Source organism: Streptosporangium sp. NPDC001559, from assembly GCF_042893955.1.
GTDB lineage: Bacteria > Actinomycetota > Actinomycetes > Streptosporangiales > Streptosporangiaceae > Streptosporangium.
Window position 1 is genome coordinate 1 of the sequence record NZ_JBIAVG010000009.1, and the last position, 230,686, is coordinate 230,686.

Annotated in this window: 185 protein-coding genes and 1 rRNA gene (1 of these 186 cut by a window edge); 103 read left to right on the forward strand and 83 right to left on the reverse strand. The window is 70.5% G+C overall.

Annotated features, from left to right (window positions below):
* Positions 1-83: ribosomal RNA gene (gene rrf / locus ACFYY8_RS20570) — 5S ribosomal RNA — on the forward strand; the annotation flags it as partial.
* A gap of 603 nt (positions 84-686) precedes the next feature.
* Here the strand turns inward: rrf and ACFYY8_RS20575 are convergent.
* The 3 genes from ACFYY8_RS20575 to ACFYY8_RS20585 all read right to left on the reverse strand — a co-directional run bounded on the left by ACFYY8_RS20575 (position 687) and on the right by ACFYY8_RS20585 (position 4,400).
* Entirely contained in the window at positions 687-2,150 is a 1,464-nt protein-coding gene (locus tag ACFYY8_RS20575; RefSeq protein ID WP_390043105.1) for a phosphodiester glycosidase family protein, read from the reverse strand.
* 219 nt (positions 2,151-2,369) lie between these two features.
* Entirely contained in the window at positions 2,370-2,765 is a 396-nt protein-coding gene (locus ACFYY8_RS20580; protein ID WP_390043107.1) for a cupin domain-containing protein, read from the reverse strand.
* A 9-nt stretch (positions 2,766-2,774) separates the two neighbouring features.
* Positions 2,775-4,400, reverse strand: coding sequence for a PucR family transcriptional regulator (locus tag ACFYY8_RS20585; RefSeq protein WP_390043110.1), 1,626 nt, complete (start codon positions 4,398-4,400; stop codon positions 2,775-2,777).
* Positions 4,401-4,596: 196 nt separating this feature from the next.
* Between ACFYY8_RS20585 and ACFYY8_RS20590 the strand changes: the two genes are divergently transcribed.
* Positions 4,597-8,526, forward strand: a complete 3,930-nt coding sequence (locus tag ACFYY8_RS20590; RefSeq protein ID WP_390043113.1) for a HAMP domain-containing protein — start codon at positions 4,597-4,599, stop codon at positions 8,524-8,526.
* Positions 8,527-8,532: 6 nt separating this feature from the next.
* On the opposite strand, the gene ACFYY8_RS20595 is transcribed toward ACFYY8_RS20590, so the two are convergent.
* Positions 8,533-9,246 carry a TetR/AcrR family transcriptional regulator C-terminal domain-containing protein gene (locus ACFYY8_RS20595; protein WP_390043115.1) on the reverse strand — a complete coding sequence of 238 codons (714 nt, stop codon included), beginning with the start codon at positions 9,244-9,246 and terminating at the stop codon, positions 8,533-8,535.
* 507 nt (positions 9,247-9,753) lie between these two features.
* Between ACFYY8_RS20595 and ACFYY8_RS20600 the strand changes: the two genes are divergently transcribed.
* The 4 genes from ACFYY8_RS20600 to ACFYY8_RS20615 all read left to right on the forward strand — a co-directional run bounded on the left by ACFYY8_RS20600 (position 9,754) and on the right by ACFYY8_RS20615 (position 15,312).
* Positions 9,754-11,052, forward strand: a complete 1,299-nt coding sequence (locus ACFYY8_RS20600) for an aspartate aminotransferase family protein (protein ID WP_390043117.1) — start codon at positions 9,754-9,756, stop codon at positions 11,050-11,052.
* Positions 11,049-12,560, forward strand: coding sequence for a CoA-acylating methylmalonate-semialdehyde dehydrogenase (locus ACFYY8_RS20605; protein WP_390043119.1), 1,512 nt, complete (start codon positions 11,049-11,051; stop codon positions 12,558-12,560). Before ACFYY8_RS20600 ends, ACFYY8_RS20605 begins: the two co-directional genes overlap by 4 nt.
* Positions 12,561-12,681: 121 nt before the next feature.
* The gene (locus ACFYY8_RS20610) at positions 12,682-13,869 is read left to right on the forward strand and encodes an extracellular solute-binding protein (RefSeq protein WP_390043121.1); all 1,188 of its coding nucleotides are present in this window, start codon (positions 12,682-12,684) and stop codon (positions 13,867-13,869) included.
* Between the two features lie 216 nt (positions 13,870-14,085).
* Entirely contained in the window at positions 14,086-15,312 is a 1,227-nt protein-coding gene (locus ACFYY8_RS20615) for a saccharopine dehydrogenase family protein (RefSeq protein WP_390043123.1), read from the forward strand.
* Between the two features lie 19 nt (positions 15,313-15,331).
* Here the strand turns inward: ACFYY8_RS20615 and ACFYY8_RS20620 are convergent, their stop codons facing one another.
* Both ACFYY8_RS20620 and gabT read right to left on the reverse strand, forming a co-directional pair.
* Positions 15,332-15,577 (reverse strand): hypothetical protein, encoded by a 246-nt coding sequence (locus tag ACFYY8_RS20620; RefSeq protein WP_390043125.1) that lies wholly within the window; start codon positions 15,575-15,577, stop codon positions 15,332-15,334.
* 179 nt (positions 15,578-15,756) lie between these two features.
* Positions 15,757-17,109 carry a 4-aminobutyrate--2-oxoglutarate transaminase gene (gene gabT / locus ACFYY8_RS20625; protein WP_390043127.1) on the reverse strand — a complete coding sequence of 451 codons (1,353 nt, stop codon included), beginning with the start codon at positions 17,107-17,109 and terminating at the stop codon, positions 15,757-15,759.
* 98 nt (positions 17,110-17,207) lie between these two features.
* On the opposite strand from gabT, the gene ACFYY8_RS20630 reads away from it, so the two are divergent.
* Positions 17,208-18,677 (forward strand): PucR family transcriptional regulator, encoded by a 1,470-nt coding sequence (locus tag ACFYY8_RS20630; protein ID WP_390043129.1) that lies wholly within the window; start codon positions 17,208-17,210, stop codon positions 18,675-18,677.
* 16 nt (positions 18,678-18,693) lie between these two features.
* Here the strand turns inward: ACFYY8_RS20630 and ACFYY8_RS20635 are convergent, their stop codons facing one another.
* Entirely contained in the window at positions 18,694-19,320 is a 627-nt protein-coding gene (locus ACFYY8_RS20635; protein WP_352008399.1) for a TetR/AcrR family transcriptional regulator, read from the reverse strand.
* 214 nt (positions 19,321-19,534) lie between these two features.
* Here ACFYY8_RS20635 and ACFYY8_RS20640 point away from each other — a divergent pair, with 214 nt between their 5' ends.
* Entirely contained in the window at positions 19,535-20,962 is a 1,428-nt protein-coding gene (locus tag ACFYY8_RS20640; protein ID WP_390043132.1) for an aldehyde dehydrogenase family protein, read from the forward strand.
* Between the two features lie 45 nt (positions 20,963-21,007).
* Here the strand turns inward: ACFYY8_RS20640 and ACFYY8_RS20645 are convergent, their stop codons facing one another.
* Complete coding sequence (locus ACFYY8_RS20645) at positions 21,008-22,126, reverse strand: trypsin-like serine peptidase (RefSeq protein ID WP_390043134.1); 1,119 nt, start codon at positions 22,124-22,126, stop codon at positions 21,008-21,010.
* 124 nt (positions 22,127-22,250) lie between these two features.
* Here ACFYY8_RS20645 and dxr point away from each other — a divergent pair, with 124 nt between their 5' ends.
* From dxr to ACFYY8_RS20665, 4 genes are all read left to right on the forward strand, one after another.
* Entirely contained in the window at positions 22,251-23,435 is a 1,185-nt protein-coding gene (gene dxr, locus ACFYY8_RS20650; RefSeq protein WP_390043136.1) for a 1-deoxy-D-xylulose-5-phosphate reductoisomerase, read from the forward strand.
* A gap of 34 nt (positions 23,436-23,469) precedes the next feature.
* Positions 23,470-24,639, forward strand: a complete 1,170-nt coding sequence (gene ispG / locus ACFYY8_RS20655) for a flavodoxin-dependent (E)-4-hydroxy-3-methylbut-2-enyl-diphosphate synthase (RefSeq protein WP_390043138.1) — start codon at positions 23,470-23,472, stop codon at positions 24,637-24,639.
* A 40-nt stretch (positions 24,640-24,679) separates the two neighbouring features.
* Positions 24,680-25,183, forward strand: coding sequence for a GNAT family N-acetyltransferase (locus tag ACFYY8_RS20660; RefSeq protein WP_390043140.1), 504 nt, complete (start codon positions 24,680-24,682; stop codon positions 25,181-25,183).
* A gap of 201 nt (positions 25,184-25,384) precedes the next feature.
* Entirely contained in the window at positions 25,385-25,846 is a 462-nt protein-coding gene (locus ACFYY8_RS20665) for a hypothetical protein (RefSeq protein WP_390043143.1), read from the forward strand.
* Between the two features lie 83 nt (positions 25,847-25,929).
* Here the strand turns inward: ACFYY8_RS20665 and ACFYY8_RS20670 are convergent, their stop codons facing one another.
* Positions 25,930-26,313, reverse strand: coding sequence for a RidA family protein (locus ACFYY8_RS20670; protein WP_352008406.1), 384 nt, complete (start codon positions 26,311-26,313; stop codon positions 25,930-25,932).
* A 132-nt stretch (positions 26,314-26,445) separates the two neighbouring features.
* Between ACFYY8_RS20670 and ACFYY8_RS20675 the strand changes: the two genes are divergently transcribed.
* Together ACFYY8_RS20675 and ACFYY8_RS20680 are read left to right on the forward strand one after the other, a co-directional pair.
* Positions 26,446-28,005, forward strand: coding sequence for an alpha/beta hydrolase (locus ACFYY8_RS20675; protein ID WP_390043146.1), 1,560 nt, complete (start codon positions 26,446-26,448; stop codon positions 28,003-28,005).
* A gap of 82 nt (positions 28,006-28,087) precedes the next feature.
* A complete protein-coding gene (locus ACFYY8_RS20680) occupies positions 28,088-28,930 on the forward strand; it encodes a DUF4081 domain-containing protein (protein WP_352009434.1) in 843 nt (280 codons plus the stop codon).
* Between the two features lie 9 nt (positions 28,931-28,939).
* On the opposite strand, the gene ACFYY8_RS20685 is transcribed toward ACFYY8_RS20680, so the two are convergent.
* The gene (locus ACFYY8_RS20685; protein WP_390043149.1) at positions 28,940-29,317 is read right to left on the reverse strand and encodes a DUF3037 domain-containing protein; all 378 of its coding nucleotides are present in this window, start codon (positions 29,315-29,317) and stop codon (positions 28,940-28,942) included.
* The gene (locus ACFYY8_RS20690; protein ID WP_390043151.1) at positions 29,314-30,135 is read right to left on the reverse strand and encodes a HipA family kinase; all 822 of its coding nucleotides are present in this window, start codon (positions 30,133-30,135) and stop codon (positions 29,314-29,316) included. Before ACFYY8_RS20690 ends, ACFYY8_RS20685 begins: the two co-directional genes overlap by 4 nt.
* 154 nt (positions 30,136-30,289) lie before the next feature.
* On the opposite strand from ACFYY8_RS20690, the gene ACFYY8_RS20695 reads away from it, so the two are divergent.
* Positions 30,290-32,071, forward strand: a complete 1,782-nt coding sequence (locus ACFYY8_RS20695) for a trypsin-like peptidase domain-containing protein (protein WP_390043153.1) — start codon at positions 30,290-30,292, stop codon at positions 32,069-32,071.
* Between the two features lie 35 nt (positions 32,072-32,106).
* Here ACFYY8_RS20695 and ACFYY8_RS20700 read toward each other — a convergent pair whose 3' ends face one another.
* Together ACFYY8_RS20700 and ACFYY8_RS20705 are read right to left on the reverse strand one after the other, a co-directional pair.
* Positions 32,107-33,744, reverse strand: a complete 1,638-nt coding sequence (locus ACFYY8_RS20700; protein WP_390043155.1) for a CHAP domain-containing protein — start codon at positions 33,742-33,744, stop codon at positions 32,107-32,109.
* A gap of 315 nt (positions 33,745-34,059) precedes the next feature.
* On the reverse strand, positions 34,060-34,662 hold the full coding sequence (locus ACFYY8_RS20705) for a TetR/AcrR family transcriptional regulator (RefSeq protein WP_390043157.1): 603 nt from the start codon (positions 34,660-34,662) through the stop codon (positions 34,060-34,062).
* A 101-nt stretch (positions 34,663-34,763) separates the two neighbouring features.
* Here ACFYY8_RS20705 and ACFYY8_RS20710 point away from each other — a divergent pair, with 101 nt between their 5' ends.
* Positions 34,764-35,702: a zinc-binding dehydrogenase gene (locus ACFYY8_RS20710; protein ID WP_390043159.1), complete on the forward strand. Its 939-nt coding sequence runs from the start codon at positions 34,764-34,766 to the stop codon at positions 35,700-35,702.
* Here the strand turns inward: ACFYY8_RS20710 and ACFYY8_RS20715 are convergent.
* The 5 genes from ACFYY8_RS20715 to bluB all read right to left on the reverse strand — a co-directional run bounded on the left by ACFYY8_RS20715 (position 35,687) and on the right by bluB (position 40,776).
* Positions 35,687-36,052 carry a VOC family protein gene (locus ACFYY8_RS20715; RefSeq protein ID WP_362783605.1) on the reverse strand — a complete coding sequence of 122 codons (366 nt, stop codon included), beginning with the start codon at positions 36,050-36,052 and terminating at the stop codon, positions 35,687-35,689. The genes ACFYY8_RS20710 and ACFYY8_RS20715 overlap by 16 nt on opposite strands.
* Positions 36,049-38,352 carry a serine/threonine-protein kinase gene (locus ACFYY8_RS20720; RefSeq protein WP_390043161.1) on the reverse strand — a complete coding sequence of 768 codons (2,304 nt, stop codon included), beginning with the start codon at positions 38,350-38,352 and terminating at the stop codon, positions 36,049-36,051. The genes ACFYY8_RS20715 and ACFYY8_RS20720 overlap by 4 nt, the downstream gene beginning before the upstream one ends.
* A gap of 105 nt (positions 38,353-38,457) precedes the next feature.
* Complete coding sequence (locus ACFYY8_RS20725) at positions 38,458-39,666, reverse strand: serine hydrolase domain-containing protein (protein WP_390043163.1); 1,209 nt, start codon at positions 39,664-39,666, stop codon at positions 38,458-38,460.
* A 132-nt stretch (positions 39,667-39,798) separates the two neighbouring features.
* Positions 39,799-40,068 (reverse strand): GntR family transcriptional regulator, encoded by a 270-nt coding sequence (locus ACFYY8_RS20730; RefSeq protein ID WP_352008417.1) that lies wholly within the window; start codon positions 40,066-40,068, stop codon positions 39,799-39,801.
* Positions 40,069-40,149: 81 nt separating this feature from the next.
* Complete coding sequence (gene bluB, locus ACFYY8_RS20735) at positions 40,150-40,776, reverse strand: 5,6-dimethylbenzimidazole synthase (protein WP_390043166.1); 627 nt, start codon at positions 40,774-40,776, stop codon at positions 40,150-40,152.
* Between bluB and ACFYY8_RS20740 the strand changes: the two genes are divergently transcribed.
* The gene (locus tag ACFYY8_RS20740) at positions 40,775-41,008 is read left to right on the forward strand and encodes a hypothetical protein (RefSeq protein ID WP_390043168.1); all 234 of its coding nucleotides are present in this window, start codon (positions 40,775-40,777) and stop codon (positions 41,006-41,008) included. The two genes, bluB and ACFYY8_RS20740, sit on opposite strands and share 2 nt — an antisense overlap.
* Here the strand turns inward: ACFYY8_RS20740 and ACFYY8_RS20745 are convergent.
* Positions 40,992-42,446, reverse strand: coding sequence for a BTAD domain-containing putative transcriptional regulator (locus tag ACFYY8_RS20745; RefSeq protein WP_390043170.1), 1,455 nt, complete (start codon positions 42,444-42,446; stop codon positions 40,992-40,994). The two genes, ACFYY8_RS20740 and ACFYY8_RS20745, sit on opposite strands and share 17 nt — an antisense overlap.
* A gap of 254 nt (positions 42,447-42,700) precedes the next feature.
* Between ACFYY8_RS20745 and ACFYY8_RS20750 the strand changes: the two genes are divergently transcribed.
* The gene (locus ACFYY8_RS20750; protein WP_390043172.1) at positions 42,701-44,005 is read left to right on the forward strand and encodes an alpha/beta fold hydrolase; all 1,305 of its coding nucleotides are present in this window, start codon (positions 42,701-42,703) and stop codon (positions 44,003-44,005) included.
* Between the two features lie 25 nt (positions 44,006-44,030).
* Here the strand turns inward: ACFYY8_RS20750 and ACFYY8_RS20755 are convergent, their stop codons facing one another.
* The 5 genes from ACFYY8_RS20755 to ACFYY8_RS20775 form a co-directional block, all read right to left on the reverse strand.
* Entirely contained in the window at positions 44,031-45,449 is a 1,419-nt protein-coding gene (locus ACFYY8_RS20755; protein WP_390043174.1) for an ATP-binding protein, read from the reverse strand.
* Positions 45,450-45,459: 10 nt separating this feature from the next.
* Positions 45,460-47,145 (reverse strand): FAD-dependent oxidoreductase, encoded by a 1,686-nt coding sequence (locus tag ACFYY8_RS20760; RefSeq protein ID WP_390043176.1) that lies wholly within the window; start codon positions 47,143-47,145, stop codon positions 45,460-45,462.
* A gap of 77 nt (positions 47,146-47,222) precedes the next feature.
* On the reverse strand, positions 47,223-48,074 hold the full coding sequence (locus ACFYY8_RS20765; RefSeq protein WP_352008423.1) for a helix-turn-helix domain-containing protein: 852 nt from the start codon (positions 48,072-48,074) through the stop codon (positions 47,223-47,225).
* A gap of 282 nt (positions 48,075-48,356) precedes the next feature.
* The gene (gene glnII / locus ACFYY8_RS20770) at positions 48,357-49,370 is read right to left on the reverse strand and encodes a glutamine synthetase (RefSeq protein WP_390043179.1); all 1,014 of its coding nucleotides are present in this window, start codon (positions 49,368-49,370) and stop codon (positions 48,357-48,359) included.
* A 166-nt stretch (positions 49,371-49,536) separates the two neighbouring features.
* A complete protein-coding gene (locus tag ACFYY8_RS20775; RefSeq protein WP_390043181.1) occupies positions 49,537-50,205 on the reverse strand; it encodes a MerR family transcriptional regulator in 669 nt (222 codons plus the stop codon).
* Between the two features lie 154 nt (positions 50,206-50,359).
* On the opposite strand from ACFYY8_RS20775, the gene ngcE reads away from it, so the two are divergent.
* From ngcE to ACFYY8_RS20795, 4 genes are all read left to right on the forward strand, one after another.
* A complete protein-coding gene (gene ngcE, locus ACFYY8_RS20780) occupies positions 50,360-51,727 on the forward strand; it encodes an N-acetylglucosamine/diacetylchitobiose ABC transporter substrate-binding protein (protein WP_390043183.1) in 1,368 nt (455 codons plus the stop codon).
* A 6-nt stretch (positions 51,728-51,733) separates the two neighbouring features.
* Positions 51,734-52,648 (forward strand): carbohydrate ABC transporter permease, encoded by a 915-nt coding sequence (locus tag ACFYY8_RS20785; RefSeq protein WP_390043185.1) that lies wholly within the window; start codon positions 51,734-51,736, stop codon positions 52,646-52,648.
* Complete coding sequence (locus ACFYY8_RS20790) at positions 52,645-53,511, forward strand: carbohydrate ABC transporter permease (protein ID WP_390043188.1); 867 nt, start codon at positions 52,645-52,647, stop codon at positions 53,509-53,511. Before ACFYY8_RS20785 ends, ACFYY8_RS20790 begins: the two co-directional genes overlap by 4 nt.
* A gap of 80 nt (positions 53,512-53,591) precedes the next feature.
* Positions 53,592-54,476, forward strand: a complete 885-nt coding sequence (locus ACFYY8_RS20795) for a chitosanase (protein WP_390043193.1) — start codon at positions 53,592-53,594, stop codon at positions 54,474-54,476.
* Between the two features lie 9 nt (positions 54,477-54,485).
* On the opposite strand, the gene ACFYY8_RS20800 is transcribed toward ACFYY8_RS20795, so the two are convergent.
* Positions 54,486-55,169, reverse strand: a complete 684-nt coding sequence (locus ACFYY8_RS20800; RefSeq protein WP_386190096.1) for a TetR/AcrR family transcriptional regulator — start codon at positions 55,167-55,169, stop codon at positions 54,486-54,488.
* A gap of 587 nt (positions 55,170-55,756) precedes the next feature.
* On the opposite strand from ACFYY8_RS20800, the gene ACFYY8_RS20805 reads away from it, so the two are divergent.
* The gene (locus ACFYY8_RS20805) at positions 55,757-57,262 is read left to right on the forward strand and encodes a glycoside hydrolase family 3 protein (RefSeq protein ID WP_390043195.1); all 1,506 of its coding nucleotides are present in this window, start codon (positions 55,757-55,759) and stop codon (positions 57,260-57,262) included.
* Between the two features lie 47 nt (positions 57,263-57,309).
* Here ACFYY8_RS20805 and ACFYY8_RS20810 read toward each other — a convergent pair whose 3' ends face one another.
* The gene (locus tag ACFYY8_RS20810; RefSeq protein WP_390043198.1) at positions 57,310-58,611 is read right to left on the reverse strand and encodes a DUF2252 domain-containing protein; all 1,302 of its coding nucleotides are present in this window, start codon (positions 58,609-58,611) and stop codon (positions 57,310-57,312) included.
* 196 nt (positions 58,612-58,807) lie between these two features.
* On the opposite strand from ACFYY8_RS20810, the gene ACFYY8_RS20815 reads away from it, so the two are divergent.
* On the forward strand, positions 58,808-60,280 hold the full coding sequence (locus ACFYY8_RS20815; protein WP_390043200.1) for an MFS transporter: 1,473 nt from the start codon (positions 58,808-58,810) through the stop codon (positions 60,278-60,280).
* A 171-nt stretch (positions 60,281-60,451) separates the two neighbouring features.
* Positions 60,452-63,019: a glycosyl hydrolase family 18 protein gene (locus ACFYY8_RS20820; protein ID WP_390043202.1), complete on the forward strand. Its 2,568-nt coding sequence runs from the start codon at positions 60,452-60,454 to the stop codon at positions 63,017-63,019.
* A gap of 85 nt (positions 63,020-63,104) precedes the next feature.
* Here the strand turns inward: ACFYY8_RS20820 and ACFYY8_RS20825 are convergent, their stop codons facing one another.
* The 4 genes from ACFYY8_RS20825 to ACFYY8_RS20840 form a co-directional block, all read right to left on the reverse strand.
* Positions 63,105-63,851 carry an ABC transporter permease gene (locus ACFYY8_RS20825; RefSeq protein ID WP_390043205.1) on the reverse strand — a complete coding sequence of 249 codons (747 nt, stop codon included), beginning with the start codon at positions 63,849-63,851 and terminating at the stop codon, positions 63,105-63,107.
* A complete protein-coding gene (locus ACFYY8_RS20830; RefSeq protein WP_390043208.1) occupies positions 63,848-64,738 on the reverse strand; it encodes an ATP-binding cassette domain-containing protein in 891 nt (296 codons plus the stop codon). The genes ACFYY8_RS20825 and ACFYY8_RS20830 overlap by 4 nt, the downstream gene beginning before the upstream one ends.
* An 80-nt stretch (positions 64,739-64,818) precedes the next feature.
* Positions 64,819-65,487, reverse strand: coding sequence for a response regulator (locus ACFYY8_RS20835; protein ID WP_390043210.1), 669 nt, complete (start codon positions 65,485-65,487; stop codon positions 64,819-64,821).
* A complete protein-coding gene (locus ACFYY8_RS20840; RefSeq protein WP_390043212.1) occupies positions 65,484-66,605 on the reverse strand; it encodes a sensor histidine kinase in 1,122 nt (373 codons plus the stop codon). Before ACFYY8_RS20840 ends, ACFYY8_RS20835 begins: the two co-directional genes overlap by 4 nt.
* A 596-nt stretch (positions 66,606-67,201) precedes the next feature.
* Between ACFYY8_RS20840 and ACFYY8_RS20845 the strand changes: the two genes are divergently transcribed.
* From ACFYY8_RS20845 to ACFYY8_RS20855, 3 genes are all read left to right on the forward strand, one after another.
* The gene (locus tag ACFYY8_RS20845; RefSeq protein ID WP_352008439.1) at positions 67,202-67,948 is read left to right on the forward strand and encodes a GntR family transcriptional regulator; all 747 of its coding nucleotides are present in this window, start codon (positions 67,202-67,204) and stop codon (positions 67,946-67,948) included.
* A gap of 212 nt (positions 67,949-68,160) precedes the next feature.
* Positions 68,161-68,802, forward strand: a complete 642-nt coding sequence (locus ACFYY8_RS20850) for a GNAT family N-acetyltransferase (protein WP_390043215.1) — start codon at positions 68,161-68,163, stop codon at positions 68,800-68,802.
* A 43-nt stretch (positions 68,803-68,845) separates the two neighbouring features.
* On the forward strand, positions 68,846-69,520 hold the full coding sequence (locus ACFYY8_RS20855; protein WP_352008441.1) for a copper homeostasis protein CutC: 675 nt from the start codon (positions 68,846-68,848) through the stop codon (positions 69,518-69,520).
* 57 nt (positions 69,521-69,577) lie between these two features.
* Here the strand turns inward: ACFYY8_RS20855 and ACFYY8_RS20860 are convergent, their stop codons facing one another.
* Complete coding sequence (locus ACFYY8_RS20860; RefSeq protein ID WP_390043218.1) at positions 69,578-70,891, reverse strand: FAD-dependent oxidoreductase; 1,314 nt, start codon at positions 70,889-70,891, stop codon at positions 69,578-69,580.
* A gap of 198 nt (positions 70,892-71,089) precedes the next feature.
* On the opposite strand from ACFYY8_RS20860, the gene ACFYY8_RS20865 reads away from it, so the two are divergent.
* Complete coding sequence (locus tag ACFYY8_RS20865) at positions 71,090-71,758, forward strand: hypothetical protein (RefSeq protein WP_390043220.1); 669 nt, start codon at positions 71,090-71,092, stop codon at positions 71,756-71,758.
* A gap of 337 nt (positions 71,759-72,095) precedes the next feature.
* The gene (locus tag ACFYY8_RS20870; RefSeq protein WP_390043222.1) at positions 72,096-73,838 is read left to right on the forward strand and encodes a proline--tRNA ligase; all 1,743 of its coding nucleotides are present in this window, start codon (positions 72,096-72,098) and stop codon (positions 73,836-73,838) included.
* 86 nt (positions 73,839-73,924) lie between these two features.
* Here the strand turns inward: ACFYY8_RS20870 and ACFYY8_RS20875 are convergent, their stop codons facing one another.
* The gene (locus ACFYY8_RS20875; RefSeq protein WP_390043226.1) at positions 73,925-74,398 is read right to left on the reverse strand and encodes a ferritin-like domain-containing protein; all 474 of its coding nucleotides are present in this window, start codon (positions 74,396-74,398) and stop codon (positions 73,925-73,927) included.
* The gene (locus ACFYY8_RS20880) at positions 74,395-74,913 is read right to left on the reverse strand and encodes a hypothetical protein (protein ID WP_390043229.1); all 519 of its coding nucleotides are present in this window, start codon (positions 74,911-74,913) and stop codon (positions 74,395-74,397) included. The genes ACFYY8_RS20875 and ACFYY8_RS20880 overlap by 4 nt, the downstream gene beginning before the upstream one ends.
* A 189-nt stretch (positions 74,914-75,102) precedes the next feature.
* Between ACFYY8_RS20880 and rimP the strand changes: the two genes are divergently transcribed.
* The 17 genes from rimP (at position 75,103) to ACFYY8_RS20965 (ending at position 93,937) form a co-directional block, all read left to right on the forward strand.
* Positions 75,103-75,603 carry a ribosome maturation factor RimP gene (gene rimP, locus ACFYY8_RS20885; protein WP_390043231.1) on the forward strand — a complete coding sequence of 167 codons (501 nt, stop codon included), beginning with the start codon at positions 75,103-75,105 and terminating at the stop codon, positions 75,601-75,603.
* Between the two features lie 11 nt (positions 75,604-75,614).
* Complete coding sequence (nusA, locus tag ACFYY8_RS20890; RefSeq protein WP_352002912.1) at positions 75,615-76,622, forward strand: transcription termination factor NusA; 1,008 nt, start codon at positions 75,615-75,617, stop codon at positions 76,620-76,622.
* On the forward strand, positions 76,606-76,908 hold the full coding sequence (locus tag ACFYY8_RS20895) for a YlxR family protein (protein WP_390043233.1): 303 nt from the start codon (positions 76,606-76,608) through the stop codon (positions 76,906-76,908). The genes nusA and ACFYY8_RS20895 overlap by 17 nt, the downstream gene beginning before the upstream one ends.
* 142 nt (positions 76,909-77,050) lie before the next feature.
* On the forward strand, positions 77,051-80,161 hold the full coding sequence (infB, locus tag ACFYY8_RS20900) for a translation initiation factor IF-2 (RefSeq protein WP_390043235.1): 3,111 nt from the start codon (positions 77,051-77,053) through the stop codon (positions 80,159-80,161).
* Positions 80,162-80,286: 125 nt separating this feature from the next.
* Entirely contained in the window at positions 80,287-80,586 is a 300-nt protein-coding gene (locus tag ACFYY8_RS20905) for a DUF503 domain-containing protein (RefSeq protein WP_352008449.1), read from the forward strand.
* A gap of 63 nt (positions 80,587-80,649) precedes the next feature.
* The gene (rbfA, locus tag ACFYY8_RS20910; RefSeq protein WP_390043238.1) at positions 80,650-81,132 is read left to right on the forward strand and encodes a 30S ribosome-binding factor RbfA; all 483 of its coding nucleotides are present in this window, start codon (positions 80,650-80,652) and stop codon (positions 81,130-81,132) included.
* Positions 81,129-82,127 (forward strand): bifunctional oligoribonuclease/PAP phosphatase NrnA, encoded by a 999-nt coding sequence (locus ACFYY8_RS20915; protein WP_390043240.1) that lies wholly within the window; start codon positions 81,129-81,131, stop codon positions 82,125-82,127. The genes rbfA and ACFYY8_RS20915 overlap by 4 nt, the downstream gene beginning before the upstream one ends.
* A 63-nt stretch (positions 82,128-82,190) precedes the next feature.
* Positions 82,191-83,090, forward strand: coding sequence for a tRNA pseudouridine(55) synthase TruB (truB, locus tag ACFYY8_RS20920; protein WP_390043242.1), 900 nt, complete (start codon positions 82,191-82,193; stop codon positions 83,088-83,090).
* Positions 83,091-83,366: 276 nt separating this feature from the next.
* Positions 83,367-84,329 carry a bifunctional riboflavin kinase/FAD synthetase gene (locus ACFYY8_RS20925; protein WP_390043244.1) on the forward strand — a complete coding sequence of 321 codons (963 nt, stop codon included), beginning with the start codon at positions 83,367-83,369 and terminating at the stop codon, positions 84,327-84,329.
* 184 nt (positions 84,330-84,513) lie between these two features.
* Positions 84,514-84,783 carry a 30S ribosomal protein S15 gene (rpsO, locus tag ACFYY8_RS20930; RefSeq protein WP_352008454.1) on the forward strand — a complete coding sequence of 90 codons (270 nt, stop codon included), beginning with the start codon at positions 84,514-84,516 and terminating at the stop codon, positions 84,781-84,783.
* A gap of 318 nt (positions 84,784-85,101) precedes the next feature.
* Positions 85,102-87,420, forward strand: coding sequence for a polyribonucleotide nucleotidyltransferase (locus ACFYY8_RS20935; RefSeq protein WP_390043247.1), 2,319 nt, complete (start codon positions 85,102-85,104; stop codon positions 87,418-87,420).
* Positions 87,417-88,727, forward strand: a complete 1,311-nt coding sequence (locus ACFYY8_RS20940) for a M16 family metallopeptidase (RefSeq protein WP_390043249.1) — start codon at positions 87,417-87,419, stop codon at positions 88,725-88,727. Before ACFYY8_RS20935 ends, ACFYY8_RS20940 begins: the two co-directional genes overlap by 4 nt.
* Positions 88,728-88,794: 67 nt before the next feature.
* Positions 88,795-89,532, forward strand: a complete 738-nt coding sequence (gene dapB, locus ACFYY8_RS20945) for a 4-hydroxy-tetrahydrodipicolinate reductase (protein WP_390043251.1) — start codon at positions 88,795-88,797, stop codon at positions 89,530-89,532.
* A 4-nt stretch (positions 89,533-89,536) separates the two neighbouring features.
* A complete protein-coding gene (locus ACFYY8_RS20950) occupies positions 89,537-90,022 on the forward strand; it encodes a GNAT family N-acetyltransferase (RefSeq protein ID WP_390043253.1) in 486 nt (161 codons plus the stop codon).
* 73 nt (positions 90,023-90,095) lie between these two features.
* On the forward strand, positions 90,096-90,761 hold the full coding sequence (gene tenA, locus ACFYY8_RS20955; RefSeq protein ID WP_390043255.1) for a thiaminase II: 666 nt from the start codon (positions 90,096-90,098) through the stop codon (positions 90,759-90,761).
* 20 nt (positions 90,762-90,781) lie between these two features.
* A complete protein-coding gene (locus ACFYY8_RS20960; protein ID WP_390043257.1) occupies positions 90,782-92,329 on the forward strand; it encodes a PucR family transcriptional regulator in 1,548 nt (515 codons plus the stop codon).
* A gap of 90 nt (positions 92,330-92,419) precedes the next feature.
* Entirely contained in the window at positions 92,420-93,937 is a 1,518-nt protein-coding gene (locus ACFYY8_RS20965) for a malectin domain-containing carbohydrate-binding protein (RefSeq protein ID WP_390043259.1), read from the forward strand.
* 51 nt (positions 93,938-93,988) lie between these two features.
* On the opposite strand, the gene ACFYY8_RS20970 is transcribed toward ACFYY8_RS20965, so the two are convergent.
* The 7 genes from ACFYY8_RS20970 to ACFYY8_RS21000 form a co-directional block, all read right to left on the reverse strand.
* Positions 93,989-94,990, reverse strand: a complete 1,002-nt coding sequence (locus tag ACFYY8_RS20970) for an adenosine deaminase (protein ID WP_390043261.1) — start codon at positions 94,988-94,990, stop codon at positions 93,989-93,991.
* A gap of 3 nt (positions 94,991-94,993) precedes the next feature.
* On the reverse strand, positions 94,994-96,742 hold the full coding sequence (locus ACFYY8_RS20975) for an adenine deaminase C-terminal domain-containing protein (protein ID WP_390043263.1): 1,749 nt from the start codon (positions 96,740-96,742) through the stop codon (positions 94,994-94,996).
* A gap of 22 nt (positions 96,743-96,764) precedes the next feature.
* On the reverse strand, positions 96,765-98,126 hold the full coding sequence (locus tag ACFYY8_RS20980) for a purine-cytosine permease family protein (protein WP_390043265.1): 1,362 nt from the start codon (positions 98,124-98,126) through the stop codon (positions 96,765-96,767).
* Between the two features lie 134 nt (positions 98,127-98,260).
* On the reverse strand, positions 98,261-99,139 hold the full coding sequence (locus ACFYY8_RS20985) for a 1,4-dihydroxy-2-naphthoate polyprenyltransferase (RefSeq protein ID WP_390043267.1): 879 nt from the start codon (positions 99,137-99,139) through the stop codon (positions 98,261-98,263).
* 23 nt (positions 99,140-99,162) lie between these two features.
* Positions 99,163-99,774, reverse strand: coding sequence for a GNAT family N-acetyltransferase (locus ACFYY8_RS20990; RefSeq protein ID WP_352008466.1), 612 nt, complete (start codon positions 99,772-99,774; stop codon positions 99,163-99,165).
* Positions 99,775-99,903: 129 nt separating this feature from the next.
* On the reverse strand, positions 99,904-100,440 hold the full coding sequence (locus ACFYY8_RS20995) for a CGNR zinc finger domain-containing protein (protein WP_390043270.1): 537 nt from the start codon (positions 100,438-100,440) through the stop codon (positions 99,904-99,906).
* Between the two features lie 129 nt (positions 100,441-100,569).
* Entirely contained in the window at positions 100,570-101,949 is a 1,380-nt protein-coding gene (locus tag ACFYY8_RS21000) for a PLP-dependent aminotransferase family protein (RefSeq protein ID WP_390043690.1), read from the reverse strand.
* A 16-nt stretch (positions 101,950-101,965) separates the two neighbouring features.
* Between ACFYY8_RS21000 and ACFYY8_RS21005 the strand changes: the two genes are divergently transcribed.
* The 3 genes from ACFYY8_RS21005 (at position 101,966) to ACFYY8_RS21015 (ending at position 104,133) form a co-directional block, all read left to right on the forward strand.
* The gene (locus ACFYY8_RS21005; RefSeq protein ID WP_390043272.1) at positions 101,966-102,907 is read left to right on the forward strand and encodes a DMT family transporter; all 942 of its coding nucleotides are present in this window, start codon (positions 101,966-101,968) and stop codon (positions 102,905-102,907) included.
* A gap of 325 nt (positions 102,908-103,232) precedes the next feature.
* The gene (locus tag ACFYY8_RS21010) at positions 103,233-103,709 is read left to right on the forward strand and encodes a peroxiredoxin (protein ID WP_390043274.1); all 477 of its coding nucleotides are present in this window, start codon (positions 103,233-103,235) and stop codon (positions 103,707-103,709) included.
* A gap of 118 nt (positions 103,710-103,827) precedes the next feature.
* Entirely contained in the window at positions 103,828-104,133 is a 306-nt protein-coding gene (locus ACFYY8_RS21015) for a putative quinol monooxygenase (protein WP_390043276.1), read from the forward strand.
* Positions 104,134-104,147: 14 nt separating this feature from the next.
* On the opposite strand, the gene ACFYY8_RS21020 is transcribed toward ACFYY8_RS21015, so the two are convergent.
* On the reverse strand, positions 104,148-104,474 hold the full coding sequence (locus ACFYY8_RS21020; protein WP_390043277.1) for a hypothetical protein: 327 nt from the start codon (positions 104,472-104,474) through the stop codon (positions 104,148-104,150).
* A 346-nt stretch (positions 104,475-104,820) separates the two neighbouring features.
* Between ACFYY8_RS21020 and ACFYY8_RS21025 the strand changes: the two genes are divergently transcribed.
* Positions 104,821-105,147, forward strand: a complete 327-nt coding sequence (locus tag ACFYY8_RS21025) for a helix-turn-helix domain-containing protein (protein ID WP_390043279.1) — start codon at positions 104,821-104,823, stop codon at positions 105,145-105,147.
* Between the two features lie 6 nt (positions 105,148-105,153).
* Here ACFYY8_RS21025 and ACFYY8_RS21030 read toward each other — a convergent pair whose 3' ends face one another.
* Positions 105,154-105,783, reverse strand: a complete 630-nt coding sequence (locus tag ACFYY8_RS21030; protein WP_390043281.1) for a TetR/AcrR family transcriptional regulator — start codon at positions 105,781-105,783, stop codon at positions 105,154-105,156.
* A 77-nt stretch (positions 105,784-105,860) separates the two neighbouring features.
* Between ACFYY8_RS21030 and ACFYY8_RS21035 the strand changes: the two genes are divergently transcribed.
* Positions 105,861-107,429, forward strand: a complete 1,569-nt coding sequence (locus ACFYY8_RS21035; RefSeq protein WP_390043283.1) for an FAD-dependent monooxygenase — start codon at positions 105,861-105,863, stop codon at positions 107,427-107,429.
* 32 nt (positions 107,430-107,461) lie between these two features.
* Here the strand turns inward: ACFYY8_RS21035 and ACFYY8_RS21040 are convergent, their stop codons facing one another.
* Positions 107,462-108,181 carry a GntR family transcriptional regulator gene (locus tag ACFYY8_RS21040; protein ID WP_390043285.1) on the reverse strand — a complete coding sequence of 240 codons (720 nt, stop codon included), beginning with the start codon at positions 108,179-108,181 and terminating at the stop codon, positions 107,462-107,464.
* 1,003 nt (positions 108,182-109,184) lie between these two features.
* On the opposite strand from ACFYY8_RS21040, the gene dapA reads away from it, so the two are divergent.
* The 8 genes from dapA to ACFYY8_RS21080 all read left to right on the forward strand — a co-directional run bounded on the left by dapA (position 109,185) and on the right by ACFYY8_RS21080 (position 118,639).
* The gene (gene dapA / locus ACFYY8_RS21045; RefSeq protein ID WP_390043287.1) at positions 109,185-110,111 is read left to right on the forward strand and encodes a 4-hydroxy-tetrahydrodipicolinate synthase; all 927 of its coding nucleotides are present in this window, start codon (positions 109,185-109,187) and stop codon (positions 110,109-110,111) included.
* Between the two features lie 155 nt (positions 110,112-110,266).
* On the forward strand, positions 110,267-111,952 hold the full coding sequence (locus ACFYY8_RS21050) for a ribonuclease J (protein ID WP_390043289.1): 1,686 nt from the start codon (positions 110,267-110,269) through the stop codon (positions 111,950-111,952).
* A 143-nt stretch (positions 111,953-112,095) separates the two neighbouring features.
* Positions 112,096-114,618: a DNA translocase FtsK gene (locus ACFYY8_RS21055; RefSeq protein WP_390043291.1), complete on the forward strand. Its 2,523-nt coding sequence runs from the start codon at positions 112,096-112,098 to the stop codon at positions 114,616-114,618.
* An 83-nt stretch (positions 114,619-114,701) separates the two neighbouring features.
* Positions 114,702-115,460: a helix-turn-helix domain-containing protein gene (locus ACFYY8_RS21060; RefSeq protein ID WP_390043293.1), complete on the forward strand. Its 759-nt coding sequence runs from the start codon at positions 114,702-114,704 to the stop codon at positions 115,458-115,460.
* A 68-nt stretch (positions 115,461-115,528) separates the two neighbouring features.
* Positions 115,529-116,938, forward strand: a complete 1,410-nt coding sequence (gene rimO, locus ACFYY8_RS21065; protein ID WP_390043295.1) for a 30S ribosomal protein S12 methylthiotransferase RimO — start codon at positions 115,529-115,531, stop codon at positions 116,936-116,938.
* A gap of 25 nt (positions 116,939-116,963) precedes the next feature.
* Positions 116,964-117,569: a CDP-diacylglycerol--glycerol-3-phosphate 3-phosphatidyltransferase gene (pgsA, locus tag ACFYY8_RS21070; protein ID WP_390043297.1), complete on the forward strand. Its 606-nt coding sequence runs from the start codon at positions 116,964-116,966 to the stop codon at positions 117,567-117,569.
* Positions 117,566-118,069: a CinA family protein gene (locus ACFYY8_RS21075; RefSeq protein WP_390043299.1), complete on the forward strand. Its 504-nt coding sequence runs from the start codon at positions 117,566-117,568 to the stop codon at positions 118,067-118,069. Before pgsA ends, ACFYY8_RS21075 begins: the two co-directional genes overlap by 4 nt.
* Positions 118,070-118,276: 207 nt before the next feature.
* Positions 118,277-118,639 (forward strand): helix-turn-helix domain-containing protein, encoded by a 363-nt coding sequence (locus ACFYY8_RS21080; protein WP_390043301.1) that lies wholly within the window; start codon positions 118,277-118,279, stop codon positions 118,637-118,639.
* On the opposite strand, the gene ACFYY8_RS21085 is transcribed toward ACFYY8_RS21080, so the two are convergent.
* From ACFYY8_RS21085 to ACFYY8_RS21095, 3 genes are read right to left on the reverse strand one after another with little or no spacing between them, the layout of a single operon-like run.
* Positions 118,636-119,427 carry a DNA-formamidopyrimidine glycosylase family protein gene (locus ACFYY8_RS21085; RefSeq protein ID WP_390043303.1) on the reverse strand — a complete coding sequence of 264 codons (792 nt, stop codon included), beginning with the start codon at positions 119,425-119,427 and terminating at the stop codon, positions 118,636-118,638. The genes ACFYY8_RS21080 and ACFYY8_RS21085 overlap by 4 nt on opposite strands.
* Before the next feature lie 39 nt (positions 119,428-119,466).
* On the reverse strand, positions 119,467-119,916 hold the full coding sequence (locus tag ACFYY8_RS21090) for an Rrf2 family transcriptional regulator (RefSeq protein WP_184719254.1): 450 nt from the start codon (positions 119,914-119,916) through the stop codon (positions 119,467-119,469).
* A gap of 20 nt (positions 119,917-119,936) precedes the next feature.
* A complete protein-coding gene (locus tag ACFYY8_RS21095; RefSeq protein WP_390043305.1) occupies positions 119,937-121,613 on the reverse strand; it encodes a condensation domain-containing protein in 1,677 nt (558 codons plus the stop codon).
* Between the two features lie 315 nt (positions 121,614-121,928).
* Here ACFYY8_RS21095 and ACFYY8_RS21100 point away from each other — a divergent pair, with 315 nt between their 5' ends.
* From ACFYY8_RS21100 to ACFYY8_RS21110, 3 genes are all read left to right on the forward strand, one after another.
* Complete coding sequence (locus tag ACFYY8_RS21100) at positions 121,929-123,107, forward strand: ROK family protein (RefSeq protein WP_390043307.1); 1,179 nt, start codon at positions 121,929-121,931, stop codon at positions 123,105-123,107.
* A 180-nt stretch (positions 123,108-123,287) separates the two neighbouring features.
* Positions 123,288-124,427: a hypothetical protein gene (locus ACFYY8_RS21105; protein WP_390043309.1), complete on the forward strand. Its 1,140-nt coding sequence runs from the start codon at positions 123,288-123,290 to the stop codon at positions 124,425-124,427.
* Positions 124,427-125,149, forward strand: coding sequence for a PIG-L deacetylase family protein (locus ACFYY8_RS21110; RefSeq protein ID WP_390043311.1), 723 nt, complete (start codon positions 124,427-124,429; stop codon positions 125,147-125,149). Before ACFYY8_RS21105 ends, ACFYY8_RS21110 begins: the two co-directional genes overlap by 1 nt.
* 84 nt (positions 125,150-125,233) lie before the next feature.
* Here ACFYY8_RS21110 and ACFYY8_RS21115 read toward each other — a convergent pair whose 3' ends face one another.
* Entirely contained in the window at positions 125,234-126,748 is a 1,515-nt protein-coding gene (locus ACFYY8_RS21115) for a glycoside hydrolase family 3 protein (protein ID WP_390043313.1), read from the reverse strand.
* A gap of 330 nt (positions 126,749-127,078) precedes the next feature.
* Here ACFYY8_RS21115 and ACFYY8_RS21120 point away from each other — a divergent pair, with 330 nt between their 5' ends.
* The 6 genes from ACFYY8_RS21120 to ACFYY8_RS21145 all read left to right on the forward strand — a co-directional run bounded on the left by ACFYY8_RS21120 (position 127,079) and on the right by ACFYY8_RS21145 (position 136,199).
* Positions 127,079-127,363 (forward strand): phosphopantetheine-binding protein, encoded by a 285-nt coding sequence (locus tag ACFYY8_RS21120; RefSeq protein WP_352008490.1) that lies wholly within the window; start codon positions 127,079-127,081, stop codon positions 127,361-127,363.
* Positions 127,360-131,682: an amino acid adenylation domain-containing protein gene (locus ACFYY8_RS21125; protein ID WP_390043317.1), complete on the forward strand. Its 4,323-nt coding sequence runs from the start codon at positions 127,360-127,362 to the stop codon at positions 131,680-131,682. Before ACFYY8_RS21120 ends, ACFYY8_RS21125 begins: the two co-directional genes overlap by 4 nt.
* Positions 131,675-133,024 carry an MFS transporter gene (locus ACFYY8_RS21130; RefSeq protein WP_390043319.1) on the forward strand — a complete coding sequence of 450 codons (1,350 nt, stop codon included), beginning with the start codon at positions 131,675-131,677 and terminating at the stop codon, positions 133,022-133,024. The genes ACFYY8_RS21125 and ACFYY8_RS21130 overlap by 8 nt, the downstream gene beginning before the upstream one ends.
* 123 nt (positions 133,025-133,147) lie before the next feature.
* Entirely contained in the window at positions 133,148-134,206 is a 1,059-nt protein-coding gene (locus tag ACFYY8_RS21135; protein WP_390043321.1) for a methyltransferase, read from the forward strand.
* Positions 134,203-135,528: an FAD-dependent oxidoreductase gene (locus ACFYY8_RS21140; protein WP_390043323.1), complete on the forward strand. Its 1,326-nt coding sequence runs from the start codon at positions 134,203-134,205 to the stop codon at positions 135,526-135,528. Before ACFYY8_RS21135 ends, ACFYY8_RS21140 begins: the two co-directional genes overlap by 4 nt.
* Entirely contained in the window at positions 135,522-136,199 is a 678-nt protein-coding gene (locus ACFYY8_RS21145; protein WP_390043325.1) for a DUF6875 domain-containing protein, read from the forward strand. The genes ACFYY8_RS21140 and ACFYY8_RS21145 overlap by 7 nt, the downstream gene beginning before the upstream one ends.
* Before the next feature lie 94 nt (positions 136,200-136,293).
* Here the strand turns inward: ACFYY8_RS21145 and ACFYY8_RS21150 are convergent, their stop codons facing one another.
* The 4 genes from ACFYY8_RS21150 to ACFYY8_RS21165 all read right to left on the reverse strand — a co-directional run bounded on the left by ACFYY8_RS21150 (position 136,294) and on the right by ACFYY8_RS21165 (position 141,060).
* A complete protein-coding gene (locus tag ACFYY8_RS21150; RefSeq protein ID WP_390043327.1) occupies positions 136,294-137,748 on the reverse strand; it encodes a glycoside hydrolase family 3 protein in 1,455 nt (484 codons plus the stop codon).
* Positions 137,749-137,849: 101 nt separating this feature from the next.
* A complete protein-coding gene (locus ACFYY8_RS21155) occupies positions 137,850-138,701 on the reverse strand; it encodes a carbohydrate ABC transporter permease (RefSeq protein WP_390043329.1) in 852 nt (283 codons plus the stop codon).
* Positions 138,698-139,711 (reverse strand): carbohydrate ABC transporter permease, encoded by a 1,014-nt coding sequence (locus ACFYY8_RS21160; protein WP_390043332.1) that lies wholly within the window; start codon positions 139,709-139,711, stop codon positions 138,698-138,700. The genes ACFYY8_RS21155 and ACFYY8_RS21160 overlap by 4 nt, the downstream gene beginning before the upstream one ends.
* Positions 139,712-139,713: 2 nt before the next feature.
* A complete protein-coding gene (locus ACFYY8_RS21165) occupies positions 139,714-141,060 on the reverse strand; it encodes a sugar ABC transporter substrate-binding protein (RefSeq protein ID WP_390043336.1) in 1,347 nt (448 codons plus the stop codon).
* A gap of 211 nt (positions 141,061-141,271) precedes the next feature.
* Between ACFYY8_RS21165 and ACFYY8_RS21170 the strand changes: the two genes are divergently transcribed.
* From ACFYY8_RS21170 to ACFYY8_RS21185, 4 genes are read left to right on the forward strand one after another with little or no spacing between them, the layout of a single operon-like run.
* The gene (locus ACFYY8_RS21170; protein WP_390043338.1) at positions 141,272-142,432 is read left to right on the forward strand and encodes an ROK family protein; all 1,161 of its coding nucleotides are present in this window, start codon (positions 141,272-141,274) and stop codon (positions 142,430-142,432) included.
* Positions 142,433-142,443: 11 nt separating this feature from the next.
* Positions 142,444-143,088 carry a M15 family metallopeptidase gene (locus ACFYY8_RS21175; protein WP_352008501.1) on the forward strand — a complete coding sequence of 215 codons (645 nt, stop codon included), beginning with the start codon at positions 142,444-142,446 and terminating at the stop codon, positions 143,086-143,088.
* A 21-nt stretch (positions 143,089-143,109) separates the two neighbouring features.
* Positions 143,110-146,322 carry a BTAD domain-containing putative transcriptional regulator gene (locus ACFYY8_RS21180; RefSeq protein WP_390043341.1) on the forward strand — a complete coding sequence of 1,071 codons (3,213 nt, stop codon included), beginning with the start codon at positions 143,110-143,112 and terminating at the stop codon, positions 146,320-146,322.
* 51 nt (positions 146,323-146,373) lie between these two features.
* Positions 146,374-147,543, forward strand: a complete 1,170-nt coding sequence (locus ACFYY8_RS21185) for an FAD-dependent monooxygenase (RefSeq protein ID WP_390043343.1) — start codon at positions 146,374-146,376, stop codon at positions 147,541-147,543.
* A gap of 10 nt (positions 147,544-147,553) precedes the next feature.
* Here ACFYY8_RS21185 and ACFYY8_RS21190 read toward each other — a convergent pair whose 3' ends face one another.
* From ACFYY8_RS21190 to ACFYY8_RS21210, 5 genes are all read right to left on the reverse strand, one after another.
* Complete coding sequence (locus ACFYY8_RS21190; RefSeq protein ID WP_352008504.1) at positions 147,554-149,383, reverse strand: N,N-dimethylformamidase beta subunit family domain-containing protein; 1,830 nt, start codon at positions 149,381-149,383, stop codon at positions 147,554-147,556.
* Entirely contained in the window at positions 149,380-150,789 is a 1,410-nt protein-coding gene (locus tag ACFYY8_RS21195) for a hypothetical protein (RefSeq protein WP_390043346.1), read from the reverse strand. The genes ACFYY8_RS21190 and ACFYY8_RS21195 overlap by 4 nt, the downstream gene beginning before the upstream one ends.
* A 53-nt stretch (positions 150,790-150,842) precedes the next feature.
* A complete protein-coding gene (locus ACFYY8_RS21200; RefSeq protein ID WP_390043348.1) occupies positions 150,843-151,094 on the reverse strand; it encodes an acyl carrier protein in 252 nt (83 codons plus the stop codon).
* A 68-nt stretch (positions 151,095-151,162) separates the two neighbouring features.
* Entirely contained in the window at positions 151,163-151,336 is a 174-nt protein-coding gene (locus ACFYY8_RS21205; RefSeq protein WP_390043350.1) for an MbtH family protein, read from the reverse strand.
* The gene (locus ACFYY8_RS21210; RefSeq protein ID WP_390043352.1) at positions 151,336-157,479 is read right to left on the reverse strand and encodes an amino acid adenylation domain-containing protein; all 6,144 of its coding nucleotides are present in this window, start codon (positions 157,477-157,479) and stop codon (positions 151,336-151,338) included. The genes ACFYY8_RS21205 and ACFYY8_RS21210 overlap by 1 nt, the downstream gene beginning before the upstream one ends.
* A gap of 331 nt (positions 157,480-157,810) precedes the next feature.
* Here ACFYY8_RS21210 and ACFYY8_RS21215 point away from each other — a divergent pair, with 331 nt between their 5' ends.
* Genes ACFYY8_RS21215 through ACFYY8_RS21245 form a run of 7 tightly spaced genes read left to right on the forward strand, consistent with a single transcriptional unit; the run spans position 157,811 to position 169,235 of the window.
* Positions 157,811-159,259, forward strand: a complete 1,449-nt coding sequence (locus ACFYY8_RS21215) for a class I adenylate-forming enzyme family protein (protein ID WP_390043354.1) — start codon at positions 157,811-157,813, stop codon at positions 159,257-159,259.
* The gene (locus tag ACFYY8_RS21220; protein ID WP_390043356.1) at positions 159,256-160,497 is read left to right on the forward strand and encodes a condensation domain-containing protein; all 1,242 of its coding nucleotides are present in this window, start codon (positions 159,256-159,258) and stop codon (positions 160,495-160,497) included. The genes ACFYY8_RS21215 and ACFYY8_RS21220 overlap by 4 nt, the downstream gene beginning before the upstream one ends.
* Positions 160,476-160,706, forward strand: coding sequence for a phosphopantetheine-binding protein (locus tag ACFYY8_RS21225; RefSeq protein ID WP_352008511.1), 231 nt, complete (start codon positions 160,476-160,478; stop codon positions 160,704-160,706). Before ACFYY8_RS21220 ends, ACFYY8_RS21225 begins: the two co-directional genes overlap by 22 nt.
* A complete protein-coding gene (locus tag ACFYY8_RS21230; RefSeq protein WP_390043359.1) occupies positions 160,699-161,634 on the forward strand; it encodes a thiamine pyrophosphate-dependent dehydrogenase E1 component subunit alpha in 936 nt (311 codons plus the stop codon). Before ACFYY8_RS21225 ends, ACFYY8_RS21230 begins: the two co-directional genes overlap by 8 nt.
* Complete coding sequence (locus ACFYY8_RS21235; RefSeq protein WP_390043361.1) at positions 161,631-162,605, forward strand: alpha-ketoacid dehydrogenase subunit beta; 975 nt, start codon at positions 161,631-161,633, stop codon at positions 162,603-162,605. The genes ACFYY8_RS21230 and ACFYY8_RS21235 overlap by 4 nt, the downstream gene beginning before the upstream one ends.
* Positions 162,598-163,815, forward strand: coding sequence for a 2-oxo acid dehydrogenase subunit E2 (locus ACFYY8_RS21240; RefSeq protein ID WP_390043363.1), 1,218 nt, complete (start codon positions 162,598-162,600; stop codon positions 163,813-163,815). Before ACFYY8_RS21235 ends, ACFYY8_RS21240 begins: the two co-directional genes overlap by 8 nt.
* Positions 163,812-169,235 (forward strand): amino acid adenylation domain-containing protein, encoded by a 5,424-nt coding sequence (locus ACFYY8_RS21245; RefSeq protein ID WP_390043365.1) that lies wholly within the window; start codon positions 163,812-163,814, stop codon positions 169,233-169,235. The genes ACFYY8_RS21240 and ACFYY8_RS21245 overlap by 4 nt, the downstream gene beginning before the upstream one ends.
* Before the next feature lie 362 nt (positions 169,236-169,597).
* Here the strand turns inward: ACFYY8_RS21245 and ACFYY8_RS21250 are convergent, their stop codons facing one another.
* Positions 169,598-169,822: a hypothetical protein gene (locus tag ACFYY8_RS21250; protein WP_390043367.1), complete on the reverse strand. Its 225-nt coding sequence runs from the start codon at positions 169,820-169,822 to the stop codon at positions 169,598-169,600.
* Between the two features lie 514 nt (positions 169,823-170,336).
* Here ACFYY8_RS21250 and ACFYY8_RS21255 point away from each other — a divergent pair.
* A complete protein-coding gene (locus ACFYY8_RS21255; protein WP_390043368.1) occupies positions 170,337-171,053 on the forward strand; it encodes a GntR family transcriptional regulator in 717 nt (238 codons plus the stop codon).
* Positions 171,054-171,066: 13 nt separating this feature from the next.
* Here the strand turns inward: ACFYY8_RS21255 and ACFYY8_RS21260 are convergent, their stop codons facing one another.
* From ACFYY8_RS21260 to ACFYY8_RS21275, 4 genes are all read right to left on the reverse strand, one after another.
* Positions 171,067-171,204, reverse strand: a complete 138-nt coding sequence (locus ACFYY8_RS21260; protein ID WP_390043370.1) for a hypothetical protein — start codon at positions 171,202-171,204, stop codon at positions 171,067-171,069.
* A 615-nt stretch (positions 171,205-171,819) separates the two neighbouring features.
* A complete protein-coding gene (locus tag ACFYY8_RS21265; RefSeq protein ID WP_390043372.1) occupies positions 171,820-172,140 on the reverse strand; it encodes a hypothetical protein in 321 nt (106 codons plus the stop codon).
* Positions 172,137-178,226: a DNRLRE domain-containing protein gene (locus tag ACFYY8_RS21270; protein ID WP_390043373.1), complete on the reverse strand. Its 6,090-nt coding sequence runs from the start codon at positions 178,224-178,226 to the stop codon at positions 172,137-172,139. The genes ACFYY8_RS21265 and ACFYY8_RS21270 overlap by 4 nt, the downstream gene beginning before the upstream one ends.
* 545 nt (positions 178,227-178,771) lie before the next feature.
* Positions 178,772-179,224, reverse strand: coding sequence for a MarR family transcriptional regulator (locus ACFYY8_RS21275; RefSeq protein ID WP_362774483.1), 453 nt, complete (start codon positions 179,222-179,224; stop codon positions 178,772-178,774).
* 62 nt (positions 179,225-179,286) lie between these two features.
* Between ACFYY8_RS21275 and ACFYY8_RS21280 the strand changes: the two genes are divergently transcribed.
* On the forward strand, positions 179,287-180,408 hold the full coding sequence (locus tag ACFYY8_RS21280) for an FAD-dependent oxidoreductase (RefSeq protein WP_390043376.1): 1,122 nt from the start codon (positions 179,287-179,289) through the stop codon (positions 180,406-180,408).
* A gap of 40 nt (positions 180,409-180,448) precedes the next feature.
* Here the strand turns inward: ACFYY8_RS21280 and ACFYY8_RS21285 are convergent, their stop codons facing one another.
* The 7 genes from ACFYY8_RS21285 to ACFYY8_RS21315 form a co-directional block, all read right to left on the reverse strand.
* Entirely contained in the window at positions 180,449-180,778 is a 330-nt protein-coding gene (locus tag ACFYY8_RS21285) for a hypothetical protein (protein ID WP_390043378.1), read from the reverse strand.
* Positions 180,779-181,240: 462 nt separating this feature from the next.
* On the reverse strand, positions 181,241-181,693 hold the full coding sequence (locus ACFYY8_RS21290; RefSeq protein WP_390043380.1) for a hypothetical protein: 453 nt from the start codon (positions 181,691-181,693) through the stop codon (positions 181,241-181,243).
* Between the two features lie 203 nt (positions 181,694-181,896).
* Positions 181,897-182,718 (reverse strand): aminoglycoside 3'-phosphotransferase, encoded by an 822-nt coding sequence (locus tag ACFYY8_RS21295; protein WP_390043382.1) that lies wholly within the window; start codon positions 182,716-182,718, stop codon positions 181,897-181,899.
* Positions 182,719-182,785: 67 nt separating this feature from the next.
* A complete protein-coding gene (locus ACFYY8_RS21300) occupies positions 182,786-184,159 on the reverse strand; it encodes an MFS transporter (protein WP_390043384.1) in 1,374 nt (457 codons plus the stop codon).
* Between the two features lie 28 nt (positions 184,160-184,187).
* Positions 184,188-185,675, reverse strand: coding sequence for a DUF6297 family protein (locus ACFYY8_RS21305; RefSeq protein WP_390043386.1), 1,488 nt, complete (start codon positions 185,673-185,675; stop codon positions 184,188-184,190).
* Positions 185,672-186,301, reverse strand: a complete 630-nt coding sequence (gene ccmA / locus ACFYY8_RS21310; RefSeq protein ID WP_390043388.1) for a heme ABC exporter ATP-binding protein CcmA — start codon at positions 186,299-186,301, stop codon at positions 185,672-185,674. The genes ACFYY8_RS21305 and ccmA overlap by 4 nt, the downstream gene beginning before the upstream one ends.
* Positions 186,298-186,504, reverse strand: a complete 207-nt coding sequence (locus tag ACFYY8_RS21315; protein WP_390043390.1) for a hypothetical protein — start codon at positions 186,502-186,504, stop codon at positions 186,298-186,300. Before ACFYY8_RS21315 ends, ccmA begins: the two co-directional genes overlap by 4 nt.
* Positions 186,505-186,858: 354 nt before the next feature.
* Between ACFYY8_RS21315 and aspS the strand changes: the two genes are divergently transcribed.
* Entirely contained in the window at positions 186,859-188,172 is a 1,314-nt protein-coding gene (aspS, locus tag ACFYY8_RS21320) for an aspartate--tRNA(Asn) ligase (protein ID WP_390043392.1), read from the forward strand.
* A gap of 73 nt (positions 188,173-188,245) precedes the next feature.
* Here aspS and ACFYY8_RS21325 read toward each other — a convergent pair whose 3' ends face one another.
* Positions 188,246-188,602, reverse strand: coding sequence for a winged helix-turn-helix transcriptional regulator (locus tag ACFYY8_RS21325; RefSeq protein WP_390043394.1), 357 nt, complete (start codon positions 188,600-188,602; stop codon positions 188,246-188,248).
* A 96-nt stretch (positions 188,603-188,698) separates the two neighbouring features.
* Between ACFYY8_RS21325 and ACFYY8_RS21330 the strand changes: the two genes are divergently transcribed.
* Entirely contained in the window at positions 188,699-189,574 is an 876-nt protein-coding gene (locus ACFYY8_RS21330) for an NAD(P)-dependent oxidoreductase (RefSeq protein ID WP_390043396.1), read from the forward strand.
* 72 nt (positions 189,575-189,646) lie between these two features.
* Entirely contained in the window at positions 189,647-190,345 is a 699-nt protein-coding gene (locus tag ACFYY8_RS21335) for a type 1 glutamine amidotransferase domain-containing protein (protein ID WP_390043398.1), read from the forward strand.
* A gap of 45 nt (positions 190,346-190,390) precedes the next feature.
* Here ACFYY8_RS21335 and ACFYY8_RS21340 read toward each other — a convergent pair whose 3' ends face one another.
* On the reverse strand, positions 190,391-191,926 hold the full coding sequence (locus ACFYY8_RS21340) for an NAD(P)-binding domain-containing protein (protein ID WP_390043400.1): 1,536 nt from the start codon (positions 191,924-191,926) through the stop codon (positions 190,391-190,393).
* Between the two features lie 108 nt (positions 191,927-192,034).
* Complete coding sequence (locus ACFYY8_RS21345) at positions 192,035-193,018, reverse strand: hypothetical protein (RefSeq protein WP_390043401.1); 984 nt, start codon at positions 193,016-193,018, stop codon at positions 192,035-192,037.
* A gap of 809 nt (positions 193,019-193,827) precedes the next feature.
* On the opposite strand from ACFYY8_RS21345, the gene ACFYY8_RS21350 reads away from it, so the two are divergent.
* On the forward strand, positions 193,828-195,690 hold the full coding sequence (locus tag ACFYY8_RS21350; protein ID WP_390043403.1) for a hypothetical protein: 1,863 nt from the start codon (positions 193,828-193,830) through the stop codon (positions 195,688-195,690).
* Positions 195,691-195,789: 99 nt separating this feature from the next.
* On the opposite strand, the gene ACFYY8_RS21355 is transcribed toward ACFYY8_RS21350, so the two are convergent.
* Positions 195,790-200,688 carry an ATP-dependent helicase gene (locus tag ACFYY8_RS21355; RefSeq protein WP_390043405.1) on the reverse strand — a complete coding sequence of 1,633 codons (4,899 nt, stop codon included), beginning with the start codon at positions 200,686-200,688 and terminating at the stop codon, positions 195,790-195,792.
* Between the two features lie 258 nt (positions 200,689-200,946).
* Between ACFYY8_RS21355 and ACFYY8_RS21360 the strand changes: the two genes are divergently transcribed.
* From ACFYY8_RS21360 to ACFYY8_RS21385, 6 genes are all read left to right on the forward strand, one after another.
* Positions 200,947-201,435, forward strand: coding sequence for a VOC family protein (locus tag ACFYY8_RS21360; RefSeq protein WP_390043407.1), 489 nt, complete (start codon positions 200,947-200,949; stop codon positions 201,433-201,435).
* 600 nt (positions 201,436-202,035) lie between these two features.
* Entirely contained in the window at positions 202,036-203,472 is a 1,437-nt protein-coding gene (locus ACFYY8_RS21365) for an MBOAT family O-acyltransferase (RefSeq protein ID WP_390043409.1), read from the forward strand.
* 14 nt (positions 203,473-203,486) lie between these two features.
* Positions 203,487-204,677 (forward strand): hypothetical protein, encoded by a 1,191-nt coding sequence (locus tag ACFYY8_RS21370; RefSeq protein WP_390043411.1) that lies wholly within the window; start codon positions 203,487-203,489, stop codon positions 204,675-204,677.
* Positions 204,678-204,954: 277 nt separating this feature from the next.
* Positions 204,955-205,149: a DUF3046 domain-containing protein gene (locus ACFYY8_RS21375; RefSeq protein WP_390043413.1), complete on the forward strand. Its 195-nt coding sequence runs from the start codon at positions 204,955-204,957 to the stop codon at positions 205,147-205,149.
* A 636-nt stretch (positions 205,150-205,785) separates the two neighbouring features.
* The gene (locus tag ACFYY8_RS21380; RefSeq protein ID WP_390043415.1) at positions 205,786-206,514 is read left to right on the forward strand and encodes a response regulator transcription factor; all 729 of its coding nucleotides are present in this window, start codon (positions 205,786-205,788) and stop codon (positions 206,512-206,514) included.
* Positions 206,515-206,585: 71 nt separating this feature from the next.
* Positions 206,586-207,512: a DMT family transporter gene (locus ACFYY8_RS21385; RefSeq protein ID WP_390043417.1), complete on the forward strand. Its 927-nt coding sequence runs from the start codon at positions 206,586-206,588 to the stop codon at positions 207,510-207,512.
* Here ACFYY8_RS21385 and ACFYY8_RS21390 read toward each other — a convergent pair.
* Genes ACFYY8_RS21390 through ACFYY8_RS21400 form a run of 3 tightly spaced genes read right to left on the reverse strand, consistent with a single transcriptional unit; the run spans position 207,450 to position 211,389 of the window.
* On the reverse strand, positions 207,450-208,883 hold the full coding sequence (locus ACFYY8_RS21390) for a cation:proton antiporter (RefSeq protein ID WP_390043419.1): 1,434 nt from the start codon (positions 208,881-208,883) through the stop codon (positions 207,450-207,452). The two genes, ACFYY8_RS21385 and ACFYY8_RS21390, sit on opposite strands and share 63 nt — an antisense overlap.
* Entirely contained in the window at positions 208,880-210,337 is a 1,458-nt protein-coding gene (locus ACFYY8_RS21395; protein WP_390043421.1) for an amino acid adenylation domain-containing protein, read from the reverse strand. The genes ACFYY8_RS21390 and ACFYY8_RS21395 overlap by 4 nt, the downstream gene beginning before the upstream one ends.
* Positions 210,334-211,389 carry an acyl-CoA dehydrogenase family protein gene (locus tag ACFYY8_RS21400; RefSeq protein ID WP_390043423.1) on the reverse strand — a complete coding sequence of 352 codons (1,056 nt, stop codon included), beginning with the start codon at positions 211,387-211,389 and terminating at the stop codon, positions 210,334-210,336. Before ACFYY8_RS21400 ends, ACFYY8_RS21395 begins: the two co-directional genes overlap by 4 nt.
* Before the next feature lie 363 nt (positions 211,390-211,752).
* Between ACFYY8_RS21400 and ACFYY8_RS21405 the strand changes: the two genes are divergently transcribed.
* The 5 genes from ACFYY8_RS21405 to ACFYY8_RS21425 are packed head-to-tail and all read left to right on the forward strand — an operon-like array spanning position 211,753 to position 216,196.
* A complete protein-coding gene (locus ACFYY8_RS21405) occupies positions 211,753-212,007 on the forward strand; it encodes an acyl carrier protein (RefSeq protein WP_352008545.1) in 255 nt (84 codons plus the stop codon).
* A gap of 48 nt (positions 212,008-212,055) precedes the next feature.
* Complete coding sequence (locus ACFYY8_RS21410; protein WP_390043428.1) at positions 212,056-213,399, forward strand: NAD(P)/FAD-dependent oxidoreductase; 1,344 nt, start codon at positions 212,056-212,058, stop codon at positions 213,397-213,399.
* A gap of 32 nt (positions 213,400-213,431) precedes the next feature.
* On the forward strand, positions 213,432-214,793 hold the full coding sequence (locus ACFYY8_RS21415; protein WP_390043430.1) for a TrpB-like pyridoxal phosphate-dependent enzyme: 1,362 nt from the start codon (positions 213,432-213,434) through the stop codon (positions 214,791-214,793).
* 1 nt (position 214,794) lies between these two features.
* Entirely contained in the window at positions 214,795-215,781 is a 987-nt protein-coding gene (locus ACFYY8_RS21420) for an amidohydrolase family protein (RefSeq protein ID WP_390043432.1), read from the forward strand.
* Positions 215,765-216,196 (forward strand): MaoC/PaaZ C-terminal domain-containing protein, encoded by a 432-nt coding sequence (locus ACFYY8_RS21425; protein WP_390043434.1) that lies wholly within the window; start codon positions 215,765-215,767, stop codon positions 216,194-216,196. The genes ACFYY8_RS21420 and ACFYY8_RS21425 overlap by 17 nt, the downstream gene beginning before the upstream one ends.
* Before the next feature lie 7 nt (positions 216,197-216,203).
* Here the strand turns inward: ACFYY8_RS21425 and ACFYY8_RS21430 are convergent, their stop codons facing one another.
* Complete coding sequence (locus ACFYY8_RS21430) at positions 216,204-217,679, reverse strand: PLP-dependent aminotransferase family protein (RefSeq protein WP_390043437.1); 1,476 nt, start codon at positions 217,677-217,679, stop codon at positions 216,204-216,206.
* A 79-nt stretch (positions 217,680-217,758) separates the two neighbouring features.
* On the opposite strand from ACFYY8_RS21430, the gene ACFYY8_RS21435 reads away from it, so the two are divergent.
* Entirely contained in the window at positions 217,759-218,010 is a 252-nt protein-coding gene (locus ACFYY8_RS21435) for a hypothetical protein (RefSeq protein ID WP_352008551.1), read from the forward strand.
* A gap of 40 nt (positions 218,011-218,050) precedes the next feature.
* Here ACFYY8_RS21435 and ACFYY8_RS21440 read toward each other — a convergent pair whose 3' ends face one another.
* A complete protein-coding gene (locus tag ACFYY8_RS21440; protein ID WP_390043440.1) occupies positions 218,051-218,329 on the reverse strand; it encodes a hypothetical protein in 279 nt (92 codons plus the stop codon).
* Positions 218,330-218,599: 270 nt separating this feature from the next.
* On the opposite strand from ACFYY8_RS21440, the gene recA reads away from it, so the two are divergent.
* From recA to rny, 3 genes are all read left to right on the forward strand, one after another.
* Complete coding sequence (gene recA / locus ACFYY8_RS21445; RefSeq protein WP_390043441.1) at positions 218,600-219,694, forward strand: recombinase RecA; 1,095 nt, start codon at positions 218,600-218,602, stop codon at positions 219,692-219,694.
* A 13-nt stretch (positions 219,695-219,707) separates the two neighbouring features.
* Complete coding sequence (gene recX, locus ACFYY8_RS21450; protein ID WP_390043442.1) at positions 219,708-220,448, forward strand: recombination regulator RecX; 741 nt, start codon at positions 219,708-219,710, stop codon at positions 220,446-220,448.
* Between the two features lie 447 nt (positions 220,449-220,895).
* A complete protein-coding gene (gene rny, locus ACFYY8_RS21455; protein WP_390043443.1) occupies positions 220,896-222,515 on the forward strand; it encodes a ribonuclease Y in 1,620 nt (539 codons plus the stop codon).
* 40 nt (positions 222,516-222,555) lie between these two features.
* On the opposite strand, the gene ACFYY8_RS21460 is transcribed toward rny, so the two are convergent.
* The 5 genes from ACFYY8_RS21460 to ACFYY8_RS21480 form a co-directional block, all read right to left on the reverse strand.
* Positions 222,556-224,433 (reverse strand): S9 family peptidase, encoded by a 1,878-nt coding sequence (locus tag ACFYY8_RS21460; RefSeq protein ID WP_390043444.1) that lies wholly within the window; start codon positions 224,431-224,433, stop codon positions 222,556-222,558.
* 134 nt (positions 224,434-224,567) lie between these two features.
* Positions 224,568-225,464, reverse strand: coding sequence for an amino acid ABC transporter permease (locus ACFYY8_RS21465; RefSeq protein WP_390043446.1), 897 nt, complete (start codon positions 225,462-225,464; stop codon positions 224,568-224,570).
* Complete coding sequence (locus tag ACFYY8_RS21470) at positions 225,461-226,129, reverse strand: amino acid ABC transporter permease (RefSeq protein ID WP_390043448.1); 669 nt, start codon at positions 226,127-226,129, stop codon at positions 225,461-225,463. Before ACFYY8_RS21470 ends, ACFYY8_RS21465 begins: the two co-directional genes overlap by 4 nt.
* Before the next feature lie 51 nt (positions 226,130-226,180).
* Positions 226,181-226,996, reverse strand: coding sequence for a glutamate ABC transporter substrate-binding protein (locus ACFYY8_RS21475; RefSeq protein ID WP_390043450.1), 816 nt, complete (start codon positions 226,994-226,996; stop codon positions 226,181-226,183).
* A 38-nt stretch (positions 226,997-227,034) separates the two neighbouring features.
* The gene (locus ACFYY8_RS21480; protein ID WP_390043452.1) at positions 227,035-227,790 is read right to left on the reverse strand and encodes an amino acid ABC transporter ATP-binding protein; all 756 of its coding nucleotides are present in this window, start codon (positions 227,788-227,790) and stop codon (positions 227,035-227,037) included.
* Between the two features lie 248 nt (positions 227,791-228,038).
* On the opposite strand from ACFYY8_RS21480, the gene miaB reads away from it, so the two are divergent.
* Positions 228,039-229,538: a tRNA (N6-isopentenyl adenosine(37)-C2)-methylthiotransferase MiaB gene (gene miaB, locus ACFYY8_RS21485; RefSeq protein ID WP_390043454.1), complete on the forward strand. Its 1,500-nt coding sequence runs from the start codon at positions 228,039-228,041 to the stop codon at positions 229,536-229,538.
* Between the two features lie 7 nt (positions 229,539-229,545).
* Here the strand turns inward: miaB and ACFYY8_RS21490 are convergent, their stop codons facing one another.
* Positions 229,546-230,046, reverse strand: a complete 501-nt coding sequence (locus ACFYY8_RS21490; protein ID WP_390043456.1) for a hypothetical protein — start codon at positions 230,044-230,046, stop codon at positions 229,546-229,548.
* Between the two features lie 358 nt (positions 230,047-230,404).
* Here ACFYY8_RS21490 and ACFYY8_RS21495 point away from each other — a divergent pair, with 358 nt between their 5' ends.
* On the forward strand, positions 230,405-230,686 hold the start of the coding sequence (locus tag ACFYY8_RS21495) for a class III extradiol dioxygenase subunit B-like domain-containing protein (protein ID WP_390043458.1). 414 nt of this gene lie beyond the right edge of the window; 282 of the gene's 696 nt are visible here — the first part of the coding sequence; it begins with the start codon at positions 230,405-230,407; the stop codon falls past the right edge of the window.

Here is a 230,686-nt window from a genome sequence, read left to right on the forward strand (position 1 = left end):
ACATTCCGAACCCGGAAGTTAAGCTCTTCAGCGCCGATGGTACTGCACCGGGGACGGTGTGGGAGAGTAGGTCGCCGCCGGACAATCTTTGGGGGGTCATCCTTTTGGGTGGCCCCCCTTTTTTTTGTTTGGTAGGGGTGTGTGGGGGTGGCTGGGGCTGCCCCCGTTTTTTGTGTGTGGGGGGTTCCCTGCGGGGGGTTGTTCCCTGGGTGGGGGTGGCGAGGGCCGCCCCCTTTTTTGTTTGTGCTTGGTCCCCGGGGGTGTGTGAGGGGCGGGGGTTGCCCCTTGTTCTGTTTCGGGGTGGGTGTTGGGAGGGCTGGGTTGGTGCCGTGCGGGGGGTGTTCCGTTGCTTGGAGAACGGTGCTCGGCGAGAGCCGCCCCGTTTTTTGTGTGGGGCATGGATAAGCCCGCCCGGTGGAGGAGGAGCCGGGCGGGCTTGCTTCGGAGGGGCGGCGGCGGAGTTCTTGGGCGCGCCGTACCCGAGGGGACCGTGCCCCTGTCAGACGGCCCCTGTCAGGCGGCGACGGGTGTGACGGAGGCGATGGACGAGTAGATCGAGGCGGTCCCCGGACAGCACCTCGCTCGGGCGGCCGTCGACTGCTTGGAGAACGGCGCATGGCGCTTCTCGTAGCGGAGATGACAACGCCCTGGTCGGGAGCGACCAGGGCGTTGAAGTCAAAGAGGGGTCAGGGGGTGACGAACAGGCCGTCACCGACCGGACGTTCGGCACCGTCCGAGGGCTGGTTGACGACCTTCCCACGGACCACCATCGCACTCGATCCGCCTCCGTCGAGGTTGATGGCCTGCTTGGCGCCCAGCCAGCGCATCAACTGGGCGGCCTCGACCATCGACGCTCCCACGGTGACGCCCGGGATGCGGCCGTCGACGGTGGCCAGGATCAGTCCGCCGTTCTTGGTGACGCCCGCCATCGTCCGAGGGTGGCGGCGGAGCATCATGTTGAGGGAGGCCTGTCCGTCGGCGAGAGCGGTGATGTGGATTCGGCCGTTCTTGACCAGGCCTACGCCACCCGCCATGACGTATGTCTGGGGGGTGAGGGGGACGGCCCGCCGGGTCCGCAGATCGATGACCTTGGTGTCCACCTTCACCGTCGCGGTCTCCGCGGCGTGTTCGAGCAGCCAGTCGGACATGAGGCCGGTGCCGTGCAGTACGGAGAAACCGCGCGGGACGACGCCGCCCGCCTGACGGGCTGAGACGACCCTTCCTTGGGGGTCGATCACGACCTCGGTGCCGCCGTCGGCCGCGGTCTTGGTGCCGAACTCCTCGGTGTAGAGGACGAGTTCGTCGGCGGCCGGCGCCCGGTTGACTCCCTGGATCGCGGTCTTCTCCCCGTCCGATGAGGTGGCCGTTACAGCCGACTTCAACTCGGTGATCTTGACCTTCCTGCCGTTCAGGATCAGTCCGGTCCGGCCTTCCACGGCCTCGCTGAGGAGTTTGCCGCCGACCACGGAGATCCCCATCGGATCGCCCTTGATCTCCTTGACCGTGTGGATGTTGAAGAAGCCGCCGTTGACGCCGGCGATGGCACCGACGGGCTTGCCCATAGAGCTGGTGGTCTCACGTTTGGCGATGGTCTTGCCGATGCTCGTTTTGAACGATCCCCGGAAGGTTCTGGGGTCGATCGTCAGCACACGCAGATTCCAGGGGCCGGTGGTCTCCAGGCCGTCGTCGCCGAGGTAGTCGGCCTTGGCCTTGATGTCGAACCCCTTGAGTTCCTTGACCACCTTGTCCGCCTCGGCGCGCTTCTTGAACGGCCACTGCCCGACGCGGACCAGATAGCGTTCCACGGAGGGGGCGTCAGCGGCGGCGGGTTGGACGACCTTCTGGATCTCCGGGGTGAATCCGGCGGACTCGACCTCGGAGGCCTTCGCCTGGGCGGTGGCCAGGCTGCCGTCCTCGTGCCCGTTGGGCATCAGCACGGCCACGGTCCAGCCCTGGGTGGATGTGCCGTGCCTTACGGTGAAAAGGTCGACTCCGGGGGCCACGTTGCGTTGCTTCGTCACCGGGGCCACTCGTTCGCCGAGCGGGAACGCCGAGGAGGGGAAGGGCAAGGCCGCCTGCCCCGCCTGGGCGGGCATCGCTGTCGCTACGAGTGTGATGGCGGAAAGCCCGACGACGAGACGTCGTGACATGAATATCTCTCCCCGTTGGTGATCAGTCTTCGGCGTACCATCGTGCCGAAGATCTACCTACCGGGGTGGGCGAAACACGCTAAACGTATTGAGAAAGTGTTCTTTCCCACACGGTGTCTTTGCGGGTGAAGTCCCTCAGATCCTCTGTCACGGGTGGGACCTGCGCCAAGCGAATGGGCCGTACGGAAATCCACTTTCCATACGGCCCGCAGCCGGGACTCAGGACACGGAGTGATACACCTTGCGAAGGGTCTCGTGGACGATCCAGGTCGTTTTGGTCCCTGCGGAGAGCAGGCAGACCGAGCCGGGGGCGAGTTCGATGCTGGTGCCGTTCTCGACTTCGAGGGTCGCACGGCCGGCCAGGACCACGAAGATCTCGTCGTTCTCCACGTCGGTCACGGTTCCGGGGGTTATCTCCCAGATTCCCCGGCTCTGCGAGCCGTCGGGCGACGACCAGAGCTCCACGGAGGAGACCTGGGGCGTGCCCGCGAGGATCTGTGCGGGGTCCAGCTCGTCGGGCGACAGCCGTACGTCTCCGGCGGGGACGGCGAAGACGCCTGCGGCGCCGACCATGCGGGCAAGGTCGGCGGCCTCGGGGACGAGGATCTCGGGCATGGGGGCCTTTCAGGTGCGGGGGTTGTCTCTCCGGAACGACTCCAGCGCCAGAAGCGCAACGTGGAGGGAGAGACAGGACTCGACATCGTCCAGGTCGATGTCGAGAACGCGTTCCAGCCTACGGAGCCGGTCGTAGAAGGCGGGCCTCGACAGGTGGGCCTTCTGCGCGGCGACGGCCTTGTTGCGGCCTGCGGCCAGGTAGATGCGCAGGATTCCGGTCAGGTCGCCGCCTCGTTGGGCGTCGTGGGCCAGCAGGGGGCCGAGCTCGCGTTCGGCGAAGGTCTGCAGGCGGGCGTCGTCCCGGAGAAGGTGCAGAAGGCCACGTAGACGTAGGTCCGGCAGCCGGTAGAAGGGGCGTCCGTCGGGCTGTCTGACGGCCACGTCCGCGACCTGCTCGGCTTCGAGGAAACTGCGTCGTACGTCGCGGAGCGAGTCGACCACGGATCCGGCGGCCAGGACGAAGGGTGTGGCGAAGGTCATTCGCAGGCGGTCGGCGAGCGCGGTCAGCGAGGGCTCGGCGAGGGTCCGCGGGGGCAGGGGGAGCAGGACGCCGACGCGGTCCTGGTCCAAGGCGCCGACCAGGGCGGGGAGGCGGGCGTCACGGCAGGCGGCAGCGGCGGCCTCGGCCAGCTCGTCGAGCCTTACGAGCTGCTCCTGCCCTTCGAGGGAGTCGTCCTGTGGGTCGCACAGGCGTAGTACCACGCTGATCAGCTTGCGTCCGGTGAGCGGAACGCCGACCGCCCTGGCGCGGGCGGCGGCCTCCTCCGGGTCGGCGTAGGAGTGGGTCAGGATGCCGGTGATGATCGTGCCGTGGGCCTGGCGCTCAAGGGACTCCTGGTGGCGTTCCAGCAGGCGGCCCAGCGCGAGGGTGGTCGCGGCGCGTTCGGCGAGTACGACGTCCCGTGGCCCCGGGATGCCCTCGCAGAGCAGGATCAGGCGGCCCCAGTCCTGGCCGCGTGCGCCGACCATGGTGACCAGCCAGCCGGAGGAGGAGTCGTAGGCGGTCCTGCCCTCGGGGGCGACCGCCCGTGAGCGGGTCTCCCAGCTGGCCAGCAGTGTCCCGGTGTCGCGGCCCGCCGTCTCGCAGGCGAGCACCTGGTGGGCGAGGTTCTCCAGCAGCACAGGACGTCCGGAGAGGCGTGCGATCTGGCTGAGGACCTCCGCCGGGGAGGCGCCCTCGACCGACAGCTCGGTGAACACCTCGTGGAGCTGCTCGGAGGCGCGAAGCTCCTCAAGCTGGATGTCGATGATCCTGGCGTGCACCGACTCGGTGATCTGCACGAAGGGGGTCTCGCGGGCGAGGGTGACCAGGGGCAGGCCGTGCTTCTCCGCGGCGTTGATCACCGATCGGGGCAGCTCCCTGATGAACTTGCGGCCCAGTTCGACGATCAGGCCGGACGCGCCGACGGCGGCCAGTTCGGCGACGTAGGCCGTCAGGCCCTCCTGGTCGTCGGGCAGCGCGATGCCGGTGGTGAGCACGAGTTCTCCGCCGCGTAGCAGGTGGGCGATGTCGGTGACCTCGCCGACGTGGACCCAGCGGACCCGGGTGTCGAGCCGGTCGGCTCCCGCGACCACCCGTGGGTTGCCCCGGCGGACGGTGTCCAGGGCGAGAACGTCGGCGATGGTTGGGAGCACTCGTTGAGAGTATCCGATCAGCCTGTAAGTTAGAATGCCGCCTGCTTTACAGCCTGAAAGGTCAACTCCCTCTTTGAGTGGACCTTTCTCTGCGTTCAGGGGGATTTCCCGCCTAATCATCAACCGCCCGGCCTCCCCGTCTACTGGCCTTAGGATGACTTGACCTTTTCTCGGCCGAACGAACGCGGTGGTGAACATGGTTGAGACTACGGACGGAACGAGACGTGGTTCCACACAGGCCGCCGGTGTGGAGGAGCTCGATCTGCGTCAGCTTCTGGCGGGGCTCACCGCCGTACGGGACGGTGACTTCGGCACCCGGTTGCCCGACGAGGGCGACGGTCTGCTCAAGGAGATCGCCACCGTCTTCAACGGGATGGTGGACCAGCTCTCCCTGTTCACCTCCGAGGTGACGCGGGTGGCCCGCGAGGTCGGCACGGAGGGTCAGCTGGGCGGGCAGGCCGAGGTGCCCGGCGTCTCCGGCACCTGGAAGGACCTCACCGACTCGGTCAACGCCATGGCGGGCAATCTCACCGACCAGGTCCGTGACATCGCCCAGGTCGCCACCGCCGTGGCCACCGGCGACCTCTCGCAGAAGATCACGGTGGACGTCCGAGGCGAGATCCTGGAGCTGAAGAACACCCTGAACACGATGGTGGACCAGCTGTCGTCGTTCGCCGACGAGGTGACGCGGGTGGCCCGCGAGGTGGGCACCGAGGGACGGCTCGGCGGTCAGGCGGAGGTGACCGGGGTCGCGGGGACCTGGCGTGACCTGACCGACTCGGTGAACTTCATGGCGGGCAACCTCACCGACCAGGTGCGCAGCATCGCGCAGGTCACCACGGCGGTGGCCAGGGGTGACCTGTCGCAGAAGATCACGGTCTCCGCGCGGGGGGAGATCCTGGAGCTGAAGAACACCATCAACACGATGGTCGACCAGCTCTCCTCCTTCGCCGACGAGGTGACGCGGGTGGCCCGCGAGGTCGGCACCGAGGGGCGGCTCGGCGGCCAGGCGGACGTCAAGGGTGTCTCCGGCACCTGGCGTGACCTGACCGACTCGGTGAACTACATGGCGGGCAACCTCACCGACCAGGTACGGAACATCTCCCAGGTGGCGACCGCGGTGGCCAGGGGTGACCTGTCGCAGAAGATCACGGTCTCCGCGCGGGGGGAGATCCTGGAGCTGAAGGACACCATCAACACGATGGTGGACCAGCTGTCGTCGTTCGCCGACGAGGTGACGAGGGTGGCCCGCGAGGTGGGCACCGAGGGGCGGCTCGGCGGCCAGGCGGACGTCAAGGGCGTCTCCGGCACCTGGAAGGCGCTCACCGAGTCGGTCAACGTCATGGCCGACAACCTCACCGCGCAGGTGCGCAGCATCGCCGAGGTCACCACCGCGGTCGCCAAGGGCAACCTGTCGCAGAAGATCCGGGTCGACGCCAGGGGGGAGATCCTGGAGCTGAAGGACACCATCAACACGATGGTGGACCAGCTGTCGTCGTTCGCCGCGGAGGTCACGCGGGTGGCCCGCGAGGTCGGCAGCGAGGGACGGCTCGGCGGCCAGGCGGAGGTCGAGGGCGTCTCGGGCACCTGGAAGCGGCTGACCGAGAACGTCAACGAGCTCGCGGGCAACCTCACCCGTCAGGTCCGTGCGATCGCCGAGGTGACCAGCGCCGTGACCTCGGGCGATCTGACCCGTTCCATCACCGTGGACGCCTCGGGGGAGGTGGCCGAGCTCAAGGACAACATCAACTCCATGGTGAAGTCCCTGCGGGAGACCACCCTGGCCAACCAGGAGCAGGACTGGCTCAAGTCCAACCTGGCCCACATCTCCGGTCTCATGCAGGGCCATCGTGATCTCGCCGTCGTGGCCGAACTGGTGATGAACGAGCTGGCCCCGCTGGTCCGCGCGCAGCATGGCACGTTCCTGCTCGCCGAGGAGGCGGGCGGCCGCTCGGAGCTGCGGGTCGTCGGCGGCTACGGTCATCGGGACACCAGCCGTCGCTACGGCTTCGGGGAGTCGCTGGTGGGGCAGGCGGCCCTGGCCAAACGCCCCATCCTGGTCGAGGACATCGCCGACGGCTATCTCACGATCTCCTCAAGCCTGGGGGCGGCCGGGCCGGTCAACCTCATCATCCTGCCGATCATCGTCGAGGATCAGGTGCTCGGGGTGATCGAGCTGGCCAGCCTGAACAGGTTCACCCCCGTGCACCGGGCCTTCCTCGAACAGCTGGTCGGCACCATCGGCGTCAACGTCAACACCATCGTCGCCAACGCCCGTACCGACTCCCTGCTCGCCGAGTCGCAGCGCCTGGCCACGGAACTGCAGATGGGGCAGGAGGAGCTTCAGCGTTCCAACGCCGAGCTTGAGGAGAAGGCCGAGCTGCTGGCCCGGCAGAACCGCGACATCGAGACGAAGAACAGGGAGATCGAGCAGGCGCGCCAGGAGCTTGAGGAACGCGCCAAGCAGCTCGCCCTGGCCTCCAAGTACAAGAGCGAGTTCCTGGCGAACATGAGCCACGAACTGCGCACCCCGCTCAACTCGCTGCTGATCCTGGCCCAGTTGCTGGCCCAGAACCCGGCCCGCAACCTCACCGCCAAGCAGGTGGAGTACGCCAACGTCATCCACTCGGCGGGTACCGACCTGCTCCAGCTGATCAACGACATCCTCGACCTGTCCAAGATCGAGGCCGGCAAGATGAACATCAGCGTCGAGCCGCTGCCGCTACGGCGCCTGCTCGACTACGTCGAGGCCACCTTCAGGCCGCTGACCACGGAGAAGGGTCTCAGGTTCGACGTCACCGTCGCCCCGGACGTGCCCGGTGAGCTGCTCATGGACGAGCAGCGGCTGCGCCAGGTGGTGCGCAACCTGTTGTCGAACGCGGTGAAGTTCACCGAGAGGGGTTCGGTCGGGCTGCGGATCGAGCTGATCGAGGCGACCGACCTGCTGGGGGTCCCCGGCCAGGAGGTGCTCGCCTTCCACGTCGTGGACACCGGGATCGGCATCGCCGAGGAGAACCTCTCCCAGATCTTCGACGCCTTCCAGCAGGCCGACGGGACCACCAGCCGCAGGTACGGCGGCACCGGTCTGGGACTGTCCATCAGCCGTGAGATCGCGGCCCTGTTCAAGGGCGAGATCAGGGCGGTCAGCGTCCTGGGGCAGGGCAGCACCTTCAGCCTCCGGCTTCCGGTCGCGGACGTCGCCCCCCGCGGCCGTGACGTTCCGGCCGCCGGGCCCGTGGCGAGGGCGGTCGTCCCGCCGGGGGAGGAACAGGCCGGTGGGGCGGGGCGCCGCCTGCTCGTCGTCGAGTCACGCCGGGGCGGGCTGCTGTCCCAGCTCGCCGAGAGCGTCGCGGCCGACCTGGACGAGACGCACGGGCCGGTCAGGGTGGCCACGGCCAACGACCCCGTCACCGCGGTCGAGACCCTGAGGCAGGACGACCACCACTGCATCGTGCTCGACCTCGGGATGTGGCAGGACGGGGCGGCGGAGTTCCTGCGTGGGCTTGAGGAGGACCCGGTGCTGCGTGAGCTGCCGGTGCTCGCCCACCACACCCGCACGCTCACCCGGCCGCAGGAGGAGCTTCTCGAGGGTCGGTCGAATCCCCAGCCTCTGGAGCTCCTGCCGAGCCTCGACGAGCTGCGCGAGCGCATCACACTGCACCTGTCGGCCCAGGCGCGCGGCGCGGTTCTGCCACTGGTACGGCCTGGCCTGGACGAGCGGCCCCACGCGCTCCAGGAGGCGGACGCTGTACTGGCCGACAAGAAGGTGCTGGTGGTCGATGACGACGTGCGCAACGTCTTCGCGCTGACCAACATCCTGGAACTGCACGGCATGCGGGTGCTGTACGCGGAGAACGGCCGCAAGGGCATCGAGATGCTGTCGTGCAACGAGGACGTCGACCTGGTCCTGATGGACATCATGATGCCGGAGATGGACGGTTACGCGGCCACCGCGGCCATTCGCAAGATGCCGCGCTTCGCGGACCTGCCGATCATCGCGGTCACGGCCAAGGCCATGCAGGGCGACCGGGAGAAGACACTGTCGGCGGGGGCGAGCGACTACGTCACCAAACCCGTCGACGCGCAGGAGCTGCTCACCCGCATCCAGCAGTGGATGTCGCCGTGAGTCCTCTCATCGCTGCTTGAGGCGGGCTTCGAGGCCGTCGAGGAAGCAGGTGAGCCCGAAGTCGAAGTTGACGGCGCGGAGGGCCTCCTGGTCGAGGTCGGCGTACTCGGAGTAGCGGGCGGCCAGTCCGGGATAGTCGTTCGCGGCGCGGGTCACGATGTCCGTCATCGCCTTGACCAGGTCCTGCTCGTTCAGCCCGGAGCGCCTGGTGACGGACCGCCAGGCGATCTCCGGCAGGGTCGTGCCCAGCACGTAGGCCATCATCGTCGAGGCGGCGTGGTCCAGGCCCATGCCGGTGAACCCCGCCTTGGCGAAGGTGCGCATCAGCCCGTCGGACAGGCGCATGGCGTTGGGGCCGATGCTGGGCATGGTGCCGATGAGCACCGCGGACCAGGGGTGGGCGAAGAGCGCCTGGCGCACGCCGTAGGCGAAGGCCGAGGCCGCGTCGCGCCAGCCGCTCGCCTCCGGGTCGAACGACGGGACCTCGCTGAAGACCTCGTCGAGGACGAGTTCGAGAAGGTCGTCCTTGTTGGCCACGTGCCAGTAGATGCTCGTGGCCCCCGCCCCGAGTTTGGTGCCCAGGCGGCGCATGCTCAGCGCCTCCATCCCCTCGGCGTCGAGGATCTCCATGGCCGCGCGCACGATCTGCGCCCGGCTCAGTGTCGGGCTCTTCGAAGGACGCTTCTCACGGGTCCACACCGAGGACAGGGGCTGTTCCACATCCCTAAGCATACGGCTGATAATACGGTGTTCGATTTATCGCACAATGTGCGAGTCATATGGGCGGGCATCCGAGGGTGAGGGGGGTGTCACGGAAGGGTGCCAAAAATTCATGTATTTCAGATTGCTTAAGTGGGAAATATGGGCGACGATGGTTCATGAGTCGCCCGAGCCCGTGGAGGTGGACATGGCCGGCACAGTCCGCGTCTGGCGAACGTCCGGGCGTGCCGGTGCGAGGGCCCGTGGCGTTCGGGGCCTTCGTGGCTCAGGCGACTCACGGCGTCCCGGCCTGGCCGGGGCCGCCTCCTCCGAGAAGCCCGGGCGGGGAACCTGGGGGGTGCTCCGCCCGGCATCCTGTACGGCTTGCGCCAACCGTCGCAGGGCGCAAGCCGTACAGGAACTCGGGGGTAAGACTGGAACGGCGTTCTGACAACGTGACGGCTTTGCCGACCATATCCCGACAGTCTGGTGGTGTGAGCAGGTGACGTAACCCGACATACTCGTTGTATGTCGGACCTTTTTGCACGCCACCGCGCGGTAATGCCCAACTGGTTGGCCCTCTACTACAACGAGCCCATCGAGATCGTCGGCGGCAAGGGCAACCGGGTCGTCGACGCCTCCGGTAAGAGCTATCTGGACTTCTTCGCGGGCATCCTGACCAACATGATCGGCTACGACGTGCCCGAGGTGCGCGAGGCCGTGGAACGTCAGCTCGCGACCGGCGTGGTGCACACCTCCACGGTCTATCTGCTCCGCGGCCAGGTCGAGCTCGCCGAGAAGATCGCCCGGCTCTCCGGCATCGAGAACGCCAAGGTCTTCTTCACCAACTCGGGCACCGAGGCCAACGAGACCGCGCTGCTGCTGGCGACCTACGCCCGCCGGTCCGACCAGGTCCTGGCCATGCGGCAGAGCTACCACGGCCGCTCCTTCGGGGCGATCAGCGTGACGAGCAACCGCTCCTGGAAGAACAACTCCCTGTCGCCGCTGAACGTGCACTTCCTGCACGGCGCAGACCGGCACCTGACCCAGTTCCGCGGCCTGTCCGACGCCGACTACATCGCCGCCTGCGTGGACGACCTGCGCCACGTGCTCGCCACCTCCGTCGGAGGCGACGTGGCCGCGCTGATCGCCGAGCCGATCCAGGGGGTCGGTGGCTTCAGCATGGCGCCCGACGGGCTGTTCGCCGCCTACAAGGAGGTCCTCGACGCCGAGGGCGTCCTGTTCATCTCCGACGAGGTGCAGACCGGCTGGGGCCGTACCGGTTCGGCGTTCTTCGGCATCCAGAACCACGGCGTCACGCCGGACATGATGACCTTCGCCAAGGGGCTCGGCAACGGCTTCGCGGTCGGCGGCGTCGTGGCGCGGGGCGACCTGATGGACGGCCCGCACGCGGCCGGCCTCGCCACCTTCGGCGGCAACCCGATCTCCATGGCCGCCGCCAACGCCACCCTCGACTACGTGCTCGACCACGACCTGCAGGCCAACGCCGCCAGGACCGGGGCCCTGATCATCGACGGGCTCAGGGAGGCCGCGCCGCGCCTGCCGATCGTCGGTGACGTGCGGGGCAAGGGCCTGATGTTCGCCGTCGAACTGGTCGACCCGGCGACCGGGGCGCCCTCTCCCGCGATCGCGGCCAGGTTCATGGAGGAGACGAAGAAGGCGGGCCTGCTGGCGGGCAAGGGCGGCCTGTACGGCAACGTGCTGCGGATGGCCCCGCCGCTCACCCTGACCCAGGACGAGGCCGCCGAGGGCCTCGGGATCATCGTCAACGCGCTCGAAACCGTCAACGCCGAGGTCACGTCGTGAAGAACATCACCCACTGGATCGACGGCGCTCTCACCGAGGTTCCCGAGGCGGGCCGTACGTCGGAGATCTTCGACCCGGCGACGGGCCGGGTGGCCGGGCACGTCCACCTGGCCTCGACGGAGGAGGTGGACGCGGCCGTAGCCTCGGCCGTGGCCGCCTACCCCGCATGGCGGGACTCCTCGCTGGTCAAGCGCTCACAGGTGCTCTTCCGCTTCCGTGAGCTCCTGAACGCCAACCGTGACGAGCTGGCCCGGCTCATCTCGGCCGAACACGGCAAGGTCCACTCCGACGCGCTGGGCGAGGTCGCCAGGGGCATCGAGGTCGTCGAGTTCGCCTGCGGCATCCCGCATCTGCTCAAGGGCGGTTTCTCCGAGGGTGTCTCGACCCGGGTCGACTCCTACTCGATCCGTCAGCCGCTGGGCGTCGTCGCGGGCATCACCCCGTTCAACTTCCCGGCCATGGTGCCGATGTGGATGTTCCCGATCGCGATCGCGGCGGGCAACGCCTTCATCCTGAAGCCCTCGGAGCGGGACCCGTCCGCCTCCCTGCTGCTGGCGAGGCTCTGGAAGGAGGCGGGGCTGCCCGACGGCGTCTTCACCGTGCTCCAGGGAGACAAGGTCGCGGTCGACCGGCTGCTCGGGCACCCCGATGTGCGGGCCGTCTCGTTCGTCGGCTCGACCCCGGTCGCCCGCTACGTCTACGAGACCGGCAGCGCGGCGGGCAAGCGGGTCCAGGCGCTCGGCGGCGCGAAGAACCACATGCTCGTGCTGCCCGACGCCGACCTCGACCTCGTCGCCGACGCGGCGGTCTCGGCGGGCTTCGGCTCAGCGGGGGAGCGGTGCATGGCGATCTCCGTCGTGCTCGCCGTCGACCCGATCGGGGACGAGCTGGTCGACAAGATCGTCTCCCGAGTCTCGGCGCTGACCGTCGGCCCCGGCGATGACCCGGCCTCCGAGATGGGGCCGCTGGTCACCGGGGCACACCGGGACAAGGTGGTCTCCTACCTCGACCTGGGGGTGGCGGAGGGAGCCAAGCTCGTCGTGGACGGCCGCCTGACCCCGGTGCGCGGCGGCGCGACGGCCGAGAAGACCCCCGGTTTCTGGCTCGGCCCGACGGTCCTGGACCACGTTCCGGCCGACTCCCGCGTCCATCGCGAGGAGATCTTCGGACCGGTGCTGTCGATCGTGCGCGTCTCCTCCTACGAGGAGGGGCTCGGCCTGATCAACAGCGGTGAGTACGGCAACGGCACCGCCGTCTTCACCAACGACGGCGGCGCGGCCAGGCGCTTCCAGAACGAGGTCGAGGTCGGCATGGTCGGCATCAACGTGCCGATCCCGGTGCCGATGGCCTTCTACAGCTTCGGCGGCTGGAAGGCGTCACTGTTCGGCGACACCCACGTCCACGGAGCGGAGGGCGTGCACTTCTACACCCGGGGCAAGGTCGTCACCTCCCGCTGGCTCGACCCGAGCCACGGCGGGGTCAACCTCGGATTCCCGACCAACCGGTAGCCGCGCGGGCGGTGACGGGACGGCCCCGCGGGAAGATCTCCCGCGGGGCCGTCCCGTATGTGGACGAGGCTCCGCGGGCGGCCGATAGGCTCCGGACAGATCGAGTCGTAGGGGGAACTGCGTGAGCGGGGACAGGTTCCGGCGTACACGCCTCGGCGCACTGGCCGGCGTTCTGGCCCTGGCGGTCTGCCTCCCGGTCGCGACGGCCCCCGGCGCGCTCGCCCGGCGGGCGGCCGTTCAGGACACGCGGTCCCCGACACCGAGCCCGAAGCCGTCGGCGTCGATCGGCAAGGGGGAGGGCACCCTGCAGGTGCTCACCTACCAGGGTCACGTCGAGTACGGCGGCGCCACCGCGAGCGCCGACTGGCTCTCGCCCTTCGAGAAACTCACCGGGTGCAGGGTCAGCAGGCTCGACCGGGTCCACTCCGGCGAGGAGATGGCGGAGAAGGTCCGCTCGGCCTCCTACGACGTGATCTCGGCCTCCCCCGACCTGGCCGGGAGGCTGATCGCGGACGGTGCGGTCAGGCCGCTGGACACCACGCTCCTGCGGTCGTACAAGGACATCCCCCGGCGGCTGCGTGAACTTCCCGCCACCCGGGACGCGAGCGGCAAGGTCTACGGAGTCCCCTATCTGTGGGGGACCAACCAGGTCATACGTGAGCCCGGCGCCCCCGACGGGCCGGACGCGGTCTACCGGACGGAGCAGTCGGCCGTCAGGGACACCCCGCTGAGCATCGCCGACGCCGCCCTGGCGCTCAGGCGGACCAGGCCGGAACTGGGGGTCAAGGACCCCTTCCAGCTCACCCCCGCACAGCTCGACGCCGCCGTCGGGCTGCTGGCCGAGCACAACGGGCCCCGCCGGGTGTACTGGACGAGCACCCTGGAGGTGATCCAGGCCTTCTCGACGGGGGAGGCTCACGTGGCCCAGGTGCTGCCGTACCACCTGGATCTCTTCGAGCGCGCGGGCAGGACGGTCGAGCGGGAGAAGGGGCCGGTGACCGGGTGGGCCGACGCGTGGATGGTCGGGACCGGCGCCACCAGCCCCAACTGCGCCTACAAGTGGCTCAACTGGGTCGGCTCCGCGGACACGCAGCACTCGGCCGCCGCCTGGACGGGGCTGGCCCCCGCCAACGCCAAGGCCTGCGACGGCGAGGTCCGGAGGCTGTGCGACGCCTACCACGCGCGTGACGACCACGAGCTCGGACGTGTCCTCTTTGCCACCCGCCCAACAAAGGATTGCGGTGGGTTGGGTGGGGAATGCACTGACTACACCGAATGGGAAAAAAGGTGGAAGGACCTGGTGAAGTGAGCGGGGCGGCCACGGTCCGCGGCCGAACGGGACGTGGCTCGCTCACCGAGCCGGGGCGTCCCGTTGCTCCCCCGGCGACGGGGCGCCCCCCTCCTTCCGTCCATGCGTGAGACGGCCACGATTTCCGTGGGGGCGTTCGCCATCCGCGACGAATCCGGTGGTGAAATCATGTCCCGAATATCGACTGGTTGACCAGTCAGTGGATAGTATCCCGCCATGAGAATCCTCCTTGTGGGAGCGGGCGGGGTCGGCTCGGCCATAGTCCCCATCGCGGCGCGCCGAGATTTCTTCGAACACATCGTGGTGGCCGACTCTCAACAGAGCCGGGCCACCGCGGCGGTGGCCAGAGCCGGTGACCCGCGGTTCAGCGCGATCACGCTGGACGCCTCCGACCAGGAGGCGGTCGAGGCCGCCCTGGCCGGGCACCGCTGCGACGTGCTCCTCAACGCCGTCGATCCGCGTTTCACCATGCCGCTGTTCAGGGCCGCGCTCAACGCGGGGGCGGACTACCTGGACATGGCGATGTCGCTGTCCCGCCCCCACCCGGGCAGGCCGTACGAGCTGCCGGGGGTGAAGCTCGGTGACGAGCAGTTCGCTCTGACCGGGCGGTGGCGGGACAGAGGTCGCCTCGCGCTGGTCGGCATGGGGGTCGAACCGGGGCTGGCCGACGTGTTCGCGCGCTACGCGGCCGAGCACCTCTTCGAGAGCATCGAGGAGATCGGCGTCCGCGACGGGTCGAACCTGGTGGTCGAGGGCTACGACTTCGCGCCGACCTTCTCCATCTGGACGACCATCGAGGAGTGCCTGAACCCCCCGGTGGTCTGGGAGGACGGCGCCTGGCACACCACCGAGCCGTTCAGTGAACCCGAGGTGTTCGACTTCCCCGAGGGGATCGGCCCCGTCGAGTGCGTCAACGTCGAGCACGAGGAGGTCCTGCTCGTGCCGCGCTGGATCGACGCCGGGCGGGTGACGTTCAAGTACGGCCTCGGCGAGGAGTTCATCGGCGTCCTGAAGACCCTGCGCAAGCTCGGCCTGGACAACGCGGGCAAGATCCGGGTCGGCGGTGTGGAGGCCTCACCGAGGGACGTGGTCGCCGCGGCCCTGCCCGATCCGGCGACGCTCGGCGAGCGGATGCGCGGCAAGACGTGCGCGGGCACCTGGGTGAAGGGCGTCGGCAAGGACGGCGCGCCCAGGGAGGTCTACCTGTACCACGTGGTGGACAACGCGTGGTCGATGCGGGAGTACGGCTGTCAGGCCGTGGTGTGGCAGACGGCGCTGCACCCGGTGGTCGCGCTCGAACTGCTGGCGGGCGGGGTCTGGACGGGCTCAGGGGTGCTCGGACCCGAGGCGTTCGACGCGGTGCCGTTCCTGGACCTGCTCGATGACTACGGCTCGCCGTGGAGGATGCGGGAGCAGGCGCGCGGAACGCTCCTGTCCGCCTGAGACGGCGCGGAGGCGAACCTCAGAAGAAGGCCGCGCGGCGGGGCAGGTGGTAGATGTTCTCCTCGGTCTCCTGGACCAGTGCCTCGGCGCACTCGTCGCAGGCGAACAGCGGGGAGTCGTTGGGCAGCCTGCCGATTCTGATCCTTGGCCGGGGCCATTTCTTGTGGCAGGTCACACAGGCGTCGCCCTCGCACTGGGCCCGGGTGAGGCCCTCCGGGTCGAACGTCGCCGTGATCCGTGCCGCACTGGTATGCCGCCAGTCCATCACGCCTCCCGTCTTGATCGCGAAGTCTTATACCGGAACCGTTATAACGCCGTTTCCGTCCGTGATCGGTGTGGTAAGTGTCAAGCGGTGGTTAAATCACTCCCTGTACGCCTTCCGTAGCGCAACAAAAGGGGCACCCAGTCTCAAGCCGGGTGCCCCTTTTGTGGTGATCCAAACCGTTAGATCTCGCTGATGATCTTCTCCAAGATCGTCAGTCCCTCTTCGAGCAGGTGGTCGGGCATGACCAGCGGCGGCAGGAATCTCAGAACGTTGCCGTAGGTGCCGGCGGTCAGCACGAGCAGCCCCTCCGCGTGGCACCTGGCGGCGATCTCGCCGGCCGCCGTCGGGTGCGGCTCCTTGGTGCCGGGGACGACCAGCTCGATCGCGATCATGGCACCCCGGCCGCGCACGTCTCCGATCACCGGGTTCCGCTCCGCCACGGCCCGCAGCCGGGGGAGCATGACCTCGCCGATGTGACGGGCCCTGCCGGTCAGGTCCTCGGCCTCGATGGTCTCGATCACGCCCAGCGCCGCCTCGCAGGCCAGCGGGTTGCCGCCGTAGGTGCCGCCGAGGCCGCCGACGTGGACCTTGTCGAGCAGTTCGGCCCTGCCGGTGACGGCCGACAGGGGCAGGCCGCCCGCGATGCCCTTGGCGGTGACGATGATGTCGGGGACGACGCCCTCGTCCTCACAGGCGAACAGGTGGCCGGTGCGCGCGAAACCGGTCTGGACCTCGTCGGCGATGAAGACGATGCCGTTCTGCCGGCAGAACTCCGCGATCCTGGGCAGGAAGCCCTTGGCGGGCTCGATGAAGCCGCCCTCGCCCGCGATCGGCTCGATCACCACGGCGGCCACGTTCTGCGCGCCGATCTGCTTGCCGATCTGGTCGATCGCCTGGGCCGCGGCCTCCTCGGCGCAGTTCTCCGGGCCGGTCGGCCAGCGGAAGGGGTAGGCCAGCGGCATCCGGTAGACCTCGGGGGCGAACGGCCCGAACCCGTGCTTGTACGGCATGCTCTTGGCCGTCAGCGTCATCGTCAGCAGCGTGCGGCCGTGGTAGCCGTGGTCGAAGACGACGACCGCCTGGCGCCCCGTGGCGTGCCGCGCCACCTTGATCGCGTTCTCCACGGCCTCGGCGCCGCTGTTGAGCAGGAAGGTGCGCTTCTCGTGGTCACCCGGGGTCAGCTCGTTGAGCTTCTCGCAGACCCGGACGTAGGACTCGTAGGGAGTGACCATGAAACAGGTGTGCGTGAAGTCCGCGACCTGCCTGGTCACCCGCTCGACCACGCGCGGGGCGGAGTTGCCCACGCTGGTCACCGCGATGCCGGAGCCGAAGTCGATCAGCGAGTTGCCGTCGGCGTCGACGACCACACCGCCCCCGGCCTGCGTCACGAAGACGGGCAGCGTGGTGCCGATGCCCGGAGGGACGGCGGCCTGCTTGCGCGCGAACAGCTCGCGGGATTTGGGGCCGGGAATCTCGGTGACGACCCGGCGCTCCTGAGGAAGCGAGGGGCCGCCCTGGGTGACGGTGCTCATGCTGTGACGGTATGTCGCGCGTACCGGGAAGCGGATGATGCACTATGGCAAAATTACCGACGGCACTCTTGCCGTAACGTACAAATCCGGGGGTGATCGTGGCACCGACGCTCCGCACCGTCGTGCGGCGTCTGCCGCTCAAACTCGCCGTGCTGGCCGGGCACGACGCACTCGACAGCCAGGTCCGCTGGGTCGCGGTCAGCGAGCTTGAGGACCCCACCCCCTTCCTTGAGGGCGGCGAACTGGTGTTGACCACCGGTATGCGCCTGCACGAGGCGGACGCCGCCCCCTACGTCGGCAGGCTCGTGGCCAGGAAGGTCACCGGTCTCGGCTTCGGCGTCGGCCTCGGGCACGAGGAGATCCCGGCCGGGCTGGTCGAGGCCGCGGCGCTGGCGGGCCTGCCGCTGATCGAGGTGCCCCGCGACACTCCGTTCGTGGCCATCAGCAAGCTGGTCAGCGACCTGATCGCCGCCGAGCAGTACGAGGAGATCAGCCGCGCCTTCGCCGCCCAGGGACGCCTGACCCGCGCCGCGCTCCGCCCGGAGGGGGCCGCCGCGGTGATCGACCGCCTGGCCCACGAACTGGGTGGCTGGGCCGCGCTGCTCGACGAGGCGGGGGCCGTACGGCACGCGGCGGGCCGGGACGCCTCCCACGTCGCCAGGCTGCTGCCCGAACTGGAGCGGCTCAGGAAACCCGCGGGACGCGGCGCCCCGGCGAGCCTGGCACTGTCCACCCCGGCCGAGCACATCGTCGTGCAGCCACTCGGCGCCCGCCGGGTCAGGGGGTTCTTCGCGGTCGGCGCGGAGCGGCCGTTCACACCGGTCGCGCACACCGTGGTCAACGCCGCCGGGTCACTGCTGACGCTGGCCATCGAGCACGGCAGGGAGCATCTGGCCGCCGAGCGCAGGATCCGCGCGGCCGTGCTGAGGCTGCTGCTGGCCGGGCAGGCCGAGGCCGGGCGGGAGGTCCTGGGCCTGCTGGGGGAGACGTTGCCCGCGGACCGGCTGGTCGTGCTGGCCGTCCGCGGCGACCGGGAGGCGGTGCTCGACGCCGTCGCGGCGGACTTCGCCGGGGTCTTCGCCGCGCCGGACGCGGAGCGGGTGGTCGTCCTCGCTCCCGAGGACCGCGCGGACGGGGTGGCCCGGGCACTCGCCGAGTACGGCGGGGTCGGTCTCGGCGCCCCGGTCGGTCTCGACGACCTGCGCGCCGGACTCGACCAGGCGGACCGGGCGCTGGCCGCGGCCGGTCGTGGCACCGAGCGGGTGACGCGCTTCGCCGACCTGGCGGGCCAGGGGCTGCTGTCCCTGCTGGACGCAGAGGCGGCCGAGGCGTTCTCCGCCGCGCTGCTCGCCCCCCTGCGCGAGTACGGCTCGCGCGCCGACCTGCTGGAGTCCCTGCGCGCCTACCTGGCCTGCAACGGTCACTGGGACGCCGCCGCGCAACGACTCGGCGTGCACCGGCACACCCTGCGTTACCGCATGCGCCGCGTCGCCGAGCTTCTCGGACGCGACCTCGACGACCCCGGGGCCCGCGCGGAGCTCTGGGTCGCGCTGACCACGGCAGGATGACCGCGATCTCCGCGGGTCACGGCTTCTCGGTCAGATAGCGGGAGATGGTGGCGTAGGTGACCGCGTTGTAGGTCTCGCCGTCCCGTAGGTGACCGGACCGCTCCAGGCTGATGGCGCCCTGCGCGGCGGCCCAGAGGGCGTCGGCGATCCTCCTGGGCTGGGTCGGGATGATGTATCCGGCGGAGATGCAGTCCGCGATCACCCGGTCGAGGATGTTGAGCGCGGCCCTGGCCAGGGTCCTGGCCCGCTCACTCGGCACGAAACCGGGGATCGCCCGCTCGAACATCAGGGCGTAGTAACCGGGTTCGGCCAGCGCGGCCTCCCGGTAGGCGGGACCGAGCGCGGTGAGGTGCTCAAGGGCGTTCCTGCGCGGAGGCACGGCCTCAAGGCGCCGTCTGAACCGCTCGAACCCCTCAAGGTAGAGCGCCTCGGCCAGTCCCTCCTTGCTGCCGAACATGGTGTAGACGACCGTCGTCGAGCACCCGGCCTCGGTGGCGATGCGGCGCATCGACAGGCTTTCCGGGCCGACGGTGACGAGAAGCTGACTGGCCACGTCGAGGAGCCGTCCGCGAAGCTCGTCCTGGCCCGCCCGTTCGCCGAGGTGATAGGCACCCTGCAGCCCGCGCGGCGCCGGAGAGGTCATGCGGCCACGCCCTTCCGCTGTGAGGGAGTTGCAACCGTGACTTAGCCAGAGCGAAGATCGTTCAAACCGTCGTCATATAGGAATATCCATAAAGTGGGCCGGTTTCGTTACAGCCCCCCAAAGAGAAGGGGACATACGGAACGGCGCATCGCGCTGACCCTCTTGTACGCCCTGGAGTAACGCCTCGTCGCGGCGGTTGGCATACCGTCTGAGCATGGACGTGCGCCCCTTCTGGCTCGCCGGCCGTCCCGCCACCGGGGACGCCGAGCTCACCGTGACCAACTCACACGACGGCCGTGTCGTCGGCCTCTGCTCAGTGCCGACGGCAGACCAGGTCGAGGAGGCCGTCGCAGCGGCGGTGGCCGTGCGCGGACAGGCCGCCGCGCTCCCCATCCACGTGCGGGCCGACGCCCTCGCCCACGTCTCGCGCCGTCTGGCCGAGCGCGCCGAGGAGCTCGCCCGGCTGATCATGGAGGAGAACGGCAAGCCGATCTTCTGGGCCCGTGGCGAGGTCAACCGCGCGATCTCCACCTTCAGGTTCGCGGCCGAGGAGACCCGCAGGCTCAGCGGCGAGGTCATGCGCCTGGACACCGAGGCCGGCTCCGCGGGCCGTCTCGCCTACATCTCGCGCGTCCCGCACGGCCCGGTCCTGGCGATCACGCCGTTCAACTTCCCGCTCAACCTGGTGGCCCACAAGGTCGCCCCCGCCATCGCGGTCGGCGCGCCGGTCATCGTCAAGCCCGCTCCCGCGACCCCGCTCTCCGCCCTGGTGCTCGGCGAGATCCTGGCCGAGACCGACCTGCCCGAGGGCATGTTCTCCGTGCTGCCGGTGCCCAACGACCGCGCGGGCGCCCTGGTCGAGGACCCGCGCCTGCCGGTGGTCTCCTTCACCGGCTCCGGCCCCGTCGGTTACGCGATCATGGACCAGGTGCCGCGCAAGCACGTCACCCTGGAGCTCGGCGGCAACGCCGCCGCGGTCGTGCTCGCCGACGCCGACCTCGACTGGGCGGCTTCGAGGGTCGCGCTGTTCTCCAACTACCAGGCCGGGCAGAGCTGCATCGCCGTCCAGCGTGTGATCGTCGAGGAGTCCGTGCGTGAGGACTTCCTGACCAGGCTGGTGCCCGCGGTCGAGGCCCTGGTCGTCGGCGACCCCGCCGACGACCGGACCCAGGTCGGGCCGCTGGTCTCGGTCGAGGCCGCGGAGCGTGTCGAGCAGTGGGTCAAGGAGGCCGTCGCGGCCGGTGCCCGGCTGCTGGCGGGCGGCACCCGCGAGGGCGCGACCGTCGCCCCGACCGTGCTCGCCGACGTCCCGCACGACGCCAAGGTCTCCTGCGAGGAGATCTTCGGCCCGGTGATGATCGTCCAGTCGGTCTCCGGCGTGGACGAGGCGTTCGCCACGGTCAACGACTCCAAGTACGGTCTGCAGGCCGGGGTGTTCACCCGGAACCTGGACGTCGCCTTCCGCGCCAACCGCGAGCTCGAGGTGGGCGGCGTGGTCATCGGGGACGTTCCGTCCTACCGCGCCGACCAGATGCCCTACGGCGGCATCAAGGAGTCCGGCGTCGGCCGCGAGGGCATCCGCTCCGCCATCGCCGACTTCACCTACGAGAAGGTCATGGTCCTGACCGGGCTCTCCCTGTAGGCCCGGGAGAGGTACGGCCCGCACCCCGGGGTGCGGGCCGTACTCTCATGATCTCTGGGCGACGGCGTAGAGCCGTCTGGCGGTCTCACCGAAGTAGGGGCCGTACATCGTGCCGCGGTCGTCGCTGTACTTGAAGCTGCTCACCGAGGTGACCGTGCCGTGCCCGGTCACGGGGTCGAAGCCGCTCAGCCAGGGGCCGCCGCTCGACCCGGCGGTCATGTCGCAGCGCAGGCCCTGGTCGCTGGTCTGGCCGTGCGGGTCGTCACGGACCGTCCCCGCGCAGAAGACCAGGTTCTCGCCGTCGTAGGGCAGGTCGGCGGGGAAGCCGAAACCGTGGGTCTGACGGCCCCTGGCGGTGTCGAAGGCGATGTCCTGGACGCCGACGACCTCGGCCAGGTGCCTTCCGCCCCGCGGGTTGACCGCGACCATGCCGATGTCGTGGCTGTCGTCACCACCCCGCGCCCACGCGCCCGTCACGAACATGCGCCGGGCCGTGAACTGCCCGTACGGCCGTCGCCCCCGGTCGTAGCCGGGCACGAAGACCCAGTTGTCCGCCCACGCGCCCGTGCCGTTCTTGACGCAGTGGCCCGCGGTGACGACCAGGTCCGCGTTGGCGCTCCTGACCGAACTCGCCGAGCACACGAAGTCGGTCCCGCCGAGGGTCATGAACACGCGCCCCGTCGTGCGGGCGACCTGCCCGCCCGCGCCCCAGCGGGCACCGCCGACCCGCACGCCGTACCGGGTGCGGGTCGCGCCCGGCGGGGCCTTGACGGATCTCACGGCGGACCTTCCGCCGGGTCTCGCGGCGAGTCTCACGACGGAGGGCCTGGCGCCGGGGGTCTCGAAGGAGGTCTTCAGCCCGAGCAGGCCGGTGACCGCGCCGAGCACGCCGGTCACCGGTCCGAGCAGGCCGATCGGGGCGGCGGCGGCCATCCGGCGGGGCGTCCAGTAGGAGAGCACACGGCGCTGCTCGGCGGAGTTCTCCGCGCCCGTGTGCCCGGCGACGCCGGTGTCGTCTCCACCCGGGGTCGCCGGTCGGGCGAGATGTTCGGCCAGTCCGTGCGAGGTCTGCCGGTGTTCGGGGGCCGTCGTGCCGGTCGCGGGGGCGCCGAGCAGCCCGGCGACGAGCACGGCACCCAGGAGCAGGGGGAGGCTCGAAGTCATGGGCCGAGTTTGCACTACCAGATGTGTTCTTGTTGCTACTTTCGGTGAAAGTCGAGGGTTGTCGGCGCTCTGCGTACCCCCGGCGGCGGTTCGACCGGGAGGGGCCATCCGGGAGAATGGGCCCGTGCAGCCAGACACCACGCGTTCGGTCGCCCTGCTCGGCTCTACCGGCTCGATCGGGACCCAGGCCCTCGACGTCATCGCCCGCAATCCCGCCCGGTTCCGGGTCGTGGCCCTGGCCGCGGGGGGTGGCAGGGTCGACCTGCTGGCCCGCCAGGCGGCCGAGTTCGGGCCCGACGTGGTGGCCGTCGCCGATCCGGCGGCCCTGCCCGAGCTGCGGCGGGCGCTGGCCGGGCACGGGGTGAGTCCCACGGTCCTGGCCGGGCCCGAGGGGGTCGCCGAGGCGGCGGCCTGGCCGTCCGACGTGGTCCTCAACGGCGTCACCGGGGCGCTCGGGCTGACCTCGACGCTGGCCGCGCTTGAGGCGGGCCGGGTGCTCGCCCTGGCCAACAAGGAGTCGCTGATCATCGGCGGTCCCCTGGTCAAGCGGCTGGCCAAACCCGGGAGACTGCTGCCGGTCGACTCCGAGCACTCCGCCCTGGCCCAGTGCCTGTGGGCCGCGGGCCCGGAGGGGCCGGACGCCTCCGCCGTACGGCGGCTGGTCGTCACCGCCAGCGGCGGTCCCTTCCGCGGCAGGCCGAGAGAGCGGCTCACCGGGGTGACCCCGGAGCAGGCCCTGGCGCATCCGACCTGGTCCATGGGGCCCGTCGTCACGGTGAACTCCGCCACACTCGTCAACAAGGGCCTTGAGGTCATCGAGGCCCATCTGCTCTTCGATATCGGCTTCGACCGGATCGAGGTGGTGGTCCACCCGCAGTCGGTCGTCCACTCGATGGTCGAGTTCGTCGACGGCTCGGTCGTGGCCCAGGCCAGCCCGCCCGACATGCGGCTGCCGATCGCGCTGGCTCTCGGCTGGCCGGAACGGGTCCAGGCCGTGGCCCCTCCGGTCGACTGGACCAGGGCCCACACCTGGACCTTCGAGCCCCTCGACGACGAGGCGTTCCCCGCCGTCGCGCTGGCCCGTCACGTCGGCTCAGCGGGGGGTACGGCCCCGGCCGTCTACAACGCCTCCAACGAGGTCTGCGTCGAGGCCTTCCTCACCGGGCGGCTGCCGTTCACCGGCATCGTGGACACCGTGGCCGCGGTCGTCTCCGAGCACGCCGTGACCTCGGCGGAGACGGTCGCAGAGGTGCTGGACGCTGACGAATGGGCACGGATTCGGGCACGGGAGCTCACGGCTACTGCCTAGACTGGGGATGTCCCCGACTCACCAAGGGCTGAAAATGACTTCTGTTGCTCTCGGGATCCCGTCCGTGAGGACCAGGCCGATCGCCGAGCGACGCAAATCCCGCCAGATCATGGTTGGTTCCGTTCCCGTCGGCGGTGACGCGCCGGTCAGCGTGCAGTCGATGACCACCACGCTCACCGCGGACGTCAACGCGACGCTTCAGCAGATCGCCGAGCTGACCGCGTCCGGCTGCCAGATCGTCAGGGTCGCCGTGCCGTCCCAGGACGACGCCGACGCGCTGCCGATCATCGCCAGGAAATCCCAGATCCCGGTCATCGCCGACATCCACTTCCAACCGAAGTACGTCTTCGCCGCGATCGAGGCGGGCTGCGCGGCGGTCCGGGTCAACCCGGGCAACATCAAGAAGTTCGACGACAAGGTCGGTGAGATCGCCAGGGCCGCCGCCGACCACGGTGTGCCGATCAGGATCGGCGTCAACGCCGGTTCCCTGGACCCCAGACTGCTGCAGAAGTACGGCAAGGCCACTCCGGAGGCGCTGGTCGAGTCGGCGCTGTGGGAGTGCTCGTTGTTCGAGGAGCACGGTTTCCAGGACATCAAGATCTCGGTCAAGCACAACGACCCGGTCGTGATGGTGCAGGCGTACCGGCTCCTCGCGCAGCGCTGCGACTACCCCCTCCACCTGGGCGTCACCGAGGCGGGGCCCGCCTTCCAGGGCACGATCAAGTCGGCCGTGGCCTTCGGCGCCCTGCTGGCCGAGGGCATCGGCGACACGATCCGGGTCTCGCTGTCGGCCCCTCCGGTCGAGGAGGTCAAGGTCGGCGCCGCGATCCTGGAGTCGCTGAACCTCCGCGAGCGCGGCCTGGAGATCGTCTCCTGTCCCTCGTGCGGGCGCGCCCAGGTCGACGTCTACACCCTCGCGGAGCAGGTCCAGGCGGGTCTGACCGGCATGAAGGTCCCGCTGCGGGTCGCGGTGATGGGCTGCGTGGTCAACGGTCCCGGCGAGGCGCGGGAGGCCGACCTGGGGGTCGCCTCGGGCAACGGCAAGGGCCAGATCTTCGTCAAGGGCAAGGTCATCAAGACCGTCCCCGAGTCCCAGATCGTGGAGACCCTCATCGAGGAGGCCCTGCGGCTGGCCGAGGAGATGGGCGTGGAGATCGACTTCGACGACGAGGACGCCCCCGGCCCCGAGGTCGTCGTCCGTTAATCCGTTGCCGTCCCTGCCCGGACAGGGCAGGGTTCACGTCATGATCGAAGTACGTGTCCTGAGCTCGGACGACTGGCCGCTGTGGCGGGAGCTGAGACTGGCGGCCCTCGCCGAGGCGCCGACCGCCTTCGGGGCGAGACTGGCCGACTGGCAGGGGGAGGGCGACCGCGAGGACCGCTGGCGGAGGCGCCTTGAGATACCGGGTTCGCACAACGTCATCGCGGTCCTCGACGGCGCGCTCGCCGGAATGGTCAGCGGCATCCCCGGCGGAGACGCGGACACGGTCGAGCTGATCTCGATGTGGGTCAGCCCGCAGGCCCGGCGCAGGGGTGTCGCGCGCCGCCTGATCCAGGAGGTCGAACGATGGGCGGTGCTGCGGCGCGCCACGACCCTGCGCCTGTGCGTGACGCCGGGCAACGACGAGGCCGACGCGCTCTACCGGAGCCACGGCTTCAAGGACACCGGGGAACTCGGCGACCTGCTCGATGACGGCGAGAGCAGGGAGGTCGTCATGACCAAGCCCCTGGATGGCTCCGGAGGGTGATCGGGCGGCTGGTGGAAAAGGTGGGATCTCCTGACCTCTGGGGCGAACGGGGCGAATGCGTCGGGTGAACAACCTGGGGCCATAACTCAGAGTCGCCATTGACTACCCTCGGTCGCTGAGCTTGATTTGGTTGCGGTCCTCCCTCGTCGTCACGTTCCGCGACGGGGAGGCAAGGCGTCGTCCTCCGTCGAAAGGAAGCGCATGTTCCGCACCTCTGCCCGCGCGGCGACCCTGGCCCTGGCGGCTCTGACGGGCCTGGCCGGTCTCGTGCCCGCCTCCGCCGCCTCGGCCGCCGTGTCGCCTACCTCCGCCCACACCACCGTGGCGGGGGCCGACGACTGCGGTCGCGAGCTAGGCGAGTGGATCGACGGCGGCCACGCCGTCTACCGGGGAAACCTCCGTGCCGAGCTCAGTGACGAGACGGTCGAGGCGATCGTCTCCTTCCAGGACGACCGGGTCGAGGTCGTCCTCGACGGGCGCTCCTCCGGGAAGCGGCGCCACCGGTTCAACCCGGACCGGCCCGGCATCACCTGGACCACCTTCGGCTTCTCCGTCCTGCTCGACCGTCCCACCTGTGAGCGGGACGGCGTGGGCGAGGCCAACCTCGCGTTGAGGGCCCCGGGTCTCGGGCGCCTGCAGGGCCAGGTCCACCGGGAGGAGTAGGTTCACGGGCGGGTTGTCTCGTGGGGCGGTTCCGCGCGGGCGCGCGGGGCCGCCCCACGGCGTCTCCCGGGCCGGTCAGGTGTTCAGGGACGTCGCGCGTCCACCTCGATCTCTATCCTCATCCGCGGATCGGACAGGCCGCAGACGATCATCGTCGCCGCGGGCCGTACCTCGCCGAAACGGCGGCGCAGGGCGGGCCAGCACAGCTCGAAGTCCGCGCGGTCGGGCAGCATGTAACGCACGCGCACGACGTCGGCGAACGAACAGCCCGCCTGGGTCAGCGCGCTCTCGATGTTGCGCAGGCACTGCTCGGCCTGCTCGACCACGTCATCCGAGATCGTCATCGTCGCGTAGTCGAACCCGGTCGTCCCGGACACGTGGACCCGGTCGCCGTCGACCACCGCGCGCGCGTAACCGATCTCCTCCTCGAAGGTGGAACCGCTCAAGATCGCATATCGCTCCGTCATGTGATGGATGCTAGCCAGGGCTCCCGGACGGCAACGTGACGGTCACAAGACGGCAAGGATCTCGTCGTACCCCCCGTGGCCGGGTCACCGGCTGGGAGACCATCGCCTCTGCCGTACGAGTAGGGGGAATTCGTGAAAAGGGTTGTCGGGATCGCCGTGGGCGTCGCGGTGTTCGCCGCCATGACCGGGCTACCGCAGGAGGCGGCGGCGCAGGAACGGGACGATCTGGTCTGGGGGCCCTGCGAAACGCCGGGCAAGGCCTCCTCGGACGCGGACGCCTCCTCCGGGACCGGTGAACAGACGGGTGCGGTGGTCGAGTGCGCCTCCCTGAGGGTCCCGCTCGACTACGCCGATCCTGACCGGACCATCAGCCTGGCGCTGAACCGGGTCAGGGGCGGGGACTCGCGGAACCATCTGGGGGCGCTGCTGGTCAATCCGGGAGGGCCGGGGGCCTCCGGCCTCGGCCTGGCCAGGCGGGTCGCCGCCCAGCTTCCCCCGGACCTCGCCGGACGGTTCGACGTGATCGGGTTCGACCCGCGTGGGGTCGGCCACAGCGAACCCGCGCTGCGGTGCGTCGATCCGGCCGAGTACTACGCCCCGCCCCGCCCGGACAACGTTCCCGGCAACGCCGAGCAGGAGGCGGTGCTGCTCGGCAGGGCCCGCCAGTACGCCGAGGCCTGCCAGAGCCGGTGGGACTGGATGCTGCCGCACCTGAGCACGGAGAACAGCGCCAGGGACATGGACGAGATCAGGAAGGCGCTGGGCGAGGAGAAGATCAGCTATCTGGGCTACTCGTACGGCACCTACCTCGGCGCGGTCTACGCCACCCTCTTCCCCGGCCGGGTGAGCCGGATGGTCATGGACAGCGTGGTCGACCCGAAGGGCGTCTGGTACGGCTCCAACCTCGCCCAGGACGTCGCCTTCAACCGGCGACACCGGGACTTCCTGCGCTGGACGGCCCGGCACAACGACGTCTACCGGCTCGGCCGGACGGTCAGGATGGTCTCCTTCGCCTGGTACGCCATGCGCAACCGGCTGCGTGTCCGTCCGGCGGGCGGGGTGGTCGGGCCCAGTGAACTCGACGACATCTACACCCTCGGCGGCTACTCCGATCTCGTCTGGCCGCAGCTGGCCAAGGCCTTCTCCACCTACGTCAAGAAGGGGGACGACGCCCCGCTGCTCGCCGCCTACCACAGGTACGCCGAGAACGACGCCGAGGACGAGAACGGCTACGCCGTCTACCTGGGGGTGCAGTGCCATGACGTCGCCTGGCCCGGCCAGTGGAGCAAGTGGCGCTCCGACATGTCCAGGACGCATGCCAAGGCTCCCTTCCTGACCTGGTCGAACGCCTGGTACAACGCGCCGTGCGTGTTCTGGCCCGAGCGCGGGGGCACCCCGGTGACGCTCAAGGACAACGCCGGGCTGCCGCCCATCATGATCGTTCAGGCGGAGCGCGACGCCGCGACGCCGTACCGGGGGGCGCTGCGCATGCGGGCGGTGTTCGGGCGCTCCAGGATGCTGGCCGTGGCCGGGGGAAACCACGGGGCCACCTTCAGCGGCAACCAGTGTGTGGACCGCAGGCTGGCGGCCTACCTCAGGGACGGGACGCTCTTCGGCCCGGCCAGGCGGGCGGCGCGAGGGCCGGACGCCCGCTGTGCCGCGACCTCGCAGGCACCGGCCGCGGCCGGGTGACGACACAGGCCACCCAGGGTAGATGACAGGCTCTGTGTTGGTTCCTGCCAAAATCGTGGGGGTCGCGTAGGCTGGGCGCGTGATGCTGCGCACAATGGCGTCGCGCGTGCTCGACGACAACGATCGTGACGAGGTGCTGGCGATCCTGGACGCCGACCCCGTCTCCAACGTTTTCGTCGCCTCCAGGGTTCGTGCCGTCGGTCTCAGCCCGGCCAGGCTCGGCGGCCAGATGTGGGGGTTCGGCCCGCGCGGCGGCCTCACCTCGCTCTGTTACGCGGGAGCCAACCTGGTCCCGGTCAACGCCGGCGCCGAGGCCGTGCACGCCTTCGCCGAGCGTGCCCGCAAGCAGGGGCGCCGCTGCTCCTCGATCGTCGGCCCGTCCGACGCGGTCGAGCCGCTCTGGGAGCGGCTCGAACCGTACTGGGGGGCGGCCCGCGCGATCCGGTGGACCCAGCCGGTGATGGAGGCGACCGAGCCGTCCCCGGTCCCCGCCGACCCCCTGGTCAGGCGGGTCAGGCCGGAGGAGTTCGAGATCCTGTTGCCCGCCTGCGTCGCGATGTTCACCGAGGAGGTCGGCATCTCGCCCGAGGTGGGCGACGGGGGCGCGCTCTACCGGTCACGGGTCGCCGAGCTGATCCGGATCGGCAGGTCCTACGCCAGGATCGACGACGGCCGGGTCGTCTTCAAGGCCGAGATCGGCGCCGTGACCCCCCAGGCGTGCCAGATCCAGGGGGTCTGGGTCCACCCCGAGCTGAGGGGCAGGGGCCACGCGGTCGCCGGGATGGCCTCGGTGCTCAAGCACTCCCTCGAATGCTTCGCGCCGGTGGTCTCGCTGTACGTCAACGACTACAACGCCCCCGCGAGGGCGGCCTACCGCAGGGCGGGGTTCCGCGAGGTCGGCACCTTCATGTCCGTCCTCTTCTGAGAGACGGGGTCACAGGGCCCGGACGAGCCTGGTCAGCAGGTGTTCCAGTTCGGCGCCGGGGTCGGAGGTGAGACCCGCGTGCACCGGGCCCGTCTGCACGATCGTGCTGCGCGGGGCGGTCAGCCAGCGGAACCGGCTGCCGAGCGACTCACCCGTCAGCGGACCCTCCTCGCCGAGGCAGGAACGCCGGTAGGCGCCCAGCGCGTGCCGTACGCCCTCGACGTCGGCGTTCGCGTCGAGGGCCCGCAGCCTGGTCTCGTCAAGCTCGATCCCGGCGCACAGGTAGTCGCGCGGCTGGCAGTACAGCAGCACCCCGGCGTTGATCAGTTCGCCGCGTTCGACGCGGGGGACGACCCGGATCACGGCGTACTCGTAGACGTCTCTCACCGGTTGTCCTTCCAGAACGCGCCCACCGAGCCGGTCTTGCCGCCCTGCCGTGCCCCGGGAGCCCCCTGAGGAAGCTCCTGGGGGAGCCACCGCCTGGGGGCCTGCGCCCTGGCCAGTAGATGCTCCACATATGCCTGCCGTACGGCCTCGGCCCCGTCGAAGCCGGGTTCGTCCTCGAGCCACTCGTCGGGGACCTCGTCGACGACCCCGTCGAGGAGGTCCCTGGTGATCGTCTCGCTCAGCTCGGCGTCGACCTCCGCGAGGAGGGTCGCGTGGGGGGCGAGCACGTGGTCGGAGCCGTCGAAGGGGCGCTCCGGGTCGGCGGTCGGCCAGTTGTGGTGGAACCACAGGGCGGCGCCGTGGTCGATCAGCCAGGTGTCGCCGTGCCAGACGAGCAGGTTCGGGTTGCGCCAGCTGCGGTCCACGTTGTGGATCAGGGCGTCGAACCAGAGCAGCCGGGAGGCGAAGCCGGGATCGGGCGGCCAGGTGAGCGGCTCGAAGCCGAGGGCCGCGGGCAGGAAGTCGACCGCCAGGTTGAGCCCGGCGCTGGCCCGCAGCAGGTCCTGGATCTCCTCGTCGGGCTCCCGTACGCCGAGTTGCGGATCGACGTCGATCACCTTCAGGTCGGGGGTGCGGAAGCCGAGGCGGCGGGCCAGCCCGGCGGCGATGATCTCCGCGACGAGCACCCTGCGGCCCTGCCCCGCGCCCCGGAACTTCACGACGTAGGTCCCGAGGTCGTCCGCCTCGACCACGCCGGGAAGCGACCCGCCCTCGCGCAGCGGGGTCACGTATCGGGTGGCCGTGATCTGTTCCAGCACTCCGCCAGGCTAGCGGATGGTCACAGTCCTCTATCGCCACTCGTGTCACGACATATGGGCAGCTGTTAATGAATGTCCCAGTCGCTTCCAAGTGCCCCCCAAGTGTGGCGGGTCATGCTCTCGCCTGGGAAGCGAGTTTGGGGAGAGTAAGAAAATGTGGCGAAGACTCAGCGCCGTCGCCGGACTGGCCATGGCCGGGGTGCTGGCCCTGCCGGGCGCCGCCATGGCCAAGCCGAAGGAACTGGACGTGCCCGTGGGAACGTGGCTCGCGGCGAGGACACATCCCGCCGTGCAGCTGACCTCGGTGTCCTACACCGCGGAGGTGGCCGTGCCGACGCCGGTCGCCAACCTGGACGCGATCAAGCAGCTGACCCAGCAGGGCATAACCGCCGTCCAGTCGGGCAAGATCTCGGCGGACGAGAACAGCATCTACCGGTGGGTCGTCCAGCAGATGGCCAAGGAGCCGGGGCGCTACTTCTCGCCGGGCACGCCGGAGCGCGTCGTCGAGGCGAGCGCGGGCGGTCTGTGCACCGGCTGGTGGGTGACCCCCGACGGTTACATGGTGACCGCGGCGCACTGCGTCGGCCAGGAGGAGACCGCGCTGGCGCAGACCTTCGCGGAGCAGGCGCTCACCGAGGTCAACAAGAAGGACGCCGCCGACCTGATCGCCGATCTCGGTGACGCCGCCTCGGACGACGAGATCGTCAGGACCGCCTCCAAGATCTTCCAGGTCTGGAACGCGGACAACATCAAGATCCGCAACGTCCAGAGCTCGCTCTCGCTGCTGCAGAGCCTGCCCGGCGGCGGGGTGGACAAGACGGCCAAGTCGGTCCCCATCGAACTGGTCGCCAAGGGCACGGTCTATCCGGGCAAGGACGTGGCGATCCTCAAGGCCAACGGGCAGAACAACCTGCCGACCGTTCCGCTCGGTCAGGACTCCGACGTCCGGGTCGGTGACACGCTCTACATCAGCGGGTTCCCCGGCACGGTGACGCAGACCTCGATCTTCAACGTCGAGTCCAAGCTCGACCCGGCCTTCACCGAGGGCCCCTACAACGCCAGCAGGCAGACCCCGGAGGGCGTGCCGTACATCCAGACGCAGGCCCCGTCCTACCCGGGCAACTCGGGCGGGCCGGTGTTCAGCAAGGACGGCAAGGTCATCGGCATCCTGGTCGGCGGTCTCATCCAGCAGGACGGCGGCTCGACCGAGGGCGAGAGCTTCGTGCTGCCGGTCAGCATCGTCAAGGAGAAGCTCAACGAGAAGAACATCAAGCCCACCGAGTCGGCCACGACGAAGGCCTACAACGAGGCGCTCGACCTGTTCTTCGCCAACCACTACTCCGAGGCGCTGCCCAAGTTCCGTGAGGTCCAGGCGCTCCAGCCGAACCACCCCTACGTGGCCAAGTACATCACCGACTCCCAGCAGGCCATCACCGCGGGCAAGGACGAGAGCTCCTCGCCGATCCTGCCGTGGGTGCTGTGGGGCGGTGGCGGGGCGGTCGCCCTGCTGGTGGTCGGCGCCCTGGTGGCCATGGTCGGCAAGGGCAGACGCCGGGTGAAGACGCCGCCCACCTCGTTCCCGCCCGTGTCCTACGGCGCCCAGCCCGGCCACGCGCCGCAGGGGCCGGGGTACGGCCAGCCGTACGGCGGGGCGCCCGGAGGAGCACTCGGAGGGCCTTCCGCGGGGGCGCAGGCCTACCAGCAGCGACCGCCCTACCCGTTGCCGCCCGGCTCTGAGGAGACCCGTTCGGTCCGCCCCCAGGCCCAGCAGTACGGCGCGCCGCCCCAGATCCAGGGCCCCCAGGCTCAGGGTCCCCAGGCTCCTCGGGCACAGGGGCAGGGGCCGGGGGCGAACACCCGCATCGCCGGACTTGAGGCGGAACTTGAGGAACTGCGCCGCAGCATGGGGCGGCAACGCCCGCCCGAGCGGGGCTGACGCCCCGCCTCGGACAGTGACTCTGGACGGCGACCCTAGACGGTGACCCTGGCCCTGCGCCTCCCCTGGTAGGGGCGGCGCAGGGCCGGATCGTCATCGGGGAGCGGCGCCGCCGGCACGGGAACCGGCCCGTCCTGGACGGCGGCCGAGGTGGTCGCGGGACGGGCGTGCACGGGCCGGGTCGGCCGTGTGGACCGCATGGTCGTGCTGACCGAGGTCTCGGGCCTGCGGTGCCGCCTGCCACGCAGCGGGGCGTCCTGCGCGAAACCGGACGACAGGGTGGAGGACTCGGTGACCGGGTGCTCACGCAGGCGGCGCCTCCCCTGGTAGGGGAGGCGGGGGCCGTCGTAGCGGCGGGCCGCGCCCGGCTCTCCGGCGCGGAGCGGATCGGTGTGGGACCGCGTGTGCCGTCCGTCGCCGGGGAGGTCGTGGACGTCCGGCCCCTCGACACGCGCGGGCGGGGCGGTGACCGAGGGGAACCCCGTCGTCTGGGCGGACCTGAACGTGGTCTCCGCGACGGCGGGCGCCGTGGCGGACAACCCGGCGGGAACCGTGGCCGACACGGGGGCGGGCACGGGAACGGCCGCTGTGACAGGTGCCGTGGTGGCCATCACGGCGGGCGTCACGGCGGGGGCCGTGACGGGTACGGCGCGGGTGACACGGCGGCGTCCCGGGGCGCGGCGGCGGCCGGGTGCCCGGCGGGTGCCCGCCGTACTCCCGGCACCGGCCACGGCGAGCGCGGGCCGTGCCTTCAGCTGCCTGGTCTTGGCGTGGGCGATGAGCGCGACGGCGGTCAGCAGGACCGGCGCGAGGATCGCGGGGGTGCCGAGCTGGGGGGCGTCCGAGGGCAGGCGCAGGCTCGTGGAGGCGGGGGCGGCGGCGATCGCGTTGGTGTCCGCGGTCGCGGGCTTGGCGTGCTTCCCGGTACGGCCCGCGGCCTGCGTGGTGGAGGGCGGCGCGGTCTTCGCGGTCTGCTTGGCGGGAGGCTGGGGCTTCGCCTGGGTCGCCGAGGGGTCCTTCGCGTGGGCCCCGGTCTCCGGCTTGGCGTGCTTGGGGCCGGTCCTGGCCGGTGGGGAGGGCGGCAGGTTCTCCCGCACCGTGACGGGCGGGGCCTGCGACAGCAGGTCGGGGTTACGGGTGAGGGCGACGGAGTTGTCCGGGCGGGGGGACGCCGTGACGATCTCCTGCTGCTGGGCGGCCTCCTCGTCCAGACGGGCCTTGACCTTCTCGGGGTATCCGTATCCGACGACCTTGTCGGTGTCGCGCACCTTGCGTTTGGCGACGCCGCCGTCGATGTTGCCCTCGATGGTGTGGATCTTGTTGCCCTCGACCCGGGTGACGATCCCGACGTGGTCGATGCCGTCGAGCTTCTTGCCGCCGCTCCAGTCGAAGAAGACAAGGGCGCCGGGCTTGGGGACGGTGCCCCAGGCGTCCTGCTGGCGGAACCACTTGGCGTGGTGGACGGTGTAGGCGAACTGCCCCACCCAGTCTTCGTAGCCGAGCTTCTTGGCCGCCCAGGACAGGTACATGTCGCACCAGGGGGCCGTGCTGTAGTCGGCGTCGAACTCGACGGTGTTGTACCAATCGCCGAACTTGGTGTAGCCGCTGCCCCGCTCGGAGTACCCGAGCTGGCTCTCCAGCAGTTCGATGAACTTGTACGTCTCAGGTGTCATCTGGAAGTTTCCGGTCATCCTCCGACGGCCGCCGAAGCATGGTCGCGCCGCCCTCGCGACCTGGCCGCCGGAAAACGGGGGTCGAGCGATGGTGCGTCACGGGACCGGCCGGCGAGGCGGCCGAGACACGTGTGGCGGCACCATTGGCCAGTTGTCTTCCGTGACGAGGGAGGTTACCTCCCTTAAAGGGAAGGTCAAGACGGTCCGGGACCCGCTCCGGAACGAGCTATGGTGCACCGGGCGGCAAAAGCCGACGTCAAAGGCGTTTTCATGATTTTTCCACTGTAAACGCCCAGTCAAAAAAGATCTGGCGAATCACGAAACCCGCGGCGCGGCGGGGGCGTCGAGCAGGGCGACGGCCAGTTCCGTGACGGACCGGGTGAAGCGCCGGGGCTCCTCGGGCGACGACGTCCGCCGGACCAGTTCACCGTCGAACAGGGCAAGCAAAGCGTGGGCAAGGAAGTCCGCGAAGTCCGCGTCGAGGCCGGGACGCTCCTCGGCCACCAGGGACGCGATGTGGCCGTGCCAGAACAGGTAGCTCGGCTCGGTGTACTTGGCGTCGGCGCACGCCTGCTCGTGCGCGGTCAGCAGGGCGGCGTTGGCCTCGGCGATCCCGCAGAGCCCGTCGAGGAAGGCCGTCAGGCGCTCCCGCGCGGGCGCGCCCGGCCCCAGGGGCGGGGGGCCGTCCACGATCGCCTCACGCAGCGCGCGCGAGCGCTCCTCAAGGAGGGCGCGCAGCAGGCCGGTGCGGCTGCCGAACCTGCGGAAGACGGTCCCCTTGCCGACCCCCGCCTCGGCCGCGACCCGGTCGAGGGAGACGTGGTCGCCGCCGTGCTCGGCCACCAGCCGTTCGGCCGCCCGCAGGACGGCTCTCCGGTTGCGTGCGGCGTCGGCGCGCTCCTGACGCTGCTCGGTCATGGGCTCTCCCGTTGACAAGCGGACCGATGGTCCGAATATTCTAGCGTCCAGATAAGCGGACCGACGGTCCGCTGCAGCGACTCCCAACGGAGGGAAGTCCCATGACCGTTCGCGCCGTCGTCACCGACCCCCAGGCACGGGCCGCGCTGCGGATCGCCGAGGTCGCCGACCCCGAACCACGTCCCGGCCAGGTCCTGATCGACGTGCGGCACATCTCACTCAACCGGGGCGAGGTGGCCTTCGCCGCGAGCCTTCCCCCGGGAACGGTGTCCGGCTACGACGCCTCGGGCGTCGTGGCACGCGCCGCCGCGGACGGCAGCGGGCCCGCGGAGGGTACCCGCGTCGTCGCCTTCGGGCCGGGCGCCTGGGCGCAGCGCGTCGCGGTGGACACCGACGCGGTCGCCGAGGTCCCCGACACCGTCGACCTGGCCCACGCCGCGGCGCTGCCGATGGCGGGGGTCACCGCGCTGCGGACGCTGCGGACCCGCCCGATCCTGGGCCGCAGGGTCCTGGTCACCGGGGCGGCGGGCGGGATCGGCCGGTTCGCGGTGCAACTGGCCGCGCTGGGCGGGGCCCACGTCGTGGCCTCCGTCGGCTCCGCGGCACGCGGGGAGGGACTGACCGGACTGGGCGCCCGCGAGGTGGTCGTCGGCCTCGACGGGATCGAGGGCTCCTTCGACCTGATCCTGGACAACGTCGGCGGGGCGCAGCTGGTCGCCGCCTGGCCGTTGCTGGCCCCCGGAGGCGACCTCCAGAGCATCGGCTGGGCCTCGGGGGAACCCGCCGTGTTCGCGCCGGGCTCACTGTTCTTCCTCGGCCGGTCGAGGACGATCAGCACGTTCGGCGACGCCACGGCCTTCGGTCCCGACCTGGCCACCCTGCTCGGCCTGGTCGCCGAGGGCAGGCTCTCCGCCGAGATCGGCCTGCGCGACACCTGGGAGCACCTCGCGGAGGCCGCCGAGGCCCTGCTCGGCCGCAGGGTCGCGGGCAAGGCCGTACTGGACGTCGAACCGTGGCGGGCGGGTCAGAGCGGGGCGTAGAGCACCAGGACGTTGCCCGAGGGGTCGCGGAGCACCGCCCTGACCTCGTGCGGTCCCCTCTCCGGCTCCTGGACGACCTCGGCGCCCGCCCCGGTCAGCTCGCGTACGGCCAGCGCCACGTCCGCCACCCGGTAGGAGGGCGCGGTGACGTCGCCCGCGACCCGCTCGGCCGCCCCGACCAGCGCGACCGTGACGCCGCCCCCGTCGAGGGCGGCGAACCGGTCGCCGTCACGGAAACGCACCGCGAGACCGAGGGCCCCCGAGTAGAAGGCGATCGCCCCGTCCATGTCCTCGACGGGGACCAGCACGTTGCCGAGCCTGCTCACACCGGCCTCCAGGGGAGAGGTCATCCCGGCTCCCCGGGAACGGAGGGGACGTCCTGCGGCGCCTCCGAGGGGTCGGAGGGGCCGGGCTCCTGCTCGCAGGGCGGCAGGTCGACCCGGGCCTGGCTCGAACGGCTCTCACCCGCGGGCACCGTGGTGATCGTCACGGTCCGCCGGGCGTACCGCCCGCACTCAGGAAGCGCGGCGAACTCGCCGGTCACCGTGCGCGTGTAGTCGGTACGGCCGGACAACTCGACCGTCTTGGCGCTGCCGGTCGTCCCGCCGTCGGCGCCGGGGACCTGCTGGGTGAAGGCCAGCCGTACGGTCACCGGGGAGGTGCCGGAGGCGCGCACGCGGAAGCCGACGGAGGTGCCGTCGAAGGAGGTGATCGTGACGGCGGGAGGGGCGCACTCCTCGCCCTCGACCACCGTCTGGGCGTACCGGGTGCCGTTGACCGCGGGACGGTCCGTCGTGACCGTGACCCCGAGCACGGCCCGCCCGCCGCACGGCACCTCGGCGGGGGGAGCGGGAAGTTCGACGGAGTAGCCGGTCTCCCCGGACAGGGTCCTGGTCACGGTGTCCAGCGTGCTGACGCCGCCCTCGTCGTCCTTGCGGGTGAAGGACGCGGTGAGCCGTACCCTGCCAGGACCGCCCGCGCGGACCTTGACGACGGCCGTCTCGCCGTCCCAGGAGGTGATCTCCGCGTTGCGCACCTCGGGGGCCGGGCACGGGCCGCCCCTGACCTCGACCGTGCGGCTCAGCTCCCCGCCGGAGAACCGGGGCGAGGTCGAGGCCGTGACCCTGCGGTAGAGGGTCTGCTCGCAGGCGGGGGCGGTGAAGGCGTAGGGAACGGGCTGGGAGTGGACGCCGCTCCCCCTGAGGGTGAAGCTTCGCGTGGCCACCTTCGTCAGGCGGTCGCGTTTCTCGCCCTGGGCGAAGGAGACGGCCAGCACGACGGAGGCCGGGGCCGAGGAACGCAGGCTGAGCGTCGCACCGCCCGCGTCGAACCGGGTGATCGCGAGGTCGTCGACCCCGGGGCTTGAGGTCGGGGTGGGGGACGGCGTCCGCGACGGGTCGGTGACCGGGGTCGGCCGCGCGCTCGGGGACGACGCCGGGGTCCCGCGCGGCGTCGGGCGGGCCTTCGTGGGCGTGCTCTCCGACCTGGCCGAGGTCCGCTCCGTTCCGGTGTGCGGCCGTTTGACGGGAGGCCGGGTCGGTTCCGGCGGGGGAGAGCCGCCCGCGCCGTCCGGCGGGGTCTTCCCGGCCCCGGGCACGTGCGCGGGCGGAGTGAAGATCGAGTTCGCCGAGAGCCTGTCGGCCGACCGCCCCGAGGCGACCAGCCCGACGGTGACCGCGACGGTGATCACGACGACCCCGGCGAGCAGCCTGGGGCCGAGACGGGGACGGCGCCTGCCGCCGCCCCGGCCGAGCACGGTGCTCGCCAGCGAGGTGCTCGCCCGCGGAGCCGGTCTGGCCAGCGGGAACGACAGCGCCAGCAGGGTGGCCAGCTCGGCCAGGTGCCGCCGTCCCCGCTGCTCCCACTCGGGCCCGTACGCGGCGGCCGCGGCGGCCTCCAGTTCGAGGACGAAGGCCTCCGCCGTCGCGGGCCGGTCCGCCGGACTCTTCGCCATGCCCCGTGCGACCAGGCCCCGCACCGAACTCGGCACGGCCTCGATCGGGATCGGCGCCCGCCGGTGCTGGTGCATCAGCGCGGCCCCGTTCTCCGCCCGGTACGGCCGGTGCCCGGTGAGGCACTCGAAGAGCACACAGGTGGCCGCGTAGACGTCGCTCGCCGGGGTGGCCGGATGCCCGGCCCACTGCTCGGGGGCCATGTACGGCGGGGTGCCCTGGGGTGCGTCGGAGGCCCCGGTGCGGGCGGCGATGCCGAAGTCCGTCAGCTTGCTGGCGCCGTCCGCCTGGATCAGCACGTTCTCGGGCTTGTAGTCGCGGTGCACGATCCCCGAGGAGTGCGCGAACGCCAGTCCGAGCAGCGAGCCCTTGAGCACGACGAGCGCCGCCTCGGGGCTGGTGGTGCCGTGCTCGGCCAGGATCCTCCTGAGGGAGACGCCGTCGACCAGCTCCATGACGATCGCGGCGTCGCGCGTGTCCTCGTAGTACTCGTAGAACTGGACCACGTTCGGGTCGTACAGCTCGACCATGACGCGCGCCTCCTCGCGGAAGCGCGCCAGGAACCTGTGGTCGCTCCGCAGGGCCGCGTTCAGGTACTTGATCGCCACGTAGGCGCCGGTCGCGGTGTAGGTGGCCAGCACCACCCGGCCGCCGCCTCCCGCGCCGAGGTCTCGAACCTCGTGGTATCCCGGAACCAATGGAGTCCCCCTCCGAGCGCCGTCGCTTGTTCGACGGTCTCACCCCTGCCGTCGGTTGTCACGGTTCGCGAATTTCGTAAGGAAATCGCTATGTGGGAGACCGGTCTAAAGAGAGGCGTAGACGGCTTCGGCGAGCCGGTGGGCACGAGGGCTCTCGGCGACGGCGTCGGTCATCCTGTTCATCGTGTACGCCATGCCCAGGCCGTGCTCCATGTCGCCGAGGCTGAGGGAACCGCCCATGCCGGTGTGGCCGAATGCGGTCCGCGCCCCCCGTTCGGGGACGGGGAAGGCCTGCGCGGGCCGCATGTAGCCGAGGCCGAAGGAGCTGTCGAGGAGCAGCACCCGGTCGGGACCGGAGACCCGGGGCCTGACGGCGTCCCGCAGGGTCTCCGGGCTCAGGATCCGCCCGGCGACCAGATGACGGTAGAACCCGGCCAGGCCGAGGGCGGTGGCGACGACCCCGATCGCGGGCCAGCCCGCGCGCAGGACGACCGGGTGGTTGGCGCCGCCGCGCAGCTTGGTGACCTGCGGGTTGCCCATGGCACGGCCGGTCAGGCTCTCGCCGTCCCGCATGGCCCTGCCGAACGCCTCCCCGGCGCCGGCCCCGGGGTTTGTCACGTTCCCGGGCGCCACCGGCTGTCCGGGCGCCCCGGGCTTCCCAGGCGTCGTCGGTGCCCCGGGCGCCGCCGGTTTCTCCGAGGTCGCCGGCGTCGAGGCCCCGAGGCGCAGCCCGCCGGACAGCCGGGCCGCCCGTGCCGCCACGTCGTCCGGCGCGCCGAGCCAGAGTTCGAGCCCCAGCGGGTCGGCGATCTCGGCGGACACGAACTCACCCGCCCGCTTGCCGGAGACCCGGCGGATCACCTCGCCCAGCAGGAAACCGTAGGTCAGCGCGTGGTAGCCGTGCCCGGTCCCCGGCTCCCACAACGGCGCCTGCCCGGCCAGCCGGTCGGCGATGGCCTCCTGGTCCTCGAACTCCTCGACCGGCACCGGCTCCTCGATCACCGGCAGCCCCGCCTGGTGGGTGAGCAGGTGCTCGACGGTGACACGCTCCTTGCCCGCGCGGGCGAACTCGGGCCACACCTCGGCGACCGGCGCCGTGACGTCCAGCAGACCGCGCTCGGCCAGCAGCAGCACCGCCGTCGCGGTCACCGCCTTGGTGCACGAGTAGACCAGCGTGGGGGTGCCACGCTCCCAGGGACGCCCGTCACGGCGGTCGGCCACACCACCCCACAGGTCCACGACAGGCCTGTCGTCAAGGAAGACGGAGAACGCCGCGCCGAGCTCCCCGTCGCCGGCGAAATTCTGGCGGAACACCTCGCGCACCCGCGAGAACCGAGGATGACACCATCCGTGAACCGCCATCGTCCACTCCTGTGAAAACGCATGTGGGCGCGGAAAACCCGCCGGGCGTTGAGCCTAACAACGCCCGGGAGCGACCCGGGACCCTCAGCCCCCGCCGGTCTCCTCCGCGCGGGAGGACACGTAGGCGCCCCCGCCCTCCACGGTGTAGACGAGCCCCTCGTCGGACAGGACCTGGATCGCGCGCCGTACGCTGCCCGGATCGAGGCCGTAGCTCCGCTGGAGGCTCTCCTCCGAGGGGAGCGGGCGGTCGAGCTGGAGCTCACCGCTCGTTATCCGCGCACGGAGGATGCCCGCGAGCCGCAGGTGGGCGGGGACGGAGTCGCCCGGGTCACCGGGCTCGATGGTCGCGGCCATATGTCCTGGATGCCCGCCGTACGGCTCCGCGTCCCGGGCGTGCCGTAACAGGGACGACGGTTGACAGACGTTTTGTACGGCTCAGCGTCCCCGCCAGCCGTCCCGATGGAGGAGGTCGGTCAGGGGGACACGGCCGCGCCACCCCTTGCGTTCGAGGTCGGGCACGCGCTCCCGGTGCGTCACCGGTCCCAGGCAGAGCCAGGCCACCGGACGGACGCCCGCCGGGATGCCGAGCAGGCCACTGACGAACTCCTCCCGGTAGAAGGACACCCAGCCGACCCCAAGGTCCTCCGCGGTGGCCGCGAGCCAGAGGTTCTGGATCGCCAGGCACACCGAGTAGAGCCCGGCGTCCGCGATCGAGTGGCGGCCGAGGACGGCAGGGGCCCCGCGCGCCGGGTCGTAGGTGACGACGACGGAGAGCGTCGACTCGCGCACCCCGTCCACCTTGATCGTGGCGAACGTCGCGGCCCGCTCGGCGTCGAGGGTGGCCGCGAAGACGGCCCGCTCCCGCTGGACATGGCCGGCGAAGGCCTCGCGGATCTCCCGGTCGCGGACCACGATGAAGTCCCAGGGCTGGGAGAGGCCGACGCTGGGCGCGGCGTGCGCGGCCCCCAGGACCCGCAGCAGGACCTCCTCGGGCACGTCCTCCCCGGTGAACTCACCGCGTACGTCCCGTCGTTCGAAGATCACGTCGTAGAACTCAGGCATGATCGCCAGCATCTCGTGTCCCGCCGCGCACCGGTACGCCCGCCGTACCTCTTCTCCCGGCCACGCCCCCGTGGGCCCCCGCGCCCTCTCGTGGCCGGAGAAGAAGTACGGCGGACGCGCCCCCCTTCAGCCGAGGGCGACACCACCGCCGTCAGCCTGCCGGGCGGCCCTGCACGTTTCCTGTACGGCGGGCGCCGCCCGAGTGAAGGCCCAGGTCAGGGCACCACCGTGACGTCGAAGAAGATGCCGCTGAGGTGGGGCATGTACTGGTTGCCGTCCACGTCGACCATCTTCCAGTAGACCTTGCACCGGGCCGGCTCCTTGGGGGCCCGCACCTCGACACTCACCAGCGCGGACCCACCGGGCTCCGTGTCGGGGATGCGCACACTCCTGTGCTCGGTCTGGCACAGGTCCTCGCCGTCCCACGGCCACTGCCGGTACAGGTAGCGGTCCCGCCACGGGACCGTGCCGATGTTGTCGATCTGCCAGGTCTTGACGAACGTCTCACCGACCCGGACCGTGCTGCCGTCGGGGTAGGTCACGTCCTTGGCGAGCCGCGACCGGTCGCCGGGGATGGGCCGGACCAGATGGGTCTCGGGGGGCAGTTCCTCGGGGCGCGGCAGCCACAGCCACAGGGCCGCCCCGAGGAGCAGGCAGACGACCACGGCCACGACGGCCGTCAGCCACGCCCGCTTTCCGGAGAACCGTCTCCTGAGAAGCACCCCCCAGGGAACCGTCTCCTTGAAGGACCACCCCCAGGACCCGTCCGCCTGGACCGCCGGGATCGTGGACCTCACCGGAGGCGCAGGGTCGGCGGGGTCCGCGGGGTCCACAGGGGCCACGGACTCCGCGGGCGGAGCCGGGTCGGGCGCGGACCCGGTCTCGGGAGGTTCCGCACGGAGTTCCACGGTCTCCGTGCCGTCGGAGCCGGAGGCCAGGATCTCCCGGTGCAGATCGCGTAACTCGGGACCGGGGTCGGTGCCGAGCTCGTCGCGGAGGGTCCTGCGCAGCCGTTCGTAGAGCGTGAGCGCCTCGGCCGACCTCCCGGCCGCGTGCAGGGAGCGCATCAGCCGGTGGTGCAGCGTCTCGCGCAGCGGGTTACGGCTCGTCAGTTCGGCCAGCTCGGCGACCAGGGCCCCCGGGGCGGCCTCCCCGGAGAACGTCAGCTCGGCGTAGAGCTCCATGGCGGACAGCCGCAGTTCCTGCGCGTGCGCCGCCCGTTCGAGGACGCACGGTGTCTGCGGGACGTCGCTGAACGGCTCCCCACGCCACAGGTCGAGCCCCTCCCGCAGGGTCTTCGCCGCAGCCTCCGGGTCGCGCTCGTCACCGGCCAGGGACAGCGCCCGCTGCATCCGCGCCAGGTCGGTGCCGGTCTCGCCGAGGTTGAGCCCGTAACCGCCCGCCCTGCTGTACAGGACGGGTTCCGTCTCCACGGGACCGGTGAGGGAGCGAAGCAGGGCACGTAGCCGGGAGGCCCGGACCTGGACCGCGTTGGCCGGGTCGGCGGGCAGCCGGTCGGGCCACAACGCGTTGGCGAGGTGCTCGGTCGAGACGGTCTCGCCGGGGTGGGCGAGCAGTTCACCGAGGAAGGCACGATCCTTGGCGGCGGTGGGGGCGGTGGACTGCCCCTGGTGCGTGATCGTCAGGTTCCCCAGCACGAGAAAGTCCACGCGGTGGAGTATGGCAGCTTTCGTCCAGTATTCGTCTGCGCTTCGGCGTGCTGTCAGAGACAACGCGAAGAGGTATGGTTCGGACGCGCCGATGTCGAAGGCATCGTGCAGGGAAGCCGTCGGTTCAGGGCTGCCAAGTCCGTGCCACCGTCAGGTGTCGGGAAGAAGCAGGGTCTGACGCTTCGGCGCCGTGTGTGAAGGGTTTCGGCTTGGGCGCGTCGGTGTCTGGACCGAGGAGTGAGGGAGCGCAGCGGATGAGCGACGAGGGAAGACACCGACCCGAGGCGCCGCGAAGAGGCACGGACACCGTTCACCTGCCCGGGGTGGCGCTCACCGACCATGTGTTCACCGTGCCTCTCGACCACGCCGATCCCGGTGGGGAGACGATCGAGGTCTTCGCCCGTGAGGCGGTCGACCCGGCCAGGCGGGGGGACGACCTGCCGTGGCTGGTCTTCCTCCAGGGTGGTCCCGGCGGCAAGTCGCCCCGGCCGCACGCGGCGGACGGCTGGCTGGCACGCGCGCTGCGCACCCACCGGGTCCTCCTGCTCGACCAGCGGGGGACGGGCCGCAGCACCCCGATGACCGCCGCGACGCTGACCGGAACCGACGCCGAGGTGGCCGCGAGGCTGCGGCACTTCCGCGCCGACGCGATCGTCGCCGACGCCGAGCTGATCCGGCGGGAGCTGGCCGGTGACCGGCCGTGGGAGACCCTCGGGCAGAGTTACGGCGGGTTCATCACGCTGACCTACCTCTCCACGGCGCCCGAGGGGCTGGCGGCGTGTTACGTGTGCGGCGGGCTGCCGGGGCTCGCGGCGGACGCGGCGGAGGTCTACTCCCTCACCTACCCCCGGGTCCGCGCCAAGGTCGAACGTTTCTTCGCCCGCTATCCCGGAGACTCGGCCAGGCTGGACGCCGTCGCCGACCGGCTGCGCGAGGAGGAGGTCAGGCTTCCCGACGGGGACGTGCTGACCGTGCGCCGTCTGCAGAGCCTGGGCATGTGCCTGGGGATGAGCGACGGCGCCGAGTACCTGCACTGGCTCCTGGACGAGGCGTGGACCGGGCGGGAGCTGTCCGACCTGTTCCGCTACGAGGTCATGATGGCCACCGGGTTCGTCGGCAACCCGCTCTACGCGGTCATGCACGAGTCGATCTACGCCCAGGGGGCGGCGACCGCGTGGGCCGCGCACCGGTTGCTGCCCGCCGAGTTCGCCGAGGACGCCCGGCCCCTGCTGCCGACCGGGGAGATGATCTACCCCTGGATGTTCGAGGAGATCGCGGCCCTGCGTCCCTTCAGGGGAGCGGCGGAGATCCTCGCCGACGACGACTCCTGGCCCCACCTGTACGACCCCGTACGGCTGGCCGCCAACCGGGTCCCGGTCGCCGCGGCCGTCTACTACAACGACATGTACGTCGACGAGGGCCTGTCCATGCGGACGGCCGCCGAGGTCGGCGAGGTACGGACCTGGGTGACCAGTGAGTGGGAGCACGACGGCGTGCGGGTCTCGGGCGAACGCGTGCTCGCCCGCCTGATGGACACGATGACGGGCGTGTACGGCTGATCCGGGGGACCGCTCTCGTGAGAGCTCAGGGAGAGAGGACCTCGGTCAGCGGCAGCCGTACCTGGAAGCGGGTGTCGCCGGGCGCCGACTCCACGCGCAGGTCGCCGCCGTGGCGTCCCGCGACGATGCGGTAGGAGATGTCCAGGCCGAGCCCGGTGCCCTCCCCGACGGCCTTGGTGGTGAAGAACGGCTCGAAGATCCGGTCGCGCAGGTGTTCGGGCACGCCGGGTCCGGTGTCGCAGATCTCGATGAGGGCGGTCGTGCCGTGTTCGAGGCGGGTGCGGACGGTGAGGGTTCCCTCGCCCGCCATGGCGTCGAGCGCGTTGTGGACCAGGTTGGTCCACACCTGGTTGAGCTCTCCCGCGTAGCCGGGCAGCGGCGGCAGCTCAGGGTCGTAGTCGGTGGCCACGGTGATCCCCGGCGGGATCTTGCCGCGGAACATGGTGAGCGTGCTGTCCAGCAGTTCCCGCAGGTCGACCCGCTGGTAGGGCGCGCGGTCCATCTGGGAGTACTGCTTGGCCGAGGCGAGCAGCGTCGAGATCCGCTCGGTCGCGTCGGTCACCTCGTCGAGCATCTGGGAGATCTCGACGGCCTCGGCCAGCCAGCGCACCGCGCCGGCCAGGTGCTCCTCCCCGATCTTGGCCTTGACCTTCTCCAGGCCCTCCTGACCGAACCCGGCGCTCACCAGCGGCGCCGCGATCTCCCAGGCGTCCTCGACCCCGGCGGCCTCCAGGGCGTCGCCGAGTTCGTCCTCGGCGTCGGAGGTCTCAAGCGGGGTGCGGGCGGGCACGTTCCCGACGCCCTCCGCGCAGCCCTCCTGCAGGTCGACCAGCGCGCGCAGCCGCTCGGGCGGGATGCCCGCCTCGGTGAGGTCGGCCAGCTCCCGCCGCGCCGACTTGATCTTCTCCCGCAGCTCGCCGACGGCGCGCACGGCCGCGGCGGCCGGATTGTTGAGCTCGTGGGTGAGCCCGGCGGTGATGGTGCCGAGCGCGGTCAGCCGCTGCCGTCTGTCGATGAGCTCGCGCTGGGCCAGACCGCCCAGGCGCACCCCGTCGAGCAGGTGGACGGCCATCGGGAACCACTCGGCGACCATCTTCCCGTATTTCCTGGCGGGCAGGACGAACAGCCGGGAGGGTTTGGTCGCGCGCAGCGAGTGGGCGTAGGTCTCCGGGGCGCGCTCGCCCAGGTAGGCCGAGGTCGCCCCGGCGTAGACCCCGACCTGGGAGGTGGGGGTCATGGTCACCACACCGGCCGGGGTCTCGGTGGACATGACGATCTCGCCGTCGATGAGGACGACGAAGTGCTCGGCGGGCTCGCCCTGCCGGATGACCGTCCCGCCCGCGCCGAACTCGCGCTCCTCGCCGTGCGAGGCCAGCCACCGCAGCTTCTCCTCGTCGAGCTTCTCGAACAGGAACAGCCCGCGGAGCACGTCGATGTCGATCATGCGGCCTCCGTCACGTCTTCTCCAGGTAGCGGTGCACCAGCGCGACGGCCATGGCCCCCTCGCCGACCGCGGAGGCGACCCGCTTGATCGAGTCCGCTCTGACGTCCCCGGCGGCGAACACCCCGGGCACGTTGGTCTCCAGGTGGTACGGCTCCCGCCGCAGCGGCCAGTTGCGCGGCCGGTTCTCCGCGGCGGTCAGGTCGGGGCCGGTGAGGACGAAGCCCCTGCGGTCGCGTTCGACCGTGTCGCCCAGCCAGTCGGTGAACGGTTCGGCGCCGATGAAGACGAACAGCCACTCGGCCTCGGCCGTGCGCTCGCCCCCGGGGCCCTTGAGCGTGAGCCGTTCCAGGTGGTCGTCGCCCTCGGCGCCGACGACCTCGGTCTCGGTGTGCACCTCGATGTTCGGGATCTGGGAGATCTGCTCGATCAGGTAGTGCGACATGGACTTCTCCAGCCCCTCACCCCTGACGACCAGGTGGACCTTGCAGGCGTATCCCGACAGGTAGACCGCGCCCTGCCCGGCGGAGTTGGCGGCTCCGACGACGTAGACCTCGCGGTCGCGGCACTCGGGGGCCTCTGTCACCGCGGCGCCGTAGTAGACGCCCCTGCCGACGAAGTCGTCGAGACCGGGGGCGCTCAGTCTGCGGTAGGAGACGCCGGTGGCCAGGATCACGGTGTGCGCCGCGATGCTGCCGCCGTCGGCGAACCCGACGACCTTGGCCTGTCCCCTGACCTCCAGGCTGGTGACCGTACGGGCGGTGAGCAGTTCGGCGCCGAACTTCAGGGCCTGGCGGCGGGCGCGGTCGGCGAGCTGGGCGCCGGAGACGCCGTCGGGGAAGCCGAGGTAGTTCTCGATGCGGGAGCTCTGGCCCGCCTGCCCGCCGGAGGCGTGCTGCTCGACCATCACCGTGCGCAGCCCCTCCGAGGCTCCGTAGACCGCGGCGCCGAGGCCGCCGGGACCGCCGCCGATGACGATCAGGTCGTAGAAGTCGGTCGCGGGGGCGGTGGACAGGCCGACGGCGGAGGCCAGCGTCGAGGTGTCCGGGGCGACGAGCTTGACGCCCTCGCCGGTGACGACCAGCGGCAGCCTGGCCGGGCTGACCTCGTGGGCCGCGTCCTCCTCCCCGGTCCGCTCGCCCGCCGCGGTCAGGAGCTGGACGCCCTCGGGGGAGTCGGCCAGCAGCCAGCGGTAGGGGACCTGGTTGCGGGCCAGGAAGTCGCGGACCTCGTAGGACCTGGCCGACCAGCGGGCCCCGACCACCCGCAGCTCGTCGGAGTCGCGCCGCTCGGCGCGCTGCCAGGCGTCGAGCAGCGAGTCGAGCACCGGGTAGAACTTCTCCTCGGGCGGGTCCCACGGCTTGAGCAGGTAGTGGTCGAGGTCGACCACGTTGATCGCCTGGATCGCGGCGTCGGTGTCGGCGTACGCGGTGAGCAGCACACGGCGGGCGTACGGGTACAGGTCCATGGCCTGTTCGAGGAACTCCACGCCGTTCATCTGGGGCATCCGGTAGTCGGCGAGGATGGCCGCGACGTCGTCGCCGCGCAGGCGCATCTCGCGCACGCTGTCCATGCCCTGTGTGGCGCTGTCGGCCCTGACGACCCGATAGGACTGGCCGTACCGGCGTCTGAGGTCGCGTGCGACGGCCCGCGAGACGCCCGGATCGTCATCGACAGTTACGATGACCGGTTTGTCCATGACCAGCCTTCCCCCGAAGCGTGACATCTTCCTCCGAAGAATGTCATATCCCCCTGCGGTGGCCGACCACCGCGGTCTCAGTGGTCGGGCATGCCCACGGCGCGCAGCAGGGCCGCGGGGTGGCCGTGGGCGGCGCGCAGCCGCATCAGCTCCGGATCGCTGCTCCAGAAGTCGGTCAGCGTGCCGTGCCCGATCCGGTCGGCGATGATCTGCAGGGCGATGTCGTGCTTGATGTACTCGACCGCCATCAGGACGACGGCCGGGTCCTCGGTGTAGACACCCCAGGCCGAGCCGTTCACGAACCCGCCGATCAGGACCTCGCGGCCGTCGCCGACGACCACCAGCAGGCCGCAGCCCAGGTTGTCGGCCACCGAGTCGGGCACCGGGAAGCGGTGCTCGTACAGGTAACCGACCTGGGTCTCGGCCGGGCCGAAGTGCACGACCGACACCTCGACCCCGCGCTCGGCCGCCCGCCCGACCAGCGGGGAGAGCTGCTTCATCTCCTCCGGCCAGATCGACAGGAACAGGTCGGTGCGCGCGGCGGCGACCACGTCCTCCGCCCGCGCGAGGACGGCCTCGGTGCCCTTGAGGTTGTGGATGATGTGCGCCCCGGGAGGCGCGACGATCGTGGGCAGCGAGGACTGGAGCGACTCGATCGAGTCGTCGAACTCCCTGCGCATGCGTTCGAGCAGGGATCTGGGCGGCAGCGGCAGGTAGCCGACCGCCTCCTCGGGGCCGCGCAGCTCGTAGGCCGCGCCCTTGGACACCAGCTTGCCCAGCGTCTCGTAGACGGTGCTCCGTGGCACGCCGGAGCGCTTGGCCACCTCGTAACCGTTGAGGGGTTGCCCGGCGACGACCAACGTCACATAGGCCTTGGCCTCGTAACCGGACATGCCCAGGCGCTGCAACTGTTCCACGACGTCCCGCATCGGAGTTATGGTACGGCTCGCCATGCCTGTTGGGCGTTGTCGTAACGAACATTATTTAGTACGAAATTAATCGTTTTGGAGTGTTTCCCAATGGGGTGTGGAAAAAGTTGCCGCTGACCAGCGCTTTTTCCAATCGTGCCGGTGAAGGCCGGATCGACGACCAACTTCATCGGGATTCAGAAAACGTTCCGCACGCTGGAACACGGCAGGTCGAGTCCCGGGAACGCGGAAGGGCCGCGCCCGCCCCTTCCGGGTGGACGCGGCCCCGCGCGGACGTGCCTGTCAGACCTGGCCGGCCTTCTCGAGGGCGGAGCAGCAGGTGCCGACGATGAGACGGGTCACCAGATACGGGTCCACGTTGGCGTTGGGGCGACGGTCCTCGATGTAGCCCTTCTTCTCCACCTCGACCTGCCACGGGATGCGCACGGAGGCGCCGCGGTCGGAGACGCCGTAGCTGAACTCGTTCCAGGGGGCGGTCTCGTGGTGGCCGGTGAGGCGCTCCTCGATGCCCGCGCCGTAGTGCTTGACGTGCTCCAGGGCGTTCGCCGCGAGGGCGTCGCAGGCGGTGATGATCGGGTCGTAGCCCTCGCGCATCGCCTTGGTCGAGAAGTTGGTGTGCGCGCCCGCGCCGTTCCAGTCGCCCTTCACCGGCTTGGCGTCGAGCGTGGCGGCGATGTTGAAGTCCTCGGCGACGCGGTAGAGCAGCCACCGGGCGATCCAGAGCTGGTCGGCGACCTCGATCGGGCCCGCCGGGCCGACCTGGAACTCCCACTGGCCGGGCATGACCTCGGCGTTGATGCCGGAGATCGCCAGACCGGCCTCAAGGCACAGGTCGAGGTGCTTCTCCACGACGTCGCGGCCGAAGACCTCGTCGGCGCCGACGCCGCAGTAGTAGCCGCCCTGCGGGGCGGGGAAGCCGCCGATCGGGAAGCCGAGCGGACGGCCCTCCTTGAAGAAGGTGTACTCCTGCTCGATGCCGAACCAGGACTCCTGCTCGGCGAACCGCGCGGCCACCTCGACGAGGGCGGCGCGGGTGTTGCTGGAGTGCGGGTTCATGTCGATGGTGAGGACCTCGCACAGGACCAGCACGTTGTCGCCGCCGCGGATCGGGTCGGGGCAGGTGAACACCGGCTTGAGCACGAGGTCGGAGGCGCCGCCGTCGGCCTGGTTGGTGCTGGACCCGTCGAAGCCCCACAGCGGCAGCTCGGCGCCGTCGGCGAGGATCCTTGTCTTCGAACGGAGCTTGGCGGTCGGCTCGGTGCCGTCGATCCAGATGTACTCAGCCTTGAAGGTCATCGCCGGAGTCCTTGCTAGGGGAGGGGTCTGCTGCCCCAAAGACTCGCAAGTCGCGATTTCGCATCTGTTGCCCTTATGTGAACGGGATGTTACTCAGGTCCGGTTCGCCCGGCGCAGTGTTCACATTCCCGTGAAAACAGGCTCTGACCTGCGAAAACGGAGGCCGTCACGGGGCCGTGTGAGCCTTGTCACCGTCATCGCCGGGCTCTATCCCGAAGAAACGGGCCGAGGCGGACTCGTGGGCCAGGCGGCGCAGTACGTCGAGGACCCGGCCGTGCATGACGGTGCCGATGACCAGGGTCTCGACCGCCGTCTCACGGGGCCCGTCCAGGGGGAGGACGCCGAACTCGTGCTCGACCAGTGTCTCCGCGGCCCGCGCGTAGGGGCGCAGGGCCTCCTCGTCCATCGGCATGCCGAGCCGGGCCAGGGCGTACAGGGCCTGGGCCAGCTCGTCGAGGGCCGGAGCCCAGGGCTCCGTCCGCCAGCCGAGGCCGGAGACCAGCCGGTCGGCCTCGGCGCGGGCGCGGCGCCACTCCTCACCGTCGGGCCGGGGCGCGGGCGCGGGGGCGATGGCGTAGTGGGCGGTGCCCAGCACGCGGTGCATGCTCAGTTCCTCGTCGTCGACCGCGGCCAGCACCTTGGCGATGGAGGCGATCGGCAGCCGTCCGACCTCAAGCAGCGCGCGGATCAGCCGCAGCCTGCGCACGTGGGCCTCGCCGTACTCGGCCCTGGTCGCCGAGGTCTGCTCACCGGAGGGGAGCAGGCCTTCCCGCAGGTAGTACTTGATCGTGGGGATGGGCACGCCCGTCTCGGCGCTGAGCTGGGAAATCCGCATAGCCGGATAGTACAACTACCCAATAGATGCGTCGTTGTTCCCGTCGGAGGCGGAGGGTAGCGTGACGGTCACCGTACGTCATGAAAGGGTGATCGTGAACTCCCCCTCTCTCCCTTCCGGGTGGCGAGCCGGGCGGCGAACCGGGTGGCGGGGCGTGTCCCGGCGCGAGCTGCTGCGCGGCGCCCTGGCCGGGCTCGGCCCGCTGGCCCTGTCCTCCTGCGCCTTCCCCGTCGGCGGCCCGCCCCCGACGTCCACCGGAGGCGTGCCCCGTCTCGTGGAGGACGGCCCCCTGGAGATCTGGATCTTCGACGGGGGCCTCGGCGACGACTACGCCAGGACCATCCACGAACCGCTGGTCGCCGCCCGCTTTCCCCGCCTCAGGATCAGTCACAACGCGACCAAGGAGATCTCCAGGACCCTCCAGCCGCGTTTCGTCGGGGGAGACCCGCCCGAGGTCGTGGACGACTCCGGGGCCGGCGCCATGGACCTGGGCGCCCTGGTCCAGGACGGCCAGCTCACCGACCTGACACCGTTGTACGACGCGCCAAGCTGGGACGACCCCTCCGTCACGGTGCGCGAGACCGTCGATCCCACGGCGATCGAGCTGGGCGGCTACGGCGGCAGGCCGTACGTCATGAACTACACCAACACCGTCTGGGGCATCTGGTACTCCCGGCCGCTCTTCGAGGCCAGGGGGTGGCGACCGCCCAGGACGTGGGCGCGTTTCCTCGACCTCTGCGAGGAGATCAGGCGTTCGGGGATGGCGCCGTTCACCTACGCGGGCACCCACCCCCAGTACATCTACGAGCCCATCCTCACCCTCGCCGCGAAGATCGGCGGCAGGCGGGTGCTGACCGACATCGACAACCTCGCCGAGGGCGCCTGGCAGGCCGAGCCCGTACGGCGGGCCGCCGCGGCGTTCGCGGAGATCGGGGCCAGGCACCTCCTTGAGGGCACCGCGGGCCTCGACCACGTCCAGACCCAGATCGCGCAGAACCGCGGGCTGGTCGCCATGCTGCCCTGTGGCTCCTGGCTGGAGAACGAGCAACGCGGCTCGGCCCCGGACGGCTTCGGCTACGCGATGTTCCCGCTGCCCGACTTCGGCCCCTCGGACGCCATGCCGTACGGCACGCTGCACGCCCAGCCGGGCGAGGAGTACATCGTGCCCGCGCGCTCGGCCAACCCCGGGGCCGGGCTCGAATACCTGCGGGCCATGCTCTCCCGGCGGGCGGCCGGGAGGTTCACCGAGGCCGTCTCGACGCTCACCGTCGTCAGGGGGGCGGCCGACGGCCTCAGGCTCAGGCCAGGCCTGGAGAGCGCCCGCGCCGCCCTCGCCGCCGCGGGCGGCAACGTCGTCACCTTCATGTTCCGCAGGTGGTACTCCGAACTGCACGACGAGGTCGCCGCGGCCACGGGGCAGCTGATGGGCGGGGCGATCAGCGCCGACCGGTGGGCCGAGCGGGCCCAGCGCAAGGCCGACGCGCTCAGGGCCGACCCCTCGGTGCGGAAGTTCACGAGGTAGCCGCCGATGAACCAGCACAGGAGACGGTTCGTCGCCGGGTTTCTCGCCGTCCCGGTCACGCTGTACACGGTCTACGTGCTCTCCCCCTGCGCGCAGGCCCTCGTCATCGCGCTCACCGACTGGCGCGGGGTCAACGCCGTCCCGCGCTTCGTGGGGGCGGACAACTTCCGCAGGCTCCTCGGCGACGAGGTCTTCCTGCGGGCCGCCGGTCACAACCTGCTGCTGCTGGCGCTGGTGCCGCCGCTGACCATCGGGCTCGCCCTGCTGTTCGCCTGGCTGCTGACCGGCGACGGGACGGCCGGGCGCACGGGCGGGGGAGCGGTCAGGGGGGCGGGGTTCTACCGGGTGGTCTTCTTCTTCCCGCAGGTGCTGGCCGTCGTCCTGGTCGCCGTCCTGTTCCGGCAGATCCTCAGGCCGGACAGGAGCGGGATGCTCAACGCCCCGCTGACCGCCCTGGGGTTCGAACCGGTCGGGCCGCTGGCGGAGACCCGCCTGGCGCTGTGGGCCGTCCTGTTCGTGCTGGTCTGGCAGGCGGTCGGGTTCTACGTCGTGCTCTTCTCCGCGGCCATCGTCTCCATCCCGCGGGAGCTGTTCGAGGCCGCGGCCATCGACGGCGCCAGGGGCGGGCGGCTGTTCCTGCGGATCACCCTTCCCCTGCTGCGGGACACGGTCCAGGCGGGCTGGGTCTACCTCGGCGTCGCCGCGCTCGACGTCTTCGCCGTCGTGTGGGTGATGACGGCAGAGCAGGGCGGCCCCGACCACTCCACGACGGTGATGGCCGCGGAGGTCTACCGCAACGCCTTCCACTACTCCAGGTTCGGTTACGCCTGTGCGATGGGTGTGGTGCTGTTCGCGCTCACCGCCGGGTTCGCGGTGCTGGTCCTGCGGCTGACCCGGCGCGAGCGGATCGAGTTCCGGTGAGCGCGGCCCGCGCCCGCTTCACGGCGGTCCTCTCGCACGCCGTCCTGCTCTGGTGGACGTTCCTGGTCACGGTGCCGATCGTGTGGACCTTCCTGGCCTCGGTGAAGAGCGAGCGGGAGATCTTCGGCGACGCCTGGTCGCCGCCGGCCACGATCCGCCTCGACAACTGGGCGCGCGCCTGGCAGCAGGCGCACGTGGGCCGCTACATGCTCAACAGCGTCGTCGTCGTGGCGTGCGGTACGGCGGGCACCATGCTGTTCGGCGCGATGGCGGCCTACGTGCTGGCCCGCTACCGCTTCCGTGGCAGCCGGATCGTGCACGCGTTGTTCGTCGCGGGCCTGGCCCTGCCGGTCTACCTGGTGCTGACCCCGCTGTTCTTCGTCGTCAGGAACACCGGGGCGCTGCCCCTGGTCGGCCCGTTCATCGGCCTGAACACCCACGGCGGCCTGATCCTCGTCTACATCGCCTTCTCCCTGCCGTTCACGGTGTTCTTCCTCACCGCCTTCTTCGGGACCCTGCCGAAGACGGTCGCGGAGGCCGCCTTCGTGGACGGCGCCTCGCACACGCGGGTGTTCTTCCAGATCATGCTGCCGATGGCCAGGCCCGGTGTCGTCAGCGTGACGGTCTTCAACGTGCTCGGCCAGTGGAACCAGTACCAGCTTCCCCTCGTGCTGCTGCCCTCCGACCGGGACAGCTGGGTGCTCACGCAGGGCATCGCCGACATCTCGACCACGGCGGGCTACGACGCCGACTGGGGCGCGCTGTTCGCCGCGCTCGGCATGGCGATCATCCCGATGATCGTCGTCCACGCCCTCCTTCAGGGACAGATCCGCAGAGGGCTGACCGCGGGGGCGTTCAAGTAGATCGAATTTGGCCGTTCACAGAGATTGGGTTAACTGTTGGAGTGACACTGACGACATATCGGGCAACCGACACCCTGTCTGTGACCTCCTCCGCCCGCCTCGGCGGGCGTCGACGTCTTCTCGGGCTGTTCCTGGCGCCCGTGGTGGCCCCTGTGATGGCCGCCGTCCCGCTCGCCCCGGCCCAGGCCGCGCACGCCGCGGCTCCGGCACGTTCCACGGTGATCTCCGGAGTCTCGGCCTCGGCTCACTCGGCACCGGGGCTCGACGACCCGGCCAAGAGGGAGATCGCGATGAAGCTGGTCTCCAGCGCGGAGAACTCCTCCCTCAACTGGCGGGCGCAGTACAAGTACATCGAGGACATCGACGACGACCGCGGCTACACGGCGGGCATCATCGGCTTCTGCTCCGGCACCGGGGACATGCTGGACCTGGTCAGGTTCTACACCCGGAGCAAACCGCACAACCCGCTGGCCAAGTACCTCCCCGCCCTGCGCCGGGTCAACGGTACCGACTCGCACAAGGGCCTCGACCCCGGCTTCACCAAGGCCTGGGCCCGCGCGGCGAAGGACAAGGCCTTCAGGAAGGCGCAGAACCACGAACGTGACCGGCTGTACTTCCGCCCCGCCGTACGGCAGGCCAAGAAGGACGGCCTGCGCGCGCTCGGCCAGTTCGTCTACTACGACGCCATCGTCATGCACGGCGGCGGCGACGACTCGCTCAGCTTCGGGGCGATCCGCAGGAACGCGCTGAAGAAGGCCAAGCCGCCGTCGCAGGGCGGTGACGAGACCGCCTACCTCAACGCCTTCCTCGACGCCCGCAAGGTCGCCATGAAGGCCGAGTCGGCCCACGAGGACACCAGCAGGGTGGACACCGCGCAGCGGGTCTTCCTCAGGAAGGGCAACCTCGACCTGAACACGCCGCTGTCGTGGAAGGTCTACGGCGACTCCTACCGGATCAAGAAGTAGCCGTCCGGCTCAGGCCCGCTCGCCGGTCGTCAGACCGTCGAGGAGGACCGTGATGTAGTGGTCGGCGAGTCCCGCGGTGTTCAGGCGTCCCCCCGGCCTGAACCAGCGGACCGTGACCCAGATGCTGTCGCGGACCATGCGGTAGGTGAGCTTGGGGTCGATGTCCCCGCGGAGCTGCCCGGCGGCCTGGCCGCGCCTGATCTGCTCGACCCACATGCGCTCGACCTCCTCCTCCGTCCTGACCAGGTAGTCGAAGCGGTCGCCGGGCAGGGAGCGCAGGTAGTTCCAGTCGTTCTGCATGACGGTGATCGCCGCGCGGTGCGGTTCGAGCGTGCCGAAGGCGACGCGGACCATCTCCGACAGGGTCGTACGGGGGTCCTCCCGCCGGTCGAGCACCGTGCGGTAGCGGCCGACGAGGTCGTCGAGGAAGGTGGTCAGCACCTCGTCGACGATCGTCTCCTTGGAGTCGAAGTGGTGGTAGAGGCTGCCGGACAGGATGCCGGCCTCCTCCGCGATCTCGCGGACGGTTGTCGCCTGGAATCCCTTGCGGGCGAAGAGGTCGGCGGCGAGTTTCACGAGGTGTTCGCGGCGCTCCGAGGCGGAGCCGGATGAGGCCGCGCGCCTGGTCGCACCCTGGCGTCTGACGGAGGTGGTCGTGGCGCCGGAGTTCTTTCTCGTGTTCACGTCCTCCATTATGAGTCTTTGCGTAATCGCTTGTTCGCGTGAACGAACCAGCTCATCGCGGCATTCGCCCTGTGCCGGACGCCTGTCCGGAACGGCGTGACGGGGCCGCTCTCCGGTGCCGCGCCGTACGGTCCGTGCCCGGGGGACGCGGGCGGGTTTCGGTTTTCCGTAAGGGGAGGGGAAAGCCTTCCCTTACCGACAAAACTCATAAACGTCACTTCTCTGGACATGCCTCCTCTTTCCTGGAGAGCGCCCGGTCTCCGGAGGGGGTCCGTGACGGATACGGCTTGGCTGGCGCGCGCCACACGGATGGTTTCGCTCACGGATCGCCCATGGTGACGCACCCGGTACGCCCCGTGGCTTCCGGTGACCGTTCCCCCTGTCGCCCCTGGAGCGTTCCCGGGTACCAGGTGTCACTCCGGATCGCAGGATCTTGACGGAAGGCCCATGGTCAGCCCCCTAGCGATAAAGAAAGTTTCCTATTAGATTTGCGCGCAAGGCCGATGGGAGCGCTTCCTCCCACGCCTGTGAACACAACATGGTGTCCGCGTGTCCTCGGCATGAGATGCCGGCCGGCCATGAGGCGAGGAGGGTGCATGAAGCGCGGCCAAGAGCTGCTTCGTCTGGCGGACACGGTTGTTCTCCCGGGATTCGAGGGCAAGTCACCGCCCGACTGGGTCCGCAGACGCCTGAGCGAGGGCCTGACCGGGGTGGTGCTCTTCTCCAGGAACATCGCCACCCCCTCCCAGGTCGCCGACCTCACCGCGGCGCTGCGCGCGGAGAACCCGCAGGTCCTCGTGGGCATCGACGAGGAGTCGGGAGAGGTGACCCGGCTTGAGGCGGCGGCCGGGAGCACACGCCCCGGCAGCTTCGCCCTCGGAGTCGTCGACGACGTCGCGCTCACCGAGGAACTCGCCGCCGACCTCGGCCGCGATCTGGCGCTGACCGGCGTCAACCTCAACTTCGCACCCTCGGCCGACGTCAACTCCAACCCCGACAACCCGGTCATCGGCCTGCGCTCCTTCGGCGCGGACCCCGACCTGGTCTCCCGGCACACCGCGGCCTGGATCCGGGGCCTGCAGTCGGCGGGCGTCGCCGCCTGCGCCAAGCACTTCCCCGGGCACGGGGACACCTCGGTCGACTCCCACCACAGCGTCCCGCTGGTCACGGCGACCGCCGAGGAACTGCGCGAGGTCGCGCTGCGGCCCTTCCGCGCGGCGATCGCCGAGGGCGTGCGCACGGTCATGACGGCCCACCTGCTGGTCTCCGCGCTCGACCCGGGCGTGCCCGCGACGCTCAGCGGCAAGGTGCTGCACGACCTGCTCCGCGTCGAACTCGGCTTCGAGGGCGTCATCATCACCGACGGCATCGAGATGACCGCGGTCTCGGGACCGTACGGCATCGGCGGCGCCTCGGCGCTGGCCATCGCCGGAGGAGCGGACGCGATCTGCATCGGCGGCCAGAACTCCGACGAGCAGACCGCCATCGACGTCCGCGACGCCATCGTGGACGCGGTGATCGAGGGCAGGCTCCCCGAGGAGAGGCTGGCCGACGCCGCACGGCGGGTGTGTGAACTGGCCCTGTGGGCCGCCTCGGCCCCCAGGAGGCAGGACCCCGCGCCCTCGCGTCCCGGCGATGTCTCCATCGGCCTTGAGGCGGCCAGGCGGGCGCTGCGGATCACCCGCCGCTCGGCGAGCGTCTCCCTTCCCCTGGCCGCCCCGCCCCACGTGCTCGAACTGGCCCCCGAGATGAACCTGGCCATCGAGAAGGACACGCCCTGGGGCGTCGGTGAACCGCTCGGCAAGCTGCTGCCCGGCACCACGGTGACGCGCCTGGACGCCTCCGGGGCGACCGGGAGCGCGATCGAGGGGGTGCTGGCCGCGGCCACCGACCGGCCGCTGGTCGCCGTCGTCCGCGACGCCCACCGTCACCCCTGGCAGATGGACGCCCTGCAGCACCTGCTGGCAGCGCGCTCCGACGCCGTCGTGGTCGAGATGGGCCTGCCGGGACGCTCCGACCTCGGCGCCGTCCACATCGCCACCCACGGCTCCGCCAAGGTATGCGGCCAGGCCGCGGCCGAGGCTCTGGCGGGGGACGCCTGATCCAGCGTGTTCCGCCGCCCCCGGGCCGCGGGAACGGCGGAACACGCTCACAGGCCGGGCAGGCGGCCGTTGCGGAACAGGTCGACGAACAACTGGTGGTCGGCCCTGGCCCGCGCGCCGTAGGCGTGGGCGAAGTCGACGAGCACACGGGTGAACCCTGCGGCGTCGGCACCGATCACGTTCACGATCGCGTCCTCGGTCGAGAAGTCGACCAGGTCGTGGCTGGACTCGTCGTCGGCGACGGAGTGCATGCGGGCCACGGCCCTGCCGAGGTCACCGATCACCGAGGCGAGTTCCTCCGGCTCGTTGACGTCGCCCCAGTCGAGGTCGGCCGAGTAGGGGGAGACCTCGGCGACGAGCTGGCCGACGCCGTTCAGCGTCGTGTGGCCGAGCCAGGGGTCGGCGTAGGCCTGCAGGGCCCGCTGTGACTCCGCCGTACGGTGCCCCTGGTGCCTGAAGTAGCCGCGTACCTTCTCGTCGGTGATGTACCGGGCGACCGCCGGGACCTGGGCCTGCTTCATGTAGAGGATGACGTCGTTCTCCAGGGCCTGGGTGTGGCCCTCAAGGAGCATGTTGTAGGACGGCAGGCCCGCCGAGCCGATGCCGACGCCCATGCGGAGCGCGAAGTCCTTGATCCTGTGCTCGACCGTGGGGACCGAAGAGGGGAGCGTGGTGAGGTACTCCGCGAAGGCGGCTTCGACGGCGTGCCTGGTCTCCTCGTCGACCGGATAACGGCCGTCCATGATGGCGAACCTGCGCTCGAAGTTGTCGATCGTGGTCTCGACGTCGAGCAGCGCGACCCGGGTGTTGAGCCGGGCGACCTGAAGCACCCGGTGCAGCACACCGGTGGTCGTCTCCAGCGTCAGCGAGCCGATCGCCTCGTCCCCGCCCTCGGAGATGCCGGTCAGCTCGGTGAGGTAGGCCTTGGCGAACCCCGAGACCAGGTCGGTGATCACCTCGTCCGACAGCGCCTTGGCGTAGCCGATGAGCGCGACGCTGGCCACGAACCGCTTGAGGTCCCAGATGTAGGGGCCGACGTAGGCCTCGTCGAAGTCGTTGACGTTGAAGACCAGGACGCCGGAGGCGTTCATGTAGGTGCCGAAGTTCTCCGCGTGCAGGTCGCCGTGTATCCACACCCGGCTCGTCTGGTCGTCGAGGAAGGCCGTGTCGGCGAAGGAGCCGGCCATGTCCGCGTAGAACAGGCAGGCGCTGCCGCGGTAGAAGGCGAACGGGGAGGCGGCCATCTTCCTGAACTTGCGCCGGAAGGCCGGGGGGTCACGCCTGATCGACTCGCCGAACTCGGTGATCAGGACATCGAGAATGTGCGCCGAGCGCCCATCTGTGGTCATGGTGCGCACGTTAGGGCCCCTCGGCCCGGATCCGCCAGGTGAAGACGTCACAGGGCCGTCACAGCGGCGGCTTCCCGGCAAAGCAGTGCCCTATGAAACAAGGGGACATGCCATGGAATGAGGCGTTCGCCCGAGTCTGTTGGGGAGAGAGGATTCCGACCACGGTGTCCTCACGAGGAGGGACGGTGACGCGGCTGTGACACGACGGGGACCGGTGGTGGCCGGGCTCATGCTCAGCACGGCCCTGGCCGCGATGGACGCCACGATCGTGGCCACCGCGGTCCCGGCGATCGTGCGCGACCTGGGGGCCTTCTCCCTCTTCCCCTGGGTCATCGCGGTCTACATGCTGGCCCAGGCGGTGTGCACCCCGATCTACGGCGGGCTCGCCGACGTCTACGGCCGCAAACCCATGCTGCTCGTGGGCGCGGCGACCTTCCTGGCCGGGTCACTGCTGGCGGGCGTGGCCTGGAGCATGCCCGTCCTCATCGTGGCGCGGGCGGTGCAGGGGGTCGGGGCGGGAGCGATCCTGCCGATCACCCAGACGATCGCGGGCGACCTCTACCCACTGGCCCAGCGGGGACGCATCTCGGCGCTGATGTCCACGGTGTGGGGAGGCTCCGCGTTGCTCGGCCCGGCCCTGGGCGGCCTGCTGTCGGAGTTCGGGTTGTGGCGCTGGGTCTTCCTGCTGAACCTCCCGATCGGGGTGGCCGCGCTGGCCATGGTCACCGTGTTCCTGCGCGAGTCGGTCGAACGCCGCCCGCACCGCCTCGACCTGCTCGGCACCGCCCTGCTCGCGGCGGGCGTCGTCACCGTGATGATCGGGCTCCAGGAGACCGTCTGGTGGCTGATCGCGCCCGGTCTGGCGTTGCTCGCGGCCTTTCTGCGCTGGGAGCGGCACGCGGCCGAGCCGGTCGTGCCGCCGTGGGTCTGGCGTGACCGGATGCTGCTCGGCTCGTTCCTCGGCAGCGCGCTCGTCGGCGTGGTGCTGATCGCCCCCGCCCTCTACCTGCCCACCTACGCCCAGGGAGTGCTCGGGGTCGGCGCGGTCGCCGCCGGGTTCGCGCTCGCCACGCAGTCCATCGGCTGGCCGCTGGCCGCGGGACTGGCCGACCGCCTCTACCTGAGGTACGGCTTCCGCGCCACGGCCCTGGCCGGGATGGTGCTCGTCGTCGTCTCGGCGGTGATGTTCACGCTGCTGGACGCGGCTTCGCCGCTCGTCTACGCGGGTCTGTGCGCGTTCGTCAACGGCGCCGGGCTCGGCCTGGTCTCGGTCTCCTGCCTCGTCGGCGCGCAGTCCGTGGTCGGCTGGGAGCGGCGTGGCGTCGTCACGGGTGGGGTGGTGTTCTTCCGCAGCGCGGGAAGCGCGGTGGGCACGGCGGTCTTCGCGGCGGTCGCGAGCCTGTCCCTGCTGTCGTCCGGTTCCGTCGGCTCGGTCGACGACGTCGCCGCCGCGCTGGGCGGTCCCGGGGAGCAGGCCGCCCGTTCCGCCCTGGCCTTCGCCGTGCACCACGTCTTCCTGGCGATGACGGTCGTCGTGGTGCTCGGCGTGCCGGCCGTGCTGGTGATGCCGAGAAGGGGACGGCCGTTGTCCGAAACCCTTTCTGAAGCAGAGCCGGAAACCGTCCCCGAGGGCGGGGAGGACGGTGGGCGGACCCGCGCGGACCGCTGAGTCATACGGGAGCGTTCCATTTTCCGAGAACGGTTTTCATGAGGGAGGCCGCCCCGGCCCGGGGCGGCCTCCCGCTGTTTTTACAACCATTTTGGGTCTTGTAGAGGCCGGGGGTCAGGGTTACGATCCGCATAATTATTAGGAAACTTTCCTAAAGGAAAGAGCATCAACATGCGCCGATTAGCTTCTGTGCTGGTGGTGTTCGCCATGGCGGCCGCGATGGCCGCATTGTCGATCCCCGCCCACGCAGCCGCTCGCCTGACAGCCGCCTTCACCCTCACCGGCAACCAGGGCAAGTTCGTGGTGAGCAACCCCAACAGCACAGCTGTGACCGGTTGGTCGATCACCATTGAACTTCCTTCCGGGGTGACGGCCAGCAACCCCCAGAATGCGACCATTTCGCAGACCGGCACCAAGGTGAAGCTGACCCCCGCCTTCTACATCAACACCGTGAAGGCGAACGGCAACACCGAGCCCTACAGCCCGACCTTCACGCTCAGCTCGGCCGTCCAGCCGACCAAGTGCACCATCAACAACGCCAACTGTGACGGCAGCGGCGACCCGCCCCCGCCGGACGCGCCCGTCACCGCGACCTACTCGGCCAGCGGTTCGCGTGGCAAGTTCGTGGTCAACAACAACACCGACGCCGCGCTCAACGGCTGGACGATCACCTTCGACCTGCCCGCCGGTGTCACCGCCAGCTCCGCCGACAACGGCTCGATCAGCCAGAGCGGCCGTTCGGTCACGCTGAGCCCGGCTCACTACAACACCAACGTCGCGGCCCACGGCACGACCGAGCCCTACAGCCCCACGTTCACGCTCAGCAGCGCCTCCGCCGAGCCGGACAACTGCCGGATCAACGACGTCAGGTGTGACGGCGCCGCCGACACCCCGCCCGGCGTCCCCGGCAACCTGCGCTCGCCGGTCAAGACCACCAAGACCATCTCCCTGGCCTGGGACGCCGCCACCGCGGGCAGCCTGCCCATCGTCGGCTACCAGGTCTACAACGGCAGCAACGTGGCCGCCACGGTCACCGGAACGACCGCGACCGTCTCGGGCCTGACCCCGAACACCGAGTACACCTTCACCGTCAAGACCAAGGACAGGAAGGGCACGCTCTCCGGGGCCAGCAACGCGCTGAAGGTCACCACCAACAACGCCGGTGACGACACCCAGCCGCCCACCGCGCCCACCAACCTGCGCAGCACCGGCAAGTCCTCCTCGACCGTGAACCTCACCTGGGGTGCCTCCACGGACAACAAGGAGGTCGCGAACTACGAGATCTACAGCGGCTCGACCCTGCTGACCACCTCGACCTCGACCTCGACCACGGTGACCGGCCTCTCGCCGTCCACCGAGTACACCTTCACGGTCAAGGCCCGCGACACCTACGACAACGTCTCCGACGCCAGCAACGCGGTGAAGGTCACCACCGACGACATCATCGGCAGTGGCTACGCCCGCGTCGGCTACTTCGTGCAGTGGGGCATCTACGGCCGTCAGTACTTCGTCCGCAACCTCGACACCACCGGCGTCGCGGCGAAGCTGACCCACCTCAACTACGCCTTCGGCAACATCGACCCGGTCAACCTGACCTGTCTGCAGGGCGTGACCAAGGGCACCACCGGCAACCCGCAGGACCCGAGCCAGGGTGACGGCTCCGGCGACGCGGACGCCGACTACGCCAGGCCGATGAGCGCCGGTCAGTCCGTCGACGGTGTCGGCGACACCGGCTGGGAGAAGCTGCGCGGCAACTTCAACCAGCTCAAGAAGCTCAAGGTCAAGTACCCGAACCTGAAGATCCTGATCTCGCTCGGCGGCTGGACCTACTCCAAGTACTTCTCCGACGTGGCCGCCACCGACGCCTCCAGGAAGAAGTTCGTCGCCTCCTGCATCGACACCTACATCAAGGGCAACCTGCCCACCTACAACGCCGCCGGCGGCCCGGGCAGCGCTGCCGGGATCTTCGACGGCATCGACCTCGACTGGGAGTGGCCGGGCTCCGAGGGCCACGCGGGCAACCACATCGGCGCCAACGACAAGCAGAACAACACCCTGCTGATCGCCGAGTTCCGCAAGCAGCTCGACGCCCTGACCACCGAGACCGGTAAGCGCTACCAGCTCACCGCCTTCACCCCCGCCGACCCCGCCAAGATCGAGGCCGGCTGGGAGCTCGCCGAGGTCGCCAAGTCGATGGACATCTTCAACGTCCAGGGCTACGACTTCCACGGATCGGGCAGCGACAACTCGTGGGAGCCCAACGTCGCCGGTCACCAGGCCAACCTGTACGCCGACAACGACGACCCGTACAACTTCCACTTCAGCGTGGAGAACGCCGTCAACGCCTACCTGCAGGCCGGGGTGAACCCCCGCAAGATCGCCATCGGTCTCGCCTACTACGGGCGTGGCTGGCAGGGGGTCGCCGACGGCGGCAAGTCCGGTGAGTGGCAGTCGGCGACCGGCGCCGCGCCCGGCCAGTTCCAGGACGAGGCCGGTACCCGTGGATACAGCAACCTGCTGGCCAGCGTCCCCGGGTGCAACATCAAGCACGACGAGCAGTCGGTCGCGACCTACTGCTACACCGGCAACGGCGGCCAGTGGTGGACCTTCGACGACACATGGACGATCGCGAAGAAGACCGCATGGCTCCGCAGCAAGAACCTGCTCGGCGTGATGATCTGGGAGATGTCCGGTGACCCCGGCACCCTGACCAGCGCCGTGGACGCGGGCCTGAAGTAATCGATCGGGGGTAATCCCCACCAGAACGGGCTGTCCCCGCGACCTGCGACGCCGCGAGGACAGCCCGTTTCGCGTGCCGGCCTGTTCAGGCGTCACGGCGCCTGAACAGGGGAACGGCGACGGCGAGCGGGAGCGCGATCCAGGCCAGGTAGACGGCGAAGCCGGTCCAGGGCCCCATCCCGACGGGACTGACCAGGGCGATCCGGCTGCCCGCGTTCGAGGGGGTGAGCTCCACCAGCCTCCTGCCCAGCTCGCCGGGCACGAACGCGACCAGTGTCGGCAGCACCATGAGCAGCGCGCAGGCCGTCACGATCGCGCCCGGGGTGTGCCTGATCAGCGTGCCGAGCGCCAGCCCGAGCAGCCCGCCCGCGGCCAGGTAGAGCCCGGCGCCGACGATGGCCCGCGACACGCCGGGATCGGCCAGGGAGACCGCCGCCGCCCGCCCGGCGAACACGGCCTGACCGGTGAGGAAGGCGGCGAAGGAGGCGACGACGCCCACGGCGAACGTGACCCCGGTGAGCACGGCGGCCTTGGCGGCCAGGAACCTCAGCCTGTCCGGCACCGCGACCAGGGAGGCGCGGATCGAGCCCGTGCGGTACTCGCCGCAGACGACGATCACCCCCAGCGTCGCCGTCACCGGTGCCGCGAGCATGATGCCCATCAGGCTGATGGAGACCGGGTCGGACAGGCGCCCGCCGTCCCCGGCGTTCACGGCGACCAGCGCTCCGGCCGCGCCGAGCGCGACCATCAGCGCCGTCACGGCGCCCAGGGTCCACACGGTCGAGCGCACCGAGCGCACCTTGGTCCACTCGGACCGCATCACGTCGATCATGAGGAGTACTCCAGACTGTCCTTGGTCAGTTCCATGTAGGCGGCCTCCAGGGTCGGCCTGACGAGGGTCAGCTCCTCGATCGCCAGCCCCCGCGCGGCGACGACGGTCCCGACCTCAAGGGGAGAGCGGCCGGTGACGCGCAGGTGGTCCCCGTGCATCTCGGCGCCGGGCAGCAACCCTGCCACCTCCGCCAGGTACGGCGAGCGCACCCGGACGTACCCCTGCGAGCTGCGCCCGATGAACTCCTCCATCTCGGCGTCGGCGATCAGCGTCCCCCTGCCGATGACGACGAGACGGTCGGCGGTCTGGGCCATCTCGCTCATGAGGTGGCTGGAGACGAAGACGGTGCGCCCCTCGGCGGCCAGGTCACGCATCAGTGTGCGGATCCACAGGATCCCGTCGGGGTCGAGCCCGTTGACCGGCTCGTCGAACAGCAGGATCTCCGGGTCCCCCAGCAGCGCCGCGGCGATCCCGAGCCGCTGCGACATGCCCAGCGAGAACCCTCCGATCCGCCGCCCGGCCACCGCGCCGAGCCCGACCGTCTCCAGCACCTCCCCGACCCGGGAGGCGGGGATCGCGTTGCTCCGCGCGATGGCCAGCAGGTGGTCGCGGGCACTGCGTCCGCCGTGCACGGCCTTGGCGTCCAGCAGCGCGCCGACCTTGCGCAGCGGGTGCCTGAGCTCGCCGTACGGCACCCCGCCGACCGTCACCGTCCCCGAGGTCGGCCGGTCGAGGCCGAGGGTCATGCGCATCGTGGTCGACTTGCCCGCTCCGTTCGGCCCCAGGAAACCGGTCACCAGACCGGGTCTGACGTCGAAGGACAGGCCCGCGACGGCCGTGGTTCCGCCGTACTCCTTGGTGAGGCCGATGGCCCGTATCGCTGTCATGTCCCAAGGCTCTCCGGAGGGGGCGGTCGTTTCCTCCTGCCACGGGACCGTTCGCGGCGGCCGGGACCGGGAGCCGGGTCCTACTCTCCTGGTCTGACCAGGCCCCGTTCGTAGGCGACGATCACGGCCTGCGCCCGGTCCCGTGCGCCGATCTTGGCGAACAGCGCCGTCACGTGGTTCTTCACGGTGCTCGGCGAGATCGCGAGCGCGTCGGCGATCTCGGCGTTGGAGCGGCCCCCGCCGATGAGCGTCAGCACCTCCAGCTCCCTCGCGGTGAGCCCGTCGAGGGGGACCCGCCCCCGGACCCGGGCGGGTGCCTGGGGCGGGGCGCCTCTGACGTGGGTGCGGATGAGGCCGAGGAGCAGGCGCGGAGCCACGGCCGCCGTGCCCTCGTGCACGGTCCTGACCGCCTCGACCAGTTCCTCGGGGGAGACGTCCTTGGGCAGGAAGCCGTTGGCCCCCGCCCGGAGCGCGGCCACGACGTTCTCGTCCAGGTCGAAGGTGCTGAGCACGAGCACCCTGGTCTCCGGCAGTTCCGCGGTGACGCGCTCGGTCGCGGCGACCCCGTCCAGCCTGGGCATGTGCAGGTCCATGATCACGATGTCGGGCCGCAGCTCGTGGCAGCGGGTCACGGCCTCCAGGCCGTCGGCGGCCTCGCCGACCACGGTGATGCCCGGCTGGGCGTTCAGCATGAGCCGGTATCCGGTCCTGACCAGGGCGTGGTCGTCGGCCAGCAGCACGGTGATCACAGCGGCAGCCTCGCGTGGACCCGGAAGCCGCCCGCCGGTCCCGGTCCGGCGTCCAGGATTCCCCCGCACAGCGCGACCCGCTCGGCCATCCCCACCAGGCCGAAGCCGCCGGGGGAGGGCGGGACGGTCACGGGCCCGTCGTCCAGCACCTCGATCTCGACCTCCCGGCCTCCGTAGCCGATCCGCACGAGGGAACGCGCCCCCGGGGCGTGTTTGCGCGTGTTGGTGAGCGCCTCCTGCACGATCCGGTAGACCGCCCGGTCGACCGCGGCGGGCAGCGGCACCGGATCGCCCTCGACCACCAGCTCCGCGGGCGGTCCCGCCGCGCCCGCCTGCTCGACCAGGGCGGGCAGTTCGACCGTGCCGACCCCTGTGGCCTCCCCGCCTCCGGGGCCGTCGGCCCGCAGCACCTTCAGCAGGTGCCGCATCTCGGCGAGGGCCTGCCTGGCGCTCTGCTCGGCGGCCAGCAGCGCCTGCGCGGCCTCGGGCGGCTCCGCGGGCAGGGTCACCCTGGCCCCGCCGACGAGCGCGCTGACCACAGTGATGTGGTGGGCGACGACGTCGTGCAGCTCACGGGCGATGCGGCGGCGTTCGGCCTGTACCGCCTCCTCGGTCCGGATGCTCTCCTTGAGCCGCCGTGTCTCCGCCCTCGATCGCACCAGCAGACCGGCGCCGGCGAGGACCAGCGGGAAGAGAGCACCGAAGGCGAACGCGCCCGAGGGCTGGGGGCCCGCAGTGAGGGACGCGGGGGACGTGACGGCGTAGGCGGCCGTCACCGGGAGGAGGGAGGCGGCCAGCGCCCTCCTGGTCGTGGTGTGGCGGCCGAGGCCGTACAGGGCGATCGCCGCGACGACGGAGAGGGAAGGAGTGATCGTCAGGCGTCCCGCGATGTCGAGCGTCGCGATCACGACGGCGACCGGGACCGGGTGGCGGCGCCGAGCCAGGAGGGGCGGAACGGCGAGCAGGAACAGCCCCGCCCGCATGGCCGTGTCCGGATCGTCGTTCAGCAGGGTGAAGGGCAGGACGATCAGCGAGGGCAGGCAGAGGAGCACGACCAGCGTCACGTCGAAGATCTGGGGACGACCCAGGAGCAGCCCGACTTTCCGCCCCGACCGCATGAGGCGATCTTAGTCGCCGGAGCCGCCGGGCGGGCGGGAGAGCGGAGACGCGTCCTGGCGGGCGTGGGGGACCCGCCAGGACGCGCTCCTGCCCGGCGCGGCGGTGCGAGGACCCCGGCGAGGGTTGGGGTCCTCGAACCGGTTACCCGCGCCGGGGGCCGGTGACAGGGGAGACGCGGACCTGAGGAACCCGCGCCTCCCCGGAGGGGGTGTCGCCGAAGACCGGACCCTGGTGGCGCCGGAAGAGAGGGCGGATGCCGCCGCTCTCATTTCGGACAAAAAACCTATTTCTCCACCAAATGGTCAGATCTGTCGGTACCGAAAGCACTCGTGTGCCGTCCCCATCGCTCTGGTAGGTGTGAGGGAATCCGTGGCGGGGCGACGCGCAGCGCAGTAGGCGCGTCGAACCGCCGAGGTCGCGCCGGGACGGGCGTGGCGCGCCCACGCGGACCGATGGCACCGGCGTTCACCCCCTTGCCGACCTTTCGATGGATTTGTACCAACGATTGGATGATGCGGGTAACGAGAGGTTGGGTCAAGAGGCTGTTCCCCGGTAAAACCAAATCGTCTAGTTTTGTTGGCACAAAGGGGACTTAATGCCGCGGTCAACGCTGTATCAGCTGGTGGCCTCCGAACTCCGGAGGGCCATCTACTCCGGTGCGCTCCGGCCGGGCGATCAGCTGCCGACCGAGGTCGAGCTCATGGGCATCCACCAGGTGAGCCGCAACACCGTACGGCTCGCCCTCGGAGAGCTGGTCAACGAGGGCCTGATCACCCGTACCCCCCGCAGGGGAACCGTGGTCAGGGAGCGCAGGCCGCTGCTCATCCACCCCCAGCGGGAACTCCAGCCGCAGCCCGAGGAGACCAAGGAGGCCTTCGCCTGGGCGGTCTCCCAGGAGGGGCGCGTACCGAGCCAGCACATCGAGGTCGCGATCGTCCAGCCCGCCGAGGAGATCGCCAGCAGGCTGGAACTGGCCGACGACGAGTTCGCCGTGGTCCGCCGCAGGCTGCGTTTCGTCGACGGTCAGCCGTACAACACCAACGACTCCTACTTCCCGCTGTCCCTGGTCGCCGACTCCGAGATCGCCCGTCCCGGCGACATCACGCGCGGCGCCAACAGGGTGCTGACCGAGCTGGGCCACCGTCAGGTCCGCATGGTCGACGACATCTGGGCCAGGATGCCGAACACCTCGGAGACCCACCGCCTGCAGCTCCAGTCGGGCACGCCGGTCGTCGTCTACATCAGGGTCGGCTACGACGAGGGCGACACTCCCGTCCGGGTCGCCGTCTCCGTGCTCCCCGCGGACAAGCACCTGATCAGGTACGAGCTGGAAAGCCGCTGACATCTCCGTGACCGCCCGGCCGGGCCGGCTCCCAGCACGCCCGCGCCGCGGGCGCCTGCCGGGCCGCCCGCCCAAGGCGGCAGGGCGCGGGCCGCTGCCCCCGCCCTCCCTGGACCCCTAGGCATTCGCCTGGGTCGGCATGGACACCGTGCGTCATCGAACGGTTACTCTCCGTGCCTCTTCACGCACCCTGTGCAACGAAGGGATCAATCATGCACTCCAACACCATCGGTACCGTCACCGCGCGTCCGCTCGCGCTGCGCACCGCGACCGCCGCCGACCTCGGGGAGGTCCTCGCCCTCCTGGCGGAGACCGCCGACTGGCTGAACGGCAGAGGCGTACGGCAGTGGCCCGCCGGAGGCTTCCCCGCCGCGCGCATAGCCCCGCTGATCGAGACGGGTGACATGTATCTGGTGGAGGGCGAGCGGGGCGTGGTGGCCACCATCGCCCTCGACGGCAACGCCGACCCCGAGTTCTGGCAGGCGGAGGACGTCCCCGGCGCCGCGTTGTACGTCCACAAGCTGTCGGTCGCCCGCTCCTGCTCCGGTCTCGGTCTGGGGCGGGCGCTGCTCGACTGGGCGGGTCTGCGGGTGGTGGCCGCCGGAGGGCGCTGGCTCAGGCTCGACTGCTCCAAGGACAACATGAGGCTCCAGGACTACTACCGGGGCCAGCGCTTCACCCACCTGCGCACCGTGGACCTCCCGCACCGCGCCTCGGGAGCGCTGTTCCAGCGGCCCGGAGGCGTGCGCGGCGGCCTCGGCACGGTGCTGCCGTTCACCGACCGGCGCGGGTTCGGCGAGCGCCGCGCACCGCTTGTGAGCAGCCACGACTCCTCCCTCGCCGAACATGTCTGAACCACGGCGATCCCAGGACAAAGTCATCCGATAGCCTCACCCCATGACCGGTTCCTTGCTTGAGGTGATCGCGCTCGACGTCCGCGACGCCGTCGCGGCTGAGGAGGGCGGTGCCGACCGTCTTGAGGTCGTCGCCGACATCGCGTCCGACGGGCTCACCCCGGCGGTGGAGACGGTCGCGGCGATCTCCAAGGAGTGCGCGCTGCCGCAGATGGTGATGCTGCGCGGCGAGGCCTCGTTCCTGGCCGGGCCCGAGACTCTGGAGAGCCTGCGGCGTGACGCCAAGGCCCTCGCGGAGGCGGGCGCGGCCGGGTTCGTCTTCGGCTTCCTCGACCAGGCGGGGACGGTCGACCTCGCCGCGACCGAGGCACTCATCCACGCCGTCGCCCCGCTGCCCTGGACCTTCCACCGGGCCGTCGACCACGCGGCCGACGTCCAGGCGGGGTGGCGGGCCGTACGGCTGCTGCCCAACCTCGCGACCGTGCTCACCTCGGGCGCGCCCAGCGGCGTCGGGGACGGCCTGCGGGTGCTCAGGACCCGCTGCGAGGCGGGCGACGGGCCGCTGATCATGGCCGGTGGCGGCCTCAAGCCCACACACGTCCCGGCGCTGCTCGAATACGGCGTGCGCGCCTTCCACGTCGGCGGTGCCGTACGGGCCTCATGGGCGCACCCGGTCGAGGCGCGCAGGGTCCGTGAGTGGCGGGCCCTGATCGACTGACGCCGCCCTCCTCGTCGCGGCCCACGCGCCGGGGAGGGCCCGCCGAGTCGGGTGAGGTCACCGGCCGCCGGCGTCGAGCATGGCGTCCAGGCCCAGGAGTTTGACGCGCTCGCCCCGGCCCAGCTTCCTGGCCAGGGCGACCTCCGCGGCCTCGATGGCCAGCCAGCGGTCGTAGGTGACGGGGGAGACCCCCCGCGAGGCGAGCAGGGCGTCCAGGCCGCCGCGCGGCACGGGCGCACCGCCCGCGAGATCGGCCAGAAGCGTGCGGACGGTCTCCGCGGCGTCGGACTTGTTGGTGCCGATCACACCGGTCGGGCCGCGCTTGAGCCAGCCCGCGACGTACTCGCGGTCACGGACCCGGCCCGCCTCGTTCGGCACGGTCGAGGTCCGCTCGGAGAAGGGCACGCCGGGCAGCGGGAGACTGCGGTAGCCGACCGAGCGCAGCACCATCCCGACGGGAAGGGTCTCGAACTCACCCGTCCCGGAGATCCCGTCCTCGGTCTGCCTGGTCCGTTCGAGCCTGAGCCCCTCGACCCGGTCCCGGCCGACGATCTCCACGGGCCGCATCCAGAACCGGACCTCAAGCCGCCGGGGACGGCCGGCAGGGGTACGGGCCGCCCAGCCGCGCAGCACCTCGACATTCCCCCTGACCTGGCGCGAAGCCCCGGAAAGGTCGGCCGCCGACTCGTCCGGACGTACGTGCACGTCCGCGTTCGTCAGCTCGCCGAGCTCCCGCAGCTCCTTCAGGGTGAACTTGGCGTGCTCCGGGCCCCGGCGGCCGATCATGTGGATGACCCGCACCCGGCTGGCCGCCAGACGGGCGAGCACCTCCTCGGGCACGTCCGTGGCGCGCAGCTCCCGCGCGGACTTGGCCAGGACACGCACCACGTCCACCGCGACATTGCCGACGCCGACCACCGCGACCTCGGGACTGTCGAGGGTGAACCGGTCGGCCGGCACCTCGGGATGGCCGCAGTACCAGTTCACGAAGTCCGTGGCCGCCGCGCTTCCCGGCAGGTCCTCGCCCGGCACGCCCATCCGCCGGTCAACCGGCGCACCGGTGCAGTAGACCACGGCGTCGTAGCAGGCCAGCAGGTCGGCGACCGAGACGTCCCGGCCGAGCTCCACACCGCCGAGGAAGCGGACGTTCGGCAGTTCGAGGACCCGTCGCAGGTAGTCGGCGATCGACCTGATCGAGGTGTGGTCCGGGGCGACGCCGTAGCGCACCAGCCCGTACGGCGTCGGCAGCCGTTCGAGCACGTCCACCTCGACGGCTCCGGGGGCCTGCCTCGTCAGGGCCTCCGCCGTGTAGAGACCGGCCGGTCCCGAGCCGACGACCGCGACCCTCAACGGTCTGTTCTCCGGTGCCATGACGCCTCCCAAGCGGTGACCGCCCCTGAGGGTGATTCTGTCCCACCACGGCGCCGGGCGACCAGGGTGACGCGACCGTTCCGCGGGCCGGGTTCCCGGCTCTCCTCTTGACCATTTCTTGGGGTATTTGGGTCATTCTTGCAGGTCAGATATGCTTTGCATGGTTATGGGGGCAATGCGATCGGGGGATCACCGACCTTGGCGGGACCGGACCATACGCTCGAATACGACTACCTCGCCGGAGACCGGCAGGAGCGGGCAATCCTTCTGCACATGGTGCTCTCCCTCCTGGTCGGCATGATCCTCGGCGGGGCCGGAGCGCTGCTCTCCTACGGGCCGCAGCTGATCCACTCGCTCTACGAGCCGTACGCGTACGTCCTGTTCGTCGTGATCGTGGGACGCACCGCCGCGGGATTCGGCTGGGCCGCCCTGACCAGCGCGCTGGCGAGCTTCGGCCCCCTCATCGCACTGCTGGCCGCCACGATCTTCGAGTCGGGCGCGAACCTGCTCAACCTCACCGCCAGAGGGCCGGGAATGGTCCTCGGCAGCAACGGCCCGACGGTGAACCTCACCGTCGCCACCCTCGCGACCTTCGGAGTGCTCGCCTACTTCAGCGGACGCCGTGACGTGTGGGGCGACCTGGCCTGCGGAGCGCTCGCCGGAATCGTAGCGATCGACGGGCTCGACAAAACCCTCCGGGGCGGCCCCGAGTACGTCCGGGGGTTCTGGCCCTGGGACACCCTCCTCGTGGCCGTGTTCGTGATCGGACTGCTCCTGGCGCTACGCAGGGGCCGCTCCCTGAGCCGCTGCGTAGTGGTGGCCCTGACCGTCCTCTCAGCGGCGTTCGTGTTCGCGATCGGTATGTAGTTGTGCCCTGCCTTTTTGCGACGCCTGGCGGCGTCGCGGGCTTGGGCGCCCTGAGCCGGTGTCTTCCTTCGTCGTTCCGTCGCTTCGCTCCCTCACTCCTCAGTCCAGACACCGACGCGCCCAAGCCGGACACTCCTCACTCCCGGCACCGGTAAGGCCAAGCCGAAACTCCTCACGCTTGGGGCCGATTGAGTCGATCGAGCTCTCCGACGCCCTGAGTGAGGGTTTGACCTTAGCCCGCGACGCCGCAGGCGTCGCAAGGAGACACAGCAGGCGGCGCAAAGGGACACGAGTCGATAGCCTGTGGTTCATCGATCCCTGCTAGCTAGGAGTAGCCGTGCTGCTGCGCATGTCGTCGTTGTTTCTTCGAACCCTGAGGGACGACCCGGCAGACGCGGAGGTCCCGAGCCACAAACTGCTCGTCCGCGCCGGTTATGTTCGTCGTGTCGCACCCGGCGTCTACTCCTGGCTGCCGCTCGGCAAGAGAGTCCTGGAGAACGTCACGCGCATCGTGCGCGAGGAGATGGACCGGATGGGCGGCCAGGAGGTCCTCTTCCCCGCCCTGCTGCCCCGGGAGTACTACGAGGCCACCGGCCGCTGGACGGAGTACGGCGACACGCTCTTCCGTCTGAAGGACCGCAAGGGTGCCGACTACCTGCTCGGCCCCACCCATGAGGAGATGTTCACCGACATGGTGAAGGGGGAGTACTCCTCCTACAAGGACTATCCGGTGACGCTGTACCAGATCCAGACGAAGTACCGCGACGAGGCCCGTCCCCGGGCGGGCATCCTGCGCGGCAGGGAGTTCGTCATGAAGGACTCCTACTCCTTCGACCTGGACGACGACGGTCTCAAGCGCTCCTACGAGCAGCACCGTGAGACCTACATCAGGACCTTCGACCGGCTCGGCATCACCTACAAGATCTGCTTCGCCACCTCGGGCGCCATGGGCGGCTCGGCCTCGGAGGAGTTCCTCGCCCCAGCCGAGACCGGCGAGGACACCTTCGTCGCCTGTCACCACTGCGGCTACGCCGCGAACGCCGAGGCCGTCACCACGCCCGCGCCCGCCGCGACCTCCGGGGAACGGCCCGCGCAGCGGGTGCTGGACACCCCGGACACGCCGACCATCGAGTCGCTGGTCGCCTACGTCAACGAGCACCACGGTCTGGACGTCACCGCCGCGCAGACGCTCAAGAACATCGTGGTCAAGGTCGTCACGCCCGGTTCGGACAAGGTGGAGACGCTGGTCGTCGGCGTCCCCGGTGACCGCGAGGTCGACTTCAAGCGTCTTGAGGCCGCCCTGGCTCCCGGTGAGCCCGCCATCTTCGAGGCCGAGGACTTCGCCAAGCACCCTGGTCTGGTCCGCGGCTACATCGGTCCCCAGGTGCTCAAGGACCTCGGCATCCGCTACCTCGTCGACCCCCGCGTGGTCGACGGCACCTCCTGGGTGACCGGCGCGAACGAGCCGGGCAAGCACGCGGTCGACGTGGTCGCCGGGCGTGACTTCGTTCCCGACGGCACCATCGAGGCCGCCGAGGTCCGTGAGGGCGACTCCTGCCCCGTCTGCGGGTCCGGCCTGTCCATCGACCGGGGCATCGAGATCGGCCACATCTTCCAGCTCGGCCGCAAGTACGCGGACGCCGCCAAGCTCGACGCCCTCGGCCCCGACGGCAAGCCGATCCGCGTCACCATGGGCTCCTACGGAATCGGCGTCTCCAGGGCCGTGGCCGTACTGGTCGAGCAGCGGCACGACGAGCTGGGCCTGGTCTGGCCCCGCGAGGTCGCCCCCGCCGACGTCCACATCGTGGGCACCGGCAAGGAGGACCAGATCGAGGTCGCCACCAGGATCGCCGAGGAACTCGACGCCCGGGGCCTGCGCGTGCTGCTCGACGACCGGCCCTCCGTCTCCCCCGGCGTCAAGTTCAAGGACGCCGAACTGCTCGGCATGCCGACGATTCTGATCATCGGCCGCGGGCTCTCCCAGGGGGTCGCCGAGCTGCGTGACCGCGCCGAAGGCGTCAAGGAGGAGATCCCCGTCGACGAGGCCGTCGAACGTGTTCTGGCGGCCTGCGGCGCCTGACCGGAAGGCTTGAACGAGGCGGGTCACCCGTGGGGTGGCCCGCCTCTTCGGCGTGCCCGTGAGGCCGTGCCGTACGGGGCGGGCGTCTAGGACGGCGGGACGGAGGAGGACGGCGTGCCGGGGGTACCCGAGACGGTCGGGGTCGGGGCGGGGGCGGTGGGCATGCCGGGGAAGGTCTCGATCTCCGGGCGCAGAGCGTAGGAGCGGGTGACGCACTCCTGCATGGCCAGCGCGGCCATCCGCCGGACAGCGGTGTCGGAGGAGGCGGTGAGCTCCAGGTAGGCGGCCGTGACGCCCCGCTCGACCAGCGTGGCGAGCTCGACGGCCTGGGCGGGGGTCGAGGGGGTGACCGGAAGCCGGTAGGCGGCGTCGGGCTCGACAGGGACGCCGCCGGACGCGGTGATCAGGGCGCGCAGCTGGTCTCTGCGGGCGCGGTGCGCGTTGAAGGCGGCGGTCGCGGTCGCGCGCAGGGAGCCGGTGGTCCTGGCGCCGATGACCCCGTAGGCGTAGACGGCCGCGTGCTCGGCGGCCAGGGCCGTCTCAAGGCCCTGGCGCCTCACAGCGGCCTCGAAAGGGCCAGGGCGTGCGCGGCCTCACAGGCGCCCATGGAGGCGATCAGCTGGGCCAGTGCGGGGGAGACCCCGTCGAGCTGACGAGGTCGCAGCGCCGCCGACTCACGCTCCATGTCGCGCAGACTCCTGACGGAGACCGCCTTCCGGGGGTCCGGTCCGGCGGTTTCCGAGGCTCCCGGGGAGGCCGAGGCCGCCGGAGCCCCCGAGGGCGAGGGAGAGGCGGGCGCGCTCTCGCGGGGAAGCCGGCGACGGAGCTCGGCGAGGTGGGCCTCGTGCCGCCGTCTGAAGGGCGTCAGGCTGTCGGAGGCGGCCGAGGAGTAGAGCGCGATCGTCCGCTCCTTGCCCGCGATGAGCTGCCTGATCAGCATGATCTCCGGGTCCAGCTGCTCGGCGGTGGGCGAGGGCGAGGACACGGGCCTGCCGGTGGCGCATCCGGCCGCGGTCACGGCGGCCACTCCGAGAGCGCCGCCCCGCAGCAGGGAGCGCCGGGAGACGGAACGCACGGACGACCTCCGGTTATGGATGTGGCTGCTGACGCATCTAGCATCGTACGGGCTTGGAATCACAATCACCGCGTTTCTCGGACGGCTTCGCCACACCGAGTGGCGCTCTTTCCACGCCCCGGTGTGGATAGGCTGGTGAACCGCAAGGGCGAGGTCCGCCCGCTTAGATCGTGACAATGGGAGGTCGGCATGGGCAGCGCCACATCCCGCGACCGCCTGATGAAGCTGCTGGAACCTGTCGCCTGCTCCTTCGGGCTCGACCTGGAGGACGTCACGGTCACACCGGCGGGCAAGCGGCGTCTGCTGCGTGTCATCGTCGACCGTGACGGCGGCGTGAGCCTGGACGACGTCGCCGAGGTCAGCCTCGCCGTCTCCACGGCGCTGGACGACGGTGACGCGATGGGCGCGACGCCGTACGTGCTTGAGGTCTCCTCTCCCGGGGTCGACCGGCCGCTCACCGAGCCGCGTCACTGGCGCCGCGCGGTGCGCAGGCTGGTCAAGGCCGACCTGCGGGACGGCACGCTGGTTGAGGGCCGGATCGTCGCCACGGACGAGACCGGCGTAGAGATCGACGTCGACGGCGTGCCCCGCCGCATCGACTATCAGGACCTGGCCCGAGGACGGGTGCAGGTGGAATTCCGCCGGTTTGACGACGCCGAAGACGACGGCGAAGACGGCGACGAAGGCTAAGGGGGAGCCTCGTGGACATCGACATGAGCGTCCTGCGCAGCCTGGAGCGGGAGAAGGACATCTCCTTCGACCTGGTCGTCAAGGCGATCGAGGACGCACTGCTGATCGCGTACTTCCGGAGCGAGGGGGCCGCGGCCAAGGCCCGTGCCGAGCTCGACAGGCAGTCAGGGCACGTGACCATCTTCGCCGCGGAGCTCGACGACGAGAGCGGGGAGGTGCTCAGGGAGTTCGACGACACCCCGGGCAACTTCAGCCGCATCGCCGCGACCACCGCCAAGCAGGTCATCCTCCAGCAGTTGAGGGACGCCGAGGACGAGATCAACTTCGGCGAGTTCGCCAGCCGTGAGGGTGAGCTCGTCGCGGGCGTCATCCAGCAGGGCAAGGACCCCAGGGTCGTCCTGGTCGACCTCGGCAAGATCGAGGCGGTGCTGCCGCACAACGAGCAGGTGCCCGGCGAGGAGTACGTCCACGGCGAGCGCATCCGCTGCTACGTGGTCCAGGTCAAGAAGGGCCACAAGGGGCCGTCGGTGACGCTGTCGCGGACCCACCCCGGGCTGGTGAAGAAGCTCTTCGCCCTGGAGGTTCCGGAGATCGCCGACGGCACGGTCGAGATCGCGGCGATCGCCCGCGAGGCGGGTCACCGCACCAAGATCGCGGTCCGTTCCCGGCGCCCCGGCGTCAACGCCAAGGGAGCCTGCATCGGCCCGATGGGTTCGCGCGTGCGCAACGTCATGGCCGAGCTGCACGGCGAGAAGATCGACATCATCGACTGGTCGGAGGACCCGGCGGAGTTCGTGGGCAACGCCCTCTCGCCTGCCCGTGTCTCCCACGTCGAGGTGATCGACCCCGAGGGGCGCGCGGCCCGTGTGATCGTTCCCGACTACCAGCTCTCCCTCGCCATCGGCAAGGAGGGGCAGAACGCCCGGCTGGCCAATCGCCTCACCGGATGGCGCATCGACATCCGTCCCGATACACAAGCGGGGGATGCGGCCGGTTCCGCAGATGCGTCTACACGGTAAGCTGGAATATGGTGACCGGGCGGCCCCACTGAGAACCTGTGTGGGCTGTCGGGTTCGCACGGTTTCCTCCGAGCTGCTCCGCCTGGTGGTGGTCGAGGGCGTCATCGTCCCTGACCTGCGACGACGGCTCCAAGGGCGTGGTGCTTCACTGCATCCCTCCCTGAGCTGTCTCGATCTCGCCGAGCGTCGCCGAGCGTTTCCGCGCGCGTTTCGTGCCGCGGCCCCGCTTGACGTCTCGCGAGTGCGAGAACATCTGGAAGGGCTCCACTCCGAAAGGAACGGGTGAAATGGTTGCCAACTGTCATGTAGGACGCCGAGTTGATGGGCTGGTCAGATAGCTATGAGCGCCTGATGAGCATGCGGCGATGAGTACGTCTACGTAACGACGGTCCGGCGGCACAGCCTCCCGGGCCGAGTAAGGGAGTGCAGTGGCGAAGGTCCGGGTATACGAGCTCGCCAAGGAGTTCGGTGTGGAGAGCAAGGTCGTCATGGCCAAGCTCCAAGAGATGGGCGAGTTCGTGCGTTCGGCGTCCTCGACTATCGAAGCACCGGTAGTCCGCAGGCTCACGGAAGCTTTGGGCGGTCCCCCCAAGGGTTCGTCCGACAGGGGCGGCAACAGGTCGCCCAGGCCGCCGCAGGCGGCACCCCGGCCGGCCGGAGGCCAGGCCGGAAACGGCGCTCCGTCGCCGGCATCGATTCCCAAGCCGGGACCGGTTCCCAAGCCGGGCCCCAGGCCGGGTCCCGCCGCGGCACGTCCCGCGGCCCCCGCGCCTCAGGCCCCGCCGGTTCCCCAGCCCCAGCAGGCACAGCCTCAGCAGCAGGCACAGCCTCAGCAGCCGCCCCCGCCGGTCCAGCCGCCGAGGTTCGAGGCACCCCGTCCCGCCGCCCCCGGCCCCAAGCCGGGTCCGCGTCCGGGTCCGCGTCCGGGACCCGCCCCCCGTACCGAGGGCCGTCCTTCCAGCGGTCCCGGTGGCGGTCAGGGCGCTCGTCCCGGTCAGGGTGCCCCCGCTGCGGGCGGTGCCAAGCCGGGTCCGCGTCCCGGCCCGCGTCCGGGGCCGCGCCCCGGCAACAACCCGTTCTCCTCGAACGCCAGCGGCATGGGCCAGGCCCGTCCGCCGCGTCCCGGCCGTGAGGGCGGCGGCTCCGAAAGGGGTCCGCGTCCCGGCGGTCCGCGTGAGGACCGCGGGCCCCGCGAGCAGCAGGGCCAGCGTGACGGCGGGCCTCGTCCCGGCGCTCCGCGCGCGGGTCAGGCCGGTCCCGGCGGTCCGCGTCCCGGGCCTCCCTCGGGTGGCCCCCGTCCCGGTGGCGGCGCGGGCGCGGGTGGTCCGCGTCCCGGCGGCCCCCGGCCCAGCCCGATGATGATGCCCCAGGGCCGTCCGGCTCCCGCCGGCGGCGGTCGTCCCGGTGCCCCCGGCGGCGGTCGTCCCGGTGGCGGTGCCGGTCGTCCCGGCGGCGGCGGTGGTCGTCCCGGTGGCGGCGGCTTCGCGGGTCGTCCCGGTGGTGGCGGTGGCGCGGGTCGTCCCGGCACCGGAACCGGTGGTCCCGGCGGTGGCGGTGGCGGCGGCTTCGCCGGTCGTCCCGGTGGCGGCGGTGGCCGTGGCCGTGGCGGCGGTACGGCGGGTGCCTTCGGCCGTCCCGGCGGACGTCCGACCCGTGGTCGCAAGTCCAAGCGCCAGAGGCGCCAGGAGTTCGACAACATGCAGGCCCCGGCGATCGGCGGCGTGCAGGCTCCCCGTGGTGGCGGTCAGACGATCCGTCTCTCGCGTGGCGCCTCCCTGGCGGACTTCGCCGACAAGATCGGCGCGAACCCGGCGTCCCTGGTGCAGATCATGCTGCACCTCGGCGAGATGGTGACCGCCACGCAGTCGGTCAACGAGGAGACTCTGCAGCTGCTGGCCGCCGAGCTGGACTACAACCTGCTCGTCGTCAGCCCGGAGGAGGAGGACCGCGAGCTTCTCGAGTCCTTCGACATCGAGTTCGGCGAGGACGAGGGCGACGAGGGCGACCTGGTCGCGCGTCCGCCGGTGGTGACCGTCATGGGTCACGTCGACCACGGTAAGACCAAGCTGCTCGACGCGATCCGGCACACCAACGAGGTCGCGCGGGAGGCCGGTGGCATCACCCAGCACATCGGTGCCTACCAGATCTCCACCGAGCACGAGGGCGAGGACCGGAGGATCACCTTCATCGACACCCCGGGTCACGAGGCGTTCACCGCCATGCGTGCCCGTGGTGCCAAGGTGACCGACATCGCCGTCCTGGTCGTCGCGGCGGACGACGGTGTGAAGCCGCAGACGATCGAGGCGCTGAACCACGCCCAGGCGGCCGACGTGCCGATCGTGGTCGCGGTCAACAAGGTGGACAAGGAGGGCGCGGACCCCAACAAGGTCAGGGCCCAGCTCACCGAGTACGGCCTGGTCGCCGAGGAGTACGGCGGCACCACGATGTTCGTCAACATCTCGGCCAAGAACGGGACCGGCATCGACGAGCTGCTCGAGGCCATCCTGCTCACCGCGGACGCCGAGCTCGACCTGCGGGCCAACCCGACGATGGACGCCCAGGGCGTCGCCATCGAGGCGCACCTCGACAAGGGCCGCGGCCCGGTCGCGACCGTGCTGGTCCAGCGAGGCACGCTCCGCGTCGGTGACTCGATCGTCTGTGGCGAGGCCTTCGGCCGCGTCCGGGCGATGGTCGCCGACAACGGCAAGCTGATCGACGAGGCCGACCCGTCTCGCCCGGTTCAGGTGCTCGGTCTGACCGCGGTGCCGGGGGCCGGTGACAACTTCATCGTCGTCACCGACGACCGGATGGCCCGGCAGATCGCCCAGCAGCGGGCGGCTCGCAAGCGCATCGCGGACATGGCCAGGTCCGGCCGCCGCCGTACGCTCGAAGAGCTCTTCAGCGAGATGGAGAAGGGCCAGGTCGACGAGCTCAAGCTCATCATCAAGGGTGACGTCTCCGGTTCGGTCGAGGCCCTTGAGGACGCGCTGCTCAAGATCGACGTCGGCGACGAGGTGCGCCTGCGGGTGCTCCACCGCGCCGTCGGTGCGATCACCGAGTACGACGTCAACCTGGCGGTCGCGGACGACAACGCCGTCATCATCGGCTTCAACGTGCGCCCGGAGGTCCGGGCACGCGACCTGGCCGAGCGCGAGGGCGTCGACATCCGCTACTACTCGGTCATCTACCAGGCGATCGAGGAGATCGAGGCGGCCCTGAAGGGCATGCTCAAGCCCGAGTACGAAGAGGTCCAGATGGGCACCGCCGAAGTCCGCGAGGTCTTCAAGGTGCCGAAGATCGGCAACATCGCCGGTGCGCTGGTCCGTTCGGGCACGATCGTCCGGAACAGCAAGGCGCGGATCATCCGTGGCGGTGTCGTCATCTCCGACAACCTCACGGTCAGCTCGCTGCGCCGGTTCAAGGACGACGCGACCGAGGTCCGTGAGGGCTACGAGTGCGGTATCGGTGTCGGCTACAACGACATCAAGATCGACGACGTCATCGAGACGTTCGAGATGCGGGAGAAGCCGCGCGTCTGACGCCACCGGTCCGGCACGGGCACCGTCACGGCCGAGGGAGCCGCCCACACTGTGGGCGGCTCCCGGAGCCGGTGGCGGTCCCGGGCCGGACGGCGTGCGTCGGAGCCGCGGTTGGTGACTGACCAATGTATGTAGGTGCCCTGACACTGGACATCCTGCTCGGCGACGTCCGTTCGCTGAAGCAGAAGCGCTCCGTGGTGCGTCCCATCATCGCCGAGGTGCAGCGACGGTTCCCGGGTGTGGCCGTCGCGGAGACCGGCCATCTGGATCTGCACCGCCGTACCGAGATCGGGATCGCCGTCGTCTCCGCGACCGCGTCCAACTGCGGTGCGGTGCTGGACGACTGCGAGCGACTGATCGCCTTCCACCCGGAGATCGAGCTGTTGTCGGCGAGACAACGGCTCTACAACGAGGACGAGGACTAGCACGGAACGACCGGTCGCGGAGTTGTCGTGCCCGGTCGTTACTGTGAGAAGGGGGGAGCGAATATGGACGCCGCACGCGCACGTAAGATCGCCGACCGTATCCAGCAGGTGGTCGCGGAGATGCTGGAGCGTCGGATCAAGGACCCGAGGCTGGGCTTCGTGACCGTCACCGACGCTCGGATCACCAATGACCTGAGCGAGGCCACGGTGTTCTACACCGTGTTCGGCTCCGAGGCGGAGCGGGCTGACTCGGCGGCCGCACTGGAGAGCGCCAAGGGGCTCATCCGGTCCGAGGTCGGGCGTCAGACCGGTCTGCGCCACACGCCGACGCTGACGTTCACCCACGACCCGCTCCCTGACAGCGCCCGCCACCTGGACGGGCTGTTCGCCGAGGCGAAGGTCAGGGACGCCGAGATCGCCAAGCGGGCCGCCGGAGCGGAGCACGCGGGGGACGCGGACCCGTACCGCAAGCCCGCCGAGGAGAACGACCTTTCCGAGGAGGACGAGGACGAGCCGGCCGAGCAGGCGGGACGCCCCGCGACGTGACCTCCGACCCGCGTGAGAGCGGCCCGGTGCCGGAGCGTGACTGGGACCGGGCCGTCGAGCTTGTCTCGGCCGCGGACGAGGTGGCGCTGGCCTGCCACATCTCGCCCGACGCGGACGCGCTCGGCTCGATGCTCGCCGTCGGCATGGCGCTGCGCGCGGAGGGCAAGCGGGTCACGGCCTCCTTCGGGGAGCGCAGGTTCCGGGTTCCCCGGCTGCTGCGCTTCCTGCCCGGTCAGGAGTTGCTGGTCGAGCCGGGGGCCTACCCGGCGATGCCCGAGCTGATGATGACGTTCGACGTCCCCATCGTCGACCGGCTCGGCACACTGGCCGCCAACGCGGGCAAGGCCAGGGAACTGGTCGTGGTCGACCACCACGCCTCCAACACGGGATTCGGCACGCTCAACCTGGTCGATCCCGAGGCGGCGGCGACCGCCGTGCTCGCCGAGGAACTGCTCGTACGGCTTGGCCTGCCGATCGGCAGGCGGGTGGCCACCTGTCTGTACGCCGGGCTGGTCACCGACACCGGATCGTTCAGGCACTCCTCGACCACGCCGCGGGCGCACGCCATGGCCGCGAGGCTGCTGGCCACCGGCCTGAACCCCGAGGAGATCGCCAGGGAGCTGTGGGACCGCTCGCCGTTCGGCTATCTCCAGGTGCTCGGCGCCGCGCTCGACCGGGCGGTGCTCGAACCCTCGACGGGGCCGGGACTGGTCTGGACGTTCGTCACCAGGCAGGACCGGGTCGCCCAGGACCTGCCCTACGACGAGGTCGAGGGGATCATCGACGTGGTCAGGCGGACCGACGAGGCCGACGTGGCCGTGATCCTCAAAGAGGACGACGACGGGGCCTGGCAGGTCTCGACCCGTTCGAAGGGGGCCGTCGACGTCGCGCGGGTCTGCGCCGCGCTCGGCGGGGGCGGGCACGCGCGGGCGGCCGGGTTCACCTCCCACCTGCCGGTCGAGCAGACGATGGAGAGCCTGCGCGCCCTCCTGTAGTTTCCGGGCCGTGCCGCCGGCGCGGCCTCTTCTCACACAGCTCTTCTCCTGATGAGGACTCCCATGAGCACGGCTCGCGTCAAGCGCACCCCGCCGCCGAGCGGACTGATCATCGTGGACAAGCCCGCCGGGTGGACCTCGCACGACGTGGTCGGCAAGATGCGCGGCATCGCGGGCACCAGGAAGGTCGGGCACGCGGGCACCCTCGATCCGATGGCGACCGGGGTGCTGGTGATCGGGGTGGAGAAGGCGACCAGGCTGCTCGGGCACCTGGCGCTGACCGAGAAGGGCTACGACGGCACGATCAGGCTCGGTCAGTCGACCAACACCGACGACGCCGAGGGGGAGATCGTCGCCTCGGCCTCGGCCGCCGGGATCGCCGCCGAGGAGGTCGGCAAGGGCGTCGCGGCCCTCACCGGGCGCATCATGCAGGTCCCGCCGCAGGTCAGCGCCATCAAGGTGAACGGCGAACGGGCCTACAAGCGGGCGCGGGCGGGCGAGGAGGTCGAACTGGAGGCCCGGCCGGTCACCGTCTCCGCCTTCGAGATCCTCGACATCCGGCGCGAGGGGGACCTGCTCGACGTGGACGTCTCCGTGACCTGTTCCAGCGGCACCTACATCCGGGCGCTCGCCCGTGACCTGGGGGCCGCGCTCGGCGTCGGCGGCCACCTGACCGCCCTGCGGCGTACCCGGGTCGGGCCGTACGACCTGTCGGCGGCCCGCACGATCGAACGGCTCGCGGCCGACTGCGTCATCCTGCCGATGGCGGAGGCGGTCGCGGCGGCCTTCCCGCGCCGTGACGTGACCGAGCAGGAGGCCGGTCTCGTCGCGCACGGCGGCAGGCTGCCCGCGGCGGGGCTGGGCGACGGGCCGATCGGGGTCTTCGGGCCGGACGGCACGCTGCTGGCCCTGGTCGAGGAGCGGGGGAAGCTGACCAGGTCGCTGGCGGTTTTCGTGCCCTGACCCCCGCGGGCTCACCCGGACGCGGTCGCGACCGGCCCGGGGCTCCGAGGGGTGGCGAGGGCCGGAGAAATTCACGGTCGGCGCCCTCACCGGCCGGCTGGAGTCACGCTCCGCGACCGGGCACACGCCGGGTTCAGGGCCTGTTCCCGCGTCACACGACCCGGCGGCCGGTAAAAAGGATCTTCTGTTCGCTTCACCGGGCTCCCCGATTGGAGCGAAGCCGGGGAGACATGGCAGGCTTTAGGGATCGATCCGCTACAACGGGAAGAGGTCACGGTGCGAGCCTGGCACGGATTGGACGACGTGCCCGAAGACTGGGGCAGGTCCGTCGTCACGATCGGCGTCTTCGACGGGGTTCACCTGGGGCACCAGCAGATGGTCGCCCGCGCCGTGGCGCTGGCGGGGAGGCTCGGCCTTCCCTCGGTGGTGGTGACCTTCGACCCGCATCCCGAGGAGGTCGTGCGCCCCGGCACGCACCCCCCGAGGCTGACGACGGGCAGGCACCGCACCGAGCTGCTCGCCGGTCTCGGCGTCGACGCGGTCTGTGTGCTGCCGTTCACGCTCGACTTCTCCCACATGAGCCCTGACGAGTTCGTGCAGACCGTGCTGGTCGACCGGCTGCACGCGGCGGGCGTCGTGGTCGGGGAGAACTTCCGCTTCGGGCACAAGGCCTCGGGCGACGTCGAGACGCTGCAGACCCTCGGTGAGAAGTACGACTTCGTCGCGGAGGCGGTTCCGCTGGTGAGCAACGGGGAGGCGATCTCCTCGACGCTCATCCGCGAACGGCTCGGCGCGGGCGACATGGAGGCCGTGGCCGTCGCGCTCGGCCGTCCGCACCGTGTCGAGGGAGTGGTCGTGCGCGGCTACCAGCGGGGCAGGCAGCTCGGCTTCCCGACGGCGAACGTCGAGTCGCCCGAGCACACCGCGATCCCCGCCGACGGCGTCTACGCGGGCTGGCTGCAGGGGGTCTCCAACGGCAATCTCCCCGCCGTCTACGGAGGGGAGCGCTGGCCCGCCGCGATCTCCGTGGGCACCAACCCCACCTTCGAGGGGGTGCCGCGCACGGTCGAGGCCTACGCGCTCGACCGCGACGACCTCGATCTCTACGGTGCCCATGTGGCCGTCGACTTCGGGCGGCGACTGCGCGCCAACCTCAGGTTCGACTCGGTCGAGGAGCTCATCGAGCAGATACGCGCCGACGTGGACGAGGCCCGTCGCATCACCCGCGAAACGCCGTAAAGGCTCCGGTGTCCCGCCGGGCGCGTGGGATGTGCGCGTCCGTCCGGCCCGGTGGTAATCTGGCGTGTCAGCTCTGTAACCGGTGGTATCGCACCCCGGGCGCTGACCCGCCACGGCGACTGTAGGCACGCACGGTCGTTCGGGCACCTGTATACCCGCGTGCCCGCAGAGTCCGAGGAGAGACGTGTCGCTCGACACCGCCGCCAAGAAGCAGATCATCGGAGAGTACGCCAAGGGTGAGGCCGACACCGGCTCCCCCGAGGTGCAGATCGCGCTGCTGAGCAAGCGCATCAGCGAGCTCACCGAGCACCTGAAGCTGCACAAGCACGACCACCACAGCCGCCGCGGCCTGCTGCTGCTCGTCGGCCGTCGCCGCCGGCTGCTGAAGTACCTGCAGAACAAGGACATCGAGCGTTACCGCTCGCTCATCGAGCGGCTCGGCCTGCGCCGATAGGTCAACCGGGGAGCGGCGCTCGCGCCGCTCCCTTCATCTCATACGGGGGGTGTCGGCGCGTCGCGCCATGAAGACACCCCCGGTGTGAGCAAACTGAATAGCCGAGACAGTGCCCCGCGTCCGCACAGCAAGCGCGCCCCACGGCGTCGGAGGGCCGGTCCTCGGTAGTGGCCCCCGGTCATCATGGCATCAGCCGTACGGAACCGGGCGCTTCAATCGAAGACCGGCGCTGCACCTACGGGGAGCCGGCAGGAAAAGACGACCCAGGCGCGAGACGCGTGCCTGGGGGACGCGGGCGACCGATCAAAGGAGGTCCCCGTGGAGGGTGTCCACAGCAGTGAAGCCGTAATCGACAACGGCTCCTTCGGCACGCGTACCATCCGGTTCGAGACCGGCAGGCTCGCGCGCCAGGCGGCAGGCTCCGCCGTCGTCTACCTCGACGAGGAGACGATGGTCCTGTCCGCGACCACGGCGTCCAAGTCGCCCAAGGAGAACTTCGACTTCTTCCCGCTCACGGTCGACGTCGAGGAGCGCATGTACGCCGCGGGCCGCATCCCCGGCTCGTTCTTCCGGCGTGAGGGCCGTCCCTCCGAGGACGCCATCCTCACCTGCCGTCTGATCGACCGGCCGCTGCGCCCGTCGTTCGTCAAGGGCCTGCGCAACGAGGTCCAGGTGGTCGCCACCGTCATGGCGCTCGACCCCAACCACCTCTACGACGTGGTCGCGATCAACGCCGCGTCCCTGTCCACCCAGCTCGCCGGGCTGCCCTTCTCCGGGCCGATCGGCGGCGTGCGGGTGGCCCTGATCGAGGGCCAGTGGGTGGCCTTCCCCACCCACTCCGAGCTGGAGAACGCCACCTTCGACATGGTCGTCGCGGGCCGGGTCCTCGAGGACGGCGACGTCGCCATCATGATGGTCGAGGCCGAGTCCACCCGTGACACGCTCAAGCTCGTCGCCGAGGGCGCCGTCGCGCCGACCGAGGAGACCGTGGCGCAGGGCCTCGACGCCTCCAAGCCGTTCATCAAGGTGCTCTGCGACGCCCAGTCCAAGATCGCCAAGGTGGCGGCCAAGGAGGTCAGCGAGTACCCCGTCTTCCTCGACTACCAGGACGACGTCCTGGAGGCCGTGACCAACGCGGTCAAGAGCGAGCTGGCCGCCGCGCTGACCATCGCGGGCAAGCAGGAGCGCGAGGTCGAGCTCGACCGGGTCAAGGCGCTGGCCCTGGAGAAGGTCGCCCCCGACTTCGAGGGCCGCGAGAAGGAGATCGGCCCGGCGTTCCGGTCGCTGACCAAGAAGCTCATGCGCGAGCGGGTCATCGCCGAGGGCATCCGCATCGACGGCCGCGGCGTCAAGGACATCCGGCAGCTCAGCGCCGAGGTCCACGTCGTGCCCCGGGTGCACGGTTCGGCCCTGTTCGAGCGTGGTGAGACCCAGATCCTGGGCATCACCACCCTCAACATGCTCCGCATGGAGCAGATGATCGACACGCTCAACCCGGAGCGCACCAAGCGCTACATGCACAACTACAACTTCCCGCCCTACTCCACGGGTGAGACGGGCCGCGTCGGTTCGCCCAAGCGCCGCGAGATCGGCCACGGCGCGCTCGCCGAGCGGGCGCTGCTGCCGGTCCTGCCGACCCGCGAGGAGTTCCCCTACGCGATCCGTCAGGTCTCCGAGGCGCTCGGCTCCAACGGTTCGACCTCCATGGGTTCGGTCTGCGCCTCGACCATGTCGCTGCTCGACGCGGGTGTCCCGCTCAAGGGCATCGTCGCGGGCATCGCGATGGGCCTGATCAACGAGGGCGACCAGTACGTCACGCTGACCGACATCCTCGGTGCCGAGGACGCCATGGGCGACATGGACTTCAAGGTCGCAGGCACCAAGGACGTCATCACGGCCCTGCAGCTCGACACCAAGCTCGACGGCATCCCCGCCTCGGTCCTGGGCGCGGCGCTGAAGCAGGCCAAGGGCGCCCGTCTGGCCATCATCGACGTGATGCAGGAGGCGATCGACTCCCCGGCGGAGATGAACGCCACCGCTCCGCGCATCATCACGATCAAGGTCCCGGTCGACAAGATCGGCGAGGTCATCGGCCCGAAGGGCAAGATGATCAACCAGATCCAGGACGACACCGGCGCCGAGATCACGATCGAGGACGACGGAACCATCTACATCGGCGCCACCGACGGCCCGTCCGCCGAGGCGGCCAGGTCGGCGATCAACGCCATCGCCAACCCGCACATGCCGGAGGTCGGCGAGCGGTACCTGGGCACGGTCGTCAAGATCGCCGCCTTCGGTGCCTTCATCTCCCTCATGCCGGGCAAGGACGGTCTTCTGCACGTCTCCCAGATCCGCAAGCTGCACGGCGGCAAGCGCATCGAGAACGTCGAGGACGTCATGAACGTCGGGGAGAAGATCCAGGTGGAGATCGCCGAGATCGACTCGCGCGGCAAGCTCTCCCTGGTCCCGGTCGAGGTCATCGAGAAGGAGGCCGCGGCCAAGGCCGAGTCCGGAGCCGACGGGGACGAGTCCCCGGCGCCCGCCGAGGACAGGCCCCGTGAGGACGCCGCCCCGCGCCGCCGTACCCGCACCCGCAGCAGCGGTGCGAGCCGTGGAGGGGAAGACCGCAACTCGTGACGACCACCACTCTGCACCCCGGCAAAGACGGTGCCGGAGTCGTGCGGCGCACCGTCCTCCCCGGTGGGCTCCGGGTGGTGACCGAGTCCATGCCGACCGTGCGTTCCGTCGCGGTCGGCATGTGGGTCGGCATCGGATCGAGGGACGAGGCCCCCGAGCACACGGGGGCCTCCCACTTCCTTGAGCACCTGCTGTTCAAGGGGACCCCCACGCGGGACGCCCTGGAGATCTCCGCGGCGATCGAGGGCATCGGCGGTGAGATCAACGCCTTCACCGCCAAGGAGTACACCTGCTACTACGCGCGGGTCCTCGACGAGGACCTGCCGCTGGCGGTGGACGTCCTCGCCGACGTGATCACCTCCTCGCTCATCACCCCGGAGGACGTCGAGGCCGAGCGTGGCGTGATCCTGGAGGAGATCGCCATGCACGACGACGATCCCTCGGACGTGGTGCACGAGCAGTTCTCCGCCGCCCTGTACGGCGACACGCCCGTCGGCCGCCCGATCCTCGGGACGGTCGAGTCGATCAAGGCGCTGTCGCGTGACCGGATCGCGGAGTACTACCACCGCTACTACCTGCCCTCGCACACGGTCGTCGCGGTCGCGGGCAACGTCAGCCACGAGTACGTCGTCGAACTGGTCGCGGCCGCCTACGAGCGGGCGGGCGCGTTCGGCGGCGAGGAGTGGCACGCCCCGCCCCGCGTGGGCGGCGCGGAGGTTCCCTACCGTTCCGGCGTCACGGTCCTCGACCGGACGACGGAGCAGGCGAACCTCGTGCTGGGCACCGCGGCCCTGGCCCGCAACGACGAGCGCCGCTTCGCCCTCGGCGTGCTCAACGCCGTGCTCGGCGGCGGCATGTCGTCTCGGCTGTTCCAGGAGATCAGGGAGAAGCGGGGACTGGCCTACTCCGCCTACAGCTACACCTCCGCCTACGCCGACACCGGTCAGTTCGGTGTCTACGTCGGCTGCCTGCCGCCCAAGATCGACGAGGTCCTCAAGGTGGCGCAGGCCGAGGTGGCGCAGGTGGTCGCGCACGGCATCACCGAGGAGGAGCTCGTCCTCGGCAAGGGGCAGATGCGCGGCGGCCTCGTGCTCGGCCTTGAGGACACCGGGTCGCGAATGTCCAGGCTGGGCAAGAGCGAGCTGGTGCACGACCGCCTGATGTCCGTCGACGAGGTGCTCGGCCGCATCGAGGGCGTCACCCTCGACGACATCCAGGCCGTGGCCCAGGAGATCCTGCGGCGCCCGATGACCCTGGCGGTCGTCGGACCCTACGCCGACCGGGACTTTGCCCCGCTCCTGGTCTGAGCTTCCACCGGTGTGACCGGCCGCCCTGCGCGACGGCCGGTCACACCGGTGGAGATAGGCTGACCGGGTGATCAGGGTAGGAGTTCTCGGCGCCAGAGGGCGCGTGGGCATCGAAGTGTGCAAGGCCGTCGAGGCGGCCGACGATCTGGAACTCGTCGCGGCCGTCGACAAGGACGACCCGATCGAGGAGCTTGAGGGCGCCCAGGTGGTGGTCGACTTCACCCACCCGGCCGTCGTCATGGACAATCTGGCCTGGTGCGTCTCCCACGGCATCCACGCCGTGGTCGGCACCACCGGGTTCGACGCCGAGCGTCTGGCCCGGGTGCGTGGCCTGCTCGACGACAACCCCGGCGTGAACGTGCTGATCGCCCCCAACTTCGGCATCGCGGCCGTCCTGATGATGCGCTTCGCCCAGCAGGCGGCCCGCTACTTCGACTCCGCCGAGATCGTCGAGCTGCACCACCCCAACAAGGCGGACGCCCCCTCGGGCACGGCCCGCCGTACGGCGGAGCTGATCGCAGAGGCGCGCCGCAAGGCCGGGGTCGGGCCGATGCCCGACGCGACCAGTGCGGAGCTCGACGGAGCCCGCGGAGCCGACGTGGACGGCGTCCACGTCCACGCGGTACGGCTGGCCGGGCTGATCGCCCACCAGGAGGTGATCCTCGGCGGTGACGGCGAGATCCTCACCATCCGCCACGACACGATGAACCGTGCCTCCTTCACCCCGGGTGTGCTGCTCGGCGTGCGCCGGGTCGGTGAGACGCCGGGTCTCACGGTCGGCCTCGAACACCTTCTGGACCTCTAGCCGGATGACGGACGTCCGATGGGCGAGCGCAGCGGAACTGCCGGGCCTGGCCGAGGTCGAGATCGCGGCAGACGGGGTGTTCGCCCAGGTCGGCATCACCTTTCCGCCGGGGACCACGATGGTCGAGGAGGCCGGTGACCCGGCACGGGTGCTGGTCGTCGGCGACCCGCCGTTCGGGTTCGCGATGATCGGCTGGGTGGACGGCCAGGTCCACCTGGACCAGCTGGCGGTCCACCCGGCCCACGGGCGGCGGGGCGCCGGAGGGAGCCTTCTCGAAGCCGTCTGCGAGCACGCGCTCGCCGAGGGGGCGGCCGCGGTGACGCTGACGACCTTCAGGGACGTGCCGTGGAACGCGCCGTGGTACGCCCGGCGGGGCTTCGCCGTACTGGGGCAGGAGGAGTGGGGGCCGGAGCTGGCCGCGCTGGTGGTCCACGAACGGGAACTGGGCATCGAGCTTGCGCCCCGGGTCGTGATGCGCAGGCTCCTGTGAGGGCGCGCCGTACCGGGCGGGCCTCTGTGACGGTGGCACGCTCCCGCCGGGCCGGGCGGATAGCATCGCTGGTGTGAGCCGGTTTCGCGATGAGCTGTGGCGGGTGGTCGACGGTGTCTACGGCCGCATCCTGGCTCATCCCTTCCTCACCGGGCTGACCGACGGGACGCTCCCGCGCGAGGTCTTCCGGCACTTCGTGGTGCAGGAGACCCACTTCCTGCCCGACTACGCGCGGGCACTGGCGGCGTGCGGGGTCAAGGCGGCCGATCCGGCGGCGGTGCAGCGTTTCGCCGCCGACTGCGCGCGCACGGTCGAGGTCGAGCACAGCCTGCACGTCGAACTGCTGGGCGCCTTCGGCCTGGACCGGGACGAGGCGCGCCGGGCGGGGGCCGCCCCGACGACCGTCGGCTACGCCTCCTACCTGCTGCGCGTCTGCCACCTCGGGACCTTCCCCGAGGCGCTGGGCGCGATCGTGCCCTGCTACTGGATCTACGCCAGGGTCGGTGAGGCGCTGCTGAAGCAGTCCTCGCCGGACCCGCTCTACGCCTGGTGGATCGAGACCTACGGCGGTGAGCACTACCAGGAGACCGTCGCCGGGGTGCTCGACCTGCTCGACGAGGTCGCCGCGACGCTGCCCGAGGCCGACCGGGCACGACTGTGCGAGCACGCGCTGACCACCGCGCGCTACGAGTGGCTGTTCTGGGACGCCGCGTGGCGGCGGGAGTCGTGGCCGATCTGAGCGGCGGTTAACCTACAGGTATGCGCCTGCGGGACCTGTGCCAGGTCGATCACCTGGGGCTGAAGGTCCTCACCGGTCACGACCTGCTCGACCGCAGGGTCCGTGGCGTCGCGACCACCGACCTCATCGAGCCGGGCCGCTTCCTCAAGCCCGCGGAGCTGGTCCTCACCGAGCTGACCTGGCATGACGGGCCCGGCTCCGCCAGGCGGTTCGTGGCCGCACTGGTCGAGGCCAGGGTCGCCGCGCTCTGCTCGGGCACCGCCCTCAAGGTGCCGCCCGCCGACCTCGTCGACGCCTGCGCCGAGGCGGGACTGCCGCTGCTCGCCCTCGGCGTCGAGGTCTCCTTCGGCACGCTCACCGAGTACGTGCTGCGCGCCCTGATCGAGGAGTACGGCGCCGTCGCCCCCAGCAGGCCGTACGGCCCGCGCAGGAGGCTGGCCAGCACGCTTGTCGACGGCGGCAGCCTGAGCAAGGTCGTCACCACGGTCGCCGGGGAGCTGGACGTGCCCTGCTGGGTGCTCTCGGCGACGGGCCGGGTGGTCGTCGGCTCGCAGCCGTTGCCCGAGGGGGCCGGTGGGCGGCTGGCGCAGGCGTTCCTGTCCGCCCGTTTCCTGCCCGGTACGGCACCGCAGCCGGACGGCACCGTGCTGTCGGTCTTCCCGGTCAGCAAGGGGGCCCCGCACCGGATCGCCAACTGGTTCCTGGCCTACGCGGGTGAGCAGGTGCGGGCGGGCGGCGAGCACGAGGACCTGGTCGTCGAGCTGGCCGCCCTGGTGGCGCTCGAACGCTCCCGTCTTGAGGCGGCCCACCGCATCGAGCGCCGGGTCCTCGACCAGTTGCTGGACCTGCTGGCCTCCGGCGACGCGAACCTTCCCGGGGTGGTCTCCCGGCTGCACACCCTGCACATCGAGACCGAGCACGGCCTGCTGGCCGTCGCGCTGGCCGTGGAGGGGATCGACCGGGCGGATGAGGTGGGGGTCGCGGTGCTCGACGAGCTGCTGCGCCCGCTGGCGCCCGGCGTGGCGACCGCCGCGGACCGGCACGCCGTGGCGCTGGTGCCGCTGGCGGGCAACACCGCGGACGAGCTGACCGCGCACCTGCTGGCCGGGGCGGCCACGCTTGAGGCCGGGCTCGGCGAGGCCAGGATCACGATCGGCGTCAGCAGCGTGACCAACGGCCCGGCCACGCTGAGCGGCCTGATCGAGGAGGCCAGGCACGCCCGCACGCTGGCCGAGCTGGGTGAGGGCCGGGTCTCGGCGATCACCGGGGCCGACGTCAGCTCCCACCGCTCCCTGATCGCCGCCATCCCCGGGGAACTGCGGCGCTCGTTCAGGACCCGGCTGCTGGGTCCGCTTGAGGAGTACGACGCCGCCCACCAGACGGACCTGCTGGAGACGCTGGAGACCTTCCTTGAGGAGTCTGGCGCGTGGGCGACGACCGCCGACCGGCTCCACGTCCACGTCAACACGCTGCGCTACCGGCTCAAGCGCATCGAGGAGCTGACCGGCAGGTCGCTGACCTCCCTGGACGAGCGGGTGGACTTCCTGCTGGCCCTGCGGATGCGCTGATCCCACGGACTTCACCGGGGTTACCCTGTGTCCGCATCGCAATGCGTCCTCATCCACCCCCCTTTCAGCCTGAAGGACGTGAAAGACCACATGAGACACCGACTCATCGGGGCTCTGGCCGTCGCGGGAACCCTGCTGCTCCCGCTGGGAGCCGCCGTCCAGGCGGACGCCACGGTCGCCCTCCCGATCCGGATCGACGCCAACGGGCCCGGCCTCACCGACTCCTCGGGAAACCTCTGGGAGGCCGACCGGGGATACGACATCCGCTACGGCGGCGGCCGGATCTCGGCTCCCATCGAGGGCACCGCCGACGACGCGCTGTACCAGACCTACAACGCCTTCGGCGGCGGGGCGGGCTACGCCCTCGACCTGCCCAACGGCACCTACCGGGTCACCCTGAAGATGGTGGAGGACTGGGCCACGGCGGCGGGGCAGCGCCGCTTCGACGTCAGGGCCGAGGGGGTGACCGCGCTCAGCGCCTTCGACATCTACGCGAACTGCGGAAGGCTCACGGCGTGCGACCGCTCCTTCACCGTCGCGGTCACCGACGGCCGATTGAACCTGCAGTTCAGCGCGAACGGCGGAGCCAACCACGCCACGGTCTCCGCCGTCGAGCTGACCGCCGCCACGGCCACTCCCTCGCCGTCCCCCACGGCGTCACCCACGGCCTCCCCGTCGCCCACAGCGTCACCCTCGTCGTCCCCCACGGCATCTCCCACGCCGTCTCCTGGTGGCGGCCGGACTGTCGCGGTGTCAACGGCCTCGGGGCTCAAGGCGGCGCTGAGCACGGCCCTGCCCGGTGACACGATCCGGCTCGCCGACGGAAGATACACGGGCAACTTCAAGGCCACCGTGGCCGCCAGGCCCGACGCCCGCATCACGATCACCGGCTCTCCCGGGGCGGTCCTCACCGCGGGCGGCGGCTACGGCCTGCACCTCAACGGCGCCTCCTACTGGACCGTCACCGGCGTCACCATAACCGGCGGCCAGAAGGGGATCATGATCGACGCGGCGAAGGGCGTCGTCATCGACGGCGTCACCGTGCACGACCTCGACATGGAGGGCGTGCACTTCCGCAACTCCAGCACCGACGGCGTCATCAGGAACTCCACCATCTACGACACCGGCAACGACGGCCGGGGCATGGGGGAGGGCGTGTACGTGGGCACGGCCAACACCCTGTCCGACAACAGCGACCGCATCGAGATCGCCGGCAACACGATCGGCCCGGACGTCGGCGGTGAGAACGTCGACATCAAGGAGGGCACGACGGGCGCCAGGATCGTCGGCAACACCTTCGACGGCGGCGGGCTCACCGGCGCCAACTACGACGACTCCTGGGTCGACGTGAAGGGCAACGACGTCCTCGTCCAGGGCAACGTGGGCAGGAACACCACCAACAACGGGTACGAGACCCACACCCAGCGGCCCGGGTGGGGCTGCGGCACCGTCTTCCGCGACAACGTCTCGGACCTGACGGGCGCGACCGGTGACCGGCGGCTGGCGATCAACGTCACCAACCAGGTCCCCGGCTGCGAGACGACGGTCCACGCGAGCAACACGGTGACGGGCGGCAACGGCCTGACGAACGTCCCGGTGACCTCGTAAGACGGCTGGAAGCCGCCGCCCGGGCTCGGGCGGCGGCTTCCAGCGGGTGGCTCAGCGAGCGGCGTAGGCGTCCAGCTCGGCGAGGTAGGCGTCCTTCAGGTGGCGGGGCAGCCAGGTGATCTCGAAGGCGTTGCGTTCGAGCTGGACGAGGTCCTCCTCGGTCAGCGAGAGCTCCTCGGCCAGGACGGTCAGGTTCTCCTGGACGTAACCGGCGAAGTAGGCCGGGTCATCGGAGTTGACCGTGACACGCAGACCGAGGTCGAGCATCCTGCGGATGGCGTCGGCCTTCGTCGAGTCCGTCACGTAGCCGTTGGAGATCGGGCACACGGTCAGCCCGAGCCCCCGCTCGCGGAGCGTCTCGACCAGCGCCGGGTCCTCAAGGACGTTGACGCCGTGGTCGACGCGGTCCACGCCGATCTCCTCGACGGCCTGGCGGATGTGCTCGACCGAGTTCTCCTGGTCGACGTCGCAGTGCATGGTCAGCAGGTAACCCTCCTGCCTGGCCCGCTCGTAGACGGCCTTGAACTTGACCGGGGGGTTGCCCTTCTCGTCGGAGTCGAGGCCGACACCCACGATCCACTCCCGGTACGGCAGCGACTCCAGCAACGTCGCCATGGCGTACTCGGCCTGGAAGTCGCGCAGGAAGCACATGATGAGCTGCGCCCTGATCCCGAGCTGCCGTTCGGCGTCGATCAGCGCGCGGCGCAGGCCGCGGATCACGAGGTCGAAGGGCACACCGCGCGAGGTGTGGGCCTGCGGGTCGAAGAAGATCTCCGCGTAGCGGACGTTCTGCGAGGCGGCCTTGCGCAGGTAGGCCATGGCCAGGTCGTAGAAGTCGGGCTCGGTGCGCAGCACCTCCATGCCCTCGTAGTAGATCTTGAGGAAGGAGGGCAGGTCGTCGAAGGAGTAGGCGGCCCTGATGTCCTCGACCGAGGAGTAGGGCAGCTCGATGCCGTTGCGCTCGGCGAGCGTGAACTTGAGCTCGGGTTCGAGGGTGCCCTCGATGTGCAGGTGGAGCTCGCACTTGGGCAGCCCCGCGATGAAGTCGGTCATGCTCTAGCTCCAGGAGAGGATCGGGTCGACGACCTTGAGTTCGACGCAGTCCACCAGGCCGAGATCGGTGATGGCGTAGTCGGGGATCGCGGTGATCGACAGGAAGAAGAGATACATCAGCGGTGAGGGCAGCGCGCAGCCCAGTTCGCGGGCCAGGTCGTCCAGCTCGCTCTCCGCCTCGGCCATCTCCCGCGCGGGCAGGTCGGAGACGATGCCGCCGACCGGCAGCGGCAGCAGCCGCAGGACCTCGCCGTCCACCACGACGGCCTGGCCGCCGCCCGCCCGGACGACCTCGTTGACCGCGAGGGCCATGTCGGAGCGGGAGGCGCCGACGCAGATGATGTTGTTGTCGTCGGGGGCGGCGCTGGTGGCGATGGCGCCCCTGGTGATACCGAAGCCGTTGACCAGGGCGACCGGCCGGTTGACGGTCTTGCCGTACCGTTCGACGACCGTGATGTAGAGCGCGTCGTGCTCGACGGACGGTTCGACGACGCCGCCGGTCACGGGGAGCGTGACGTCGTGCCGCTTGCGGACGAAGACCTGCTCGGGGCTCATCCGCATGGCCAGCGCGGTGACCGAGGCGGCCCCTTCGGGAGCGCGCAGCACGATGTCGTCCGCGGTCAGCTCGGCGACCGGGAAGGGCCGCACCGGCGGGCGGGCGGGCGGCGCCGTGGGCGTGATCATGGCGTTGTCCCTGGCCACGAGCCTGCCACCGGCCACGACCTCACGCACCTGGAAGTCGGACAGGTCGTCCACGATCAGCACGTCGGCGAAGCGTCCCGGGGCGATGCTGCCGACCAGGTGGTCGATCCGGTACATCTCCGCGCAGTTGATCGTGGCCATCTGGATCGCGGTCACCGGGTCGACGCCCGCCTTGACGGCCATCCGGACCAGCTTGTCCATGTGCCCGGCGGCGAGCACGTCGGCGGCGTGCACGTCGTCGGTGCAGAAGGCCACCCGGCGCGCGCCGACCTGGGAGACCACCTGGATGTTCTCCTGCAGGAAGTGGGCGACGCTGGACTCACGCACGATGGCGTAGATACCCAGGCGGAGCTTCTCCAGTGTCTCCTGCGCCGAGTACGACTCGTGGTCCAGGCGGATTCCGGCCGCGGCCAGGCCGCTGATCCGGCGTGTGTCGGACATCGGGGCGCAGCCGAAGACCGGGAGCCGGTGGCGTTCGGCCAGGTCGAGGGCCTCCATGACGGCCTCGTCGCCGTGCTCGACGAACTCCTGCACGGTCTCCCAGATGCCGACGCACTCGGGCCACTCGTGGACCAGCCGGTGCTCGTCGGGGCCGAAGGTGTGCCCGACGGTCGACTCGGGGACGGTGTAGGGGGCCTTGGCGGGTGCCCCCCACCAGACGCGCATGCCGGTGGCCGCGGCCTCGTCCAGGCAGCTCCGGACCCCGGGCAGGCCCTCGGCCACCAGAATCTGGTCCAGGCCGGAGACGACGCTGGTCGTGCCGTAGGGGACCACCAGGTCGGCGAAGCTGGTCACGGAGAGCTTGCTGCACTCGATGTGCAGGTGGCCGTCGATCAGGCCGGGGACGAGGTGGCCGCCCCGGGCGTCGATGATCTTCGTCTCGGGGCCACGGGGCAGGTCGGGACCGACCAGGGCGATCCGGGAGCCGCTGATCCCGATCTCCGCGGGATAGGTCTCGCCGGTCAGCACGTTGACCAGGACACCGTTGGTGATGATCGTGTCGGCGGGACGTCGTCCGTACGCGACGTCGAGCAGGGCGCGGTCGGGCATTTCGCTGCGGCCTTTCTGCGGGTCAGGCGGGGACGGGGACGGGGGCGGGGCGGCGTTCCAGCGCGGCGTAGACCAGGCCGGCCACGGCCACACCCGCGAAGATGCTCAGGTCGGAGCCGCCGGTCGCCTGGGAGAGCGGCCCGGTGAAGGCCGCCGAGTTGATCCACAGCGCCGCCGCGACCATGCCCGCGGCCTGCGCGATGATCCCGTTCCAGCGGACGCCCCCACGCCCGTGGTACGGCCCGGCCTCGGCGAACAGGCCCTCGGCGTCGTAGGAACCCCGGCGTCGCAGCCAGTCGGTCAGGTAGACGCCGGCCCACGGGGCCAGCCAGAGGATCAGCAGCCCGAGGAAGGTGTTGAGCATCGTGTTGAAGGAGTCGGAGAACACCGCCACACAGGTGATGGCCACGCAGATCACCAGGTCGAGCACGACCGCGGCCGAACGGTTCAGCCTGATTCCCGAGGCCTGCAGGTTCAGGCCGGAGGAGTAGAGGTCGGTGGTGTTGACCGCGAACAGCGTGACGATCGCCAGCAGCAGGTAGGGCACGACGAACCAGGAGGGCAGCGCGCCGGGCAGCCCGGAGACGGGGTCGCCCGCGTCCTTGACCACGGTGGCGACGGCCGCGCCGAGCGTCATCAGCAGCACGTACGGCACCAGCCCGCCGAGCGCGGCGTATCCGAAGACGGCCTTCCTGCTGGAGGAGGCGGGCAGGTAGCGCGAGTAGTCGCTGCCCAGCGGGGCCCAGGACAGGCCGCCGCACGACATGACCAGCGCGACCGCGACGGTGAACGTGGCGAAGTCGGCCCCGCCCCCGGCGGCGGCCTGCACCTTCGGGCCGACGAGAACGGCCATGACGGCGAACATCGCGACGAAAACCCACGTGAAGTACTTCTGGGCCTTCATGACGGCGGCGTGCCCGACGAGCGGCAGGACGAGCTGGATCAGCGCCGCGACGACGATCACGCCGACCTTCAGGGCCGCGCTCTGGGAGGCGATTCCGGCCTGGTCGAGCAGGGCCAGCGAGGCGAAGGTGATCAGCACCATGCCGCCCGCCTCGAAGCCGACCATGTTGATCCAGCCGAAGAAGCTGAGCACCCGGGCGCCCTTGGGGCCGAACGCGGCGCGGGAGACCGCCATCGTCGAGGTGCCGACGGCCGGCCCCTGGAGGCTGGTCAGGCCGACCAGCGGGAAGGACAGCAGGTTGCCGATCACGATGGCCAGCACGGCCTGCGGAAAGCTGAGCCCGAGGGAGACGACGACGGTCCCGTAGACCAGGGTGAAGACTCCCATGGTGGTCCCGGTCCACAGGAACAGCAGGTCACGTGGCCTGCCGTACCTCTCGGACGGCGAGACCAGTTCGATCCCGCGTTGCTCGACGGCCACTACGCCTCCACCCGGTGCCTTGGACATTCACCTTCAGTGAACCAGGGCACGCGGTGTGCTCCCGTTGTCGGAGAACACGAGGTCAAGGGGTCCGGACTGTACCGGTCTCCAAGGTGATCGCCGGGCGGGGAGCCCTACAGGGCGTGCAGGGCCAGGCCCGCGGTGAACAGCAGGCCGAAGACGAGCTGGAAACGGCCGGTCTGCTGCAGCGTCGCGATCAGCGCCCGGCCGGTGGCGCCCTGGGCGACCGCCCTGACGGGGGCGACGGCCAGTGGGGCGGCGAGCAGGGTGAGCGCGGCGAAGGGCTGCCAGGGGACCAGTGCCAGCGCGACGACCAGCGGCAGGATCAGGCACACCGAGTAGAGCGTGCGGGTACGGCCGTCGCCGAGCACGACGGCCATGGTGCGCTTGCCCGCGGGGCCGTCGGTCACGATGTCGCGCAGGTTGTTGACCACCAGCAGCGCGCAGGCCAGCAGGCCGACGGGGACCGCGGCGGCGATCGCGGTCCACGGCAACGACTCGGTCTGGACGAACGTGGTGCCCGCGACCGCGACCAGGCCGAAGAACGCGAACACCGAGATCTCACCCATCGCGCGGTAGCCGTACGGCCGTGAGCCCCCGGTGTAGAACCAGGCCGCCGCGATCGACAGCGCGCCGACCAGGAGCAGCCACCACGCGCGGGTCACCACGACCAGGACCAGGCCGGCGACCGCGGCGGCCAGGAAGCAGCCGAAGGCCGCGGAGAGCACCTCGCGAGGGGAGGCCGCCCCCGAGCCGACCAGCCGCATCGGGCCGACCCTGCCGTCGTCGGTGCCGCGCACGCCGTCGCTGTAGTCGTTGGCGTAGTTCACGCCGATCTGCAGGGCGAGCGCGACGAACAGGGCGAGCAGGGCCCGCCACCACACCGCGCCGTCGTAGCCGAAGGCGACGCCGGTGCCGACGGCGACCGGGACGACGGCGGCGGGCAGGGTGCGCGGGCGGGCTCCGGCGATCCACTGGCTCGGGGTGGCCATGGCTGCGAACGTCCTCTCGAAGGTCAGCTGATGTCGGTGGCCAGGCGGACCATCCGCACGGAGCGACCGATGTGCAGCACTCGTTCGGCGCCGTCCTCGCCCCAGCCGGCCGACTCAAGGAAGCCGAGCACCGCGTGGTTGTCGGCGAACGCCCACGTCACGATGGTGCGGTAGCCGTCCTCCCTGAAGTGGTCGACCGTGGCGTTCAGCAGGCGGCTGCCGTGGCCGCGCCGTATGTGGTCGGGATCGACCAGGAAGGTCAGCAGCTCACCGGTCGTGGTCGGATCGAGGTCGGGGTCCTCCGCGGGGGCGTGCGAGGCCAGCCCGACGACGCGCTCGGGACCCAGGGCCGCCGCCGCGGCCGCGATGCCGCCGGGACCGAGCGCGGGGAACGCGTCGGTGTCCAGGACGACCTTCTCGACCGCCACGAGCACCCGGTGCCGCCTGCTGGGCGGGGAGACGATCGCCTCGTCCCACTGCCGTCGCCAGAGGTCCTCGGCCGCCGTGCCGGTCATCTGCTCAAGCGGCCCCTCGGGAAGGAAGTCCCGATAGCCGTATCTCCAGGCGCGAATCTGGGTGCTCGCCACCGCGGCGACATCATCGTGCCGAGCCGCCCGCACGCCTACGTCTGCCATTCGGCCCGCTCCCTCTCTGCCGTCTGCCGTCGCCCATGACACGCCGCCTCGCGGGTCTCGTGCCACGCGAGCGGGCATCAGGCGGGTGGAACCGTGAGGCAGCCCCTACACCGTATCGGGGAATCAGACTCAGAGATGACGCGGCTGCGTCTCGGTCTGGCGCCGTGCCCGATATGCCCGAGTCTTGGTGCGGTTGCCGCACACCTTCATGGAACACCACGAGCGCGAGCGGTTCTTCGAGGAGTCGACGAAGGCCCACTGACAGGTGCTCTCCGTGCAGACCTTCAGCCTGGGCCACATGCCCTCGGCGTGCGCCTCCATCACGGCCGCCGCGATCTTGGCGAGCCCGCCGGGGACGCCGGAGGCGGCCGGTTCGAGGACCGGCCCCGCCTCGGTCAGGACGACCCGCAGCGCGAGATCGGGGAACGACCTGGGCGGGGTCGCCTCCTGGTCCCGGTCGTGGTTGTGCCGCAGCGCGGCACGCAGGGATTCGCGCAGGTCCACGGCGGCGCTCACGTCGGTCTCGTCCGCCGTGTCGGCGGGCCCGATCAACTCGCGCCTGCCGAGCCAGGCGGTCAGCGTGGCGGGGGACGGGATCGAGTCGGTCGCGCTCTCGACGTCGTAGGTGTTCACGAAGTCGCACACCAGGTCGGCGGCGTTGCCCATGGTCAGTCACCTCTTCGAAACCGCTGTTGAAACCACTGTATGCCAATAGGGGGTTTTTCTCTCTCCCGCACCTGCATAAGGCTTTCAATGGTGTCGACTTCTCGCCTCGGCGGGCGCGGACGGAGGTGCTCAGGCCTCCTCGATCGCCGTCGCCAGCCGCCTGACCCCCTCGGCCAGCTCCGTCGTGTGCGCCGCCGCCGAGTGGCTGATCCTGATCCGGGGGCCGGGCGGCTCGGCCGGGTAGTAGATGCGTCCCGGGCTCACCAGGACGCCCGCCCGCCTGGCCCGCTCGACCACGGCCTCCTCGTCCAGATGGCGCGGGAGCCGTACCCACAGGTGCAGGCCGCCACGGGGGACGAGGTGGATCTCCGCGGCCGGGGCGAAGGCGGCGAGCGCGCCCGCCAGGGCGTTCCTGCGGGCCGTCAGCTCGCTCTCCAGCGTGTCCAGGTGGCGGCGCCAGGCCGGTGAGCCGACGAACTCCAGAGCGGTCTCCTGCAGCGGCCTGGCGACGAAGAACGACTCGACGATCTGGCTCGCCCGCAGCCGCCGCGCCGCGGGTCCCCTGGCGACGAGGCCCGCCACGCGCATGTTGGGGGACAGGACCTTGGTGAGCGAGTTGATGTGCACCACGGTCCCGTGCTCGTCGAGCGCGGCCAGCGGCGGCGGGACCGGAGAGGTCGCGAAGTATCTGGCGTAGTCGTCCTCGACGACGAACGCCCCGGCGGCCCGCGCGACCGCGAGCACCTGGGTGCGCCGGTCGAGGGGGAGCGTCGCGCCGGTCGGGTTGTGCAGCGTCGGCTGGCACAGGAAGACCCGCGCGCCCGTGACGGCGAACGCCTCGGCCAGCAGGTCGGGCCGCACCCCGTCCCCGTCCATCGGTACGGCCGTCGCCCGCAGCCCGGCGGCCCGCGCCGCGGCGAGCGCCCCCGGGTAGGTGGGCGTCTCGACCAGCAGGGGGGTACCGGGGGCGGCCAGGGCACGCAGGGCGTGGGTGAGGGCGGCCTGCCCGCCGCTGACCACGAGGACGTCGGCGGCGGTCACGTCGCCGCCCAGCTCGCAGGCGAACCACCCGCGCAGCTCGGGCAGGCCGCCCAGCGGTGGCACCTCCCAGACGCCGGGACGCCGCATCGCCCGTGCTCCGGCCGCCGACAGGGCTCGCGCGGGGCGGATCGACGGGTTGAGGTAGCCCCCGGTGAGCGGGACGACGCCCTCGGGCGGCGGGGTGAGCAGCCCCACCACGTCGGTGTCGTCGACCACCCGGTCGCCGAGCGCGACCGTCTGCCAGGACAGGTCGGGGGCGTTCTCCACCCGCGCCTGCGCGGGGGCCACGTAGGTCCCGCTGCCCGGCCTGACGATCACCCGGCCCTCGGTGGCGAGCCTGCTGAGCGCCCTGGAGACGGTCACCGGGCTCACACCGTGAACCCGCATCAGCTCGCGGCTCGACGGCAGCCTGTCGCCCGGCCGCAGCCGCCCGGCCTCGTCCCTGAGAATGGCGGCCAATCGGACGATACTGCTATCGTCATTCATGAGAGACAAGAGTAGCGCTACGCTCGCCAGCCCGATAGCGGTCGGCCGGGAGATCCCGGCGTCGTCGGAGGGAGGCGCCTCGTGGCGCGGGACCCTGCTCGCGGGGCTGGGGGTGCTGACCTTCTCCGGCTCCTTCCCCGGCACGGTCTTCGCGATGGAGGGGTTCGACCCCTACCTCGTCGCGATCGGGCGCGCCGTGGTCGCCGTCGTCGCGGCGGTCGTGTTCCTGCTGGTGGCCAGGGCTCCCTTACTGCCGCCCAGAGAGCACCTGTGGTCGTACCTGGTCATCGCCGCCGGGGTGGTCTTCGGCTTCCCGATCCTCAGCGGGCTGGCCCTGGACGCCGGAGCCGACACCTCCCACGCCGCCGTCGTGGTCGGCCTGCTGCCCGCCGCGACCGCCGTCTGCGCCGTCCTGCGGGGCGGGGAACGGCCGAGGCCGCTGTTCTGGGCCGCCTGCGCGCTCGGCGCCCTGTCGATCACGGTCTTCACCGTCGGCAGGGGCGGCGGCCATGTCACCGGCGCCGACCTGCTGCTGGTCGGGGCGCTGCTGTCGGCCGCCGTCGGCTACACCGAGGGAGGACGCCTGGCCAGGCGGACCCCCGGCTGGCGGGTGATCTCCTACGCCCTCGTCGTCGCGGCCCCGCTCACGGTCCCCCTGACGGTCGCGCTGGCGCTGACCACGGAGGTACGGCCGAGTGCGGCCTCGCTGGCCGGGTTCGCCTACGTCGGCCTGATCTCGATGTTCCTCGGCTTCATCCCCTGGTACGCGGGGCTGGCCAAGGGCGGCATCGCCAGGGCCGGGCAGACCCAGCTCGCCCAGCCGCTGCTCACCCTGCTGTGGGCCTGGCTCCTGCTCGGCGAGCCGTTCGACCCGGTGACGGTCGCCGCGGCACTGGCCGTACTCGTGTGCGTGGCCGTGAGCCAGCGGGCGCGCTCCTGAGGAATTCCCCGAATTGTCGTGGTGCTTTGTTGGGGAATGTGGCCATTTTCGAATTCCAATGTTCCGGACAGGTGCCGTACACGCTGAAAGGACGGGGGAAAACGCCTGACGCCTGCCGATCGGAAAGCGATCCGTTTCCCCCGGCGTCGTTCGTGGGGGCCGTTCACGGTTCCGGAGAGCAACATTGTCCCCACCGTCTCTTCCCGGCACGGGAGGAGCGGTTATACGGTCAGCGAGACCGGTGCCCGCGGGCAGGGGGTGGTTCCCCCTACGGTCACGGGCGGGCGGGCGACGCGGGCCCTTCGGCGACATATGGAGGACGGTCATGGCTGGAAGCCCCAAGGTCGGGGACGTGGTCGAGGACTTCGAGCTCCTCGACGAGACCGGTACGGCACGGCGGCTCGGTGATCTGGTGGCCAAGGGGCCGGTGGTGCTGTTCTTCTACCCCGCGGCCATGACCACGGGGTGCACCGCGGAGAGCTGCCACTTCCGCGACCTGGCGGAGGAGTTCGAGGAGGTCGGCGCGAACCCGGTCGGCATCAGCCGTGACGCCGTCACCCGGCAGAAGAAGTTCGCCGACACCTACGACCTGGGCTTTCCCCTGCTGTCCGACCCCGACGGGGCCGTGGCCCGCAAGCTCGGCGCGCGCCGTAACTTCGCGGTCGGGCCGTTCCTCACCCGCAGGATGACCTTCGTCATCGACGTCGACCGCCGCCTGCTCGAAGTGATCCACAGTGAGACCAGCATGCTGTCCCACGCCGACCGGGCGCTTGAGGTGCTGCGGGCCCGGACGCAGGAGTGACGAGACCGGCCGGGTGTGATTTTAGAGGTCCCGGGTGATCACACGGTGTAGCCGTGGTCATGAGGCGGAGACGCTGGGGGGAGACGGCGAAACCTTCGCTGGACCGGCGGGAGGATAAATGGTCACCCTGGGGCTGTTCGTGCTGCTCGAAGCCAAGCCCGGCAAAGAGGACGAGGTCGAGAGCTTCCTCAAGGAGGCGATCGCGCTCGCCGAGACGGAGGAGGGGACACCGGTGTGGTTCTCCATCCGCCTGGGGCCGACGACCTTCGCCGTGTTCGACGCCTTCGCCGACGAGGCGGGCAGGGAAGCCCACCTGTCGGGCCAGATCGCCAAGACGCTTGAGGACCAGACCTCGCGCCTGTTCGCCAAGCCCCCCGCGGTCAACAAACTGAACATCCTGGCGGCCAAACTGCCCGGCCGATGACTCTCAGTTGGCTCTCAGCGGGTTTCCATGGGGGCCAGGAGATCCGCCGCGTGCCGTAACTCCGCGACGAGATACTCGGTGCCGCCCCGTCCGTCGGACTTCTCGATGATCGCGGCCAACGCCCTGGCCGCGCCGGGCGAGAGCCGTACGGCGGGCTTGGCGCTGGCGTAGGGGATCGTCAGCAGGATCGACGGGCCGTCCTGCTCGTCGGGTGAGTGGGGGCGCACGGTCTGGCTGGCCGTGATCGTGAGGTGCAGGCCCTTCCAGACAGTCGTGCGATGGGTCGTCGTGAGAGCGTCGCGGTTGCCGTGGTTACCGTCACACCAAGCGGGACATTCCACCGCAGAATTATTATTCATCACCGAACCATGACTGTCGGCTGTGGGCTTCCCCGTCAGCATCTTAGGCGGGGAAGCGAGGTGTCAAGAAAGTGAATACGTGGAATTCCCCCGGATCGGAGAAAAGGCGGGATTTTTCGTTATCGGTCATCCGTATGCGTCGTCCGGCGCCGGCGGATTCCTCCGGGGCCGGTTTCGGCCCCGGCCCGGGAAAAGGTCAGGCGCGCATGCCGTACGACTGTGCCGAAAACGGGGCGCACGGGATGGGGGAGCGCGATGCATCATGGGGGGTGCGGGCCTTTGGGGTACGCCAGAATATAAGGTGTAGCCGATACAAGGAGGCCTGATCGTGATCGACCCGCACATCGCCGAGCTGCTCGGGATCGATCCTGAGGCTCCTGAGACGCGGCGCGAACTGCGCGCCGCCGAGCGCGACGTGCGGCTCATCGAGGAACTCGTCAGGTTGCGCAGGGCGCGGGGCCTCACCCAGGCTCAGGTCGCCGAGCGGATGCGCCGCACCCAGCCCGCGGTCTCCGACTTCGAGCGCCTCGGCGGTGACCCTCACCTGTCCACGATCAGGCGCTACGCCCTGGCCATCGGAGCCGAGGTCACCTACGTCGTGCGGGAGCTGGACGACCCTCCTGCGGAGCCGCTGGAGCACGTCGTCGAGCGGTAGCGGCCGTCAAGAGGGGGCCAGAGCCCGTTCGAGGCGGTCGAAGACGCGATCGAGCAGGGCGGCGTGGTCCTCGACCACCTTCTGGATGGGCTCGCCGGCGAAGACCTTGTCCACGGTGGTGACGTAGACCGTGCGGTAGGCCGAGACGATCATCGCCGCGGAGACCCGTGACCACGGGTCGTCGGGGGGCGCCCCCGCGGCCTCGGCCAGCAGCGAGCCGAGCAACTCCTCGAATTCGGCCGCCCGTTCCCTGGCCCGCGCCTGCAGTGACGGGGAGTCGATCACGACCTGCCAGAAGAACCGGTAACCGTCGGTGAACGCGCCGAAGGGGTGGTTGTCCCGCAGGAGCTCCCGCTGCAGGCGCCGTAGCGCGGCCAGCGGCTCCTCGCCCTCCGGGCGTTCCCTGATGGCCCTGGTGATCAGCTCTGCGGCCTCGGGGAACCGGTCGAGGAAGAGGTCCTCCTTCCGCGGGAAGTAGTTGAAGACCGTCTTCGCCGAGACGCCCGCCGCCTCGGCCACCTCGGCGACCGTGACGTTGTCGAACCCGCGCCTGAGGAAGAGCCCGGAGGCGATGTCCGAGATCGTCTGGCGTGTCCGCTGCTTCTTCCGCTCACGGAGTCCTGGCTCGCTGCTCATGCGCTGACTATAGTTGATAAAAGTTTTTAGTCGTAGTAACTTTCTAGTGACAGTAAGAATCATCGTGGAGGTGTGGCGTGTCGTATGACGTCGTGGTGGCCGGAGGCGGGCCCGTCGGGCTGATGCTGGCCTGTGAGCTGGCGGTCGGAGGCGCCTCGGTCGTGGTGATCGAACGGCTGACCGAGATCGACCGGACCGTCAAGGCGGGCTCGCTCAACACGCCCAGTGTCGAGGCGCTCTACCGGCGGGGCCTGCTTCCCGCGCTCCGCGCGGCGGAGGAGGAGAACCTCGCCGCCTTCATGACGGGGAACGCGCCCAAGGGGAAGCCGCGGGGCGGGCCGAAGTTCGCGGGACACTTCGCGGGGATCGTGCTCAGCGGGGACCTGCTCGACCCCGACGACCCCGACCTGGGCGGGAACGGCCCCGGCGACAACGTCAAGCTGGTCGGTCAGCAGCAGCTTGAGCGGATTCTGGCCGAACGCGCCGCCGAACTCGGGATCGAGGTGCGCAAGGGAGTCGAGCTGACCGGCTTCGAGGCCGACGAGGACGGGGTGACCGTCACCACCACCGAGGACACGATCCGTGGCGGCTGGCTGGTCGGCTGCGACGGGGGAAGGAGCCTCGTGCGCAAGCTCGCGGGTTTCGACTTCCCCGGCACCGACCCCGAGATCACCGCCCACCAGGCCATGGCCGTGATGGAGGGCACGGAGGAACTGCGGCTGGGCTGGAGCGCCACTCCGACCGGCGTCTACGCCTACGGTCCCATGCCCGGCCGGATCCTGACCGTGGAGTTCGGCGGCGTGCCCAAGGACCGGGACGCCCCCGTCACCACCGAGGAACTGCAGGATTCGATCAGGCGGGTCACCGGGGCGCCCGTCGTCGTGACCGGCATCAAGACCGCGACCCGGTTCACCGACAACGCCAGGCAGGTGAGCACCTACCGGAAGGGGCGGGTGCTGCTCGCGGGGGACGCCGCCCACGTCCATTCACCTTTCGGCGGCCAGGGGCTCAACCTCGGTCTCGGCGACGCCATGAACCTCGGCTGGAAACTCGCCGCGACCGTGCGCGGTGACGCCCCCCGGGACCTGCTCGACACCTACACCGCGGAACGTCACCCGATCGGCGCCTGGGTGCTCGAATGGACCCGCGCCCAGATCGCGGTGATGCGCCCCGACCGCCACGCCAGGGCGCTGCGCGCGGTGGTCACCAACCTCGCGGAGACCGTGGCCGGAACCACCTACCTCGTCAAGCAGCTCTCCGGGGTCTGGCAGCGCTACGACATCCCCGGGGATCACCCGCTGCTCGGCAGGAGCGCCCCCGACCTGGAGCTGGCCGACGGGTCCAGGCTCGCCGACCACATGCACACCGGCCGCGCGCTGCTGCTCGACCCGTCAGGGGAACTCGCCGCCTCGGCGTACGGCTACCGCGACCGTGTCGAGGTCGTCGAGAGCGCGATCGTGGAAAGGCCGCAGCTCGCCGGACTGCTCGTCAGGCCCGACGGATTCGTCGCCTGGGCGGACGAGGAGGGACATCCGAACCCGGTCCCGCTCGGCGCGGCCCTGTCCACCTGGTTCGGGGCACCCGCCGTCACGGGCGCGGGCGGGAGCGCCGAAGTGGGGACGGAGACCGTGGGAACGGCCTCCTGAGCGTCCGCCGGGCCCGCGCCGGACCCGGCTCATCACAGAGGGTGGTTGTAGATCAGGCGGAAACGGTCGCCGGGGATGACGATGTCGCTGGTCTCCACCGGACGGTCGCCCGCCCAGTGGGTGCGCTCCACATGCAGGACGTGGACCCCCGCGGGCAGGGCGAGGACGTCGCTCTCGGCGGGCTGGGGCACACGCGTGTAGACCTGTTCGACGATCTCGGTGACCTTGATGCCGAAGGAGGAGAGCCTCGAGATCAGACCTCGGGGATTCTCCTCGGCCGCGGGCTCGCCGAACCCGGTCGGCTCATAGGAGGTGGCCAGCTGGACCGGTCTGCCGTCGCCGCGAAAGACATAGCGGACACGGGTCACGGAGGCTGACTCGTCCAGGCGCAGTCGCTGGGCGATGCCGGGCGGGGCCTCGGTGTGCTCGGCCCGCCACTCCCAGGTGGCACGGGTGCCCTGCGACTGGATGTCCGCGCCGAAGGGGGCGTGGTGATCGTGGAAACGCCAGCGGTGCAGCGGCAGCAGCACCGGCCTGGCCCTCACGTAGTGGCCGGAGCCGACGCGGCCGATGATCAGCCCCTCGGCGGCGAGCACCCGCAGCGCGTGACGGGCGGCCGTCTCGCCCACGCCGTACTTTCTGGTCAGCTGGGCGCGGGAGGGGATCGGCGCGCCGGGAGGAAGGGAGCCGTCGACGATCTGGCGGCGGATATCGGCGACGACGCGCAGGTAGACCGGATCGGAGCTTGCCACGTGTTCATCCCTGGGTTCGACAGCGTCGCCCCATCCTGACGTATTCGGTGGACAACTCACGGTAATGGCGGTGATTTGGAGTTCCAACTTTGCGGCCCCCCGGAGAGCGCGTGAAAATCTCTCAGAGACTGTGTAACGCCCGCGTAAGGAGCCTCGATTCACCTACAGAGGCCGTCGATGTGTGTACCCCCGAGCACATATCGGCGGCCTCTGTGCCTCTTTGCGACGCCTTCGGCGTCGCGGGTCCGGGCGCTTCGAGCCGGTGCTTTCCCTCGTCTCTCCGTCGCTTCGCTCCTGCGTTCCTCAGTCCAAGCACCGGCGCGCCCGAACCGTGTTTCTTTGCTCCGCCTGGCGGCGTCGCGGGCTTGAGCGCCCTGAGTCGGTGCTTTCCCTCGTCTCTCCGTCGCTTCGCTCCTGCGTTCCTCAGTCCAAGCACCGACGCGCCCAAGCCGGGTCTCTTTGCTCCGCCTGGCGGCGTAGCGGGCTTGGGCGCTTTCGGGTCGGTGTCTTCCCTCATCGTTCGTCCGCTTCGCTCCCTCACTCCTCAGTCCAGACACCGACGCGCCCAAGCCGGACACTCTTCACGCTTGGGGTCGGGGGAATCCGAGACGTACCTCTTCGCTCCGCCCGGCGGCGCGGGTTTGGGCGCGGTACTCCTCACGCACGGCGCCGGGAAGTCCTGGACGGAGGGTCTCCGCGTGGAGCGCCGGGAGGGATCGGGCGGGGGCCTCTCCGGTATGGCACCAGGGGAAGGCTTGGGGGAATTTCTGCCTTCTGGGGTGGCGATGTTCGGGCCGTTTCCGGCCTATGGAGGGGTCTTCTGTGGGGGTTTGTCTTATTTGGTGGTTTGTTTGGAGTTCGGGGGCGGTGGGGCTTCGACGGGGGGGTGTCCGGGGGAAGGAAGCGGGGCGATGCGGGGGTTGACGAGGCGGGGAAGGGGGAAGAGGGCTTAGGCGGGGTGGCGGGGTCTACCGTTTGCGTGGTTCCGGGTAGCGTTCGGTCTATGGCAGCGCCAACTGGAACCTCTGACGCCCCCTTCGGCCGCATGCTGACCGCGATGGTCACACCGTTCGCCGCGGACGGCTCGGTCGACTACGAGGGAGTGCGGCGCCTTGCCGCCTACCTGGTGGACGAACAGCGCAACGACGGCATCATCGTGAGCGGCACCACGGGTGAGTCCCCCACGACCACGGACGAGGAGAAGGAGCGCGTCCTGCGCGCCGTCGTCGAGGAGGTCGGCGACCGCGCCACGGTCGTGGCGGGAGCGGGCACCAACGACACCCGCCACAGCGTCGAGCTGGCCAAGGCCGCCGAGCGCGCCGGGGCGCACGGTCTCCTGGTGGTGACGCCCTACTACAGCAAGCCCCCGCAAGAGGGGCTCTACCGGCACTTCACCGCCGTGGCCGACGCCACCGGCCTGCCGGTCATGCTCTACGACATCCCGGGTCGCAGCGGCGTGCCCATCGAGACCGCCACCCTGCTGCGGCTGGCCGCGCACGAGCGGATCGTCGCGGTCAAGGACGCCAAGGCCGACCTGTTCGCCGGATCCCAGGTGATGGCGGCGACCGACCTCGCCTTCTACTCCGGCGACGACACGCTCAACCTGCCGTGGATCTCGGTCGGAGCCGTGGGGTGCGTCAGCGTCATCGGGCACGTCGTGGGCGCCGAGATCGCCACGATGATGAGCCTGTACCGCTCCGGCGACGTCGCGGGAGCGCTCGCCGTACACCGTGCGATCCTGCCGGTGGTCGAGGGCGTCATGACGCGGACGGGCGGTGCGATCATGACGAAGGCGGCGCTGACCCTGATGGGGCGCTCCGCGGGACCGGTGCGGGCACCGTTGGCCGACGCCACGGCGGAGCAGGTCGCGCGGCTGAGAGAAGACTTGATCGCGGGTGGCGTGAAGCTGCCCGACGGAGATGTGTCATGAGAAGGAACGCGGCGGCCGGTGACGGCCGCAGAGGGGAGAAACGGAAGTTTGAGTGACAGAGGACACAGTGGCCGGCCGGTGACCGGAGTGCTCGGCGAGGGAGCAGTCCCGCCGGCGGAGAGGGCCGCCTCCACCTACCAGAGAGGCGTGGCCGGATGAGTCATCCCCACCCGGAGCTCGGGCCGCCTCCCGAGCTTCCCGAAGGCGCGCTGCGCATCGTCGCACTGGGCGGCCTGGGCGAGATCGGCCGCAACATGGCGGTCTTCGAGTACGACGGCCGTCTGCTGATCGTCGACTGCGGGGTGCTGTTCCCCGAGCCCGACCAGCCGGGCGTCGACCTGATCCTGCCCGATTTCGAGTACATCAGGGACCGCCTCGACGACGTCGAGGCGCTGGTGCTGACGCACGCCCACGAGGACCACATCGGTGCCGTGCCGTACCTGCTGCGGGAACGGCGTGACATCCCGATCGTCGGCTCGAAGCTGACGCTGGCGCTGATCGAGGCCAAGCTCACCGAGCACCGCATCCAGCCGGTCAAGGTCGAGGTCGTCGAGGGCGAGCGGCGTGTGTTCGGGCCGTTCGAGACCGAGTTCTTCGCGGTCAACCACTCGATCCCGGACGCGCTGGCCGTGGCGATCAGGACGCCCGCGGGCATCGTGCTGCACACCGGTGACTTCCGGATGGACCAGCTGCCCAGCGACGGACGGCTGACCGACCTCGGCGGGTTCGCCAGGCTCGGCGCCGAGGGCGTCGACCTGCTGATGTCTGACTCGACGAACGCGGAGGTCCCGGGCTTCGTCACCAGCGAGCGGGAGATCGGCCCGGTCATCGACGAGGTGATCCGCACCGCGGAGAAGCGGGTGATCGTGGCGAGCTTCGCCTCCCACATCCACCGCGTCCAGCAGGTCATCGACTCCGCGGAGAAGCACGGCCGCAAGGTCGCGCTGGTCGGCCGCTCCATGGTCCGCAACATGGGCGTCGCCAGGGATCTGGGCTACCTGAGGGTGTCATCCGACGTCATCGTCGACGCCAAGGAGATCGAGGGCCGTCCTCCCGAGGACGTCGTGCTGATCTGCACCGGATCGCAGGGTGAGCCGATGGCGGCGCTGTCGCGTATGGCCAACCGCGACCATCCGATCAGGGTGGCCGAGGGCGACACCGTTTTGCTGGCCTCCTCCCTGGTTCCGGGCAACGAGACCGCCGTCAACAAGGTGATCAACGGGCTGAGCCGCTGGGGCGCCCGCGTGGTGCACAAGGGCAACGCCAAGGTGCACGTCTCCGGGCACGCCGCCGCGGGCGAGCTGCTCTACGTGCTCAACCTGACCAGGCCGTCGAACTTCATGCCGGTGCACGGCGAGTGGCGTCACCTGCGGGCGCACGCCAAGCTCGCCGCGCTGACCGGGGTTCCCGACGACCACATCGTGATCGCCGAGGACGGCGTCGTGGTCGATCTGCTCGACGGCCGCGCGCGGATCGTGGGAGCGGTCCCCGCGGGCTATGTCTACGTGGACGGCACCTCGGTCGGCGACGTCACCGACTTCGCCCTCAAGGACCGTCGCATCCTGGGCGAGGAGGGCTTCATCTCCATCGTCGTGGTGGTCGACACCGGCACGGGCAAGCTGACCGGAGGGCCGGAGATCCACGCCCGGGGGTCGGGCATCGACCCCGACCGGCTCACGGAGGTCCTCCCGCAGCTCGAGAGGGCGATCGAGGAGAACGCCGCCGACGGCGTCGTGGACATCCAGCAGGTCCGCAGGGTGGTCCGCAGGACCGTCGGGCGCTGGGTGAGCGACACCTACCGTCGCCGCCCGATGATCGTCCCCGTGGTGATCGAGGTCTGACCCGTTTCCGCCGTACGGCCAGCTCAGGCAGGCCGTACGGCATGTCGGTGGGTGCGGATCCATGGGGCTTTTGTTCTGTATGGTGAGGCTGGTACCGGCGAGCCTGCGCGTGATCGACGGTGTCGATCGATAGCCTCGCTAGCATGGCCACCGGTACGTCTAAAGGCGCCTCAGGCAAGACTCCCGCCAAGGGGTCGGGCCGGTCCGGGTCCTCAGCGCCCCGCACGGCTCCCGTCAGGCGGGCCGCCACCACCCGGGCGAAGCCCGCCCCGCGCTCCAGAAGACCCCCGGGCCCCCAGCACGACCCGCTCGGCTGGGTGTTCACCATGATCGGCAAGCTGTTCATGGGGGTCTGGATGCTGCTGGCGGGCGGCATCGGCACCGCGGCGCGCGCCCTCGGGCAGAACGCCAGGGAGCTCGACCCGGCGCACCGTCGCGACGGGCTCGGCCTGGCGGTGGTCTCCGGAGCCATCGCGCTGGCCGCCATCCTCTGGCGGGACACGACGGGCACGGTCTCCCAGGTGGTCAACGGGGTGATGCGCGGGACCTTCGGGTCTCTGGCCTGGCTGATCCCCGTCCTGCTCGCGCTGCTGGCCTGGCGGCTGCTGCGCCACCCCGACCAGAACGCCGACACGGGCCGGATGGGCATCGGGTGGTCGGCCCTCATGATCGGCCTGCTCGGCGTCGTGCACGTGGTGCACGACACGCCGTATCCGTCGGGGGGACCCACCGACGGGATGGACAAGGTCTCGGCCGCCGGAGGCATGGTCGGCTTCATCGTCTCGGCGCCGCCCGCGAGCATCCTGCCGGCCTTCGTGACGATCCCGCTGCTGCTGATCCTGTCCGGGTTCGGCGTCCTGGTGATCACCGCGACACCGGTCCACCGGGTCCCCGAGCGGCTGGCCGAGATCAGGAACATGCTCTTCGACCGGGAGGCGCCTCCCAAGGCCAGGCCCGCCAGGAAGCCCGCGCGCAAGCGTCCCACCGAGGAACGCGAGGGCGGCGAGACCGTCAAGCCGTACGACACGCCGGTCGTCGCCGAGACGCGGGCGGGGACCGGGCAGGACCACTCCCCGGAGATCGTTCCCGGGCTCACCGAGGAGCCGCCCGAGGAGGAGGCCGTCGCCGCGACCAGGGCGGAGCCGCCTGCCCCGACCCCGGCGCCGCGCAAGGTCGAGCAGCTCGTCCTGTCGCCGCAGGCGGGCCCCTACACGCTGCCGGACATCCAGTTCCTGCGCCCGGGCAGCGCCCCCAAACCGCAGACCAAGGCCAACACCGTCGTGGTCAACGCGCTGACCAGCGTGATGGAGCAGTTCTCCATCGACGCCCAGGTGATCGGGTTCACCCGGGGACCGACGGTGACGCGCTACGAGATCGAGCTGGGCCCCGCGGTCAAGGTCGAGAAGGTCACCGCCCTCACCAGGAACATCGCCTACGCCGTCAAGTCCGCCGACGTGCGCATCCTGTCGCCCATCCCCGGCAAGTCGGCGATCGGCGTGGAGATCCCCAACACCGACAAGGACCTGGTCTCCCTCGGCGACATCCTGCGCTCGCAGGTGGCCCAGGCCGACCACCACCCGATGATCGTCGGCCTGGGCAAGGACGTCGAGGGCCGCACCATCGTGGCCAACCTCGCCAAGATGCCGCACCTGCTCATCGCGGGCGCGACCGGCGCGGGCAAGTCGGTCTGCGTCAACGGCCTGATCTCCTCGATCCTGATGCGCGCCACGCCGGACGAGGTACGGATGGTGCTGGTCGACCCCAAACGGGTCGAGCTGAGCGTCTACGAGGGCATCCCGCACCTGATCACGCCGATCATCACCAACCCCAAGAAGGCCGCCGAGGCCCTGGAGTGGGTGGTCGGTGAGATGGACCGGCGCTACGACGACCTGGCCGCCAGCGGTTTCCGGCACGTCGACGACTTCAACAAGGCGGTGCGCACGGGCAAGCTCGTGCCGCCGCCGGGCAGTGAGCGCGTCTACCAGCCCTACCCGTACCTCCTGGTGATCGTGGACGAGCTGGCCGACCTGATGATGGTCGCCCCGCGCGACGTCGAGGACTCCATCGTCCGCATCACCCAGCTCGCCCGTGCCGCGGGCATCCACCTGGTCATCGCGACCCAGCGGCCGAGCGTGGACGTGGTCACCGGTCTGATCAAGGCCAACGTGCCCTCCAGGCTGGCCTTCGCCACCTCCTCCCTGGCCGACTCGCGGGTCATCCTGGACCAGCCGGGCGCCGAGAAGCTGGTCGGGCAGGGCGACGCGCTGTTCCTGCCGATGGGCGCGAGCAAGCCGATGCGGCTGCAGAACGCCTTCATCTCGGAGAAGGAGATCGGCGACGTCGTCGCGCACTGCAAGGAGCAGATGCAGGTCGAGTACCGCGACGACGTGGCCGCCTCGGCGACCGCCAAGAAGGAGATCGACGAGGACATCGGCGACGACCTCGACCTGCTGGTCCAGGCCGCGGAGCTGATCGTGACCACCCAGTTCGGCTCGACCTCGATGCTCCAGCGCAAGCTGCGGGTCGGCTTCGCCAAGGCGGGCCGTCTGATGGACCTGCTGGAGAGCAGGAACGTCGTGGGGCCGAGCGAGGGCTCCAAGGCACGCGAGGTCATGGTCAAGCCCGACGAACTGCCCGGACTCCTGGCCGACCTGCGGGGTCAATGACGCCCCCGACGTACGGGAGCAACCCGATTACTGGTTGAATAGGACTCACTACGCAGCGTCGGGTGCTTTGGGGGCGTGCGGCTATGAGCATTGGCAGTGGTTTGGCGCAGGCGCGCCGGTCGGCGGGGCTGACCGTGGCGGAGCTGAGCGCGCACACGCGCATTCGTGAGGCGCTGATCCACGCGATCGAGCGTGACGACTTCTCCCAGTGCGGAGGGGACTTCTACGCGCGGGGCCACGTCCGGAACATGGCCAAGGCCCTCGGGCTCGATCCGGAGGCCGTGGTGCACGAGTACGACGAGCTGCACGGGGGCGTGCCGCTGCCGGTCAGGGCCGCCAGCGTGTTCCAGGCCGACACGCCCATCAAGATCCGTGAGAGCCGCTCGCCCAACTGGACCATGGCCATGGGCGTCGCGCTGGCCATCGTGGTGGTCTTCGGCGTGGTCAAGACCATGGGCGGGCAGGGGGAGACGCCGACGGCCGAGGTGCGGCCCGCCGTACCCGCCCACTCCGAGGCGGGCAGGGCGCTCGACACGCCCGGGCCGACACGCAGGCCCAACTCGCTGGCCGCGGGCACGGTGAGCGGGCCCGTGGTCCTCAAGATCAGCGCGAAGCGCTCCTCGTGGCTCGACGTGAAGGACGTGAGTGGCAAAAAACTCTTCTCCGGCACGCTGGAGGCGGGTAAAACCTCCGTCTGGCGGGCGGAGAAAGGGATGAAGGTCACTTTCAGCGACGGCGGGGCCGTCTCGTTGCAGCTCAACGGCAAGAACCTCGGCGCTCCCGGGCGCCGTGGACAGGTCGTCAACCGCTCCTACGGCCTGCAGGACTCCACGCCGAGCTGACCCGGGGCCGTCTGGGAACGGGGGAGGTGCATCGGTGGCCGTCAACTCCCGATACCGTAGTGTCCACCATGTCATCCCGCCGAACCGCATCGCTGATCACGCTGGGCTGCGCGCGCAACGAGGTCGACTCAGAAGAGCTCGCCGCGCGTCTTGAGGCTGCCGGTTGGCAGGTGGGCGACGACGACCCGGAGGTCATCGTCGTCAACACCTGCGGCTTCATCGACTCAGCGAAAAAGGACTCCATCGACACACTGCTCGCCGCGGCCGACTCCGGGGCCAAGGTGGTCGCCGCGGGCTGCATGGCCGAAAGGTACGGTGACCAGCTCGCCGACGCCCTGCCCGAGGCCGCGGCCGTCATCTCCTTCGACGACTACACCCAGATCGGCGCGCGTCTCGACGACGTGCTCGCCGGCAAGTCGCTCGTCCCGCACAGTCCGCGTGACCGCAGGACCCTGCTGCCGATCTCCCCGGTCGAGCGCGCCTCGGCCCCCAAGACCAACATCCCCGGCCACGGAGAGCTGCCCGAGGGGCTGGCCCCGGCCAGCGGCCCCAGGCCGCTGCGCAAGCGCCTGGGGGACGGCCCCGTCGCCTCGCTGAAGCTGGCCTCCGGGTGCGACAGGCGCTGCACGTTCTGCGCCATCCCCGCCTTCCGCGGCGCCTACGTCTCGCGTGATCCCGCCGAGCTCATCGGTGAGGCCGCGTGGCTGGCGGGCGAGGGCGTCAAGGAGCTCGTGCTGGTCAGCGAGAACTCCACCTCCTACGGCAAGGACCTGGGCGACCTGCGGGCGCTGGAGAAGCTGCTGCCCTTCCTGGCGGCCGTCGAGGGCGTCGAGCGGGTGCGGGTCAGCTACCTGCAGCCCGCGGAGCTACGTCCCGGCCTGCTGGAGGTGATCTCCTCGACCGAGGGCATCGCCCCCTACTTCGACCTGTCCTTCCAGCACGCCAGCGGCTCCGTGCTGCGGCGGATGCGCCGTTTCGGTGACCCGAGGCGCTTCCTCGACCTGCTGGAGATGATCAGGGCCAAGGCTCCCGAGGCCGGAGTCCGCTCCAACTTCATCGTGGGCTTCCCCGGCGAGACCGAGGAGGAGTTCGGCGAGCTCGTCTCCTTCCTCGAGCTGGCCAGGCTCGACGTGATCGGCGTCTTCGGCTACTCCGACGAGGAGGGCACCGAGGCGGCCTCGCTGCCGGGCAAGCTGGAGCAGGAGGTCATCGACGCGCGGGTGGCCACGCTGACCGAGCTGGCCGACGAGCTCATGGCCCAGCGGGCCGAGGAGCGCATCGGCACCGAGGTCGACATCCTCATCGAGGAGGATCTCGGCGACGGCGGCTACGAGGGACGAGCGGCGCACCAGGGCCCCGAGGTGGACGGGTCCGTCACGGTCCAGGGCATCGGCCTGGTGCCCGGGCAGATCGTCAGGGCCGTCGTGGTCGACTCAGAGGGAGTGGATCTGATCGCCCGCATCAAGGCCGCGCCGTGAGCGCGCCACCGGGCCGGGGGACCGTATGACCAATTCGCCAGAGACCGGTACCGGCACGACGCCGGCGACCACGCGCCCGAAGGTGAGCGCGTGGAACATCGCCAATGTCGTGACGGTGATACGGCTGGCGATGGTCCCCTTCTTCGCGGCCTGCCTGTTCCTGCCCGGCGCGGGCTGGCGGGTCACAGCGCTGGTGGTCTTCCTGGTCGCCTCGCTGACGGACCTGCTCGACGGTGAGCTGGCCCGGCGTTACGGCCTGATCACCGACTTCGGCAAGATCGCCGACCCGATCGCGGACAAGGCGCTGATCGGTGCGGCGCTCATCAGTCTCTCGCTGCTCGACGAGCTGCCCTGGTGGGTCACGATCGTGATCCTCGGCAGGGAGCTCGGCATCACCCTGATGCGATTCGCGGTCATCAGGCACGGCGTGATCCCCGCCAGTTACGGGGGCAAGGTCAAGACCGTCCTGCAGATCGCCGCGATCGTCTCCTACATGTGGCCCGGGGTCCCCGAGCCGGTCCGTGTGGTCGTCATGGGCGCGGCCGTCGTCGTGACGGTGGGCACCGGCCTCGACTACGTGATCCGCGCGGTCAGGCTGCGGCGGGTGGCCAGGAAGGCGCGGGGCGAATGAGTCACCGTCTGCTCGCCGCGACCAGCGTGCTCTCCCTCCTCATCCGCAGAGGGGAGACGGTCGCGGTCGCCGAGTCGATGACCGCGGGACTGATCGGCGCGGTCCTCACCGCCCCTCCGGGGGCCTCCACGGCCTTCGTCGGGGGTGTGCTGTCCTACACGACCGAGCTCAAGCACCGGCTGCTCGGCGTTCCCGCCGACCTGCTCGACCGGGAGGGGGCGGTCCATCCGGACGTCGCCGCCGCGATGGCCGAGGGCGTCCGTGAACTCACCGGCGCCTCGTACGGCCTGGCCGTGACCGGCGTCGCCGGTCCCGAGCCACAGGACGGCAAACCGGTCGGCACCGTGCACCTGGCCGTTAGTGGTCCTGATGGGCGGGTATGGCACCGGGATCTCCACCTCGCAGGCGCCCGTGAGGAAATTCGCCAATCGACAGTCAAGGAGGCCGTAGACCTGCTTTTAGGTGTGCTGGAGTCGAACTTGGGGGAACATTCCGGGTGATTACCGCGTTACGTCCCCAGCGAACATGCTCACCACGGTCTGCCGCAGGGTTGGTGGATACAGGTACGGTGGAGCTGTGAGTGAGGTAAAGGTCAAGCGATGATGACGGCGAGGAGTATGTACGAAGGGTCGCGTTCGAAGAACGGGCGGCACGAACCGATCGCGCGGAGTGTCGTGAAGGCGCCCGCGCCGGGGAGGGAGCGACAGATGGTCCTGCTGCGTCAGCTGCTCGGTGACGTGCTGCGGCGGCTGCGGGTGCGGCAGAGTCGCACCTTGCGTGAGGTGTCCACACTGGCTCGTGTTTCCCTCGGATATCTGTCCGAGGTGGAGCGTGGCCAGAAGGAGGCCTCCTCCGAATTGCTCGCGTCGATCTGCGGTGCCCTCGGTGTGCCGCTCTCACAGGTGCTGCGTGAGGTCTCCGACCAGTTCGCGCTGGCCGAGCTTCAGCACGCCCCGGTGCTCGCCGGTGACGTGCCCGAGCGCGAACGCCTGCCGATCGCCGAGACCGTGGCCTCCGGTGCTCTTCCGGATTCCGTCTTTCCCGAAGTCAACGACATGGTCGCGGCCTAACCGGTCACTCGTTCCGGCTGGCAGCGACGACACCAGACGATCAGCCGTTCCTGCGGCCCTCTCCCCATCTCAGCGCGACTGATCCGGCTCCCACAGCGCAGGCAGGCCCGTCCGGCCCTGCCGTAGACCCAGGTGTCCCGGCCGGGGCGTGCGTCCCCTGTCGTCACCCTGTTGGGACGCTCCCTGTTCACGTGCAGTAGCCGCTGCGCGATCCTCACCACCTTCTCCAGGTCCTCGACCGCGCCGACGGGTCGCCACGGCCACAGACCGGCCAGGAACAGTGTCTCGGCCCGGTAGATGGTCCCGATTCCCGCAAGGTTGCGCTGATCCAGCAGCGCCTCTCCGATCGTCGTCTCCGGGGTGGCGGACAGCCGCCGTACGGCCTCGCCCGGATCCCAGTCCGCCCCGAGCAGGTCGGGGCCGAGATGCCCGACGACTCTCGCCTCGTGCCCGGTGGGCAGCAGATCGACCATGCCCAGCCGTACGCCTGCGGCCTGCCACTCCTCGTTGGCCAGCAGCAGGCGGACGACGTCTCCCGGAGGCGTGCCCCGTCCCGGTCTGGAGATCCGCCAGCTTCCCTCCATCCGCAGATGGGTGTGCACGGTCAGGCCGCCCTCGACCCGGGTGAGCAGGTGCTTGCCCCGGGACCGGGTCTCCAGGACGGCCCGGCCGGTCAGGTCCGCGGTCGCGTGGGCGGGCACGCGGAAGTCGGAGCGGGTGAGCACCCGCCCGTCGAGCGCGAGACCGAGCCGTTTCGCGGTGAGGTGGACGACGTCACCCTCGGGCACGACCGTCTCCCAGGTGGTGCCCCGGCCGGTGCCGGTGAATCAGTCCCACGCCGAGGGGTCGGCGGCGAGCTGGCGGACCCGCTCGGGGAGCACGCCGGTGGCCACGCTGTCGAGCGTGACCTCCTCCAGGATGGCCCGCTCACTGGCCCGCAGCGCGATCCAGACCTGCTGCAGCGCCTCGGCGGGGCCCCGGTAGCCGACATGCTCGGGGCGCTCGCCCCGCACGTTGGCCAGCGGCCCGTCAACGGCGCGGATCACGTCCGCCAGGGTGATCTCAGAGGCGGCGCGAGCCAGCACGTAGCCACCCTCGGGCCCTCTCTGACCCCGGACCAGACCGGCTCGCCGCATCTGCAGGAGGATGTTCTCTAGGTATTTGGGCGGCATGTCCTGCTCCTTGGCCAGCTCACCCACGGTGGTAGGTCCGTCACCCGCGGCGGCGAGTTCGGCGGCGGCACGTAGGGCATAGTCGACACGAGCGGATAGACGCATGTAATCGATTATCCCGCCTGCTATTGACTGCTTACGCGCGAGGTGGCGGAAAAAACGAACTCACGCCCGCAGCCTTCGGTGACGACAGGGGTTCGCAGCCACGCCTCCGCCGGCGCGGGCTGGTGGATCACGTAGTGGTGAGGGGCGATCGCGGAGGTGCGTCCCGGTAGCAGGGCCATGCACGCGGCGTGGGCCTCCTCGGGGGTTCCTCCGGAGACATGGCAGGTCAGACGTCCGTCCGCGTCGTGGGTCACCAGGTGCGGGCGATCTCCGAGGGCCGCGTCGACGAGCCGTTCCACGGCCTCCAGGTTCACCCAGCACGAGTCGGTGTGGATCCAGCCCGGGCCGTACTCGACGGGCGGGACTCCGCACAGGTCCGCCACCTCCGGCAGCGGGACCACCCGCCCCGCCGCCTCGATCAGCAGTCTGACCAGGCCGGTGCCGAAGCTCTCCGCCTCGGCGCGGGACATGACGCGGGGGTCGATCCAGAACGTCAGGTCGACCTCGTCCTCAAGGCGGTTGGTCCACAGCGCCAGGTGCGCGGGGAAGGAGGCCTCGGGCAGCCACCGGCACTCGATGTCCTCCACCGGGGGCGGCTCCCGCTCGGCCAGGGCGACCCCGCTCATGTCGCTGAAGACGCAGTCGCGGGCGAAGTCGATCCCCCGTTCGGTGTTGACGGCCCCGATCAGGTTCCAGAGCGCGATCGAGTCGAACCTGGTGTGCTGGTAGCCGGTGAGGGAGGCGGTGCGGAAACGGCGGACGGCCTCGTCGAAGGTGGGGACCTCCAGATCGGCGCTGATCAGCGCGTCCTGGGCGATCGGGCCGACGTAGTCACGCACCTCGGGGCGGATCCTGTTGCTGGTCAGCGAGGCGATCACGCATGTCCGCTGGACGGTCCTCGTTCCGATCAGCGTCCCGAGCGCGGCGAGGGTGACGACGGACCTGCTGGCTCCCGTACGGCGCGCCACGGCGCCGAGCGCCTCGGCCGCGGCCGTGGAGCGGACCCGCAGCCGGGGCCGGAGGGCCTCGGGGTCGGCGGTCTCGTCGACGGCGAACATCGACTGCGGCACCCGGCCGAGCTGGGTGCCCCAGTGCCGCAGGGCGGCGGCGGTGCGCAGCCGGGTGGGCGGGGCCTTCTCCTCCAGGGCCAGGTCGAGCGGCTGGGTCGGGCACGGCTCGGGTACGGCCTCACCTCTGATGAGCCGCTCCCAGTCGCGCATCACGGTGGCCAGGCCGACCTCGTCGACCGAGGTGTGCGTCAGCACGAAGACCATCCTGAGGGGGACGTCCCCCTCAGTGATCACCGCGACCCGGATCGGCAGCTCGTTCTCCACGTCGAACCGGTCGCCCTGCAGGCGCAGGCCGACCTCCTCGGCCAGCCGGTCGACGGCGTCCGGTTCAGGCTCGTCCTCGACGACGTGGACCTCGACGGGCAGGGCGCCGGACCCGGAGACCAGTTGGGTGTCCCCGCGGATCGTGGCCCGCAGGCTCTCGTGCCTGGCCAGTAGCAGCCCGACCGCCTCGACGACGGCGGCCAGGGTCGTCCCGTGGGGAAGGGGCGTGGTCTCACGGAAGTTCATGTGCAGAGGGGGGTCACGTAGCACGCAGCGGGCCATGTTCGCCTGGCCCATCGTGACGGGGCCGTGCCGGGTCGGTCGTCCCGCGTAGCAGGCCGAGATCCTGATGACGGTTTCCATGTCGAGACCTGCCTCGCCACACGCCGCAAGAGTCTTACTGAAAAGAATCTTTACCATTTCCCGTTTCCCGGAGTGTTCCACGCGACGGGCGGGCGTCGCAAGCCCTGATTTCACGGCGATCCCGTGCTGTGAGGGGGCGGTGGAGGCGGGCAAGGCCGGGAAGGGAGGGAGGGGGACATGCCGGAAGAGGCCCTCCTGGCCTCCCCGCACCCCCCTTCGGGGCTAAACTATCAGGAAGCTTTATTAATGAATAGAACCGCTATTCTTACCTGAATGTAATTGCGACGGGGAAACGGCGAACAAGAGAGCATGCGTATGGAGCGACGTCCTGGCGTGCCCAGGCTGCTGAGGGAGATCAACGACCGGGCCGCCCTGGAGCTGTTGCTGGATTCGGGACCGCTGACGCGGGGCCAGATCGGAGAGCTCACCGGCCTTTCCAAGGTGACGGCGTCCCAGACGCTCGCGCGCCTTGAGGAGCGCGGTCTGGTCGAGGTGGCAGGGGAGCAGGCGGGAGGAAGAGGGCCAAATGCCGCGCTTTACGGCATCATTCCCTCCTCCGCTTATGTGGCGGGTCTGGATGTGGGCCCGGAATTCGTGACCACCGCCATCGCGGATATCCACGGGGACATCGTGGCCGAGGTGACGGTCGCGCCGAACGGGCACGACGACCCGGTGGCGCTGGTGCACAGCGCGGTCGTCAAGGCGTGCCGGTCGGCCAAGGTCGCCCTGTCCAAGCTGAGGGCGGTCGTGATCGGCACCCCGGGCGTCGTCGACCCCAGGACCGGGGACGTGCGTTTCTCCTTCGACCTGCCCGGCTGGCACGAGGGAATCCACGAGGCGCTCGCCCGTGACCTGCGGCGCGACGTCAGGATCGAGAACGACGTCAACCTCGTCGCGGTCGCCGAGCGCGCCCGTGGCGCGGCGCACGGGGCCGACGACTTCGTGCTGCTGTGGGTCGGCCGCGGTATCGGTCTCGGCGTCGTGCTCGGCGGCAGGCTGCACCGGGGCCTGTCCGGAAGCGCGGGTGAGATCGGCTACCTGCCGGTGCCCGGTGTGCCGCTGGCCGAGGACATCCGGGCGGTGCCCGGGCGGCTGCCCTCGCTGGCGGGTGGTCTGCAGTCGCTGGTCAGCGCCGAGGCGGTGATGGAACTCGCCGCGACCTACGGCTTCAGCGGCGAGAGCGCGACCGAGTGCGTGGCCGCCGCGGTCGGGGCGGGAGAACAGGGGGAGCCCCTGCTCGACGAGATCGCCGGGCGTCTGGCGCTGGGTGTGGCCTCGGTGTGCGTCGTGCTCGACCCCGGGCTCGTGGTGCTCGCCGGGGAGATCAGCCAGGCGGGCGGGGCCGTGCTCACCTCCAGGATCGAGGAGGCGGTCGCCAGGATCTGCCCGGTCCGTCCGCAGGTCGTGCCCAGTCAGGTGGTCGGAAACCCGGTTCTGCGCGGGGCCGTCCTGGCCGCGCTCGACCAGGCACGTGAGGAGATCTTCGCCTCCTGAGCCGTGTGCGGGGGGTGCTCCGGGGGACGCCGGAGCACCCCCCGCACGTAATGGAACGTGCCATTTTCCCGACTTGCCGGTTTCTTCTTGATCGCCCGTTGCGGCGCGAGGAAGATCGTCTATGCTGGCGCGGAAATGTCATAAAACTGACATTCTTCCGTGATCGGGGAGCGAAGCACTATGACAGCCGTCATCGCCGTGCTGCATGCCGAGGACGTGGCACTTGAATTCCTGTCCGTCCTGAGACGGCACGCGGAGGACGACATCGGGGTCGTCATCGGGCGCCCCGGCACCCGGGTGACCCTCCCCGGTGGCCTGTCGCTGCGGGAACGCCTGGAGCTGCTCGCTCCGTTCGTCGAGCCGGGGGGCAACACCGCGGCCCTGCCGGGACCCGAGGAGGTCGCGGGCCTGCTGGGCGAGGCGACGGGGGAGGTCTGGACCCACTCCCCGGCCGACCACCGCATCCGCAGGGCCAGGTTCGGCTGGATCGTCTCCAGGGCGCTGGCGGGCCGGACCGTGACGTACTCGGTGGGGGACAACCTGTTCCTGCAGACGGTTCCCGGCCAGGTGGCGGGGCTCACCGGGGCCGAGGCCGCCGCGAAGATCGACTTCATCAACCGGCACGCGGGGGAACTGCTGCGCAGCCGTGTGCCCGACCGGCTCGTCACCACCGACCGGGTGCCGGTGGTCGAACGCTTCTTCACCGTCGACACCGAGCGGGCGAACCGGCTCTACGCGCTCATCTCCAGCCTGGGGGAGGACGCGGCCGTCGCCGACGACCCGTGGGAGTTCGGGCGCTCGCCGTACGAGGCGGACCGGCTGGACGCGACGGCGGCCTGGATCGGCCGGTGGTGCTCGCCGGACGACGGGCCGCTGGTCGAGGTGGGGGCCTGCCAGGGTGAACTGACCCGCAGGCTGGTCGGCAAGGGGTACGCCGTCCAGGCGACCGAGCCGAACGCCTCCTTCCTGGCGAGGCTCGGGGAACGGGACCTGGGGGCCGAGCTCTCCGCGGAGAGTCTGGAGGAACTGGCCGCCGGGCGCTCCCGGCCGGCGGCGGCCTACCTGCTGATCGAGATGCTCTACTACGACCAGGACCTGACGTTGCTGGACGCCCTGCCGACCGACCGGATCCTGCTGGCGCTGGAGACCGAACGGCTCAACGACGTGGTCTGGCCCTGGCTCAGGGAACAGTCGGTCTGGCGGGTGGCCGAACGGGTCGAACTGGCCCCGCCGACCCTTGAGTTCGTCTGCGACGACCTGGCCTACCTGCGTAAGCGGGGCAGCCGGGGACTCGTGCTGACCAGGAACGGACAGGTGTGATGAGCTGGCGGACGATCGTGGTCTCCCCGCACTTCGACGACGCGGCCATGTCGGTCGCGGGGGTCCTCGCCAGGAGCGAGGGACCCTCGGTGATCGTCACGGTGCTCGGCGGCGCCGCGGCGGAGCGGGAGTCGTCCTGGGACCGGTTGTGCGGGTTCGCCTCCGCGGAGGAGACGGCCCGTGAACGGCTCGCGGAGGACGCCAGGGCGTGTGAGGTCCTCGGCGCCGAGCAGGTGGCGCTCGACTATCCCGACGTGCCCGCGCAGGCGCTGAGACTGGACGGGCTGGCGGACTTCCTGACCGCCGGCGTCACATCGGACACCCGGGTGCTGGTCCCGATGGGCATCGGCAACGCCGACCACGAGACCGTCCGTGACCGGGCGCTCGACGCGTTGAGCGGACTCGGCGCGGGGGAGGTCCTGGCCTACGCCGACCTGCCCTACGCCTCGGCGGTCCGCGAGTGGGGTACCCCGGAGGCCGCGCGGGCCCTGGCGGAGCGGCGGCCGGTGCTGACGCTGGCCGGGCGGCACCGGCTGCGTCCTGAGCCGCCGGTACGGCTCGACGAGCGGGAGTGGGCGCTCAAACGGCGCGCCGTCCTGTCCTACGCCTCGCAGATAGCGCCCCTGGCCTGCGAGTACGGGGAGTTCGTCGCGATGCCGGGGCCGCTGCAGCACGAACTTCTGTGGACCCTCGAAAGCGAGTCCGCCGCGAGCCCGGCGTGAGTTCACAGTGGACTCACACTGGATTCGCGGCGAACTCACGGTGAACTCATGTTGGGCTCACAGGGCCCCGTACGGCCCGCGCGCTCAGGCCGGGGTCAGGTCCGTCACGGCGGTCCTGCCCGTGAGCAGCTCGGCCACGGCCTGCCCCGAGGCGGTCGTCGCGCCGTGGGTGGTGATGTGCGTGCCCCCCGGCGCCAGCGGGCCGGGCAGGCCCATCTCGACCACGATCGCGTCGGGCCGTCCGGCCAGCAGGGTGTCGAGGCCGGCCGAGACCCAGGTGTGACGGTGCGCGTCGCGCACCACGACCACCAGCGGGCGTCCTTCGGCGGGCACCGGGAGCGGGTCCCCGGGGCCGAGCCGTACGCCGTCGGTGCCGGGGAGCAGCGCGGCCAGCGGCCCGGCCACGCCCCACGGGGTGACCCGGTCGATGGCGATGTTGGTCTCGGAGACGAACTCGACCACCTGCGGGGCCGTGACGAGCGGGAACCCCTCACCGCGGACCCGCAGGGCGCGCCTGGCCGCGGCGAGGCCGGAGGGGTCGGCCTCGGTGCCTCCGGTGACCCAGGTGGCCCGGCGCTGTTCGGCCGACCACGCGGCCAGGCGGCGCACCCGCTCCGCGGCCTCGGCCAGGCGTTCCTCGGGAAGCGTGCCGTCGATCACCGCGGCCATGATGGCGTTGCGCATGAAACCGACGACGCCCGCGCCCTTGCGTTCGCCGCCGACACAGACGGCGTCGGCACCCGCGGCCAGGGCGCGCACCGCGGCGCCGGTCACGCCGTAGCGCTCGGCGACCGAGGGCATCTCGACGGCGTCGGTCACGATCAGGCCGTCGAAGCCGAGTTCCTCGCGCAGGAGGCCGACCAGCAGCCGGTGGCTCAGCGTCGCCGGGAGTTCGGCGTCGTAGGCGGGCACCAGCAGGTGGCCGGTCATCACGGCCCGCACTCCCGCCTCGATGGCGGTCCGGTACGGCGGAAGCGTGGTCGCGGCGAGCTCCTCGACCGAGTAGGAGACCGTCGGCAGGTCGTTGTGGGAGTCGACGGCGGTCGCGCCGTGCCCGGGGAAGTGCTTGGCGCAGGCGGCGACCCCGGCGGCCTGCAGGCCGGTGACCCACGCCGCGGCGTGCCTGGCGACCAGCCACGGGTCGGAGCCGAAGGCGCGGGTGCCGACGACGGGGTTGTCCAGGTCGGAGTTGACGTCGATCACGGGGGCGTAGTTGAGGGTGACGCCCGCCCGCGCCAGGTCGGCGCCGATCTCCCGGGCCACCCGCTCGGTCAGCTCGGGGTCGTCGACCGCGCCGAGGGCGAGGTTGCCGGGGCGGGAGCTGCCGGTGAGGGCCTCAAGACGGGTGACGTCCCCGCCCTCCTCGTCGGTGGCGATCACCACGTCCGGGTTCTCCGCGCGCAGGGCGGCCGTCAGGGCTCTGATCTGGGGACCGTCCACGAGGTTCCTGGAGTAGAGCGCGACCCCGCCGAGCCCGTCGGCGAGCCGTCTGCGCAGCCAGTCGGGCACTTCGGTCCCCACGAAGCCCGGCTGCAGCACGGTGTCCGCAAGCCTGGCCAGCTCGGGACTCGCGCCACTCAGGCCCCCGCGAACGCTCATAACGCCTCCGTTTTTTCAACATCGTCTTTTGCTTGTTTCAGACGTACCACATGTGTAGCATTCGGATTGCATTAATAGACAGGAAACTTTACTAATTAAAGGTTTCCTGGCGGTCCCATGCCCGTGTCGCCCGCCCGAAGACAAGTCACCCATGAGGGAGACGGACCGGATGTCGCACACCCGGCTAATCGCGCCGGCCCCTCCGCACCGTCGCCTCCCGTCACCGTCATGTCCTCGGGCCGTGTCCCAGGACGAGCCACGGAACGCGCCCGTCCTCGCGGGACCCGGGCCACAAGAGCCGGTCAAAACCGAACCAGATGAGGAGTCCCCGTGACCGACCTGTTCTCCCCGGCCAAGGAAACCGAGCCCTTAGGCCTGGAGGACCCGGTGACCGCCCAGATACGCGAGATCTGGCAGGAGGTTCTCCGCGTCGACGACATCGGTCCTGACGAGGACCTCTACGATCTCGGCGGCCACTCGCTGACCATCACCCAGATCATCGCCAGGACCCGTCGCAGACTCGGCGTCGAGGTCTCCCTGGACGTCTTCTTCGACAATCCCACCGTCGCCGGCATGGCCGAGGAGGTCACCCGGCTGCGGGGAGAGCAGGCGTGAACGCGTTCCCCTCCGCACGAGAGCTCTTCCCCGCGCCGGGGCTGTCTCCCGCGCAGGAACGCATGTGGTTCCTCGACCGGCTCTCGCCCGGTGACGGGGCCAACAACATGGTCGTCTGCGAGAGGCTGACCGGGTCGCTCGACACCGGGGCCCTGGAACGGGCGCTGAGCGAGATCGTCGCCAGGCACGAGGCGCTGCGCACCGTCTTCCCCGACCGGGAGGGTGTCCCGGAGGCCAGGGTGCTCGACCCGGAACCCGTGGTCGTCGAACACCTCACCCCGGTGGGCGAACCGTCCCCGGAGACTCTCGCCGAACTCAGCAACCGGCCCTTCGACCTGGCCTCGGGACCGCTGCTGCGCGCGGCCGTGGCCCGCGTCGGCCCCGAGGAGCACATCCTCCACCTGGTCGTGCACCACATCGCCGGGGACGCCTGGTCGATCGAGCAGATCCTCTACCCCGAACTGGCCGCTCTCTACGCGGCCTTCGCCTCGGGACGGCCGTCACCGCTGGCACCACCCCGGCGAGGCTACCCCGACCACGTGCGGGAGCAGCGCGAACGCCCGGCCGACGTCACGAGCCCGGCGAGGGAGCTCGACGGCGTCCCGGTGCTCGAACTGCCGACCGACAGGCCCCGCCCCGCCGTACGGACGACCGAGGGGGACCTGGTGATCCACCGTGTCCCGATCGGGCTGTGGCGGCGCGTCACCGAGCTGGCCAGGGCCGAGCGGTGCACCCCGTTCATGGTGCTGCTGGCCGCCTACCAGGTCCTGCTGTCCCGCTACAGCGGTCAGGAGGACTTCTGCGTCGGCACCCCCGTCGCCGGACGTGACCGGGAGGAGGACGAGGAGGTCTTCGGGCTCTTCGTCAACACCCTGGCCCTGCGCGCCGACCTCGGGGGCGACCCGGCCTTCCGCGACCTCCTCAAACGCGTACGGCGCCGCGCCTTCACCATGTACGGCCACGCCGCGGTGCCGTTCGAGCGGCTGGTCGCCGAGTTGCGGCTGGGCGGGGACCCGGCCAGGACCCCGCTGATCCAGACGTTGCTGACGCTCGGCAACCCCGAGGCGGGCTCCCTCGAACTCGACGGGCTGCGCGCCGAGCCGGTGCTCTCCGGGCTGGTCTCGGCCAAGTTCGACCTGTCGCTGAACGTGGTCGTCTACCCCGGGTACCTGCAGCTCATGTTCGACTACAGCACGGCCCTGTACGACCGGGCGAGCGTCGAACGGATGGCCGTGCACCTGGAGACGCTGCTCGGCTCCGTCACGGCGACCCCGGGCGGCCGGTTGTCCGAGCTGGAGATCCTGCCGGAGGCCGAACGCGCGGCCCTGCTCGGTGAGCCTCCCGAGGAACTGGCCTGGGAGGAGGGCGCCCTCCTGCTGGACCACCTGGTCGCCAGGCAGGCCGCCCGCACCCCGGAGGCGCCCGCCGTCGTCACCGCGGAGGCGACGCTCACCTACGGCGACCTCGACCGGGCCGCCGACGCCGTCGCCGCCGGGTTGCGTCCCCTGCTGGGGTCTCCGCCGGGTTCCGGGCCGGGTTCCGGGCCGGCCGAACCGAGGGTCGGGCTCGCCCTGACCGCGAGCCCCGAGGCGGTCGTCGCGCTGCTCGGCGTCCTCAAGACGGGGGCCGCGTACGTGCCGCTGGACCCGGCCCAGCCCGTGGAACGGCTGGCCGCGCTGCTGCGGGACGCGGGCGTGGCCGCGGTGATCGCGGATGAGGCCGGGTTCGCCGGGTTCACCGAGCTCACCGGGGGGCCGGTCGTCACCCGCGCCGACCTCGCCGCCTGGACCTCCCGGGTCGAGCCGGTCAAGGAGCCGGCCAGGGGCGGGCCCGTGCCCAGGCACCCGGACCAGGCCGCCTACGTGATCTACACCTCCGGTTCGACCGGGAGCCCCAAGGGGGTGGTCGTCGGGCACCGCACCCTGTCCCATCTGGCCAGGTCCTTCCGCGACCTGCACGGCTTCGGGCCGGGGGAACGGGTGCTCATGGTCCCGCCGCTCAGCTTCGACGCCTCGGCAGGGGACGTCTTCCCCGCGCTGATCAGCGGCGCCGCCCTGGTGCTGCACCCCGACCCCGCCTCGCTGACCGGGCCCGGTCTCGCCGAACTGTGCGACGACCTCTCGATCACCATGGTCGACACCGCCTGCGCCCTGTGGCAGCAGTGGGTCGAGGAGCTGGACCGGGCCGGTCTGCGGCTGCGCGGGCCGCTCACCACGATGATGGTCGGCGGCGAGAGCGTCCCGGTCGCACGGCTGCGGACCTGGGCGGGGCTGACCGGCGGGCGGGTCGCCTTCCACAACCACTACGGGCCGACCGAGGCGACCGTCTGCGCCACCTCCTACCGCACGACGGACGGCGCCGAGGTGAACGCCCCCCACCTGCCGATCGGCACGGCGCTGGCGCACACCCGCGTCTACGTGCTCGACCGGCACGGCAACCCGGCCCCGACGGGTGTGCCCGGCGAGGTGCACATCGGCGGGGAGTGCCTGGCCCACGGCTACCTCGGCCGCCCCGGGCTGACCGCCGGGCGTTTCCTGCCCGACCCGTTCTCACCCCGGGCGGGGGCCAGGATGTACGCCACCGGGGACCTGGCCAGATGGCTGCCCGGCGGCGACCTGGAGTTCCTCGGCAGGACCGACCGGCAGGTCAAGGTCAACGGCGTCAGGATCGAGCCCGGTGAGGTCGAGGCCGCCTGCCTGGCCCACCCCGGGATCCGTGAGGCCGTCGTCGTCGCGAGACAGGGGCGGCTGGTCGCCTACCTCGCCGGGGAGCCGGTCGGCCTGGCGCGACTGCGGGCCTTCCTGGCCTCCAGGCTGCCCGGCTCCATGCTGCCCGGGGCCGTCGTCATGCTGCCCGCGCTGCCGCTCACCCCGCACGGCAAGATCGACCACCGGGCGCTGCCGGAACCGGACACGCGCTCCGCGCCGCCGTACGAGGCGCCGAGGGAGGGCACGGAACGGGAACTCGCCGCTATCTGGGCGGGGCTGCTCGGCGGAGAGCCGGGACGCGGGGACAACTTCTTCGACCTGGGCGGCACCTCGCTGCTCGTGCCCCGGGTCGTCTCCGGGATCTCGGCCAGGCTCGGGGTCACGGTGCCGATGAACGAGGTGTTCACCGCCTCCGACCTGGCCGACCTGGCCGGGATCGTCGACGGAGGGCCCGCGGAGACCGTGGACCTGCGGGCCGAGGCGGTCCTGCCGCCGGACGTCGTCCCCGGCGGGCCGGTCGTCACGGGGCCGCCGCGGCGGGTGCTGCTCACCGGCGCGACCGGCTTCCTCGGCGCCCACCTGCTGGCCGAACTGCTGCGCCGTACCGAGGCGACCGTGCACTGCCTGGTCAGGGGGAGCGAGCCGGAGGAACGGCTGCGCGCGGGCCTGGAGCGCTACGGGCTGTGGGAGGAGGGCCTGGCCAGGCGGATCGTCGCCGAACCCGGCGACCTCGGCGTCCCCGGCCTCGGTCTGCCCGGCGGGCGCTTCGCGGAACTGGCCGGGACGGTCGACCTCGTCGTGCACAACGGGGCCGTGGTCAACTTCGCCTGGCCGTACCGGAGACTGCGGGCGGCCAACGTGGACGGCCTCGTCGAGGTGCTGCGCCTGGCCACGGGCGGAGGCAGGACCGTCCCGGTCCACCTGGTCTCGACCCTCGGCGTTCACCTGACCCCCGGCGAGCGCACGGTCAGGGAGAAGGACCCGCTGCCCGACCCGGAGCCGCTCACCCTCGGCTACGACCGGAGCAAGTGGGTCGCCGACCGGATCGCCGGGCTGGCGCGCCATGCCGGGCTGCCGGTCTCCGTCCACCGGCCCGCCAGGATCTCCGCCGGCAGCGGGACGGGCACGGCCGCGCCGGACGACTTCCTCGGCCGGTTCTTCGAGACCTGCGCGCGCCTCGGCTCGGTGCCCGAAGGGGAGCGGCTGGACATGGCGCCGGTCGACCACGTCGCGGCGGCGATCGTCCACCTGGCGCTGAGCGGGGCCGTCGGCGACTTCCACCACCACAACCCCGGCCTGCTGCGCCCCGTCGTGCTGGCGGAGGGACTGGCCGAGCGCGGCTTCCCCGTACGGCTCATACCGAGCGAGGAGTGGCGCAGGCTCGCCCGTGACCGCGTCGCGGTCGGCGACGACCTGCCGATCGCCCTCTACCCGGCCTTCATCGCCGAGTACGGCGGGCAGGCCGGTGGCCCCTCCTTCGACTGCTCGGCGACCGAGGAGAGGCTCGCCCAGGCCGGGCTGGTCTGCCCGCCCGCCGACGCCGCGCTGCTCGGCCGTTACCTGGACCACTACGTGGCCTCAGGGGTGCTCGTGGGGGGTCGTCGTGACTGACGGTGCGGGCGCCGGCGTGGACGACGGCGTGCGCAGGTTCGCCGTCATCTGGGCCGCGCAGCTGCTGTCGATCATCGGTTCGAGCCTGACCGGGTTCGTGCTCGGGGTCTGGGTGTACCAGCGCACCGGTTCGGCGACCCAGTTCACGCTGATCATGCTCTGCGCGGTGCTGCCCGAGGTGCTGCTCTCGCAGCTCGCGGGCGCGACGGCCGACCGGCTCGACCGCAGGCGGCTGCTGATGGCGGCGGACGCGGGGGCGGCCGTGGTGACCGTGGCGCTGGCCGTGCTGCTGGCCACCGGCTCGCTGCAGGTCTGGCACGTCTACGTGGTCACCGCGGCGGGGGCCGTCTTCGGCACCTTCCACATGGCCGCCTACCACTCGATGATGCCGTTGATCATGCCGAGCAGGCACCTGGGCCGCGCCAACGGCCTGATGCAGGTCGCCGACGCGGTCAACATCGCGGCCCCGCTGCTGGCGGGCACACTGCTGGTGACGGTGGGGATCACCGGCGTCGTGGTGGCCGACCTGGCGACCTTCCTGGTCACCATGGCCGTCATGTTCGCCGTACGGCTGCCGCCCGAGGTCACCCGGCCCGGCGCGGTCACCGCCCCCGAGCCGCTCCGCGGCGACCTGGCCTTCGGCTGGCGCCACCTGCGGGCCAGGCCGGGACTGCTCCTGCTGGTCGCGCTGCTGGCCGCGCACAACCTGCTCTTCGGCGCCGCGGGAGTGCTGGTCCAGCCGCTCATCCTGTCGTTCGGCTCCCCGGCCGTGCTGGGCGCGCTGATGTTCGCCGGAGGCGCGGGCGTCTTCGCCGGGGGACTGGTGCTGAGCGCCTGGGGCGGGCCCCGGCGCAGGGTACGGGGCGTCGTGCTGTTCACGGCGCTCGGCGGGGTGCTGCTGGCCCTGCACAGCCTCGCGCCCTCGCCGTGGCTGATCGCGGTCGTGGCGCCCGCCTTCCTGTTCACGCTGCCGTTCGTGCAGGGCACGGCGATGACCGTGGTGCAGGCCAAGACGGAACCCGCCGCGCTCGGCCGGGTGCTCAGCACCGTGCGGACCCTCACCCAGACGGCGACGGTGCTCGCCTACCTGGCCGCGGGCCCCCTCGCCGACCGGGTCCTGGAACCCGCGATGGCCCCCGGCGGGGCCCTGGCGGGAGTCCTCGGCGGTGTGATCGGCACCGGCCCGGGACGGGGTGTGGCGGCGGTCTTCCTCATCTCAGGCCTGGGCCTGCTGGTCCTGGCCCCGCTGCTCTACCTTCAGCCCCGCCTGCGCGGGGTCGAGGCCGAGCTTCCGGACGCGCGTCCGGAGCCCGACCCCACGCGGGCCGCTCAGACCGTGTGATCCGACGGCGTCGTGTGCTCAGCGAGGAGCCACGCGCGGAGAAGTCATGCGCGGAGAAGAGCAAGGAAGCCACGTGAAACGTGCAAATCGTGCAAATCATGCAAGTCGCGCAAGGAGATAGCGATGCCGCTCTACCTCGACCCCGAGGAACTCCGCTACCAGGCGCCGGGACCACACCTCGACCTGATCGGGGCGATGGCCTTCCGCGCCGCCGGGGCCGCCCAGCGATTAGGAATCTTCGAGGCGCTCACGGCCGGGCCGTCGTCCGTCGCCGAACTGGCGGCCAGGACGGGCACGGACCCCGGCACACTGCCCGTCCTGCTGGACAGCCTCGTCGGTTTCGGCTACCTCGACAGGGGGGCGCGGGGAACCTACGCCAACAGCCCGATGACGGCGAACTCCCTCGACCGGCGCGACCCGTGGAGCTACGCCCCGGCCCTGGCCTTCTGGCACGACCTGCTGGGCGAGCTGTGGGACGGCCTTGAGGAGACCGTCAGGACCGGCAGGCCACAGGCCGACTTCTACACCTGGCTTGAGGGCCGCCCGCGCACGTTGCGCGACTTCCAGACCATGCTGGACGGGATGGCCGCGGGCATGGCCCCCCTCATCGCCGAGACCGCGCCCGACCCGGGGGAGCGGCTGCTCGACGTCGGCGGCGGCCACGCCCGCCACAGCATCGCCCTCTGCCAGGTCCACCCGCGCCTGACCGCGACGATCGTGGACCTGCCCGGCGCGATCGAGGGCGGCAGGACCCGCGTCGAGGAGGCGGGACTCGGCGACCGTGTCACCCTCGTCCCCGGCGACGTGACCACGGCCGACCTCGGCACCGGCTACGACACCGCGCTGCTGTTCAACGTCTGCCACGGCTTCGACGCGACGGCCAACCGCGCGCTGCTCGGCAGGGTCGCCGCCGCGCTGCGGCCCGGCGGCACGCTGCTCGTCCTGGAGACCTTCGCCGACCTGCCGGAGGGGACCTCCCCGGTCGCCGAGGCCTTCCTGCGCTCCTTCAGCCTCAACCTCGCCGTCACCCAGGGCGGCCGCGTCCACCCCTTCGAGGACGTGGCCGGATGGCTGGCCGAGGCGGGGTTCGAACACCTGGAGCGCCGCGGCCTCGACGGCCCCGACGAACTGCTCGTCGCCCGTCTGGCCGGCGCCGTACCGACGACAGGGGAGGGACGATGAAACGCCGGATCCTCATCATCGGAGCAGGGCCCGCGGGCACGCTCCTGGCCTGCTACCTCGTACGGCGGGGCTTCCAGGTCGACGTCTACGAACGGCGTCCCGACCCCCGGCTCCTCGACGAGGACGAGAGCAGGTCGATCAACCTCGGCCTGTCGGCCAGGGGCATCAGGGCGCTCGACGACATCGGTCTGATGGAGACGCTGCGGCCGCTCACCGTGCCGATGCGCGGCAGGGCCATCCACCTGCCCGGCGGCGCGCTGCCCTTCCAGCCGTACGGCGCGCACGAGGGCGAGATCCTCCACTCGGTGCTGCGTCGCGACCTCATCACCACCCTGGTCGACCACGCCGAGGCCCAGCCGGGGGTGCGCTTCCACTTCGGGCACCGGCTGGTCGACCTCGACCGCGAGGCGGCGGCCGTACGGCTCGTCGGGCCCGAGGGGGAGGAGGTCGGCGCGGACGCGGACGCGGTGATCGGCGCCGACGGCGCGTTCTCCCGGGTGCGGGCTCAGATGCAGCACGGGCTGCGGGCCGACCTCCACCAGGAGTTCCTCGAGTGGGGCTACAAGGAGCTGACCATCCCCGCGGCCGACGACGGCTCGGCCAGGACCAGGCTTGAGGCGCTGCACGTCTGGCCGGGGGAGGACGCCCTCATCGTCGCCCACCCCAACCGGGACAACTCGCTGACCGGGACCCTCTTCCTGCCCTTCGAGCGGTTCGGCGAGATCACCGACCCCGAGACGTTCCTGGCCGCGCGCTTCCCGGACACCCGGGAGCTCATGCCGTACCTCGCCAAGGAGTACGCCGAGCACCCGGTCGGGCACCTGGTCTCGGTCCGTACCTCGCACTGGCACCACAGGGACAAGGTGGCGTTGATCGGCGACGCCTGCCACGCGGTCTACCCCTTCTACGGCCAGGGCATGAACTCGGCGCTCGAGGACTGCACGGTCCTGGACCGGTGCCTCGGCGACCATCCGGACGACCTGGGCGCGGCCTTCGCCGCCTACCAGCGGCTGCGCAAACCGCACACCGACGTGCTGGACGAGCTGTCGAAGCAGAACTTCGTCGAACTGCGCGACCGGCTACGCTCCCCGCTCCACCTGGCCCGCAAGAAGGCCGACCTGCTGCTGGCCAGGCTGCTGCCCGGCAGGTGGGTGCCGCTGTACACGATGGTCTCGCACACCACGATCCCCTACGCCGACGCGCTGGCCCGCGCCAGGCGCCAGGACGCGTCGCTGAAGGCCGGGAGTGCCGCGCTCGGGGCGGTGCTGGCGGCCACGCTCGCGTTCGCCGTACGGCGGGGGAGGGGCGGACGGCGATGCTGACCGATCCGGCCGACCCCACGCGCGCGCTCATCGAGCTCTCCGACCTGGACGGCGAGCACGAACTGGTCCGCGGGTACGGTGTGCCGCTCAAGGAGACCGTCGTGTGGGCCAGGGAGTACCTGTGCAGGCCCCACCCCGACCTGGGCAGGAAGGGACCCGTCTGCCCCTACGCCCAGACCTCGCTCGACCGGGGGGTCTTCTACCTGGCGGTGCAGCCGGGGACGCCGGACGGCGACGCGGTGGCCGAGGCGCTGGACGGCTACCGCGACTGGTTCCGCGCGCTGGTCTCCCCGCCGGGGACCTCCGCGCAGTACCGCACGATCCTGGTGCTCTTCCCCGACCTGCCGGAGGCGGAGGCGGCGCGGACGATCGACGCCGCGCAGCGGCTGCTCAAGCCGCGCTACGTCAGGGAGGGGCTGATGGTCGGGGAGTTCTACCCGGGGCCGCCGCCGAAGGCGGGGCTGTGGAACCCGGACTTCCTGCCGTTGGGCAGTCCGGTCCCGATGCTGGTGATCAGGCACATGGTGGCGACGGACTTCGCGTTCCTGCGTGAGGACCGGGAACAGCTCGCGGCCTATCTGGAGCGCTTCGGAGATCGGCCGCCCGCGGCGCTGCGCGCGGAGGTGGAGGAGGCGGCCAGGCTGCACGGGTTCACCGTCAGGGTGCCGTAACGCGGAGTTCGTGACGCTTCGGGACGAGGGGTCCGTCCCGAAGCGTGACGTACCGGGGGGCGGGCGCAGACCCGGGTAAGGGGGCCGCGAGGCCTCAGATGCTCAGCAGCTCGGCGGCGGCCTGGGCGTTGGCGCGGGCGGCGCCGTACGTGGCGAGGTAGGTGGCCCCCTTGGGACGCCAGATCGGCAGCCCCATCTCAACGACCGTCGTGTCGGGACGGGCGGCCAGCACCGCGGAGACAACCGACTGGCTGATCTCGTAGCGGTGGGCGTCCTTGACCACGACGACCAGGGAACGGCCGCTGGCACGCTCCAGGATGTTCGGCACGTCCGCCTCCTCCGGCTTGACCCGGACGACCTCGGCCTGCGGCATCAGCGGGGCGAAACCCCACGGTACGTCGCCGACGGCGATGGTCGGGGGGGTCTCCATCTCGACCACCAGCGGGTCGACCAGCGGGGAGGTGGAGCCGGTGAGGGTCACGGCGCGGCGGGCGGCGGTGAGGCCGATCATGCTCTCCTCGGCGCGCTCCGGCTGGGACGAGCCGAACCAGGAACGCAGCTTGGCCACGCGCGCGGCGGAGGCCTCCAGCCGCTCGGCGGGCAGCCTTCCGTCGAGCACGGCGGCGACGATCTCGTCGACGATCGCGCGGACGTCCTCCTGGGTGGGCAGCGGGCCGAGGCAGAGCAGGTCCGCCCCCGCGGCGAGGGAGAGCACCGCGCCGCCGGCCAGGCCGACGCTCTCGGTGATGGCGTGCATGTCGAGGGCGTCGGTGACGATCACGCCGTCGTAACCGAGCTCACCGCGCAGCAGACCGCCCAGGGCGGCGGCCGACAGGGTGGCGGGCTCGGTGCCGGTCACCGAGGGCACCCGGACGTGCGCGGTCATGATGGACATGGTCCCGGCCTCGATCGCGGCGCGGAAGGGCACGAGCTCGCGCTCGCGCAGCAACTCGGCCGAGGCGTCGACGAGCGGGATCTCCAGGTGGGAGTCCTGCCTGGTCGCGCCGTGGCCGGGGAAGTGCTTGACGCAGGCGGCCACGCGGGCCGACTGCAGGCCGTGCACGGCCGCGACGGTGTGCCGGGAGACCAGGGCGGTGTCCGACCCGAAGGACCGGGTGCCGATGACGGGGTTGTCGTCGGCGGTGTTGACGTCGGCGGACGGGGCCATGTCCAGATTGATGCCGCAGCGGGCGAGGTCGTCGCCGATGGAGCGGTAGACACGCCGGGTCAGTTCGACGTCGTCGACGGCGCCGAGGGCGGCGTTGCCCGGGTAGGGGCTGCCCACGTGGTAGGCGAGCCGGGTGACGTCGCCCCCCTCCTCGTCGAGTGAGATGACGGGGTCACCGGCATCGCGCAGGCGGGAGGTGAGCGCCGAGAGCTGGGCGGGGTCGGCGACGTTGAAGCCGAACAGGGTGACCCCGCCGAGACCGTTCTCCAGGTCGTGGAGAACCCAGTCGGGGGCGGTGGTGCCCTGGAACGCGACGAGCAGCGTTCCGGCTGCGAGACGTCGCAGTACCTGATCGCTGGGAGCCGCGATGAGCTCAGACATGGCGGTAGATGCTCCTTACCTGAGGTGAGTAGGGGACAAACGAGGACAGGGCTGGTACGGCCAGCTCCTTGTGGGGGCGTGGCCGTACCAGCACCGCGGGGTTAGCCCTTGACAGCGCCGGCGACGAGGCCGGAGACCATTCGCCGTTGCACCAGGAGAAAGAAGATGATCACCGGGATCGTCATCAGGGTCGAGGCGGCCATGATTCCGCCCCAGTCGACCGATCGCTGGCTGACGAAGTAGCGCAGTGCCACGGGCATGGTGTAGCCGCCCTGATCGCTGATGAGGGTCAGCGCGAACACGAACTCGTTCCACGCGGTGATGAACGTGAAGATGCTCGTGGCCACCAGACCGGGGGCCACCAGGGGGAAGAGCACCTTCCAGAAGGTCGTGAAGCGGCTCGCGCCGTCGATCCAGGCGGCCTCCTCAAGAGACCTGGGCACCGCGGCGACGAAGGTGCGCAGCATCCAGATGCCGAACGGCAGCGTCAGCGCGACGTTCACCACGATGAGGCCGAGCAGCTGGTCGTAGAGACCGGCTCGCCTGACCATCAGGAACAGCGGGATGAGCAGGGCCTCGGCCGGGACCATCTGCACGATGAGCAGCAGGATCAGGAACGAGGTGCGCCCGCGGAACCTGAAGCGGGAGACCGCGGTCGCCGCCAGCAGGGAGAAGACGGCGCCGATGAGGACGGTGCCGACCGCGACGATGGCGCTGTTGAGCATGTAGCGCCAGATCGAGTGGCCGGCCACGCCCTCGCTGAAGACCCTCTCGACGTGCTCGATGGTCGGGTCCGTCGGGAAGGGGATGAACCGCGTCGTGAAGATCTCCTCGTTGCTCTTGAACGCGGTGGAGACCATCCAGTAGACGGGGAACACCGCGAACAGGAACACCAGGACGGCCGCGGTGTTGAGGCCGATCCTGCCGAGCAGCTTCCTGGTCTTGGGAGTCATCGCACGTCCTCCGTCTTCACGATCTGGCGGACGTAGAAGAAGGTGATGATGAGCAGGATCAGCGTCAGCACCACTGCGATCGCCGCGCCCAGGCCCATCTTGGGCGGGGAGCTGAACGCCTGGGTGAAGGCGTACAGCGACAGGTTGAAGGCGTCACGGTTGGAGGTTCCGCCCGCCAGCACGAACAACTGGGTGAAGACCTTGAAGTCCCAGATGACCGACAGCACGGTCAGCACGGAGAAGACCGGCTTGAGCAGCGGGAAGGTGATCTTCCAGAAGATGCGCCAGGCGGAGGCCCCGTCGACCTTGGCCGCCTCGTACAGTTCGGCGGCGATGCTGCGCAGACCCGCGAGCACCGAGACGGCGATGAAGGGGAAGCCGGCCCAGACCACGACCAGGATGAGGACCAGGTAGATGGTCACCGGGTCGTTGAGCCACGGCTCACCCGTCCAGTCGGCCCTGCCGAACAGGAGGTTGGACAGCCAGTCGGGCAGCGCGTTGAGCGCCCAGTTGATGACGCCGGACTCGGCGTCGAAGAGCCAGCGCCAGATGATGGCACTGGCGATCGCCGGGGTGGCCCAGGCGGCCATGATGCCGATGACCAGGAAGGTCGACATCTTCCTGCCGAGCTTGTTCAGCAGCAGGCCGACCAGGGTGCCCAGTCCCAGCGTGCAGGCGACCGTGACGACGGCGAACACGACGGTGTTGCGGAGCGAGGTCCAGAACAGCTCCGACTCGAGCAGCTTCAGATAGTTGTCGAACCCGACGGACTTGGCGGGTACACCCCGGATCTGCCGCAGTCCCACGTCCTGGAAGGACATGACGACCATCTGGTACAGCGGGTAGAGCAGCAGTCCGGCGATGACCACCAGACCGGGGATGAGCAGCGCGTAAGGGACCACCCCTTCGGGCAGTCCTCTGGAGCCGCGCGGGGGCTTCGTGCCTCTGCGCCCCCGCGCCGGGGCGGGGGAGGAGCCCCCGTCCCGGGCGATGGTTGAGGTGTTGGCCATGATTACTGGTTCAGGATCTCTTCGAGTTCCTTGTTGGCGTCGGCCAGGGCGGTGTCAATGTTCTTCTTGCCCTCGATGACCGAACGGGCCGCGTTCTGCAGAACGGCCTTGGTGTCGTTGGCCTCGGCCCAGTTGGTGTCGTTCGGGAAGCCCTTGGCGACCTTGAAGGTCTCCGCGAACGGCGCCTGCAGCGGGTCGGAGGCGAACTCGGCCAGCGCCTCCGGGTACAGCGGCAGCAGGCCGCCTTCCTTGGCGTAGCGGGTGCCGAACTCCTTGCCCGCGGCGACCTTCAGGTACTCGGCGGCGAGCTCCTGGTTCTTGGTGTCCTTCCAGATGGCGATGTCGTTGCCACCCTGGAAGGCGGGCGCCGGGCCGCTGCCGTCCTTGGCCGGCAGGGAGAAGAACGCCATCTGGTCGTCGCCGACCTTGTTCTTGCTCTGCTCCTTGATGGTGGTGATGTCCCACCCGCCGGTCACGAACATGCCGACCTTGTTGTTGGCGAAGCGGGTGCGGATGTCGATCGAGTTCTGGCTCAGAGCCGACTTACGCGACGCGCCGTGCTTGACGACCAGGTCGGTGTAGTACTGGAAGCCCTCCTTGAAGCCGGGCTCGGTCAGCTTGCCGACCCACTTGCCGCCGTTGAAGGCGGCGAAGTCGCCACCCGCGGACCACACGAACGGCGAGAGCGACATGTTGGCGTCGGAGCCGCCGTTGAAGGCGAAGCCGTCGACGTCCTTGCCCTTCTTCTCCACGATCTTCTTGGCGGCGGCGACGAGGTCGTCCCAGTTCTTGGGAACCTCGATGCCCAGCTCCTTGAACCAGTCCTTGCGGTAGAGGACGGCCCGGGTGCCACCACCCCACGGCGCGGCGTAGATCTTGCCGTCGACCGTCTCGTAGCCCCACAGGTTCTGCGGGATCTGCTGGAAGTCGGGGGTGTTCTTGGCGAGGTCGGTGATGTCGGCCAGCGCGTCCTGCGCGACCCACGCCGCCACCTGGTCGTTGCCGAACTCGGTGACGTCGGGGCCCTCACCGCCGGCGAGAGCGGCGGTCCACTTGGCCTGGGCGTCCGGCCACGGCACCCACTGGAGGTTGACCTCGGCGCCGGTGACCTCCTTGAACTTGGCGTTCATGTCGGCCATGAGCTTGTTCTGCACTTCGTCCGGAGCGCCCAGGCGCCAGACGGTCAGGGTCTGGCCGGCGAACTTGGGGCCGGAGGCGGCGGCGGAGGGCGCCTCGGACGCACCAGTGTTGTTCGAGGCGGTGGGCTCGCTACTGCTGCCGCACGCGGCAAGGCCCAGGGCGAGGGCGGCGGTGGTTGCCGTCGTGGTGGCGATTCTCGCGAACTTCACTTGAGTTCTCCCTTTCCGGCTTTCGACGGGGTAGGCGCTCAGCTGCTTTTTGGCTTGGGTCCCCGCGACCCTCTTACTCACGATCAGTGATCGGAGTTGTCGTAACCCGCGGCTCGGTCGCTCTTGCCTGCGGGCTGACTAGGGCTAAACTAACAAGAAACTTTCTTAAAAGAAACGATCGTTAGCGGATCGTGACGGGGGGAAGCCGATCTTGTCCAGACGTCCGGGAACCCCTCGGCTGCTGCGTCAGCTCAATGACCGCGCAGCCCTGGAGCTCCTGCTGTCCAGTGGGCCTCTCACCCGGGCTGAGCTGGGAGAACTCACCGGTCTCTCCAAGGTGACCGCCGGCCAGTTGCTCGCCAGACTGGAGGAACGCAGGCTCGTCGCCATGGTCGGGGAACAGGCGGGCGGGCGGGGGCCGAACGCGGCGCTCTACGGCGTCGTTCCCTCTTGCGCGTACGTCGCGGGACTCGACGTGCTGCCCGACCGGATCAGCGCGGGAGTGGCCGACATAACCGGCGAGACGGTCGCCGAGGTCCGCGTCGACCCCAGCGGTCATAACGATCCGGTACGGCTGGTGCGCGGCGCCGTGCAGAAGGCGTGCGAGTCGGCGGGCATCGGCATGGACCGGCTGCGCGCCTTCGTGATCGGAACCAGGGGCGTCGTCGACCCCCGCACCGGCGACGTCCGCTTCTCCTTCGACCTGCCCTCCTGGCACGAGGGCGTGCTCGCCCAGCTGCGCCGGGACCTCAACGTCTCGGTGACCATAGAGAACGACGTGAACCTGGCGGCGCTCGCCGAGCGCTTCTGCGGCGCGGCCCTGGACGTCGAGGACTTCGTGCTCGTCTGGGCGGGCGTCGGCCAGGGACTCGGGGTCATGCTCGGCGGGCGCCTGCACCGCGGCTTCACCGGTGGCGCGGGCGAGATCGGCTGGCTGCCCGTGCCCGGGGAGCCGCTGCCGACCGAGGTGACCGAACCCCAGTCGGGCTCGTTCCAGCGACTGGTCGGCGGCGACGCCCTGGCCAGCCTGGCGGACGCGCACGGCATCCGGGGGGACTCGCTGGCCGACCACGTCAGCCAGGCCGTCACGAACGACTCCGGGGGCTTCCTGGACGAACTGGCCGGGCGTCTGGCGGTCGGCGTCGCCGCGGTGGCCGTGGTGCTCGACCCCGGACTGATCGTGCTCAGCGGCGACATCGGCAGGGCGGGCGGGAAGGTGCTCGCGGCCAGGGTCGAGGAGGCGGTGGCCAGGGTCTGCCCGAGCCAGCCCAGGGTCGTCGTCTCGGAGGTCATGGGCAACTCCGTGTTACGCGGGGCCCTGGTCTCGGCCCTGAACCAGGCCCGGGAGCAGGTCTTCTCCGAGACGGTGTGACAATTGCGGCTATGCACGACATCGTTCTGATCTCCGATCCCCGGGTGGCCGCGATTCCGGTCGAGGAGTCCGGGGAGCGGCTGGTCGACGTCCGGGGGCGGCTGCGGGTCGACGGGCGGATGGCCGACCGCGACGGGGCCTTCGCCCACCTCAGGCAGGGGCTGGTGGCCAGGCTTGAGGAGGCGCAGCGGCACCTCCCCGAGGGCTACCGGCTGCTGATCGTCGAGGGATACCGGCCGCCCTCGACGCAGCAGCAGATCTTCGACGAGTACTCGGCGGAACTCCGGGCGACATTTCCGGAAATGTCGCCCGAGGAGATCGTTTCGGCGGCCAGCCGCTACGTCTCGCCGGTCGAGGTCGCCCCGCACACCGCGGGCGCGGCCGTCGACCTGACCCTGTGCACCGAGGACGGCGTCGAGGTCGACATGGGCAGCCCGCTCAACGCCACCCCCGAGCAGAGCGAGGGCGCCTGCTACACCGCCGCCCCCGGCATCTCCCCGCAGGCGCGCCGCAACCGCGAGCTCATGGGAGCCGCCCTCGACGCGGCGGGCCTGGTCAACTACCCCACCGAGTGGTGGCACTGGTCCTACGGCGACCGCTACTGGGCCATGACCACCGGAGCCCCCTCCGCCCTCTACGGTCCCCGCGCCCTCTGAGAGCCCGGGACAATCGACCCCATGCGGTTCGGCATCCTCGGCCCTCTGGACGTGCGCTCCCCGGCCGGTGAGGCGATCGCCGTACCCGGGCCGAGACCGCGCGCTCTGCTCGTGATGCTCCTGCTGGAACCGGGCCGGGTGGTGACCGTCGAGCGCCTGATCGACGGCCAGTACGGCGACGCCCCTCCCTCGGGCGCCGCCAACGCGGTGCAGGCCCAGGTGTCCAGGCTCCGCCGGGCCCTGCCCGCCGAGCTGGTCGAGTTCCACGGGATCGGCTACCGGCTGGCGGCCGACCCCGAGGACGTCGACGTCCACCGCTTCGAACGGCTCACCCGGCAGGGGCGGCTGCTGCTGACCTCCGGCCGTCACGCCGTCGCCGCGGACGTCCTGCGTGAGGCGCTCGGCCTGTGGCGGGGGCCCGCCCTGCAGGACCTGCCCTTCGGCGGGGCGCAGGTGGCGCGCCTCGAGGAGCTGAGACTGACCGCGGCCGAGGACCTGGCCGAGGCCGAACTCGCGCTTCCCGAGGCCGACCCGGTGGCCGAACTGCGGCGGCTGACGGCCGCCAGCCCGCTGCGGGAACGCCCCAGGGGCCAGCTGATGCGCGCGCTGAGCGCCGCGGGACGCCAGGCGGAGGCCCTTGAGGTCTTCGAGGAGACACGGAGACTGCTGGCCGGGGAACTCGGCGCCGACCCCTCACCCGAGCTGGCCGCGATCCACCTGGCCGTCCTGCGCGCCGAACGCCCGGCCCCGCCCAGGGGGAACGGCCTCCCCGTGCAGCTGACCGGCTTCGTCGGGCGCGAGAAGGAGCTGGAACGGCTCGCCGCGCTGCGCGGGCACCGGCTGGTCACGATCGTCGGTCCCGGAGGCACGGGCAAGACCCGGCTGGCGGTCGAGGCGGCCGGGCGCATCCGGGGCACCGGGGACACCGGGGATATCGGGGGCATCGGGGGCATCGGGGGCGAGGTGTGCTTCGTCGACCTGTCCCCGCTCGCCGACCCGGCCCCGCGGGACGGCCGGGCACCGGCCGGCACAACGGTCGTCCCATCGGCCGTGACGGCCCCCCAGGTGGCCCAGGCGGTGCTCGGCGCCCTCGGACTGCGTGAGACGGGCCTGCAGTCGCTCCACGCCCCCGACCCGGTGGCGCACCTGGCCTCGGCCCTGGCCGGGCGGGAGCAGCTGCTGATCCTCGACAACTGCGAGCACGTGGTCGAGGCCGCCGCGACCCTGGTCCGCGAACTGCTCGGCGCCTGCCCCGGGCTGTCGATCCTGGCCACCGGCCGCGAACCCCTGGGCATCACCGGCGAGACGCTCGTGCCGCTGGCGCCGCTTGCCGTCCCGCCCCCTGACGCCACCCCCGCGCAGGCCGCGGCCTACCCCGTCGTCCGGCTGTTCGCCGACCGGGCGGCGGCCGTACGGCCCGGGTTCGAGACGGACGAGGGCAACGTGGCGGTGGTCGCCGGGATCTGCGCGGCGCTGGACGGGCTGCCGCTCGCGGTCGAACTGGCGGCGGCGAGGCTGCGCTCCTTCACCGTCGAGGAGATCGCCGTCCGCCTGGCCGAGCACGGCCGCTTCCGGCTGCTGTCCAGGGGCGACCGTACGGCCGCCGCCCGGCACCGGACCCTGCGCGCGGTCGTCGAGTGGAGCTGGGACCTGCTCACCCCCGGCGAGCGGGTGCTGGCCAGGCGGCTGGCCGTCTTCTCCGCGGGCGCCTCCCTGGAGGCGGTCGAGGCGGTCTGCGACGTCGAGGACGCCGCGGGCCTGCTGGCCGACCTGGTGGACAGGTCGCTGGTCGAGACCGACGGCGACCGCTACCGGATGCTCGACACGATCCGGCTGTTCTGCGCGGAACGGCTGGCCGAGGCCGGAGAGCGGGAGCGGATGGACCGCGCCCACGCCCGCCACTTCCTCGCCCTGGCCCGGCGCGCGGATCCGCACCTGCGCGGGGCCGAGCAGCTGACGTGGCTGGCCAGGCTGTCGGCCGACCACGGCAACCTGACGGCCGCGCTGCGCAGGTCGGTGGCCGCGGCGAAGACGGGCGACGAGGACGGCAGGCGGACGGCGCTGCGGCTGGTCACCGCGCTCGCGGCCTACTGGTGGCTGAGCGGGCGGCGCGGCCAGGTCGGGGAGATCGCCGCCGAACTCCTCGAAACGGCCCCCGAACCCGCGGAGGGGTTCGAGGAGGAGTACGTCATGTGCGTGGTGCACGCCGTACCCCGGGCACTGCCCGAGCACTGGCGGCGGGCGGAGGCGACCGTGGCCGGGCTTGAGCGGCTGCGCCACCCCTTCACCGTCGCGCTGTGGGGCATGGCCGCAGGGCCGCCGCCCAAGGCCGACCTGCGCACGCTGGCGGGGTCCGACCCCTGGCTGCGGGCCCTGGAGAGGCTGAGCGTGTCCCTGCTCGCGATGCTGTGGGGCGACCCGGTCTCGGCGGAACGGGGACTTCGGGAGACACTGACCCACTTCGACGCCATCGGGGAGCGGTGGGGGACGGCCCAGGCGCTGGACGGGCTGGCCCTGATCGCGGCCGGACGCGGCGAGTGGGCGCGCGCCCATGACATGTGGGCCCGGGCCCTGGAGCTGTTCGAACGGCTCGGCGCCACCGAGGAGACCGCCGACGTGCTGACGCGCAGGGCCGAAGGGCTGGTGCGTCAGGGCGAGACCGCCGCGGCCGTCGCCGGCTACCGGCGCGCCGGGGAACTGGCCCGCACCACCGGCAGGCCGGGCGCGGCGGCCACGGTCCACCTGGGACTGGCGGAGATCGCCAGGCACGACGGCGACCTCGCCGAGGCGGAACGCCTGCTCGGCCTCGCCCTCGACGCCTCACAGGACGGCGACTTCGGCATCGAGGGGACACAGGCCCGCGTGCTGGTCGCGCTCGGCAGGCTGGCCGAGGCCGGGGGAGACCGGGAACAGGCCCGTCTCATGCACCGCCGGGCGATCGCCGTGGTTCACGGGTCCCCGATGGCCGTCGACCTCGCCGACGTCGCCGAGGGGCTGGCGGGGGCCGTGTTGCTCGACGGGGCGGCACGGGAGGCGGCGGCGCTGCTCGGCACGGCGGTCGCGCTGCGCGGCATGGCCGTCGCCGGAGACCGCGACGTCGCCAGGATCGCCGGAGCCGCCCGCGACCTCATCGGCGCCGAGGCCTTCGCCGAGGCGTTCGCCCGAGGCGCCGCCATGAGCCAGGAGGAGGCCCGGCAGGAGGTGCTGACAGCGCCCGGCGCGTGGGACGGGTGACTGTCAACGCGGTGTCGGCGGGCTGTCAGCGCCCGCGCCGAAGCTCCTCACATGAAGAACACCACGGTCCTCATCTCCGGCGCGAGCATCGCCGGGCCCGCCCTCGCCCTCTGGCTCGGCCGCATGGGCTGCACCGTCACCGTCGTGGAGAAGGCGCCCGCCCTCCGGCTCGGCGGCCAGGCCGTCGACTTCAAGGGGGCCACCCACCTCACCGTGCTCGAACGCATGGGCGTCCTCGACGAGGTACGGCGGCGCCAGACGGGCGGAACCGACCAGGAGGTCGTCGACGCGGACGGCAGGCGCCTGGCGGTCATACCCGGGGCGTTCACCGGCGGCGACATCGAGATCCGCCGCGGCGACCTGGCCGCCCTGCTGTACGAGCGGACCCGGCGGAGCTGCGAGTACGTCTTCGGCGACTCCATCACCTCGCTGACCGAGACGGCGGGCGGCGTGCACGCCACCTTCGAGCGCGGCGCGCCGCGCACCTTCGACCTGGTCGTCGGCGCCGACGGCATCCACTCCAACGTGCGGCGCCTGGTCTTCGGCCCCGAGTCCGGCTACGTGAACTTCACCGGCCACTACTACGCGCTGGCCGACCTGGACCTCGACCACCCGCCCGCGATGTACAACGAGCCGGGCAGGATGGCCGCGCTCGGCGGCCCCAAGGCGCCCGCGTTCTTCGTCTTCGCCTCCGAGCGGCTCGACTACGACCGCTACGACGCCGAACAGCAGAAGCGACTCCTGATCGACGCCTACCGGGGCATGGGCTGGAAGGTCCCCGAGCTGATGGCCAGGCTGCGCGACGCCGAGGAGGTCTACCTCGACTCGATCAGCAAGGTCAGGATGGACCACTACGCGAAGGGTCGGGTCGTGCTGCTCGGCGACGCCGCCTACGGCAACACCCTGGGCGGCTTCGGCAGCGGCCTGGCGATCGTCGGCGCCCACGTGCTGGCCGGGGAACTGGCCGAGGCGGACGGCGACCATGTGACCGCGTTCGCGAGGTATGAGGAGATCATGCACCGCTACGCCACGGTGACCGGGCAGAGCAGCGCGGGTCCCTTCCTCGCCCCGCCCTCGCCGCTGCGCATCACCATGCGCAACTGGATGTTCAAGCGGAGCCTCCTGCTCCGGATGCTGCTGAAGGCGACCGACAGGTTCGCCAGGTCCGTCGAGCTCAAGGACTACCCGGCTCTCGCCCCCGCCGGACGTTCCGCCAGGTGACAGGGGCGGGTCAGCGGTCGGGCAGGGGGGTGCGCCAGAACAGCGGGCGGTCGGGGCCGGTGCCGATCAGCAGGCCCGCGTGCGCCGTCAGGACGGTGCAGCCGCCCGCGTCGCACAGGTCCTCCCACCCGGCGGGACCGACGACCGGCGGGCGGGTCCGGATCCTGCCCTCCGCGTCGGCGATGTAGAGGCGGCCGTTCATCGCGGTGAGACTCACGGCACCGCCGGAGGGGCCGGCCAGGACCCAGTCGGAGGTCTCCGGGCGCAGCTTCCACAGCCCCTCGGCGTTCACCGCGAAGAACTCCCCGTTCACCATGCCCAGGCCGACCGGCTCGGCCGGTGCCTCGGCGAGGGTCGTCCAGCCGTCCTCCTGGTCGTCGAAGACGAGCCGCCCGTCCGCGGTGAGGCCGTACAGGCCGATGGGATGCGCGGTGGTCGCCTCCCTGGGGGTGGCCATGGCGACGACCCCGGGGGCGGTTCCCGCGTGCCGCCAGCGCAGGTTCTGGGCCGAGACGTCACGCACCAGCAGTGAGCCGTCGGGGGCGACGCCGTACAGGCGGGAGCCGAAGACCGTCAGCGCGCGCAGCGAACCGGCGCCGCCGACGATCTGCCAGCCGCCGACGGGCTCCGACAGGCGGTCGAGCACGTTGCGGGTGATCCGGTCGACCATGGGGTCGTGCAGGGCGTTGCCCCAGTTCACGGTCGAGGCGGTGAACACCGTCCCGGCACCGAGGCCGAAGACGCCCATGGTCGCCATGCCGCCCTGGCCGTAGCGGTGCCAGTGGCGCAGGTCGGCGGTGGCGAGGATGACGAAGGAGGGCGGGGTGCCGTCCCGGCCGGTCGCCAGCGGGACACCGTCCACCTCGACGAAGTCGCAGGCGTCGGTCTCGTAGCCGATGGCGCCCTGGCCGAACTTGTCGCCCTCGCCGAGCCCGGTCCCCTCGAACACCCAGTGCTCGGGGAACCTGACCGTGTAGGACTCCTCGTGCATCAGCCGCATGTACGGTCCCCACGTCCCGGCGCCGCGTCTGAAGCTGACGCCGGTCAGCGTGTTCTCCGGCCGGTTCACCGGGGCGCTCGACCACTCGACCGTGGTCAGGCCCGGTTCGACCGTGGCCATCGGGTCCATGGCCGCGTCGCGGTAGCAGACCATGGTCCGGCCGTCGTCCTCAAGACGGAACTGCCACCAGCAGGTGTTGCCCGAGAACACCGCGAGGTTGCCGCCGCGGGCGACGAAGGCCTCGACGTTGTCGCGCATCCCGGCCGTCCAGTACTCGTCGTGACCGTTGACGACCAGCAGCCGGTAACCGGCCAGCAGTTCGGCGCCGTCATGCAGGTCGAGTCCCGAGCAGTAGTCGACGTCGTAGCCCGCCGGGCCGAGCCAGCGGAGCATGCCCTCCTCCCAGCGCTCGGGCGGCGGACCCCCGCCGGGCCGGGTGAAGGAGACCTTCGCGGCGCGGGTCGGCTCCTCGGTCCAGTAGATCGACTCCCCGGGGATGCCCGCCCGGTTGTAGGCCTGCCAGGTCGGGAACGGGATCGACAGCAGGACCCGGGAGGAGGGCCTGGCCGCCCTGACCACGAAGTAGACGTCGGAGAGCCCGTCGGAGGAGTCCTCCTCCGAGGTGAAGACCGCGCGGTAGAGCGAGCTGGGCCAGTCGCCGGGGACGTCGAGCGTCCAGACGGGGCCGTCGAACCTCGCCTGGAGCACCGGCCGGTCGGCGGCGACGTCCTCGACCGTGACCGAACCGCGCGCCGGGGCGCGTGAGGTGCGGGTCAGGTGGAAGCGCAGCGACCCCTCCTGGACGCACGAGGTGGACTCGGCGTAGGCGTAGACCGTCATCCGACCGGCTCCAGCGTCTCGTGGAAGGCCGCCTCGACCAGCAGCGACTCCAGGTCGCGCAGGTAGCGTTCCATGGCCTCCTTCGGCAGGTAACGGGTGTCGGCGGTCAGCGAGACACCCAGGCCGCCGCCCTCCCCGGTCACGTGCAGGCAGAAGCGGCAGTTGAGCTGGTCCTGGCTGAGCGGCCAGGTCAGCGTGGTCTCCTCCATCGCCGTCCGTACGGTCCGCTCGTCGTGGGAGGCGTCGACCCGGTCGATGAAACGCATGTCGTTGAAGCAGCAGTAGGGGTGGACCCGGGTGCCCCGATCGCGGCTGACCCGTTCGGTCAGCCGGTCCCTGTCCCCGGGGTCGTGGTAGGCGGAGCGGTAGGCGCGCAGCGCCGCGGGCTTGGCGGCCCTGAGCACCTCGGCGAAGGAGCGCCCGCCCACGTCGAGCACGAACAGGCCCTCCTGGGAGAGGGTGGTGACGGCCTGCGCGGCGTCCTGGCGGAAGCGGTTGCCGACGATGGGCAGCATCGCGCACACCTCGTGCCCGGTCACCGAGCAGACCAGCACGCTGGAGGCGGCCAGCAGCACGGTCGAGGTGCTGGTGCCGTACACGGCCGCGATCCGCTGCACGGCCAGGTCGAGCGCCCTGGAGACCAGGTGCGCGCGCCAGATCGGCGGCCCCTCCGGGGCGGCGACCCGGCGGTCGAACATGGTCGGAGGGATGCGCCGGTACTCCCGTTCCCAGTGCTCGGCGGCGATGCGGGCGACCCGCAGGCCGGGCTCGGAGCGCTGCCAGCGGGCCAGGTCGAGCGGGGAGGGCGGCGTCGGTCCCGGTACGGCTCCGCGCAACAGCAGCAGCCGCAGGTCGGTGATCGCGACCTCGGCGCCGAGTCCGTCCGCGGCCAGGTGGCAGAAGACGAGCACGATGTGGGTCACCGTCTCGTCCTCGGCGACCACCAGCCCGACTCTGAGCGGCCACTCGCCGGCGTAGTCGAACGGCGTCGCGGACAGCTCCTCCATCAGCCGTTCCGGGTCGTCACGGGAGACGGTCAGCGGGATGCTCCCGGCGGTCCCGAGGACCTGCGCCGGTTCGGCGCCCCCGTCCTGCCCCCCGGCCTGCGCCGGTACCCGTGAGGAGGAGGCCGCCCCTGGCCCCGTCCCCACGGACGTCTCAAGCCCTGTGTTCAACCCGGCGCTCAGCCTCGTCCGCAGCGACTCGTGCCGTTCGACCAGGACGCCCAGGATCTCCGCGGCCCGCGTCACGGTGAGCGGCCTGGCCCGTCTCGGCACCGCGAGCACGCGGCCGAAGTTGAAGTAGTGGTCGTCCGGTGCCGTCTTCCTGATCGCGTCCCAGATGGCCCGCTGTCCCCAGGTCAGCGGAGCCGTACCCGACCGGCTCCCCGAGAACCGGATGTCCATGTTTTCTCTCCCCCGTTCGAAAAACGCCTCCCGACCGCTCTGTCAGGGGTGCCTCAGGGGCCGGAGCCTCCGGCCTGTGCGATGTGGCGTTCGAGCGCCCCCAGGTCGTCCAGCAGGTCGAGGCCGTCGCCGGACAGGTCGATCTCGATGCCGAACTCCGTCTCGACCGCGTCGATCAACCGCATCTGGGCCAGGGAGGTGACCCCCAGGGCGGACAGCGGGACCGTGGCGTTCAGCGCCTCCTCGGCGGTGACGGCGCCGTCCGACGCCGAGGCCACCATCGCGGCCAGCCGTTCCCTAACCATTGACGCTCCTCCTCAGATGACGGCCACGGACGTCGTCCAGCGAGACCCAGATCCACTCGTCGGACATGTCAGGATTTCCTTGCGCTGAGCGGGCGCAGGTCGGTCCACACCCGGTCGATGTGGGCCAGGCACTCCTCCTTGGGGCCGGAGAAGCCCTCAAGACGCCAGCCGTCCGGCAGCCGCCTGCCGTCGGGCCAGATCGAGTACTGCTCCTCGTGGTTGACCACAACGTGGTGACTCATCACGCTTCCCCGTTTCCTTGAGGTCCTTGAGGCGTCCGCACGAGGCCTTCGGCCTCGTCGTCGGACAGTTCCGCCAGCTCGGCGATCAGCATCTCCTCGATCGAGGCGGCGAGCCCGGCCACGGTGCCGCGTGCGAACAGCACGCGGATCGGCACGTCGATCTCGACGAGGGCGCGGATCCTGGCGATGACGCGGGTGGCGAGCAGCGAGTGCCCGCCGAGGGCGAAGAAGTCGTCGAAGGCGCCGACGTCCTCGATCCCCAGCACCTCGCCGAACACGTCGGCGACCAGCTGTTCGGCGTCGCCGCGCGGGGCGACCCGTTCCCTGGGGGCCGCCTGCGGCGCGGGCAGCGCGGCGCGGTCGATCTTGCCGTTGCGGTTGAGCGGCAGCGCGTCGAGCCGCACCCACAGGGAGGGCACCATGTAGGCCGGCAGCGTCGCCCCGAGCAGCCTGGCGAGATCCTCCCCCTCGGGGGCGCCGACGGTGTAGCCGACCAGGATCCCGTCCCGTACGGCGACGGCCGCCTGGCCGACTCCGGGGCAGGCCAGCAGCCGGGCCTCGACCTCGCCGAGCTCGACGCGGAAGCCCCTGACCTTGACCTGGTCGTCGTCACGGCCGAGGAACTCCAGCCGCCCGTCGTTGCGCCAGCGCACCCGGTCGCCGGTGCGGTAGACACGCGAGCCGCCGGGGCCGGGCACGAACCGCTCGGCGGTCAGCGCGGGCCTGCCCAGATAGCCGTGGGCGACGCCCGCCCCGGTGACGCACAGCTCACCGGGCACACCCGGCGGCACCGGCTCGCCGTTCCGGTCCAGGACCAGGACGCGGGTGCCGCCGACGGGCACGCCGATGGGCGGGCGCCCCGGGGAGCCGTCCAGCTCGGCCGTGGTCGCGATGATCGTCGTCTCGGTCGGGCCGTAGGTGTTGACCAGCCGCACCCGGTCGCCGAAGCGCTCCCGCCAGCGGGCGACCGCGGCCTCGTGCACCTGCTCGCCGCCCAGGATGACCAGCCGCAGCGTGTCCGGCCACGGGACGTCGTCGATCTGGTCGACCAGGGCGTGCCAGTAGGCCGTCGGCAGGTCGAGGACCGTGACCCCGGCCAGGTGGTCGGGCAGGGTGACACCGCCGTCGGGAAGCAGTTCGACACGCGCCCCCGCGGCCAGAGCCGGGTAGATCTCCTCGGCGTGCGTGTCGAAACTCAGTGAGGCGAACTGCACCACCCGGTCACCGGGGTGCAGGCCGTACGCCTGGCGCATCCACGCCACCCGGGCGGCGAGCCCGTCGTGCCCGACCACCACGCCCTTGGGGGTGCCGGTCGAACCGGAGGTGTAGATCACGTAGGCGGCGGCGCCGTCCGGCACCGGCACGGCCTGGAGCGCCGGCGGCACGGACTCGGGAACCGTGTCGAGCACGAAGGACGCCCCGCTGTCCTCGACGAGGAAGGCGAGCCGCTCGGCCGGGTAGTCGGGGTCGAGCGGCAGGTAGGCGGCCCCGGCCCGCCAGACGGCCAGCAGCGCGGCGATCGTGTCCGGGGTCCTGCCGAGCCGTACGCCGACCACGTCCCCGGGGGCGACGCCACGCGAGCGCAGCAGTCCGGCCAGCTCACCGGCCCTGGCGTCAAGCTCGGCGTAGGTCAGCGCGCGCGTCCCGCAGCCGACCGCGACGGCGTCCGGCCGCTCCCGTACGGCCGCCGCGAACAGCTCGGGGACCGAGGGCGTCGCGGACAGGGCGGGTCCCTCACCCAGCCGGGCCAGCAGCGCCTCGTCCTCCTCGGTGCGCAGCGGCAGCGCGGAGATCCGCTCGTCCGCGGCGCCGGGCAGCGCGGTGAGCAGCAGCCGCAGCCGCGCGCCCAGCGCCTCGACCGTCGCCCGGTCGAACAGCGCGGTGTCGTAGACCAGGGTGAGCAGCAGTTCGTGCTCGTCCTGCCAGGCCTCAAGGGCGAGTTCGAGCTTGGCCTGGCGCATGCCGTGCTCGAACGCCGACGCGGTCAGCCCGGAGAAGGCGCCGCCGTCCTGTCCGCCGTCCTGGGTGTGCAGGATGAACATGGTCTGGAACAGCGGGGTGCGGGTGAGGTCGCGTTCGGCCCGCAGCGCCGTGACCAGTTCCTCGAAGGGGACACCCTGGTGGGAGAAGGCGTCCAGGACGCCGATCTGGGTGCGTTCGAGCAGTTCGGTGAAGGCGGGGTCGCCGGACAGGTCGCCGCGCAGCACCAGCGTGTCGCTGAGGTAGCCGACGACGGGTTCGAGCTGGACCCGGTCCCTGCCCGCGGTGGCGGTGCCGACCAGGACGTCGTCCTGACCGGTGTGCCTGGCCAGCAGCACCTGGTAGGCGGCCAGCAGCACCATGAACATGGTCGCGCCGTGCCGCCTGCCGAGCAGGGCCAGCTCACGGGCCTGTGCCGCGGTCAGCCTGACCTCGACCACGTCGCCGTCCCTGGTGCTCGCGGCGGTGCGCGGCCGGTCCAGCGGCAGGTCGAGCGGGGTGGGGTCGGCGAGCCGTTCGCGCCAGTGGTCGAGCAGCGCCGAGGTGTCGCGCTCCCGCTGCCAGTGGGCGACGTCGCCGAACTGCAGCGGCACCGGGGGCAGTTCCGCGCCGCCCGAGTAGAGGTGGCCCAGCTCCTCGAAGATGAGGTTGAGCGACCAGCCGTCGCCGAGGATGTGGTGGATCACCACGCACAGCACGTGGTCGTCCTCGCCGACCTCGATGAGGACGGCCCGCAGCGGCGGCCGGTCGGCCAGGTCGGCGAAGGGCCGGTTGGTCAGGCCCGCGACGAGGTCGAGCGCCTCGGCCTCCCCGGCGGCGGAGGCCTCCTCGACGGGCACCGGGCCCGGCGGGTCGACGACGGCGGAGGGCGCGCCGTCCACCTCGGGGAAGCGGGTGCGCAGGCTCTCGTGCCTGGCGGCGACGCCTTCGAACGCCCTGGCCAGGGCCGTCCTGTCGAGCGGTCCCCGCAGTCGCCTGACCAGGCACATGTTGTAGGAGGCGTCGTCCGGGTCGAGCCGGTTGAGGAACCAGAGCCGTTCCTGGCCGAAGGACAGCGGCTGACCGGCTCCCTCCGGCCTCGGCCGGGGCCCCTCGTCGTCCCGCCCGTCACGGGCGGGCTCGGCGTCGGTGAGCAGTTCGGCCAGCGCGGCGACGCCGGGCCGCAGGAAGATCTCCCTGACCGGAACCTCGATCCCGGACAGCACGGCCAGCCGCGAGGTGACCATGGTCGCCAGCAGCGAGTGGCCGCCGAGGGAGAAGAAGTCGTCGTGCGCCCCGACCGAGGGTACGTCGAGCACCTCGGAGAAGACCTGGGCGACCAGCCGTTCCGCGGGGGTGCGGGGCGCGGTCGCGCCCGTCCGCGGAGCCGCCTCGACGTCGGGCAGCGCCTTGCGGTCGATCTTCCCGTTGGGGGTGAGCGGGAGCGCGGCGACCTCGACGAGCACGCCGGGCACCATGTAGGCGGGCAGCTGCCCGCCCGCGTGCTCCCTGACGGCGTCGAGGAGTCCGGGGTCGCCCGGTTCGACGGGCACGACGAAGGCGGCGAGCCGTTCGCCGCGCACCGCGACGACGGCCTGCGCGACGCCGGGGCAGGTGTCGAGGACCGCCTCGATCTCGCCCAGCTCGATGCGGTGGCCGCGCAGTTTGACCTGGTTGTCGGTGCGGCCGAGGAACTCCAGGGTGCCGTCGCCCCGCCAGCGGGCCAGGTCCCCGGTGCGGTAGACACGTGAGCCCCCGGGGCCGGGCACGAACCGCTCGGCGGTCAGCGCGGGACGGCCGAGGTAGCCGGTGGCGACCCCGTCGCCGCCGATGAGCAGCTCGCCGGGCACGCCGATCGGGGCGGGCGAGCCCACCGGGTCCAGCACGTGCACGACGGTGTTGGCGATCGGGCCGCCGATGACGATCTCGCCGGGCTCCTCGGGGACCTCCCAGGCCGTGGACCAGATCGTGGTCTCGGTCGGGCCGTAGACGTTGACGAGCCTTTCGACCCTGGGCCGCAGTTCCCTGGCCAGCTGGGGCGCGAGCGGCTCGCCGCCGGTCAGCGCGGTCACCCTCGGCAGGTCCCCGCTGAGCAGCACCCGCCAGCCGGACGGCGTCGCCTGCACGTGAGTGACACCCTCGTCCTCGACGAGGCGGGCGAGCGCGGCGCCGTCGCGGGCGGTTTCCGCGTCGGCGACGACGATCCTGCCGCCGGTCACCAGCGGGAGGTACAGCTCAAGGGCGGAGATGTCGAACGACAGGGAGGTCAGCGCGAGCCACACGTCCCGCGACGTCGAGCCGACCAGCGTCCGCATGGCGAGCAGGAAGTTGGTCAGCGCCCGGTGCGGCACGACGACGCCCTTCGGCCGCCCGGTCGAGCCCGAGGTGTAGAGCACGTAGGCGGTGTCGCGGGGGCGGGGCCTCACAAGGGACCGCGCGTGCGGAACCGCCTGCGCGGGCGGCAGGTCGTCCAGGCTCGTCAGGACCAGGGCGGCGCCGGAGTCCTCGATGACGTAGGAGACGCGGGCCTGCGGATACTCGGGGTCGACGGGCAGGTAGGCCGCACCGCTCATCGCCACGCCGAGCAGCGCGACGACCATGTCCGTCCCGCGTTCCATCCGGACGGCGACGAGCGAGTCCCGCCCGATGCCCGCGGCGGCCAGCCGTCCGGCCAGGTCGGCGGCGCGGGCGGTCAGCTCGGCGTAGGTCAGCGTGCCGACGGCCACGGCGCCGGGGGTGGCGGCGGCCTGGTCGAGCACGAGGTCGACCAGGGTCACCTCGGGCAGCTCCGCCGAGGTCTCGTTCCACTCGCCCAGCAGGGCCAGCTCGGCCTCGGGCAGCAGGGGCAGCGAGCCGATCGGCGTCTCCGGGGCGGCGACCGCCGACTCGAGCAGCCTGACGAACCTGGCGACCATCCGCTCGGCGGTCCGCTGCTCGAACAGGTCCGTGCTGTAGAGCACGGTGCCGAGCACGTGACCGTCGGGGGTGGGGGTGAGGTCCATGGAAAGGTCGACCCTGGCCCTGGTCCAGCCGTGCGGGAAGGGCTCGGCGTCGAGACCGGGCAGCGGGTCGCCGGTCTCACCGTGGGTGTGGAAGGCGAACAGGGTCTGGAACAGCGGGGTGCGGCTGAGGTCCCGTTCGACGTCCAGTTCGGCGACGAGCCGTTCGAAGGGCACGTCCTGGCGGGAGAGCGCGTTGAGCACGACCTTGCGGGTGCGCTTGAGCAGGTCGGCGAAGGAGGGGTCGCCGGACAGGTCGCAGCGCAGCGCCAGCGTGGTCGACAGGAAACCGATCATGGTCTCCAGGTCGGTGCTGTCCCGCCCCGCGGACGGTGTGCCGACGCAGAAGTCGTCCTGTCCCGTGTGCCTGGCCAGCAGCACCTGGTAGGCGGACAGCAGCACCATGTACGGCGTGCAGCGCGAGCGCCTGGCCAGGTCCGCGATCCCGGCGGCCAGTTCCCCGCCGATCTGGAAGTGCACCTCCCCGCCCTCACCGCTGCGCTGGGCGGGACGGGGCCGGTCGGCGGGCAGGTCGAGGGGCGCGACCCCGGTCAGGTGCTCGACCCACCAGCGAAGCTCGGTGTCCTCGGCGGCGCGCTGCGCGCGGGCGTGCTCGCCGTACTGCAGGGGGAGGGCCGGCAGGTCGGCGACGCCGCCGCCCTCGTAGTGGGCGGCGACCTCCGAGCACAGCACGTTCAGCGACCAGCCGTCGCCGTTGATGTGGTGCAGGACGACGCAGAGCACGTGTTCGAGCGGGCCGAGCTCGATCAGCGCCACCCGGAACGGCGGCGCGGCGGCCAGGTCGAAGGAGGTGTTGGTGACCGTGGAGACCAGCGTGCGCGCCTGTTCCTCGTCCGCCGCGGTCAGCCGCTCGACGACGATCGGAGCCGGGGGCTCGACGACCGCGACCGGTTCCCCGGCCACCTCGCGGAAACGGGTGCGCAGGCTTTCGTGCCGGGCCGCGACCGCGGTGAACGAGGCTTCGAGGGCGGCGGTGTCAAGTCGACCTTTCAACCTGTAAACATAGGATGTGTTGTAGGTCGAGTCGCCGGAGTCGAGGCGGTGAAGAAACCATAACCGCTGCTGGCCGTACGACAGCGGATACTCCGTCCAGGGCTGGCCGGGGGAAATGGTCTCTGGCTGAAGCACGCAGAGCTCCTTCGGCGGCCGCGGGATCGCACGCACATGAGCACGCCTCGTAAATGGGTATGCGAAAGCCCGCTCCGCGCATATTTGCCGAGTTGAGCACAGAAGACGAAGGGTTTCTTTCTGGAAAGAAACCTTTCAGTTAGGTCTGGGTCGTTAGTGTTACACCTCTTCCCCAGCTTCGCAAGGCCCGCCATCTCTGGGGACTCCAGGCCTATCCTGACAACCTTCCCAAAGGGCTTGCGTGGCCGTGGCGATCATGTAAGACTGGCGCTCGTTTTACAATAGTAAAGATTCTTTCCTGTAGAGACCTCGGGCGCTCTTTATGCGCCGGGTTCATACATCCGATCTTTTGTGGGAGGTTCACTTGGTGAACCTGACCGTTCCCCAGTTGCTCAGAGACCGGGCCGCAGCCGACCCGGACGGGGTCGCGTTGATCGTGCACGGCTCAGCGCCGCTCACCTATCTCCAGTGGCACCAGAGAGCGACCGCGATCGCGAACGGCCTGGTAGCCCGGGGTGTGACCAGGGGCGACAGGGTCGGTCTCGTCTTCGGGAACGCGGACTGGGCGGACTACGCGGCCGCCTTCTGCGGCGTGCTCGCGGCCGGAGCGGTCGCCGTGCCGCTCTCCGACCGCCTGGCCCCCGCCGACCTGCGCTTCATGCTGGAGCACTGCGGGGCGAGCGGCGCCGTCCACGCCGCGGGCCTCGACGCGCCCGGAGTCGGCTGGAGCGCGACCCCGGACGAGCTGCGTGCGGAAACGTCCTATGAGATCGCCGATCCCGCACCCGGAGACCTCGCGCAGATCCTCTACACCTCCGGCACGACGGGCCGTCCCAAGGGCGTCTCGGCCACCCACGCCAACCTGGCGTACGGCTGCGGCGCGAAGCGACGTCCCTTCGCGCACTCGCGCCACCTGGTGCACGCCTTCCCGATCGGCACGAACGCCGGCCAGGCCATGCTGATCAACGCCCTCGACGCCCACCCCGCCGTGGTGACGCTGCCGCGCTTCACCCCGGGCCGCTTCGCGACGCTGATCGAGTCCTACCGGGCGGGCACCGTCTTCCTGGTGCCCGCGATGGCCATCGAACTGCTCAACGCCGGGATCGGTGACCGCCACGACCTGTCCAGCGTGCTGCTGCTCGGCTCGGCCGCCGCGCCGCTGCCCTCCGCCGTCGCCGAGGCGCTCACCGTCGCCTTCCCCAATGCGACGATCACCAACTACTACACCTCGACCGAGGCCGCCCCCGCGCAGACGGTCATGATGTTCGACCCCGAGCGTCCGGGCAGCGTCGGCCGCGCCATCGCCGGGGGACGGGTCAGGATCGCCACCGCCGACGGCCACCCGCTGCCGCCGGGCGAGACCGGCGAGGTGTGGATGCGCTCCCCGGCCGCCCCGCGTTCCTACTACGGCGACCCGGACAGCTCCACCTTCCGCGACGGCTGGGTGCGGATGGGCGACCTGGGCCGCATCGACACCGAGGGCTACCTCTATCTCGTCGACCGCGAGGGCGACGTCGTGAAGTCCGGCGCCTACAAGGTCTCCACGATCCACGTCGAGGAGGCCGTCTACCAGCACCCCGCCGTGGTCGAGGCCGCCGCCTTCGGCGTGCCGCACCCCGTGCTCGGCACCGTCGTCGCCGTCGCGATGGCCACCAAGGTTCCGCTCGCCCCCGAGGAGCTGCGCGTCTTCCTCAAGGACAGGCTGGCCCCGCACGAGCTGCCCGCGCACGTGACCACCCTCGACGCCCTGCCGCGCAACAACGGCGGCAAGGTCGACAAGCGCGCCCTGCGCGCGAGCATGGAGCGGGTGCCGTGAACGCCGGGCACGAGGTCACGTTCACCCAGCAGGGGATGTGGGTGACCGAGCAGCTCGTCGGCGCGGGCACCGCCTACCACATGCCGCTGCTGATCGGCCTGGACGGCGACCTCGACGCGGACACGCTGCTCGCCGCGTGCGCCGCGCTCGTCGAACGCCACCCCATGCTCGGCCAGGTGGCCGCCGAGGCCGAGGGCGGGCTGCGGCTCGTCCCCGGTGCCGACGTCCCGGTGCGCAGCCTGCGGGTCACCGAGGGCGTCGAGGCCGCGGTGCGGGAGGAGATCCTGCGCGGCTTCGACCTGGAGAAGGGGCCGCTGGCCAGGTTCACCCTGCTGGAGACGGGACCGGGCCGTCACGTGCTCGTCTTCGTCGCCCACCACCTGGTCTTCGACGGCCACTCCAAGGACGTGCTGGCCGGCGACCTGGCGGCGCTGTACAACGGGGAGCCGCTCACGCCGCTGGCGTCCCTCGACCACGGCGCCATGGAGCGGGAGCGGGTCGCCGCCCTGCTGCCCGAGGCGCGGGACTTCTGGAAGTCCCGCTGGCGGGAGCAGGGTGAGACCGTGCTGCTCGGGCGGACGCTGCGCTCCCGGCGCGCGGGCGAGGGGCGGGAGCTGAGCTTCACCGCCGTCCCCTCGGCGGTTCCCGGGCTGACCCGCTTCGAGACGCTGCTGGCCGCCCTGCACGTCCTGCTCAGGGGATACGGCAACGACCGGGTGACCACCGCCGTCGACCTGTCCACCCGGCCGAAGGAGGCGGCGGGCCACATCGGCCTGTTCGTCAACGAACTGCCGGTCTCCTCAGCACCCTCCGTCGAGGAGGACTTCGGGTCCTTCGCGACCGCACTACGCGCGGGGCTGCGCGAGGTCTACCGGTTCCGTCAGGTTCCGCTGGTCCGCGCGATGCCCCGCATCCGGCCGCACGCCGCGCTGGTTCCCGTCTCCGTCAGCTACCGCACCCGCCGCGACGCCGACCCGGTCTTCACCGGTCTCGACGCCTCGGTCGAGTGGACGGTCTTCAACCACGCGGTGAGAGGCGCGCTGCACCTGCAGTGCGTCGACGGCCCCGGTGGGCTCACGGTCAGCCTTCGCTATGACCCAGAGGTGGTTTCGGACGCCCGAAAAGTGGCCGACGACCTGCGTCTTCTTCTGGAACGCGCCACCTCCGCCCCCGAAAAACCGATCAACACGCTACTGAACGACACTCTGGAGAAGAGATGGGTTCCGTCACCACCCTGACCGACCAGGTACGCGAGATCTGGGAAGAAGTCCTGGGCATCTCGCCGATCGACGAAAACGACGACATCTTCGACCTGGGCGGCCACTCGCTGACCATCACCCAGATCATCGCCCGGATGCGCAAGCGGCTCGACGTCGAGGTCTCCCTTGACGACTTCTTCGACAACCCGACCATCTCGGGGATCGTGGAGTCCCTCGGAGATGACTGAGACCCTCGACCGGCTCAGGCTGTCGCGTCTCGGCGACGACGACCTGGAACTGCTGCTCCTGGTCAGGCACTTCGAACTGAAGCTCTTGGAGCTGTACGGCAAGGGTGACCTGAACGGCACGACCCACACCTGCCTCGGGCAGGAGTACGTCCCCGTCTCGCTGACCCCGCTGCTCGGCGAACACGACCACGTCTTCAGCAACCACCGGGGCCACGGCCACTACCTGGCCAGGTTCCGCGACCCGCACGGCCTGCTCGCGGAGATCATGGGCAGGCAGGGCGCGGTCTGCGGGGGAGTCGGCGGCAGCCAGCACATCCACCGTGACCGTTACATGTCCACCGGCGTCCAGGGCGAGAGCATGCCCGTCGCCGCGGGCGTCGCCCTGCACCTCAAGCGCGCCGAACCGGGCGCGCTCGCCTGCGTCTACATCGGCGACGGCACCTGGGGGGAGGGCGCCGTCTACGAGGCGCTGAACCTCGCCGCCCTCTGGCGGCTGCCGCTGATGGTCGTCGTGGAGAACAACGGCATCGCCCAGTCCACCCCGACCACGGCGCAGATGGCCGGGAGCGTGGCGAGCAGGGCGGCGGCCTTCGGCATCACCCACCATCTGGTCGTCTCCACCGACGTCAACGAGATCAGGGCCTCCCTTGAGGAACCGGTCGCCGCGGTGCGGTCGGGCAGACCCCTGATCGTCGAGTTCGCCACCCACCGGCTCGGCCCGCACAGCAAGGGCGACGACATCCGCCCGGCCGACGCCGTACAGGCGGCCAAGGACAACGACTGGTACGTCCGCTACGCCAACGACCACCCCGACCACTTCCACCGGCTCGACGGAACGGTCAGGGCCCAGGTCGAGGCCATCGCGGAGGAGATCGCCGCGCGTCCGCCCTCCCGCTGGGAGGCGTCGTCTTCTCGGGGGACGTCGTGAGAGTCGGGGAGAACCTCAACGAGGCCCTGCACGGGCTGCTCGACGACGACCCCACCGCCTACGTGATCGGTGAGGACGTCCTCGACCCCTACGGCGGAGCCTTCAAGATCACCAAGGGTCTCTCGATGCGCTTCCCGGGGCGGGTGATCGGCACCCCCATCAGCGAGGGCGCCCTGACCGGCGTCGCCGCCGGCCTGGCCCTCACCGGCAACACGGCCGTCGCGGAGATCATGTTCGGTGACTTCGTCGCGCTCGCCTTCGACCAGATCTGCAACTTCGCCAGCAAGTCGGTCTCCATGTACGGCAGCCGCCTGCCACTGCGGATGATCGTGCGCTGTCCCACCGGCGGCGGCAGGGGATACGGCCCCACGCACAGCCAGAGCATGCAGAAGCACTTCATCGGCATGCCCGGCCTGTCGTTGTACGAGATGTCGCCCTTCCACGACAACCGTGAGGCCCTCGCCTCGATGCTGGGACGCGGCGAACCCTGCCTGTTCTTCGAGGACAAGGTCCTCTACACCCGGCAGATGGGCCGGACCGACCCGATGTTCCCGGTACGCCGCGACGGCGAACTGGCCATCGCGGAGGCCGACGGCAGACCCGACTGCGTGATCATCGCACCGGGCGGCATGGCGCACCGGGCACTGGCCGCGATGCGGACCCTGCTGCTCCAGGACGAGATCTCCTGCCGCCTGCTCGTCCCCTCCCGCCTCTACCCGCTGGACGTCGAGGCGCTGCTGCCGTACGTGGGCGGCGTCGTCCTCGTCGCCGAGGAGAGCACGGCGGGCGGCACCTGGGGCAGTGAGGTCGCGCACCTCCTGCACGAGCGCGTGTGGGACCGCCTGCGCGGCCCCGTCCGCCTCGTCCACTCGCGGGACAGCGTCATCCCCACCGCTGCCCACCTGGAGAGCGAGGTCCTGGCCGGGGAGTCCACGATCCACCACGCCGTACGAGAGGCCCTGCGTGGCTGACATCCGCGTCCCCAAGCTCAACAACAACGACAGCGAGTACCTCGTCGTGGCGTGGCTCGTCGAGGACGGCAAGCCGGTCAGGGCCGGCGAGCCCGTCGTGGTCCTGGAGACCTCGAAGGCGGCCGACGAGCTGGAGGCCGAGGAGTCCGGCTACCTGCACCACGGCGCCGCTCTCAACACCTGGGTCACCCCCGGCGCGCTGCTGGCCAGGATCACCGAGGAACCCCAGGCCCCGCCCGCCGAGGTCGTTCCCGACGCCGTCCCGGCTCCTGTCGTGGCGGCCCCCGCGGCTGTCACGGTCGCCCCGGCGGCTGTTCCGGCAGCCGCCTCGACGGCCGTTCCCGTCAGTGTCCCCAGCAGCGCTCCCGCCGACGCCCCCGCGCCACGCGACCCCGTCATCACCGACCCCGCCCGCGCCCTCATCGCCGAACTCGGCATCACCCCGGAGCAGATCGCCTCCCTCGGTCTCGGCGTCATCCGCCGCGCCGACGTGGAACGCCTCGCCGGCCTCACCCAGGAACCGCCCGCCCCGCAGGCCGTACCCGAGGAGCTCGACGAGGCGGCGCGGCACACCCTCTCCCGGGTGCAGCGGGCCGTCGCCAGGGCCGTCACCACCTCGCACAGCACGATCCCCGCCGCCTACACCGTCGTGAAGTTCGACGTCGGCCCCGCCCTGGAGCGCACCAAGGACCTCAGCAGGCAGGTCCGCAGGCCGGTCGGGCTCACCGAACTGTTCGTGCGGGCCGTGGCCGCCCTGCACCCCGAGTTCCCGCTGTTCTTCGCCGCGGTGGAAGGCGACGGCGCCAGGCTCTCCGACGCCCCGCGCGTCGGCGTCACCTTCGACATGGGGGAGGGACTCTACGTCCCGGTGGTCCGCGAGACCGGGACGCTCAAGGAGATCGCCGACACGCTGATGCGCTACCGCCTGGCGGCGGCCGAAGGCGACTTCAAGGAGAGGGACCTCACCGGCGCCAACATCGCCGTCACCCTCCACACCGACGCCGACGTCGTCCTCGCGGTCCCCCTTGTCTTCCCGGGGACGGTCTGTGCGCTCGCGATCACCTCGCCACAGCCGGAGCTCGTCCTCGGGGAGGACGGCGCGGTGACGACGAGGACCGTCGCCAACATCGGCCTCGCCTACGACCACCGACTGATCAACGGCCGGGACGCCGCACACTTCCTGGCCGCCCTCCGGACGGAGCTGCAATGACCGAGACAACGCTGTCGGACGCCAAAAGGGCACTGCTCGCCCAGCGGCTCCGGCGCCGGGAGGAGTCCCGGACCATCACGGCCCGGGACCCCTCAGTCACCCCACCCCTGTCCCACGCCCAGGAACGCCTGTGGTTCCTCGAGCAGTACCGGCCGGGGACCACCACCTACACCGTTCCCGTCGCGGTGCGCCTGCGCGGCGACCTCGACGAGAACGCGCTGCGCCGCGCCCTCGACGAGATCGTCGTCCGCCACGAGGCGCTGCGAATGCGCTTCCTCACCACCGAGGACGGCACGCCGGAGCTGGTCGTCGACGGGCCCCGCCCCGCCGAGCTGCGCGTCACCGAGGCCGACGACCTGGACGCCGCCGTCGAACTCCTCGACGACGAGGTCGCGACGCCGTTCGACCTGGAGACCGGGCCGCTGCTTCGGACCCTCCTGGTACGGCTCGCCCCCGACGACCACGTCCTGCTGCTGGCCGCCCACCACACCGTCGTCGACGGCTGGTCCGTCGACCTCGTCATCCGTGAGCTGCTCGCCCTGCACGACGGCAAGACCCTCAAGCCCGCCCAGGTCGGCTACGGCGACTACGCCCTCTGGCAGCGCGGACGCGACCACCGCCGCGAGGTCGACCACTGGCGCGAGAAGCTCGCCGGGCTGCCCGCCATCGAACTGCCGACCGACCGGCCGCGCCCCGCCGAGCAGGGCTACGAGGGCGCCTCCCTCGACTTCGCCGTCGACGCCGACCTCACCGCGCGCCTGACCGAACTGGCCAAGTCCTCCGGCGCGACGCCGTACATGACGTTGATGGCGGCCTTCCAGGTGCTGCTGGCGCGCTACTCGGGGCAGACGGACTTCGCGGTCGGCTCCCCGGTCGCCGGGCGGGGCCTGCCCGAGCTGGACGACGTCGTCGGCATGTTCGTCAACACGCTGGTGCTCCGCGCGGACCTGGCCGACGACCCGGCCTTCACCGACTTCCTGGCCCGCACCAGGGAGACCGCGCTCGACGCCTTCGCCCACCAGGAACTGCCGTTCGACCAGCTCGTCAACGAGCTCAACGTCGTCCGCGACGTCAGCAGGTCACCCCTGGTGCAGGTCACCTTCGCGCTGCAGAACTACAAGGCGGGCGAGGAGGACGGGCGTATCTCCTACGTCTCCATGCCCGTCAGGACCACCCGCTACGACCTGGCCCTCTACCTCTTCGAGAGCCCCGACGGCCTGGTCGGCAACTTCACCTACAACACGGCGCTGTTCGACCCGGAGACCGTCGAGCTGCTCGGCTCCCGCTTCATCACGCTGCTGAGCTCCATCGTCGACTCCCCGGACACCCGGGTCGGCGAGCTGTCGCTGCTGTCTGAGCAGGAGCGGGAACTCGTCCTGGGCTTCGGGTCGAGCACCGACCTCGTGCCGACCGGTCACGACCTGCTCCACGAGATCGTCACCGCGCAGGCCGGGCTCACCCCCGACGCCCCGGCGGTGACCCACGAGGACGACACCTACACCTACGCCCAGCTCGACGAGCGCTCCGGCCGGATCGCCGCGCTCCTGCGCAACCGGCACGGCATCGGCCCGGACAGCAGGGTCGGGGTGCTGCTCGACCAGTCCGCGGACGTGGCCGCCGCCCTGCTCGGCGTGCTGAAGTCCGGCGGCGCCTACGTGCCCCTGGACCCCAAGCAGCCCCGCGACCGCCTCGCCTACATGCTTGAGGACTCGGGGGCCGCCGTGGTGATCACCACCACGGACCTGGCCGACCTGGTCTCCGGCCCCCCGCTCGTCCTGCTCGACGCCGAGGCGCTTGAGGAGACCGAGTTCGACGACCCCGGTGTCATCCCGGGCAACCTGGCCTACGTCATCTACACCTCCGGTACCACCGGGCGCCCCAAGGGCGTCGGCGTGCAGCACCGGCAGGTGCTGAACTACCTGGCCGGGGTCAGGGAGCGCTTCGCCGTCGAGCCCGCGGGCGTCTACACCCTGCTGCAGTCGCTCTCGTTCGACTTCGGTGTGACGATCTTCTACCTGTCGCTGATGACCGGTGGCGAACTGCACCTGGTCGACCCGCAGGCGCCGGTCGAGGAACTGGCCGAACAGCTCGGCCGTACCGACTACATCAAGATGACTCCCTCCCACCTCGCGTCGCTGCTCGCCGACCCCGACGTGAACCCCGCCGAGCTGCTGCCGCGCAAGCTGCTCGTCCTCGGCGGCGAGGCCTCCAAATGGAGCTGGGCCCGCGAACTGACCGGGCACACCAGGGTCGTCAACCACTACGGCCCGACCGAGGCGACGGTCGGCATCTCCACCCACGCCGTCACCGACGAGGCCGAGCGTGCGCTGAACCTGCCCATCGGCAGGCCGCTGCCCGGCGCCAGGGTCTACGTGCTCGACGAGCACCTGCGGCTCGTCCCGCCCGGCATGACCGGCGAGATCTACCTCGGCGGCGACCGGCTCGCCCGCGGCTACCTCGGCCAGCCCGGTCTGACCGCCGACCGTTTCCTGCCCGACCCGTACGGCGAGCCCGGCGCCCGCATGTACAAGACGGGCGACCTGGGCCGCTGGCTGCCCTCGGGGGACCTGTGCTTCCTCGGTCGCCGTGACCTGCAGGTCAAGGTCCGCGGCTACCGCGTCGAACTGTCGGAGATCGAGTCCGTCCTCACCGACCAGCCCGGCGTCGCCCACGCCGTGGTAGACCTGCGTGAGGACCGTCTCGTCGCCTACCTTGTGGGAGAGAAGACGACCGTCGGCGAACTGCGCGCCTCACTCGGCGAGCGGCTCCCCGAATACATGATCCCGGCACGCTTCGTCTGGCTGGACGAGCTGCCGCTGAAGTCGCACGGCAAGGTCGACCGGGCCAGGCTGCCCGAGCCCGACGAGGAACGCCCCGATCAGGAGGCGGGTTTCGTCCCGCCGGGGACACCGATCGAAGAGGCGATCGCCTCGGTGTGGGCCGCGGTGCTCGGCCTGGTCCAGGTCGGCGTGCTGGACGACTTCTTCGACCTGGGCGGACATTCGCTGCTCGCCGCACAGGTGGTGGCCCGCCTGCGGAAGGCTCTCCCCGCAGGCGGGCGCCAGGTCAGCATCCTGGACCTGTTCAAGTACCGGACCGTGCGCGAACTGGCCGAGGTCGTCGAGGCGGGCGAGAGCGGCCCCCGGCTGCTGCTGCACCGCCTCACCCCCGCCAGGGCCACGACCTCCAACCTCGTCTGCGTGCCGTACGGCGGCGGCAGCGCGGCCATCTACCAGCCGCTGGCCGACGCGATGCCCAAGAAGTGGGCGCTGCACGCGGTCGCGGTACCCGGCCAGGAGATGGGCCTGATCGAGGAGACCCGCCCGGTGGCCGAGGTCGCCGAGGGCTGTGTCGAGGAGATCCTCAAGGGGGTCAAGGGCCCGCTGACGCTCTACGGCCACTGCGGTCTCGGCGTCATGCTGACCGTGGAGATCGCCAGGCGCCTTGAGGCGGCCGGCCGTCAGGTCGACGCCATCTACCTCGGCGGCGTCTTCCCCTTCGCCAGGCCGCAGTCGGCGCTGGCGTGGATGGCGAACCTGACCGACAAGCTCCGCAGCGACCAGGTCTGGGCCAACGCCCTGCAGGCCGCCGGTCTCGACGTCGACGACCTCGGCCGCGAGGAGCTCAAGCTGGTCATCGACAACCGGCGTAAGGGCACCAGGGAGGCCGAACGCTACTTCACCCGCCTGTTCGAGGAGGGGGTCGAGCCGCTCAAGGCGCCGATCATCTCCGTGGCGGGCGAACGCGACCCGGCGACCGAGTTCTACCAGGAACGCTTCCGCGAGTGGCACCTGCTGACCGACTCGACCGCGGCGGTCGTGCTCGACGAGGCGGGCCACTTCTTCCTCAAGTACCGCGCCGAGGAACTGTCGGTCATCCTCACCGGCACCCACAAGGCCATCGCCTCCGGCGAGACCGAGGAGCTGCGCCGTACGGCCCGCTCCACCTGGTGGCTCGAAGGTGTCTCCAACCGCTCGGAGGGCGCCCCGGCTCCCGCCTCGGACGGCCAGGCCGTACCGGAGAGCGGGCCGAGGACCGGGCCGAAGCCGAGCATGCGGCGCTTCGCCGCGGTGGCGGCGGGCCAGCTCATCTCGATCGTCGGATCGTCCCTGACCGAGTTCGCCATCCCGCTGTGGATCTACATCCACACCGGCTCGCTCGTCAGGTTCGCCCTGTTCTCGGTGCTGGCGCTGGTGCCCGGCATGCTGGTCGCCCCGCTCGCGGGCACCCTCGTCGACCGCTACGACCGGCGAAAGATCATGCTCGCCGGTGACATCGGGGCCTTCGGCACGCAGTTCATCATGGGCGTGTTGCTGTGGACCGGCAATCTGGACGTCTGGCAGATATATCCGCTGCTCGTGGTGTTGTCGGTCGCGCTCACCTTCCAACGACTCGCCTACAACTCGGCGATCCCACAGCTGGTCCCCAAGCGCTTCCTCGGCCACGCCAACGGCGTCGTTCAGATGATCACCGGTACCGCCCAGCTGATCGTCCCGCTGGTCGCCGTCGGTCTGATGGCGGTGATCGGCCTGGAGGGCATCCTCGCCCTCGACGTCGCCTCCTACGTCTTCGCCATCGGGGTCCTGCTGTTCGTCCGCTTCCCCAAGACCATGGCCTGGAAGCGCAGGGAGACCCTCGTCGCCGAGATGGTCGAGGGCTGGAAGTTCTCCTGGGGCGTCAAGGGCTTCCGCGCGATGCTGTTCTTCTTCGCCTTCCTCAACGTCTTCCTGTCCCCGCTGTTCCTGCTCATCTCCCCGCTGGTGCTGGGCTTCGCCACCCTTGAGGACGTCGGCCGGGTCTCCTTCTTCGGCGGCCTGGGCGTCTTCATCGCGGGTCTGGCCATGACGATCTGGGGCGGCCCCAGGCGGCAGCGGCTGCGCGGAGTGATGCTCTCCACCCTCATCCTGTCGGTCTTCTGCCTGGTCGTCGGCTTCCAGCGCAACCTCGTCATCGTCTCCATCGGTGTCTTCGGGATGTCGTTCTGGCTGACCATGCTCAACGGCGTCTACGCCACGATCATCCAGGTCAAGGTGCCGCAGCGCTTCCACGGCCGGGTCATCGCGCTGAACACGCTCATCGCGTGGTCCACGCTGCCCATCGGCTTCGGCCTGGTCGCGCCGTACGGCAGCGCGATCTTCGACCCGCTGATGATGCCGGGCGGCGCGCTCGCCGACACCTTCGGCGCCGTGATCGGCACCGGCCCGGGACGCGGCGTCGGCCTGATGTACGTCCTGTTCGCCTTCGCCATCGCCGCCATCGCGGTGGCCGGACTGCGGATCAAGACACTGGCCAGGTTCGACGAGGAGGTGCCGGACGCGCTCCCCGACGACCTGGTCGGTTTCCAGACCGTCCAGCGGCGCCAGGAGTCGCTCGCCGAGGTCGTCCCCATCACCGCCAAGAAGCAGCCAACCGGAGTGTGACCCTCTGTTCTTCTGATGCTTTTCCTGCTCTTCTGACGTTTTTCGACCGGGTTCGGGCGTGTTCCGCTGCGGTACACGACCTTCCGGTGCGTGACTTCTGAGCACGTGCCGGGGAACCCGGGTCGCTGACCGGACTCCCGCCGGTCGGTTCCCAGCGGAAGTACCTCCCCACTGGGAATCGGCCGACGGGTCCTTCCCGCCGAGCGCCCGGCGGGGAGAAGTCCCGGCGGACGGCGAGGGCGACGCGGTGTGGGGTACCCGCGTCCGTCCCCGCTCCGTCCGGCCGGGGCGAAGACAGGCACGGCGGGGTGAGGCTCTCCCCGGACCCCCTTGCCGGGACACCCCACCCCGCCGCGCCCGTCTCACCCGCCCTCGTCACCGAACCAGACGAGGTCGGAGTGCAGCCGCCTGGCGGCGCTCTGCGCGCTGTTCCACAACCCGTGACCACGGCCGTCGGCCCCGATGGTCGCCGCCTGCCCGCAGGGCAACGTCAGCCCGTAGGCCACCACCTCGGCCTCCTCGCCCTCCCAGCCTTCCTGAACCAGTGCGAACACGCGGGGCACGTGCTCCTCGTTGATGTTCTCCATGCCGGTACTTCTTGTTGCCGGGTGTTGGTTTCCCGGTCCCTGAGACGAGACCTCACAGGACTTCTTGATGCGAGCCGATGCCCGCAGGTGTGGCCAAGTTGTTCGAGGCCGCAAGGGGGTGCTCGGGCTGGTGCGTTCGTTCGCGACTGATCTTTCTGCGAGCTGCGTCCGGGCGCTGTTGTTCGGTGGAGTTCTGGTTCTCGCTGAATCTCAACAGGCATATGAAAGCTGGACATAGGGAGCTTTCTGGTCGGGAGGATCATGCCTTCGTCCTGCCAGAATGATACGTCCTTGACGTCAAGGCAACAAGGAGATTCGAGAGTGGAGACATTGCCTCCTTGTCGATAAGGTGCGAGAAGTACCTGTGTGGCGGCCGCAGATGCACGCATGCGCGTCGTAGTGAGGGGATGAGCTCATCGTCCTCATGAGGGGGCGTGACTTGATCTGTCGGACGAGGGCGCTTGCGCCGATGCCGATCTCATCGCTCCTGTAGAGATCTCAACGGAGGGAAGCTGTGAAGCCCGATACCCGAGACCAGTCCGAGCGGATCGCCGCTGACCTTCGTGCTCAGATCATGGCCGGGCAGATTCCACCTGGTGCGCAGCTTCCGTCCATTCCGGCGCTGGCCGCCAAACGTGGTGTCTCGACGACCGCCGTGCAGACCGCCTGGCGCATCCTCAAGGCGGAGGGCTATCTCGTCAGCGAGACGGGCAAGGGGGTGTTCGTGCGTGATCGTCACCAGTTCACGGTGAACGCCGCCGCGTACTTCGACCCGGCCGAACGAGGGGTCAAATACAAACTGCTCGATGTCGCCGAGGTCACGGCGCCTGCCGATGTCGCCGCCGCTCTTGGTGAGGAAAGGGCCGTGCTGCGGCGCCGGCTGACACTTCGCCAGGACGAGCCGGTAGAGCTGTCCTGGTCCTACTACCCGGTCAGCCTGGCCGCGGGGACTCCTTTGGCGGGACGGGGCAAAATCCGGGGAGGCGCACCGCAGGTCCTGCACGACCTCGGTTACCCGGAGCGTGAGTTCGTGGACCGCCTGTCGGTTCGCCCGCCGACGACCGAGGAGGCGGAGGCCCTCGACATTCCGCAGGGGGTTCCCGTTCTCCGGCAGTTCCGCACGGTGTACTCCACCGACGAACGGCCGGTGGAGGTAAGCGTGATCATCAAGCCGGGACACCTCTACGAACTGTCCTATCGCCAGTCCGTCTCCGTGGACGACCGGAAGTAGTCGTCACTCCAGGTCAGGACGAGGACTGGCGGAGTTCTCGGGTGGCGGTTCGGTAGGCGTGGCCTATGTGGGTGAGCAGGCCCAGGAGCAGGGGGATCTGTTCCGGCGTGTAGTACGCGCCGCTCTCGTCGGGGTCCTGAGGACTCCTCACTATCCTGCTCGCCCACCGGTCCCTGACCCGGACCAGCTTTGCGAGCTGCCAAGCGTGCCGGATACGCCTCGTCGTTCTGGACGGCGCCCTCGTCTCGACCGATCGAGTGGCCGCCGATCGCCAATACCACTCTGGTAAGCGCCGCCAGCACGGGATGACCATCCAGGTCCTGGCCGTCCGGACGACACGCTGTTGTGGACCCCGGCTCGCTGGGGGCTGGTACGAGATCTGACGGCCGCCCGGACCTCGGGGCATTTCGCGCCGCCTGAGGGCAGCGGGTCTGATCACGTTTACCGGCAAAGGTTACATTGGCGCCAGTAACACATCCGCGTGCTGTACAAGATCAGGAAAAACCCACCTCGTAAAAAGGGCGCCAACCTTAGGAAAATCTCCACCATCCCCATAAAAATTACCCAATTGTGTTAGCCGCATTTTCGGTTTCCTGTTTCCCCGCCTGTGCACCAACTGGGTTCGGCGGGAACGCTTTCATCCACACCCGCCGTCACCTGGATGGATAATTGAGGTGAATGGGTGACATATGGGAAAGTGCACCCTCTGGCCATATTTGCCGGAGGGTGCACTCGGTGGAGCTATGGGGAAAAGCTTAGGAACTATCTACTTTGGTTCTGGATATCGATCTGGATTGCGCCACTCTGCAGCGTAGAGGCGATCTGCTAGGCCCCATAGCTTTAGCGCTTTGGGGTCATGATCCTTCTGCTCTAGAAGGTATTCGAGGAGGTTTTTTCCGACCTTGCGGCCTTCGACAATGTATGTCATCGTGTCGGCGTCGTTAACCCACATGGCATACTCCGGCCAGAGGAGGCCTGCAGCAACGTGAAGTGGTTTCCCCTCTGGCTGTGAGTGCCAGGTGTCTATGTAATCGTCGAAGTCGTTGATTGAGGCTCGCCCGGCGAGGACGTCGTCAATGAAGGTCACAGCGAGATCTTTCGTCCTGACACTGCAGGTTTGTAAATCTTACCCTCGACGGGGTCGGCGCTTCCAAGGTGTCTGCCCTTTTTATCGTAGACTTCGATGTCTCCATGGGTGTAATCCCACTCGTAGTACTTTCCCTTGCCGTCGGTTTTCGTCTTCCCGCGATACGGCTTGAGCGATTTCCAGGTGGGTGAATTACCTGGATTCGCCTTCTCTGCTCTTTTGCTTTCCGCGTTTACGATGAGCCATCGGACGTTATCGAAGACACCGTAGACGCCAACTACAATAGCAGTGACAATTGTTGCTGCGATCACTGCCTCTACAAGCATCCCAATACCGATGAGAACTGGAATCCAGATGATGCGTCCATCAAGATCCAGGCAGTTGACGGGATCTCCGACGCAGTAATCATAAGCGTTGGCGCTTCCACCTGCGATTGGGTCAACTTGGAGGAATCGCCCGGTAACAGGGTTGTAGAGGCGTGCTCCCATGAGGATGACACCACCAGGAGCGTCTGAGGCGCGTTGTTTTCCGCCGAGCCAGTCATAACGTGCGGGGTCGGCGCTGTTATCGTTCCGGGCGATTCCAGATTCAGTTTGCTCAGAGTAGGTGGTGATGCCGCTGGCGACCGTGCCGGCATCGGCGGTGGCCACGATGTCGCCATGCAGGTTTGTTAGCTGAAGGGTGACCTGGCCGCTGGAGTGCTGGATGGCGGCGAGATCCCCGCCGAGGTCTTCGATGTTCCTGGTCCAGGTACCGTCAGCTTCAGCAATCCAGACAGGCTGATCGCCAACACCTGCGTAATGGTTGACGGTGGTGCCCGAGTGAGCTCCGCCGGTCTGGGTGGTGGAGCGGACGCGTCCTTCAGGATCAAGGGCGAAGGTGCGGCTGACGCCTCCCTGCTGCATGGAGGCGACCAGGTCGTTGACGTGATAGCCGACCTGGAGATTGGCGCTGCCGGAGACGTGTGCCGCGGGCACGGTGGTGGTTCGGCCGAAGGCGTCGTAAGCGTAACCGGCGTTGGTGATGCGATCGGCTCCGTCGTAGGTATAGACCGTGGTGGCTGCCGTTGTGCTGGTTGAGCATCCACCTCCGGCAGCCGAAGGGTAGATTTCCAGGCTGCTGCGGTTGGTGTTGGCCGTGAACGTGTAGGCCCGGGTGGTGCAGGTTCCCGCATAGACGTCGGCGACCTGGGTTAGTCGGCCCGCCCGGTCATAGGTGTAGTCCTGCTGGCTGACGGGACTGATGGCCCGCGCGACGGTGTTGTGGGCGCCGGGGACGTTGGCGAACTCCAACCATCGGTTCTGATCCTTGGTGTAAGTCAAGCCGATGTCGTTGCCGACGTTGTCGTAACGATATTCGGCGGCCAGCAAGTTGGGGTAAGCCTGCTGAACGAGCTGGCCGTCTTCGCCGTAGGCCCCCTGGAACGCACCGACTCCAGGCGTGTCGATCTTGGTGAGCAGTCCCCGGCGTTCCTGGCGGCCTCGGTAATCGGTGCCGTCGTAGGTGTAAGTCGTGGTGCCTTTGCCGTCACTGCTGGTGGCAGGTTGCCCGTCGACGGTGTAGGTGACGGTAGAGGTGCTGCCGTCGGCGTCGATGTAGGAAACCGGGCGGCCGAAGTCGTCATAGTCGGTTTGGGTGTAGGCGCCGCCGGCCGTGGTCCTGGTCAAGAGTCCGGTGGCTGGGGCGTAGGTGGTGGTGACTGCGGGGAGGCTCGTACCCCCCTGGGCCGCCGGTGTGGCGGTTGTGAGGCGGGAGGTGGCACGGCCGGCGGAGTCGTAGCCGATGGTGGTGGTCCGTACGACCGATCCCGCGGTCTCTATCCCCTGGGTGGGCCCTCCGAGGTAGCTGTAGGCGGCGATGTGCTTGACCACGAGTGACGCACCGGATGTCGGCTGAGCCTTGGGTTCCGTGCGGCAGAGCAGTGTCGCCCACTGGGGTTTCCGGCATTCCACTGGACCGGTGCCGTTGGCGCTGTAGTAGGTGTTCACAGCGGTGCCAGCATCGGTTCCATCGCTGTCCGGAAGGCGTTCTTCGATCACCCGGCCTGCCGCGTCGTAACGCGTTTTACGGGTGATATTCGCTTGCCCGATCATGACCACCGTCTTGGTGGTCGCTTTGCGCAGCTCCCAGCCTGAGGAGTCTCCCGAGACGATCGGGTCGTAGCCGGTCTTGCCGATTCTGACGTCCTGCTCGGTGGCATTGACGGTGCCGTCCAGCACGATTGGTTCGGTCCTGCTAGTGGTCACCAGGTGGTAAGCCTTACCAGCTTCGGGCTTGCCTTCGTCGTAAATGAAGCTGATACGTTCTCGTACCGATGCCATGTCACCTGAGGCCAGCTTCACACGATGGGCAGGGTTTTCCCGAGTGAGCAGATCACTGTCGACGGTGTACTCACTGGTTTCGGCCAGCAGGTTGGCTCGTTCAGCTGAGTTGTTGCGTCCCGCAGTGTATGAGTCGGTGTCGATGGTCGGGGCCAACGCTTGAGTACGGTTACTGGCCGACAGTTCCCAAACGATGTTGCCCTTGTCGTCATGGCGGCTCGAGGTGATCTGCCAGGCTCCAGTGCCATAAGCGGCGGTATTGACCAGGCGGCCGTTGACGTCGGTGTAGATTGCCTGCCCGTATTGCCAATCGTTGGCGGCTGGCTGGTAGGCGCCGTTGCTGGCCCGGGGCGGCAGGTGGGAGGCCGGGAAGAGTGCAGTTCCGATGGTGGGCAGGTCGGTATTCTGGCCCCATTTGGCGGTCTGCGTGAGAGATAGATCGATCGGAGCGCCGGTGCCGCCGATCGGCACGTTGTAGGCCACCGCCCAGGTGGGGTCGACGGTGCCGCCCTCACGCTGAACATGAGCTAAGCGGCCGGTGGAGTCGTACTCCAGCCGCCAGGGTGCCAGGCCCGGCGGGGTGAGCTGGGACAGGCGTCCCTCGGCGTTGTAGTAGTAGGTGGTGGCCAGGTTGGTGCGGGGGTCGGTGACCTGGCGTAGGTGACCGGTGGAGTCGTAGAGGTAGGTCGCCAGCGCGGTGGTCTTCATCGCGTTCGTCTCGGGGTCGAAGGCGGTGAAGGAGACCTGTTTGACCTGACCGGTGTAGTCGCCCCAACCGGAGGCCACGCCGGTGGCGGTGGTCGAGGAGGCGTAACTCAGCTCCAGCGCCCGGCAGCCGAAAACCAGGGTCGTGCCACAGGTGACCCCGGCCGAAACCGGCGCCAAGATCCGAGTCACCCGGCCCTGAGCGTCCCGGTAGTAGGTGACTGCGGACTCCGCCGCAGGCGTTTCAGCACGGGTGACGACCCATCTGCCGTTCAGTCTGGTGTAGGTGGTCTTCGAGCCGGTGGCGTCGGTGGCGGTCAGCTCCTCAGCGCCCACGGTGATCCGTGAACCGTCGGAGGCGTCGTTCACCCCGGTGAAGGTTTGACCGTTGCGGACGTAGGTCAGTGTTTCACCGCTGGGGCCGACGAGCTGCAGCGAGTCAGTTCCGGTGGTTGGGGAGAAGTCAGTGATTCCGGATGGAACCGAGGGGAAGCCTGCTCGCCAGCTGGGACCGAAGACCTTGTTCTCGGCGAGTTGTTCGTCGTCGCGGTTGGCGGTCGGGTCCAGGGTGGTCAGAGTGCGATCGATTTTGATACCGAACAGACTTGCGTCTGAGGTGGTGAGAGAGAAATCGCCGGTCTGTAGCGCCACGTTTCCGGGGCCGATCTGCGCGGTGGCGTAGGAGCCGCCGAAGGCCGAGTGGTCCAGGACCACCCGGATCGGCGGGGCGCAGTCGTAGCCGGGAGCGGAGTTCTTGTTGAAGCAGGCCCGAACCTCAACCAGGCTGTCAGTGCTGCCCGCGTCATGCAGAGTCTTGGCCAGGTTCCAGGTCAGGTCGGCGAAGTTCTTGGAGGTGTCGGTACGGCTCTGCGGCCACGAAGAGATCGGGGTCGACGAGCCCGGCGTGCTCACGTCGGCTGTGGGGATGACGGTGTAGTCGACGAATAGGAAACGGGTGCGGTACTCGTAGCGGACCTTGTCATAGTCGGGAGCGGCTGCGGCGGAGAGAGTGACCGCTTGTCCGGTGCGGCTGTTGTCCGCCGGGGTGGCTATTCCTCCGTTGCCGACTCCGAAACTGTGCGCGGTGACCTGGGAGAGGTTGTGGGCCTTGTCACGGACCTTGATGTAGACGGTGTGCCAGCCGTCTCCCGGAGTGATGGGGAAGTCGTTGACCAGCTTGCCCTGGGACCAGCCCCAGCCGGTGGTGATCCGGTTCGGGGCGGACGGGTCGTCCAGCCCCCACCACAGTTCAGTGTTGATGTCGTCTGCGTTGAATTCGTCGACGGTGATCGCGTCCGTTCCCAGCCAGCACTCGGCGTCCTGCCTCCACGCGCTCCACTGACCTGCGGGGTAATTGCAGTTGAAGTAGGAGATGGTGGGTGCGGTCACGTCAACGTTCAGTGGCTGCCATTGCGACCAGGTCGACGAGGAGGAGGCGTCGGAAACACGGGCGCGCCAGCGGACCGTCCAGCCGTCGGCCAGCTTGCCCGCCGGAATCGTGATCTTCGCCTCGGCGTTGGCGGTCACGTTGTCAACCTCACCCGACCAGATGAGGCCGCTCCCCTGAGTGGGAACTGACGGGTCGTGCTCGACCTGGAACTCGGCTTTCAGCACGCCACCGTCGACGTCGTTGACCTCGGCGGCCAGCGAGGGGGTGAGAGTGGTGACGTAGAACTTGTTGTTGGCCGCGGTCATCGGTATCGCGCGTAGCCTGCCGGTCCACGGAGTGGAACCGTAGGTGATTACCAGCTTGGGAGGATTGGCGGTGTAGTAGTCGTCGAAGAACCAGCCGAAGGTGTTGGCGCGGTTCGGTTCGTCGCTGGGAGCCAGAACGAGCCCGTGACCCGCGGCGCCGCCGGCCCACGCCTGTGCGATCGCCGTAACGGGGATCGACCAAGGGGTCCTCTGCGCGTAGGAGGTTGGTCCGCAGACCGTCGGCGGTGCCGAGAGGACCTCACCGGCGTTGGTGGAAGAGGGCTGGTTGGACCACAGCACGCTGGGGCCGTTCCACGGATCGGAGTTCCAACTGCTGGTGATGCGCCGGACGCGAAGGCTCTGCCCGGCCGGGCACCTGACCAGGTCGCCGATCAGGTCTAGGCGCGCGTCCATTACCTGCTGACCGGACAGGCTGGAGGTGTCGAAGTCAATCAGGGCGCGATTGACGTTGGTGCCTCCCGACGTGCATGGAGTGATGTCGCTGATGCCAGGCGTCAGCTCCACGGACATGCCGCCGCCCCCGCTGGTCGTGCAGGGAGAGTTGACGGTGAAGCCGTTCGGTGAGGTGAGTGTCGTGGTGGGGTCCACCGTCACCGGATACTTTGTGGACGGGTCGGCCAGGAACTTCGGATCGGGTTTGAGCACCAGCGTCTGCTGGCCGTTTCCGTCCTCGACCACCTTCGTGTCGATGGCGGCTTCCGTCACTGCCGCGCTTCTCGGCTGAGCCGTCTTGTCGGTAGAGGAGTCGTACATGAAGGGTTCGGGGGCGGAGGCGACGACTTTGCCCTTGGGAGTCGTCAGTTTCAGGCCACCCTTTTTGGTCATACCGAACCGCAGTCCCTCGGTCCGCACCGGAAGCTTGAACTCCACCGGCCCGTTGGGGCGTTCCCGTAGTACCACGTCATGACGGAAGCCGGTGGGCAGAGCTGTGACGACGAGGTCTGCGCCGACACCGGCAGCGTTGATGTAGGTGGCGACGTTGCCCTTGACCACGGGCTTCGGCAACGGGGCGGACCATGTCAACGCGAACGACCGTTTGTCGCCCTGCGACATCCGTGCCAACGGCCGGTCCTGGCCTCCGGCGGAGAACTCGACGCCGGCCTTGGCCGCTCTGGGTCGGAGGACACCGTTGTCCTCGATCAGCGTAGTGTCCACCGCGACCCACCGTTCGCCCTGCCTAACGCGGGCGATACCGCTGACTGTCTCGGTGGTGAAGGTGGAGTCGGGGTTGGCGTAGGTGAGCTTCGACTCTGTTGTCTCGCCGGTGACGAGGACCCGGCTGCCCTGCAACCGGGCGGTCAGCGCGGCCGACACCCGGTCCGGGCGCTCGGCCACGGTTTTCACCTGAGGTGTTTTAGGCTGCGGAGTAGGGACGGCTTGAGCCGACTGCGTCGGTGTCACCACCAGGACGACGGTGAGACCTGCGGCCAGGAATCGTTCGAGTGACGGACGTCGGCGTAACGACGCGGTGGAGCGGACCATCAGGGGGGAGCCCACTCACCCTCCATTCAGACAGAAAAGGACAAAGCCGTCAGACCGTACGTCGAAGATCAACGATCATGTAAGTATCGATAAGGGATTAAAATGATCACTTCGGGTGCGCATGATCATTGAAGGGGAGATCGTGCATGCGCACGTCATGTAGGTCCCGTGGACGTCCCATCGCGTTGGCTCAGCTCAACGCCTAGATCGCTCTCGCCCCAGTGAAGACCTCGTGCCTACTCCCGGGAACTGCCTCACTTGGAGCTGATCCGAAAATCGGACGGTTGCTGGGCAGGCGGTAGCGATCCTCCGACATTCACTGTGAGGGCTTCCAGTGATGGGTGTGGGTCGGATGGCGGGTTCGAGGGCGGTCGTGCGGCGAGGGCCGATCCTCCTGGGCCGTGCGGTCAAGAAGAGGACTGGCGGAGTTCTCGGGTGGCGGTTCGGTAGGCGTGGCCTATGTGGGTGAGCAGGCCCAGGAGCAGGGGGATCTGTTCCGGCGTGTAGTGCGCGCCGATCGCGTCCAGGTGGCGCCTCGCGGAGTCGCGGGTGGCCTCGTAGTCGCCCAGGCCGTCTTCGAGCAGTTCCACGGTGACCGTACGGCGGTCGCGTTCGCCGCGCACCCGCCGTACGTAACCCGCCTTCTCCAGGCGGTCGATCAGCCGGGTCGTCGAGGCCGACGGCAGCCCGAGTTCCTCGGCGATGGCTCCGACGGCGAGAGGGCCGCGCATCTCCAGCAGGATGACGGCGGCGACGTCGGCCGGCTGCAGGCCGAGCCGGTTGGCCACCGCCTCGTTGTGCTGCACGACCGCGATCAGGAACTCGCGGTAGATGTCCTCTTCCGGGTGTTTGTGGGCCACTCAGCCAACCTACTCCAGCTTGGTATATCTTCATATCGGAGATACTCCGATTTGGAGGAAATATGGACATCCTTGTCGTTGGTGCTGGAGTGGGCGGTCTGGCCGTGGCGCGCCACCTGCTGGCCGCCGGCCATCGAGTGCGGGTTTTCGAGCGGGCCGCCGCCAGGCGGACGGGCGGGGCGGGATTGACCATGTTCAGCAACGGCGTCGCCGTACTGAACGATCTCGGTGTCAGCCTGGACGGTGTGGGAGGGCGCATCGACAGGATCGACGCGCTCACCTCCGGCGGCCGGTTGCGCACCACCATGGACCTGGTCCACACCGCCGCCCGTTTCGGCTTCGAGAACAAGTCGGTCTCCCGGAACATCCTGCTGAACCGTCTCGCCGAAGGGCTGCCCGAGGGGCTTGTCCGCTACGGGACGGGCTTCCGGAGCGTGACGCAGGACGACGACAAGGTCACCGTGACCTTCGACGACGGCACGACCGCCACCGGAGACCTGCTCATCGGGGCCGACGGCCACCACTCGGCGGTACGGCGGCAGCTCTGGGGTGAGGAGGTCGTCCGTACGGCGACCTTCGGCACCTGGCAGGCGCTCAGCCCGATCGACATCGACCTGACCCACACCAACCTCCACCTGATGATCACCGGGAAGGAGGGGGCGTGCGGGCTGATTCCCGGGGGTGACGGGCTGTTGCAGTGGTGGTTCGACGTGCGCTGGTCGCCCTCCGACCCACGGCCCGCCGCACCGCTGGCCGAGCTGAGGCGTCGCTTCGGGCACTGGGCCTCACCCGTCCCCGAGGTACTGGCCGCCGCGCGGGAGGAGGACCTCGGGTTCTTCGGCCATCACTGGAACAAGGTCCGGACCGTCTGGGGGCAGGGCCGCGTCACCCTGATCGGCGACGCCGCCCACACCATGCCGCCGACCCTGGGTCAGGGCGCCAACCAGACCCTTGAGGACGTGTGGGTGCTCGGCCGCGAACTCGCCAAGGGTGGAGACCTTCCGGTACGGCTGCGCGCCTACGAGCGGGCCCGCTACCCGAAGGTCTCGCTGGTCTCCCGGCTGGCCAGGCGCAGTCCCGCGAACTGGCGCATCCCGCCGACGGTCGGCCGCCTGTTCCCCGAGACCTCCCAGACCACCATGCTCACCCGCTTCAGTAACCGCCTGACGGCTATGGCGGGATGACCTACCTGCTTCCCGGGTGTCCGCCGACGTGAGTTGGGCGTCAGCGGGGGACGAACATCACCGCCGAGATGGGCTCGTCGAAGTCCCGCTGCTCCCCGGGGGCGACGGGGATGGGTGCTCCCGTGCAGTTGCGGTTGACGTACATGTTCGCGACCTCGTCGGTGCCGTTGGACACGAGCCGGACGGTTTGACCGAACGCGGAGAGGCCGATGCACCTGAGGCTCTGTGGATTGACCACAAGGTTGGGCCGCCCGGCCTGAAGCCGGTAGACGAAGCGACCCGTCGCGGCGTAGGCCGGAAGCGTCGCGCCGGCGAGCATCGCGACGGCGCATGCGGTGGAGACGGTGGCTTTGATGATCTGTCGCCTCATGCGAGGCACCTCCCGTGAACCTGGAGCTACTGTTTCTTCGTTTGATAACTCTCCGTAGTCGTCAATGGTCACCCGTGTCCCGTAAGTGACGGTCCGGTGTGCCCCGAAGGGTTCTTATGTCTTCCGTGGCGCTCACTACCGGGACCCGTTTCTCCGGTCCTGAACGGGAGTGATGACGCCGGTGATCTCACGCCCGGTCACGGGCGGAATCTCTGGACGGGCACTTGGCGCTCGAAAGGCGAGGTGAGTTTCGTTGTCGCTGTTTCACCCTGGCCAACGAGCTGAGGGATCATCGATAAAGGCCGCAGTTGAAAAAGAAGCATTTTTCCTGACAATGACGGAACCCCCGGTGGCCGGGGGTTCCGTTTGGGGCCCTGTGTCGGGCGGCTCACGCCGTACGCGCGCCGGTGGATCTTGACTCTTGCCTCGCCGTGTCCGGTTCGGCCAGGTCATGGTCCGGGGTCAGGCGCAGAGGTTGATGAACCAGACCGCGTCCCAGTTCGTGATGAACTTGGCGCCGGGCTCCATGTATCGGAGGGTGCGGTGGTACTGGTCGCGGAGTTCCACGCGGACGTTCTGGTTGTTGAAGTAGGGCGTCGTGCCCTCCCATCGCGCCAGTGCGTATTCCGTGCAGTTGTAGAACTGGAACAGCGCGTAGCCGCTGCCGTTCCTGATCCAGGTGCAGAGCCTGCCGGACGCGCAGTTGTTGACCCATTCGGTGGCTTGATCCTGGGTCCAGTATCTCGTGTCCCAGAACTCTGGGACCGGACTGACCGTGGGAAATGCCAGTGCTGACTTCACCGTCGTGGGCGCGCTCCCCGCGCTTGCGACATCCGCCCCGGCCGGGCTGACAAGGCCCGCGAGGGCCGCGACGACAAGGGTCAGCGCTGCCAGGACGCGTTTGATAGCTGACACGTGCACTCCGTCCTTGGGTGATTAACTCGGTACCGATCAAATCAGAATCGGGCAGACGATATAGGCCGGGAAAATGCCATTTTTCGCTGGTTTACTGCCAATCTCGGATCGATACTCGGGAACACGGTCACGCGTCACCCAACGGAGGAAAGGGCCTTGTCCGTGACGCCCCTCTCATTTTCAGCGATTTTTCCGGACAGGGGTCAGGCCAGGTCCCACAGGAGCCGGTAGTACGCGATGCGCTCCTCATCAGGGGCGACGCCATAGGCCTCGTACACCAGGTGGTCGTAGCCGGGGCCGTGGTTCCACTCGGTACTCCAGGCCGCGACCGCGAGGTCGGCCCACCGGTCGGCCACCCCGAGTGAGCCGAGGTCGACGTGCGCGGCGAACGTGCCGTCGTCGTGCACCAGGGTGTTGGGGGCGCAGGCGTCCCCGTGGCAGACGACCAGCCGGTCGATCGGCGGAGGGTCGCCGATGATCGACCGGGCTTCGGCGAGGCCGAGATGACGGTGTTCGGGGGACCAGTCCTGCGGCCCCTCACCGTCGGCGACGCGCTCGTCGGCGCGGGCGAGCCGCCGTTCGACGCTCCAGTCGAACGGGCACTCCGCGACGGGCAGGGCGTCGTGGAGGACGCGCAGCCCCCGGCCGATCGCGGCCGCCGCGGCCGCGGAGGCCGCCGGGCCGTCACGCCAGCGGTCGTCCACCGCGGAACGGCCGGTGAGCGCCGCCGTGACCAGCCAGGAGCCGTCGGCGTCGGTGCCGTGTTCGAGGACCCGGGGGACGTTCGCCCAGCGCCGCGCCCAGGTCAGGCGTTCCGCCTCGGCGGCCAGGTCGATCTCCGGGGTGCCGACGGCGATCCACTTGGCGTATCTGACGCCGCCACGGCCGTCGTCGAGCCGGAACGTCAGGCCGCCGAGCTCGTTGCGCCACACCGGGGTGATGTCGTCGTCACCGGCGAGTGTCGCGATGGCGTCGGGTACGGGCACCGGGCCGGTCGGGATCTCGTCGATGTCGATAAGGCTCATGGGCCGTGATGCTTCCAGGCACGCCGTACCGGGAACAAAGGGTTTTCAACCATGCCCCGCCCGCCGGTCACGAGTCGGCCCGGGCCGTGAGCCCGCGGTCCGTGAGCACCAGGGCCACGCCGACCAGGGAGGCCGCGACCATGATCAGGGCGAGGACGTGCAGGCGGTCGTCGTTCACCTGGGTGTGGAAGGCGAGGGAGATCAGCGCGGTAGAGGCGATCGAGCCGAGGAATCCGGAGGTGCGCAGCAGCCCCGAGGCGGTGCCGAGCTGGGCGGCCGGAGCCTGGGCGTACAGGGTGGTCTGGTTGGCGCTTGAAGTCGCGGCCAGGGTGACCCCGACGGCGAGCGTGATGCCGACGACCCAGAGGATCGGGGTGTCCCGGGTCAGCGAGAGGACCCCGATCGAGGCGGCCAGGCAGCAGAACGCCGAGACGAGGAGCGGGGCGCGGACGAGGTTGCGCCGCGAGATGGGCTGCACGATCAGGACGGGGAGCGCGCTCATGGGCAGCAGGAGCAGGCCCGCCTCCTTTGAGGAGACGCCGCGCTCGGCCTGCAACCACTGGGTGAGGCCGTACAGGACGGTGTAGACGCACAGCGACGCCACGGCCCAGCGCAGGTAGGTGCGGGTGAGCGCCGGGTTGGCGCGCAGCAGACGCATGTCGATGAAGGGGCGGCTCGCCCGCAGCTCCCACCACACGAGCCCGGCACCGAGTAGTACGGCCAGGCCAAGGGCGATCCAGTTGGGACGGGGCAGCTCCATCAGGAAGACCAGCAGGGCGGCCGTCGCCCCGCCGAACCCGGCGATGCCCGCCACGTCGACGCGGGCCGCGAGCTGCCGGGGGGCCACCGGCCCCTCGACCGGCGGGTCGGCGGGAATCCACAGCAGGGCCATGACCAGGGCCGCGAGCGCGACGGGCAGGTTGACCAGGAACGTGGTCCGCCAGCCCCAGGCGTCGACCAGGACACCGCCGATGGGAAGTCCGAGGGCGGCGGTCCCGGCACCGGCGAGCATCAGGCCGCCGAGCACACCACCCGGTGGGGCGGTCAGGCCCGCCGCCTCCGCGCGGCGCCGGACGAGCAGCATCGCCGAGGGGTAGACGGCCGAGCTGCCCACGCCGATCAGGACCCTGGCCACGACCAGGGCGGTCAGGCTCTGTCCCGTTCCGCCGACGACGCCGCCCGCCAGGACGATCAGCAGGCCGATCAGGAAGACACGGCGGGCCCCGAACTCCTCGGCGAGCTTCCCGCCGGTCGGCTGGGCGATGGCGCCCGCCAGGTAGAGCGCGGAGACCAGCACCGCGGTCCGCCCGACCGGGACGCGCACGGCGGCGGCGACCGGAACCAGCGCGGTCGCGATGAGGGAGGTGTTGACCGCGTTGATCGTCGATCCGGTGAACAGCGGCGTCACGAACCGCCAGGAGAAGGCGGAGTCCCGCGTCACAGGCGCTCGATCAGGGGCGGCGCGGCCATCAGGGCCTCCCGTTCGGCGAGGGTGAATCCGCCGCCGGTGCGCGCCCGTTCCCGGCGGGCCGCCTCCGGGAACCGCCTGCGGACAGCGCGACGTAGCCGCCCAGGAGCGCCAGGCCGGTCAGCGCCTGCGCCACCAGGAAGGGCAGCGGGTCGGCGGGCCGTACGGCCAGGGCCAGCAGGGCGGGCGCGCAGCCGGGCAGGGCGAGGTCGACGCCGGTCAGCGCCCACAGCAGCGGCCCCGTGGGAATCGCGCCGCTCGGAGTGTCGATGACCGGCATGGAGTGGTCGATCGGGCGCCTCCTGGCCATCCGCAGCGCCGCGACCGCCAGGACGGGGCCGCAGGCCGGACCGAGCAGCGGCCACCACGTACCCGTGCCGAGGGCACCCGAGACGCTCAGCCCGGTCAGGGCCGCCCCCAGCCAGCAGGCGCCGAGCAGGGCGGGCGGCAGAGCCCGTATGGCCGACGCGGTACGGGGGCCTACGGCGAGCGCCCGCAGCAGGGCGGGATTGTCACCGTCACGGCGGGCACCGGAGGTGACGGAGACCGCCGCGGCGAGCGCGCCCATGGCCGTCAGCGCGACGGCCACCTGGGACAACCCGGCGGTCACGGCCAGGGCGGGCAGCGCGGCGGCACCGGCCAGCACCGCGAGCCGTACCGGACGGCGTCCGGCGCGGCGGGCCTCCTGCCAGGCCAGCGCCCAGGCGCCCGGTACCGGCCAGCGGCGCGAGCGCAGCGCCCGGCCCCGCCAGTGGTTGTCCTCGACCGACCAGGTCAGCGCGCCCGGGTCCAGGGTCACGGTCGCCTGGGCCACCCTTCCCGACCGGGCGGAGGCGGCCAGGATCGCGCGGGCGGGGACACGGCCGAGCGCCGTCCAGGCCCGCCGTACCAGGAACGCGGCCACCGCCGCCGCGCAGCAGGCGATCGCGCCGACCGCCCCGGCGGGGAGGGCGGCCGCCACCCGGCCGGGCCCCGAACCGGACACGGCCATCAGTACGGCCACCGCCACGGTGAGGGCGATCAGGGCCTGCAACCAGGCGTCCCAGGTGGGGAAGGCCTGACCGAGAACCCCCATCGCCATGCCGCCGAGCCCGGCGCCGAGGCCGATCACCAGCGCGGCCGCCAGCCGCAGGGGGAGCAGGTCGGGAGCGCCGAGTACGGCGACCAGCGTCGTGCCCAGCACCAGCCCGCCCAGAACCGAGATCACGAGCAACGTCCGCGCCGTCCCGCCCAGGACGGTACGGCGCGGCAGCGGTGAGAGCAGGCGCCAGGAGGCGTCGGCGGCGCCGAGCACCACCGGCCCGGCCATCCTGACGACGGCCAGGTAACCCGCGTAGGCCACGGTGACCAGCGCCAGCCCGGCTCCCACCTGCCGGGGATCGGCCGGGTGGACGAGGTTCTCCAGCACGGAGGCGACCGGCCTGCCGAGGACCGCGAGCGCCATGGCGACGCCGAACAACGTCGTGTACCGGTCCTGCCAGCGTCTCATCGCGCCGCCTCCAGCCTGACCGGGCGGGCGCCGCAGGCCTCGGCGAGAGCGAGGTCGTGGGTGGCCATGACGACGGCGCCGCCCCGCGCGGCGTACTCACGCAGGAGGTCCGCCAGGCGGTCGCGGAAGGCGGCGTCAAGGCCGCGTTCCGGCTCGTCGAGCAGCAGCAGGCGGCTCGGCCTGACCAGTGTCGCGGCCAGTGAGACTCGCTGGCGCTGCCCGGTCGACAGGGTCAGCGGGTGCAGGTCGGCGCGTCCCTCAAGGTCGAACGCGGCGAGGGCCGCCTCGGTGTCCATCCGCCCGCCACCGTGTACCGTCGCCACCAGCTCCAGGTGCTCCCGGACGCTCAGTCCCGGATACCAGGCGGGTTCGTCGCCGGTCAGCGCCACCTCGCGCCAGAACCCCGCGGTGTCCACCGGAGGTTCGCCCAGCACCATGACCTGGCCGTCCGCGGGGATCTCCAGCCCGGCCAGGCAGCGCAGCAACGTCGACTTGCCCGCGCCGTTCTCCCCGATGACGGCCACGATCTCTCCGGGGCCCGCCGTCAGGCCGACTCCGCGCAGCACCGCCTGCCCGCCCAGGTCGACCCGCACGTCACACGCGGTGAGCGTCGCCTCCACGGTCACGAGCCCAGGGCGGTCTTGGTCACGCCGGACGGGCCGGGTGTGACGCCGCCGGGAAGGCAGGGGAGGGCGCGGATGATCGGGCGGCTCCCGGTGAGCTCGGACCGCTGTTTTCGCAGGTCGACGCTCCCGTCGTGGGCGCCGACGATCCCAGCCGGGTGCGACTGGCGCTGGAGGGGGTCCGTCAAGATCAGTGATTCCGGCACGCCCACAGACTAGGGCGTGTCCTCCCGCCGCGAGCGGGGCCGGCGGCGCGTGCGGTTGCGGTGGGCGGCGGAGCGAACGTAATCTTCCGGCAACGCGTTGACGGAGACGAGTAGTCCCCGGGCACGGACAGGTCGGAGAGAGCCGCCGGAAGCTGCGAAGGCGGACCTGTCCCCAGGGGCGAAGACCCTCCCGAGTGCGGGGAGAAACGGCGCACGCGCCCAATGCCCCGCCGGCCGGCCCCCGTGATCGGGCCGTCGAGGCCGTCGTGACGGCGGCGAAAGTGCGGTGGCACCGCGAGTTCCCTTCTCGCCCGCACTCCCAAGGGATCACCACTCACTGAGTTGAGGTTTGTGATGATCTCCACATCCACTCGTACCCTGGCCGCCGAGCTTCCACGGCGAATCGGCGACCGGGTCACCGTCCAGGGCTGGCTGCACCGGGGACGGACCCTGAAATCCGTGGTCTTCCTCATCCTGCGGGACCGGTCAGGCCTGGCCCAGGCCGTCTTCACCGGCCCCGAGGCCATGGCCGAGGCCGACGGCCACCCCGAGGAGACGGTCCTGAGCGTCACCGGGACCGTGACCGCCAACCCACAGGCCCCCGGAGGGGTCGAGCTGACCTCCCCCGAGGTCGTCGCCCTGTCGGGGCCCGCCGAGGCCCCGCCGTTCGACCTCTACCGGCCCGGGGTGCCCGCGACACTGCCGACCATCCTCGACCACGCCCCGGTCACGCTGCGCCACCCGGCGCTGCGCGCCCCGCACGTCATCTCGGCCGCCTCGGTCGCGGGCTTCAGGGCGGCGCTCGACGGTCTCGGCTTCACCGAGATCCACACGCCGAAGGTGGTGGCCTCGGCGACCGAGTCGGGCGCCAACGTCTTCGCGATCGACTGGTTCGGCACCCCCGCCTACCTGGCGCAGTCTCCGCAGTTCTTCAAGCAGGCCATGGTCGGGGTCTTCGAGCGGGTCTACGAGACCGGCCCGGTCTTCCGGGCCGAGCCGCACGACACCGCGCGGCACCTGGCCCAGTACACCTCGCTGGACGCCGAACTCGGGTTCGTCACCGACCATCGGGACGTGATGGCGGTGCTGCGCGAGGTTCTGGCGGGCATGACGGAGGCCGTCGCAGGTCAGGCGGGCGAGGAGTGCGCGCTGCTGGACGTCGCGCTGCCCAAGGTGCCCGAGCGCATCCCGGAGATCCACTTCGCCGAGGCGCAGGAGCTCATCGCCGCGCACACCGCCGAGGACCCCAGGGGAGAGCCGGACCTCGCCCCGTCCCACGAGCGCTGGCTGTCGGAGTGGGCGCTGAACGAGCACGGCAGCGAGTTCCTGTTCGTCACCGGCTATCCGATGGTCAAGCGGCCGTTCTACACCCATCCCCAGCCGGGCAGGCCGGAGTACTCCAACAGCTTCGACCTGCTCTTCCGGGGCCTCGAACTGGTCACCGGAGGCCAGCGTCTGCACCGGTACGAGGACTATCTCGCCGTCCTGGCCGCCAAGGGCGAGTCCGCCGAGCCGTACGAGGGGTATCTGTCGGCCTTCCGGCACGGCATGCCGCCGCACGGCGGGTTCGCCCTGGGGCTCGAACGGTGGACCGCCAGGCTGACCGGCGCCGACAACATCCGCCGCGCGACGTTGTTCCCCCGTGACCTGCACCGTCTGAACCCCTGACGTCTCCCTCCCATACGGCCCGTCCCGGTTCCTGGGTGTATTCAAGGGGGCGGGCCGTACGGCGTGGGCCCGGTCAGGAGGCCCGCTCGGCGTTCTCCTCCACACCGCCGAGCAGGTGCTCCCTGCCCCAGGCGCCCAGCGGGCCCAGCGCCGCGTTGAGGGAGGCGCCCAGCGGGGTCAGGGAGTACTCGACCCTGGGCGGCACCTCGGCGTACACCTCGCGGTGCACGATGCCGTCCCCCTCAAGCTCGCGCAGGTGGGAGGCGAGCACCTTCTCGGTCACCCCCGGCACCAGCCTGCGCAGCTCGCCGAAGCGGCACGGCCGTTCGTCGAGCGCCCAGAGGATCAGGACCTTCCACTTCCCGCCGATCACGTCCATCGCCGCGTCGATCCCGCAGACGTACGCCCCCGGCCTGGGTACGGTCGCCATCTCCAGCCCTCCTGCCTGCTCACTCACCCCGGGGTAAGCACCCACTTCGAAGTGCGTACTTGATCGTTCCGGGGTCCGAGATCCAGCCTAGTCGGCATGAACGACAACACTTCCGGACTCACTCTGCTCGGCCTCGGCGCCATGGGTACCGCGCTGGCCCAGGCCTGGCTGACCGCCGGTCACCGGCTGACCGTCTGGAACCGTACCCCGGGCAGGGCCGAGGCGCTCGCCGGACAGGGTGCGCGGATCGCAGGGAGCGCGGCGGAGGCGGTGGCCGCCAACCGCCTCGTGGTGACCTGCCTGCTCGACGACGCCTCCGTCGGGGAGACCCTGGACGGCGCCGACCTGACGGGCAGGGACCTGGTCAACCTCACCACCGGCACCCCCGGGCAGGGACGCGCCCGCGCCGCCTGGGCCGCCGAACGCGGCGCCCGCTTCCTGGACGGCGGCGTCATGGCGGTCCCCCCGATGATCGGCGCCCCGGAGTCGGGGGCCTTCATCTTCTACAGCGGCTCACGCGACCTCTTCGACGAGCACCGGGACACGCTGGCCGTACCGGCGCGGCCCGTTCACGTCGGGGAGGACGCCGGGTACGCCGCGCTGCAGGACGTGGCGTTGCTGAGCGCGATGACCGGGATGTTCGCCGGGGTCACGCACGCCTTCGCCCTGCTGCGCGGGGAGAAGGACATCTCGCCGAAGGAGTTCGCCCCCACGCTGGTGGCCTGGCTCAACGCCATGACCTCCTACACCTACGGTATCGCCGACCACCTGGAGAGCGGCGACTACACCAGGAACGTGACCTCCAACCTCGCCATGATGGTCGAGGGCAACGCGACGATGCTGCGGACGGCCCAGGAGCAGGGGGTCAGCGCCGAACTGCTCACCCCGTTCACGTCCCTGATGGAACGCCGCCTGGCCGACGGCCACGGTGACGAGGGCACCGCGGGGGTGATCGATCTGCTCCTCCACTGACCCTGGGCGGTTTGTGGTGTTTTGGGGCGGGTAACCCGGCGGGACGGAGGGTTCCCGCGTGAAGGAGCGGACATGTCAGCGACGAAGAGGATCCTGGTCGTCGTCACCAACGTCGGCGAGTACGAGAAGGCGGGCATGCGGACGGGCCTGTGGCTGGGGGAGCTGACGCACTTCTGGGACTACGCCGAGCGGGCCGGGTTCTCCCTGGACATCGCGAGCCCGTCCGGCGGCACGATCCCCATCGACCCGGAGAGCCTGGCCCACGACGTGCTGGCGGAACTGGGCACGGAACGGCGCTATCGGGACAGGAGGTTCATGAACCTCCTCGACGACACCAGGAAGGTGGCCGACGTCGACGTCGAGGACTACGACGCGATCTATCTCACCGGCGGGCACGGGGTCATGTTCGACTTCCCGCGCAGCGACGACCTGGAGTCGCTGGTCGCCGGGTTCCACGAGAGCGGGCGCGTCGTCTCGGCCGTCTGCCACGGCCCCTGCGGGCTGCTGAACGTCACGCTCTCGAACGGGGAGCCGCTGGTCAGGGGCAGGGACGTCACCGGCTTCTCCTGGCCGGAGGAGGAGGCGGCCGACCGCGAGGACGCCGTCCCCTACAGCCTCCAGGAGGAGCTGAAGCTGCTCGGGGCCCACTACATCGCCGGTAGGCCGTTCGAGGCCCACGTCGTCGAGGACGACCGGCTGATCACCGGTCAGAACCCCGGCAGCGCCAGAGGCGTCGCCGAGGCCGTCGTCAGACGGCTCCAGCCCGCCTGAGCACGCCGTACGGGCTCGCAGGTGCTCCCTCGGGTCCGGGTGCGTTCACCGGGGCAGCAGCCGGTCGAAGAAGCGGTCGAGCGGTGCCACGTGCCGCTCCGGGTCCCGCCACCGGGCGGCCACGCTGTCGGGCAGGTGCAGTTCGCCGGTCAGCACGCCGTTCCTGAAGACCCGCACCGCCGGATGGATGGCCCCGCTCCCGGCACCGCGGGGCACCCCCTCGGGCAGCGGGAGCCGCTCGGCCCCCAGCGCGACGGCCTCCAGGTCGTCGGGGCCGGGCTCCCTGCTCTGCCACAGGCCGACGGTCACCAGATCTCCGAAGCGCTCGACGGCGTAGTCCTCGGGAAGCTCCTCGTAGCGCTCGATGCCGTGCTCGGTGATCACCAGGGCGTCGACCAGGTAGCCCGCCTGCGCCCACAGGGCCGAACTGCGGTTGACCCGGTCGAGGACCGTCCCGGTCAGCGCGGGCCGGGGGACGGGGGTGCGCGGCAGCCGTACCCCGTCGTAGCGCTCGGCGAGCAGGCGGCTGAGCGTGCGCAGGTTGTAGCGGAAGCCGTAGATGAACGCCGAGGAACCCCGCCTGGCGTCCCGGGCCTGCATCACGGTGCCCGCCACGTAGAGCCCGGGGAGACCGGCGGACTCCCAGTCGGAGGTGAGCGCGGGCAGCCTCCCGCCCGGGAGGGTCCGCAGCTCGTCGGCGAACACCTCGGTGTCCATCCGGAAGCCGGTGCAGCGCAGCACCGCGTCGTACTCCAGCCTCTCGGGGCCGCCGCCCGCGTGGTTGTGGACGACGTCGGCGGTGTAGACCGTGCCGTCGAAGGAGATCCGCTCGACCGAGCAGTCGAGCAGCGCGTGCAGCGAGCTGAAGTGGTGGCTGTCGAGCAGCGTGCCGTGACAGCCGCGCACGTCCCCCGGATGCCTGGAGTTCCAGGCGAGCCTGACCGGCCTAGGGCTGGCCAGGTGGATCGCCGAGGCGTGGTCGCGCAGGGCGTGCGCCGTCTCGAAGGCCGCGTTGCCCTTGCCCAGGATCAGCACCCGTTTGCCGAGGAACGACTCGGGATCAACCGTCATGTCCTCATAGCCCTCGGCGTGCTCGATGCCGGGGATGTCGGGAACGTACGGTCCACCCCATCCGCAGGCCCAGATCAGGCACTCGGCCTGGAACTGGTCGCCGCCCTCGGTTTCGAGCCGGAACCCCTCCTCCTTGCAGGTCACCCGGCTGATCCCGGTGCCGAAGGCGATCCGCAGGTCGTGGGTGGTGTGGAAGTCGGCGAGATAGCGCCGCAGGTCGTCGGGGGAGGGGAAGTAGTCGTCGCTGTAGGCGGGGAACAGCAGGGACGGATCGTCGCTCAGCAGCGAGTTCCAGTCCCAGCGCAGCCTGAGCTCCGGATCGTCGGACCAGTCCCGGGCCCTGTTGATCGAGATCAGCCGCCGGTGCCGGGGAAAGCGGGCGAAGAAGTCGCCCGCGGACCGCTCCCGCTCGACGATCACGTAGTCGGCGCCCCGTTCCTGCAGGAAGTAGCCGATCTGCAACCCCGCGGGCCCGGCGCCGACCACGACGTAACGATGTTCCTGGATCACGGGCCGGCCTTTCTGGAGGTTGTACGGGCCCATGTGGGATACCCACCTCCGGCGAGGAGTCATCCCCGCGTGTCTCGTCCCGGCGTGTCCTGTCCCGGCGTGTACGGCTCAGGCCAGCAGGGCGACCAGCGCCTCGCCCTTCGCGGTCGCCCGGACGCGCACGTGGCGGCCGTGGCGCTCGCGATCCAGCAGCCCCGCGGCCTCGAGCTGGGCGCAGTGGTAGGTCGCCGCGGCAGGGGTCGAGCGCAGCAGGGAGGCGACCTCGCTCATGGTGAGCGAGGCCCCGGCGGCCCGCAGGATGGCGGCACGGGCCTGCCCCAGGGTGAGGGCCAGGGAGTCGGGCGGGGCGTTCTTCTGGTCGCCGTCGTCCCACAGCACCCCCAGCGCGGGCAGCGGGTAGCCGATCCACACCATCCCGGGGTCGTCGAAGGCGAAGATGCTCGCGCCGTTGCCCGACACGATCGGCACCAGGGCGAGCCGCCGCCCGGCCAGGTCGAACCGCTTGGCCTGCTGGTCGGGAAGGCCGAGCGTGGTGCCGGAGAAGTGGAAGCGCGGGCTGAGGTTGCCCATGACCGTCTCCAGGCGGTCGGTGACCGCGGCGGCCCCGATCCGCTCCCGCTCCCGCTTGAGCAGGCTGTCCGCCCGGCGCCAGACCGGCCTGAACTCCTGCCACAGCACGCGCATGAGGTGCGAGTAGGCCTGGATCCACGCGCCGGGGCGTTCGACGACGGGCCGCCACTGGGCGGGGACGGCGGGCCGGAACTCCGTTTCGAGTTCGGCGAGCAGGGTGTCGGGCGAGAGGTCGGCCAGCCGCTCCAGATGGGTGTCGGCGTCGGGCTCCGACATCGAGACCGCCGGGCTGACACAGTCGGGGATGACCGAGAAGGACGGGGCGAACAGCGGGCGCAGCACCTCGGCCGCGTTGCGCGGGGCGGCGGACATGACCGCCTTCTGCCAGTGCCTTGGAACGCCGTGTGGACGGCCCCCAAGAGTCCCGGCCGTCAGTGACAGCAGCGTGGCCCCGGGGTGGAGCACGACCGAAACCTTGACCTCGTCCAGGCGCCCGAGACGGAGTTCGGAAAACCCCTGCATAGGGTGCCCCCCTTTCGGTGCTTCCGCGGTGGATGTCCCGTCCCGCTGAGGCCATATTTTTGTCCCGATCTCGGGAGTGCGCACCTTTTAAGGATCATTTTAATGATTGTGGTTGATTTTGCTGTTCGCGATGCTTGTTCTGCGCGGCTCGAACGGGGGTGCCTCCCGTCCGGTCCGTGCGCGGGGCAGGAGGGGATCATGCGTTTCACGGGGGTTCGTACGGTTTCCTGAGCTCCGGGGGTGCTCGCCGGGGGATGACGGTGGGCGCCGTCCGGTGCCGGAGGTGACCGTTCCGCTCGACGTACCGGTACAGCCATGCCGGTACGGCCGCGCAGGTCGCGGTGAGTGGCGGGACGGACGGGCGGGGCGCCGGTCGCCGAGGCCCGGCGAGCGCGTGGCTCCATCGCGCGCCCGAACACGGCACCGGCGCCGCAGGGGACGGCGGACGGCTCGCCCATGAGGGATGCGGCGGGCCCAACACCGCCGTCCGCGGCCGTGTCAGCCGCCTGACGACGTGAACCCGAAGGGGAGCCGTCAGTCGGACACGGCCGAGCGGTACGACCCCGCGGGGGCGTGGGGGCCGTACCGCCTGAACGGCGTCGCTCAACGAGCGGCGCCGTTCAGCCGTTCTTCGGGGCTCTCAGGGGTTCCTGGATAACCAGACTTTCAGGGATATATCCCGAAAATACGTATTAAAAGCCACAGGGTGGCGGCGGTGGCTCGGGGGAAAATCCCTAGATTACTTCTCTGTGGTGCATGTATCCCACAAAAGATCACGAATGCCCTTACGTCAATATATAAAAGCGATCATGAAGGCTGTCAGTCCCGAACGGAAGAATGTTCGCGTTCGCCCGCAGATTCCCTCACCTGGGCGGCACCGGCTCTTCCTGGCCGTCCTGCTGGTCGCGGTGGCGCTTCGTGTTCTCACCGTCATGGGTTACTCGCCGGTCGTGTGGTTCGAGGACTCCTTCGACTACGTGGGCGTCGCCGAACGGCCGCAGCCCTACGAGGTCCGTCCCAGCGGCTACTCCCTGCTGCTGTGGCTCCTGCGACCGCTGCACAGTTTCGCCGCCGTCGCGATCCTCCAGCATCTGATGGGGCTGGCGACCGGGACGGCGATCTACGCGCTCGTCCGCCGCAGGGCGGCCGGGGCACGGACGGGGTGGGCGGTGCTCGCAGCCGCCCCCGTCCTTCTCGACGTCTATCAGATCTTCTTCGAGCACACGATCCTGAGCGACGTCCCCTTCACGTTCCTGGTGGTCACCGCCGTCGCGGTCGTGCTCTGGACGCCCGGGGTCACCCCCGGCCGCGTGGCCGCGGCCGGGCTGCTGCTGGCCGCGGCGGCGCTCACCCGCTCGATCGGGCTCGTGCTGCTCCCGCTGCTCGCCGCCTACCTCCTGGTCGCCCGTGCGGGCGTGCGAGCCCTGCTCACGGCGCTGGTCGCGGTCGCGATCCCGCTCGGCGGCTACGCCGCGTGGTACGGCGCCTGGCACGGCACCCCCGCGCTCAACGGGGGCAACGGGGTGTGGCTGTGGGCCAGGACCATGCCGTTCGCCGACTGCCGGAGAATCAGGCCGCCGCAGGAGGAGGCCGTCCTGTGCCCGTCCCAGCCGGTCGGCTCGCGTCCGGCCTCGCCGTACTTCATCTGGTCGGACTGGTCGCCCCTGCGCCGGGTGCCCGGCCACCCCGTCGTCACCCGAGCCGACCTGTTCCAGCCGAGGATCGACGCCCTGGCGGGAGACCTGGCCCGGCGCGCCGTCATCGCCCAGCCGCTGGACTATCTCCGGGTGGTCGGTGAGGACCTGCGCAGGACGCTGAGCTGGCGAAGAGGACCGGTGCCGGGTGCGGTGCCGGTCGTCTACAACCGTTACGTCCTCCCCAACACCGAAGGCCCGCTGCCCGACGGGGTCAGGATCCCCGGTGGAGGCATCAGGGCCGACCTGCTGGCCTACGGGCGCGGACGGCCGGAGACCCGGGTCGTCGAGCCCGCGGCGGGGGTGATGCGTGCCTACCAGGCCTTCGGCTTCCTGCCCGGACCGCTGTTCGGCGTCCTCGCGGCGGGAGCCCTCCTGGCCTGCGCGGTCCGTCTCATCCCGAACACCCGAACCCAAGGCCTCCGGACCTGGCGAGTCTGGATCCGGGGCGTCCGAACCCAGGACGTTCAGCCCCGGAGCGTCGAAAGCCGGGACGCCCAGAGCCGGGACGTCCGGAGCCGGAGGGTCTGGAGCCTGGACGTCAGAAGCCGGTTCGCCCGAAGCCCGGACGTCCCGCGTCCGGGCATCCTAGGGCCGGGTGTCCAGAGTCTGGGCGTCCCGCGTCCGGGCATCCTAGGGCCGGGTGTCCAGAGTCTGGGCGTCCAGAGTCCGGAGTCCCAGAGTTCGGACATCGCGGGGTCGGTTACCCCGGGGCTGGACACCCGGGGTACGGAGACTCAAAATCCGGAGACTCAAAATCCGGAGGCCCGGAGTTCGGAGGCTTGTAGGAGGACCACACCGGCCGGGGTGTTGCCGTTGGCCATGGCGTTCGCCCTCATCGTGGGCCCGGTGGCCGTCACCGCCTACGACAGTAGGTACTGGCTGCCCGCCGTCCCGCTGCTCTGCCTGGCGTTGAGCCTCACCCTCACCGAACGCCGTCCCCGAACCGTTCCCGGTGAAGGCCACGACGGCCCATGACCTCCACCTTCGCCCGTGACGCCTCAGGGCGTCCCTCGGAACTCCGGGGGTGAACGCGATCCGCGCCGCGCTCACTTCACCGCACGGGACGGTGCCGGGTCAGGCGCGCAGACGCAACCCCCTGGGGGTCGGGTGGAATCCGGCGGATTCGAGGGCGGCACCCAGCGGGGAGTCGTTGATGGCGGTGCCGTCGGCCCGTTCGACGGTCAGTTTGCCCAGCGCCCCGTCGCGTACGGCCAGCGCGAGGGCGTCGACCGCGGGCTGCAGGACGTCGCCGTCGGCGAAGGACAGCAGGGTCCTGCCGCCGCGTTCCACATAGAGAACCAGGTGCCCGTCGACCAGCACCACCAGGGAACCCGCCTTCCTGCCCGGTTTGTGGGAGACCTCTCCCGGGTGCGCGGGCCACGGCAGGGCGGCGCCGTACGGGTTGGCCGGGTCGGTCGCCGCCAGCACGACCGCCCGTCGCGAGGCCTCACCCCGTGACGCCGCATTTCGAGGCCCTCCGCCCCGGGTTCCCCACGACCTGCCGCCCCACTCGTTCTCACCCCCGGTGTCCATGACCGGCGGGCCGGTCCGCCACGGGTCCGAAGACACCCCGGCGGCCGGATCGTCGAGCGGGGAGACGGGCGGGCGAACGGGCGGCGCCGAGGTCGCGCGCATCCGGTCGACCGCGCCGGCCAGCGCGAACTGCGCCCCGCCAAGCCCCTCGACGAAGTAACCTCTGCGGCACCGGCCGCTCTCCTCGAAGGCGCGTAGCACGGGATAGACCGCGGCGAACCCGCCGGGCAGCCGCTCGGCGGCGACCGCGCCACGGGTCACCACGCCGTGCCGCTCCAGCAGGACCTCCGCCTGGGCGTGCGCGCGCTGGGTCGCGTCCTGCGAGGGGGCGGGCAGCGACCACCAGCGCCCGCCGACGGTCGGCGGTCCGCTCCGGCTGGGAAGCACCGCGCGCCTGCTGCGCGAAGGCGCCCTGCGGTGGGCGGGGCGCCCGGTGCCGAGCGTGGCGCGCAGCGGCGCGAGCGTGTCGCCGGTGATCCGCCCCGCCCACACCAGGTCCCACAGCGCGGCGGCGAGCGCGCCGTCGTCCGGGATCGCGCCCGGCATCAGGGAGCCGACCCGGCCGGACAGGTCGCGGAAGAACAACGCGCCCCCGCCGTTCAGGACGTCGAGCACCCGCTCGTGCACCGGTGTCATGGTGATCTCCACCGGATCGGGCATCAGCAGCGGGGCGGTGTCGGCGAAGTACAACGCGACCCAGCCGTCTCCACCTGGCAGCGAACCCTGACCCGCCCAGACGACCTCGCCGGAGGAGGTCAGCTCGTCGAGCATCGAGGGGTCGTATCCGGGCACCCGCGAGGGCAGGATCAGCGTCTCCAGCGCGGAGGCGGGCACCGCCGCCCCCTGCAACTGCTCGATGGCCCCGGCCAGCGCGTCGATGGGCGGCCTGCCCCGCTGCGGACCGCCGGTGATGCCATGCCAGGCGGGGGAGAAGGCGGCCAGGGCCTCCGGGGGAACCGGCTCGACCTCCTTGCGGAGCCTGGCCAGAGACCTGCGGCGCAGGGTCCGCAGCACCCCGCCGTCGCACCACTCCTCACCCCGGCCTCCGGGCCTGAACTCCCCGTTCACCACCCTGCCGTGGACGGCCAGGCGGCGCAGCGCGTCGGTGACGACGGCGGGCCCGAGACCGAACCTCGCGGCGGCGGTGTCCGCCGAGAACGGCCCGCGCGTGCGGGCGTGCCTGGAGACGAGGTCACCGAGGGGATCCTCGACCGGTTCGAGGAACACGTGCGGCACCCCGACGGGCAACGGCGCGCCGAGCGCGTCACGCAGCCGGGCGGCGTCCTCGATCGCCGCCCACTGCTCCTGCCCGGCGATCCGCACCCTGATCGCCCGCCTGGCGGCCTCAAGCGCGCCGAGCCAGGCCGGGTCGCCCTCACGCAGGCTCACATCCGCCGCGACCAGCGGGCCGTGCGAGCGGAGCAGGTCGGCCAGGTCCTCGGCGTCGCGCAACGGCCGGTCGAGCCGTGCGAGCTCCCGCTCGGTGTCGGCGATCACGTCGGGGTCGAGCAGCTCACGCAGGTCGGCCTGGCCGAGCAACTCGGCCAGCAGACTCGTGTCGAGGGCGAGCGCCTGGGCCCGGCGCTCCGCCAGCGGGGCGTCTCCCTCGTACATGAACGCGCCCACGTAGTTGAACATCAGCGACGCCGCGAACGGCGACGCCTGCCCGGTCTCGACCTCGACCAGCCGCACCCGCCTGGCCGCGATGTCGCGCATGAGCCCGGCCAGCCCGGGGACGTCGAACACGTCCTGCAGGCACTCGCGCATCGTCTCGAGAACCACGGGGAAGGAGGCGTATCTTCCGGCGACGCCGAGCAGGTGCGAGGCCCGCTGCCGCTGCTGCCACAGCGGGGTGCGCCTGCCCGGTACGCGCTTGGGCAGCAGCAGCGACCGGCCCGCGCACTCACGGAAACGCGCCGCGAACAGCGCCGAACCACCGAGTTCCTCGGTGACGATCCGTTCGATCTCCTCGGGGTCGAAGACCGCGATGTCCGAGGGAGGCCCGGAGAGCGTGTCGGGGACGCGCAGCACGATGCCGTCGTCGGAGTGCACCGCCTGGACGTCGGTGCCGTAGCGCTCCCGCAGCCGCCGCCCGATCGCCAGGGCCCACGGCGCGTGCACCCTGGCGCCGTACGGCGAGTGCACCACGACCCTCCAGTCGCCGAGCTCGTCGTGGAACCGCTCGACCAGCAACGTCCGGTCGTCCGGCACGTAGCCGGTCGCCTCCCGCTGTTCGGCCAGGTAGGACAGCAGATTCGCGGCGGCGAGCTCGTCGAGCCCGGCCGCCCGGATGCGGGACAGGGCGGCCTCGCGCGCCGCGTCGCCGTCCTCCTCCGGGCCCCGCCCCTGTCTCCGCCGCCTCCGTGTCGTCTCCGCCGGGTCCGGCCCGCCGGAGGCGGACGACTCCGTGGTCTTCCCGCCGTCCGAGTCCGCGCCCGCGGCGGACATCTCCCGCAGGAACTCGCCGATCGCCCTGCCCAGCTCGGCCGGGCGGCCCGCGCTGTCACCGTGCCAGAAGGGCAGCTTGCCCGGCTGACCCGGGGCGGGGGAGACCAGGACCCGGTCGGCCGTGATGTCCTCGATCCGCCACGAGGTCGCGCCCAGCACGAACACGTCCCCGGCGCGGGACTCGTAGACCATCTCCTCGTCCAGCTCGCCCACCCGGGAGGACTTCTCCCCGGCGAGGAACACGCCGAACAGTCCCCGGTCCGGGATCGTGCCCCCGTTGGTCACCGCCAGCCGCTGGGAGCCGGGGCGCCCGCTCAGCGTGCCCGTGACCCGGTCCCACACGACACGTGGCCGCAGTTCGGCGAACTCCTCGCTGGGGTAGCGCCCGGCGAGCATGTCGAGCGTCGCCTCAAGCGCGCTGCGGGGCAGCCCGTGGTACGGCGCGGCACGCCGTACCACCGTCTCCAGCTCGTCGACCGTCCAGTCGTCGAGCGCCGTCATCGCCACGATCTGCTGGGCCAGCACGTCGAGCGGATTGCGCGGGTAGCGCAGCTCCTCGATCCGCCCGTCGCGCATCCGCTCGGCGACCACGGCCGTCTGAACCAGATCGCCCCGGTATTTGGGGAAGATCACGCCACGGGAGACCGCTCCGACCTGGTGACCGGCCCTGCCGATGCGCTGCAGGCCACTGGCCACGCTCGGCGGCGACTCGACGCAGGCGACCAGGTCGACCGAGCCCATGTCGATGCCGAGCTCCAGGCTGGAGGTCGCGACCACCGCGGGCAGCCGCCCCGACTTCAGGGCCTCCTCGATCTGGGAACGCTCCTGCTTGGAGACCGAGCCGTGGTGGGCCCGCACGATCTCAGGGAGGGCGCCCTTCGAGGCCCCGGCCTGCGCCATCATCGCCGCAGGGGTCGCCAGGGAGGCCGGAGGCGCGGGGGAGCCGGGGGGAGTGGGGAAGCCATCGGCCCAGTGGGCGGGCTCCCCGGCCCCCGGCTCCGGCTGGGATCCCACCCCGTGCTGCCAGGCCAGCTCGTTGAGGCGGGTGCACAGCCGTTCGGCCAGCCGCCGCGAGTTGGCGAACACGATCGTCGAGCGGTGCCGCCCGATCAGGTCGAACAACCGCTCCTCGACGTGCGGCCAGATGGAGCGTCTGGGCGCGGGACCGGCCAGCCACCGCTCCTCGTCGGAGGGGTCGGCAGGCCGTACCGGGGCGTCGAGCTCGGTCATGTCCTCGACGGGGACGACGACCTCGACCTCGATCACCTTGTCCGAGGGTGGCTGGACCACCACGGCGGGTTTCCCGCCGCCGAGGAAGGTGGCGACCTCGCTCACCGGGCGCACGGTCGCCGACAGCCCGACGCGCTGGGCGCGGCGGGCGAGCAGGGCGTCGAGCCGTTCGAGGCTGAGGGCCAGGTGCGCGCCGCGCTTGGTCGCCGCGACCGCGTGCACCTCGTCGAGGATGACGGTCTCGACACCGCGCAGAGCCTCGCGGGCCTTGCTGGTCAGCAGCAGGAACAGCGACTCCGGGGTGGTGATGAGGATGTCGGACGGTTTGGCGGCGAAACGCCTGCGCTCCTCGGCGGAGGTGTCGCCCGAGCGGATCGCCACCGAGATCTCCGGCACCGGGAGCCCGAGCCGCCGGGCGGTCTGCCGCAGCCCGGCCAGCGGTGCCCTGAGGTTGCGCTCGACGTCGACCGCCAGCGCCTTGAGCGGGGACACGTAGAGCACCCGGCACCGCCGGGAGGGCTCCTCCTCCGGCCGTTCCTCAGCCCGCGCCGCCAACCGGTCGAGTGACCACAGGAACGCGGCCAGGGTCTTGCCCGACCCGGTCGGCGCGACCACGAGAGTGTCGTCGCCCCGGGCGATGGACGCCCACGCGCCCTCCTGCGCGGCGGTCGGGGCGGAGAAGGCCCCGGTGAACCACTGCCTGGTCACGGGGGTGAAAAGACTGAGCGCCCCGCCCACGGGATCGGTGTCCGCCTCACGCACGTGAGATCGCCCCCTCGTCTCGCCCCGGCCGGACGGCCCGGCCACCGCTCCATAGTGCACGGCGCCACCGACAGAATCCGTCCCGCGCTCCACCCCGCTGACAGGGGGAAAGATCACACTAAGTCGTCCTTAATAGCTTTTATCCAAATTCGTGATGCCGGGTGGAACCCAGAAGTAGGGCATGAGTCAGAAAAGGTTCATCCACCATCAAGGCGGAGATAGATCCCAGGTGAGCAACCAAGCCGGTGAGCGTGCGCGATGAGCATCGACCACCCCGCCATCGAGGCGGCACGTGAACGAATCAAGGCGGAGCACCTCAGGGATCGCCGTCCGCCGAGCAGCGTCAGAGGCCTGCACCACGTCGCGCTGCTCTGCTCGGACGTCGAGACCACGATCGCCTTCTATCAGGACCTGCTGGAGTTCCCCCTCACCGAGATCGTCGAGAACCGCGACTACCGAGGCTCGAACCATTTCTTCTTCGACGTGGGAAACGGCAACCTGCTGGCCTTCTTCGACTTCCCCGGCCTGGACGTCGGCCCCTACCGGGAGGTGCTCGGCGGCCTGCACCACATCGCCCTGTCCGTCGATCCGGCGACCTGGGAACGACTGCGCGGCAAACTGGAGGCCTCGGGGGTTCCGCACCAGATCGAGAGCGGCGCCTCCATCTACTTCCGGGACCCCGACGGCACCCGCCTGGAGCTGCTCGCCGACCCCCTCGGCGAGATGTACGGCTCACACGTCCTGTGACCAGGCCTTCCCGGGTGGGCGCGTCCCGCGCGGGAAGGCCCTCGGCCCTGACGGGTCGTGGATCGGCGGCCCCGTCGGACGCCGGACGGTCACGGCCGGGGGAATGCCGTGAAACGAAGGAAACGGCCTGATCTCCTCGCCTTCGACCGTCCTGCCCTTCCGGCTCGGAAAGGCCGTGCCTGAGAGGGATTTTCGCGTAAAGCGTCCTCGTTTCCACGCTCCCGGTGTGAAGTCCGGAGAAACGCCCGGATAGTACGGTCATCGCGTTGATCTGGAGGAATGTGTATCTCGGATGAGCGAGGCCTTCGGTAGCATGGCGTGCGCTCTGTCATTCGGTCATGTCATGACCAAAAGCACGGATAGGGTGAACTGAATCGCCGCCGAAGGTCCTTGGCCGGTCCTTTCGCGCGTTGGAATCCGCCGAAGGGGAAACCATGGTCGAGCGCGTCCCATGGATTCCTGTGACATATGCGGATCTCATTCCGGTCTCCCGTTCGCCTGGCCGCGCAGGCGACCGCGGAGTCCCAGGTCCCGCGCCCGGCCGCGCACGTTTCCCGAAAGGCCCAGCCCGGCCCCCTCATCCTTCTATCCGGGACACCGATGTCGTTCTCCTCCTCCTTGTTCCTGTGGTTCCTCATGCCGGTCACGCTGCTGGCCTACTGGGTGCTCCCCTCGCGCTGGCGCAACTCCCTCGTCGCGGTGGTCAGCCTGGTCTTCTACACCTGGGGGGCGGGGCCGTACACGGCGTTGCTGCTGTCGGTGATCGCCGTGAACTACGCCATGGGTCTCGCCCTGGACTCGGAGCGGCTCAGGGAACGTCCGCGGACACGCAGGGGCCTGCTGGTCACGACGATCGTGTGGGACCTCACGATCCTGGGGGTGTGGAAGTACGCCGGGTTCGCCAGCCGTCAGATCGACGCCCTGTCGAGCGCCCTGGGACTGGGGCACAGCCCGATCGTGAGCCTCGCCCTGCCGATCGGCATATCGTTCTTCACCTTCCACCACCTGTCCTACGTGGTGGACGTCTACCGGCGCAGCAGGCCCGCCCAGCGGAGCCCGGTGCGGTTCGTCACCTACATCGCGATGTTCCCCCAGCTCATCGCCGGGCCGATCGTCCGGTACCACGAGATCTCCGAGCAGCTCTCCGACACCCGGCGTGACAGGTACGCCGACTTCGCAGCGGGCTTCCCCCGGTTCGCCCTCGGGCTGGCCAAGAAGGTGATCGTCGCCGACACGATCGCCCCGGTCGCGGACGCCGCGTTCGCCCACGCGGGCGGCCAGATCACCACCCCGACCGCCTGGGTGGGGGCCGTGGCCTACACGATCCAGATCTACTTCGACTTCTCCGGATACTCCGACATGGCCATCGGCCTGGGCATGATGCTGGGCTTCCGGCTTCCGGAGAACTTCGACCGGCCGTACTCGGCGTACTCGGTGACGGACTTCTGGCGGCGCTGGCACATGTCCCTGTCCCGCTGGTTCCGCGACTACGTCTACATCCCGCTCGGCGGCAACCGCCGGGGCACCCTGGTCACCTACCGCAACCTGCTGGTCATCTTCGTGCTCTGCGGCTTCTGGCACGGAGCCAACTGGACCTTCCTCGTCTGGGGCCTGTACCACGGAGGCCTGCTGGTCGCCGAGCGGCTGCTGGGCTGGGACCGCCCCCCGGGCACCGTCACGGCCGCGGCGCTGCGTCGCGCCGTGACCTTCCTGCTGGTCGTGGTCGGCTGGGTGTTCTTCCGGGCGGAGACGATGACCGGGGCGGTCGACGTCCTCCAGGCGATGTTCGGCTGGCGGCCCGGCGGCCTGGACGAGTTCACGGCCTTCGCGCTCAACCACCAGCGGACGCTCACCCTCGCGCTGGCGCTGGGCGTGGTGCTGCTGCCGGCCTCGTTCACACTCGGCCGCCTGGTCGAGGAGGGGCGGGGCCGTACGGCGGTGGCGGCCCGCGCCGTGGTGACGTGGGTGGCCGCCCCCTACTCCGCGGTCCTGGTCGCCGCGGGCACCTTCAGCCCGTTCCTGTACTACCAGTTCTGAGAGAGAGGCCGTCGATGACCGCAGTCGAGACCGAACCGGCGACCTCGGGGACCCGGCCCCGCCGTTTCCGGGGGCGGCTGCCGACGCTGCTGGCGGCCGGGCTGTTCTTCTTCGGGCCCGCGCTGGCCTTCGCCCTGGGGGACCGGGCCGTCGAGATCGAGAACCGGAAACTGCCGGAGTTCCCCTCACTGTCGGAGGGCTGGGACCTCATCCCGAAGGCCGAGGCCTGGGCGGTGGCCCACCTGCCGCTGCGGCAGTACGCCATCCGTGGCAACGCCGCCCTGTCGGAGAGGGTGTTCGGCCAGCTTCCTTCGTACAGCGCAGGCGGGAAACCGACCTATCCCCGGGCGATCGAGGGCCGTAACGGCTGGCTCTACTTCGGGGACGACGTGATCGAGGCGTGCGGGCCGCGCTGGAGCGTCGCCGAGACCCTGGAGCGGACGCGCAGGCTGGCCGAGATCGTGCGGAGATCGGGCAGGAGGTTCGTGCTCACCGTCGCGCCGGACAAGACCACCGCCTATCCCGACGAGCTCCCGGAGCGCTTCCTCGGCCAGGGATGCCTGCAGAGACGCAAGAAGGAGTTCTGGACGGCGCTTGAGGCGGCCCGCCCGCCCGGTTACATGGACCTGCGGGGCCCGCTCCAACGACTGCGCCGGGAGACCGGCGCGCCGACCTACTGGCGGACCGACAGCCACTGGAACGAGCGTTCGTGCGGACTGTACGGCACGACACTGGCCCAGACGCTCGACCCCCGGCTGGCGCGGGGCACGAGCCTGGTCAAGATCGGGCAGGAGCCCAGGGTCGGCGACCTCGGGCCGATGCTGGGCACGCCACGCGAGGAGATCATCGACCGGTGGTCCCTGGTCAGGCAGGGGGTGCGGCGGACCAAGCAGGACGACACGCAGCTGCCCACCTCGTTCAGCACGGCCAACGCCTCCTCCGGGGCGCCGCTGTACGAGCCGAGGACCCTGCTCGTCGGCGACTCGTTCACCCGTAACTCGCTGCCGTGGATCACGCCGTACTTCGCGGACGTGACCTATCTGCGCAGTGACGCTCCCGCCAAGGTGGGGCCCGGGTACGTCGCGGAGAAGGTCGCCGGGAGCGAGACGGTGGTGTTCGAGATGGTGGAGCGCTACTTCGTCGGCGGGCACGGGGAGATGCTGGACGACGCGACCCTCGCCGCGATCGAGAAAGCACTGCGCTAGCCTCTCCGCCTTCGCGGTTTGATCAGGATCCGAACATCCATAAAGGAGTGCCGAAAGCATTTCTGTATATGACGCCATGTCGCCCGCGCGACGGACGGCCCTTTCCCGTTCGGAGGGTGATGGCTTTATCACGGCTCGTGATGAATGTTTGGTCGTCGTTTCCGTGAAATTGGATTCTCGCCCCCGTTCTCCCGTGGCCCCCGGGGCGGGCGCGCGCCACCGCCGGGCTCGCCGGTCCATGGCGTCCGGCGCCCGCGGCCGGGGCCATACTTGGGGGATGCGCCTGTCGGATTTCTGGGACCGGATGAAACTGCACTTCGGCGACGCCTACGCCGAGTCGTGGGCTCGCGACTACGTCCTGGCCGAGCTGGGCGGCCGGACGGTGGACCAGGCGCTCGCCGACGGTTTCGCGGCCAAGGACGTCTGGCGGGCGGTGTGCGGGGTGATCGAGGTCGCCCCCCGCCTGCGCTGAGGCCCCCGCTCCGGCTTCCGGGGCGCCTTCGTTCCCGGGCCGTGGGTTCGCGCGAAACGCCGCCGGATATGGCCGCCCCTTTCCTTGCGCCGATCTTGAGGCGTGTTCCCCCGGGGGACGGGCCGGTCACCGGAAAGTTTCCGGGACGTGTCAACTAGCTGGGTAAATAAGCGCTTCGTGATCGTCCCGCCCATCACATGGGTGAGCGGGCCTCGCCGGCCATGCCGAACTTCGTATGGTTCCTCGTGTTGATCGACTTTTCTCGTAAGGCCGCCACCTGGCCGAATATCGTTCCGGTCGCAAATAGCGAGGGTTAAGTCACAAAAATTGGTAGATACATTGCGATCGCGCTGTTGTATACCCGAGGTATGCGTATCCGGATAGTGGGGGTCTGTCCGCTGTGTCTCTTGTCGACCGCGAGCCGACCCGCCCCATGACCCATGGTCCGCCCGTCAGGGACGGGCCCGCCGGGAGGACGCCCCGGCCGACACACGCGCGCGGCCTCCGCGTGCGGCGGCCGTACCTCGCGATCCGGAACCTTCGCGATCTCCTGACGGCCCGTGCGCGGGCCGTACCCCCAGGCACGCAGGACGAGAGCCGCCGAAACCGCGATTTCCCAGGCCAGATACGGTGACGATGAAGAATGCCACCCAGAAGAAGACGGTCCTTCTGGCCGAGAGCCGCACGCTTCTCCGGATCGGACTGAGGGAGATCCTCGACGAGACCGGAGACATGGCGGTGACCGGTGAGACGACCGACTCGACGGACACCATCCGCAGCATCCGCGACCTGTGCCCCGAGGTCGTCGTGATGGGGCCGCTCAGCGACTGCGCCGACTCCGTCGAGGCGACCAGGAAGATCGTGGCGGAGCTCCCCGGCGAGACCCCTCGCTTCCTCGCGCTCGTCGACGCCTGGGACGCCCGCTCTCTCGACATGGCCGAGCCCGAGGTCGGAGGGCTGCTGTTCACCAACGCCTCGGCCGAGGAACTGCGTGCCGCGATCAGGATGCTGTCCGCCGGATACTCCTTCCTGGCCCCCGAGGCGTGCCAGCGGACCGTCAGGACCACCGCGACGGGATCGCCCAGGACGCCGCCGGTGACCGACATGACCAGCAGGGAACTGGACGTGCTGCGCCTGCTGGCCCGTGGCTACACCAACGCGGAGATCTCCAGGGACCTGTCACTCAGCGAGAGCACCGTCAAGTCCCACGTCCAGAACGTGCTGCACAAGAAACACCTGCGCAACAGGGCGGGGGCGGTGATCTACGCCTACGAGACGGGCCTGATGAAGGTCGGGGAGAACCCCGCCCACCTGTCCCGCAGGAGGTATCCGCAGGAGGAACGCAGCCGGGCGGCCAACGCGTAACGGGAGGTCAGTCCACTTGCCCGCCCATTGGCACTTTCGCGAGATCATGCCGCTTGCCACGATGACACCCCGTGACGTTCATACGAGACAAGGCCGACAGGCGGCGCGGCATGATCGGTGCGGCGACCGCGATGTTCTGCGTCGGCACACTGACGGGGGTCTCTCCCGCGCTCCACGGCTATCCCGTGTACGGCGGGCAGGCGGTGCGCTACGCCGTCGGCGCGGTCCTGCTGTTCGCCGTCGTCAAGGCCAGGCGGCTGCCGCCGGTCAGGCTGACCCGCCGTGAGATCCTCCTCGTCCTCGCACTGGCCCTGGTCGGGCTGGCGGCGTTCAACGTGTTCGTGGTCGAGTCGACCCGCTATGCCGACCCGGCGATGGTCGGCACGATCGTGGCCACCGTCCCCATCGTCTTCGCGGTCGCCACACCGCTCATGGAGGGCAGAAGGCCGACCCCGCACGTCGTGGTCGCGGCGGTCGTGGTCGCCACGGGGGCGGCCGTCACGATCGGCCTGGGCGGCGCGACGCTCGTCGGGGTGCTGCTCGCACTCGGCGCGCTCGGCGGAGAGGTCGGCTTCTCACTGCTGGCGATTCCGCTGCTGCCGAAACTCGGCGCCGTCAGGGTCGCCGCCTACTCGGCCGCCGCCTCAGTACCGCTGCTGCTGATCGCCGGGGTCGTCGTCGACGGACCGCGGATGCTGCGGACGCCCACGCCCTCGGAGGCGGGGGCGCTCGCCTACCTGGCCGTCGTGGTCACCGCCTTCGCGTTCTTCTGCTGGTACGACGCGCTGCCCCGGCTCGGCGCGGAACGGGCGGGCCTGTTCTCCGGATTCCTGCCGCTGGGCACCATCGTCGCCGCCGTCGTCCTGGGGACGGGTCACCCCGGCTGGCCGGAGTTCGCCGGGGCCGCCCTCGTCGTCGTGGGCCTGCTGATCGGGCTACAGCCGACGGGCCCCTCCCTCTCGCCGGCGGGCCGTCAGGCGGCCGAGCAGCGAGAGTAACGGGGCCGTCGCGGCGGTCGTCACCAGCGCCATGGCGACCAGCACGACGAACAGCCGTTCGCTGAGCATCCCCAGGGCGAGCCCGAGGTTGAGCACCACCAGCTCCGTCAGGCCCCTGGCGTTGAGAAGCACTCCGAGCGAGGCCGAGTCGGGCCAGCTCAGCCCGGTCGAGCGGGCCATCAGCATCGGACCGGCCAGCTTGCCCAGCATCGAGACCACCACGACGAGCGCGGTGACGCCGAGCAGCGAGGCGTCGAGCCCGCTGCGCCAGACGTCCGTGCGCAGCCCCGTGCCCACGAAGAAGAACGGCAGCAGCAGAAGTCCCGAGACGGAGTTGATCCGCTCGGTCAGCCGGGACAGGGATCCGGAGGGGCAGCACAGGCCGTACAGGAACGCGCCGAAGATGGCGTGGATCCCGATCGCCGAGGTCACCGCGGAGGAGGCGAGCAGGCCCGCCAGCAGCACCAGCAGGCGTATCTCCGGCCGGTTCTCAAGCGCGGTGAGAATCCTGGCCAGCCAGGGGCGGACCAGCCAGGTCATCACGACGCCGTAGGCGAGCACCAGTGTCACGGTGAGCGCCGCCCTGGCCGGGGTGTCCCGGCCCGCGACCGCGGTCATCACGGCGATCAGGCACCAGGCGACCACGTCGGCGATCGCCGCGCACAACATGCTCAGCCTGCCCAGAGGGGTGCGGAACATGTCCCGCTCGACCAGGATGCGGGCGAGCACCGGGAAGGCGGTGATCGACAGGGCGGAGCCGAGGAACATCGCGAAGACCACCGGGCTGGCCTGCGGCCCGGCCCAGTCGCGGTACAGCAGGCTCGCCAGGAGCGCGCCGCCGAGGAAGGGACCCGCGATGCCCGCGTGGGCGATCGTCACGGCGGCCCCGCCCTGACCGCGGAAGGAGGTCTGCCTCGTCTCCTGGCCGACCACGAACATCAGGGCGATCAGCCCCAGGTCGGCCAGGCCCTGCAGGACGGGACGCACCTCGGCGGGGAAGAGCCAGGCGCTCGCGCCGGGCAGCAGCGCGCCGAGCACCGAGGGCCCGAGGCAGAGCCCGGCGAAGATCTCCCCGACGACGGGCGGCTGCCCCACGCTCTTGGCCAGCCACCCGAAGAGCCTGGCGGCCAGGATGACCACGGCTATCGCGGCGAACAGCTGGACGCTGTGCTCGACGGGACCGGAGGCGGACGGTCCCACCGTCCGCGCCGTGCCCGCCGAGGTCCCCAGCATCACCAGCAGGCCCACGGCCGCCAGCGCGGGCAGGATCGCGGTCAGGGCGTAGACGGCGGCGCCCGCCCCGCGGCGTGAGACAGGGGCCCCCGACGGGCGGGGATCGAGTTCGACCGTGCCCGTGGGCGTCGGCGTCATCGTGCCTCCGAGGTGAGCAGGCGGCGGTGGACCTTGCCGTTCGGTGTCCTGGGCAGCTCGTCGACGTGCCGGACGGCGTCGACGATCATGTGCCGGGGCAGCGAGGCCGCGCAGTGGCGCTTGATCTCCAGCAGGTTCGGGCGTTCGGCCCCCGAGGGCACCAGGTAGGCGACCAGCCTGGCGTCTATCCCGCCGCCGGTCAGCACGACCGCCGCGTCGCCGACGGCTGGATGGGCCTGCAACACCGCCTCGATCTCGCCGATCTCGACCCGGTACCCCCGGATCTTGACCTGTCCGTCACGTCTGCCGAGGAAGCGGTAGTCGCCGTCGTCCTGCAGCAGCACCAGGTCACCCGTCGCGTACGGCCCGGCCTGCGGCGCGGAGCCCCAGTACCCCAGCATCACCGTCGGCCCGTCGACGACCAGCTCACCCTCCTCGCCGGGGCCCGCCACGCCCCCGTCCTGCCTGACCGCCCACACCCGGTCACCGGAACAGGCCCGCCCGATCGGAACGGGCATGGTCCTGTCCCCGGCCACCTCGCCGACCTCGTGGAAGGTGCACACGTTGGTCTCCGTCGGGCCGTACAGGTTGAGCATGCGCACCCCGGGCAGGTGCTCGCGGAGCCTGCGCAGATGTGTCACCGGGTACGGCTCGCCGGCGAACAGCAGCGCGCGCAGCGCCGAGGGGCGCGCGTCGAGCAGCCCGCCGTCGCGGGCCATCAGGATCAGCGCCGAGGGCACCGAGTACCACACGGTGATCCGCCGGTCCAGCAGGAAGTCGACCAGCAGGCGCGGGGCGTAGGCCGTCTCCTGCGGGATCAGGTGCACCGAGGCCCCCGCGTGGAAGGCGACGTACAGGTCCAGCACCGACAGGTCGAAGTGGAAGGGGGCGTGGTTGGCGAAGCGGTCGGCGGGGACGGCCCCAAGCTCGGCGGCGGCCCACCCGACGAAGGCCAGCGCGTTGCGGTGCGACAGGCAGACGCCCTTCGGCACGCCGGTCGAGCCCGAGGTGTACAGGATGTAGGCCAGGTCGTCGGCCGTCCCGTCCGGCTCCGGCAGCGGCGGCGGGGTTCCCTCGGGTCCCGGGCCGGGCGCCGGGACGTCCACGCCGTTGAGCTCCAGTGTCCGCAGGCGCTCGGGGGAGGCGACCACGGCGCTCGGCGCGCAGTCCCGCACCAGGTGGACGGCCCGCTCGACCGGGCTGAGCGGATCGACGGGCACGTAGGCGGCCCCCAGGCGCAGCACCGCCTGGGTCGCGACCACGGCCCGCGCCGACTTGTCGAGCCAGAGCGCCACCCGGTCGCCCCGCCGTACGCCGGTCGCGGCCAGCGCGTGCGCCAGGCGGTCGGCCTCGGCGTCCAGTTCGCCGTAGGTCAGGGTGGCGTCCGGCCCCGCGACGGCGAGCGCCTGGGGGGTGCGGCGGGCGTTCCGGCGGACGAGTTCGTGCAGTCTCACAGCCCCAGCTCCTTGACGATCTGTTCGAGCTGGATCTCCGTGGTGCCGGAGAAGACGGTCGAGGGCAGCGCGTCCCGCAGCGCGCGCTCCACCCCCGCCTCGCCGCGGATGCCCGCCCCGCCGAAGATCTGCACGGCGTCGAGACCGGCCTGCACCGCGCCCTCGCTGATCGCGAGCTTGGCCATCGCGACGTCGAGTACGGCGCGCTCGCCCCGGTCGAGCCGCCAGCAGGCCCGCCACAGCAGCAACCGCGCCGCCTCAAGGCGCAGCCGCAGCCGCGCGATGCGGTGCGAGACCGCCTGGTTGTCGGAGACACGGCGGCCGAACTGCCTGCGCTCCCCGGAGTGCTCGACGACCGCGTCGAGCAGCCGTTCGGTCAGGCCCAGGTAGCCGGCGAACAGGCAGGTGCGCTCCCAGCGCATCGAGGACTGGAAGATCGCCGCCCCCTGCCCCCGCACGCCGAGCATGGCGTCCGCCGGGACACGGCACCCGTCGAGCCTGACCCGCGCGGCGGGGACGCTCTCCAGCCCCACCTTGCGGAACGGCTCGCCGACGGTCAGTCCCGGCGTGCCGCGTGACACGGCGAACGCGCTGACCCCCATGTGCCCGAAGGCCGGGTCGGTCGAGGCGTAGACCGTGAAGACGTCCGCGATCGGCGCGTTGCTCACGAAGGACTTGACCCCGGTGATGACGTAGTCGTCGCCGTCGCGGACCGCGCGCGTCGTCATCGCGGTGACGTCCGAGCCCGCCTCGTCCTCGGTGATCGCGTTGGCGCCGACCAGTTCACCGGAGCACAGACCGGGGAGCGTCGCCGCCCGCAGCTCCGCGCCGCCGTGCTCGGCGATGGGCATCGCGCAGGCGAACAGGTGCGCCATGGTGGCGAAGACCAGCCCCATGTCCTGGCAGCCCCGGCCGAACGCCTCCACGGTCAGCGCCGTGTCCAGGAAGCCGAGTCCGCCGCCGCCGTACTCGGCGGGCACGGACAGGCCCGTCAGGCCCAGCGCCGCGCACCGCCCCCAGTCCTCACGGGTGAGGAACCCGTTCTCGGTCACCGGCCATGTACGTGTCTTTTCCCGGACCAGCTCGTATCGCTCCCGCTGGTCGGAATCCCAGGCGAAATCCACGCTCGGAAGCTTAGGATCGGCCGCTTTCCGCTGTCCTCATCATTCCAGCGGAAGCTTCCGCCCCGGAAACGGGAAAACGTGGGGAACGGGTCTGCCCGCTCGTCCTTTCCACCCCCCTACCAAATGAGGAGTCCACCTGTCCTCAGGGGGGCCCGGGAGGGGTGAAGTTCAATATTTGTCAGGAGGACAGTCAGGGCACCGCTTCGTAGTCTCATGCCGGTGGTCGTGCCCGGAGCGACGGCCACGGCGGCGTGACCGCCCGACGGGTCACCCATGAGACGGGAGCTGCGAATGAACGAGTCGGAGGTCTCCGACGTACTCCGCAAATACCTGCAGGAGAGAATCCTTGACACCTCGGACGTGGAGATCGAGCCGGAGACCCCGTTGCTCGAATGGGGAATTCTCAATTCGCTCACGACCACCCGGCTCGTCGGATTCATCAGGGAACAGTACGGGATCGAGATTCCCATGGAGGAGATGGTCGGCGGGAACTTCAAGGACCTGCGGAGCATCAGCGGTCTCGTCGTACGGCTCGGCAGCGAGTGAACGTGTACCGGTGCGCCCGTGAACGTGTCCACGAGGGGAAGGCCAATCATGTCTGACGTTGACTTCGACATCGCGATCATCGGAGGCGGTCCCGCGGGATCCACGATGGCCTCCTACCTGTCGCAGGCCGGGCTGTCCTGCGGCGTGTTCGAGGGCGCGATCTTCCCGCGCGAGCACGTGGGGGAGTCCCTGATCCCCGCGACCACCCCCGTGCTTTCCGACATCGGCGCGCTGCCGAAGATCGAGGCCGCGGGCTTCCCCAGGAAGTACGGCGCCGCCTGGACCTCGGCGATCGACGCGAAGATCCCCACCCTGGGCTTCGAGGTCTCCCACGGGTTCGGGACGGCCGAGATCGACTTCAGCGAGCGCGACCAGGCCGGGGTCAACCAGGACTACACCTACCACGTGGACCGCGGGCGGTTCGACCTGATCCTGCTGCAGCACGCCGAGTCGCTCGGCGCCAAGGTCTACGAGGGCATCCGGGTGCGCCGGGTCGACTTCTCCGAGCCTGAGCCCAAGCTGGTCTTCAGCATGGGCCGCAGGGAGACGGACGTGCGGGCGAGGATGGTGATCGACGCCAGCGGGCGCAACACCTTCCTCGGCAGGCAGCTCAAGCTCAAGGTCTCCGACCCGGTGTTCAACCAGTACGCGATTCACACCTGGTTCGACGGGCTCGACCGCGGCGCGCTGTCGGTCGACAAGGAGCAGACCGACTACATCTTCGTCCACTTCCTGCCCATCACCGACACCTGGGTGTGGCAGATCCCCATCACCGAGACGATCACCAGCATCGGGGTCGTCACGCAGAAGAAGCACTTCAGCGAGGCCGGATCCGACTGGGAGACCTTCTTCTGGAGGTGCGTGGAGAGCCGCCCCGAGCTGGCCGAGGCGCTGCGCGCGAGCAAGCAGGTCAAGCCGTTCAAGCCGGAGGGCGACTACAGCTACGCCATGCGGGAGATCTGCGGCGACGGCTGGCTGATGATCGGCGACGCGGCCCGTTTCGTCGACCCGATCTTCTCCAGCGGCGTCAGCGTGGCCATGAACAGCGCCAGGATCGCCTCCTACGACATCCTCGCGGCGGCGGAGCGGGGCGACTTCACCAAGCCCTCCTTCGCGAACTACGAGGGCAAACTGCGCAACGCCGTGAGCAACTGGTACGAGTTCATCTCCATCTACTACCGGCTCAACATCCTGTTCACGGCCTTCGTCGCCGACCCGAGGTACCGCCTCGACGTGCTCAAGATGCTCCAGGGAGACGTCTACGACGGAGGCGAGCCGGTGGCTTTGACCAAAATGCGAGAGATCACCCGCCAGGTCGAGGAGAATCCTGATCATCTCTGGCACAAGCACCTCGGCACGCTGCGCGCCCCCAGCGCGGCGCCGCAGTTCTAGCCGCAGTTCCGAACGGAAGGACCGGGAGATCCGTGAAGAAGTTCATCCTGGCGGAGAACGACCTGCCCCAGCAGTGGTACAACATCCTGCCCGACCTGCCCGCCCCGCTGCCGCCGTACCTCAACCCCGTCACGCACGAGCCGCTGCGTCCTGAGGACCTCGCGCCGCTGCTGCCGCAGGCGGTGATCGAGCAGGAGTTCTCCCCGGAGCGCTGGATCGACATCCCCGAGCAGGTGCGGGACCTCTACCGGATGTGGCGGCCGAGCCCCCTGGTGCGGGCCGACCGGCTGGAGAAGGCGCTGGACACCCCGGCGAAGATCTACTTCAAGTACGAGGGCGTCTCGCCCGCGGGATCGCACAAGCCCAACACCGCGATCCCGCAGGTCTACTACAACGCCAACGAGGGCGTGCGGCGGCTGACGACCGAGACCGGCGCGGGACAGTGGGGCTCGGCGCTGTCCTTCGCGGGCAGCCTGTTCGGCGTCGCCGTCACGGTCTACATGGTGCGCGCCTCCTACGAGCAGAAGCCCTACCGCCGCTCGCTCATGCACACCTGGGGCGCAGAGGTCTTCCCCTCCCCGACCAGCCGCACCCAGGCGGGCCGCGACATCCTCGCCAAGGACCCCGACTCGCCCGGCAGCCTGGGCATCGCCATCAGCGAGGCCGTCGAGGACGCCCTGGCCCACGACGACACCAAGTTCGCGCTCGGCTCGGCCATGAACCACGTGGTGCTGCACCAGACCGTCATCGGTCTTGAGGCCAAGCGCCAGCTGGAGATGGCGGGCGACTACCCCGACGTCGTGGTCGGGTGCGTCGGCGGGGGCTCCAACTTCTCCGGGCTGGTCTTCCCCTTCATGGCCGACCGCCTCTCCGGGGAGCGGCCGGGGACCAGGTTCATCGCGGCGGAGCCGACCGCCTGCCCGACGCTCACCCGGGGCGCCTACACCTACGACTACCCCGACTCGGCCGGGCTCGGGCCGCTGCTGCCCATGCGCACCGTCGGTCACGACTTCATGCCCGCGCCCATCCACGCGGGTGGCCTGCGCTTCCACGGGGACGCCCCGACCCTGTGCGCGCTGCACGAGCAGGGCTACATCGAGGCCCGCGCCTACGACCAGAACGAGGTGTTCGCCGAGGCCGTGCGGTTCGCCAGGAGCGAGGGGTTCATCATGGCGCCCGAGTCTTCGCACGCGCTGCGCGGCGCCGTGCAGGAGGCGCTCGCGGCCAAGGAGGAGGGGAGCGAGCGCACGATCCTGTTCGGCCTGTCCGGGCACGGCCACTTCGACCTGGGCGCCTTCGACGCCTACCTGGCGGGTCAGCTCGAGGACTACGCGATCCCCCAGGCCCAGCTGGACGAGGCGCTGAGCCGGCTGCCGAAGATCGCGACGACCTGAGATGGGCGGCGGCTGGATCGACGTGCACCACCACAGCTACCACCCGCCGCTGATCGCCGAGCTGCGCCGGAGAGGGGTGACGCACATGGCACCGGGCGTCCCCCTCCCCGAGTGGACGGTCGAGGACTCCCTCAGGGTGATGGACGCCAACGACGTCCGGGCGGCGATCCTGTCGATACTGCTGCCGGACGCCGCGCTCGGCCAGGGCGCAGCCTCCCTGGTACGGCAGGCGAACGAGTGGTCGGCCGAGCTGGTGCGCGACTTCCCCGGCAGGTTCGGCGCCCTGGCCGTCCTGCCCATGCCCGACGTCGAGACGACCCTGGCGGAGATCGAGTACGCGCTCGACGTGCTCGGCCTCGACGGGGTCGTCATGAGCGCGAGCCTGGCCGACGGCCGTTACCTGGGGGACCCGGCGTTCGCCCCGGTCTTCGACGAACTCGACCGGCGCGGGGCCGTGGTCTTCGTTCATCCGAACCCGGCCTACCGGTGTGACTGCGTCGGCGGGCCCGGGTTCGCCGCCAAGGTCCCGCCGCCGCTGGTCGACTTCGTCATGGACACCACGCGGGCGGTCGCCGACCTGCTCTTCGGCGGCACCCTCGGCCGCTGCCGCGACATCCGGTTCGTCCTGGCCCACGCGGGCGGCACGGTGCCGTTCCTGGCCTGGCGGCTGGAACTGGCGGCGACCTGGGTACTGCCGGGGGCGGGCGAGCTGGACGTGGCGGGAGAGCTGCGGCGGCTGTACTACGAGACGGCCCAGGCGGCCTCGCCCGCGACACTGGCCTGCCTGGCCGAGGTGACCGGCAAGGAGAACGTCCTGTTCGGCACGGACTTCCCGTTCATGCGGGACGCGGTCGTCTCCGGGACCCTGCGCCACCTGGCGGACGCCGGGGACATCCCCTTCCGGGACAACGCCCTGGCCCTGTTCCCCCGCCTGGCGGACAGGCTCGCGGCGGGAAGGGAAGGGGCCGCCGATGCCGCGCGCCTTTGAGGACTTCCACGTCGGGGACGTCTTCGAGCTGGGCAGCCAGAAGATCACCCACGAGGAGATCGTGCGGTTCGCCCAGGCGTACGACCCGCAGCCCCGTCACCTCGACCACGAGGACCTCATCGCCAGCGGCTGGCACGTGACGGCGACGTTCATGAGGCTCTACACGGAGGGGGTGCTGCTGCACGCCGAGGCCGAGGTCTCCCCGGGCGTGGACGAGTTGCGCTGGCTGCGGCCGGTCAGACCGGGGGACGTCCTGACCGGCCGGGTGACGGTCGTCGGGCTCGCGGCCTCCCTGTCCAGGCCCGACTGCGGAATCCTCCAGCAGCGCGGGGAGTTCCTCGACGACCGGGACAGGCCCGTCATGCGGATCATGATCTACGGCCTGATGCGCAGACGCCAGGCCGCGAACCTCTAGCCGTCTCTCAGACCACGACCTGTACGGCGGGCGCGGGCCCGTGCCTGGCGATCTCCGACCAGGCACGGGCGAGCCGGTGGACGAGTTCGTCGAGGGTCTCGGGGGCGAAGGTGAAGGGCAGCCTGATGTGGTTGGTGTGCCCGCCGTCCGGGTCCATCACGGCGCCGGGCACCACGTCGACGCCGTGCCGTACGGCGACCTGGGCGAAGGCCATGGCGTCGACACCGGGCAGCTCGACCCACAGGGCGCCGCCGCCGTCGGGGCGCCGCCAGCGCCAGCTCGGCAGCCGGTCCCGCAGCAGGGCGTCCATGTGGTCGAGCTGCAGGCTGAGCTCCTTGGCCCGTTCGGCGAGGATCCGGTCGAGACGGGGCATCAGCCTGGCCGCGAGGGCCTGGTCGATCACCGGGCTGCCGATGTCGGCGAGGACCTTGCGCCGGGAGAGGCGCTGCACGATCTCGGCGGGCCCGCGGACCCACCCGATGCGCAGGCCGCCCCAGACGGCCTTGGCGAGTGAGCCGAGCGAGAGCATCTCCGTGCCGGGCGGCGCGTAGGCCGCGAGCGGCGCGGGCACGACCCCCGGCTCCGCGTGGTAGGTCATGTAGGCGTTGTCCTCGAGGACGGGCACCTCGTGCTCGGCGGCCAGCTCCGCGATCCTGCGCCTGCGCGCCGCCGACATGAGCACCCCGGTCGGGTTGTGGTAGGTCGGCATGAGATAGAGGAGCGAGGGTTTGCGCTCCCGCAACATGGCGCCGAGCGCGTGGATCTCAGGCCCCTCCTCGTCGAGCGGTACGGTCACCAGGCGCGCCCCGGCGGAGCGGAACACGTCCAGGCAACCGGGCCAGTTGGGCGACTCGACCAGCACCGTCGCCCCCTGGCTGACGTACAGCTCGGTCACCAGGACCAGGCCCTGGTGCGCGCCCGTCGTCACCACGATCTCGTCGTGCGCGGTCGGCAGGCCGTTCCTCGTCAGGTAACCCGCGATCGCCTCACGCAGCTCAGGAAGCCCGGAGGGGTGGTAGCCGGGCCCGGAAAGCAGGTCGTCCAGGTCGTCGCGGACCAGCTCGCGCAGCGCGACGGCCAGCTCGGGCGCCGCCCCGCCCGCCGCGACCGCGACGGAGATCAGTTCGCCGGGGCCGTCGATCAGCCGCTGGAAGATGGTCATCGCGGTGCCGCCGGGCACCCGCCCGTCGGCGGTCGGCCTGCGCACCTTGACGTCCGAGGCGATCCTGGTGCCGCTTCCCTGCCGGCTCGACAGCAGGCCCGCGCCCCGCAGCTCCTGGTAGGCCGCGACCACGGTGGCCCTGCTCACCTGGAGCGCGTCGGCCAGCCCGCGTTCGGAGGGCAACCGGTCGTCGGGGAGGAGCAGGCCGTCCCCGACGGCCCGCACCAGCGCGTCCGCGAGCTTGCGATAGAGAGGGCCTCGGCCCGCCGCCCAGTCACCGAGGAGCGTGACAATGTCACGCTCGGTGGAAATACGGTCCATTTTTCCCTCTACTGGATCTGGCCACTTGTGCCAAGGGTGCCAAGGATGGACGCAGTGGGCAATGGAAGTGGACTGGAAAATGACCAATTTTCTCTTTTTCCTGGCCGCGGCCGTGTTCCTGGCCGTGGTTGTACCGCGTTTCGGCGCGGACACCCGTGACGGCCGGGACTGGAAACCCGCCGATCCCTATCCGCCGGAGCGCGCGGTCGTCACCGCCGTAACCGGCAGGCAGACCGGGCGGGCGCGGGCCGGACGACGTACGCCACGGCGGAGGGCGACGGAGGTAAGGGCGTCCGGCCCGCGCGGGACGGTCGGGGTGCGTCACCCGTAGGTTCCCCGGCCCCCGGGCGCGGCGTCTCGCCGTGCGCGGATCAGGGGCCGGGGTCGGGGGTGCTCAACAGCCGGTCGAGGGACTCCGCGGTCCCGCGGGGGTCCCCTGCCTTCTCCCGGCCGTCGGGGGACCACAGGAAGAGCCATCCGTCTCCGGCCGGGGTGGCGAAGACGATCGTCTGCCTCAGGCTCTCCGGATGCCACACCCACAGCACCGGGTCGTCCCCGCCGACCATGCGGCTGGCCAGCCCCTGCCGCGACAGTTCGGCGGACAGGGACCCAAGGTAGGTCAGACGTTGCTGGCTGAACGTGCTGGTCACGTCGGCACCTCAGGGTCGGCTGCCCCCAGGATCGCCCCAGGTCAGCCCCCTGGCAACAGGCATGGGGGAATTCTCGGAAATATCGCCTTCCGGATGGGATGGGCCGTCCCGCGCGCCCCGGAACATGCGCTGTCGTCCGGCCTCGCTCGAACAATCGTTCGGCTATATTGGACGCGCTGACGCTCCTCGGCGTGCTCTCCGGAAAATGTCGGTGGCACCCCGTAGCTTTCTGGCAACCGATCCAACCCGCGACCCTCCAGGGGGGCTCCCATGGCAGCTAACGACCGCGAGAAGGCGCTTGAGACCGCCCTCGCCCAGATCGAGCGGCAGTTCGGCAAGGGCTCCGTCATGCGACTCGGTGACGAGGCCCGCGCGCCCATCGAGGTGATCCCGACCAGTTCCATCGCGCTCGACGTCGCCCTCGGCATCGGCGGCTTCCCGAGGGGCCGCATCATCGAGGTCTACGGTCCCGAGTCCTCCGGTAAGACCACGGTCGCCCTGCACGCCGTGGCCAACGCCCAGCGGGCCGGCGGCATCGCGGCCTTCATCGACGCCGAGCACGCCCTCGACCCCGAGTACGCCAAGAAGCTCGGCGTCGACACCGACGCGCTGCTGGTCTCCCAGCCCGACACCGGTGAGCAGGCGCTCGAGATCGCCGACATGCTGATCCGTTCCGGCGCCGTCGACCTGCTGGTCATCGACTCGGTCGCGGCCCTGGTGCCGAAGGCCGAGATCGAGGGCGAGATGGGCGACAGCCACGTCGGCCTCCAGGCCCGCCTGATGTCCCAGGCGCTGCGCAAGGTCGCGGGCGCGCTCAACAACACCGGCACCACCGCGATCTTCATCAACCAGCTCCGCGAGAAGATCGGCGTCATGTTCGGCTCGCCCGAGACCACGACCGGTGGAAAGGCGCTGAAGTTCTACGCCTCGGTCCGTCTCGACATCCGCCGCATCGAGACGCTGAAGGACGGCACCGAGGCGGTCGGCAACCGCACCCGGGTGAAGGTCGTCAAGAACAAGATGGCCCCGCCCTTCCGCGTGGCCGACTTCGACATCCTCTACGGCGTCGGCATCTCCCGCGAGGGCGGCCTGATCGACATGGGCGTCGAGCACGGCTTCGTCCGCAAGTCCGGCGCTTGGTACACCTACGAGGGCGACCAGCTCGGCCAGGGTAAGGAGAACGCCCGTAACTTCCTGAAGAACCACCCCGACATCGCCAACGAGATCGAGAAGAAGATCAAGGAGAAGCTCGGCATCGGCCCCCGCCTGGACAGCCCCGCCACCCCGCCGCCCGCCGCTCCGGCCCCCGCCGCCTCCTCCGGCCGTGGCTCCAAGGCCTCGACCCCCAAGCCGGGCGACGCCTGATCCGGGCTGACCGATGACGACGGGACCTGATTCCGGTCCGGCCGGTGAGGCCGGGCCGCGAGACTGGGGTGCCTGGCCCGACTCGGAGGACACCCGGCGCAACCGGCGCGGCCGGGGCTCCTCCCGCGGCACGCGTGCCCGGGGGAGGCGCGCCGGGCGCGCGGGGGAGGGGGACGGTCTCCTGCCCGACGGTCCGGCCGAGGGGTCGGCGGCGGCCCGGGGGCCCGACGCCGATCCGCAGGCGGTGGCTCGAGCGATCTGCCTGCGGCTGCTGACCATGGCGCCACGCACCCGGGCCCAGCTCGCCGAGGCGCTCCAGCGGCGCGAGGTGCCACAGGAGGCCGCCGAGGCGGTGCTGGAGCGTTTCTCCGAGGTCGGTCTCATCGATGACGAGGCGTTCGCCGAGGCGTGGGTGAGCTCCCGTCACGCGGGGCGGGGGCTGGCCAGGAAGGCGCTCGCCTCGGAGCTGCGTCACCGAGGGGTCGACGAGGACATCGTCAAGGACGCGGTCGAACGGCTCGACCCCGAGCGGGAGGCCGAGACGGCACGCGCCCTGGTCACGCGCAGGCTGTCCTCGACCCGTGGCCTGGATCCCGCGGTCAGGACCCGCAGGCTGGCGGGCATGCTCGCCAGAAAGGGCTATGGCCCCGGGTTGGCCTTCCGGGTGATCCGTGAGGCGCTGGAGAGCGAGGAGGCGGACAATTTCCCCTCCTCACCCTCTTCCATGGACGAACACGATTACCCAGAGGATTGACCCGGGAACTCGTCACCCCGGGCGTCCCTCCCATTCCGTACGGTCGCTGCCCAGGTCCTGACGGATGTCGTCGCCCTCGGCGAAACCGGAGCGGCCGAGTGTGGCCGGGGAGGCCGGTGCGTCCTGCGGCCGTGCCGCACGAGGGAAAGGGGGGTCGCTTCGCGTTCGAGTGTTTCCCGGTGCGCCTTTGCTTGCCCGTTACCTCTTTGACGCTTAACCTCGACGGCAGTGAGGAGTTACTCCGCGCAGCGCGGATTGTCATAACGGTAAATTGCGGACGAACAAGCTTGATGGATGCGGGCAGGCGACAGAGCCGGTGGGATGGGCTGATGCGGCGTCGCTCCCGGATCAACATATGTCCTGGTGATACCACCATGTGGACCTTCCGTGCCGTGCGTGTGACGCCTCGTGTCTTGCTATTGGCAACGCGAGGAGGGCGGGGCGCGCATGAATTCGGTTGTGGTCGTCACTTTGACGGTCGCGGTCGCGGTTCTCGCCGTGGCGATGATAGCCGCGCTGATCGTGTTGCTACGCCGTACCGGCGGAGCACCGGGACGGCCGAGCGGTCCCTCACCCGAGCAGCTTGAGGAGATCCAGACCGAACTCGAGGTGGCCAGGCAGGAGGCCGCCGAGATCCGCGCCAAGGCGGAGAACGACGCCGGAGACCTTCTGCGCAGGTCGGAGGCCGCCGTGGAGGCCGCCGCCGGGCTGCGCAAGGAGGCGGAGGCCGAGAGCAGGCTCCTGAAGCAGGAGCTCAAGGAGTTCCGCTCCGACCTCGAACGCAGGGAGAAGCGGCTCGCCGAACGGGAGCAGCGGCTCGACGAGGAGGCCAGGCGCCAGGCCGAGCGGGCTCGCAAACTGGCCGAGACGGAGACCGAGCTCGCCGACCGTCGCGAGGACCTCGACCGGGCCGCCCAGGAGCGCAGGGCCGTCCTGGAGCGGGTGGCCGGGCTCACCGGCGAACAGGCCAAGACCGAGCTGGTCAAAGAGATCGAGAACCAGGCCAAACGTGAGGCCGCCCTGATCGTCAGAGAGATCGAGGGCCAGGCCCGCAAAGAAGGGGAGAAGCGCGCCACCAAGATCGTGACACTGGCGGTCCAGCGGGTGGCCACCGAGCAGACCGCCGAGTCCGTCGTCAGCGTCCTGCACCTGCCGGGCGACGAGATGAAGGGCCGCATCATCGGTCGTGAGGGCCGCAACATCCGTGCCTTCGAGTCGACCACCGGGGTCAATCTGATCATCGACGACACCCCCGAGGCGGTCCTGCTGTCGTGCTTCGACCCGGTCCGCAGAGAGACCGCCAGGCTGACGCTGGAGAAGCTCGTCCTCGACGGGCGCATCCATCCGCAGCGCATCGAGGAGGCCCACGAGCGCAGCAGGGCCGAGGTCCAGGACCTGTGCGTGCGCGCCGGTGAGGACGCGCTGGTCGAACTCGGCATCACCGAGATGCACCCCGAACTCGTCACCCTCCTCGGCCAGCTCCGCTACCGCACCTCCTACGGGCAGAACGTGCTCGGCCACCTGGTCGAGTCCGCCCACATCGCCGGGATCATGGCGGCCGAACTCCGGCTCGACCCTCTGCTGCTCAAGCGCTGCACGCTCCTGCACGACATCGGCAAGGCGCTCACCCACGAGGTCGAGGGCAGCCACGCGCTCATCGGCGCCGAGATCGCCAGACGGTACGGCGAGCACGAGGACGTGGTCCACGCGATCGAGGCCCACCACAACGAGGTCGAGGTCAGGACCGTCGAGGCCGTGCTCACCCAGGCCGCGGACGCGATCAGCGGTGGCAGGCCGGGGGCCAGGCGAGAGTCCCTCGAAGCGTACGTCAAGCGCCTTGAGCGGCTGGAGGAGATCGCCACCTCCTACGACGGCGTCGAGAAGGTCTTCGCCATGCAGGCGGGCAGAGAGATCAGGGTCATGGTCAAACCCGACGCGATCGACGACATCCAGGCCCAGGTGATCGCCCGGGACGTGGCCAAGCAGGTCGAGGAGGAGCTGACCTACCCCGGTCAGATCCGCATCACCGTGGTCCGGGAGTCCCGCGCCACGGAGTTCGCCCGATAGGGGTCGTCCAGGCGCGGGGCCACCCGGCGTGCGGGAGCCGTCAGGAGTGGAAGATCTGCTGGTAGAAGGCCAGCTCGGTGGCCAGGGCCGTGCTTCGGGTCTCAGCGCGGCGGAAGCCGTGTGACTCTCCCTCGAAGGTGAGGTAGGTGCACGGGATGCCGCGCTCGGCCAGGGCGTCGGCGAAGGCCTGAGACTGCTCCGGAGGCACCACCGGGTCGGACAGTCCCTGCAGCAGAAGCATCGGGCAGGTCACCTTGGAGACCATGCTCAGCGGTTCACGGGGACCGTACAGCGCGGGGTCCGCACCGACCAGCCAGTCGATGTAGCGGGACTCGAAGTCGTGGGTGGTGGTCACGAACGAGGCGAGCGTGCTCACCCCGTAGTAGGAGACGCCGCCCGCGAACGCGTCGGAGGCGCAGCAGGCGGCCATGACCGTCCAGCCACCCGCGCTGCCGCCCCTGATCGCGATCCGCCGTGAGTCGGCGAGCCCCTCGGCGGCCAGCCACTCGGCGGCGGAGACCGCGTCCTCGACGTCGACGATCCCCCACTGCTCGTGCAGCAGGTCGCGGTAGGCGCGGCCGTACCCGGTGGAGCCGCCGTAGTTGAGGTCGAGCACGCCGATGCCCCTGCTGGTGAAGAAGGCCTTCTCCAGGTCGAGCGCGCTGATGCTGTGCGCGGTCGGACCGCCGTGCACGAAGACCACGTACGGCGCGGGCCCCTCGCCCCTGGCCTCGGGGCTGACGGGCGGGTAGACGATCGCGTGCACCCGGCGCCCGGATCTGCCGTCGAACTCGACGGCCCGGGGAAGGGGCAGGTAGGCGGGATCGGGCAGTTCGGTGGCGTCGCGCCGGAACTCCTCGGCGAACCCCGTCGCGGGGTCGAGCCGGACGACGGCGCGGGGGATCGCCGGGCCGTAGGCGATCGCGGCCACCGCCTGCCCGTCACACGACAGGGACGGGTGCCAGCCGTCGTAGGGGGTTTCGAGGTCGGTCAGCGTGCCGTCCTCGGGGTCGAGCACGCCCAGGCGCAGATCTCCCCGGCCGTGCAGCAGGACGATCCGCCCGTCGGCCAGCGGCGCGTACGGTGCTCCGCCGAGCTGCCACAGCGGCCCGGCGCACTCCTCCTGGAGGGGGTGGAGCGCCCGCGCGGGGGCGCCGCCGACGCCGCTCAGGTAGAGGTTCCACCAGCCGGAGCGGTCGGAGATGAAGTACAGGCTCAGGTCGTCGCGCCAGGAGGGGGCCAGGACCGACTCCTCAAGACCTCCGGCCACCGTCCTGGTCAGGCCGTCGGAGAGCCGGGTGACCCGTATCTCGGTGCCGTTCCACGGCATACGGGGGTGGTCCCAGCAGACGTAGGCCAGGTGTTCGCCGTCGGGCGACAGGGTGGGGAAGGCGTAGAAGTCGCTCCCGCCGACCAGCTCGCGCGTCTCGGCCCCGCCGTCCAGCGGGATGGAGACGATCGAGCGGCTCACCCGTCCTTCGGCGTCGTGCCGCTCGCGCACGCACAGGATCCGCCCGTCGTGGACGGTCATCTCGGCGTAGCGCAGGCCGCACTCGTGCTCGGGCTCCGGGGTGAGGGGCTCGGGTTCGGAGCCGGGGGCCAGAAGGTAGAGGCGCTGGTCGGCGAAGTTGGCGAACACCAGACCGCCACCGGGGACCAGGGCGTACGGCCGCCCGCCGTACTCGTGGACGCGGGTCCTGGCGTTCCACGGAGCCGCCAGGAGCTGCGTGCGTGTGCCGTCGGCCTCCTGCCGCACGATCGTGGTGCGGCCGCCCTCAAGGGGGCGGTCCTCGGTCCACCACATCTGGGTTCCCGACACCGTCGGGAACCCCAGGCGCAGCCCTGACCGGGCGACACCCGTGGTCGAGATCGGAGAGGGCCAGGTGGCATACGGCCGGACGACCTGCTCGGGGGACATGGCGCCATCCTGCCCGATAACCCGTCCCGTGTCGCCGGTATGGTCCTCATCCCTCGCGGCGTGCGGAAATTCGTTTCCCATGCTCACCTGAAGCAGCCTCCCAAACAGTGATGATCAAATTTTCCCGGACCCCGTCAGTCGACCGCGGAGACGCCGGGGGTCGTTCCGGACACCACGATCGCCCCGGGGGGTTCGACCGGAGCGGCCGTGGTCCTGCGGCTTCGGCGGCTGCGTCTCTCCAGCCAGGTGGCGACGGCGCCGACGGCCAGGTTGATGATGATGTAGACGATCGCGATGACGAACACGGAGGGGATGAGGTTGTTGAAGTTGGACGGCAGCACGCGCGCCCCCGCGTTCAACAGGTCCTCGAAGGAGACGATGAACCCCAGTGCCGTGTCCTTCAGGAGCACCACGAGCTGCGAGACGATCGCCGGCATCATGGCCGTGACCGCCTGCGGCAGCAGGATCATCCGCATGACCTGGCCCTTGCGCAGGCCGACGGCGTAGGCCGCCTCCGACTGGCCGCGCGGCACGGCCTGGATGCCCGCCCGCACGATCTCCGCCAGCACCGACCCGTTGTACAGGACCAGGCCGACGACCACGGCGGCGAACGGGGTCACGGTGAGCCCGAAGACCGCGCTCCCGCCGTACATCACCGCGAAGATCATGATGAGCAGCGGGATCGCCCTGAAGAACTCCACCACCACACCCGCGGGGACGCGGATCACGGCGCGGTCGGACAGCCGCCCGATGCCCAGGACGAACCCGAACGGCACCGCGATCAGTGAGGCGACCAGTGCCGCGCTCAGGGTGTTCAGCAGGCCGGGCACGATCAGGTTGAGCCACACGTCGCCCCGCAGGAACGGCGTCCACAGGGCCGGGTCGAGCTGGTTCTTCTCGCCGAGCTTGGTCACCATCAGGTAGGCGGCCAGCAGCGCCGCCACGACGACCAGCACCGTGAGCACGGTGTTGCGCGTCCGGGCGCGTGGCCCGGGGGCGTCGTAGAGGACGTCGGCCGAGCGCGCGTTCATCGGACCACCGCCAGCCGCCTGGACAGCCAGGTGAACAGCAGCCCGGTCGGCAGCGTCAGGATCAGGAAGCCGAGGGCGAACCCGAAGAAGATCGGGACGACCGAGTCACCGTGTGCCTCGAAGAGCGTCTTCATCGTCAGCGAGGCCTCGGTCACGCCGATGGCCGCGGCGATCGTGGTGTTCTTGGTCAGCGCGATCAGGATGCTGCCCAGCGGGGCGACCACCGCGCGCAGCGCCTGGGGCAGCACGATCAGCCTGAGGTTCTGGGAGAAGGTCAGGCCGATGGCGCGGGCCGCCTCGGCCTGGCCGACCGGCACGGTGTTGATCCCGGACCTGATCGCCTCGCAGACGAACGCGGCCGTGTAGGCGGACAGCCCGATGATCGACAGCCAGAGGTAGTTCGTGGACAGGCTCGTGGAGAACGAGATGTCCAGCACCAGGCCCAGGCCGAGCCCGCAGAAGACGATCACCAGGGTCAGCGGCGTGTTCCGCAGGGTGTTGACGTAGACCGTGCCGATGCCGCGCAGCACGGGCAGCGGGCTGACCCGCATCGCGGCCAGGATCGTCCCGAGGACCAGCGCCGCGGCCCCGCTGGCGAGGGTGAGCCGTATCGTCAGCCAGAAGGCGCTCAGGATGGCCGGGAATTCGTCGAGGAGTGCCTGCACTCGTTCCCTCCAGGGAACCCGGGCCGGGACGCGCCCCGGCCCGGGGACGGGTCAGTAGCGCTCGATGGTCGGCGGCGTGGTGAAGAACTTGCCGAACTCACCGAAGTTGGCGTCCACGGCCTTCTTCCAGCTTCCGTCGGCGAACATCTTCTCCAGAGCCTTGTTGATCTTCTCGCGGGTGTCCTTGTCCTCCAGCTTCAGGCCGATGCCGTACTTCTCCTCGGAGAAGGGCTTGCCGACGAGGCGGAACTTGCCCGGCGACCGGGCGGCGAACCCGGCCAGGATCGTCGCGTCCGTGGAGATCGCGTCCACCTGCTTGTTCTCCAGCAGCGGCAGGCAGGCGCCGTAGCCCTGCTGCTCGGTGAGGTACTGGCTCTTCCACGCCTCGCCGAACTTGTCGACCAGGCGCTTGGGCGAGGAGGAGCCCTGGGCGCCGCACACCTTCTTGTTCCTCAGGTCCTCCTCCCCGTTGATCGTCGTGTCGTCGGCGCGGGTCAGGATGTCCTGACCGGTGACGAGGTACGGCCCGGCGAAGGAGATCTTCTTCTTGCGGTCGTCGGTGATCGAGTAGGTCGCGGCGACGATGTTGACCTGGCCCTGCTGGATGAACGGCTCCCGGTTGGCCGAGATGGCCTCCTTGAACTCGATCTGGTCGTCCTGGTAGCCGAGCTGCTTGGCGACGTATCTCGCCACGTCCACGTCGAAGCCCTTGAACGAGCCGTCCGGCTGTTTCTGGCCGAGCCCGGGCTGGTCGAACTTGATGCCCACGACGAACTTGCCGCCGCCGCTGCCGCCACCGCACGCGGTGAGTCCGGCCACCATGGCGGCCACCGCGACCAGTACGGTTCCGGCACGCTGTACACGCATCCTGCTACCTCGTCTTCCCTTGAGAGATACCGGCGGCCCTAGTGCGTAAGGATCTTGGAGAGGAAGTCCCTGGCCCGGTCGGTCCTGGCGGAGGTGAAGAACTCCTCGGGAGTGCTCTCCTCGACGATGCGGCCCTCGGCCATGAACACCACCCGGTCGGCCGCGCGGCGGGCGAACCCCATCTCGTGGGTGACGACCATCATCGTCATGCCGTCGGCGGCCAGGCCGATCATGACGTCGAGGACCTCCTGGACCATCTCCGGGTCCAGCGCCGAGGTCGGCTCGTCGAACAGGATCATCTTGGGGTTCATGGCCAGGGCGCGGGCGATGGCCACGCGCTGCTGCTGGCCGCCGGAGAGTTGGGCGGGGTACTTCGCCGCCTGGGCGCCGATGCCGACCCGCTCCAGCAACTCCATGCCCAGCGCGCGGGCCTCGGCCTTGCCCAGGCGGCGTACCTTGACCGGGCCGAGGGTGACGTTCTCCAGGATCGTCTTGTGCGCGAACAGGTTGAAGGACTGGAACACCATGCCGACCTCGGCCCTGAGCATGGCCAGTGCCCTGCCCTCCGCGGGGAGCGGGCGCCCGTCGAAGGTGACCGTGCCGTCGTCGACGGTCTCCAGCCTGTTGATCGTCCGGCACAGGGTCGACTTCCCGCCTCCCGAGGGGCCGATGACCACGACGACCTCCCCCCTGGAGATCGTCAGGTTGATGTCACGCAGGACGTGCAGGTTGCCGAAATGCTTGTTCACGTTCGTGAGGACGACCAGAGGAGTCGCTTCCCCGTTCTCCGTCATGAAACACAACGTAAATCCGTGATCGGCACCTCGGGCTAACCCTGAGGTACCGATCAGATCACATCCCCCTTACTCCGGGTAAAGGTTTGTTGTTTTCTGTCATATCTCGATGAGATCCACCGGCATAAAGGGCTGTTCGAATGGTTCGGCGGGATCCTCCCCGGTGATCCCCGGCGTGGCGTCCACAGGGAGGGGGGACGGCTCTGGCCGTACCTCGGGGTCGGCGGAGCGCCTACCCTTGTCTTGAGATGACTGCCACCGTGGAGAGCGCCCGCACGTACGAGGTTCGTACCTACGGGTGCCAGATGAACGTGCACGACTCCGAGCGCCTTTCCGGCCTTCTCGAGGACGCGGGCTACGTCCCCGCGCCCGAGGGGCAGGTCGCCGACGTGGTCGTGTTCAACACCTGCGCCGTGCGGGAGAACGCCGACAACCGGCTTTACGGCAACCTCGGGCACCTGCGCCCCTCGAAGGTCGGCAACCCCGGCATGCAGATCGCCGTCGGTGGCTGCCTGGCGCAGAAGGACCAGGGGGAGATCGTCCGCAGGGCGCCCTGGGTCGACGTGGTCTTCGGCACGCACAACATCGGCTCGCTGCCGGTGCTGCTTGAGCGGGCGCGTGTCCAGCAGGAGGCGCAGGTCGAGATCAAGGAGTCGCTGGAGACCTTCCCGAGCACGTTGCCGACCAAGCGCGAGTCGGCCTACGCCGCCTGGGTCTCGATCTCCGTCGGGTGCAACAACACCTGCACCTTCTGCATCGTGCCCTCGCTGCGCGGCAAGGAGAAGGACCGCCGTCCCGGCGACGTCCTCAGCGAGGTGCGGACCCTGGTCGACCAGGGGGTGCTGGAGATCACCCTCCTCGGCCAGAACGTCAACACCTACGGCGTCGAGTTCGGCGACAAGCTGGCCTTCGGCAAGCTCCTGAGGGCCTGCGGCGACGTCGAGGGTCTGGAGCGGGTCCGTTTCACCAGCCCGCACCCGGCCGCGTTCACCGACGACGTCATCGCGGCCATGGCCGAGACGCCCAACGTGATGCACCAGCTCCACATGCCCCTGCAGTCCGGCTCCGACCGGGTCCTGAAGGCGATGCGCCGCTCCTACCGGGCCGAGCGCTACCTGGGCATCATCGAGCGGGTCCGCGCCGCCATGCCCGACGCCGCCATCTCCACCGACATCATCGTCGGCTTCCCCGGCGAGACCGAGGAGGACTTCCAGGAGACCCTGGAGGTCGTGCGCCGTTCCCGCTTCGCCAACGCCTTCACCTTCCAGTACTCCATCCGTCCGGGCACGCCCGCGGCGACCATGGACGGGCAGGTGCCCAAGGAGGTCGTGCAGGAGCGCTACGAGCGTCTCGTGGCCCTGCAGAACGAGATCTCCTGGGAGGAGAACCGCAAGCAGGTCGGCCGGACGCTGGAGGTGCTGGTCGCCGAGGGCGAGGGCCGCAAGGACGAGGCGACCAACCGCCTGTCCGGCCGCGCCCCCGACAACCGCCTGGTCCACTTCACTCCGGGGGACGAGGTGCCCAGGCCTGGCGACATGGTCCGCGTCGAGGTCACCTACGCCGCGCCGCACCACCTGGTGGCCGACGGGCCCGCTCTCGAACTGCGCCGTACCCGCGCGGGGGACGCCTGGCAGGCCAGGCAGGGCGCTCCGGCGACGGGTGGTTCCGGCGTCATGCTCGGCATGCCGTCGATCGGCCGTCCCGCCGCCCCCGCGGTTCAGGACTCCGGCTGCTCCGTCCCCTCCTGAGCGTCGGTCAGCGGCCCGAGAGGCCGTCGAGCACGGCGTCGCAGTAGGCGCGGCGGATGCCGTCCAGCATGTCGCAGAAGCTCTGCGGCCTGGGCCTCCTCGCGGGGGCCGCGGGCCGCCCGATCGGTTTCTTGACCTTCGGGTGCCGCGGGACCTGACGCGGAGCCGGGTGCGTACGACCCCACGCGGTGCGCCCCTGCGGATGCGCGGGCGGCCGCAGGTGAGGACGCGCGGGCACGTGCGCCGGCAGGCGCTCGGCCCGGTGTCCCGTCTTACGGGCCACCGGCGGCACGAGCACGGCCGCGGGCCGAGGGGGAAGCGGCGGAGGGTACGGCGCGGCCACCGGTGTCCGCGTGACGACCCGGCTGAGGCCGGGGTTCGGCCCGGGGGCGGGCGGTTCCGGCGAGCCGGTGACGATCGCGACGCTGATCCCCGCCACCCCGGCGGCCACGACCACGCTCGCCAGGGCGTACGGCCACGCGTACGGCGCCCTCCCGGAGTATGACAAGCCGCACTTCCTTCCTGAGGCTTAAAGAGCCCGGGAACCCTGAGGGCCGCGGAGACCCGGAGAGTTCGGGGGCCGTCGGAGACTGGGGAACGTTTCGTGTTCCGTCCAGTTTGGCGCGCCACCCGGGGGTCCTGTGCGTGTTTTCCCTGGAGAACAGGTATTTCCGGCTCTTTCCCCGGACAGGCTTCCCGATGAGCGGGGAAACCCGGCGAGGGCGAAACGGCAAATATGGATCGATCCATTTTGCGCGCCCTATACAAGGCAACAGTGTGAAAAATCAGGAAATGTGAGAACCGCAGCGTTGTCCCCGAGACCGGAGGAGTGCGGGGCGGCCAAAGCGCTCCGTTAGTCTGACGAGGTGCTTGTCGCCGCGGCGGTCTGCCCGCATCCTCCGTTGCTGTTCCCCGAGCTGGCCGGTGAGGCCGCCACCGAGCTCGACGGGCTGAGGGCCGCCTGCGCGGCCGCGGTCGGCGGCCTGCGTGAGGCCGGGCCCCAGGCGGTCCTGGTGGTCGGCGGCGCGACCCGTGCCGGGGCGTACGGCCCGCACGCCGCGGGAAGCCTGGCGCCCTGGGGGGCCGACGTCCTGGTCGGCGCAGGTGAGCCCGTGCTGCCGCTCTCCCTGACGGCGGGCCGGTGGCTG

Bases quoted from the DNA above. Each gene is read 5' to 3' on its own strand.
- rimO (WP_390043295.1), top strand. From the start codon at position 115,529: ATGTCATCCCGCCGAACCGCATCGCTGATCACGCTGGGCTGCGCGCGC.
- ACFYY8_RS21180 (WP_390043341.1), top strand. From the start codon at position 143,110: ATGCGGTTCGGCATCCTCGGCCCTCTGGACGTGCGCTCCCCGGCCGGT.
- ACFYY8_RS21325 (WP_390043394.1), bottom strand. From the start codon at position 188,602: ATGGCGACCGTACCCAGGCCGGGGGCGTACGTCTGCGGGATCGACGCG.
- ACFYY8_RS21175 (WP_352008501.1), top strand. From the start codon at position 142,444: ATGCACGACATCGTTCTGATCTCCGATCCCCGGGTGGCCGCGATTCCG.
- ACFYY8_RS20750 (WP_390043172.1), top strand. From the start codon at position 42,701: ATGAGCGACGAGGGAAGACACCGACCCGAGGCGCCGCGAAGAGGCACG.
- ACFYY8_RS21205 (WP_390043350.1), bottom strand. From the start codon at position 151,336: ATGAGTCACCACGTTGTGGTCAACCACGAGGAGCAGTACTCGATCTGG.
- ACFYY8_RS21075 (WP_390043299.1), top strand. From the start codon at position 117,566: ATGAGTCACCGTCTGCTCGCCGCGACCAGCGTGCTCTCCCTCCTCATC.
- ACFYY8_RS21145 (WP_390043325.1), top strand. From the start codon at position 135,522: ATGCTGACCGATCCGGCCGACCCCACGCGCGCGCTCATCGAGCTCTCC.
- ACFYY8_RS21305 (WP_390043386.1), bottom strand. From the start codon at position 185,675: ATGAGACGCTGGCAGGACCGGTACACGACGTTGTTCGGCGTCGCCATG.
- ACFYY8_RS21410 (WP_390043428.1), top strand. From the start codon at position 212,056: ATGTCTGACGTTGACTTCGACATCGCGATCATCGGAGGCGGTCCCGCG.
- truB (WP_390043242.1), top strand. From the start codon at position 82,191: ATGAGCACGGCTCGCGTCAAGCGCACCCCGCCGCCGAGCGGACTGATC.
- ACFYY8_RS20805 (WP_390043195.1), top strand. From the start codon at position 55,757: ATGAAGCGCGGCCAAGAGCTGCTTCGTCTGGCGGACACGGTTGTTCTC.
- ACFYY8_RS21350 (WP_390043403.1), top strand. From the start codon at position 193,828: ATGAAGGCTGTCAGTCCCGAACGGAAGAATGTTCGCGTTCGCCCGCAG.
- ACFYY8_RS21345 (WP_390043401.1), bottom strand. From the start codon at position 193,018: ATGCAGGGGTTTTCCGAACTCCGTCTCGGGCGCCTGGACGAGGTCAAG.
- ACFYY8_RS21380 (WP_390043415.1), top strand. From the start codon at position 205,786: ATGAAGAATGCCACCCAGAAGAAGACGGTCCTTCTGGCCGAGAGCCGC.
- dapA (WP_390043287.1), top strand. From the start codon at position 109,185: ATGGCAGCGCCAACTGGAACCTCTGACGCCCCCTTCGGCCGCATGCTG.
- ACFYY8_RS20810 (WP_390043198.1), bottom strand. From the start codon at position 58,611: ATGACCACAGATGGGCGCTCGGCGCACATTCTCGATGTCCTGATCACC.
- ACFYY8_RS20670 (WP_352008406.1), bottom strand. From the start codon at position 26,313: ATGACGGAGCGATATGCGATCTTGAGCGGTTCCACCTTCGAGGAGGAG.
- ACFYY8_RS21280 (WP_390043376.1), top strand. From the start codon at position 179,287: ATGGACATCCTTGTCGTTGGTGCTGGAGTGGGCGGTCTGGCCGTGGCG.
- ACFYY8_RS20600 (WP_390043117.1), top strand. From the start codon at position 9,754: ATGTCGGACCTTTTTGCACGCCACCGCGCGGTAATGCCCAACTGGTTG.
- ACFYY8_RS20825 (WP_390043205.1), bottom strand. From the start codon at position 63,851: ATGATCGACGTGATGCGGTCCGAGTGGACCAAGGTGCGCTCGGTGCGC.
- ACFYY8_RS20965 (WP_390043259.1), top strand. From the start codon at position 92,420: ATGAGACACCGACTCATCGGGGCTCTGGCCGTCGCGGGAACCCTGCTG.
- rbfA (WP_390043238.1), top strand. From the start codon at position 80,650: ATGGACGCCGCACGCGCACGTAAGATCGCCGACCGTATCCAGCAGGTG.
- ACFYY8_RS21435 (WP_352008551.1), top strand. From the start codon at position 217,759: ATGACCAATTTTCTCTTTTTCCTGGCCGCGGCCGTGTTCCTGGCCGTG.
- ACFYY8_RS20960 (WP_390043257.1), top strand. From the start codon at position 90,782: ATGCGCCTGCGGGACCTGTGCCAGGTCGATCACCTGGGGCTGAAGGTC.
- ACFYY8_RS21190 (WP_352008504.1), bottom strand. From the start codon at position 149,383: ATGACGGTCTACGCCTACGCCGAGTCCACCTCGTGCGTCCAGGAGGGG.
- ACFYY8_RS20665 (WP_390043143.1), top strand. From the start codon at position 25,385: ATGTTCCGCACCTCTGCCCGCGCGGCGACCCTGGCCCTGGCGGCTCTG.
- ACFYY8_RS21110 (WP_390043311.1), top strand. From the start codon at position 124,427: ATGAGCTGGCGGACGATCGTGGTCTCCCCGCACTTCGACGACGCGGCC.
- ACFYY8_RS21030 (WP_390043281.1), bottom strand. From the start codon at position 105,783: ATGAGCAGCGAGCCAGGACTCCGTGAGCGGAAGAAGCAGCGGACACGC.
- ACFYY8_RS21200 (WP_390043348.1), bottom strand. From the start codon at position 151,094: ATGGTTAGGGAACGGCTGGCCGCGATGGTGGCCTCGGCGTCGGACGGC.
- ACFYY8_RS20700 (WP_390043155.1), bottom strand. From the start codon at position 33,744: ATGACACCTGAGACGTACAAGTTCATCGAACTGCTGGAGAGCCAGCTC.
- ACFYY8_RS21330 (WP_390043396.1), top strand. From the start codon at position 188,699: ATGAACGACAACACTTCCGGACTCACTCTGCTCGGCCTCGGCGCCATG.
- ACFYY8_RS21460 (WP_390043444.1), bottom strand. From the start codon at position 224,433: ATGTCCCCCGAGCAGGTCGTCCGGCCGTATGCCACCTGGCCCTCTCCG.
- ispG (WP_390043138.1), top strand. From the start codon at position 23,470: ATGACTTCTGTTGCTCTCGGGATCCCGTCCGTGAGGACCAGGCCGATC.
- ACFYY8_RS20740 (WP_390043168.1), top strand. From the start codon at position 40,775: ATGATCGCCAGCATCTCGTGTCCCGCCGCGCACCGGTACGCCCGCCGT.
- ACFYY8_RS20975 (WP_390043263.1), bottom strand. From the start codon at position 96,742: ATGCCCGACCGCGCCCTGCTCGACGTCGCGTACGGACGACGTCCCGCC.
- ACFYY8_RS21140 (WP_390043323.1), top strand. From the start codon at position 134,203: ATGAAACGCCGGATCCTCATCATCGGAGCAGGGCCCGCGGGCACGCTC.
- ACFYY8_RS21005 (WP_390043272.1), top strand. From the start codon at position 101,966: ATGAGAGACAAGAGTAGCGCTACGCTCGCCAGCCCGATAGCGGTCGGC.
- ACFYY8_RS21060 (WP_390043293.1), top strand. From the start codon at position 114,702: ATGAGCATTGGCAGTGGTTTGGCGCAGGCGCGCCGGTCGGCGGGGCTG.
- ACFYY8_RS21285 (WP_390043378.1), bottom strand. From the start codon at position 180,778: ATGAGGCGACAGATCATCAAAGCCACCGTCTCCACCGCATGCGCCGTC.
- ACFYY8_RS21135 (WP_390043321.1), top strand. From the start codon at position 133,148: ATGCCGCTCTACCTCGACCCCGAGGAACTCCGCTACCAGGCGCCGGGA.
- ACFYY8_RS21250 (WP_390043367.1), bottom strand. From the start codon at position 169,822: ATGGAGAACATCAACGAGGAGCACGTGCCCCGCGTGTTCGCACTGGTT.
- ACFYY8_RS20705 (WP_390043157.1), bottom strand. From the start codon at position 34,662: ATGACCGAGCAGCGTCAGGAGCGCGCCGACGCCGCACGCAACCGGAGA.
- ACFYY8_RS20985 (WP_390043267.1), bottom strand. From the start codon at position 99,139: ATGGCCACCCCGAGCCAGTGGATCGCCGGAGCCCGCCCGCGCACCCTG.
- ACFYY8_RS21430 (WP_390043437.1), bottom strand. From the start codon at position 217,679: ATGGACCGTATTTCCACCGAGCGTGACATTGTCACGCTCCTCGGTGAC.
- ACFYY8_RS20820 (WP_390043202.1), top strand. From the start codon at position 60,452: ATGCGCCGATTAGCTTCTGTGCTGGTGGTGTTCGCCATGGCGGCCGCG.
- bluB (WP_390043166.1), bottom strand. From the start codon at position 40,776: ATGCCTGAGTTCTACGACGTGATCTTCGAACGACGGGACGTACGCGGT.
- ACFYY8_RS21245 (WP_390043365.1), top strand. From the start codon at position 163,812: ATGACCGAGACAACGCTGTCGGACGCCAAAAGGGCACTGCTCGCCCAG.
- ACFYY8_RS21405 (WP_352008545.1), top strand. From the start codon at position 211,753: ATGAACGAGTCGGAGGTCTCCGACGTACTCCGCAAATACCTGCAGGAG.
- ACFYY8_RS21465 (WP_390043446.1), bottom strand. From the start codon at position 225,464: ATGAACGCGCGCTCGGCCGACGTCCTCTACGACGCCCCCGGGCCACGC.
- ACFYY8_RS21080 (WP_390043301.1), top strand. From the start codon at position 118,277: ATGGTCCTGCTGCGTCAGCTGCTCGGTGACGTGCTGCGGCGGCTGCGG.
- ACFYY8_RS21100 (WP_390043307.1), top strand. From the start codon at position 121,929: ATGGAGCGACGTCCTGGCGTGCCCAGGCTGCTGAGGGAGATCAACGAC.
- ACFYY8_RS21010 (WP_390043274.1), top strand. From the start codon at position 103,233: ATGGCTGGAAGCCCCAAGGTCGGGGACGTGGTCGAGGACTTCGAGCTC.
- ACFYY8_RS20830 (WP_390043208.1), bottom strand. From the start codon at position 64,738: ATGACAGCGATACGGGCCATCGGCCTCACCAAGGAGTACGGCGGAACC.
- ACFYY8_RS20620 (WP_390043125.1), bottom strand. From the start codon at position 15,577: ATGGACTGGCGGCATACCAGTGCGGCACGGATCACGGCGACGTTCGAC.
- ACFYY8_RS21230 (WP_390043359.1), top strand. From the start codon at position 160,699: ATGACTGAGACCCTCGACCGGCTCAGGCTGTCGCGTCTCGGCGACGAC.
- ACFYY8_RS21390 (WP_390043419.1), bottom strand. From the start codon at position 208,883: ATGACGCCGACGCCCACGGGCACGGTCGAACTCGATCCCCGCCCGTCG.
- ACFYY8_RS21425 (WP_390043434.1), top strand. From the start codon at position 215,765: ATGCCGCGCGCCTTTGAGGACTTCCACGTCGGGGACGTCTTCGAGCTG.
- ACFYY8_RS21155 (WP_390043329.1), bottom strand. From the start codon at position 138,701: ATGACTCCCAAGACCAGGAAGCTGCTCGGCAGGATCGGCCTCAACACC.
- ACFYY8_RS21225 (WP_352008511.1), top strand. From the start codon at position 160,476: ATGGGTTCCGTCACCACCCTGACCGACCAGGTACGCGAGATCTGGGAA.
- ACFYY8_RS21420 (WP_390043432.1), top strand. From the start codon at position 214,795: ATGGGCGGCGGCTGGATCGACGTGCACCACCACAGCTACCACCCGCCG.
- ACFYY8_RS20635 (WP_352008399.1), bottom strand. From the start codon at position 19,320: ATGACCTCTCCGGCGCCGCGCGGGCTGCAGGGTGCCTATCACCTCGGC.
- pgsA (WP_390043297.1), top strand. From the start codon at position 116,964: ATGACCAATTCGCCAGAGACCGGTACCGGCACGACGCCGGCGACCACG.
- ACFYY8_RS20765 (WP_352008423.1), bottom strand. From the start codon at position 48,074: ATGCGGGACGTCGTGGAACAGTTGCAGCGCCTGGGCATGTCCGGTTAC.
- ACFYY8_RS20640 (WP_390043132.1), top strand. From the start codon at position 19,535: ATGGACGTGCGCCCCTTCTGGCTCGCCGGCCGTCCCGCCACCGGGGAC.
- ACFYY8_RS21375 (WP_390043413.1), top strand. From the start codon at position 204,955: ATGCGCCTGTCGGATTTCTGGGACCGGATGAAACTGCACTTCGGCGAC.
- ACFYY8_RS20710 (WP_390043159.1), top strand. From the start codon at position 34,764: ATGACCGTTCGCGCCGTCGTCACCGACCCCCAGGCACGGGCCGCGCTG.
- ACFYY8_RS20855 (WP_352008441.1), top strand. From the start codon at position 68,846: ATGACCGGTTCCTTGCTTGAGGTGATCGCGCTCGACGTCCGCGACGCC.
- ACFYY8_RS21365 (WP_390043409.1), top strand. From the start codon at position 202,036: ATGTCGTTCTCCTCCTCCTTGTTCCTGTGGTTCCTCATGCCGGTCACG.
- ACFYY8_RS21150 (WP_390043327.1), bottom strand. From the start codon at position 137,748: ATGTCTGAGCTCATCGCGGCTCCCAGCGATCAGGTACTGCGACGTCTC.
- ACFYY8_RS21105 (WP_390043309.1), top strand. From the start codon at position 123,288: ATGACAGCCGTCATCGCCGTGCTGCATGCCGAGGACGTGGCACTTGAA.
- ACFYY8_RS20785 (WP_390043185.1), top strand. From the start codon at position 51,734: ATGAACCAGCACAGGAGACGGTTCGTCGCCGGGTTTCTCGCCGTCCCG.
- ACFYY8_RS21360 (WP_390043407.1), top strand. From the start codon at position 200,947: ATGAGCATCGACCACCCCGCCATCGAGGCGGCACGTGAACGAATCAAG.
- ACFYY8_RS20995 (WP_390043270.1), bottom strand. From the start codon at position 100,440: ATGGGCAACGCCGCCGACCTGGTGTGCGACTTCGTGAACACCTACGAC.
- ACFYY8_RS21475 (WP_390043450.1), bottom strand. From the start codon at position 226,996: ATGCGTGTACAGCGTGCCGGAACCGTACTGGTCGCGGTGGCCGCCATG.
- ACFYY8_RS21335 (WP_390043398.1), top strand. From the start codon at position 189,647: ATGTCAGCGACGAAGAGGATCCTGGTCGTCGTCACCAACGTCGGCGAG.
- ACFYY8_RS20715 (WP_362783605.1), bottom strand. From the start codon at position 36,052: ATGACCTCTCCCCTGGAGGCCGGTGTGAGCAGGCTCGGCAACGTGCTG.
- ACFYY8_RS20660 (WP_390043140.1), top strand. From the start codon at position 24,680: ATGATCGAAGTACGTGTCCTGAGCTCGGACGACTGGCCGCTGTGGCGG.
- ACFYY8_RS20760 (WP_390043176.1), bottom strand. From the start codon at position 47,145: ATGGACAAACCGGTCATCGTAACTGTCGATGACGATCCGGGCGTCTCG.
- ACFYY8_RS21090 (WP_184719254.1), bottom strand. From the start codon at position 119,916: ATGCGTCTATCCGCTCGTGTCGACTATGCCCTACGTGCCGCCGCCGAA.
- ACFYY8_RS20730 (WP_352008417.1), bottom strand. From the start codon at position 40,068: ATGGCCGCGACCATCGAGCCCGGTGACCCGGGCGACTCCGTCCCCGCC.
- recA (WP_390043441.1), top strand. From the start codon at position 218,600: ATGGCAGCTAACGACCGCGAGAAGGCGCTTGAGACCGCCCTCGCCCAG.
- ACFYY8_RS21480 (WP_390043452.1), bottom strand. From the start codon at position 227,790: ATGACGGAGAACGGGGAAGCGACTCCTCTGGTCGTCCTCACGAACGTG.
- ACFYY8_RS20775 (WP_390043181.1), bottom strand. From the start codon at position 50,205: ATGCGGATTTCCCAGCTCAGCGCCGAGACGGGCGTGCCCATCCCCACG.
- ACFYY8_RS20840 (WP_390043212.1), bottom strand. From the start codon at position 66,605: ATGCGGTCGGGGCGGAAAGTCGGGCTGCTCCTGGGTCGTCCCCAGATC.
- ACFYY8_RS21295 (WP_390043382.1), bottom strand. From the start codon at position 182,718: ATGAGCCTTATCGACATCGACGAGATCCCGACCGGCCCGGTGCCCGTA.
- ACFYY8_RS21095 (WP_390043305.1), bottom strand. From the start codon at position 121,613: ATGGAAACCGTCATCAGGATCTCGGCCTGCTACGCGGGACGACCGACC.
- ACFYY8_RS21115 (WP_390043313.1), bottom strand. From the start codon at position 126,748: ATGAGCGTTCGCGGGGGCCTGAGTGGCGCGAGTCCCGAGCTGGCCAGG.
- ACFYY8_RS20755 (WP_390043174.1), bottom strand. From the start codon at position 45,449: ATGATCGACATCGACGTGCTCCGCGGGCTGTTCCTGTTCGAGAAGCTC.
- ACFYY8_RS20645 (WP_390043134.1), bottom strand. From the start codon at position 22,126: ATGACTTCGAGCCTCCCCCTGCTCCTGGGTGCCGTGCTCGTCGCCGGG.
- ACFYY8_RS20895 (WP_390043233.1), top strand. From the start codon at position 76,606: ATGCGTCTACACGGTAAGCTGGAATATGGTGACCGGGCGGCCCCACTG.
- glnII (WP_390043179.1), bottom strand. From the start codon at position 49,370: ATGACCTTCAAGGCTGAGTACATCTGGATCGACGGCACCGAGCCGACC.
- ACFYY8_RS20970 (WP_390043261.1), bottom strand. From the start codon at position 94,990: ATGACCGACTTCATCGCGGGGCTGCCCAAGTGCGAGCTCCACCTGCAC.
- ACFYY8_RS21015 (WP_390043276.1), top strand. From the start codon at position 103,828: ATGGTCACCCTGGGGCTGTTCGTGCTGCTCGAAGCCAAGCCCGGCAAA.
- ACFYY8_RS21370 (WP_390043411.1), top strand. From the start codon at position 203,487: ATGACCGCAGTCGAGACCGAACCGGCGACCTCGGGGACCCGGCCCCGC.
- ACFYY8_RS20845 (WP_352008439.1), top strand. From the start codon at position 67,202: ATGCCGCGGTCAACGCTGTATCAGCTGGTGGCCTCCGAACTCCGGAGG.
- ACFYY8_RS20590 (WP_390043113.1), top strand. From the start codon at position 4,597: ATGGTTGAGACTACGGACGGAACGAGACGTGGTTCCACACAGGCCGCC.
- ACFYY8_RS20990 (WP_352008466.1), bottom strand. From the start codon at position 99,774: ATGGCAGACGTAGGCGTGCGGGCGGCTCGGCACGATGATGTCGCCGCG.
- ACFYY8_RS21050 (WP_390043289.1), top strand. From the start codon at position 110,267: ATGAGTCATCCCCACCCGGAGCTCGGGCCGCCTCCCGAGCTTCCCGAA.
- ACFYY8_RS21195 (WP_390043346.1), bottom strand. From the start codon at position 150,789: ATGGACATCCGGTTCTCGGGGAGCCGGTCGGGTACGGCTCCGCTGACC.
- ACFYY8_RS20680 (WP_352009434.1), top strand. From the start codon at position 28,088: ATGCTGCGCACAATGGCGTCGCGCGTGCTCGACGACAACGATCGTGAC.
- ACFYY8_RS21160 (WP_390043332.1), bottom strand. From the start codon at position 139,711: ATGGCCAACACCTCAACCATCGCCCGGGACGGGGGCTCCTCCCCCGCC.
- ACFYY8_RS20905 (WP_352008449.1), top strand. From the start codon at position 80,287: ATGTATGTAGGTGCCCTGACACTGGACATCCTGCTCGGCGACGTCCGT.
- rimP (WP_390043231.1), top strand. From the start codon at position 75,103: ATGGGCAGCGCCACATCCCGCGACCGCCTGATGAAGCTGCTGGAACCT.
- ACFYY8_RS20800 (WP_386190096.1), bottom strand. From the start codon at position 55,169: ATGGAGGACGTGAACACGAGAAAGAACTCCGGCGCCACGACCACCTCC.
- ACFYY8_RS20950 (WP_390043253.1), top strand. From the start codon at position 89,537: ATGACGGACGTCCGATGGGCGAGCGCAGCGGAACTGCCGGGCCTGGCC.
- ACFYY8_RS21185 (WP_390043343.1), top strand. From the start codon at position 146,374: ATGAAGAACACCACGGTCCTCATCTCCGGCGCGAGCATCGCCGGGCCC.
- ACFYY8_RS20580 (WP_390043107.1), bottom strand. From the start codon at position 2,765: ATGCCCGAGATCCTCGTCCCCGAGGCCGCCGACCTTGCCCGCATGGTC.
- rny (WP_390043443.1), top strand. From the start codon at position 220,896: ATGAATTCGGTTGTGGTCGTCACTTTGACGGTCGCGGTCGCGGTTCTC.
- ACFYY8_RS20860 (WP_390043218.1), bottom strand. From the start codon at position 70,891: ATGGCACCGGAGAACAGACCGTTGAGGGTCGCGGTCGTCGGCTCGGGA.
- ACFYY8_RS20850 (WP_390043215.1), top strand. From the start codon at position 68,161: ATGCACTCCAACACCATCGGTACCGTCACCGCGCGTCCGCTCGCGCTG.
- gabT (WP_390043127.1), bottom strand. From the start codon at position 17,109: ATGAGCACCGTCACCCAGGGCGGCCCCTCGCTTCCTCAGGAGCGCCGG.
- ACFYY8_RS20695 (WP_390043153.1), top strand. From the start codon at position 30,290: ATGTGGCGAAGACTCAGCGCCGTCGCCGGACTGGCCATGGCCGGGGTG.
- ACFYY8_RS21055 (WP_390043291.1), top strand. From the start codon at position 112,096: ATGGCCACCGGTACGTCTAAAGGCGCCTCAGGCAAGACTCCCGCCAAG.
- recX (WP_390043442.1), top strand. From the start codon at position 219,708: ATGACGACGGGACCTGATTCCGGTCCGGCCGGTGAGGCCGGGCCGCGA.
- aspS (WP_390043392.1), top strand. From the start codon at position 186,859: ATGATCTCCACATCCACTCGTACCCTGGCCGCCGAGCTTCCACGGCGA.
- ACFYY8_RS20575 (WP_390043105.1), bottom strand. From the start codon at position 2,150: ATGTCACGACGTCTCGTCGTCGGGCTTTCCGCCATCACACTCGTAGCG.
- miaB (WP_390043454.1), top strand. From the start codon at position 228,039: ATGACTGCCACCGTGGAGAGCGCCCGCACGTACGAGGTTCGTACCTAC.
- ACFYY8_RS20615 (WP_390043123.1), top strand. From the start codon at position 14,086: ATGAGAATCCTCCTTGTGGGAGCGGGCGGGGTCGGCTCGGCCATAGTC.